At 62.4% G+C, this 230686-nt stretch carries 191 protein-coding genes, 3 tRNA genes, 3 rRNA genes, 5 pseudogenes and 1 riboswitch (2 of these 203 cut by a window edge); of the genes and pseudogenes, 111 read left to right on the top strand and 91 right to left on the bottom strand.

Features of this window, described 5'->3' with window-relative positions:
* The 3 genes from RW095_RS12815 to RW095_RS12805 form a co-directional block, all read right to left on the bottom strand.
* Window positions 1–108: the start of a DUF4148 domain-containing protein gene (locus tag RW095_RS12815; protein ID WP_317019369.1), read on the bottom strand. The gene continues 186 nt to the left of window position 1, outside the view; the window shows 108 of its 294 coding nt (coding positions 1–108); the start codon lies at window positions 106–108; its stop codon lies beyond the left edge, outside the window.
* Window positions 109–282: 174 nt separating this feature from the next.
* The gene (locus RW095_RS12810; RefSeq protein ID WP_317019368.1) at window positions 283–1365 is read right to left on the bottom strand and encodes an aldose epimerase family protein; all 1083 of its coding nucleotides are present in this window, start codon (window positions 1363–1365) and stop codon (window positions 283–285) included.
* Between the two features lie 34 nt (window positions 1366–1399).
* A complete protein-coding gene (locus RW095_RS12805; RefSeq protein WP_317019367.1) occupies window positions 1400–2623 on the bottom strand; it encodes a XylR family transcriptional regulator in 1224 nt (407 codons plus the stop codon).
* Window positions 2624–2911: 288 nt separating this feature from the next.
* Between RW095_RS12805 and xylA the strand changes: the two genes are divergently transcribed.
* The 6 genes from xylA to RW095_RS12775 all read left to right on the top strand — a co-directional run bounded on the left by xylA (window position 2912) and on the right by RW095_RS12775 (window position 11217).
* The gene (gene xylA, locus RW095_RS12800; protein ID WP_317019366.1) at window positions 2912–4234 is read left to right on the top strand and encodes a xylose isomerase; all 1323 of its coding nucleotides are present in this window, start codon (window positions 2912–2914) and stop codon (window positions 4232–4234) included.
* A 141-nt stretch (window positions 4235–4375) separates the two neighbouring features.
* Window positions 4376–5404 carry a D-xylose ABC transporter substrate-binding protein gene (gene xylF / locus RW095_RS12795; protein ID WP_317019365.1) on the top strand — a complete coding sequence of 343 codons (1029 nt, stop codon included), beginning with the start codon at window positions 4376–4378 and terminating at the stop codon, window positions 5402–5404.
* An 80-nt stretch (window positions 5405–5484) separates the two neighbouring features.
* A complete protein-coding gene (gene xylG, locus RW095_RS12790) occupies window positions 5485–7044 on the top strand; it encodes a D-xylose ABC transporter ATP-binding protein (protein ID WP_317019364.1) in 1560 nt (519 codons plus the stop codon).
* Window positions 7041–8240: a sugar ABC transporter permease gene (locus tag RW095_RS12785; protein WP_128589706.1), complete on the top strand. Its 1200-nt coding sequence runs from the start codon at window positions 7041–7043 to the stop codon at window positions 8238–8240. The genes xylG and RW095_RS12785 overlap by 4 nt, the downstream gene beginning before the upstream one ends.
* A 236-nt stretch (window positions 8241–8476) precedes the next feature.
* Complete coding sequence (locus RW095_RS12780; RefSeq protein WP_317019363.1) at window positions 8477–10744, top strand: xanthine dehydrogenase family protein molybdopterin-binding subunit; 2268 nt, start codon at window positions 8477–8479, stop codon at window positions 10742–10744.
* A 14-nt stretch (window positions 10745–10758) separates the two neighbouring features.
* Window positions 10759–11217 carry a (2Fe-2S)-binding protein gene (locus RW095_RS12775; RefSeq protein WP_317019362.1) on the top strand — a complete coding sequence of 153 codons (459 nt, stop codon included), beginning with the start codon at window positions 10759–10761 and terminating at the stop codon, window positions 11215–11217.
* Between the two features lie 231 nt (window positions 11218–11448).
* Here RW095_RS12775 and RW095_RS12770 read toward each other — a convergent pair whose 3' ends face one another.
* From RW095_RS12770 to RW095_RS12740, 7 genes are all read right to left on the bottom strand, one after another.
* Window positions 11449–13014 (bottom strand): efflux transporter outer membrane subunit, encoded by a 1566-nt coding sequence (locus tag RW095_RS12770; protein WP_317019361.1) that lies wholly within the window; start codon window positions 13012–13014, stop codon window positions 11449–11451.
* Window positions 13011–13967: an HlyD family secretion protein gene (locus tag RW095_RS12765; RefSeq protein ID WP_317019360.1), complete on the bottom strand. Its 957-nt coding sequence runs from the start codon at window positions 13965–13967 to the stop codon at window positions 13011–13013. The genes RW095_RS12770 and RW095_RS12765 overlap by 4 nt, the downstream gene beginning before the upstream one ends.
* Window positions 13968–13974: 7 nt before the next feature.
* Window positions 13975–14184, bottom strand: coding sequence for a DUF1656 domain-containing protein (locus RW095_RS12760; protein WP_020068937.1), 210 nt, complete (start codon window positions 14182–14184; stop codon window positions 13975–13977).
* 33 nt (window positions 14185–14217) lie between these two features.
* Window positions 14218–16320 carry an FUSC family protein gene (locus tag RW095_RS12755; RefSeq protein WP_317019359.1) on the bottom strand — a complete coding sequence of 701 codons (2103 nt, stop codon included), beginning with the start codon at window positions 16318–16320 and terminating at the stop codon, window positions 14218–14220.
* A 6-nt stretch (window positions 16321–16326) separates the two neighbouring features.
* On the bottom strand, window positions 16327–16854 hold the full coding sequence (locus RW095_RS12750; protein ID WP_317019358.1) for a MarR family winged helix-turn-helix transcriptional regulator: 528 nt from the start codon (window positions 16852–16854) through the stop codon (window positions 16327–16329).
* Window positions 16855–16934: 80 nt separating this feature from the next.
* Window positions 16935–18593: an ATP-binding protein gene (locus tag RW095_RS12745; RefSeq protein ID WP_128586830.1), complete on the bottom strand. Its 1659-nt coding sequence runs from the start codon at window positions 18591–18593 to the stop codon at window positions 16935–16937.
* Window positions 18594–18597: 4 nt separating this feature from the next.
* On the bottom strand, window positions 18598–20115 hold the full coding sequence (locus tag RW095_RS12740; protein WP_317019357.1) for an ATPase domain-containing protein: 1518 nt from the start codon (window positions 20113–20115) through the stop codon (window positions 18598–18600).
* 162 nt (window positions 20116–20277) lie between these two features.
* Here RW095_RS12740 and RW095_RS12735 point away from each other — a divergent pair, with 162 nt between their 5' ends.
* Window positions 20278–20718, top strand: coding sequence for a hypothetical protein (locus tag RW095_RS12735; protein WP_317019356.1), 441 nt, complete (start codon window positions 20278–20280; stop codon window positions 20716–20718).
* A gap of 20 nt (window positions 20719–20738) precedes the next feature.
* Here RW095_RS12735 and RW095_RS12730 read toward each other — a convergent pair whose 3' ends face one another.
* On the bottom strand, window positions 20739–21329 hold the full coding sequence (locus tag RW095_RS12730) for a histidine phosphatase family protein (protein ID WP_317019355.1): 591 nt from the start codon (window positions 21327–21329) through the stop codon (window positions 20739–20741).
* A 78-nt stretch (window positions 21330–21407) separates the two neighbouring features.
* Window positions 21408–21494: riboswitch (adenosylcobalamin (AdoCbl) riboswitch) on the top strand.
* Window positions 21495–21545: 51 nt separating this feature from the next.
* Here RW095_RS12730 and RW095_RS12725 point away from each other — a divergent pair.
* The 10 genes and pseudogenes from RW095_RS12725 to RW095_RS12680 all read left to right on the top strand — a co-directional run bounded on the left by RW095_RS12725 (window position 21546) and on the right by RW095_RS12680 (window position 34055).
* Window positions 21546–21767: a CbtB domain-containing protein gene (locus tag RW095_RS12725; protein ID WP_128586824.1), complete on the top strand. Its 222-nt coding sequence runs from the start codon at window positions 21546–21548 to the stop codon at window positions 21765–21767.
* An 11-nt stretch (window positions 21768–21778) separates the two neighbouring features.
* Entirely contained in the window at window positions 21779–22567 is a 789-nt protein-coding gene (locus RW095_RS12720) for a CbtA family protein (protein WP_317019354.1), read from the top strand.
* 82 nt (window positions 22568–22649) lie between these two features.
* Window positions 22650–23399 carry a DUF3560 domain-containing protein gene (locus RW095_RS12715; RefSeq protein ID WP_317019353.1) on the top strand — a complete coding sequence of 250 codons (750 nt, stop codon included), beginning with the start codon at window positions 22650–22652 and terminating at the stop codon, window positions 23397–23399.
* A gap of 243 nt (window positions 23400–23642) precedes the next feature.
* Window positions 23643–24695: pseudogene (tssG, locus tag RW095_RS12710) on the top strand (type VI secretion system baseplate subunit TssG); the annotation flags it as partial.
* Between the two features lie 36 nt (window positions 24696–24731).
* The gene (gene tssF / locus RW095_RS12705) at window positions 24732–26597 is read left to right on the top strand and encodes a type VI secretion system baseplate subunit TssF (protein WP_317019836.1); all 1866 of its coding nucleotides are present in this window, start codon (window positions 24732–24734) and stop codon (window positions 26595–26597) included.
* Window positions 26598–26639: 42 nt separating this feature from the next.
* A complete protein-coding gene (locus RW095_RS12700; RefSeq protein ID WP_317019352.1) occupies window positions 26640–29084 on the top strand; it encodes a type VI secretion system Vgr family protein in 2445 nt (814 codons plus the stop codon).
* A gap of 21 nt (window positions 29085–29105) precedes the next feature.
* Complete coding sequence (locus RW095_RS12695) at window positions 29106–31490, top strand: M23 family metallopeptidase (protein WP_317019351.1); 2385 nt, start codon at window positions 29106–29108, stop codon at window positions 31488–31490.
* A 633-nt stretch (window positions 31491–32123) separates the two neighbouring features.
* The gene (locus tag RW095_RS12690; protein ID WP_317019350.1) at window positions 32124–32375 is read left to right on the top strand and encodes a PAAR domain-containing protein; all 252 of its coding nucleotides are present in this window, start codon (window positions 32124–32126) and stop codon (window positions 32373–32375) included.
* Window positions 32376–32880: 505 nt separating this feature from the next.
* Complete coding sequence (locus RW095_RS12685) at window positions 32881–33078, top strand: hypothetical protein (protein WP_317019349.1); 198 nt, start codon at window positions 32881–32883, stop codon at window positions 33076–33078.
* Between the two features lie 617 nt (window positions 33079–33695).
* Entirely contained in the window at window positions 33696–34055 is a 360-nt protein-coding gene (locus RW095_RS12680) for a lyase family protein (RefSeq protein ID WP_317019348.1), read from the top strand.
* Between the two features lie 79 nt (window positions 34056–34134).
* Here RW095_RS12680 and RW095_RS12675 read toward each other — a convergent pair whose 3' ends face one another.
* The gene (locus tag RW095_RS12675; RefSeq protein ID WP_317019347.1) at window positions 34135–34962 is read right to left on the bottom strand and encodes a 2OG-Fe(II) oxygenase; all 828 of its coding nucleotides are present in this window, start codon (window positions 34960–34962) and stop codon (window positions 34135–34137) included.
* Between the two features lie 244 nt (window positions 34963–35206).
* On the opposite strand from RW095_RS12675, the gene RW095_RS12670 reads away from it, so the two are divergent.
* From RW095_RS12670 to RW095_RS12640, 7 genes are all read left to right on the top strand, one after another.
* Window positions 35207–36049: an FAS1-like dehydratase domain-containing protein gene (locus RW095_RS12670; protein WP_317019346.1), complete on the top strand. Its 843-nt coding sequence runs from the start codon at window positions 35207–35209 to the stop codon at window positions 36047–36049.
* Between the two features lie 316 nt (window positions 36050–36365).
* Window positions 36366–36599, top strand: coding sequence for a hypothetical protein (locus RW095_RS12665; RefSeq protein WP_317019345.1), 234 nt, complete (start codon window positions 36366–36368; stop codon window positions 36597–36599).
* Window positions 36583–38376 (top strand): DUF2138 domain-containing protein, encoded by a 1794-nt coding sequence (locus tag RW095_RS12660; protein ID WP_317019344.1) that lies wholly within the window; start codon window positions 36583–36585, stop codon window positions 38374–38376. Before RW095_RS12665 ends, RW095_RS12660 begins: the two co-directional genes overlap by 17 nt.
* Before the next feature lie 182 nt (window positions 38377–38558).
* Window positions 38559–39215 (top strand): DUF1175 domain-containing protein, encoded by a 657-nt coding sequence (locus RW095_RS12655; RefSeq protein ID WP_317019343.1) that lies wholly within the window; start codon window positions 38559–38561, stop codon window positions 39213–39215.
* Entirely contained in the window at window positions 39212–44011 is a 4800-nt protein-coding gene (locus tag RW095_RS12650) for an alpha-2-macroglobulin family protein (protein WP_317019342.1), read from the top strand. The genes RW095_RS12655 and RW095_RS12650 overlap by 4 nt, the downstream gene beginning before the upstream one ends.
* A gap of 12 nt (window positions 44012–44023) precedes the next feature.
* Window positions 44024–45817 (top strand): DUF2300 domain-containing protein, encoded by a 1794-nt coding sequence (locus RW095_RS12645; protein WP_317019341.1) that lies wholly within the window; start codon window positions 44024–44026, stop codon window positions 45815–45817.
* Window positions 45814–46665 carry a YfaP family protein gene (locus RW095_RS12640; RefSeq protein ID WP_317019340.1) on the top strand — a complete coding sequence of 284 codons (852 nt, stop codon included), beginning with the start codon at window positions 45814–45816 and terminating at the stop codon, window positions 46663–46665. The genes RW095_RS12645 and RW095_RS12640 overlap by 4 nt, the downstream gene beginning before the upstream one ends.
* Here the strand turns inward: RW095_RS12640 and RW095_RS12635 are convergent.
* On the bottom strand, window positions 46548–48089 hold the full coding sequence (locus RW095_RS12635) for an IS3 family transposase (RefSeq protein WP_317016251.1): 1542 nt from the start codon (window positions 48087–48089) through the stop codon (window positions 46548–46550). The genes RW095_RS12640 and RW095_RS12635 overlap by 118 nt on opposite strands.
* A gap of 39 nt (window positions 48090–48128) precedes the next feature.
* Between RW095_RS12635 and RW095_RS12630 the strand changes: the two are divergent.
* The 3 genes and pseudogenes from RW095_RS12630 to RW095_RS12620 all read left to right on the top strand — a co-directional run.
* Window positions 48129–48311: pseudogene (locus RW095_RS12630) on the top strand (DUF2135 domain-containing protein); the annotation flags it as partial.
* Window positions 48312–48333: 22 nt separating this feature from the next.
* On the top strand, window positions 48334–49134 hold the full coding sequence (locus RW095_RS12625) for a YfaP family protein (RefSeq protein ID WP_317019339.1): 801 nt from the start codon (window positions 48334–48336) through the stop codon (window positions 49132–49134).
* 290 nt (window positions 49135–49424) lie between these two features.
* A complete protein-coding gene (locus tag RW095_RS12620; RefSeq protein WP_317019338.1) occupies window positions 49425–49817 on the top strand; it encodes a hypothetical protein in 393 nt (130 codons plus the stop codon).
* A 91-nt stretch (window positions 49818–49908) separates the two neighbouring features.
* Here RW095_RS12620 and rpoD read toward each other — a convergent pair whose 3' ends face one another.
* Window positions 49909–51903: an RNA polymerase sigma factor RpoD gene (gene rpoD / locus RW095_RS12615; RefSeq protein WP_317019337.1), complete on the bottom strand. Its 1995-nt coding sequence runs from the start codon at window positions 51901–51903 to the stop codon at window positions 49909–49911.
* A gap of 789 nt (window positions 51904–52692) precedes the next feature.
* Here rpoD and RW095_RS12610 point away from each other — a divergent pair.
* The 5 genes from RW095_RS12610 (at window position 52693) to rrf (ending at window position 58108) form a co-directional block, all read left to right on the top strand.
* Window positions 52693–54227, top strand: a 16S ribosomal RNA gene (locus RW095_RS12610).
* Between the two features lie 76 nt (window positions 54228–54303).
* A tRNA-Ile gene (locus tag RW095_RS12605) sits at window positions 54304–54380 on the top strand.
* A gap of 54 nt (window positions 54381–54434) precedes the next feature.
* A tRNA-Ala gene (locus RW095_RS12600) sits at window positions 54435–54510 on the top strand.
* Between the two features lie 380 nt (window positions 54511–54890).
* Window positions 54891–57771: ribosomal RNA gene (locus tag RW095_RS12595) — 23S ribosomal RNA — on the top strand.
* A 223-nt stretch (window positions 57772–57994) separates the two neighbouring features.
* A 5S ribosomal RNA gene (rrf, locus tag RW095_RS12590) occupies window positions 57995–58108 on the top strand.
* Together the 16S, 23S and 5S rRNA genes with 2 tRNA genes alongside form the textbook arrangement of a ribosomal RNA operon.
* 241 nt (window positions 58109–58349) lie before the next feature.
* Here the strand turns inward: rrf and RW095_RS12585 are convergent.
* Window positions 58350–58814 carry a hypothetical protein gene (locus RW095_RS12585; protein WP_317019835.1) on the bottom strand — a complete coding sequence of 155 codons (465 nt, stop codon included), beginning with the start codon at window positions 58812–58814 and terminating at the stop codon, window positions 58350–58352.
* 665 nt (window positions 58815–59479) lie between these two features.
* Window positions 59480–60340 carry a FadR/GntR family transcriptional regulator gene (locus tag RW095_RS12580; protein ID WP_317019834.1) on the bottom strand — a complete coding sequence of 287 codons (861 nt, stop codon included), beginning with the start codon at window positions 60338–60340 and terminating at the stop codon, window positions 59480–59482.
* 244 nt (window positions 60341–60584) lie between these two features.
* On the opposite strand from RW095_RS12580, the gene RW095_RS12575 reads away from it, so the two are divergent.
* The 8 genes from RW095_RS12575 to RW095_RS12540 all read left to right on the top strand — a co-directional run bounded on the left by RW095_RS12575 (window position 60585) and on the right by RW095_RS12540 (window position 68304).
* The gene (locus tag RW095_RS12575; protein WP_317019336.1) at window positions 60585–61793 is read left to right on the top strand and encodes an ABC transporter substrate-binding protein; all 1209 of its coding nucleotides are present in this window, start codon (window positions 60585–60587) and stop codon (window positions 61791–61793) included.
* A gap of 141 nt (window positions 61794–61934) precedes the next feature.
* A complete protein-coding gene (locus RW095_RS12570) occupies window positions 61935–62795 on the top strand; it encodes a branched-chain amino acid ABC transporter permease (protein ID WP_317019335.1) in 861 nt (286 codons plus the stop codon).
* Window positions 62792–63856, top strand: coding sequence for a branched-chain amino acid ABC transporter permease (locus RW095_RS12565; RefSeq protein ID WP_317019334.1), 1065 nt, complete (start codon window positions 62792–62794; stop codon window positions 63854–63856). The genes RW095_RS12570 and RW095_RS12565 overlap by 4 nt, the downstream gene beginning before the upstream one ends.
* Window positions 63853–64620 carry an ABC transporter ATP-binding protein gene (locus RW095_RS12560; RefSeq protein ID WP_317019333.1) on the top strand — a complete coding sequence of 256 codons (768 nt, stop codon included), beginning with the start codon at window positions 63853–63855 and terminating at the stop codon, window positions 64618–64620. The genes RW095_RS12565 and RW095_RS12560 overlap by 4 nt, the downstream gene beginning before the upstream one ends.
* Window positions 64617–65318: an ABC transporter ATP-binding protein gene (locus RW095_RS12555; protein ID WP_317019332.1), complete on the top strand. Its 702-nt coding sequence runs from the start codon at window positions 64617–64619 to the stop codon at window positions 65316–65318. The genes RW095_RS12560 and RW095_RS12555 overlap by 4 nt, the downstream gene beginning before the upstream one ends.
* A gap of 32 nt (window positions 65319–65350) precedes the next feature.
* Window positions 65351–66649, top strand: coding sequence for a Zn-dependent hydrolase (locus tag RW095_RS12550; protein ID WP_317019331.1), 1299 nt, complete (start codon window positions 65351–65353; stop codon window positions 66647–66649).
* The gene (locus tag RW095_RS12545) at window positions 66646–68148 is read left to right on the top strand and encodes a M81 family metallopeptidase (protein WP_317019330.1); all 1503 of its coding nucleotides are present in this window, start codon (window positions 66646–66648) and stop codon (window positions 68146–68148) included. The genes RW095_RS12550 and RW095_RS12545 overlap by 4 nt, the downstream gene beginning before the upstream one ends.
* Window positions 68149–68227: 79 nt before the next feature.
* Window positions 68228–68304, top strand: a tRNA-Val gene (locus RW095_RS12540).
* A gap of 93 nt (window positions 68305–68397) precedes the next feature.
* Here the strand turns inward: RW095_RS12540 and RW095_RS12535 are convergent.
* Together RW095_RS12535 and RW095_RS12530 are read right to left on the bottom strand one after the other, a co-directional pair.
* Complete coding sequence (locus RW095_RS12535; RefSeq protein WP_317019329.1) at window positions 68398–69288, bottom strand: amidohydrolase family protein; 891 nt, start codon at window positions 69286–69288, stop codon at window positions 68398–68400.
* Between the two features lie 2 nt (window positions 69289–69290).
* Window positions 69291–70604 carry an MFS transporter gene (locus RW095_RS12530; RefSeq protein WP_317019328.1) on the bottom strand — a complete coding sequence of 438 codons (1314 nt, stop codon included), beginning with the start codon at window positions 70602–70604 and terminating at the stop codon, window positions 69291–69293.
* Window positions 70605–70766: 162 nt separating this feature from the next.
* On the opposite strand from RW095_RS12530, the gene RW095_RS12525 reads away from it, so the two are divergent.
* Entirely contained in the window at window positions 70767–71510 is a 744-nt protein-coding gene (locus tag RW095_RS12525) for a GntR family transcriptional regulator (RefSeq protein WP_317019327.1), read from the top strand.
* 160 nt (window positions 71511–71670) lie between these two features.
* Window positions 71671–72975, top strand: a complete 1305-nt coding sequence (locus RW095_RS12520; RefSeq protein WP_317019326.1) for an MFS transporter — start codon at window positions 71671–71673, stop codon at window positions 72973–72975.
* Window positions 72976–73042: 67 nt separating this feature from the next.
* Here RW095_RS12520 and RW095_RS12515 read toward each other — a convergent pair whose 3' ends face one another.
* From RW095_RS12515 to RW095_RS12470, 10 genes are all read right to left on the bottom strand, one after another.
* Window positions 73043–73177 (bottom strand): hypothetical protein, encoded by a 135-nt coding sequence (locus RW095_RS12515; protein ID WP_317019325.1) that lies wholly within the window; start codon window positions 73175–73177, stop codon window positions 73043–73045.
* Window positions 73174–74232 carry a permease gene (locus RW095_RS12510; protein ID WP_317019324.1) on the bottom strand — a complete coding sequence of 353 codons (1059 nt, stop codon included), beginning with the start codon at window positions 74230–74232 and terminating at the stop codon, window positions 73174–73176. The genes RW095_RS12515 and RW095_RS12510 overlap by 4 nt, the downstream gene beginning before the upstream one ends.
* A gap of 24 nt (window positions 74233–74256) precedes the next feature.
* On the bottom strand, window positions 74257–75324 hold the full coding sequence (gene mnmH / locus RW095_RS12505; protein WP_317019323.1) for a tRNA 2-selenouridine(34) synthase MnmH: 1068 nt from the start codon (window positions 75322–75324) through the stop codon (window positions 74257–74259).
* Between the two features lie 125 nt (window positions 75325–75449).
* Window positions 75450–76514 carry a selenide, water dikinase SelD gene (gene selD, locus RW095_RS12500; RefSeq protein WP_317019322.1) on the bottom strand — a complete coding sequence of 355 codons (1065 nt, stop codon included), beginning with the start codon at window positions 76512–76514 and terminating at the stop codon, window positions 75450–75452.
* 143 nt (window positions 76515–76657) lie between these two features.
* Window positions 76658–76978, bottom strand: a complete 321-nt coding sequence (locus tag RW095_RS12495) for a DUF1330 domain-containing protein (RefSeq protein ID WP_317019321.1) — start codon at window positions 76976–76978, stop codon at window positions 76658–76660.
* 110 nt (window positions 76979–77088) lie between these two features.
* Window positions 77089–78090, bottom strand: a complete 1002-nt coding sequence (locus RW095_RS12490) for a transketolase family protein (RefSeq protein WP_317019320.1) — start codon at window positions 78088–78090, stop codon at window positions 77089–77091.
* Entirely contained in the window at window positions 78087–78932 is an 846-nt protein-coding gene (locus RW095_RS12485) for a transketolase (RefSeq protein ID WP_317019319.1), read from the bottom strand. The genes RW095_RS12490 and RW095_RS12485 overlap by 4 nt, the downstream gene beginning before the upstream one ends.
* Before the next feature lie 57 nt (window positions 78933–78989).
* Window positions 78990–80318 (bottom strand): MFS transporter, encoded by a 1329-nt coding sequence (locus tag RW095_RS12480; RefSeq protein ID WP_317019318.1) that lies wholly within the window; start codon window positions 80316–80318, stop codon window positions 78990–78992.
* A gap of 76 nt (window positions 80319–80394) precedes the next feature.
* Window positions 80395–81144: an SDR family NAD(P)-dependent oxidoreductase gene (locus RW095_RS12475; RefSeq protein ID WP_317019317.1), complete on the bottom strand. Its 750-nt coding sequence runs from the start codon at window positions 81142–81144 to the stop codon at window positions 80395–80397.
* Between the two features lie 209 nt (window positions 81145–81353).
* Window positions 81354–82250 (bottom strand): LysR substrate-binding domain-containing protein, encoded by an 897-nt coding sequence (locus RW095_RS12470; protein WP_317019316.1) that lies wholly within the window; start codon window positions 82248–82250, stop codon window positions 81354–81356.
* A 258-nt stretch (window positions 82251–82508) separates the two neighbouring features.
* On the opposite strand from RW095_RS12470, the gene RW095_RS12465 reads away from it, so the two are divergent.
* Window positions 82509–82712 carry a hypothetical protein gene (locus RW095_RS12465; protein WP_317019315.1) on the top strand — a complete coding sequence of 68 codons (204 nt, stop codon included), beginning with the start codon at window positions 82509–82511 and terminating at the stop codon, window positions 82710–82712.
* Between the two features lie 44 nt (window positions 82713–82756).
* Here the strand turns inward: RW095_RS12465 and RW095_RS12460 are convergent, their stop codons facing one another.
* From RW095_RS12460 to RW095_RS12390, 15 genes are all read right to left on the bottom strand, one after another.
* Window positions 82757–84586 (bottom strand): ABC transporter ATP-binding protein, encoded by a 1830-nt coding sequence (locus tag RW095_RS12460; protein ID WP_317019314.1) that lies wholly within the window; start codon window positions 84584–84586, stop codon window positions 82757–82759.
* Window positions 84587–84713: 127 nt separating this feature from the next.
* Window positions 84714–85295, bottom strand: a complete 582-nt coding sequence (locus RW095_RS12455) for a DUF3005 domain-containing protein (RefSeq protein WP_317019313.1) — start codon at window positions 85293–85295, stop codon at window positions 84714–84716.
* A gap of 252 nt (window positions 85296–85547) precedes the next feature.
* Window positions 85548–86600, bottom strand: a complete 1053-nt coding sequence (locus tag RW095_RS12450) for a TadG family pilus assembly protein (protein ID WP_317019312.1) — start codon at window positions 86598–86600, stop codon at window positions 85548–85550.
* Window positions 86601–86659: 59 nt separating this feature from the next.
* Window positions 86660–87241, bottom strand: a complete 582-nt coding sequence (locus RW095_RS12445) for a TadE/TadG family type IV pilus assembly protein (RefSeq protein ID WP_317019311.1) — start codon at window positions 87239–87241, stop codon at window positions 86660–86662.
* A 63-nt stretch (window positions 87242–87304) separates the two neighbouring features.
* Window positions 87305–88261, bottom strand: coding sequence for a type II secretion system F family protein (locus RW095_RS12440; RefSeq protein WP_317019310.1), 957 nt, complete (start codon window positions 88259–88261; stop codon window positions 87305–87307).
* A 40-nt stretch (window positions 88262–88301) separates the two neighbouring features.
* Window positions 88302–89285, bottom strand: a complete 984-nt coding sequence (locus RW095_RS12435) for a type II secretion system F family protein (protein ID WP_317019309.1) — start codon at window positions 89283–89285, stop codon at window positions 88302–88304.
* Window positions 89286–89326: 41 nt separating this feature from the next.
* The gene (locus RW095_RS12430) at window positions 89327–90694 is read right to left on the bottom strand and encodes a CpaF family protein (protein WP_317019308.1); all 1368 of its coding nucleotides are present in this window, start codon (window positions 90692–90694) and stop codon (window positions 89327–89329) included.
* Between the two features lie 19 nt (window positions 90695–90713).
* A complete protein-coding gene (locus tag RW095_RS12425; RefSeq protein WP_317019307.1) occupies window positions 90714–91925 on the bottom strand; it encodes an AAA family ATPase in 1212 nt (403 codons plus the stop codon).
* 72 nt (window positions 91926–91997) lie between these two features.
* Entirely contained in the window at window positions 91998–92336 is a 339-nt protein-coding gene (locus RW095_RS12420) for a hypothetical protein (RefSeq protein ID WP_317019306.1), read from the bottom strand.
* A 21-nt stretch (window positions 92337–92357) separates the two neighbouring features.
* On the bottom strand, window positions 92358–94244 hold the full coding sequence (locus RW095_RS12415) for a type II and III secretion system protein family protein (protein WP_317019305.1): 1887 nt from the start codon (window positions 94242–94244) through the stop codon (window positions 92358–92360).
* Window positions 94245–94322: 78 nt separating this feature from the next.
* On the bottom strand, window positions 94323–95159 hold the full coding sequence (gene cpaB, locus RW095_RS12410; RefSeq protein ID WP_317019304.1) for a Flp pilus assembly protein CpaB: 837 nt from the start codon (window positions 95157–95159) through the stop codon (window positions 94323–94325).
* 39 nt (window positions 95160–95198) lie between these two features.
* Entirely contained in the window at window positions 95199–96584 is a 1386-nt protein-coding gene (locus RW095_RS12405) for an ATP-binding protein (protein ID WP_394365125.1), read from the bottom strand.
* Window positions 96585–96673: 89 nt separating this feature from the next.
* The gene (locus RW095_RS12400; RefSeq protein ID WP_317019303.1) at window positions 96674–97198 is read right to left on the bottom strand and encodes an A24 family peptidase; all 525 of its coding nucleotides are present in this window, start codon (window positions 97196–97198) and stop codon (window positions 96674–96676) included.
* An 88-nt stretch (window positions 97199–97286) separates the two neighbouring features.
* Window positions 97287–97460, bottom strand: coding sequence for a Flp family type IVb pilin (locus tag RW095_RS12395; protein WP_128588233.1), 174 nt, complete (start codon window positions 97458–97460; stop codon window positions 97287–97289).
* A gap of 110 nt (window positions 97461–97570) precedes the next feature.
* Entirely contained in the window at window positions 97571–97744 is a 174-nt protein-coding gene (locus RW095_RS12390; RefSeq protein ID WP_128588231.1) for a Flp family type IVb pilin, read from the bottom strand.
* A gap of 94 nt (window positions 97745–97838) precedes the next feature.
* Here RW095_RS12390 and RW095_RS12385 point away from each other — a divergent pair, with 94 nt between their 5' ends.
* The 3 genes from RW095_RS12385 (at window position 97839) to RW095_RS12375 (ending at window position 102594) form a co-directional block, all read left to right on the top strand.
* Window positions 97839–98993 carry an IS110 family RNA-guided transposase gene (locus RW095_RS12385; protein WP_317016005.1) on the top strand — a complete coding sequence of 385 codons (1155 nt, stop codon included), beginning with the start codon at window positions 97839–97841 and terminating at the stop codon, window positions 98991–98993.
* A gap of 1727 nt (window positions 98994–100720) precedes the next feature.
* Complete coding sequence (locus RW095_RS12380; protein WP_317019302.1) at window positions 100721–101725, top strand: ABC transporter substrate-binding protein; 1005 nt, start codon at window positions 100721–100723, stop codon at window positions 101723–101725.
* A gap of 149 nt (window positions 101726–101874) precedes the next feature.
* Window positions 101875–102594 (top strand): haloacid dehalogenase type II, encoded by a 720-nt coding sequence (locus RW095_RS12375; protein ID WP_317019301.1) that lies wholly within the window; start codon window positions 101875–101877, stop codon window positions 102592–102594.
* 15 nt (window positions 102595–102609) lie between these two features.
* On the opposite strand, the gene RW095_RS12370 is transcribed toward RW095_RS12375, so the two are convergent.
* Window positions 102610–104085 (bottom strand): NAD-dependent succinate-semialdehyde dehydrogenase, encoded by a 1476-nt coding sequence (locus tag RW095_RS12370; RefSeq protein WP_317019300.1) that lies wholly within the window; start codon window positions 104083–104085, stop codon window positions 102610–102612.
* Between the two features lie 358 nt (window positions 104086–104443).
* Between RW095_RS12370 and RW095_RS12365 the strand changes: the two genes are divergently transcribed.
* The 4 genes from RW095_RS12365 (at window position 104444) to RW095_RS12350 (ending at window position 109865) form a co-directional block, all read left to right on the top strand.
* Window positions 104444–104620 carry a phage minor tail protein L gene (locus tag RW095_RS12365; protein ID WP_317019832.1) on the top strand — a complete coding sequence of 59 codons (177 nt, stop codon included), beginning with the start codon at window positions 104444–104446 and terminating at the stop codon, window positions 104618–104620.
* Between the two features lie 179 nt (window positions 104621–104799).
* On the top strand, window positions 104800–105099 hold the full coding sequence (locus RW095_RS12360) for a PAAR domain-containing protein (RefSeq protein WP_317019299.1): 300 nt from the start codon (window positions 104800–104802) through the stop codon (window positions 105097–105099).
* Window positions 105100–105109: 10 nt separating this feature from the next.
* On the top strand, window positions 105110–108994 hold the full coding sequence (locus tag RW095_RS12355; RefSeq protein WP_317019298.1) for a type VI secretion system Vgr family protein: 3885 nt from the start codon (window positions 105110–105112) through the stop codon (window positions 108992–108994).
* A 1-nt stretch (window position 108995) separates the two neighbouring features.
* Window positions 108996–109865, top strand: coding sequence for a hypothetical protein (locus RW095_RS12350; protein ID WP_317019297.1), 870 nt, complete (start codon window positions 108996–108998; stop codon window positions 109863–109865).
* Between the two features lie 263 nt (window positions 109866–110128).
* On the opposite strand, the gene RW095_RS12345 is transcribed toward RW095_RS12350, so the two are convergent.
* The 5 genes from RW095_RS12345 to RW095_RS12325 all read right to left on the bottom strand — a co-directional run bounded on the left by RW095_RS12345 (window position 110129) and on the right by RW095_RS12325 (window position 114869).
* A complete protein-coding gene (locus tag RW095_RS12345; RefSeq protein ID WP_317019296.1) occupies window positions 110129–110458 on the bottom strand; it encodes a hypothetical protein in 330 nt (109 codons plus the stop codon).
* Window positions 110459–110673: 215 nt separating this feature from the next.
* Window positions 110674–112032, bottom strand: a complete 1359-nt coding sequence (locus RW095_RS12340) for an MFS transporter (RefSeq protein WP_317019295.1) — start codon at window positions 112030–112032, stop codon at window positions 110674–110676.
* A gap of 350 nt (window positions 112033–112382) precedes the next feature.
* Window positions 112383–112727, bottom strand: a complete 345-nt coding sequence (locus RW095_RS12335; RefSeq protein ID WP_128597864.1) for a cupin domain-containing protein — start codon at window positions 112725–112727, stop codon at window positions 112383–112385.
* 35 nt (window positions 112728–112762) lie between these two features.
* Window positions 112763–113752 (bottom strand): M14 family metallopeptidase, encoded by a 990-nt coding sequence (locus tag RW095_RS12330; RefSeq protein WP_128597863.1) that lies wholly within the window; start codon window positions 113750–113752, stop codon window positions 112763–112765.
* A gap of 34 nt (window positions 113753–113786) precedes the next feature.
* Complete coding sequence (locus tag RW095_RS12325) at window positions 113787–114869, bottom strand: tartrate dehydrogenase (RefSeq protein ID WP_317019294.1); 1083 nt, start codon at window positions 114867–114869, stop codon at window positions 113787–113789.
* Window positions 114870–115004: 135 nt separating this feature from the next.
* On the opposite strand from RW095_RS12325, the gene RW095_RS12320 reads away from it, so the two are divergent.
* Window positions 115005–115928 (top strand): LysR substrate-binding domain-containing protein, encoded by a 924-nt coding sequence (locus RW095_RS12320; RefSeq protein WP_317019293.1) that lies wholly within the window; start codon window positions 115005–115007, stop codon window positions 115926–115928.
* Window positions 115929–115933: 5 nt separating this feature from the next.
* Here RW095_RS12320 and RW095_RS12315 read toward each other — a convergent pair whose 3' ends face one another.
* From RW095_RS12315 to RW095_RS12300, 4 genes are all read right to left on the bottom strand, one after another.
* Window positions 115934–116431, bottom strand: a complete 498-nt coding sequence (locus tag RW095_RS12315; protein WP_317019292.1) for an Lrp/AsnC family transcriptional regulator — start codon at window positions 116429–116431, stop codon at window positions 115934–115936.
* A 53-nt stretch (window positions 116432–116484) separates the two neighbouring features.
* On the bottom strand, window positions 116485–117906 hold the full coding sequence (locus RW095_RS12310; protein WP_317019291.1) for an aspartate aminotransferase family protein: 1422 nt from the start codon (window positions 117904–117906) through the stop codon (window positions 116485–116487).
* 185 nt (window positions 117907–118091) lie between these two features.
* Window positions 118092–119018, bottom strand: coding sequence for a 2-hydroxyacid dehydrogenase (locus RW095_RS12305; protein ID WP_317019290.1), 927 nt, complete (start codon window positions 119016–119018; stop codon window positions 118092–118094).
* 6 nt (window positions 119019–119024) lie between these two features.
* Window positions 119025–119891, bottom strand: coding sequence for a GNAT family N-acetyltransferase (locus RW095_RS12300; protein ID WP_317019289.1), 867 nt, complete (start codon window positions 119889–119891; stop codon window positions 119025–119027).
* A gap of 279 nt (window positions 119892–120170) precedes the next feature.
* Between RW095_RS12300 and RW095_RS12295 the strand changes: the two genes are divergently transcribed.
* The 11 genes from RW095_RS12295 (at window position 120171) to RW095_RS12245 (ending at window position 132661) form a co-directional block, all read left to right on the top strand.
* The gene (locus RW095_RS12295; RefSeq protein WP_317019288.1) at window positions 120171–121664 is read left to right on the top strand and encodes an aldehyde dehydrogenase family protein; all 1494 of its coding nucleotides are present in this window, start codon (window positions 120171–120173) and stop codon (window positions 121662–121664) included.
* Window positions 121665–121937: 273 nt separating this feature from the next.
* Entirely contained in the window at window positions 121938–122606 is a 669-nt protein-coding gene (locus RW095_RS12290; protein WP_317019287.1) for a haloacid dehalogenase type II, read from the top strand.
* A gap of 27 nt (window positions 122607–122633) precedes the next feature.
* On the top strand, window positions 122634–123908 hold the full coding sequence (locus RW095_RS12285; RefSeq protein WP_317019286.1) for an NAD(P)/FAD-dependent oxidoreductase: 1275 nt from the start codon (window positions 122634–122636) through the stop codon (window positions 123906–123908).
* A 71-nt stretch (window positions 123909–123979) separates the two neighbouring features.
* Window positions 123980–125596, top strand: coding sequence for an ABC transporter substrate-binding protein (locus RW095_RS12280; protein WP_317019285.1), 1617 nt, complete (start codon window positions 123980–123982; stop codon window positions 125594–125596).
* 117 nt (window positions 125597–125713) lie between these two features.
* Window positions 125714–126667, top strand: coding sequence for an ABC transporter permease (locus RW095_RS12275; RefSeq protein ID WP_317019284.1), 954 nt, complete (start codon window positions 125714–125716; stop codon window positions 126665–126667).
* Window positions 126664–127611 carry an ABC transporter permease gene (locus tag RW095_RS12270; protein ID WP_317019283.1) on the top strand — a complete coding sequence of 316 codons (948 nt, stop codon included), beginning with the start codon at window positions 126664–126666 and terminating at the stop codon, window positions 127609–127611. The genes RW095_RS12275 and RW095_RS12270 overlap by 4 nt, the downstream gene beginning before the upstream one ends.
* On the top strand, window positions 127611–129455 hold the full coding sequence (locus RW095_RS12265; protein WP_317019831.1) for an ABC transporter ATP-binding protein: 1845 nt from the start codon (window positions 127611–127613) through the stop codon (window positions 129453–129455). The genes RW095_RS12270 and RW095_RS12265 overlap by 1 nt, the downstream gene beginning before the upstream one ends.
* On the top strand, window positions 129452–129766 hold the full coding sequence (locus RW095_RS12260; RefSeq protein WP_317019282.1) for a (2Fe-2S)-binding protein: 315 nt from the start codon (window positions 129452–129454) through the stop codon (window positions 129764–129766). Before RW095_RS12265 ends, RW095_RS12260 begins: the two co-directional genes overlap by 4 nt.
* Window positions 129751–131142 carry an FAD/NAD(P)-dependent oxidoreductase gene (locus RW095_RS12255; protein ID WP_317019281.1) on the top strand — a complete coding sequence of 464 codons (1392 nt, stop codon included), beginning with the start codon at window positions 129751–129753 and terminating at the stop codon, window positions 131140–131142. Before RW095_RS12260 ends, RW095_RS12255 begins: the two co-directional genes overlap by 16 nt.
* Window positions 131139–132308 carry an NAD(P)/FAD-dependent oxidoreductase gene (locus RW095_RS12250; RefSeq protein ID WP_317019280.1) on the top strand — a complete coding sequence of 390 codons (1170 nt, stop codon included), beginning with the start codon at window positions 131139–131141 and terminating at the stop codon, window positions 132306–132308. The genes RW095_RS12255 and RW095_RS12250 overlap by 4 nt, the downstream gene beginning before the upstream one ends.
* Entirely contained in the window at window positions 132305–132661 is a 357-nt protein-coding gene (locus RW095_RS12245) for a helix-turn-helix domain-containing protein (RefSeq protein WP_394365124.1), read from the top strand. Before RW095_RS12250 ends, RW095_RS12245 begins: the two co-directional genes overlap by 4 nt.
* A gap of 9 nt (window positions 132662–132670) precedes the next feature.
* Here the strand turns inward: RW095_RS12245 and prpR are convergent, their stop codons facing one another.
* Window positions 132671–134674, bottom strand: coding sequence for a propionate catabolism operon regulatory protein PrpR (prpR, locus tag RW095_RS12240; RefSeq protein WP_317019279.1), 2004 nt, complete (start codon window positions 134672–134674; stop codon window positions 132671–132673).
* A gap of 222 nt (window positions 134675–134896) precedes the next feature.
* On the opposite strand from prpR, the gene prpC reads away from it, so the two are divergent.
* From prpC to RW095_RS12220, 4 genes are all read left to right on the top strand, one after another.
* Window positions 134897–136066, top strand: coding sequence for a bifunctional 2-methylcitrate synthase/citrate synthase (gene prpC / locus RW095_RS12235; RefSeq protein ID WP_317019278.1), 1170 nt, complete (start codon window positions 134897–134899; stop codon window positions 136064–136066).
* A gap of 235 nt (window positions 136067–136301) precedes the next feature.
* Window positions 136302–138899 carry a Fe/S-dependent 2-methylisocitrate dehydratase AcnD gene (gene acnD, locus RW095_RS12230; RefSeq protein WP_317019277.1) on the top strand — a complete coding sequence of 866 codons (2598 nt, stop codon included), beginning with the start codon at window positions 136302–136304 and terminating at the stop codon, window positions 138897–138899.
* A 25-nt stretch (window positions 138900–138924) separates the two neighbouring features.
* Window positions 138925–140100 (top strand): 2-methylaconitate cis-trans isomerase PrpF, encoded by a 1176-nt coding sequence (gene prpF, locus RW095_RS12225; protein ID WP_317019276.1) that lies wholly within the window; start codon window positions 138925–138927, stop codon window positions 140098–140100.
* 332 nt (window positions 140101–140432) lie between these two features.
* Window positions 140433–140897, top strand: a complete 465-nt coding sequence (locus RW095_RS12220) for a hypothetical protein (protein ID WP_317019275.1) — start codon at window positions 140433–140435, stop codon at window positions 140895–140897.
* A gap of 81 nt (window positions 140898–140978) precedes the next feature.
* Here the strand turns inward: RW095_RS12220 and copM are convergent, their stop codons facing one another.
* Window positions 140979–141374 carry a CopM family metallochaperone gene (gene copM / locus RW095_RS12215; protein ID WP_317019274.1) on the bottom strand — a complete coding sequence of 132 codons (396 nt, stop codon included), beginning with the start codon at window positions 141372–141374 and terminating at the stop codon, window positions 140979–140981.
* Between the two features lie 43 nt (window positions 141375–141417).
* The gene (locus tag RW095_RS12210) at window positions 141418–141621 is read right to left on the bottom strand and encodes a heavy-metal-associated domain-containing protein (protein ID WP_394365123.1); all 204 of its coding nucleotides are present in this window, start codon (window positions 141619–141621) and stop codon (window positions 141418–141420) included.
* Between the two features lie 245 nt (window positions 141622–141866).
* Between RW095_RS12210 and RW095_RS12205 the strand changes: the two genes are divergently transcribed.
* From RW095_RS12205 to RW095_RS12195, 3 genes are all read left to right on the top strand, one after another.
* Window positions 141867–143444: a tetratricopeptide repeat protein gene (locus tag RW095_RS12205; RefSeq protein ID WP_317019273.1), complete on the top strand. Its 1578-nt coding sequence runs from the start codon at window positions 141867–141869 to the stop codon at window positions 143442–143444.
* A gap of 294 nt (window positions 143445–143738) precedes the next feature.
* A complete protein-coding gene (locus RW095_RS12200) occupies window positions 143739–144536 on the top strand; it encodes an O-fucosyltransferase family protein (protein ID WP_317019272.1) in 798 nt (265 codons plus the stop codon).
* A 120-nt stretch (window positions 144537–144656) separates the two neighbouring features.
* Entirely contained in the window at window positions 144657–145664 is a 1008-nt protein-coding gene (locus RW095_RS12195; protein ID WP_317019271.1) for a zinc-dependent alcohol dehydrogenase family protein, read from the top strand.
* Window positions 145665–145702: 38 nt separating this feature from the next.
* Here RW095_RS12195 and RW095_RS12190 read toward each other — a convergent pair.
* Window positions 145703–146324 (bottom strand): annotated as a pseudogene (locus tag RW095_RS12190) (ABC transporter ATP-binding protein).
* 533 nt (window positions 146325–146857) lie between these two features.
* Here RW095_RS12190 and RW095_RS12185 point away from each other — a divergent pair.
* Window positions 146858–148762, top strand: coding sequence for an AAA family ATPase (locus tag RW095_RS12185; protein WP_317019270.1), 1905 nt, complete (start codon window positions 146858–146860; stop codon window positions 148760–148762).
* 19 nt (window positions 148763–148781) lie between these two features.
* On the opposite strand, the gene RW095_RS12180 is transcribed toward RW095_RS12185, so the two are convergent.
* Together RW095_RS12180 and RW095_RS12175 are read right to left on the bottom strand one after the other, a co-directional pair.
* The gene (locus RW095_RS12180; RefSeq protein WP_317019269.1) at window positions 148782–149036 is read right to left on the bottom strand and encodes a hypothetical protein; all 255 of its coding nucleotides are present in this window, start codon (window positions 149034–149036) and stop codon (window positions 148782–148784) included.
* Window positions 149037–149100: 64 nt separating this feature from the next.
* Complete coding sequence (locus tag RW095_RS12175; RefSeq protein WP_317019268.1) at window positions 149101–150318, bottom strand: acyltransferase family protein; 1218 nt, start codon at window positions 150316–150318, stop codon at window positions 149101–149103.
* A gap of 539 nt (window positions 150319–150857) precedes the next feature.
* Here RW095_RS12175 and RW095_RS12170 point away from each other — a divergent pair.
* Window positions 150858–151964: an OpgC domain-containing protein gene (locus RW095_RS12170; RefSeq protein WP_317019267.1), complete on the top strand. Its 1107-nt coding sequence runs from the start codon at window positions 150858–150860 to the stop codon at window positions 151962–151964.
* A gap of 26 nt (window positions 151965–151990) precedes the next feature.
* Complete coding sequence (locus RW095_RS12165) at window positions 151991–153646, top strand: tannase/feruloyl esterase family alpha/beta hydrolase (protein ID WP_394365122.1); 1656 nt, start codon at window positions 151991–151993, stop codon at window positions 153644–153646.
* Between the two features lie 193 nt (window positions 153647–153839).
* Here the strand turns inward: RW095_RS12165 and RW095_RS12160 are convergent, their stop codons facing one another.
* Complete coding sequence (locus RW095_RS12160) at window positions 153840–154253, bottom strand: hypothetical protein (RefSeq protein WP_317019265.1); 414 nt, start codon at window positions 154251–154253, stop codon at window positions 153840–153842.
* 377 nt (window positions 154254–154630) lie between these two features.
* On the opposite strand from RW095_RS12160, the gene RW095_RS12155 reads away from it, so the two are divergent.
* Window positions 154631–155557: an ABC transporter ATP-binding protein gene (locus tag RW095_RS12155; RefSeq protein ID WP_317019264.1), complete on the top strand. Its 927-nt coding sequence runs from the start codon at window positions 154631–154633 to the stop codon at window positions 155555–155557.
* Window positions 155554–156315, top strand: coding sequence for an ABC transporter permease (locus tag RW095_RS12150; protein WP_027800918.1), 762 nt, complete (start codon window positions 155554–155556; stop codon window positions 156313–156315). The genes RW095_RS12155 and RW095_RS12150 overlap by 4 nt, the downstream gene beginning before the upstream one ends.
* An 80-nt stretch (window positions 156316–156395) precedes the next feature.
* Here the strand turns inward: RW095_RS12150 and RW095_RS12145 are convergent, their stop codons facing one another.
* Entirely contained in the window at window positions 156396–157394 is a 999-nt protein-coding gene (locus RW095_RS12145; RefSeq protein WP_317019263.1) for a helix-turn-helix transcriptional regulator, read from the bottom strand.
* Window positions 157395–157569: 175 nt separating this feature from the next.
* Between RW095_RS12145 and RW095_RS12140 the strand changes: the two genes are divergently transcribed.
* The 3 genes from RW095_RS12140 to RW095_RS12130 all read left to right on the top strand — a co-directional run bounded on the left by RW095_RS12140 (window position 157570) and on the right by RW095_RS12130 (window position 162674).
* Window positions 157570–158493, top strand: coding sequence for an AraC family transcriptional regulator (locus RW095_RS12140; protein WP_317019262.1), 924 nt, complete (start codon window positions 157570–157572; stop codon window positions 158491–158493).
* 496 nt (window positions 158494–158989) lie between these two features.
* Window positions 158990–159415: a DUF3830 family protein gene (locus RW095_RS12135; RefSeq protein WP_128597655.1), complete on the top strand. Its 426-nt coding sequence runs from the start codon at window positions 158990–158992 to the stop codon at window positions 159413–159415.
* Between the two features lie 385 nt (window positions 159416–159800).
* Window positions 159801–162674 carry a YadA-like family protein gene (locus tag RW095_RS12130; RefSeq protein WP_317019261.1) on the top strand — a complete coding sequence of 958 codons (2874 nt, stop codon included), beginning with the start codon at window positions 159801–159803 and terminating at the stop codon, window positions 162672–162674.
* Between the two features lie 70 nt (window positions 162675–162744).
* On the opposite strand, the gene RW095_RS12125 is transcribed toward RW095_RS12130, so the two are convergent.
* From RW095_RS12125 to shiA, 3 genes are all read right to left on the bottom strand, one after another.
* Window positions 162745–162873: an MFS transporter small subunit gene (locus RW095_RS12125; RefSeq protein ID WP_020068039.1), complete on the bottom strand. Its 129-nt coding sequence runs from the start codon at window positions 162871–162873 to the stop codon at window positions 162745–162747.
* 10 nt (window positions 162874–162883) lie between these two features.
* Window positions 162884–164287, bottom strand: a complete 1404-nt coding sequence (locus tag RW095_RS12120) for an L-lactate MFS transporter (RefSeq protein ID WP_317019260.1) — start codon at window positions 164285–164287, stop codon at window positions 162884–162886.
* Window positions 164288–164651: 364 nt separating this feature from the next.
* Window positions 164652–165968: a shikimate transporter gene (shiA, locus tag RW095_RS12115; protein ID WP_317019259.1), complete on the bottom strand. Its 1317-nt coding sequence runs from the start codon at window positions 165966–165968 to the stop codon at window positions 164652–164654.
* Between the two features lie 366 nt (window positions 165969–166334).
* Between shiA and RW095_RS12110 the strand changes: the two genes are divergently transcribed.
* From RW095_RS12110 to RW095_RS12080, 7 genes are all read left to right on the top strand, one after another.
* The gene (locus tag RW095_RS12110) at window positions 166335–166553 is read left to right on the top strand and encodes a hypothetical protein (protein WP_128597653.1); all 219 of its coding nucleotides are present in this window, start codon (window positions 166335–166337) and stop codon (window positions 166551–166553) included.
* Window positions 166531–167250, top strand: coding sequence for a GntR family transcriptional regulator (locus tag RW095_RS12105; protein WP_027800908.1), 720 nt, complete (start codon window positions 166531–166533; stop codon window positions 167248–167250). Before RW095_RS12110 ends, RW095_RS12105 begins: the two co-directional genes overlap by 23 nt.
* 514 nt (window positions 167251–167764) lie before the next feature.
* A complete protein-coding gene (locus RW095_RS12100; protein WP_317019258.1) occupies window positions 167765–169528 on the top strand; it encodes a thiamine pyrophosphate-binding protein in 1764 nt (587 codons plus the stop codon).
* Between the two features lie 24 nt (window positions 169529–169552).
* Window positions 169553–170800, top strand: a complete 1248-nt coding sequence (gene frc, locus RW095_RS12095) for a formyl-CoA transferase (protein WP_317019257.1) — start codon at window positions 169553–169555, stop codon at window positions 170798–170800.
* A gap of 101 nt (window positions 170801–170901) precedes the next feature.
* The gene (locus RW095_RS12090) at window positions 170902–173097 is read left to right on the top strand and encodes an acetate--CoA ligase family protein (protein ID WP_317019256.1); all 2196 of its coding nucleotides are present in this window, start codon (window positions 170902–170904) and stop codon (window positions 173095–173097) included.
* Between the two features lie 82 nt (window positions 173098–173179).
* Window positions 173180–174001, top strand: a complete 822-nt coding sequence (locus RW095_RS12085; RefSeq protein ID WP_317019255.1) for a fumarylacetoacetate hydrolase family protein — start codon at window positions 173180–173182, stop codon at window positions 173999–174001.
* A gap of 63 nt (window positions 174002–174064) precedes the next feature.
* Entirely contained in the window at window positions 174065–175072 is a 1008-nt protein-coding gene (locus RW095_RS12080; RefSeq protein WP_317019254.1) for an NAD(P)(+) transhydrogenase (Re/Si-specific) subunit beta, read from the top strand.
* A 104-nt stretch (window positions 175073–175176) separates the two neighbouring features.
* On the opposite strand, the gene RW095_RS12075 is transcribed toward RW095_RS12080, so the two are convergent.
* Both RW095_RS12075 and RW095_RS12070 read right to left on the bottom strand, forming a co-directional pair.
* Window positions 175177–175482 carry a hypothetical protein gene (locus tag RW095_RS12075; protein WP_128587103.1) on the bottom strand — a complete coding sequence of 102 codons (306 nt, stop codon included), beginning with the start codon at window positions 175480–175482 and terminating at the stop codon, window positions 175177–175179.
* Window positions 175483–175578: 96 nt separating this feature from the next.
* Complete coding sequence (locus tag RW095_RS12070; protein WP_317019253.1) at window positions 175579–176526, bottom strand: LysR family transcriptional regulator; 948 nt, start codon at window positions 176524–176526, stop codon at window positions 175579–175581.
* A 365-nt stretch (window positions 176527–176891) separates the two neighbouring features.
* Between RW095_RS12070 and oxlT the strand changes: the two genes are divergently transcribed.
* The 3 genes from oxlT (at window position 176892) to RW095_RS12055 (ending at window position 180860) form a co-directional block, all read left to right on the top strand.
* Window positions 176892–178244, top strand: coding sequence for an oxalate/formate MFS antiporter (gene oxlT, locus RW095_RS12065; RefSeq protein ID WP_317019252.1), 1353 nt, complete (start codon window positions 176892–176894; stop codon window positions 178242–178244).
* A gap of 33 nt (window positions 178245–178277) precedes the next feature.
* Window positions 178278–179318, top strand: coding sequence for a LysR family transcriptional regulator (locus tag RW095_RS12060; protein WP_317019251.1), 1041 nt, complete (start codon window positions 178278–178280; stop codon window positions 179316–179318).
* Window positions 179319–179408: 90 nt separating this feature from the next.
* The gene (locus tag RW095_RS12055; protein WP_128597648.1) at window positions 179409–180860 is read left to right on the top strand and encodes an aldehyde dehydrogenase family protein; all 1452 of its coding nucleotides are present in this window, start codon (window positions 179409–179411) and stop codon (window positions 180858–180860) included.
* Window positions 180861–180967: 107 nt separating this feature from the next.
* Here RW095_RS12055 and RW095_RS12050 read toward each other — a convergent pair whose 3' ends face one another.
* The 4 genes from RW095_RS12050 to RW095_RS12035 all read right to left on the bottom strand — a co-directional run bounded on the left by RW095_RS12050 (window position 180968) and on the right by RW095_RS12035 (window position 184262).
* Entirely contained in the window at window positions 180968–181945 is a 978-nt protein-coding gene (locus RW095_RS12050) for a 2-dehydropantoate 2-reductase (RefSeq protein WP_317019250.1), read from the bottom strand.
* Between the two features lie 179 nt (window positions 181946–182124).
* Window positions 182125–182745, bottom strand: coding sequence for a LysE family translocator (locus RW095_RS12045; RefSeq protein WP_128587111.1), 621 nt, complete (start codon window positions 182743–182745; stop codon window positions 182125–182127).
* 178 nt (window positions 182746–182923) lie between these two features.
* Window positions 182924–183463, bottom strand: coding sequence for a hypothetical protein (locus tag RW095_RS12040; RefSeq protein ID WP_317019249.1), 540 nt, complete (start codon window positions 183461–183463; stop codon window positions 182924–182926).
* A 217-nt stretch (window positions 183464–183680) separates the two neighbouring features.
* Window positions 183681–184262 (bottom strand): IMPACT family protein, encoded by a 582-nt coding sequence (locus RW095_RS12035; protein WP_317019829.1) that lies wholly within the window; start codon window positions 184260–184262, stop codon window positions 183681–183683.
* A 289-nt stretch (window positions 184263–184551) separates the two neighbouring features.
* On the opposite strand from RW095_RS12035, the gene RW095_RS12030 reads away from it, so the two are divergent.
* A complete protein-coding gene (locus RW095_RS12030; RefSeq protein ID WP_317019248.1) occupies window positions 184552–185178 on the top strand; it encodes a LysE family translocator in 627 nt (208 codons plus the stop codon).
* Window positions 185179–185314: 136 nt separating this feature from the next.
* Window positions 185315–185947, top strand: coding sequence for a 2-hydroxychromene-2-carboxylate isomerase (locus RW095_RS12025; RefSeq protein ID WP_317019247.1), 633 nt, complete (start codon window positions 185315–185317; stop codon window positions 185945–185947).
* On the opposite strand, the gene RW095_RS12020 is transcribed toward RW095_RS12025, so the two are convergent.
* The 4 genes from RW095_RS12020 to RW095_RS12005 form a co-directional block, all read right to left on the bottom strand.
* Window positions 185929–186186: a DUF2866 domain-containing protein gene (locus RW095_RS12020; protein WP_128587118.1), complete on the bottom strand. Its 258-nt coding sequence runs from the start codon at window positions 186184–186186 to the stop codon at window positions 185929–185931. The two genes, RW095_RS12025 and RW095_RS12020, sit on opposite strands and share 19 nt — an antisense overlap.
* A 130-nt stretch (window positions 186187–186316) precedes the next feature.
* Window positions 186317–186439: a hypothetical protein gene (locus RW095_RS12015; RefSeq protein WP_317019246.1), complete on the bottom strand. Its 123-nt coding sequence runs from the start codon at window positions 186437–186439 to the stop codon at window positions 186317–186319.
* A gap of 22 nt (window positions 186440–186461) precedes the next feature.
* Window positions 186462–188198, bottom strand: a complete 1737-nt coding sequence (locus RW095_RS12010; protein WP_317019245.1) for a peptidoglycan D,D-transpeptidase FtsI family protein — start codon at window positions 188196–188198, stop codon at window positions 186462–186464.
* A 243-nt stretch (window positions 188199–188441) separates the two neighbouring features.
* A complete protein-coding gene (locus RW095_RS12005; protein WP_317019244.1) occupies window positions 188442–189983 on the bottom strand; it encodes a methyl-accepting chemotaxis protein in 1542 nt (513 codons plus the stop codon).
* A 561-nt stretch (window positions 189984–190544) separates the two neighbouring features.
* Here RW095_RS12005 and aepX point away from each other — a divergent pair.
* The 3 genes from aepX to RW095_RS11990 are packed head-to-tail and all read left to right on the top strand — an operon-like array spanning window position 190545 to window position 194538.
* A complete protein-coding gene (gene aepX / locus RW095_RS12000) occupies window positions 190545–192269 on the top strand; it encodes a phosphoenolpyruvate mutase (protein ID WP_317019243.1) in 1725 nt (574 codons plus the stop codon).
* A complete protein-coding gene (gene aepY / locus RW095_RS11995) occupies window positions 192266–193447 on the top strand; it encodes a phosphonopyruvate decarboxylase (RefSeq protein ID WP_317019242.1) in 1182 nt (393 codons plus the stop codon). Before aepX ends, aepY begins: the two co-directional genes overlap by 4 nt.
* Window positions 193448–193470: 23 nt before the next feature.
* Window positions 193471–194538: a 2-aminoethylphosphonate aminotransferase gene (locus RW095_RS11990; RefSeq protein WP_317019241.1), complete on the top strand. Its 1068-nt coding sequence runs from the start codon at window positions 193471–193473 to the stop codon at window positions 194536–194538.
* 71 nt (window positions 194539–194609) lie between these two features.
* Here RW095_RS11990 and RW095_RS11985 read toward each other — a convergent pair whose 3' ends face one another.
* From RW095_RS11985 to RW095_RS11960, 6 genes are all read right to left on the bottom strand, one after another.
* Window positions 194610–194762 carry a hypothetical protein gene (locus RW095_RS11985; RefSeq protein ID WP_164701897.1) on the bottom strand — a complete coding sequence of 51 codons (153 nt, stop codon included), beginning with the start codon at window positions 194760–194762 and terminating at the stop codon, window positions 194610–194612.
* A 109-nt stretch (window positions 194763–194871) separates the two neighbouring features.
* On the bottom strand, window positions 194872–195576 hold the full coding sequence (locus RW095_RS11980; RefSeq protein WP_317019240.1) for a PIG-L family deacetylase: 705 nt from the start codon (window positions 195574–195576) through the stop codon (window positions 194872–194874).
* Between the two features lie 212 nt (window positions 195577–195788).
* Complete coding sequence (locus tag RW095_RS11975) at window positions 195789–196379, bottom strand: nucleotidyltransferase family protein (protein ID WP_317019239.1); 591 nt, start codon at window positions 196377–196379, stop codon at window positions 195789–195791.
* A 76-nt stretch (window positions 196380–196455) separates the two neighbouring features.
* The gene (locus RW095_RS11970) at window positions 196456–198678 is read right to left on the bottom strand and encodes a xanthine dehydrogenase family protein molybdopterin-binding subunit (RefSeq protein WP_317019238.1); all 2223 of its coding nucleotides are present in this window, start codon (window positions 198676–198678) and stop codon (window positions 196456–196458) included.
* Window positions 198675–199676, bottom strand: coding sequence for an FAD binding domain-containing protein (locus RW095_RS11965; protein WP_317019237.1), 1002 nt, complete (start codon window positions 199674–199676; stop codon window positions 198675–198677). The genes RW095_RS11970 and RW095_RS11965 overlap by 4 nt, the downstream gene beginning before the upstream one ends.
* A 12-nt stretch (window positions 199677–199688) precedes the next feature.
* A complete protein-coding gene (locus RW095_RS11960; RefSeq protein WP_317019236.1) occupies window positions 199689–200423 on the bottom strand; it encodes a (2Fe-2S)-binding protein in 735 nt (244 codons plus the stop codon).
* A 156-nt stretch (window positions 200424–200579) separates the two neighbouring features.
* Between RW095_RS11960 and RW095_RS11955 the strand changes: the two genes are divergently transcribed.
* The 3 genes from RW095_RS11955 to RW095_RS11945 all read left to right on the top strand — a co-directional run bounded on the left by RW095_RS11955 (window position 200580) and on the right by RW095_RS11945 (window position 203881).
* Window positions 200580–202673, top strand: a complete 2094-nt coding sequence (locus RW095_RS11955) for a D-(-)-3-hydroxybutyrate oligomer hydrolase (RefSeq protein ID WP_317019235.1) — start codon at window positions 200580–200582, stop codon at window positions 202671–202673.
* Between the two features lie 132 nt (window positions 202674–202805).
* On the top strand, window positions 202806–203048 hold the full coding sequence (locus RW095_RS11950) for a hypothetical protein (protein WP_128597636.1): 243 nt from the start codon (window positions 202806–202808) through the stop codon (window positions 203046–203048).
* Window positions 203049–203071: 23 nt separating this feature from the next.
* Window positions 203072–203881 carry an exodeoxyribonuclease III gene (locus RW095_RS11945; protein WP_317019234.1) on the top strand — a complete coding sequence of 270 codons (810 nt, stop codon included), beginning with the start codon at window positions 203072–203074 and terminating at the stop codon, window positions 203879–203881.
* Window positions 203882–203929: 48 nt separating this feature from the next.
* Here RW095_RS11945 and motB read toward each other — a convergent pair whose 3' ends face one another.
* Both motB and motA read right to left on the bottom strand, forming a co-directional pair.
* Window positions 203930–204916 (bottom strand): flagellar motor protein MotB, encoded by a 987-nt coding sequence (gene motB, locus RW095_RS11940; RefSeq protein ID WP_317019233.1) that lies wholly within the window; start codon window positions 204914–204916, stop codon window positions 203930–203932.
* Window positions 204913–205800, bottom strand: coding sequence for a flagellar motor stator protein MotA (motA, locus tag RW095_RS11935; protein ID WP_128586029.1), 888 nt, complete (start codon window positions 205798–205800; stop codon window positions 204913–204915). The genes motB and motA overlap by 4 nt, the downstream gene beginning before the upstream one ends.
* A gap of 283 nt (window positions 205801–206083) precedes the next feature.
* Between motA and RW095_RS11930 the strand changes: the two genes are divergently transcribed.
* Window positions 206084–207496: a DUF2252 domain-containing protein gene (locus tag RW095_RS11930; RefSeq protein WP_317019232.1), complete on the top strand. Its 1413-nt coding sequence runs from the start codon at window positions 206084–206086 to the stop codon at window positions 207494–207496.
* Between the two features lie 131 nt (window positions 207497–207627).
* Here RW095_RS11930 and RW095_RS11925 read toward each other — a convergent pair whose 3' ends face one another.
* Window positions 207628–208491: a polysaccharide deacetylase family protein gene (locus RW095_RS11925; RefSeq protein ID WP_317019231.1), complete on the bottom strand. Its 864-nt coding sequence runs from the start codon at window positions 208489–208491 to the stop codon at window positions 207628–207630.
* 252 nt (window positions 208492–208743) lie between these two features.
* Between RW095_RS11925 and RW095_RS11920 the strand changes: the two genes are divergently transcribed.
* The 6 genes from RW095_RS11920 (at window position 208744) to RW095_RS11895 (ending at window position 213613) form a co-directional block, all read left to right on the top strand.
* Complete coding sequence (locus RW095_RS11920; protein WP_317019230.1) at window positions 208744–209508, top strand: SDR family oxidoreductase; 765 nt, start codon at window positions 208744–208746, stop codon at window positions 209506–209508.
* An 81-nt stretch (window positions 209509–209589) separates the two neighbouring features.
* Complete coding sequence (locus RW095_RS11915) at window positions 209590–209850, top strand: oxidoreductase-like domain-containing protein (protein WP_317019229.1); 261 nt, start codon at window positions 209590–209592, stop codon at window positions 209848–209850.
* A gap of 51 nt (window positions 209851–209901) precedes the next feature.
* Entirely contained in the window at window positions 209902–210771 is an 870-nt protein-coding gene (locus tag RW095_RS11910) for an NAD-dependent protein deacetylase (RefSeq protein ID WP_317019228.1), read from the top strand.
* Between the two features lie 67 nt (window positions 210772–210838).
* Complete coding sequence (locus tag RW095_RS11905; RefSeq protein ID WP_317019227.1) at window positions 210839–211468, top strand: DUF938 domain-containing protein; 630 nt, start codon at window positions 210839–210841, stop codon at window positions 211466–211468.
* 142 nt (window positions 211469–211610) lie between these two features.
* Window positions 211611–213020, top strand: a complete 1410-nt coding sequence (gene gndA / locus RW095_RS11900) for an NADP-dependent phosphogluconate dehydrogenase (RefSeq protein WP_128597627.1) — start codon at window positions 211611–211613, stop codon at window positions 213018–213020.
* Window positions 213021–213283: 263 nt separating this feature from the next.
* Complete coding sequence (locus RW095_RS11895; RefSeq protein WP_317019226.1) at window positions 213284–213613, top strand: DUF4148 domain-containing protein; 330 nt, start codon at window positions 213284–213286, stop codon at window positions 213611–213613.
* 206 nt (window positions 213614–213819) lie between these two features.
* Here RW095_RS11895 and RW095_RS11890 read toward each other — a convergent pair.
* Both RW095_RS11890 and RW095_RS11885 read right to left on the bottom strand, forming a co-directional pair.
* A pseudogene (locus RW095_RS11890) lies at window positions 213820–214083 on the bottom strand (DUF2968 domain-containing protein); the annotation flags it as partial.
* 154 nt (window positions 214084–214237) lie between these two features.
* Window positions 214238–214555, bottom strand: coding sequence for a hypothetical protein (locus RW095_RS11885; protein ID WP_128592540.1), 318 nt, complete (start codon window positions 214553–214555; stop codon window positions 214238–214240).
* A gap of 256 nt (window positions 214556–214811) precedes the next feature.
* On the opposite strand from RW095_RS11885, the gene RW095_RS11880 reads away from it, so the two are divergent.
* The 3 genes from RW095_RS11880 to ltaE all read left to right on the top strand — a co-directional run bounded on the left by RW095_RS11880 (window position 214812) and on the right by ltaE (window position 217260).
* Complete coding sequence (locus tag RW095_RS11880; protein ID WP_317019225.1) at window positions 214812–215123, top strand: cupin domain-containing protein; 312 nt, start codon at window positions 214812–214814, stop codon at window positions 215121–215123.
* Window positions 215124–215252: 129 nt separating this feature from the next.
* The gene (locus tag RW095_RS11875) at window positions 215253–216020 is read left to right on the top strand and encodes a peptidoglycan DD-metalloendopeptidase family protein (protein ID WP_317019224.1); all 768 of its coding nucleotides are present in this window, start codon (window positions 215253–215255) and stop codon (window positions 216018–216020) included.
* A gap of 232 nt (window positions 216021–216252) precedes the next feature.
* Complete coding sequence (gene ltaE, locus RW095_RS11870; protein WP_317019223.1) at window positions 216253–217260, top strand: low-specificity L-threonine aldolase; 1008 nt, start codon at window positions 216253–216255, stop codon at window positions 217258–217260.
* Window positions 217261–217446: 186 nt separating this feature from the next.
* Here ltaE and RW095_RS11865 read toward each other — a convergent pair whose 3' ends face one another.
* Window positions 217447–218814, bottom strand: a complete 1368-nt coding sequence (locus RW095_RS11865) for an MFS transporter (RefSeq protein ID WP_317019828.1) — start codon at window positions 218812–218814, stop codon at window positions 217447–217449.
* Between the two features lie 768 nt (window positions 218815–219582).
* Here RW095_RS11865 and RW095_RS11860 point away from each other — a divergent pair.
* The gene (locus tag RW095_RS11860; RefSeq protein WP_317019222.1) at window positions 219583–222036 is read left to right on the top strand and encodes a glycogen/starch/alpha-glucan phosphorylase; all 2454 of its coding nucleotides are present in this window, start codon (window positions 219583–219585) and stop codon (window positions 222034–222036) included.
* A 104-nt stretch (window positions 222037–222140) separates the two neighbouring features.
* Here the strand turns inward: RW095_RS11860 and RW095_RS11855 are convergent, their stop codons facing one another.
* The 4 genes from RW095_RS11855 to RW095_RS11840 all read right to left on the bottom strand — a co-directional run bounded on the left by RW095_RS11855 (window position 222141) and on the right by RW095_RS11840 (window position 225632).
* The gene (locus RW095_RS11855; RefSeq protein ID WP_317019221.1) at window positions 222141–223232 is read right to left on the bottom strand and encodes a hypothetical protein; all 1092 of its coding nucleotides are present in this window, start codon (window positions 223230–223232) and stop codon (window positions 222141–222143) included.
* 372 nt (window positions 223233–223604) lie between these two features.
* Complete coding sequence (locus RW095_RS11850; RefSeq protein ID WP_317019220.1) at window positions 223605–224000, bottom strand: DUF6232 family protein; 396 nt, start codon at window positions 223998–224000, stop codon at window positions 223605–223607.
* A 95-nt stretch (window positions 224001–224095) separates the two neighbouring features.
* The gene (locus RW095_RS11845; RefSeq protein ID WP_317019219.1) at window positions 224096–225013 is read right to left on the bottom strand and encodes a LysR substrate-binding domain-containing protein; all 918 of its coding nucleotides are present in this window, start codon (window positions 225011–225013) and stop codon (window positions 224096–224098) included.
* Window positions 225014–225155: 142 nt separating this feature from the next.
* Window positions 225156–225632, bottom strand: a complete 477-nt coding sequence (locus tag RW095_RS11840; RefSeq protein WP_317019218.1) for an FMN-dependent NADH-azoreductase — start codon at window positions 225630–225632, stop codon at window positions 225156–225158.
* Window positions 225633–225672: 40 nt separating this feature from the next.
* On the opposite strand from RW095_RS11840, the gene RW095_RS11835 reads away from it, so the two are divergent.
* The 5 genes from RW095_RS11835 (at window position 225673) to RW095_RS11815 (ending at window position 229542) form a co-directional block, all read left to right on the top strand.
* Entirely contained in the window at window positions 225673–226734 is a 1062-nt protein-coding gene (locus RW095_RS11835) for a DMT family transporter (protein ID WP_317019217.1), read from the top strand.
* 404 nt (window positions 226735–227138) lie between these two features.
* The gene (locus tag RW095_RS11830; RefSeq protein WP_128587774.1) at window positions 227139–227447 is read left to right on the top strand and encodes a hypothetical protein; all 309 of its coding nucleotides are present in this window, start codon (window positions 227139–227141) and stop codon (window positions 227445–227447) included.
* A gap of 334 nt (window positions 227448–227781) precedes the next feature.
* The gene (locus tag RW095_RS11825; RefSeq protein ID WP_317019216.1) at window positions 227782–228228 is read left to right on the top strand and encodes an SRPBCC family protein; all 447 of its coding nucleotides are present in this window, start codon (window positions 227782–227784) and stop codon (window positions 228226–228228) included.
* Window positions 228229–228400: 172 nt separating this feature from the next.
* Complete coding sequence (locus tag RW095_RS11820) at window positions 228401–229171, top strand: protein-L-isoaspartate(D-aspartate) O-methyltransferase (protein ID WP_317019215.1); 771 nt, start codon at window positions 228401–228403, stop codon at window positions 229169–229171.
* 32 nt (window positions 229172–229203) lie between these two features.
* Window positions 229204–229542 (top strand): DUF190 domain-containing protein, encoded by a 339-nt coding sequence (locus tag RW095_RS11815; protein ID WP_128597614.1) that lies wholly within the window; start codon window positions 229204–229206, stop codon window positions 229540–229542.
* 71 nt (window positions 229543–229613) lie between these two features.
* Here the strand turns inward: RW095_RS11815 and RW095_RS11810 are convergent.
* Window positions 229614–230686: pseudogene (locus RW095_RS11810) on the bottom strand (MFS transporter); it runs 204 nt beyond the window's last position.

Below are 230686 nucleotides of genomic sequence, written 5' to 3'. Positions count from 1 at the left end.
CTGAGCCTTTACTTCAGCGCGCGTGAGCGGCTGCGCCGACTGTGCAAACGAGGCAACTGGCGCGGCCAGAACGACAACTAGCGCGACTGTTTTGATAAGCGATTTCATGATGCTTCCCTCCGGGCATGATGTTCTTCGATGCCACAGCGGACGGTCGGGCACCATGCGTGGATTCTAGGAAGCGCGTACTCCTGGGAAAACCCCCAATACGGTAATTCACTCTTGCAGCAAATGATAAGTCGGCGTGCTGTAATCGACGGCGTAAAGAATGAAGGCAGTTCGTCAAACGCCGTGGCGCACTTCGACCTTATACGCGGTCACCTGCCGGTAGGTGTCTCCCGCTCGAACGATTACATCGCCCTGTTCCGTCGGCATGTTCACCTGATTCGGAAAACCGCCTGCTTCGAGACAAAGCCCTGCATGTGCCTGATAAGCAACTCCGCCGCGTCCCGCGTCTCCTTTCAACCAGTTACCGCTGTAAAACTGCAAGCCACGCTGATCGGTTGACACCGTCAATTCCCGGCCGCTGCCGGGATCGTAAAGACAGGCGACTTGGCGCATGCTGCCCGCCGCGTTGGCGCCGCCGGCCGAATCGCGCAGCACGTAGCAATGATCGAAGCCGCCCGCTTGCACGAGTTGTCCGTGCGGCCAGTCGAGGCGGGCGCCGATCGGCGCGCTCTGCCGGAAGTCGAATGCATTACCGGCTACATCCGCGAGCTTGCATGGAATCATCGCTGCATCGACTTCGAAGAACTGATCCGCGTCGATGGACAGCATGTGTCCGCGAATATCCGCGCCTGGGCGGCCGGTCAGATTGAAGTACGCATGACTTGTCAGGTTCAGCGGCGTCGCGGCGTCGGTAACGGCTTCGTATTCAATGGTCAACGTGCCGTCGTCATCGAGCGTATAGCGCACTTGCGTGGTCACGTTGCCTGGAAAGCCGGCGTCGCCTTCCGGCGAGTCGAGCCGCATGAGCAGCGATCCGTTGTCCTCGCTGACCTCCCATATCGCACGATGGAAACCCACGCTTCCCCCATGCAGCAGGTTTGCTCCCTCGTTGCGGTCGAGCGTGTACTCGATGCCATCGAGCGTAAAACGTGCGTCGGCAATGCGGTTCGCCCAGCGGCCGATCAGCCCGCCCATATAGGTCGTGGCCGCGACGTAATCGGCCGGCGTGTCATGCCCGAGCAGAATATCGCCGAGACGTCCGGTGCGATCCGGTGCATGCCACGAAACGAGCGTCGCGCCCAGGTCACTGATTGCGATCTTCATGCCGTGCGCGTTGCGCTGCGTGAAGAGCCGTACCGGATCGCCGCCATTAAGCGTGCCCCACGGCTCGGATGAAAGTTGTGCGATGCTGATCATGTCGTCGATAAAAATTTGAAAAGTAAAGGCATGCTCAGCCTGGCGTGGAAGCCTGAGTCGAGTTCACGCGATCCTGGTACTCGCGCGGCGTGCAACCGAGTTCACGCCGGAAAACCGCATACATGTATTGCAGCGACGTGAAGCCGCAACGTATCGCCACTTCCGCACTCGACGCATCGCGCTTCGCAAGCAGCGCCTTTGCGACATCGAGTTTATGGCGCAAGATTTCCTGATGCACGGTGCACTTGCGCTCGCGCCGAAAGTACTCTTCCAGCGACGAGCGAGACACGCCCACGTAATCGGCCACCTGTTCGGTGCGAATGCCCTGGCACGCGTACTGACGGATGAAATGCCGCGCGCGCATCACATAGGGACTCGCGAGCGGTTGGTGTCTTGTCGACTCGAGCACGTTGATGCCGACGGGCGGCACGAGAATGCGCCGCCCAGGAAAGCGCGCACCGCGCAGCATCTGATGCAGAAGGTGAGCCGCGGTGCGTCCCATTTCTTCCGTGCCCTGTATCACGGAGGAAAGCGGAATGCGTGTGAGCGTGCGCGTGAGCGGGTCGTTGTCGATGCCGATGATCGCGACTTCCTCCGGTACCGGAATGCCTGCGATCAAGCACGCTTGCAGCAAATGCCGGGCGCGTGCATCGGTCACGGCGATAATGCCGACCGGCTTCGGCAATTCGCGCAGCCACGCAGTCAGTTGTTCGGTCGCCTGGTTCCATGAAGGCGCGGTGGTAGACAGTCCGCGATAAATCTCGCCCTGGATCTGCCCGGCGCTGTGTCCATCCGCGCTGCGCAGATGAGCGAACGCAAGTTCGCGCTGCTGCGCCCAGCGGTTCTCTTGCGCTTGCGGCAAGCTATACAGCGCAAAGTGTTCGAGGCCCGCGCCGATCAGATGCGTATAAGCCAGTGAAACGAGTTTGCTGTTATCGGTTGCGATATAGGGTAAGTCCGGAGGGTACTGTGCCTGGTCTTCGAACGACGATCCCACCGCGACCACCGGCAATGGGCAGTCGCGCAATGCTTCACTCACGGCAGGGTCATCGAAATCGGCAATGATGCCGTCGCCGTCAAAGCGCTCGATACCCGTCAAACGACAGCGAAAATCTTCTTCCAGAAAGAGATCCCACGCCACGCGCGTGGAGAGCAGGTAGTTACCAATGCCGGTAATGATCTCGCGATCGTAGACCTTGTTCGCGTTGAACAGCAGCGCGATCCGATGGGTCGTCTGTCGTGTTTGCGGACGGGTCATGGCGTGCGTGGCATGCGGACAGTTAAACCCGCAAAGCCTTTGTCTCCTATGTCGACAGAGTGGGCGCTATAGCGTCTTTTTCTGGTTCGATGTTTTTAAGCGTCCGGTTATTCTAGGCCGCGAATTGCGCACCGGTGCAAAACAAAATCGCGGGCGGTAAGAAACATCAAGCACGCTGCGCAATTTCGCAATTGCCGATGCTTCCCGCAAGCGGCAGCATGGCGTCACCTTACCGACCGGCGCGGCCACGTCGCACGGGTTGCAGTGCAACAAATACTGGAGACGCTGATGTCCTACTTCGAACACATTCCCGAGATCCGTTACGAAGGCCCGCAATCGGACAACCCGCTTGCCTACCGTCACTACGACAAGAACAGAAAAGTCCTCGGTAAAACGCTCGAAGAACATCTGCGCATTGCAGTGTGCTACTGGCATACGTTTGTCTGGCCGGGCGTCGACATTTTCGGTCAGGGCACATTCAAGCGCCCCTGGCAGCAGGCTGGCGACGCAATGGAAATGGCGCATCTGAAAGCGGATGCCGCGTTCGAATTCTTTTCGAAGCTGAGCACGCCGTACTACACGTTCCACGATACCGACGTAGCGCCCGAAGGCACAAGCCTGAAAGAATACAGCGAGAACTTTTCCCGCATAGTGGACTACCTCGCGCGCAAACAGCAGGACACCGGTATCAAGCTGCTGTGGGGCACGGCCAACCTGTTCTCGCATCCGCGTTATGCTGCGGGCGCGGCCACGAGCCCCGATCCAGAAGTATTTGCGTTCGCCGCGACACAGGTACGCCATGCGCTCGACGCCACACAACGGCTCGGCGGCGAGAACTACGTGTTGTGGGGCGGACGCGAAGGCTACGACACGCTGCTCAATACCGATCTCGTACGCGAACGCGATCAACTCGCGCGCTTCCTGCATATGGTCGTGGACCATGCGCATAAGATCGGCTTCAAAGGCTCACTGCTGATTGAGCCGAAACCGCAGGAGCCGACCAAGCATCAATACGATTACGATGTCGCGAGCGTGCATGGATTCCTGCTGCAATACGGGCTTGCGAAAGAGATTCGCGTGAACATCGAGGCGAATCATGCGACGCTTGCGGGTCACTCGTTTCATCACGAGATCGCGACGGCCTATGCGCTCGATATCTTCGGTAGCGTAGACGCGAATCGCGGCGACCCGCAAAACGGCTGGGACACGGATCAATTCCCAAATAGTGTGGAAGAACTGACGCTCGCCTTCTATGAAATCCTCAAGCACGGCGGGTTCACCACGGGCGGCATGAACTTCGATTCGAAAGTGCGTCGGCAAAGTGTCGATCCGGAGGATCTGTTTTACGGTCACATCGGAGCTATCGATAACCTCGCGCTTGCCGTCGAACGCGCAGCCGTGCTGATCGAAAACGACCGTCTCGACCAATTCAAGCGTCAGCGTTATGCGGGGTGGGAGGCCGAGCTTGGACGCAAGATTCTTTCGGGCGACTACTCGCTGTCGGCGCTCGCCATCGAAGCGCTGTCGCGCGATCTGAACCCGCGGCACGCGAGCGGCCAGCAGGAGCGCATGGAAAACATCGTCAATCAGGCGATCTATAGCGGACGCTGAAGAGCACTGTTGCACTTGAATAAAAAGCGCGGACATATACCGCGCGAATAAAAAGCTTTGGGTTGTCGCTTGTCCGGACCTGCGGCTCGCAGCGCAGGCCGTCCAATCCGGAATTCCGGCTATCAGAAGAAGGAGACAGAGATGAAATTCGCAACACGTCGTACTGTACTGAGTTCGCTCGTATGTGGAGCGGTGCTGGCCAGCCTGTCGCTTGCGGCGCCGCTTGCGCATGCGAGCAAGGATCACCCGGAGATCGGCTTCTGTATCGACGACCTGCGCGTCGAACGCTGGTCGCGCGACCGTGACTATTTCGTCGCGGCTGCAGAAAAGCTCGGCGCGAAAGTGTCCGTGCAATCCGCCGATGCGAGCGAGGCGCGGCAAAACTCGCAGATTGAGAACCTGATCTCGCGCGGCGTCGATGTCATCGTGATCGTGCCGTTCAATTCCAAGACGCTTGGCAACGTAGTCGCCGAAGCTAGAAAGGCGGGCATCAAGGTGGTTTCATATGACCGCCTGATTCTCGACGCCGACGTTGACGCCTATATTTCGTTCGACAACGAGAAGGTGGGCGAACTGCAGGCGGAAGGTGTTTATAAAGCGCAACCGAAGGGCAACTACTTCCTGCTTGGCGGCGCGCCGACCGACAACAACGCGAAGATGCTGCGCGAAGGGCAGCTCAAGGTGTTGAAGCCCGCCATCGACAAAGGCGATATCAAGCTGGTGGGGCAGCAGTGGGTGCCGGAGTGGAGCGCGTCCACGGCGCTGCGCATCGTCGAAGACGCATTGACCGCCAACAACAACAAGATTGACGCAATCGTTGCGTCGAACGACGGAACCGCCGGCGGCGCGATCCAGGCGCTGGCTGCGCAGCACATGGCGGGCAAGGTGCCCGTATCGGGTCAGGACGCCGACCTCGCGGCGGTCAAGCGGCTCATTGCGGGCACGCAGACCATGACCGTCTACAAACCGCTGAAGCTGATTGCAGGCGAAGCGGCAAAGCTCTCGGTGGCACTGGCCAAGGGTGAGAAGCCTGCCTTCAATGCGCAATACGACAACGGGAAGAAGAAGGTCGACACGGTGCTGCTGCAGCCTACGTTGCTCACGAAGAGCAACGTGGATGTGGTCATCAAGGACGGCTTCTACACCCAGGCCCAGCTCGCGAGCCAATGAGCGTAACGTGCGCGCGCTTCACGCCGATACATGCGGCAGCGTATCCGCATGAACGCGCGCCCTGCAGCGAGGCATAGCGAATGACGCAACCGTTACTGACGATGCGCGGCATCGTCAAGGCGTTTTCAGGCGTAAAGGCACTCGACGGCATCGACCTGACGGTCTCGCCGGGCGAGTGCGTCGGCTTGTGCGGCGAGAACGGCGCAGGCAAATCGACGCTGATGAAAGTACTGTCCGGCGTATATCCGCACGGTACCTGGGATGGCGAAATAACCTGGGAAGGCGAGCCTCTCAAGGCAACGAGCATACGCGACACCGAACGCGCCGGCATCATCATCATTCACCAGGAGTTGATGCTGGTGCCCGAGTTGTCGGTAGCGGAAAACATCTTTCTCGGCAATGAAATGACCCTGCCGGGCGGCCGTATGAATTACGCGGCGATGTACCAGCGCGCTGACGAATTGCTGCGCGAACTCGGCATTAGTGGAATCAACGCGGCGCAACCCGTTATGAACTATGGCGGCGGCCACCAGCAGTTGATCGAAATTGCCAAGGCGCTGAACAAGCAGGCGAAGCTGCTGATTCTCGATGAACCGTCATCATCGCTGACTTCCTCCGAGATTGCGATCTTGCTCGACATCGTGCGCGATTTGAAGCGGCGCGGCGTAGCCTGCGTCTACATCTCGCACAAGCTCGACGAGGTCGCCGCGGTTTGCGACACGATCAGCGTGATCCGCGACGGACGGCATGTCGCCACCGAGCCAATGCGTGCGCTCACTACGGACCGCATTATTTCGTTGATGGTCGGCCGCGAGATCAAGAACCTGTTTCCGCGCGAGCCGCATCCGATCGGCGATGTCATTTTCGAAGCGCGCAACGTAACCTGTTTCGACGTAACGAATCCGCGCCGCAAGCGCGTAAGCGATGTGTCGTTCGCATTGCGGCGCGGCGAGATTCTCGGCGTGGCAGGTCTGGTCGGCGCTGGCCGCACGGAATTGATGCAGGCGATCTTCGGCGCTTATCCTGGCGTGAGCGAGGCGACGGTCGTAATGGAAGGCAAGACGGTGAAGATTCGCGCGCCGATCGACGCGATTCGCGCGGGCATCGGCATGGTGCCTGAAGACCGCAAGCGTCATGGCATCGTGCCTGGTCTAAGTGTCGGCCACAACATTACGCTCGCGGTTCTGCAGCGCTTTTCTTCCGGAGGACGTATCGATTCGGCCGCCGAACTCGACACGATTCACACGGAAATGAAGCGGCTTTCCGTGCGCGCCGCGCATCCGATGTTGTCGATCGCGAGTCTTTCGGGCGGCAATCAGCAGAAGGCCGTACTTACGCGAATGCTGCTGACCGACCCGAAAGTACTGATCCTCGACGAACCCACGCGCGGGGTCGACGTTGGCGCTAAATTCGAAATCTACAAACTCATTTTTCAACTGGCGCAGCGCGGCATGTCGATCGTGATGGTGTCGTCGGAATTGCCGGAAGTACTCGGCATTAGCGATCGCGTGCTGGTGATCGGCGAGGGCGAATTGCGTGGCGATTTCGTCAACGACGGCCTCACGCAGGAAGACATTCTCAGCGCCGCTATCCGTCCCGTGCAGCGAGTCCCGAACCCAACCGCAGCGAGTGCCGCATGACGCCCGACGTTACTTCACAACGTGCCGACGATACCGCGCCGCGAGGCGCATTCGGCGGCCCACAGCGTATCCAGCAACTATTCGCGCGTTACAAGATTCTCGCGTTGCTGATCGCCGTGGCCGCGATCTGGATTTTCTTTTCGGTTCTAACGCATGGCGCGTTCGTGACGCCGCGCAATCTGTCGAACCTGCTGCGGCAAATGTCGATTACCGGCATGCTCGCATGCGGCATGGTCTTCGTGATCATTGCGGGCGAGATCGATCTGTCGGTCGGTTCGCTGCTCGGTTTGCTCGGCGGCGTGGCCGCGATACTCGACGTGAACCGCCACTGGCCGATAGGCGTCACGTTACCGGTGGTGATGCTGCTTGGCGTGCTCGTCGGCGTTTTCAACGGATGGTGGTCCACATACCGGCGCGTGCCTTCGTTCATTGTCGGCCTTGGCGGCATGCTCGCCTATCGCGGCATTCTGCTCGGTGTGACGGGCGGCTCGACCATCGCGCCGGTGTCCGACGGCTTCGTGTTCGTCGGGCAAGGCTATCTGCCGACGCTTGCAGGCGATACGCTCGCCGTGGTGTTATTTGTACTGCTCGCGTTTCTGACGATACGTCAGCGCCGCAATCGCGAGCGCTACCAGTTGAGCGTGGTGCCGGTCTGGCAGGACGTCGCGAAGGTGATCGGCGCAGGTGTGATTCTGGCGGGCTTCGTTGCGACGCTCGATCGTTACGGCGGCATTCCGGTGCCCGTTCTGTTGCTGCTTGCGTTACTCGGTATTTTCACGTGGATTGCCACGCAGACGGTGTTCGGGCGACGCATCTACGCGGTCGGATCGAACCTCGAAGCGACGCGTCTTTCTGGCGTCAACACGAATCGCGTGAAGCTTGCCATTTTCGCGTTGATGGGCCTGATGTGCGCGTTCGCTGGGATTGTGAATACGGCGCGGCTTGCCGCAGGTTCGCCGTCGGCGGGCTCGATGGGCGAACTCGACGCGATTGCCGCGTGCTTTATCGGCGGCACCTCGATGCGCGGCGGTTCGGGCACCGTGTACGGCGCGTTGATCGGCGCACTCGTCATGGCAAGCCTCGACAACGGCATGTCCATGCTCGACGTCGACGCCTATTGGCAGATGATCGTGAAAGGCAGCATTCTCGTGCTGGCCGTGTGGATCGATGTGGTGTCGGGGTCGAACAGGCGGTGAGGTTGTTGATTGTCTGGGCGGTCCCCGCCTCAGACCCCGACATTTAATGAAACGCCCCACGACTCCCAACAAACCCGGCGCCCAAACGAAAGGCACCATCCCGCGCCCGCATCGCTTCATCGGACGAATTTAAGTTCGCGCCCCCTTCCCCGTCTTACTACTATTGCGGGGAACGCAGGGCGCGATCTGGCGCCTTCACAGCTTGTTACCGGCGGCAAGCGGATAGGCCAATCGTCATGAAGCGCAGAACCTTCCTTGTTGGCGGCGCGGGTGCACTCGGCGCGTTGCTGGTCGGCTGGTCGGTGCTGCCCGCGCGACAACGGCTCACCACGGCCGCGCCGCTACCCGTCGAGGGCACGCAAGCGGCGCTCAACGGCTGGGTGAAGATCGCCTCGGACAACACCGTGACGATCATGATGTGTAAAGCGGAAATGGGGCAGGGCATCCATACCGGCCTCGCGATGGTCCTCGCGGAAGAACTGGACGCCGACTGGTCCCGCGTGCGAGTCGAAGACGCGCCGATCGACAACATCTACAACAGCGTGCAGAGCGTCATTGACGATCTGCCGTTTCGTCCCGATCACGACAGCATCACCAAGCGCACGATCGTCTGGTACACACGCAAACTGATGCGCGAGGCCGGCACGATGATGACGGGCGGTTCATCGAGCATCAACGATTTATGGATGCCGATGCGCGAAGCAGGCGCCTCGGCGCGCGCCATGCTGATCGCGGCAGCGGCGGCGCAATGGCATGTGCCGGCCGGCGAGTGTGTCGCGCAGGGCGGCTACGTGAGTCATCGGTCGGGACGTAGGGCGAGCTTTGGCGAGTTGTCGCCGATGGCGGCTCAGCGAGCTTTGCCCGACAAGGTCACGTTGAAAGACCCCGCCAGTTTCAGGCTGATTGGCAAGCCGCTGCCTCGTATCGAAGCCGCTTCGAAGCTGAACGGCACCGCGCGTTTCGGCATCGACGCGTTGCCCGACGGCCTGCTGTACGCGAGCGTCGTGATGTGTCCCACGCTCGGCGGCACGGTCGCGAGCTTCGACGCCGCGTCGGCGGAAAAAATGCCGGGCTGCATCAAGGCGCTCCCCTTCGCGCCGTACAACGGCGGCACGGGCGGCGTTGCCGTGATCGCAAACAACCCGTTTCGCGCGATGAACGCGGTCGACGCCATCAACGTAACGTGGCATCACGGCGCCGCGGCATCGCTCTCGAGCGCCGAAGTGGAGCGCCGCCTCGCGCTCGCACTCGACGACGGCGACGGCCACGCGTACTACCATCGCGGCGACATTAACGACGCATTGAGCCGCGCGGCGCACACCATCGTCGCCGAATATCATGCGCCGTATCTCGCGCACGGCGCTGTCGAACCGCTCAATTGCACGGTGCAGGTCGCGGACGGCGCGGCGACCGTCTGGGTGTCGACGCAAGTGCCAGCGCTCGCGCGGCATCACGTGGCGAAGGTTCTGCATATCGACGACGACAAGGTCAGTGTGCATGCGCAGTTGCTCGGCGGCGCGTTCGGGCGGCGCCTCGAGCTCGATTACATCGCCCAGGCCGCGGTGATTGCAGGCGAGGCGGACGGCCACCCTGTGCAAACTTTGTGGTCGCGCGCGCAGGACTTCACGCATGATTTCTACAGGCCGGCATGCGTGGCCCGGTTGAGGGCCGGCCTCGACAACAACGGCAAACTGATTGCGTGGCACAGCGCATCCGCGAGTCAGGCGATCGTGCCCGAAGCGCTCTCGCGTTATTACGGCGTGCCGCGCCTTCCGATCGACAAAACCACTTCTGAAGGCGCATTCGATCAGCCATACGAGTGGCCCGTGGTGCGAGTGGCGCACAAGATCGTGGAATTGCCGGTGCCTGTCGGCTTCTGGCGATCGGTCGGGCACTCGCATCAAGCCTTCTTCACCGAGAGCTTCACCGATGAACTCGCTGCCGTTGCGGGAGACGATCCGGTGGCGTTTCGCGCTGCGCTGCTTGCGCAGCACCCGCGGCATCTGGCGGTGCTGCAGCGCGTGGCCGCGCTGTCGGACTGGCACCAGCCGCTGACCCATGCCGCCGATGGCGCGCCGCGTGCGCGTGGCGTCGCGCTTCACGAGGCGTTCGGCAGTGTGGTAGCGCAAGTCGCGGAAGTATCGATCGGACCGCACGGCCGGATTCGCGTGCATCGCGTCGTGTGTGTGATCGATTGCGGCTTGCCTGTGAATCCCAACCTGATTCGTCAGCAGATGGAGAGCGGCGTCGTATTCGGCCTCTCCGCCGCGTTGCAGGACGAGATCACGATTGCGAACGGGCAGGTAGAACAGAAGAACTTCGTCGACTTTCCGGTGGTGCGGATCAACGATTGCCCGGTGATCGAAACCGACATCATGCCGAGCCGCTTGCATCCGCAGGGTGTCGGCGAACCGGGTGTGCCGCCGGTTGCACCCGCCGTTGCGAATGCGGTGTTCGCGCTGACCGGCAAGCGTCTGCGCACATTGCCCTTGACGCTCACGTAAAGCGGGAGACACGCATGCGATCGCTGAACATCAACGGCCGAGCGGTGGCAGTGCAAGCGGAGCCCGATATGCCGCTATTGTGGGTGCTGCGTTGCGAACTCGGCATGACCGGCACCAAGTTCGGCTGCGGTGTCGGGATTTGCGGGGCGTGCACGGTGCACCTGAACGACAAGCCGTGCCTGTCATGTCAGACGACAATGGCGAACCTGGGTACGCAGAAGATAACGACCATTGAAGGGATGCAAGGTGCCGAGGCGCAGGCATTGAAGGCCGCCTGGATCGACCTCGATGTGGTGCAGTGCGGTTATTGCCAAAGCGCGCAACTGATGGCCGCCTGCGCGCTGCTCAAACAGAAGCCGCATCCGACTGACGCTGACATCGACGCGGCAATGAGCAACATCGTATGCCGTTGCGGCACGTACCCCCGCGTGCGCGCTGCGATTCATCAAGCGGCGAAGCGCCGGCCTGCGTAATACAGCCGGCGACAGCCGGCGCTTCACGGGCGATGGAGTCAGCCTGCCAGCATCTCGACCACGGCCACGACGGCCGTAAAGATACCAATGCATCCGCCCAGTGCTGCTGCGCTTTTCATGAACGACGACATAGCTTGGCCTCGTAACGTGTGGTTGGTGGCACGTATTTAACCGCAATTGAAAGGCAAAAGAAATGTCGCCAAAAATAAATCGTAAGCTTGCGCGCCGGCGTTATGGAGCTTGGGTCACCGGCGTTGCCTGTTGTGCTTTTGCGGGCGTCGCCGCCGATGTTGCCGGCACTCGGGGCGCGGTTTGCTGCGCCGCTTCCCAACCGCCGCCGAGAGCAAGGAACAGATTGACCTGATCGATGGCCACCTGGCCTTCCGCGACCGCCACCTGAGATTTCGTCGACGTCAGCGTGCGGGTAGCATCCAGATCCGAGATGAACGACTCGCGGCCCGCGCGATAGAGCCGATGCGTTTCATCCGCGGATTGTGCCGCCGACTTCAGCGCGGCGCGCAATGCGTCAGCGCGAGCGTAGTCGGAGGCATACGTGGCGAGGCTCGTTTCGGTTTCGCGCAATGCGGTGAGCACGACGCCGTCGAAGCGGGCGAGCGCGACCTGACTCGACGCCTGCGCTTCGCGTACGCGGCCACGCGCGCCGTTCGCCGGGAACGTCCAGCTGATCAGCGGACCGAAACCCCAACGCGCGGTCGGCGAAGTGCCGAGATCTTCGAGAACGCCTGTCAAACCCGCCGATGCGCCGATGCTCACCGTCGGATACAGCGCGCCGGTGGCAACGCCGATGCGCGCCGTGGATGCCGCTAACTGACGCTCGGCTTCGCGCACGTCGGGCCGGCGCCTGAGCAGCGCGGCGCCGTCGCCCACCGGAATCGGCTGACGGATCTGCGGCAGCTTTTCGCAAGCCAGAACCGCGGGCGGCAGGTCGGACGGCGCTCGCGCGAGCAAAGCCGCGAGCCGGTACTGCGCAATCTTGCGACGCGCGGTGTAGCGCGGAATATCCGCGGACAACGTATCGACCTGGGTCTGGCCGCGCGTGACCTCCGTCTGATTGCCGCGGCCGGCATCGCGCAGACGGCGCGATACATCCACGCGTTGCCTCTGCAATGCAAGCGACTGCTGCGCGATTTCCAGTTCCTCGGCCGCCGAGCATTGTTCGACGTAGGCGCGCACCACGTCGGCTACCACCGTGATTCGCGCAAGATCGGCTGCGGCCTGCACGGCCTCGGTGTCGGCTTGCGCCGCTTCCACGCCGCGCCGCAGCTTGCCGAACAGATCGATCTCGTACGCGACGCTGATGCCGATGTCGCCTTCATTCACGACCGGCAGTTTTTCAGTCAGCAAGTATTGTTCGGCCGATTCCTGCGCGCGTTGGACCACCGCCGAAGCCTTGCCGGAAAACCCGCCCTGCGCCTGCGCGACGCCCAGCGCCTCGCGCGAGCGTGCGAGATTCGCGGCGGCCACGCGTAAGTCGGTATTGGATTGCAGCGCTTCGTCGACGAGACCGTTCAGCACAGGATCGTCGTAGAGCTTCCACCATACAGCCGGTACGTTGCCGCGCGAGGTGAGCGAAGCGTCCGCGCCCTCGATCTGCGCATTCGCGAGCGGCGCGTTGACGAGTGCGTCTTTCGGCAGCGAGTAGTTGGGGCCGACATTCATGCAGCCATTGAGCGCCGCCGTGAGAGGCAGCAGCGGCAGCAGCCGCAGCCGCAGCTGCCGTTGCAGTCGCGGCAGCCCGAGCGAGCGCAGAAACGGCACGGTGAGCGACAGTTTCATTGCGAGGCGCCCGAAGTGGCCGCAGCAGTCGCAGGCTGCGCAGCGGAAGCGCTCGAAGCCCCCGCGGCATGGGAAGCGCGCGCGTTCGCCAGGTCGCGCACCGACACCGTAGCGGTGCGCCCGGCGATCATGCGGAAATCGGCGGGCACTTCATCGAGCGCGACGCGCACCGGAATGCGCTGCGCGAGCCGCACCCAACTGAAGGCGGGATTCACGTTCGGCAGCAGATTGGAGCCTTGCGTGCGGTCGCGGTCTTCAATACCCGCGACGATGCTTTGCACGTGGCCGCGCAGCAAATGCGGCTCGCCCATCACATTGATGTCAACCGGCTGGCCGATGTTGATACCGCCCAGCTTGGTTTCCTCGAAGTAGCCGTCGACACGAAACGAATGCATATCGACAACCGAAAGCACCGCCCGTCCGGCAGCGACGAATTCGCCGGCACGCGGCGCGCGGTCGTTCAGGTAACCGTCGACGGGGCTCATGATCGTCGCGCGTTGCAGGTTCAGCTTTGCGGTGTCGATCGCGACGTTCGCGTCCGCGAGCGCCGCTTCCGCCTGGTCGACGCGCGAGCGGCTTTCTTCCGCGACTTCGGCGGCGACCAGATTACCGAGCTTGCGATTGCGTACGTCCTCACGGCGCGCCTGATCGAGCGTGGCGCGGCGTTGCTGCGCGGTGGCCTGGGCCTGACGCAGAGCGAGCGTATAACGCGCCTGGTCGATGACGAACAGCACCTGGCCTTGTGTGACCTGCTGGTTGTCCACCACCTGAACCGATGAAATCAGCCCCGACACGTCCGGCGCGACCTGGATCACGTCGGCGCGCACGTGCCCGTCGCGGGTCCACGGCGCGAACATGTAGTAGCCGACCAGCTTCCACAGCACGAGTGCCGCGGCCACGACGACGATCAGGGTCAGCACGATCTGACCGACGGAGAACCAGGTTTTTTTCACGTTGATTTCACGAAACGAGTCTGTGCGAAACGACGACGACAAGGCCCAGCACCAGCACATAGATACCGAGGTCGAAAATGGAGCGATGCCACACGAAGCGGTAAAAGCCGACGCGTGCAAGCGCCGTGCGAATGGCGAGGTTGATCAGATAGGCGACCAGCATCAGCACGAGCACGGCCGGCACGAACACGCCGAAGATGTCTATTTCACCGATCATCGCGGGAAGGGAGCAGAGGTGTTGAGCGGGCCATTACGCGTTGGCCTCCGCGGCGGGCGGCGTGGGTGTCTGCAGCGTGGCCGGAAATAGCGAAAGACGCAAGCCGACAAGCGCATGCAGCGCCTCGCGCAAATGGCGTGCCGAAGCCTGCGAGATCGCGCCCGGCGCGCCGGCGTTGGCGAGTCCTTGTGCGATGACGCGCGCAACAGCCGAATCGATCGACGACATCAGACTGTCCGGCACCGGTTGGCGCGAGCGACGATTCACGCAGTTTTCGTAATAGGCGCGCACGCCGTCGAGCGCGTGGTCGATCTCGGCCGCCGCTTCCCCGCCGAGCTTGCGCGTGAGACGGCGCAAGTCGAGTGCATTGAACGCAATGCGCAGGTCGCGAAAGCTTTCGATGGAAGGATGGCGATGGTCGTCGGTCGCGGCAAGCCGCGGGATCAATTGCATCAAACGGTCGAGCATGCGGGCTGCGTGGTTGCGCGGGTCTTCAATCGTCCGCGTGGACGCGGTCAACGCGACGTCGGTCCAACTCGAACGCAACAGGCGCGCAGCCGCAAGTTCGGCGCCGAATGGGCGCGTGACCCGAGTCCACAAATACGCATACAGCAGCCCCGCGAGGCCCGCGAGATTGCTGTTCAGGAAGGTCAGGAAGTTCGCATCGTACGCGTCCTGGATGCTGATGAACGTGGCGGTGTTCACTGCGACGAGCACCGTGGCCAGGTTGAACTGCGGACGCGGAATCAGCGTGCCCACGAGAATGAACGGCGCGGCGAACAGGACCACGAGCATCGCAAAGTCATGCACGTGCGGCAGTACGGCGAACAGATAGACGCCTGCCGCCACCACGGCGACAGCCGTAGCGACGAAAAAGCGGAAGACCATTGGAGCGGGTTCGTCGAGCGCGGCAAAAAAGCAGCAGGCGACCGCGGCAAGTGTCACGGCGCTGGCGCCGTCTGCCCAGCCCGAGCCGATCCACAGACTGCACGCGAGAATGACAGCCGCCGCCGCCGAGCCGGTGGAGAACAGCATCATGCCGCGATCGTAGAAGCGCTCGGTGCCGCCGAGCCGCCAATGACGAAAACGAGGACGCCATGAGCCTTCTTCACGCGTGATGATGATGCGCAGCGACCGGCAGTCCTGCCATACGTCGATGACCTGCCTCATGCGCCATAGCGCATTCGACAGCAGTGCGCCGTCCCATGTCGCGAGCGCGGCGGGCGGCGGCTGCATCGCCGCAATGCGCTCGCGCAGCGCATCTGCGGCGGCGTCCGGATGATTGCCCTCGCTGGCTGCAGGCAGAGGCGCATTGAACCACTTGATGACGTCGGCAAGCAGCGCCTCCAGACCGTCCGGCCACTTGTGGCTACCACTGTTGTACAGCGCGATCAGCGGATCGGCGAGCGACGACATGATAGGTAGCAGCAGTTGCATGCGTCCGCGAAGTTCCTGCGCGCGCGTGAGGATGTCGGGGCGTGTGTGGTCGTAGGCCAGTTGGCTCAACAGCAATTCCAGCCCGTTGATGGTGGTCGCGAGCCGCTGTCGCGCGCCGGATATCGCTGCTCCCGCGATACGGCCCGACAGAGTTTCGGTCGCGTAGAACGCGGCGTCGCGAAACCATGCGTCGGTCCGTTCGATGATGGTCGGCGCGAGCCGGCTCGGAAACAGCACGCTGCCCACAATGCTCGCGCAGACGATGCCGAGCGTGATCTCTTCTGTGCGGCTAACGGCGAGATCGAACACGCCGGCCGGATTCGTGACCGCAGGCAGCGCGATGATCGGCATCGTATAGCTCGCGAGCAGGAACACGTAGCTGCGCGCAGTGCGGTCCGATACGGCGAGATAGAGCAGCGTGCCGACCCATAGCGCGAGAATCACGCTGAACAGATACGGAGATTCGACGAAGGGCGGCACGAGCAGTACAGCCGCCGACGCACCCAGCGCGGTGCCGAGCGCGCGATAGATCGCCTTTGAGCGCGTTGCGCCGACGAACGGATTCGACACGATATAGACGGTCGCCATTGCCCAATAGGGCCGTGGCAACTGAAGCGCCAGACCGATGTACAGCGCGATCATCGCGGCGGCAAATGTCTTGACCGAGAACAGCCAGTCGCGAACGGAGGGGTAGATCATGACGCGTTACGCCGATCTGTTGACGTTGCGCGGCGCGGTTGTGCGGCTGGGGCGGCTTGTGCGGTTTGTGTCTTTGGCCGGGCTGGCGCTTTCGGACTCTTCCGCGGAATCGGCAGTGAACGCGGCAAGCACGCGCAAGGTCGCTTCGAGATCGCTGCGTGAGACGCCCTTGAGCGCCTGCGCACGCAGTGTGACCAGTTCCTCTTCCATTTTCTCGGTCACGGCGCGGCCGGCTCTTGTCAGCACCACCGTTTTGGCGCGGCGGTCTTCGGGATCTTCGTCGCGACGCATCAGGCCCGCGGCACAAAGTTGATCCAGCAGACGCACGAGCGAAGGGCCTTCGATGCCGATGTACTCGGCCAGCGTGACCTGACGAACCGCCTCGCCGAGCCGGCTCGCGGTAAGCAGCGGCGTGGCGCACGCCTCGGAGACGTTGAACGCGGACAGCACGCCATGACTCGTGCGCCGCCACTTTCTGGCAGCGATCACGAGTGTGCTGCTCACTTTGCGGCGTAAGGCGTCGAGATTCGTCATGGCCGGTATTGTATTTCCAAAACAATCGTTAGCAAACTATCGAATTGGAATTTTTAGCGGCGCATGGCGACGCACGCGCCTCACGCGATCAGTCCGAGCCGGATCGTCCGCGCGAGGTCGTCGAGCTGAAAAGGTTTGCGCAGTACCGTGCAGCGTTCCACCGCAAGACCGGAAATGTCGATGTCGGCATAACCGGTTGCGAGAATCACCGGCAGGTCGCTGCGCATCTTGCGGGCCTCGGCGATCACGTCGATGCCGTTCATGCCGGGCATGGCGAAGTCGACCATCAGCAGGTCGGGGTTGTCGTCCTGCAAGCGGTTGAGTCCGGCTCGTCCGTCGGCGGCTTCGGTCACGTTGTAGCCGAGCATTTTCAGCGATTCGACGAGCATGGCGCGTACTTCGCTGTCGTCCTCGATCACCAGCACGCGCTTTTCGCCCACAGCGTTCGCTTCGATATTGGAGGCCTCCGCAGCCTGCGGCGCGACGCGGTCGCGTAGCGGCAACCACACCTCGACCGTCGTGCCGGCGCCTTCCTCGCTGAAGAGTCTCGCCGTGCCCCCGGCTTGCCGCGCAATGCCGTACACCTGGCTGAGGCCCAGTCCCGTCCCTTTGCCGATCGGCTTTGTCGTGAAGAACGGATCGAACACGCGCGACACGACGTCGGGCGGTATGCCCGAGCCCGTATCGGTGACTTCGATCACGACATAGCGGCCCTCGGCGAGCGTCTGATCAGGCGCCGTGCGCTGCTTCACGCGGACACTGAGCTGGCCGCCGCCGGGCATTGCATCGCGCGCGTTGATCGCGAGATTGAGCACGGCCAGTTCCAGCTGATTCGCGTCCGCCTGGGTCCACAGCTCGTCGCTTTCGAAGTCGTTGCTGTAGCTGATACCCGATCCCAGCGACACGGTGATGATGTCGCGCATGCCTTGCAGCAACGCGACGACGTCGACGGCCTTGAGGTCGAGGTTGCTATTGCGCGAGAACGTCAGCAGCTGGCCGGTCAGTTTCGCGCCGCGTTCGGTCGCGCGTTTGACCGTCGCCGCCATACCGCGAATGCGCTCGTCACTGCTCACCCGGGAGATCAGTTCCGAGTTGACCATGATGACGTTCAGCAAATTGTTGAAGTCGTGTGCGATGCCGCCGGTGAGCTGCCCGAGCGCTTCCATCTTCTGCGATTGCACGAGCACGGCCTGCACTTTGGCGCGCTCGTGAATCTCCATCATCAGCCGGTTGTTGGCTGAAGCCAACTCGTGCGTACGTTCCGCGATGCGGCCTTCGAGCGAGTCGTTCAGTTGCACCAGCGCTTCCTGCGCTTCGATCCGCTCGGCCAGATGGCGGCGCGATTCATATTGCCGCGCGCGGGCCCGCAGCGCCGAGGCCACCGCGCGGCGCAGCGTCTCGGAGTTCAGCGGACGTTCCAGCACGACCACATTGCCCAGGCGTTCCAGCACTTCGATCCCGCGCGCCGACCGATGCCCCACGCGCGTGGCCGCGAGCAGAATGAAGGGAAAGTCCGACCACGCCGGCTGCTGTTCGAGCCAACGGAATAGACGCGTCGCATGTTCGCCAGCGAGCGCTTCTTCGGCGATGAGCGCGCTGCCCGCGCCGGCGTCGAGGGCCTCGGTGAGGGCGTCCGCGTCGCGGCACGGCACGCATACGCGGTGATCCTTGTGCAGGACCTCGGCAATAACGTCGGCGTCGCGGCCAAAAGGCGCGAGAATCAGGACCCGTTGCTCCATGACGTTACTGCCGCGACGTGTCGATGACGTGCTCCGCCGTGCCAAGTAGCGCCGTGGTGCCGCGGTAAGACGGCAACCCGGAAAGCACGCCTTCGAAATCGCGCAGCGCTTCACCCACTTCGACGCCCTGGCTCGTGAGCCGGAACTGGCGGATGGAGCGTTCATGGGCGCTGGCGCGGCTCTTAACGGCCGTCACGGCGGTCAGGACTTCGCCGTGGTGTTCGAAATAGCGGAACAGGATGACAACGTCGCTCAGGTAGCTGATGTCGATATCGCTTTGAACCTCGCCGATAATCCCGTGCTGTCCCAGCACGAGCATCGTCATAACGCCTTTCTGGTTGAGATACCCGAGTAATTCGTGCATCTGCAACAGCAGGTAGCGCTCGCCCGGCATTGCTTGCAGGTATGCGTTGAGACTGTCGATCGCGACATATTTCACACCTCTTTTCTCGACGGAGATGCGGACGTCGCTCGCGAATTCCCCGGGCGAAATCTCGGCGGGATCGATCTGACGTAGCGTCAATAGTCCGCTATCGACGTAGGGCTGCAGATTCATGCCGACCGTGGCGCAACGCGCGATAAGCGTAACCAGCGTTTCGTCGAAGACATAGTAGACGCAGCGTTCGCCACGTTCGAGAGCCGCAATCAGGCATGACACCACGGTGGTGGTTTTGCCGACGCCCGACGGTCCGATCAACAGCGCATTGGTGCCCGGTATCAGTCCGCCGCCAAGCAGCGCGTCGAGGCCTGCCGTGCCGGTGGTCACCACATGTGTATCGAATTGCGCGTGATGTTCGGCCGCGACGAGGCGCGGATAGACATGGATGCCGCCGGTGTCGAGCGTGAAGTCGTGGTATCCCTCGCGGAACTTGATGCCGCGCATTTTGGCGATACGCACACGCCGCCGATTGCCGCCGTAGTCGTGCACGATGTTGTCCAGCGCGATCACGCCGTGAGCGATGCTATGCAGTTGCACGTCGCCCGGGTCGGACGTGTTGTCGTCGAGCAGCAAGACCGTGCATGCGCGCGTGGCGAAGTAGCGTTTCAATGCGAGGATTTGCCGACGGTAGCGCAGTGCGTTCTGCGACAGCAGGCGCAACTCGGACAGACTGTCGAGCACGATCCGCGCAGGTTTGATCTCGTCGACCTGCTGGATCACATTGCGCACCGTTTCGCCGAGTTCGACCTCGGCCGGATGCAGCACCGTTTGCTCGAATTGGGGATCCAGACCTTCGTCGGAGAGCAACTCCAGGATATGGAAGTGGCTCAGATCCCAGCCGTGGCTGTCAGCTACCGATATGAGCTCCGAACGCGTCTCGGACAGCGTAATGTACAGACCCGCCTGGCCTTCCTCAACCCCCTGAAGTAAAAATTGCAACGCCAAAGTGGTTTTACCCGTGCCGGGCGCGCCCTCTACGAGGTACATGCGGTGCGGGGTGAGGCCGCCTCCCAGGATGTTATCGATTCCCTCGATTCCTGAGCAAAGGCGGTCGGGCGTGTGTGTGGCAGCGTCTTTTGACATAGCGTGGTTATAGCATTGATAAATTGGCCTGGTCCGTCAGCCGGTATCGGCAGAATGCAAGTTGCATGCCTATTGACGGGGAGCCGTCGTTTTACGTTTTGCGACGGCATGGAGCGTGCTCCGGATCGGAGCCCTTCAATCCATTGAGAACATGCGCCGCCTATGAAAGCCGACATGCTGGTCGTGACCACACTTGTTGTTTCATCGCTCGGCGGCCTCGCGCCGAGCGCCGCGAATGCCGACGATGCACCGAGCCCTTGTGCATCGTTGAAACGTATCGTAGCGGCTGCGCCGGGCGGGTTTGCAGCGCTTACGCCGGACGACGGCAAAGGCGTCGGTCAGCCTTATGGCGACGACGCGCAATGCTCGGCGGCGCGCGGGAGCTATCAGTGCGCGTGGACACCGCATCGCGATTCGGGCTCGACTGCCGATGCATTGGAAGCTGTCGCCGCCGACATTGCTTCGTGCCTGCCGGAGGCGACGCACGATCAGAATTCGCCGGGACGCCAGCACTTCTATCTTGGCGTGCCCGGCAAGCGCACGGAAATTACGCTGACGCCTGCGGGTTCGGGCAAGCTGCGTCTGTCGGTATCGGGTAAATAAGCCTGGACGTTCCAGTCCAGTCACGACGACGCCGGCCACCAAGTCCAGCCACGTTGTTGCGAGCGCTGCAATTCGACGACCGCGAGCGGTGGGATTTGAATGCGCGGAAAGACCTCTGGCGATGTGCCCAACACATGCACGATCGCCGCGCGGATCAGCGGCGCGTGCGTCACGGCGACTACATCGTGGGCAGCGCGCGACGCGCCATCTGGCGCAACGTTTATTGCGTCGAGCCATTTGCCGATCCGCTTCACCACCTGGCTGAACGATTCACCGCCGTGAGGAGCGGCGTCGGGGTCGTGCGTCCAGGCTGCCAGGGCGTCTGGCGCTTGCGCGGCGAGATCGTTGAGGCGTTGGCCGCGCCACGTGCCGTATTCGACATCCGAGAGCGCGGAGTCCACCTTCGCGGCAAGGCCGAGCGCCAAGGCCGTTTCGCGCGCACATGCGGCGGGGCTGACGAATGCGGTCGCATTGTGGGCAGACGACAGGCGCGCTCGCGCTGCTTGCGCTTCGCCGAGGCCGCGAGCGTCGAGCGGATCGTCGGCGGGAAAGCGGCCCGCGCGCATGGCCGCGGTCGGCGCATGGCTGACCAGTAACAGCCGCAGGTTCATTGTTGAGTTCCCGTCAATATGCGCTCGTGTCCGTGTGTGGTAGCTGGCGCGGAAGTTTAGCGCGTAGAATAGCCGCACTGCGAAGCGCGGAAGCCGGTGAAAGCCCGGCGCGGTCGCGCCACTGTAATCGGCATCACAAGCCGAAAGCCAGACCTGAGCTTCGCACCATTCCTCTGCAATCGACTACGGGGCGCGCTACCCCAGGAGATGTCCATCATGACTGAAGCTGTTTTCGATCCCGCCCGCCAACCCGCCATTCAGCCCACGCCGATTCCGTTGCGTGAACTGCTGCCTTGGGCCGTGTTCGGCGGATTGCTGCTGTTGCTCGCGCTGTACTTCGTCGGTGCGGAACAGGGCGCCACTTCTTTAGTGCCTGGCATGTACGTGCATGAGTTCGTGCACGACGGCCGCCATCTGCTCGGCTTTCCCTGCCACTAACGGAGCAGAACATGGTCGGTAAGCTGTTGTTGCGCGGGATGCTTGCAGGCATCGCCGCGGGGCTGCTCACGTTCGCGTTCGCGCGAGTGGCGGGCGAGCCGCAGGTCAATCAGGCGATTGCCTTCGAAGAGAAAGCCGGGGACGGGGCCGGTGGAGTGCATGAGCACGCGCATGAGCATGCGGGTGCGCAGGCGCACGAGCACGCGCATGAGCAGGAGCTAGTCAGTCGCGATACGCAAGCCGGATTGGGATTGCTGACCGGCGTGGTGACCTACGGCGCGGCGTTCGGCGGACTGTTCGCGCTGGTGTTTGCCTATGCGTACGGGCGAGTGGGCGCGATGAGCGCGCGTGCGTTGTCGGCGTGGCTTGCGCTTGGCGCTTTCGTCGCACTGGTGATCGTTCCCAACATCAAGTACCCGGCGAACCCGCCGGCGGTCGGCGACCCGGAGACAATCGGAACGCGCACGGGCCTGTTCTTTCTGATGATCGCGATCTCGCTGACCGCGCTGGTTTTTTCGCTGAAGGTCCGGCGCTGCGCGGCGATGAAACTCGGCGCATGGAACGGCTCGATCGTGGCCGGACTTGTATTCATCGCTATCATTGCCGCGGTGCAGATGTCGATGCCCGTGATCGACGAAACACCGCCCGGTTTTCCTGCGGCGCTGCTGTGGAAATTCCGCGTGGCGGCGCTCGGCATGCAGGCGATCATGTGGGCGACGATTGGGCTGCTGTTCGGCGCGATCGTTGAGCGGAGCTCGTTCATTCGTGTGGGGAATCGGACGGCGGCTCGGTCGGTTTGAGGTCTTTTGGCGGCTCGTGTTGGTCGGCAACGAGCCGCGCCTGTATCCCGTGCATCGCCTCGATGAAGAAACGTACAGGCGCGTGAAAGCTGCGGGCTTTTGCTGGGCACCGAAGCAGGAACTGTTCGTCGCCCCTGCATGGACGCCGCAACGTGACGACCTGCTGCTGGAACTGTGCGGCGAGATCGATGATGAGGACACGCCACTGGTGGACCGGGCGGAACAGCGTGCGGATCGTTTCGACGGGTACAGCGAACGCCGGGGCGATGAGGCCATGGCCGCGCAAGGCCGTCGATGCCACTACCGACACATACCGCTCGGCCGGCCGATTCTCATCGGCCATCACAGCGAGAAGCGCGCATGCAAGGATGCCGAGCGCATCGAGAACGGCATGCGTCGCGCGATCAGGCTGTGGGAAACGTCCGAGTACTGGGAGCAGCGCGCAGCCGGTGCGCTGCGCCATGCGAAGTACCTCGAACGCCCGGACGTTCGCCATCGCCGCATCAAGCGTATCGAGAGCGAGCAGCGCAAGGTGCAGCGCACGACGGACGAGGCGCAGAAGTTCCTGACGCGATGGGATGCAAAGGAGCTTACGCTGGAGCGCGCCATGGCGATTGCCAGTCATGTCCACTTCTACCGCAAGTTCCCGCTTGCTGGTTTCCCGCGCAATCCGCCCGCCAGCCAGTACGAAGGCGACATGGGCATCTGGTCGGCGCTTGAGGGTGGCGTCATCGGTGCGGAACAGCATGGCCGCGATGAAACAGCAGTTGTCCTCCCATCGCCCGCGCCCGTCGCGGGCTTTTTTTTGCCTGCGCTGACGCCAGCCCGGTGACCAGTGTTGATGCGTGATGCATAACATGGTCAGGACAGGGTAGATAGCCGTCAATGCAACTGGACGCCGCTGACATTTCCCAGCGTTATTGCGGAATAGTCCCGCTGACTATCCAGCGACTATCCCCGATGATTGAAAAAACTTGGGGAAGAGGTCAAACGATGAAAGCCGTACGGTGCGACACGTATCCACGCCTCACGGCTCCCGTCTTTCCAGGCTGCGCGGATTAGGCGCGTCCTGATGATGGAGCGCGCCCCCTTGGATCTGACCGTGCCCGGCGTAACGCTTTCACCGGAAAGCGTTGAATGCCTGATGGCCGAACCCTGGCGCTACGGGTTTATCTCCCTGCTGCGCCGTATCGGCGCCGATCCGCGCATTGATCCGGTCGGCACCGCGCGGCGTCCCCAGGCGGAACCGTTCCGTCTCGGCCAGGCGCCAAGCCTCGCATTCGCACCGCGCGAGATTGCAGACGTGCGGGAGGTCAACGGGCGTCTGAAAATCCGGCTTCTGGGTCTGGGCATGCTCGGGCCAAACGGGCCGCTGCCGGTTCACGTCACCGAGATTGCGCGCGAGCGGGAGCAGCACCGGCAGGACGCGACGCTCGTCAATTTTCTCGATATCTTTCACCACCGCTACCTGACGCTGCTGTACCGGGCGTGGACCTCCGCACAGGCCGCAGCAGGGCTCGACCGGAAGGATGACGAAACATTCTCCTTTTATGTCGCGAGTCTCGCCGGGCACGATCCCGACGAGATCGCCGGGCAGCCGTTTGCGGCGCATGCGCGCCTCGCCGCCTCCGCGCATCTCGTGCGCGAAGCACGCAATCCGGACGGCTTGCGCGCGACGCTTGAACAGTATTTCGGCGTGCCCGTCGCTATCGAGGAAACCATCTTTCACTGGCTGGAGACCGCGCCGGCCAGTCACAGTCACCTTGGCGCGCCTGGGGAACCATCAACGCTCGCCATAGGGGCGATGCTCGGCGAGCAGGTGCCGGACCGCCAGCACTGGTTCCGCATTATCCTGGGGCCGCTCGACATGGAGGTGTATCTGCGTTTCACGGCGCAGGGCGTGGACCTGCCGAAGCTGGTCGAATGCGTGAGGGAATTTGTCGGGCGCGGCTATCGGTGGGAACTGGAACTGCGCATCAAGCCACAGGGCGCACCGCCTGCGGTGCTGGGTGGAACGGAACAACTCGGCTGGTCCACCTGGCTTGGACAGGCGCCCACCGATGCGCCGGTTACCGGCATGCGCTTCGAACCGGAACACTACGTGAAGCAATTCACGAAGGGCGATGCTTCATACAGGCCACGCCGGGAAACCGGCGCGGGAGAGCTGCTGACCTGCTACAACGAGGAATTGCTGTACCTGCGCGAACTTGCCGCCGAGTTTGCGCGGGCGCATCCGAAAATCGCGCGCCGCCTGGGCATGCAGGCGGGTGAAATTGGAGATATCTATGTCGAGCGGCTGATCGAGGCATTCGCCTTCATGTCTGCCCGCATGCGCATGAAACTGGACGCCGCGTTCCCTGACTTCACGCAGCCCCTGCTGCAATGTCTGTATCCAAACTACCTCGCGCCAACGCCATCGATGGCGGTGGCGCGGCTATACCCGGATCACGCAAAGGGCAAACTGGCAAACGGGTTCCATGTGCCGCGCGGCAGTCTGTTCGCCTCCCCCGTGCCGGAGAATGGCGGCTGCGTCTGCCAGTTTCGCAGCACCCAGGACGTCGCGCTGTATCCGCTGGAAATCGTCAGCGCCCGGCTGACCGGCATTCCGCCCGATATCCCCGCGCTTGAGCGCTACGTGCGCCCGGACCAGAAAGTGCAGGCCGCATTGCGCGTGCGGCTGCGAACCACCGGCAGCGTCACCATCGAGCAGTTGCGCGGGCTCGATCGGCTGCCGGTCTATCTCGCGGGCGATGTGCAGATCGCCTCGCAACTGTTCGAACTCCTGCATACCGGAGCCGCCGCATCGGTACTCGCCGCGCCGGGGAGTTTTGCCACTGCCCGGGCGCCGCTGCACGTCGTGCGAAGCGAAGCGGTCGTGCATGAGGGACTCGGCACGGATCAGGCGACGCTGCCGCTTGTCTGGCCGAAGTTTCACGACCACAACCTGCTGCACGAATATGCCGCCTGTCCCGAGCGCTTCCTGTTCTTCACGCTCACCGGCCTTGAAGCGGGACTGCGCCGGATCGCGGGGCAGGAAGTCGAGATCGTCGTGCTGCTGGACCGCCCCGCCGGCGATTTGGTGGCGCGGGTCGATGCGTCGCATTTCGCGCTGTTCTGCACCCCTGTCATCAACCTGTTTCCTGTCACGATAGACCGGCTCGAACTGCCTGAGAACAGCACGACAGCCGCCCTGCAGGTCGATCCACTCGCGCCCGCTGACTACGAAGTGTTTTCCATCGGGGCACTGTCGGGATCGGAAACCAGGGAATCCGCAGGTCTTGAGTTCCAGCCGCGGTATCCGACACTGGCCCGCGACGAGAACAGCACCGGCCGTTATTTCGTCACACGTCGCGAGCCCGCACGGGGCACAGACCTGGCGCGCCGTTACCAGGCACGCGCCGCCTACGCGCCGGGCGACACGCTGGTGTCGCTGGTCGATGCAGACGGCGCGCCCGGCCATGACGCCATCCGGTTTATCACCGCGCAGGTGTGGGTTACCAATCGCGATCTGCCGAACCTTCTGGCCGTCAACGGGGTGGACGATCTCAGTCCGGTCGTCAATGCACCGGTGACCAGCGTCGGTCTTATCCGGGCGCCGACCATGCCGAAGCCGCCGCTTGCCCAGGGCGCCACCGCCTGGCGGCTGGTGCGCCAGCTCAGTTTCAATCATCTGCCGCTGGAGGACACAGGTGGCGCGGGACTGCGCGAACTGCTCCTGCTGTACCGGACCGGCGACAACCCCGGCTTCGTGCAGCAGGTGCAGGCAATCACAGGCGTGGAAATGCAGACGGTGACGCGCCGGTTGCCCGGTGCAGGCGACCTCATTTTCGGCTGCGGCACCGGCTGCACGATCACCGTCGATGAAGGCACTCTTGCCGGTGAAAGCCCCTATCTGCTCGGTCTGATCGTTGAGCACTACCTGGCGCGGCATGTCTCGATGCACACCTTTGTGCAGACCTCCATGCGTTCGGTACAGCGCGGCCCGGTCGCGCAGTGGCCGCCACGCATGGGCACCCGCAGCGCGGCCTGATGGCCGGCAACCGCATCAATTCATTCTGAATGAAGGAGACCCATGCTGAAGTTTTCGACCAGACGCACGATCACCGTTAGCGGCGCGGCGCTGCCGGAGTCGCCCTCGGGCGAGCCCGCACTGGTGCTCAGATCAATCCGCGGCGAGGAAGCCCTGTCGGAAATCTACACCTACACGCTGGACATGGTGACGCCGCAAGACCTCGACATGTTCAGCGACGACGCGGCGAACCTCGACCTGCGCGCCATGATCGGCAGGCCGCTGACCGTGGCTATCCAGCTTGAAGGAATGAGCCGGTTTTCCGGTCCTTCGTGGATGTCGAACATCGGCAGCGGCATGCGTGAGATCAGCGGCATCGTGACCAGCGCGCGCTTTGTCGAACAGCAGGACCGGCAAAGCCACTACCGGCTCACGCTGCAACCCGGTCTGTGGCTTGCCGGGCAGCGTTCGGACTACCGGATATTCCAGCGCAGGAATGTCATCGACATCATTCGCGAAGTGGTGCGGATCTATCCGTTTTCCTGCGCCTGGCGCACCAGCCGGATTTACCCGCCACTGGACTACCAGGTCCAGTACGGCGAGACGGATTTCGACTTCGTGCAGCGTTTAATGGCTGAGAACGGCATCTACTGGTTCTTCGAGCACTCGAAGGTCTTCCACCGGATGGTGTTCGTGGACCACGTGGGCGCGCACAGGCCGGTGGAGAGCGAGGCGTATCACACGCTGGCGTACTACCCGCCCGGGCACAAGATCGACGCGGAGTATATCGACGCGTTCGATATCGCGCAGACGTTGCAGTCAGGCGTGTGGACGACCGGCGACTATGACTTCAAGCAGCCCGAAGCCAATCTTGGCGTGCGCAAGGTCCAGCCGCAGGAGACGATTCACAACGATCTGGCGCGCTACGAGTGGCCGGGCGACTACACCAGCACGGTCGAGGGCGAGAAGTTCGCGCAGATCCGCATCGAGGAACTGTTCGCGCGCGGCGAGCGGGCCGAAGGCCGTGGCGCGCTGCGCAATGTGGTATGCGGGACGACCTTCCATCTGGAGAACCATCCGTATCGCAAGGCGAATCGGGAATACATGGTGATCCGCGCGAAGCTCGATGCGGAGGAGACGATGGACGCCTCCGGCCCGGGTGCCTACCGGTTCGACACGGACTTTACCGTGCAACCGGCGACCAATGTGTTCCGCCCGGCGCGCACGGTCCCGAAGCCGCGCACGACCGGCCCGCAGACTGCGGTGGTGACGGGCTTCGATAGAAACGTCGTGTCCACCGAGCCGTATGGGCGGGTGACGCTTAAATTCCGCTGGGACCGCTCGCCGAACCGGGACGAGAATTCGTCGTGCTGGGTGCGGGTCATGTCGCCGTGGGCGGGTAATGGGCACGGGAGCATCAGCGTGCCGCGTGTGGGCACGGAAGTGATCGTGGACTTCATCAACGGTGACCCGGACCGGCCGTTCGTGATCGGGCAGGCCTACAACGCGAACAACATGCCGCCGTGGCCGTTGCAGGACAGCCATGCCCTGTCGGGCATGCTCAGTCGCAATCTGGAAGGGGGAGGGTCCAACCAGTTTGTTGCGGACGACACACCGGACCGGTTACAGGCGCAGGTCACGAGCGATCAGGCGACCTCGCGGCTGGTGGTGGGCTACAACACGCGCATCGTGCCCGGCGAGGGACGCAAGCAGGCGCGCGGCATCGGCTGGGAACTCGCCACCGATTCATGGGGCGTGCTGCGTGCGAACCACGGCATGCTGGTGACCACCGAGACGCGCAGCGGTGCGGGCGCACCAGTGAAGGACATGGGCGAAACGGTGCAGCGCCTGACCCAGGCACGCTCGCAACACGAGGACATGGCGCAGCTCGCGCAGCAGCACAACGCGCAATCACCCGGGGCGGGCCAGCATGACGCCGCGCAAGCCATCAAGGCGCAGAACGACGCGATCCGGGGCGGCGAGGTTCGTCCACGCGAGAATCCGTTCCCCGAAATGACGCGGCCCGATCTTGTCCTGGCGAGCGCGGCGGGCATCGCCATGAGCGCCACACAGGGCACGCACATCGTGAGTGGGCAGGATCATGCGGTGACGGCGGGCCGCGACGTGAGCGTGTCGTCCGGGCGTTCACTGTTCGCGTCGGTGCGCGGCGCGATCTCGATGTTCGCCTACCAGCTCGGGCTGAAACTGATCGCCGCGAAAGGCCGGATTGATATCCAGGCGCAGAGCGATGTGATGGCGCTCGCAGCGCTGAAGGACGTCACGATCAGCAGCACGGATGGCAAGGTCATCATCACCGCTTCAAAGGAGGTCTGGATCGGTGCGGGCGGCTCGTATATCCAGATCAACGGCAGCGGGATCATCAACGGCTCACCGGGGCCGATCCTGGAGAAGGGGAATTGGGATGTGCAGGACGCCGACGCTCGCATACCGAGTTTCCCTCCGTTCGGATCGGGTACGCCCACCGACGGGTATTCCTATTCCCTCTGATTCGCTCACGTTTGGAACCACATGATTATCAGCCCACCATTCCTCTCAGCAGCGCAGCCACAGCAGAACGACACGATGGCCACGGCCGACGCTGGCAACACGGTTGTACCCGGCGGTGATGTGTGTGCCGCCAACATGCTCGAATGTGCGCCGGGCAACGGCGCCTATCCGGTCAGCTTCAATCTTGGCTGGCATGGCGGTGCGCATCTGAAAGCCCCGCTGGACGGCAATCAGGCCACTTCCGTGCGCGCCATCGCGGATGGCACGATCGTGTACGTGCGCCCGACGGACACGACCCACAAGCCGACCCTTCAGTACCGCAACGTGCGCACGGACGACGGCTGTGTCGTCATCCGGCACGATACGGAAATTGGCGAAGGAGACAACGCGAAGGTCACCTACTACTCGGTGTACATGCACCTCCAGGCCGTGCTGTCGTCGTTGTCCGTGGGCAGGAAGGTTTATCGCAAGGATATCCTGGGCACACCGGGCCAGGTTTACGGGCAGTTTCCGCAGATTCATTTTGAAATCGTCTGCAACGAGGCGAACCTGAGGAAGTTCCTCGGGCGCGCGCCCGGACCGCTGGGCCACACCCCGGCACGTACCGATGCGGTCTATGGTGACAACTGGTTCTTCATTCCTCGTGGTGCGAAGCTGTTTGCCAGTGAGCCGCATCCCTTCCGTGATGACGACAGTGCGCCGCCTGTCGCGACGTTGCACCCACAGCCATCTCTCGTGCCAGCGGGAACCAGTTGCGATCTTGTCGTGCGCATGCATTACGAGAGGGACTGCACGCTGACGACCTACCGGCAGAACGCGGATCTGAGCTGGTCCGCGTGCGGTGCAATGCCTGCAGAAAGAGACGCAGAGTACAACCTGTATCAGCGGGCTAACGCCCTTCACGGACGTTTTACAGACAATTCGCTGGCGGCAATTGCTCCAGGCATGGCCGTGGCGTCTCCGAGTGCCATCTTCGAGATGATCCGTTTCGGACGCTGCATCAATGACCAGCTTCCTGGCGGCGCGCGCTTCAATCACTGGCGGAAAGTAAAGACACCGGACGGTGACGGCTGGATCAATCTTTCGAAAACAGGCGTGAGGATCTATAGCGATGCCGATTTCCCGGAATGGGCGGGCTGGAGCTTCATTAACGATGACCCCACGCCCGACAGCCTGTGCGATTCGCCGACAGTGAAGCGGTGGCTGGACGTCAATCATTCCGGCCATGTCAGCCACGCCGATGCTGTGGGGGCTCTGGGTGTCGATGCGGTCCGCCAGCGCCTTGCTCACGCTGTCTGCAAATTTCCTTCGGAATGGAGCCGGAGCGGACTGGAGGCGCGACATAACTGGCTGAAGAGTCCGCACCAGGCGCTGACCAATCCACTGTCGGAAACGGACTTCAACACATTGATGGATCACGCGCGCGATCTGGCGTTCTGGGAGGACATCAGCGATCCTGAATTTCCGCATGCCAATGAGGTGTGTCATTTCCCGCCGACGGCGTTTGTACGGCATTTTAGGACGTGCGCGTGGCTGAGTGTAAGCGAATTCAAGCAGATTCTTCCCAGAGAGGTCTTGCGTGAAGGCCCGCATCACGCGATGTATTACGAAAACGTATTGGCGGTAACAACCACGTTCTTGCAGCATCATCTTAAATCACTCAATTTTTCACTACGGAAATATCTGATCAATACGCCTCAACGATTGTCGGCGTTCTTCGGAAATTCGTTGCAGGAAACGCAATGGCTTACCAAGATCCACGAAAATAACCACACAGAATGGTATTACCCTTGGGACGGACGCGGTTTTCTTCAATTGACTGGCCCGGACAATTATGTCGAGTATTGGGACTTCATAGGATATGGTGTCCAGATTTCCCAGCAAACTCGCATGCAATTGCACAATGCATACCAACATGCAAGCGCTGACCGCCCGCATGCGGCAAATTACATTTCCGATAACACCAGTGGCGTTACGCCGTTAATGGTCGGATGGCGCTCAAGTGTCGGAGGAGAGGCGCAGCCACAAAATCCGGACTCCCTTACTTGTCCATCGGATAGTGCTGGCTTCTATTGGTCAAAGATGGGAATGGCCAAGTTCGCTGACCGAACTATTAACCTTGAACGTCGTGAAGTTTTGGCAACGCGCCCTCCCAACCCGCACAACCCAGCCAGTGGCGGCGCGCCGATTAGTAAGATTTATTACCACAGCGAGAACTTTCGCGACGCTTCTGCAATTGTTAATTATCCCGCTGCGGTTGGTCATTCGAATGTCGCTTTTAATGGATACGTTGCCCGCTGTATTGGTTTTGCACAAACGCTCGCCGTAATAGGTGAACCATGGTTCCAAGACGCACACGGCACGCTGCTTTCGTTCCCTGAAGGCCGCCAACCGAGAAGAGACTGATGATGAACTGTATGCTCAGAAACACATTATTGACGTGTACCTTTATCTGCAGCTGCAACGCGCTCCTAGCTGCTACCCCACTGTCTACCAACGGCAAATCCTCCGTCCTTTCAGTAGACATGGGAGGGGGTTGTGCTATCAGTCTGCTTGATGTGTATGGAGGTCACCTAAAAAGCGGTATGCCTGCTAACGCTTCCTATTGGACCGACAAACCACCTGTACGAAGCAGTGTTGGTAATTTCGGGATCAATTTTGAGTGCCATACAGGACAACCACCCGATGATGTAGCCAAGTCATACGGAGCGAGGTGGAACGTGCGGGGGAAACGGTGGGCTCCTTACTATGAAGACCGGAGCGAGCAACGGCTTGCCGCCCCGGTTTCGCGCATATATCAGTTGCAGACGACGAGCGCAACCGGTTTTCTTCGAACTACTGATCAGATTAATGGCGACGAAAGTCAGCGTGTGCGTTTTTACGCTTTTTGTTTATTTCGCGCAGAGATAGCTGTATGCGGCGATGGTCAGTCACGTTTCCTAAAAGAGCCATCGGGTGATTTTCTGCCATATATATTGCGTGTCCTCCGAAGTGTTCAATTAATGAATTCTCCTAGCGCGACGACTGAAGAAAAAGGCCATGATCAACTTAATCCGGCTCGGTGACACCACCGACCACGGCGGCGAAGTCATCACCGCCTCCGAAGTCATGCGCTATGGCGGCGTGCGCGTGGCCCGCAAGGGCGACCAAGTGACCTGTCCGCTTCACCCCGAGGTGGTGCCCAACGTCATTGTTGAGGGCGACGACAGGATAACGGATCACGGCGTGCCCGTCGCGCGTCAGGGCCATCACGCAACGTGCGGTTGCAGCCTTGTATCCAGCATCGTGTAGCGGGTGTATCCACGCCGTTTCCTGCGGCGTGGATACACGACGAAAGAACGACGGTACGTGATTGTGACGAACCCGGTCACTATCAGGCTGTTGCGCCTGTGGATTGCGAAGGAGCCCTATCATCGCGCGCGTCGTGGGGAATGTTGCTGGCGTTCCCCATCGTGTGCGCGCCGCAGCGTGCACAACCAACCCGTCAGCTTTCTGCTTCAACAAGTGACTTGTAGAAACGGCACCTGAATCGCCGTTAGCTTGAATGTTTTACAAACCACATGTCCAATATGTCAGCCCTTTTCCATTGAGGGGAAAGGCAGTTTCCCCGCACCGCAGCGTGTGGGGAAACGTGGGGGAATGATGTTTGGCGGCGTGTGGGGAATGCTCAGTTTCCCCTCACATGGCTCGGGAAGCCTTATGGCGTGGGGTTCAGCGCTGTGGGGAGAGACTTATCCACGGACTTGCGAACAAAAACTGGGGATAACTCCGTCCTGCGAGTCAATCGGGGACCGTTATGAAAACAAGCGCTATCGCAGCGCTTCTTTTCTTCTGCATGGTCCCGTCGGCTTACGCTCAACGCTCAACTCCGGAAACAGTCAACAATTTCGCTCACGCTCAATCCGACGTGCCTGTGGACGGCTTTGGGTCGATCAGCATCTATAACGCTGAGGGCGACTATGAGAAGAATGAGAAGAACAACTACAACGCGTAGTCGTTGAGCAGCGTGACGGCAAAGAAAGACAGCGACGCGGGGTAACAGTCCGGCCCGGCGGCCGCGACGGACAAGCGCTCAACTCGTCTCACGGCACATCTATAGATACCTGTCGTCGGTTTATCGCAACCGGCAGGCTGCTTTATTCGGCCAACTCCGTTGGTCGGCCTTCGGAGCACGCACCTGTTCGGCAGTGTCTTCATCGATACAGAAAGCCGACACGGCTTGAGTCCGCCTGCTCCGACCGACCTCACATACAGGCAAGCATCACCGCACGGACTCCGTTCGAACGGTGATATGTGTGCTCGCGGTCGTCCGCACAGCCGTTCATGCGCGCCATCCGAAGCAGATAACCGTGACCACGATGGAAACAAACTCGCCTTAAGAACTATTCAGGGTTTCCTAGTTTAATTTATAAGGGGTCCGCATAGAATGGCTTCCAGTTGCGGTTCCGTTGAACGGTGTTCTGCATGATTTCCGGGCGAAGCCTGAATCGCCAGGGCGCATTAGATCATCTGGAGTTCGAAGGGTAAGCATGCGGCGTATCCGCTGCTGTTTTGAGCCGGTTTTCTACGAGAGGCAGCGAGATGACGGCGTTTAGAACGGAAAGCGACAGCATGGGTGAAGTTCAAGTGCCCGCAGATCGGCTGTGGGGTGCGCAGACTCAACGGTCGCTGCAACATTTCAGCATTGGGCATGATCTCATTCCGCGAGAAATGATAGGCGCATACGCCATCCTGAAGCGGTCGTCCGCCATTGCCAACCAGGCGAGTGGACGGCTCGACGACGTGACGTGCGGTCTGATCGTGAAGACATGCGACGAGCTTCTGGATGGCAAACATCAAGACATGTTTCCGCTGCATGCGTGGATGAAGGAGATCGTTCTGTCCTACGGCGTCTCACTCATCGACGATGCAACGCTTCGCGACAGCGTGCGCGATGAGACAGCGACAGTGCTGGGAATTGAGCATCTGTGAGTCTTTCGAACAACGCCTTGCGGTGGCCGGTTCGAAGAGTCGGCTCTGTCATTAAGGCCGAGCGCGAGCATGTTCACACCTACGTGTTGGCGACGCCTTCGGAGGACGGCGCCATCGCATCATGAAAAATAACTCCCAGCGTATGCCGTTGTCCCGACCTCAACCGGCTCACCCCGTGCCGCAAATTCACGCGATATGCACCACGCGTGCCTTGCACCGGCCGTTGATGAACCGCGAACACCACGGCGTCTCCCTTGCGCAGCGGCACGACTTCCGTGCGTGATTGCATCCGCGGACGCTGCTCGGTCATGACGAATTCGCCGCCGGTGAAATCCTCGCCGGGTTCCGACAACAAAATTGCGACCTGTAGCGGAAACACGTGCTCGCCGTAAAGATCCTGATGCAGACAGTTGTAGTCGTCGGTCACGTACTGGAGCATCAGCGGTGTCGGGCGCGTCTGGCCTGCAGCGTGGCAGCGCTCGATAAATTCGCAGTGTCCTGCCGGATAGCGGATGTCGATGCCCATCACCTCGTTCCAGCGATTCGCCACCGGCACGAGATGCGGATACAACTCGCGGCGCAACTGTCCGATCAACGGCGGCAACGGATAAGCGAAATACTTGTACTCACCACGGCCGAAGCCATGCCGCGCCATCACCACGCGGCTGCGGTACAAGTCCTCTCGCGGATATAGCGCAGTAAGGGCATCGCATTCGCGCCCGCTTAACAGCCCGCCTAGCATCGCGCAGCCATAGCCGTTCAGCTCTTCTTCGACGTTGAACCAATCAGTCGCCTCGACGCGCGCCGTCAGCGAACTCGCATAAGTGCGGTCCTGCGACGGCTTCAATTCAGTTTTGCGATCCTGTTCCGGCGATTGCGTGCGGGCATCTTTCGCCACCGTATTCATGAGAGTCTCCCTCAGCGATTTTCGAACGATGATTGAGTGTAAGCGCGTCTTTCAGGCCGCGCACTCCGACTCTTGCGCTGCAATTCCCCGGTTCGAAGACGTGCGAATAAGCGGCGATGCGTCCCGCAGAACGATCAGGTCCAAGCAACGTAAAGCCACCAAGCGCAACGATAAGCTTTGCGAAGCGCGTCGCGGCGTTCATAGTAGGTACTGTCAATTCGTCGCTCCACGGGAGGCTTTGCCCATGTCCGATTCCCACAAGAAACTCGATGATTGGCTCGGCACCGAGCAAGTCGCCGAAGATCACATTACCGCGTTTCCGCTGGCGGCTCTCGCCGCGACGTTGAATCGCGAGCAAAGCGGCGACACCGTTCCGCCGCTTTGGCACTGGCTCTACTTCTTGCCGATCGCGCCGATGTCCAAAGCCGGCCCCGACGGTCATCCGAAGCGCGGCGATTTTCTGCCGCCGGTGCCGCTGCCTCGCCGCATGTGGGCCGGCGGGCGCGTTACTTTTCATGCGCCGCTGAAGGTGGGTGAGCGCGCCACGCGTACGTCGACGATTGCGAATATTGAAGACAAGACAGGCCGCTCGGGGCGCCTCGTTTTCGTCACGGTGCAGCACTCGATTGAAGCCGGCGGAGAACTGAAGCTCGAAGAAGAGCACGACATCGTCTACCGCGACGCACCGCTAGCAGACGCGCGGCCTCAGCAGCCGCAACTCGCGCCGCAGGGCGAGAGTTGGAGCCGCACTATCGACGCCAACCCCGTCATGCTGTTTCGCTATTCGGCGCTGACCTTCAACAGCCATCGCATTCACTACGACTATCCATATGCGACGCAAGTCGAGGCTTATCCTGGCCTCGTCGTCCACGGCCCGTTGATTGCCACGCTGCTGCTCGATCTCGTGCGCCGCGAGCGACCCGACGCAACGCTGCAGAGCTTTGCCTTCAAGGCGCTTCGTCCGACGTTTGCGGACCACGCTTTCAAAGTGTGCGGCGCGCCCTCGGCGGATGGAAAAACCATCGACTTATGGGCAAAAGATCATGAAGGCTATTTGACGATGCGAGCGACAGCGGGCATTGAGTAATTTCGCGAACCCAAGGTGTCAACCATTATATATAGCTGAAACCTCAACCCGCACGCGATGAAAAGCCCGGTCATCTGAAGGTTTCAGCGTGGGAATCAAAGTGATATTTCTCTGAATGTGTAGGAGCAAGTCCCGCATTAACTGGTGACTTCGCAGGATCACGGTCGTTTATGCGCATAATGCATTGTTGCTAACCTGCATGAGGTGATCGGGGCGCCGCTCGCAATTGGCTTGCAAGTGGCATGTAGTTAAACGGCAGCCCGCACACACAGGCGCTCAGCGGTATAGCGCCTGAACGAACGACCTTTTAATCGCAGTGACTGCGGAAAAATCTCTAGCCTTTTCCGACGCATTAATCAAGTGGGAACTCTTCGTCACCGAGCGCGTGAAACATCGCGGATTGTTAAATGCAATGTGGGGTGGTTTGCTGTTAAAAATATCGGTTATCATCGCTGCCTTCAGCGATCGCTCACGGCGGCTTAATCCGGCCGGCATCAACGTTAATATCGTCGCATCGAACCAGAAAAACTCAGATGAAGATGTCGCGTAAAAAGATTGCAATCCTCGTGGCCGCGCTTCTGATCGTGGCCGGCATCGTCATTCAGGCCGTGTGGCGTCCGTTCGCGCATCGCAAGGCGACCAATGCGGGCGAAGTCGTTCTGGATATTCATCATCCCGACGCGGTGATCGACAGCGAAGCGCTGGCGCGTTTGCCGCGCGACATGCTGCGCGTGCCGCTGCTTCACGACGTGCTCACGCAAGACTTCGTCGACTATTACGAATCGCCCAATACGCGGCTTTCCGCCGAAGGTGCTTTGCGGCGTCTCGCGTTCGAACATCAACTTGACTGGCGCGACGAACTGATCCACCGCGTGTTCGACGAACCCGCGCACGTGTTGCTGTGGCGTTCGCCGGATGGCCGCCTCGGCTATTGGATCATGTCGATGCGCCGCAACGGTCTTGCCAAGCTGTTGCAGGGCTTGGGCAACGTTGCCGCAAGCGACGCGCAACTCAGTCAGGTCGCCAAACTCTCGGGCGATGTGCCGGTCTATGCGCTGAAGCTGGCAGTTGGCCGAACGCTGCTGTTCGCGACGAAAGACGATCGCCTCGTGGTGCTGTCCGCGCCTGGCGTTCTGCTCGACGACAAGGGTGGCCTTCTGGGCGACCGCGCCGATGCTGTGTCCGACATGCTGTCGTCCGGTCATGACGACGCCGCACGCGCATATCAACTGGATGCACCGGGAGAGGCGCCCAAGGGGCATCGTCTCGTCGTGTCGGCGAACTACCTGTCGTTCGGTTATCAGGCGTTCTTTTCGGGCATCGAAGCACTGCGTTTCGACTTCTCGCCGAATGGCAGCGCGGCGGCGAGCTGGCGGACTTCGGCCTTGATCGAGCCGGGCAAGCTGCCGCAGCAGTGGAACAGCGCGGCCTTGTGGCGCGCATTGCCGGCAAACGCCGCGGCGTGCACGAGCCTGCCCGCGGACTGTAAGGAGGCGTCGGCATTGCTTGGCAAGGTGGCCGATGGGTCGGACGCCGCCGGGGCAATCGGCTTTCGTCTGACGGGGCCCGCAGCGGTGTGCTGGTATGCGAAATCCACGCTGGTTGCGCCGGTTTTCATCGCTCGAGTCAAAACGCAGGATAAGGCACAGGACGCGGCCTCGATCGCTACGCTAAAGACCGCCCTCGACAAAACGTTCGGCGACGTGATCGGCGCATATGAAGTGAAGGCCGCGAAGACGGACGGCGACGACACTGCCTATCGCCGTTTGCCGGTCACGAGGCGCGAACAGGGCGCCGACGTCACCGTCTGGCAGCGGCCAGTCAGCGCGCGTTCGGGAACGGCGTCGAGCAGCAAGGCGTCGTTCGCGTCGCAGCTATCGGCAGAGCGCTATTTCCCGGTGACGCTCGCGCTCGCGCACGGCTATCTGATCTTCTCGCCCGACGCACGTCTCGTCGACGACACGCTGGCAGTGCTCGACAAGCGTTACCCCGCGCTTGCAGACACGCTTGCTCCCGCGCGTTTGCCGCGCACCATTCTGACGCTGACGCCTTCGTCCGCTGCGGCACTGATCGAGCGCGAGGCAGGCGCCGCCTTGCCCGCCGATCAGGAGGCCGTGTTCCGCAACGCCTCGCGCGCGCATCTCACACCAAAGCTGCGCGCGCTCGCACACTATCCAGCCGTTTCGTTGACGCTGCCGCACACCTTGCCGGGCTCGACCGGCTGGGTGCCGGTGGAGTGGTCGTTCGATCGCGCGAAAGGCGATGCGGGTTCGGATAACGACTCGCCGCAAGCGTCCGCAGACCAGCCCGGCACAGAGGGCGATTAATGCGTCGCCTTCGCTTAGCCGGCGCGGTGCGCGCGCCTCGCCAGGCGCCTCGGCGCGCGCTCTCGGCGGACAGTGGGCGCGCAGCGTCCCAACTCCGCGCGGAGCATGTCGCGCATCCCGTGTGCGCAGCCGCCGCTACTTCAAGCTTTGTCGCGGCCTCACGTCGCGCATGGCTGTTACGCATGGCCACGATATGTGCAGCAGCCAGCGTCGCGCCCTATGCCCACGCGCTGAGCCCAGGCGCAGCAGGTCCCGAGTCCGACGCGCTAACCGCGCAGCAATCTGCCGTGTTTCGCGCGTGGTTCACGCGCATCGTCGACCAGCAGATGCGCCGCGGCCCAACGCCACGCTGGACGCAACGCGATTGCGCGGGGCTCGTGCGTTTTGCCGTCGGCGAGACGCTGCGAGCACACGACAGCAAATGGCTGCACGCCAACGGCATGACCGGCCTTGCCGACACGAGCAGCCTGCCGCCCGAACTGCAGTTGTCCGCGGCGCAGCGCATGATCGCGAATCGCTGGACGCAACTCGACGGCTCCACTGGCGCATACGCGTCGGCCATCGCGCTGATTCAACGCAATAGCCGCTTCGTTTCGAAAGACGTCAACCAGGCGCTGCCCGGCGACCTGCTGTTCTTCGACCAGGGCGACGACCAGCATCTGATGGTCTGGCTCGATCGTTACATCGCTTATCACACAGGCACCGTTACGCCGGCCGATACCGGTCTGCGCGCGGTCGCCGTTTTCGACCTGATGCAATGGAAAGATTCCCGCTGGCAGCCGCTCGACGGCAATCCGAATTTTGTCGGCGTGTTTCGTTTGGACTTTTTGACACCATGACCCGAATGAGCTCTGTCATCGCCACTTGCAAATGGTTGAACCATGCGCGCGGTCGCGCGGCCTTCACCGTGGCCACGCTGTTCGTGGCCATCACGCTGGTCACAGCAAGCGGTACCGCGCACGCAGGCGACGAGGCGTCGGCCTCATCAGCGGATGCCAGCATCGCCGCGAATCCGACGCTCAATCCGGCGCCGTCGAGCAACTTCAGCTCGCAGAAAGTGGACGGTCAACCGTTCTTTCTGCTCTCGGACGCGAGCTTCGGCAGCAATCAGCTCGCGCAGGTCCGGCTGGAGGCACCCGGCCGCGATTTCAAGGACGGGTTGCAGGCATACGGCGGCGCGGACATCGTCGTGTATCGGGTGCCCAAGCCGCTCGAGTTTCTGAAGGCACAGAAGAATCTGCATCGGCTGAATGTCGCGCCGAATTATCAGGGCGAGGGCCTCGCGAACACGCTTGCTTATCTGTGGGACCGCTGGTTCACCGAGGCGCGCCGTGCATGGCAACGCGTGCTCTCGTTCGCCACCCGCAGCAAGGCAACGGAGGCCGCGCCGCAGTTCAAGCTCGGCGAACAGACCGGCAAGCAGACGCAATTCGAGCAGAACTCGCAGTTCGCCCCGCTGAAGGGCTACGACATAGTCGCGCGATTTCGCTATCCGATCTGGGATGCGAAAGTGATCGAGCCGCCGAAGGGCGTGAACCTCGCGGGCAGCAGCAGTAACTTCATCGAGGCAAGCTCCGGCAACGTGATGATCCCGGTCGGCAAGCTGCCGCCGGGGCTCTATATCGTCGAGGCGGTGATCGGCAACTTTCGCGCGCATACCTTGTTGTTCGTGTCGGACACGGTGGCGGTCGTGAAAGCGGCATCGAGTGGAATGCTGGTGTGGACCACGCGGCGCGATAGCGGCAAGCCGGTCGTCAACACCGAAGTGAACTGGACCGACGGCGTAGGCGTGTTGCAAAGCGGCACTACGGGCAACGACGGCGCGCTCGTGCTGCAACACGTGAGTCCTGAGCGCAGCTATGTGCTCGGCGTCGATCCGCAGGGCGGCGTGTTCGTCTCGGAAAATTTCTATTACGACAGCGAGATTTACAACACGAAAATCTACGCCGTGACGGATCGGCCGATGTACCGGCCGGGCGATCCGGTCCATGTGAAGTTTATCGGCCGCACGTTTCAGAACGCGACTCAATCGTCGGCGCCCGCCGAGGCCGACATCAAGCTCGAAGTGCTCGATCCGAACGGCTCGCCGGTCGCAACGGCGAAGACGCATTTCGCTTCGGATACCGGCGCGGACACCTCGTTCACGCTGCCCGCCGACGCAAGCGCCGGCGGCTATACGCTGCGCTTCGACTACAACGGCGATGCGTATGGGAGCGCGTTTCGCGTTGCCGAATATGTGAAGCCGCACTTCGACGTCAATCTTTCAATGGACAAAGCCGACTACGCGACCGGCGAGCCGCTGAAGGGCAGAATCCAGCTGCGCTATCCGGACGGCAAGCCGGTGCGCGACAGCAAGATTTCGGTCACGCTGCGCGCGCAGAAAGTGACGATTGTCGACGGTGAACTGCGCTATGCGGGGCTCTTCCCGGTCAAGCTCGAACAGCAGGAACTCAAGACGGATAGCGACGGCAACGCGAGCCTGACGCTGCCCGCCGCGACCGAGCCGAGCCGTTATGCGCTGACGCTGTTCGCGCAGGACGGCGCCGCATACAAGGTGCGAGTGACGCGCGAAGTGCTGATCGCGCGCGGCGCGACGCCGTACCGGCTGACCACGTCGAAATCGTTTTCGCAGCCGAAGGAATCGGTGAGCTTCGACTTGCAAGCGCTGGCCGCAGTCGATCCGGCCGCGCGTGCGCCGTCGAAATGGGAATGGACGCGCCTCGAATCGCAGACGCACGGCGAAGGCGCGTTGAAAAGCGCGCCGAACGGCGCTGGCGGCAAGCTGTCGTTTGCGGTGCCATTCGAGCAACCGGGTTCGTACATGTTGTCGGTCAAAGACGACGCGGGCAACCTGCTCGCCGCCGTCAGCCATTGGGTCGCGGGCGACGGTCTGAAGGCGGTTCCGGGCAGCGTCGAGATTGTGTTCGATCGCGACCGGTACAAGATCGGCAATACGGCGGAAGCACTGATCACGTTCCCGCTGCCCGTCGACGATGCGTTGCTGACGCTCGAACGCAACAACGTCGAACGACGCGCGCTGCTGAGCGCGGGCGGCGACTGGTTGCAACTGCAACGCGTGACGCCATCGCAATGGAAGGCGCGCATCAAGGTCGGCGAAGACTTCGCGCCCAACATGACCTTCTCGGTGCTGTACGTGCATGCAGGCGAATACGCATTCCAGAACGCGGGCATCGTGGTGGCACAGCCGCAAATCGAACTGAACGTGAGGAGCGACAAGCCTGTGTACGGTCCGGGCGACACAGTCACCTTGAATTTCGACAGCACGTTGAACGGCAAACCGGAAGCGGCGAATCTGACGGTGAGCGTGGTGGATGAAATGGTCTATGTGCTGCAGCCGGAGATTGCGCCGAACATCGTCGACTTTTTCTATCATCCGCGCCGTAACAACGTGCGGACGTCGTCGAGCCTCTCATTCATCACTTACGACCTTGCGCGTTCCCCGCTCAAGGGTGCGCCGGGCGGGCCGCAACGCGCGAATTACAACGAGCGCGGCGTGAAAGTGCTCGAACGCCCACGCCGCGACGATCAGGATACGGCCGCCTGGGAAGGCAGTCTGAGAACCGACGCCAGTGGTCATGCCACCATGACGTTCAGGATGCCCGACTCGCTCGCGCGGTGGCGTATTACCGTGCGCGCGGCAGCGCCCGATGGCATGGTCGGCCAGCGAACCGCATACGTGCGCTCCGACAAGGCGCTGTATCTGAAGTGGAGCGGCCCGTCGCATTTCCGCGTCAACGATCAGCCGGCTATCGACATGATCGCCTTCAACCAGACCGATGCGGACATGGACGCGCAGTGGCTAGTAGAAGGCGGCGGCCTGTCGCTGAATCAGAAGGTCACGCTTAAGCGCGGCGCGAATTATCTGCGTCTGCCGAGCGGCGCGTTGAAGACCGGCGTGGTCAACGCGACCTTGCGCAAGGGCGACAAGGATGTGGACCGCTTGCAGACCACGATTCATCTCGACGCGAGCGGTTGGCTCGATCTTCATCAGAACACTGTCGCGCTGGACGGCTCGGGCAAGCCGCTCAATCTGCCGCAAGACGCACAGGAAGTGAGCGTGCGTTTCGTCGGCAGCGCGGCGAGCCAGTTCATGCGCGTAGCCGACGATCTGATCAACTACCCGTATGGCTGCGCCGAACAGACCTCGAGCCGTTTGATCCCGCTCGCGCTTGCGCACGACGCAATCGGCCGCGGCGACAACGCGAGTTCGACGCAGGGAATCGAAGCGCTGTTGCGCAATCAGCGGCAGCGTCTGGCGATGCTCGCGGGCGTCGGCGGCACGTTCGGCTGGTGGGGCGATACGACCGGTGGCAGCGCGCTGATTACGGCGTACGCGTATTACGCGGACTGGCTCGCGAGCCGCAGCCTCGGCATCAGCCTGCCAGCCGCGAACTGGCAGCACGCGATGGACGTCTATCGCGACGCCGGCGCAAAAGAGCCACTGCTTCATCGCGCGCTGGCGCTGTGGTTCATGCAGCAAATGGGCTTGCCGATCGCGACGCCTGTGGCGGGCGTGGCCGCCGACTTGATGGGCGACGCGGCGGCCACCGCCGCCGCACAGGCTCGCAATGCCGCCAATGCTACGTATGGCGCGCCGGACAGCATCGTCTTCGCTCAGGCCGATTCGCCGCGCGGCAAGCAGATGGCGATGCTGTTGATCGCGAGCATGGCACGAGGGACAGGCGCGCAAACGCCGGACGGTTTCGATGCTGCATCGAGCGCCGCGCGTGTCTCGTTGAGCAATGATGCGGCGCCGCTCGTTCAAAGCCTGCTTGCCATGTCCGGCGAAGGGGCGAGCGTCGATGCATCCGCATTGCTTGCAAAGAGCAGCGCCGATTACCCGACGCTCGACCGGGCACTGACGCTGCTTTGGTTGCGCAAGGCGCTCGGCGGCGATGTGGCGGCTACGTCGTTGCCGTCGCTGCAAGGCGCGGGCTGGACGCGCGCCGCGACGCCGACCGGCACGCCACTGTGGAAATGGACCGCTGCAGGCGTGCCGTCCACGCTCGACGCAGGCGCCGCACGCACGGACGTCAGCGCAATCGTCTCATTCCGCAGTCATACGAGCGAAGACAGCCGTTTGAACATCAGCGTCGCTCGCCGCTTCTACAAGCTCGAACCGGTCGAGACGAAAGCCGATCCGAAAAAGCAGGGCGCGGGCGACAGCAGTGTGGGACGCTCTGCGTTCACAGCGCGTCTCGTGAAATCGGGCGATGCGATCGACAGCAATGCGCTGTACGTGGACGAAGTCGCGCTTACGCCGCGCTCGGGCAACGCCTATCACTACGGCCTGCTCGATGTGCCGCTGCCGCCGGGCGCGAGCGTCGAAGCAACGAGTTGGGGCGTGTCGATCGAGGGCTTGCCTGGCGAGAAGGAGGGCGAGAGCGGCCTGCAACCGTTCGCGCGCGCTGCATCGTATGAAATGGGTGAGCTCTCGTATCACCAGCCGGTGCCCTTGCTCGATCGGCCAGTGGTGTTGCGGCAACTGGTGCGCTTCGCGCTGCCGGGCACATTCGCATTGCCGCCCGCGCGCTATTTCCGCATGTATCAACCGGACGCGAAGGCGTTCGAAGGCGGCAAGAGCGATCGCGTGACTACGTTGCGCATCCAGTAAGCGACACAGACCATGTCCCGCGCGCTTTTCCGGCCTGTACGCGATCGTCTTGCAGCCATGATGCTGCGGATCGCGTTCGCCGTGGGCGCGGTGGCGGGGGTGTGTATGAGCTGCGGCGTCACACTCGATCGCGCGTATGCTGCCGGGCCGGCTTCATCGCAGGCGGCGTCGAGACAGACATTGCGCTTCGCGTGGCTGCGCGACGGGCAAAGCCAGCTTTGGCAAGCCGACGTCGACGGCGCCGTTAGCGGCCTGTCTCCGCAATCCGCGCTGCCGTTGCCTGCCACGCTGGAAACGCCGCTCGGCAGCGTGTGGAAGCTGTTTGTCTACGGCTATCTGGTGGATCGAAATATCGCAACGCCAGACTACACATGCAGCGGCGGCGATCTCGAAGAAGTGTATTGCTGCATGACGGGCGGTCACGTCGATCGCGAACATGCGCTCGTGCAATCGTGCGGGCTCTTTTTCGAACCTGGGCGTCTGCAACTCGATCCCGTTGACTGGCGCAAGTATTGGACAGCGGCACACGCGCCCGCCTGGCTGCGCGACCTTCACGCGATGACGCCGACGCATCGTGTGCCTGTTGTGCAACTGCTTGCCGCATTACAGGCGATGCCCGCACGCCCGCGCGAAGCGGCGGCCAGCACGCTCGTCTCCGTGCTGACGAGCGGGCGAGGCGAAGGAACCGTGTCGCTTTATGGCAGCCTGCTGCGCGCCAAAACCTGGACGATGCCCGATGCGGCGAGGCCGGGCGCATCGGTGGGCGGCGCCGCGGGCTGGCTCGCAGATGGCACGCCGGTTTGGCTCGGCGGCCCCGGCGGCAGCGCACGCGTGCTCGCGTTGGCTGCGCCGCGTATTGCGCCGCTTCTCACGCGAGTCACCGTGCCCGATGACGGCGCATGCGTCGTCGTCGATTTCTTTAGCCGCTATCCGATTCGCGAAGTGCTCGGCCAGAAAGGACCCGCGACGGTGCCTGACGGGCCGCTGAACGGAGAGTTTCGCGTTGGTTTTATGAACGGCAACTGGACGCGACTGACGAGCCGCGGCGAGTTGCGGCTCGACCGTAGCGCTGCGGGAGCGCCGCAAGTGATCGGCCGCTTTGGCATGAACGACTATGTGGCGCGCGTAGTGGAGCGCGAAGGCGATACGGTGCAGCCGGAAGCGGCCAAGGCACTCGCCGTGGCGGCGCGCACTTATGCCGTGCAGCACGGTGTACACGATCACGGGTGTTTGCGTATCGACGACAGCAGCAACACGCAGCGCGTTCTGCCGCGCGCGCCGACCGCGGCGGCGCGCCGTGCCGCCGATATGACCGACGCGCTCGTGCTGACCGGCGTGCCTGTCCAGTATCACCACGACAAGGCCGCAGCAGAGCAAATGAGCTGGCTTGCCGCGAAGGCATCCGCGCAAACTGGCCTGACGTTCGATGCGATCCTTGCCCGCACATGGCCGCGAGCAACGCTGACTTCGTTTCAAAGCCCCTTGTCCGGCGATTGCGTCGCGGTGGCCGGCGCTCGTGAGTGGCTGGAGCGCAATGCGCCTTCCTGGGCGCGGCGCATGGATGGTGCTGCCGGATACGAGACGCCCGATCTGCCGGCCGTATGCGCGGTTCGCGAAGGGCGTCCGTATGCGGATGCGCAGCGCAATCGCGTCTATGTGTATCGCTTGCAAACCGAAGAAGATCGCATTGCGTTGGCGCATGAATATGTTCACCTTGCGTTTCAGCATCATCCGCGTGGGCTCGATGAAAATTTTGTCGAGCGCACCGCCCGTATACTGATTCGTACCGACAATCCGATCCAATGAACCACGTCACGTTTTTATTTTCGTTGAGCCGGCTTTCGTTGCTGCGTCGGGTTCGGCCGCGCGCCGTATTGCTCGTTGCTGTCGCTGCATGCGGCGCGTTCGGCGCAGGCATAGCGACACAGGCCCGGGCTGCCGGTACAGATGGTGGTGTCGCCGATCTGACCTGCTCGTTCGGCGGCTGGCGTCATAGCGGGCTGACGAATGAGGGCGAGCAATTCGTCGCGGCGTATCCGCGATCGCCGGTCGATCGTGGCGCGCAGCGTTACCGCACATTGATCGAGGGACGTCTGAAGCGTATCGACAAGCATGCACGCAAGCCGCCGACACTCGTGGTCAACGGCAATCCGACGCCGCTCTATACCGACGATGAAGGCGCATTCGCGCGGCCGTGGGCGTTCGGTGCGGGCTCGAATAGCATCGAACTCATTTCCGCCGACGGCAGGCAGCATCAGCGCATGCAGTTCTATGAAGCGGACCGCAGCAAGCCGCAGGCGAAGCTGCGAGCAATCGTCACGTGGGACGATCCTCACGCTCAGGTCGATTTGCACGTGATTACGCCAGGCGGCCTGCACGCGTTCTTCGCCAATCCGACACTCGAAGACGGCAGCGGCTTCGACGTCGACTCCGTGGACGGCGCGGGGCCGGGAATATTTTCGTCCGCGGCGCCGGAGCGTGGCACGTGGCTGTTCTTTCTGAATTACTGGGGGTGCGGCTATTTTCTTGGACTGAATTATGCCGCGATTCCAAGACTTTTCCGGTATTCGACGGGGCTGAGGAAACCGAGCGAGAGCTTGATCCGTTTTGCGTTATACCAGCGGATGTACGAGTCAACGGTCTCGATGAATTGATCGATGGTCGTGGTTCGCCAGTCACGAGGATAGAATAACTCCGTCTTGAGGCGCCCGAAGAACCCTTCGCACGCGGCATTGTCCGGCGAACATCCTTTGCGCGACATCGAGCGAGTCAGTCTGGCAGACTGCATACGCGAGAGCCATCCTGGCCAGCGATAGTGCGCACCACGATCCGAGTGAACTACGGGCCGCTCCTTGCTGCCAGCCACCGATTCGATTGCCGAATCCAGCATGGTGTTGACGAGTTCGGCGTCCGGCCGCGTACCGATTGACCAGCTCACAACGAGACCGTCGAAGCAGTCGATAACCGGTGACAGATACACTTTGCCGGCCGGGATCTGGAATTCGGTAAGGTCCGTGAGCCATTTCTGGTTAGGAGCAGCGGCGTAGAAGTCACGATTGATAATGTTCTCCGGCGCGGGACTAATTTCTCCACGATAGGAGCCGTAGCGACGTCGCCTGATCGCGGCGGCGGCCAGACCTTCCTCTCGCATCAAACGACGCACTACCTTCTCCGAGATGAAGACCCGCTGCCTGATCAATGCTGCGCGAATTCGACGATAACCGTAGCAACGGTGGTTGACTTCGAAGATGTCCGCGATGATGCGACGCGCGTCAGCATGCCTGTCAGCGACCAACAGCCGTGCACGGTGATAGAAGTAAGAGCTACGGGCGAGACCCAAAGCGGCTAGCAATTCTGGCAACGCATAGGTCTGTTTCAGGGCATCAACCAACTTCGCCTTCTCCCGGTTGCTCAGGAGTTGCGGGTTGATGCCCATCCCTTTTTTTATCAGTTCGTTCGCCTTCCTCAGGATATCGTGCTCAAGCTGCAACCGTCGGATGTCGCGTTGAAGCGATTCGACCTGTTCTTCCAACTGCGCACGCTCATGGTCGGATGCTGGTTTCTTTTTTCGTTTCATAGACGCTGGAACTTCTCGACCGAGTAGCTGATTCTTCCAGTTATACAGCGTTGGCCGACTCACACCGGCTTTCTCGGCAACCACGCGTGCGCTTTGCTCTCTGGTGCACAGCTCGATCACCGCGGCCTGCTTCACCTTTTGTGACTTTGGAACGCTACCAACGGCTCGGCCAACGACACGTTTTCTGATATCTGGACACAGGTCTTCGATCCAGGCTGCAAGCGTCTCGCGACTCGGATAACCCAACGCCCTCAAAGTTGCGGCAGCACAGCGGCCATGGCTCAGATAATGATCGACGGCCGCCTTCTGCTGCTCATCCGAATACCTCGGCCTCGAACGGACATAGCCCGCCCGTAGATCATGGCACTGCTCGTATTCGCGATGCCAGGCCTTGAGAGAGTTCTTGGTCGGATAGCCCAACTGCCGAATGGTGGCTCCGATGCGCTTGCCCAGCTTCAAATAAAGTCGAACCGCTTGAATGCGATCTTCGTATGAGAACATGAACTACCTCCAGGTAGTCCAAGAATTTGTCCGCACCTCCACTGGGGCAATTTTGATTCGACCGGCTACAACTTTGACGCCGCCGCGCACGACCGCGACGTGATCACGGCGACGTTGACGCTGGTCGTCAACGAAAATACGCCGAACGAGCGGCGTGAAACGATGGTTGTGCCGCTGCGCAAAATCGGCGACCTCATGCTCGTGAAGAGCGAGCGACTATGAAAGCCGGACGGGAGCAGTAACGATGAAGCGCAAAACGACGGGATGGATGACCGCTGCTGGCAACGGCTTGTTGGTTCTCGCCTGCTTGCAGGGCGCGTCGGCCGCGCATGCAAGCGATATCGACTTCGCCGCGCCGCTGAACGGCTGGCGCAATACGAGCGGCGACAGCGAGCGCTATTCACAGGACGTTCATTACCCGGCGGTGTCCGTGGCGACGCCGGAAGGGCAGTCGAAGCTTGCGCTGATCGAAGGTCAGATCCGTAACGCACCGAAAAAGAAGGGCAAGACGGTGAGCACGCTGGTGGTCGACGGCACGCCCTTGCCGCAGCGCGTAGAGGAAGACGGCAAGTTCTCGCGGCCCTATGCGTTTCCTGCGGGCAGCAACGGCGTTGAATTGCGCGCGCCGGACGGCAGCCGCAAGCGCGTTCAGTTCTACGACGCCTATAGCGGCAAGACGCAGCCGAAGCTGCGCGTATTGCTCGCGTGGGACACCGACGGCACGGATCTCGACCTACACGTGGTATCGCCAGACGGCGCGCATGCATGGTACGGCGATCGCGTCGTGGCCAACGGCGGCGCGCTCGACGTCGATGTGACGACTGGCTATGGGCCGGAGATCTATTCGTCGGCCGCGCCGCTGAAGGGCACCTATCTCGTCTTTGTGAACTACTACGGCAGCGGCAGCGACCGAAGCGACATGACCGTCGCTCAGGTGACCATCATCACCAATGAAAACACGCCGAACGAAAAGAGCGAGACGATCCGCGTGCCGATGCGCAAGGCCGGCGAACTGACGCTGGTGAAGACGTTTGTGATGCCTTGAGGGCAGCCTCGTTGCCGTTTGTTTCTGCCGTTCAGACTTGCTGCGTGCAGAGGACAAAAACCGTGTGCGCTCAGGTACTTGGGCTACTCTTGCGCAAGATATCCACAGCCTTCTGAACAGTTTCTGTGGACAACATAGTGCTGGCCGGAAAGCGTCGTTATTGACCCTTGCGCGAGGCTCGCGCGTGCACTTACCGTCCCTTACAGCGCTTCAAGTTTCAGCCGGTCACGGTCGATAGAACTTGTAACCGGCTTTGTGCCGAATGCCTTAAGAAATGAACGGAGGTTGCAATGCAAATCGACAGCGCGTTGCCGTCAACAGTAAAAGCAATTGATCGCGCGACGAAGAATGCGTCGTCAACGTCCCTCACCGGCGACGATGCCGCCACGGCGCGCTTTGCTACCTCGAATGCGTCCGAACAGGACGAGGCTGTGCGTATCTCCACTGAAGGCGCCGCTGCGGCGGCTCACGACACAAATGCAGTTGACGGCACGAGTGCGGCCGATGCTGGAAGTGACGGCGAGTCGCCGGCGGATTCGTCCGCGGTAAAGTCGTTTGCGTATGGCACGCTCGGGCTCGAACGGCCGGATCAGCCGCACGAAGAGCGCAATGCTTTCTACACAGCCGGACGTTGGCTGGCGGCGGGCATCACCCTTGGCGGGATCATCTCGCTGCTTATCTGAGAACGGTGGGATTCTGAAGTTCGAGGCGGGAGCTGCGCTTGCCGTGCATGGTGCGCGGCAAGCGCGGTAAAGCAGAGTCAGGCTTGCTGGATTAGCGGTCGAGGAACGACTTCAGTCGGTCGGCACGGCTCGGATGCATCAGCTTGCGCATGGCCTTGCTCTCGATCTGACGGATGCGCTCACGTGTGACGTCGAACTGCTTGCCCACTTCTTCCAGCGTGTGGTCCGACTTCGTGTTGATGCCGTAGCGCATACGCAGCACCTTGGCTTCGCGCGGCGACAGCGAGTCGAGCGCATCGTCGATGGCGGCGCGCAGATCGGCCTGCATCGCCGCGTCTGCCGGCGACGAAGCCGCCGAGTCTTCGATCATGTCGCCGAGTGTGGCGTCACCGTCGTCGCCAACCGGCGTTTCCATCGAGACCGGCTGCTTGGCGATCTTGAGGATGCCGCGCACTTTCTCTTCAGACAGGTCCATGCGTTCGGCCAGCACCGACGGGTGCGCTTCCTGACCGGTCTGCTGCAGGATTTCACGCGAGATGCGGTTCAGCTTGTTGATGGTCTCGATCATGTGCACCGGCACGCGAATCGTGCGCGCCTGGTCGGCGAGCGAACGCGTCACGGCCTGACGGACCCACCACGTTGCGTACGTGGAAAACTTCCAGCCGCGGCGGTATTCGAACTTGTCCACCGCTTTCATCAGGCCGATGTTGCCTTCCTGAATCAGGTCGAGGAACAGCATGCCGCGATTCACGTACTTCTTCGCGATGGAAATGACGAGCCGCAGGTTCGCCTCGATCATTTCGCTCTTGGCTTTGCGCATCTTCGATTCAGCCGCGACCATCTGGCGGTTGATCTCTTTCAGATGCTTGAGCGGCAGCGAGACGGTGGCTTCAATATCGATCAGCTTTTGCTGTTCAGACTGAATTGCCGGCAGATGACGCTCGAGCGCGGCGCCGTACGACGTCGTGCCGCGTGCTGCGCGCTCGGTCCAGCCGAGGTCGGCTTCATGACCCGCGAACGATTCGATGAACTTCTCGCGCGGCATGCCGCTCTTCGTCACGACGATCTGCAGAATGTTGCGTTCGATCGCGCGGACTTGCGCGACCTGATGCTGCACGTCGCCGCACAGACGGTCGATGGTGCGCGCGGTGAAGCGGATTTTTGCGAGGTGCTGCTGAATTTCCTCGCGCGCCCGCTGATACGCCTTGGAGCTGACGTCGCCGCGAGTGTGCGACGCGTTCATCTGGTCGTACAGAATGCCGACTTGCGCGAAGATCTCGAGGCAGTCGCTCGTGAGCTGCTTCAGGCGCGCTTCGTCTGCTGCCGACGAATCGGCCGGACCGACGTCGTCGTCGCTATCGCTGTCGTCGTCTTCTTCCGCGTCCGAGTCCACGTCGGCTGTCGCTTCGGCGCTCACGGTCTCTTCTTCCGCCGCGATGTTGTCTTCGTTGAGGCCGTCGACCAGTTCGTCGATTCGCAGTTCGCCGTCCGCAACCTGCTGGGCGCTTGCCAGGATCGCAGAAATTGCGAGCGGGCATGCGGCGATGGCCTGCACCATTTCATGCAGGCCGTCTTCGATGCGCTTCGCAATCGCGATTTCGCCCGCGCGCGTCAGCAGCTCGGTCGCGCCCATTTCGCGCATGTACATGCGCACGGGGTCGGTCGTGCGGCCGAACTCGGAGTCCACTGTCGACAGCGCGACTTCGGTTTCTTCGTCCGCCTGATCGTCCGAAACGACTGCCGGGGCGTTCGAATTCAGCAGCAGCGTTTCCGCGTCTGGGGCCTGCTCGTAGACCTGCACGCCCATGTCGTTGAACGCGCTGACGATGCTGTCGATCGCCGCCGTTTGCGCGAAATTATCGGGCAGGTGGTCATTGATCTGCGCGTGGGTCAGGTAGCCTTGCTCCTTACCCAGCTGGATCAGCGCCCGCATCTGGCGCTGACGTTCTTCGGCTTGCTGCGGCGGCAGTTCGGCCGCCACGGGGATCGCTTTGCCCGCGCCTTTGCCCTTGGGCGTACGGCCCGACGGAGCTTTCGTGTAGGCTGCGGTTTCGTGTTGCGAATCTTCGCGATCAAAAGGGTTCACGTATTCTCCTCGAGAGGCTTCGCTATGAGACGCAAGACGCGACCGTCAGGCGTTTCGAGCATGGCTCAACATCACCTGAGTGACTCAACGCGGTTATATGGCTGTGTGCTCTGGGGAGCAAAAAGATGAGCCCGCTCTGAGCGGGCCGATAGAAATGCGAAATTCGCGCGGCTCGCATTATATACGAGCTTGCGCCTTCGCGCGCATTGTGCGCAGCAATTCGTCGCACGCTGTTGCCGTAGGTCCGCTCACTGTCCGCCAGGGGGCGCGGAGCGGCGTGAAAAAAGTTTGATGCAACAACGAGCGGTTCTCTCGCGACGGCAGACTCCCGACTATAGACCAACTCGTTCGTGTTCGCACGACTGCGTTCCTCTGCAGAATGAAGGCCCACTATATGTACGGCGAACGCTTTTCGCGCCGATTGGCGCTTCTGCGAAAGAAAATTCGCCGAAGGGGGTTGACGACCCGTTACTCGCTCTCCATAATCTCGTTTCTCTGCTGCTGATGCAGCGACGCAGAACGAAGCGGTGCCGGGTGGTGGTGGTAAGGGCAGCGCAGCGTGAAGCGTACCGATCTTTAAAAACTAACAGCCGATAAGTGTGGGCGCTTGATGCGCGACGCGAGTCCTGCCTTTGCGGAGTATTGCGTGGGGTGGGGCGTTAAAGCGAAAGTATCAAGTCTCACACAGTAATGAAAGGAAGGTTTGGCCGTTGAAAGATGGTTGAACACTTCGTCAGTACGTTGAGTGAGCGACCGGGTTCGAAAGAGCCCGAAAACAGTAACAGGTTTGAACTGAAGAGTTTGATCCTGGCTCAGATTGAACGCTGGCGGCATGCCTTACACATGCAAGTCGAACGGCAGCACGGGAGCAATCCTGGTGGCGAGTGGCGAACGGGTGAGTAATACATCGGAACGTGTCCTGTAGTGGGGGATAGCCCGGCGAAAGCCGGATTAATACCGCATACGCTCTGCGGAGGAAAGCGGGGGATCCTTCGGGACCTCGCGCTACAGGGGCGGCCGATGGCAGATTAGCTAGTTGGTGGGGTAAAGGCCTACCAAGGCGACGATCTGTAGCTGGTCTGAGAGGACGACCAGCCACACTGGGACTGAGACACGGCCCAGACTCCTACGGGAGGCAGCAGTGGGGAATTTTGGACAATGGGCGCAAGCCTGATCCAGCAATGCCGCGTGTGTGAAGAAGGCCTTCGGGTTGTAAAGCACTTTTGTCCGGAAAGAAAACTTCTGGGTTAATACCCTGGGAGGATGACGGTACCGGAAGAATAAGCACCGGCTAACTACGTGCCAGCAGCCGCGGTAATACGTAGGGTGCAAGCGTTAATCGGAATTACTGGGCGTAAAGCGTGCGCAGGCGGTTCGCTAAGACAGATGTGAAATCCCCGGGCTTAACCTGGGAACTGCATTTGTGACTGGCGGGCTAGAGTATGGCAGAGGGGGGTAGAATTCCACGTGTAGCAGTGAAATGCGTAGAGATGTGGAGGAATACCGATGGCGAAGGCAGCCCCCTGGGCCAATACTGACGCTCATGCACGAAAGCGTGGGGAGCAAACAGGATTAGATACCCTGGTAGTCCACGCCCTAAACGATGTCAACTAGTTGTCGGGTCTTCATTGACTTGGTAACGTAGCTAACGCGTGAAGTTGACCGCCTGGGGAGTACGGTCGCAAGATTAAAACTCAAAGGAATTGACGGGGACCCGCACAAGCGGTGGATGATGTGGATTAATTCGATGCAACGCGAAAAACCTTACCTACCCTTGACATGTATGGAATCCTGCTGAGAGGTGGGAGTGCCCGAAAGGGAGCCATAACACAGGTGCTGCATGGCTGTCGTCAGCTCGTGTCGTGAGATGTTGGGTTAAGTCCCGCAACGAGCGCAACCCTTGTCCCTAGTTGCTACGCAAGAGCACTCCAGGGAGACTGCCGGTGACAAACCGGAGGAAGGTGGGGATGACGTCAAGTCCTCATGGCCCTTATGGGTAGGGCTTCACACGTCATACAATGGTCGGAACAGAGGGTCGCCAACCCGCGAGGGGGAGCCAATCCCAGAAAACCGATCGTAGTCCGGATCGCACTCTGCAACTCGAGTGCGTGAAGCTGGAATCGCTAGTAATCGCGGATCAGCATGCCGCGGTGAATACGTTCCCGGGTCTTGTACACACCGCCCGTCACACCATGGGAGTGGGTTTCACCAGAAGTAGGTAGCCTAACCTGCGAAGGAGGGCGCTTACCACGGTGGGATTCATGACTGGGGTGAAGTCGTAACAAGGTAGCCGTATCGGAAGGTGCGGCTGGATCACCTCCTTTCTCGAGCTAGACGCGTCAAGGTGTTGAGCGCTCACGCTTATCGGCTGTAGTAGTGAAGAAACGCAGACAGACTCAGGGGTCTGTAGCTCAGTCGGTTAGAGCACCGTCTTGATAAGGCGGGGGTCGATGGTTCGAATCCATCCAGACCCACCACTGTCTTGTCTGGTGAGCTGACCGTCTAAAAACCTCTGGGATATCTGTATGACTGGGGGATTAGCTCAGCTGGGAGAGCACCTGCTTTGCAAGCAGGGGGTCGTCGGTTCGATCCCGTCATCCTCCACCAATCCTCAATGCGTAGCGTTCTGTGTGAAAGACCCAGAGCGTTGTGCATTGGCGATTGAGCCAGTCAGAAAGATGCATGGTTATAGCAACCGTGCGATCGGCTGAACGTTCTTTAACAATCAGGAAGAAGTAGTAAAGAGATTCACGAAAGTGTACCTGGAGATGGGTACATGAGTAGGTGAATCAGGGTTGTGATTGTATCAATGTATTTTTTAAGTGATCGAAAGATTGCTTTGGAATACGGCGCAACACGAATACTCAACCTGTAACGGTTGTGCAAGCTGCCCGGCCTTCCCAGTGAAGGTTCCATCCCCTGCGGGGATCGGATGGGAGTAGGCGCTAAAGCGCCAACTCGCATCGGGAGAGACACACCCGTTATAGGGTCAAGCGAACAAGTGCATGTGGTGGATGCCTTGGCGATCACAGGCGATGAAGGACGCGGTAGCCTGCGAAAAGCTTCGGGGAGCTGGCAAACGAGCTTTGATCCGAAGATGTCCGAATGGGGAAACCCACCTCTTTTGAGGTATCCGTAGCTGAATACATAGGCTACGTGAAGCGAACGCGGTGAACTGAAACATCTAAGTAACCGCAGGAAAAGAAATCAACCGAGATTCCCAGAGTAGTGGCGAGCGAAATGGGACCAGCCTGTACTCTTTATTCTTGCTGTTAGTCGAAGGCTCTGGAAAGTGCCGCCATAGCAGGTGATAGCCCTGTAGACGAAAACAGCTGGAAAGAACTAGGTGTACGACAAGTAGGGCGGGACACGTGAAATCCTGTCTGAAGATGGGGGGACCATCCTCCAAGGCTAAATACTCGTGATCGACCGATAGTGAACCAGTACCGTGAGGGAAAGGCGAAAAGAACCCCGGGAGGGGAGTGAAACAGATCCTGAAACCGCATGCATACAAACAGTCGGAGCCTTCGCAAGGGGGTGACGGCGTACCTTTTGTATAATGGGTCAGCGACTTACATTCAGTGGCAAGCTTAACCGATTAGGGCAGGCGTAGCGAAAGCGAGTCCGAACAGGGCGTTCAGTCGCTGGGTGTAGACCCGAAACCAGGTGATCTATCCATGGCCAGGATGAAGGTGCGGTAACACGTACTGGAGGTCCGAACCCACTAACGTTGAAAAGTTAGGGGATGAGCTGTGGATAGGGGTGAAAGGCTAAACAAACCTGGAAATAGCTGGTTCTCTCCGAAAACTATTTAGGTAGTGCCTCGTGTATCACCTTCGGGGGTAGAGCACTGTCATGGTTGTGGGGTCCATTGCGGATTACTACGCCATAGCAAACTCCGAATACCGAAGAGTGCAATCACGGGAGACAGACATCGGGTGCTAACGTCCGGTGTCAAGAGGGAAACAACCCAGACCGCCAGCTAAGGTCCCCAAATATGGCTAAGTGGGAAACGAAGTGGGAAGGCTAAAACAGTCAGGAGGTTGGCTTAGAAGCAGCCATCCTTTAAAGAAAGCGTAATAGCTCACTGATCGAGTCGTCCTGCGCGGAAGATGTAACGGGGCTAAGCCATATACCGAAGCTGCGGATGCACATTTATGTGCATGGTAGGAGAGCGTTCCGTAAGCCTGCGAAGGTGCACTGGAAAGTGTGCTGGAGGTATCGGAAGTGCGAATGCTGACATGAGTAGCGATAAAGGGGGTGAAAGGCCCCCTCGCCGTAAGCCCAAGGTTTCCTACGCAACGTTCATCGGCGTAGGGTGAGTCGGCCCCTAAGGCGAGGCAGAAATGCGTAGCTGATGGGAAGCAGGTTAATATTCCTGCACCATTGTTAAATGCGATGGGGGGACGGATCGCGGAAGGTTGTCCGGGTGTTGGAAGTCCCGGTCCTTGCATTGGAGAAGGCGCTCAGGCAAATCCGGGCGCGGAATTCAAGGGTGCGAGGCCATTCACTTCGGTGAAGAAGCAATCGGAAGTGGTTCCAAGAAAAGCCTCTAAGCTTCAGTTTAACAGGACCGTACCGCAAACCGACACAGGTGGGCGAGATGAGTATTCTAAGGCGCTTGAGAGAACTCGGGAGAAGGAACTCGGCAAATTGGTACCGTAACTTCGGGATAAGGTACGCCCCTGTAGCTTGACGCCCCTGCGGGCGAAGGGTGAAGGGGTTGCAATAAACTGGTGGCTGCGACTGTTTAATAAAAACACAGCACTCTGCAAACACGAAAGTGGACGTATAGGGTGTGACGCCTGCCCGGTGCCGGAAGATTAAATGATGGGGTGCAAGCTCCTGATTGAAGTCCCGGTAAACGGCGGCCGTAACTATAACGGTCCTAAGGTAGCGAAATTCCTTGTCGGGTAAGTTCCGACCTGCACGAATGGCGTAACGATGGCCACACTGTCTCCTCCCGAGACTCAGCGAAGTTGAAGTGTTTGTGATGATGCAATCTCCCCGCGGCTAGACGGAAAGACCCCATGAACCTTTACTGTAGCTTTGCATTGGACTTTGAACCGGTCTGTGTAGGATAGGTGGGAGGCTGTGAAGCGTGAACGCCAGTTTGCGTGGAGCCATCCTTGAAATACCACCCTGATCTGTTTGAGGTTCTAACCTTGGTCCGTAATCCGGATCGGGGACAGTGCATGGTAGGCAGTTTGACTGGGGCGGTCTCCTCCCAAAGTGTAACGGAGGAGTACGAAGGTACGCTAGGTACGGTCGGAAATCGTGCTGATAGTGCAATGGCATAAGCGTGCTTAACTGCGAGACCGACAAGTCGAGCAGGTGCGAAAGCAGGTCATAGTGATCCGGTGGTTCTGTATGGAAGGGCCATCGCTCAACGGATAAAAGGTACTCTGGGGATAACAGGCTGATACCGCCCAAGAGTTCATATCGACGGCGGTGTTTGGCACCTCGATGTCGGCTCATCTCATCCTGGGGCTGTAGCCGGTCCCAAGGGTATGGCTGTTCGCCATTTAAAGAGGTACGTGAGCTGGGTTTAAAACGTCGTGAGACAGTTTGGTCCCTATCTGCCGTGGGCGCTGGATATTTGAAGGGGGCTGCTCCTAGTACGAGAGGACCGGAGTGGACGAACCTCTGGTGTACCGGTTGTCACGCCAGTGGCATCGCCGGGTAGCTATGTTCGGAAGAGATAACCGCTGAAAGCATCTAAGCGGGAAACTCGCCTTAAGATGAGATATCCCCGGGGCTTCGAGCCCCTTGAAGGGTCGTTCAAGACCAGGACGTTGATAGGTCAGGTGTGTAAGCGCAGTAATGTGCTCAGCTAACTGATACTAATTGCCCGTAAGGCTTGATCCTATAACAGGTGTGTCTCGACCCACGTTAGCGCCTTGAGCGCTTACGCGGGTCCGATCCCCGAAGGGGATGCGCTGAACCTCCCCAGGAGGTCGCAGCACACACGGTTGGGATTCAGTGTTGTGCCTGAAACAACACAACCCGCCTCACCTGATGTTGACTCATCAGAACTACTTCTTCCCCGATTGGCTGTACTGCCCCACCGGCAGTACGGCAACCCGTCATGCCTGATGACCATAGCGAGTCGGTACCACCCCTTCCCATCCCGAACAGGACCGTGAAACGACTCCACGCCGATGATAGTGCGGATTGCCCGTGTGAAAGTAGGTAATCGTCAGGCTCCCCAGCAGCATCAGAAACCCCACCCCTAAAAGGGTGGGGTTTCTGCGTTTACGCGCGTTCACGCGGCCCGGACACTAGCGCCCGGACGGCCCAATCTCCTTGCCGCCGCAGTGCAGAACTGCAACGGCGTTTCCGGCGCTAGATCACTACGTCGTGAATTTCCGCAGCCGGGTCTGGAATGCCGCGTGGCAGCGTACCCACAGCGGTATCCGTTTGAATCGAGCAACCAAAGGTGACAATTAAGCCCTCTTGCGCGTCGCAAATTGATACGGCAGCCCCGCGGTAAAACGGTCCAGCCGTTCGCTGACCTCGGTGACTGCCCAAAGCGGAGCGCGGTGCAATTGCTGATCGTAGTTGGTGGCGATCTGCGCAAACAGCGTGAATCCGCTTTCATCCAGTGACCATCGTCCGGTATCTCGTCCGGTGTCGAATACCTTGGCTATCTCGCGCTCGGCCGCGCCGAGTTGCTCGCCAGTCGCTGAACCAAAACCCGATTCGGCCAGAAAACCCGTCAGCAGCATCACTTGCGTCAGCGTCTGAGCATCACCTATCCCGCCGTCGCCTCGGCGCAACACGTCTAGCGCCAGATGCGCGCGCAACGCGAGATCGTCGGCGGTTTGCCGTGCCATGGGCAGTAGCATCGCCTTGGCATGCCGGGCGCGTGCCGCGCCGGCGTTTCGGGAAAACGGAATAGGTTGTGCCATGAAGATCCAATGATTGTGCTGTGCAGATGCAATAACGGCGCGCGCGTTAAAAGGTTGAGCCCTCTCGCCGTTAGCCGTCGACTCCTCCAGACGACACCGCCGCCAGCCCAAAGACAAATGCGTGTCGAGAAGCCGAAGGTGGAATCAACGTTCCTGACGCGACCAATCGCTGTTGCGGCCGCTAGCCGGCAACGCACCCTCTGCGGGCCGACGTCCTCGACTAACCGCGTCGTTCACATTGGCGTCACCGCCGCTGGCGCCTACCAATCCCATTAGCGGCGTCCACGACAGGACGCGACCAAGCGCGTCGTCAAGCTCGTTGCCAGCGCTCGCCACTGAGCGAAGCCGCGTTAACCGCCACTCGTCGCGAACCTGTATCACGGGTGTCGACTCCGCCTTGCATGCGAACCGCTCATCCCTTCGTCGACATAACGCCACGCACCCCCAGGCACCCACGCACCCCCAGGCACCCACGCAACCACGCAACCACGCAACCACGCAACCCACGCAACCCACGCAACCCACGCACCCCACGCACCCCACGCAATCCAGGCAATCCAGGCAATCCAGGTAACCACGCAACCCAGGTAACCACGCAACCCAAGCAACTAACCAGTCAGCCGACGCAACCGAGGCAGCCAGGCCACCCCCCACGCCACCCCCCATCAACCCCCGCCACCAACCCCATCAGGCTCGACATCCACCGGACCAACACTTCGCGCCCGCACCCGCCGACGGATCTCCGAATCGAGAATAAGCCGCCCGCGCAGCTTCCCCTTCATCCGTTTCACATAACGCGGCGCCTCGGTCATATGGACCGTCATCAGCTCGCGCACCTTGTCGACATCACGCTCACGCGCCGCTTTTGTGATCGCCTTATGGATCTTGACGTTGGCCTGTCCGAACCGCTCGTGCTCGGCCTGCGGCGTATCGTTACGAAACTCGATGAGCTGCCGGATCATCTCGTTGATCAACTCGCAACTGAAACGAAGGAACGGATTCGGGTTAGCCGCCGCCAGAATGTCGTGGAAGTTCACGTCCTCCTGGCGCTGCCGGACGATGTCCTGGCCGCCGTGCGCCGAAGCCGGCCGATCGCAGCAAGCAATGCTCGCCTCCAGCGCTTCGAAATCCTGCTCTGTCAGGTGCGGGACCGCGCCTGCCGCCAATTCCGGCTCGAGCAATTTGCGCACGGTGTAAATGTCGTCGATCGAAACGTCCTTGAAGAACAGATAGTTCTGCAAAAGCTGCAATGTCCGATCGAGCGGCACCTCCACCACCATGCCGCCGCCGCCAGGCCCGGTCGTCACCTTGATGAGCCCTTGCACCTCGAGCGACTTCAGCGCCTCGCGGATCGTGCTCTTGCTCACCGAGAAAAGCTGCTGCAACTCGACCTCGCGTGGCAAGCGACCGCCCGGCTTCAGGTCCTTTTCCGTGATCAGCCGCTTGATTTCTTCCGCGACCAGGTCGCCGCGCTTTTGTTGCTTGATCTCGATCGCGGCGCCAGCCTTGGTTCGATCCATGGCCATCTTCAATGCTCCCATTTGTGTACTGCACCATCGGCGTTCCGCCGGCGCCCAGCGCGGCGCGAGGAAAGCCGCCTCGCTGCCACCCAGGAATTTTGCCTTATTGACACTGGAATTTATTGTACCTACGATCAGATCCAACCTATTTATCATGATAAATAGAACAAAGTCGACGTGGTGAAAACTTCACCGTGGCCAGCAAGCTTTCGCAGTCGTTCAGTGCGTGTCTCTTCCAAGGAGCGTCATTTTGAATCGCCGAAATATGTTGAAGCTGGCCGCGTTGTCGGCCGTTCCGGGCACGTTGGGGTCGCTCGCCGCGCGCAGCGCCTTCGCACAGGCAGGCAGCGTGCAATTCGCTTGTCCGGTGCCGATGTCGGGCGCGTTCGCCGCCAACGGGAAGTATGCAGACCTCGGTATGAAGCTCGCCATCGAACAATATGGCAAGGTGCTCGGCGAACCACTCGCCTATTCGGTGCTCGATACGGAAGGCAAGCCGGCAACAGCAGTGCGCCGCGTTCAGGAAATCGCGCAACAGAAGAACGCACGGTTCTTTGCAGGCGGTATTTTGTCCTCCGAATCATTGGCGATGGGCAAGGAAGTCCAGAAAGCCGGGGGCATCTTCATCACCACGGCCGGTGCGGACGAAATCACAGGGAAAGACTGCAACGATGCGACCTTCCGCTGGTCCGTACCCACGTATGGCGCAATCGAACAGACGGTGCGTCCGCTGATCCAGATGATGCCGAAGGCCAAACGCTGGTACACGATCACGCCGCAATACGTGTTCGGCGACGGCCTGTTGTCCGCCGCGAAAGCCGTCTTCAAGGAGAAGGGCATCGAGCACGTGGGCAACAGTTACCACTCGCTGAACGAAAAAGAGTTCAGCGGTTATCTGACGAACGCAGTCGCCGCCAAGCCAGACGTGTTGCTGATCCTCAACTTCGGTTCGCAATCTTCCGACACGCTGCGCCAGGCGGTGAGCTTCGGCATGAAGAACAACTGCACGATTCTGCTCGCATGGGCTTCCGGTCTCGAGCAGTTCGAATCGCTCGGTGCGGACTTGTGCGACGGCGTGTATTTCGGTGCGCAGTATTGGCACGCAATCGACTCGCCGCTCAACCGCGATCTCGTCAAACGCACGCAGGCGGCCTTCAAGACGAATCCGAACTACAGCCTGGCGGGCTCGTACATCTGCACGAAGATTCTGCTGGACGGCATCGTGAAGGCCGGCAACGTCGACCCGAAGAAAGTGGTCGCCGCGCTCGAGGGCATGAAATACGATGGTTTGACAGGGCCTGAAGATGTTCGCAAGGGCGATCATCAGGTACTGAAGAACTATTATCTGTTGAAGGGCAAGGCGAAGAACAAGATGAAAAACGCCGACGACTACGCGGATATCGTTAGTTCGGGACAATCGTTCCTGCCGCTCGAGAAGACCGGTTGCAAGCTGGCTTGATTCGCTGGCGCGTCGCGGTGCCGCGCGCACCGCAGCACGTACACATGCGAACGCAAGAACGCATGGGAACGCAAGAACGCATGCGTACGCACGAACGCACGCACACGCAGTGAAGTTTCGCCAATTCCTCACACGGACGCCATGAACGTTTATCTCCTGCAGATCGTCAACGGCATCGGGGTCGGGATGCTGTATTTCCTGCTCGCGGTCGGCTTGTCGATCGTGTTCGGCCTCTTGCGCTTCGTGAACTTCGCGCACGGCGCCTTCTATCTGCTCGGCGCCTACTTCTGCTATCAGGCGATGCAGTGGTCGATGAGCTTCTGGACGGCGCTGATCGTAGTGCCGATTGCGGTCGGCGCGTTGGCATGGGTCGTCGAAAAGCTGATCTTGCGGCACGTCTACGCGCAGCAGCACGAGTTCCATATTCTCGTGACGGTAGGCCTCGCGCTCGTCGTGCAGGAATGCGCGATCCTCGTGTGGGGGCCGCTCGGTGACAACGTGGCCGTTCCTGACATGCTGAACGGCGTGGTGATGTGGGGCAGCTTTGTTTATCCCAAGTACCGCCTGTTCGTGATCGGCTTCACTGCGGTGCTCGCGGCGTTGCTCTGGTGGGTGCTCGAGGGCACGCGTCTTGGCAGCGCGGTGCGCGCCGGCAGCGAATCGACGGAGATGGTCTCACTGCTTGGCATCAACGTGTTGCGCGTGTTCAGCCTCGTGTTCGCGCTCGGGGCCGCAACCGCCGCGCTCGCCGGCGTGCTCGCCGCGCCGATTCGCGGCGTCGACCCTTTCATGGGCATAGAGGCGCTCGGTGTCGCGTTCGTCGTCGTGGTGGTGGGCGGCATGGGCAATTTTCTCGGCGCGCTGGTCGGCGGCCTGTTGGTGGGTATCGTGCAAAGCGTCATGAGCACGCTGTGGCCCGAGGGCGCGCGCTTGATGATCTACGTCGCGATGGCGGCCGTTCTTCTGCTGCGGCCCAATGGCCTACTCGGGAGAGCCGCGTGATCGATACTTCTAAATCCGCTGCCACGAAAGCGGCTCCGCGCGCATCGCAGCCCGCTTTGCGACGCGCGCTGCATCGCTATCGGTTCCTGTTGCTCGCGCTGCTCGTCGTGTGCATCTTGCCGCTGACGTTGCGCTCCGGCTCGCTCGCAACAGAAGTGCTCGTGTTCGCGCTCGCTGCATTGGGCTGCAATCTTCTGCTCGGTCACACGGGACTGCTGTCGTTCGGGCAGGGCATCTTCTTCGGACTCGGCAGCTATAGCGCTGGACTCGTGCTGACCAAGGCCGCTTTGCCGGTGCCTGTCGCGCTGCTTGCGGCAATCGCGATCGGTGCGATAGCGGCCGCAATTGTCGGATGGTTTTCGATCAGGCAGCGCGGCACGTACTTCGTAATGCTGACGCTCGCATTCGGACAACTGTTCTACTTCCTCGCCTACACCACGCCAGACGTGACCGGCGGCGACAACGGACTGCTCGACATTCCGCGGCCGGCGCTCGGGTTGCTCGGCAAAGAGCTGATTCCGCTCGCTTCCCCGTGGCAGTACTACGGATTCGTCGCGGTACTTTTCCTCGTCGTGTTCTGGCTGCTGATGCGCGTCTCGCACTCCGTATTCGGCCGCACGCTGCTCGCAATCCGCGACAACGAAGCACGTGCCGCCGCCGTCGGCTACGACGTCAAGCGTTTCAAGCTGATGGCGTTCGTGGTCTCCGGTGCGGTGACCGGACTCGCGGGCGCATTGCATGCGTTGATGACCGGTATCGCGCCACTTTCCAACATCGACTACCACACGAGCGAGATGATCCTCGTGATGACCGTGATCGGCGGCACCGGCAACCTCTTCGCGTCCGTGTTGGGCGCCGCTTTTTATGTGCTGTTCGCCGACTGGCTTTCAACATTGTGGCCGCGCTGGCTGCTGTTGCTCGGCATCGTGCTGATGGCGGTGAGCCTCTATATGCAGCGCGGTCTATGGGGAGTCGGCGAGCGCATCTGGCAAGCACTGCGCCGCAATCAGGAAGCCGATGCAGACACAGCAGCCGACGACACCGCAAAGGAGCGCGTATGACCGAGGCGATTCTGAACGCAAGCGGCGTAGTGAAACGCTACGGCAAATTCACGGCGCTCTCCGACGTCAACCTGCGCATCATGCCGCGCACCGTGCACTCGGTAATCGGTCCGAATGGCGCGGGCAAGACCACGCTCTTCCATGTGCTCACCGGCACTCTGCCGATCACCGCGGGAACGATTGTGTTCGACGGACACGACGTAACGCGCGAGCCCGATCACAAGCGTGTGCGTCGCGGCGTCGCGAGATCGTTCCAGGTGACGAGTCTGTTCGCCAATCTGAGCGTGCAGGAAAACTTGCGGCTGGCGGCGCAAGGTGTCGATTCTGTGCGTGCGCTCAATGCATGGTCGCCGCCGCGCGGCGCACTGGCCCACACCGATACCGTCGACGGCGTGCTCGAACGCCTCGCGTTGCAGCGCTTCAGCAAAGTTCCAGCCGGCGCTCTGTCGCATGGTCAGCAACGGCGGCTCGAACTCGGCATGGCACTCGCGGCACGTCCCAAGGCGATCTTTCTCGACGAGCCGACGTCGGGCATGGGTATCGACGATCTCGACGATATGAAGCAACTGATTCGCGGCTTACGCGAGGACTACACCGTCGTCCTGATCGAGCACAACATGGGCATCGTGATGGACATCTCGGACACCATCACCGTCATGCAACAAGGGCGCGTGCTGGTGGAAGGGCGGCCCGACGAAATTCGCGGCGACGAGCGCGTGCGCAGCGCCTATCTCGGCAACATGATCACTGGAGGCCGCGCATGATTCTCGACGTGCAGCAGATTCACGGCTTCTACGGCAAGAGTCACATCCTGCAAGGCGTTTCGTTGCAGATCGCGGAAGGTGAGACGGTCACGCTGCTCGGTCGCAACGGCGCAGGCAAATCCACTACGCTCAAGGCGATCGCGGGCGTGGTCGCGCCGAAGAACGGCAGCGTGACGTTCAACGGTGCGACCATAAGCGGCCTGCAGCCGCATAAGATCGCCTCGCGCGGCGTGTGCTTCGTGCCCGAACACCGCGGCATTTTTCGGTTGCTCACCGTGGAAGAAAACTTGCGGCTCGGCGCGCGCAAAGACTCGCCCTGGCAACTCGACGACATCTACCGTATTTTTCCGCGGCTGAAAGAGCGGCGCACGAACGGCGGAGGACAGCTGTCCGGCGGCGAACAGCAGATGCTCGCGATTGGCCGTGCGCTGATGAATCATCCGCGTCTTCTGATGCTCGATGAACCGGTGGAAGGTCTCGCCCCGGTGATCGTCGAAGAAATCGTCGCGCAGCTCAAACTCATTCGCGAGGCGGGTGTGGCGATCCTGCTCGTCGAGCAGAATCTCGAAGTCTGCACGCAACTCGCGGACCGTCACTACATCATCGAACAGGGCGTGATCGTTTATTCGGGCGACAACGCGTCGTTCGCCGCCGACGACTCGATCAAGGACCGCTATCTGGGCGTCGGCGTTGTCTGAGTCCGCGCCGACTTCACTATGAGGAAGCACTGATGCAAGTTCATGAATCTCAGCCCACCGAAACAGTTAGTAGTCTGCGTGTCGACGGCGAACGGCTTTGGAACAGTCTCATGCAGCTCGCGAAGATTGGCGCGACCGAGAAGGGCGGCGTCTGTCGGCTAGCGCTAACCGAACTGGATCGCATCGCGCGCGATCTAGTCGTTAGTTGGGCGAAAGAAATTGGCTGCACAGTTCGCGTCGACGCAATCGGCAACATCTTTGCGCGCCGCGCCGGTTTGCGCGACGACCTGCCGCCCGTGATGACCGGCAGCCACATCGACACGCAGCCGACCGGCGGCAAGTTCGACGGCAACTACGGCGTGCTCGCCGGCATAGAGGTGCTGCGCACGCTGGCCGATGCGAACGTTACAACGCTGGCGCCGCTCGAAGTCGCGGTCTGGACCAACGAGGAAGGCTCGCGCTTCGTTCCCGTGATGATGGGCTCAGGTGTGTTTGCAGGCGCTTTCACACTCGAACATGCGCTTGCGCAGCGGGACCGGGAAGGCGTCTCCGTGCGAGACGCGCTGAGCGCAATCGGCTACGTTGGCGAAAACACGAAACCGCATACCGTTGGCGCGTATTTCGAAGCCCATATCGAGCAGGGTCCGGTGCTGGAAGCAAACGATAAAACCATCGGCATCGTGCAAGGCGCACTCGGTCAACGCTGGTACGACGTGACCGTGCACGGCATGGAAGGGCACGCCGGACCGACGCCGATGGAATTGCGCCGCGATGCGCTGCTCGTTGCCGCCGATCTCATTCACGCCGTGAACCGTATCGCGCTCGACCATGCGCCGCATGGGCGCGGCACAGTGGGCTGGGTCGACGTGCATCCGAACTCGCGCAACGTGATTCCGGGCCGCGTCAAATTGACGGTCGACCTGCGCGCCGCCGACGACACCACGCTGACCGCAATGGATAGCGCGCTGCGCGAAGCCTGCGCGGTTGCGGGCGAGAAAACGGGCATCGCGGTTGATATAGAGCCGGTCGTGTACTTCGCGCCGCAACCGTTCGCGGCGGAACTGGTGGCCGCCGTCAAACAAGGCGCGGACATGCTGGGCCTTTCGTCGATGGACGTGATCAGCGGTGCCGGCCACGACGCCGTGTACCTCGCGCGCGTGGCGCATGCCGCAATGATCTTCGTACCCTGCAAGGACGGCATCAGCCACAACGAAATCGAGGACGCGCGCGCGGATCATCTGGAAGCCGGCTGCAACGTGCTGTTGCATGCGATGTTGAGAGCGGCGCAAACTGTGCAGACAGCGCCCATGTCGGAGGGTTCGAGCGTATGAAAATCCTCATTGCGCGGATGAATCACGAGACCAACACGTTCTCGCCGGTGCCTACCCCGTTGTCCGCTTTCGGCCAGAACGGTGCGAACGCCGGCCCGAGTTTCAACGACGACGCGTTCAACGACAACAATGGCATGCAGACCGCGATGGCCGCGTTCATCGACGCCGCTGCGCGCGAAGGCGCGCAGATCGTTACGCCGGTGTCGGCGGCGGCCAATCCGAGCGGGCCGGTCGAAGCGGCCGCATATAACGCAATCTGCGACGCAATTCTTGCAGCCGCGAGCGGATGCGATGCCGTGATGCTGGATCTGCACGGCGCAATGGTCGCGGAGAATTCGAACGACGGCGAAGGCGATCTCCTCGAACGCGTGCGCGCCGCGTTGCCCAATGCCCCGATTGCCGTCGCGCTCGATTTACACGGCAACGTCACGCAGAAAATGATCGACAACGCGGACGTGATCGTCAGCTTCAAGACTTATCCGCACGTCGATATGTATGAAACCGGTGCGCACGCCGCGCGTCTGCTGTTTGCTCTCATACATGGCGAGGCGAGGCCGGTCATCGCCTGGCGTCAGCCGCCACTGCTCACGCACACGCTGCGCAGCGCGACCGCTGAAGGCGCGATGAAGCGTGCCGTCGACGCCGCGCGCGCGGCCGAGGCCGACGGCATGCTCGCGGTCTCGGTGTTGTCCGGTTTTTCGCTCGCGGATATCGCTGCGCCGTGTATCAGCGTCGTGGTAGTCGGCAATGGCGAGCGCGCGCAAGCGGAAGCGGTGGCCGAGCGTATTGCGCAGCAAATCTGGAATGAGCGCGAAGAGTTCGTCTATCGCAGCGCGCCGCTCGCGGAATCGGTTGCGCAAGCCGCCGCTCTCGCAAAAGACGCCGACAAGCCGGTGCTGCTGCTGGATCATGGCGACAACTGCATGTCGGGCGGCACGTGCGACACAATGGATCTGCTCGAAGAGGCGCTCCGGCAGAATCTGGAAGGCATCGTCACTGGGCCTTTGTGCGATCCGCAAGCGGTGGCCGCATTGATGGCCGCGGGTGTCGGCAGCTCGGTGACCGTCACGATCGGCAACAAGGTTGCAAGCAGTGCGGTGACGCCGCGCGCGCCCGTTGCGATGACCGGTGTGGTGCGAGCCTTGACCGACGGCGAGTATGTGATCAGCGGGCCGACTTACACCGGGCAGCGGGCTCACATGGGACGCGCCGCGGTTCTCGATACCGGCACGGTGAAACTGGTCGTGACCGAGCACACGCATGAGCCGTGGGACCTCGGCGTGTTCGAAAGCGTGGGTATCGACCCGCGTCGCGCGCGCTTCCTTCTGCTCAAATCGCGCATGTATTGCCGTCCGGTTTTCGTGCCGATCTCCGCCGGGCTCGTGGAGTGCGATAGCCGCGGCGTGACGAGTTCCGACTATGGCCTGTTCGCTTTCCGGAATGTCAGGCGCCCAGTCTTCCCACTCGATGCATACGCCGAATGGAAGGCGTCGCAATGAGTGGCGCGAGCGTCGACAACACGAATGCCGTCTGGCTCTTGTGCAGTTTCGAGAGACTCTCTATAATTCGCGCCTCTACAGGCTCGTAGCTCAGTTGGTTAGAGCACCACCTTGACATGGTGGGGGTCGTTGGTTCGAATCCAATCGAGCCTACCAACGCATCAGTGAGGTGGACGAAAGCGGTTCCGCTTTCGTCCACTGTCCTGTCAAAACAGTCGCTTCAATTCCTCGCTTTTCTTCTCCACGCATTCAGTACGTCGCGCGTTGCATGGCAGCCGTCGTTGCGGACGCATTCACGACAGGCTCAACGTCGAATCCATAGAACGAACGAGCAGTGGTGCGCAAAATCGCGCCGAGAGCGGTCGAATCGAGACCGGCGTCGAGCAGCGCCGACAAGGCGTCACCATAACTCGTCACCGATTCGTATTGCGTGTGCGGCCAGTCGCTGCCCCACATCAAACGGTCCGGACCGAACTGCTCGATCAATTGCTGCGTAGCATCCGCCACGAACGGCGAGCCCGTCGCGGCACAGCGATATGCGCCCGACACCTTCACCCACACGCGCCCCGTCTTGCCAAAGCCGAGCAGCGCTTTGAAACCCGGGTCCTGTGTGCCCAAGGCCGGATCCGGCCGGCCGAAATGATCGACGACGACTCGCACGCCGCGCTTCAGAAGCTGGTCGATCAGCGGCTCCAGATCGACTGCGTTTCTGTGCAACTCGACATGCCAATCCAGTCGCGCAATGTTGTCCAGCAGCGACGTCCACGGTTGTGCGCGCAAATCCGGCAGCGTCTGCTCCATAAGGTTGAGGCGAATTCCCGTCACGCCGCGCCTGTGCAGGTCGGCCAGGTCATTCGCGCTTATGTCCGGTGCAACGACAGCAACGCCGCGCAAACGCTCGGTGTCCGCGGACAACGCTTGCAACAGATAGCGATTGTCGGTGCCGAGAAAGCTCGGCTGCACGAGCACCGCATGCGTTATTCCATGCGCGTTCAGTAGCGGCAGATAGTCGTCGAGCGTTGCGTCGTAGGCGGGCGCGTAGCGGCGCTCGCCGGTCAGCGGCAAGCCTTGCTCGAAAACGTGCGCGTGGGTGTCGACGCCACCCTTTGCAAACGTGGGTGAGGATGCATATGCGTTCATATTCAACTACGCGGAGAGTTCAGGTTGAGGCGCGCTGCGTCGGCAGCGTCGGTGGCATTCGCGGCCTGCTCCGGCGCGACATCACGCAGACGCTTGCCGCGCGTTTCCGGAAGCAGCAATACAGCGATCATCGCAAGCCCATAGGCAACGGCTGCGTCGATGCCGATGGCCGCGCCGAGCGACATTGAATGGCTCATGTAGCCGACCAGAACCGGAAAGCCTGCGGATGCAATGCGCCCGAAGTTGTAGCAGAAGCCGACGCCGGTGCCACGCATGTCGGCGGGGTACAGTTCGTTGAAGAGCGGGCCAAGGCTCGCCGGAATGCCGGCGGCGAAGAGTCCGAGCGGGAAGCCGAGCACGAGCATCTGCATATTCGTCAACGGCAGCATGACGTATGCGAGCACGGTGACGATGCAGCAGAAAGCGAACAACGCGATGTTACGACGCCGGCCGATCCGATCGAGCAGATACGCGCTCAGCATGCAACCGCACCAGAACGCGACGATCACGACGGCAAGGTAACCACCGGTATTCAACACCGACAGATGCCGTTCCTTCGCGAGAAACGTGGGCAGCCACGTCATGATCGCGTAGTAACCGCCGTGAGCGCCGGTGCCGAGCACCGCACCGACGATCGTGGTTCGCAGCACGCGAGGCTGAAACACTTGCAGGATCTGACCGAACGCTGAGACCTTGGGACCGACGCTCGCGCCGACGGGCTCGATGCGCACCGGCTCTTTCAGATTGCGCCGCACGAACAGCACGAGGCCGGCGGGCAGCAGGCCGACTGCGAACATCACGCGCCAGGCGGTGTCGGCGGGCAGCCATGAGAATACCGCTGCGTAGACCAGCACCGCGGCACCCCAACCCACGGCCCACGCGCTTTGCACCGCGCCCATTGCCTTGCCGCGATGTTCGGTGCGGATCGTCTCCGCCATCAGGACAGCACCGGCAGCCCACTCGCCGCCGAATCCAAAGCCTTGCAGCGCTTTAAGCACCAACAGTTGCGGGAAATTCTGCGCGAATGCGCACAGGAAGGTGAAGCCGGCGAACCAGAGAATCGTCATCTGCAAGGTGCGCACGCGGCCGAAGCGGTCCGACAGCGCGCCAGCAATCCAGCCGCCTAGCGCCGACGAGACCAGGGTGACACCGCTGATCGCGCCCGCCTGCGTGTGGTCGATGCCATACGCCGCGATGATCGCCGGAATGGCGAGCGTGAACATCTGCACGTCGAGCGCGTCCAGACCCCATCCCGCGAAACAACCCCAGAAGGTATTGCGCTCGACAGGCGTACCCTCCCTGTACCACTTGAACATAGCCATCTCCGTCCGTTCGTCCTGATGTTTCTCGATTCATATATATGACTGTATGAATCTTGCGCGCAATCGGACGCCCGGTCATTGGGTAATAACCCTTGCTCGCTTTCGATCGATCCAATGCGGTACAGTAGTTACTCCTCTGCATAACTGTATGAATCCATGAATACGGCGTCTTTCGTGTCCAGGCCGGACGACCGGCTGCCCCGTTATCAGCAATTGCGCGATGATCTGGTGAGCCGCATTGCCGCCGGCGAATGGGCGCCCGAAGAGGCCATCGCCACCGAGGCCGAACTGGGCCAGTTTTACAACGTTTCGACCGGCACCGTGCGCAAGGCGATCGACCTGCTGGTCAGCGACGGCGTGCTCACTCGCACTCAAGGCAAAGGCACGTTCGTGCGGCGGCCGCGCTTCGACTCGTCGCTGTTCCGCTTTTTCCGCTTTGTCTCGCGCGACGGCCAGCCGGTGCGCCCCACCGCGCGCGTCCTGAAGCGCGAGGTGGTGAAGCCCGATGAAGAGATTCGCAACGCGCTGGGGATGAAGGCGTCGGAGAAGGCCATTCATCTGTCGCGTGTGCGAATGATCGAAGGGCGGGCGGTGCTGTCGGAGGAAATATGGCTGCCGCGCGCGCGTTTCGAAGCGCTTGCCACGTTGCCGCTCGACAAGTTCGAAGACCTGCTGTACCCGCTCTACGAACGGCTCTGCAAGCAGATGGTGGCCTCGGCCACTGAAATTCTCCGCGTAGAACAGGCTACCGCCGAAACGGCTTCACTGCTCGGCATCAAAACCGGCAGCCCGGTGATTCTCGTTCACCGCGTCGCCTCCGACTTCGCCGGCACGCCATTTGAATGGCGTAGCACGCGCGGTGCGGCCGATACATTCCAGTACCAGGTCGAAATCCGCTAGACCTGCGTTAGCTCGCCTTCTTCAGACGAACTCGGCTCCGACTCAGCGCGGCTCTGCCTGCCATGCGGGTATCACCCCATGGCGCTCATCTGCGATTCATACAATCATATATATGACTGTATCAATTTTATTGCCGAGCAGTCGGGCAAGCGGAGAAACCATGTCAACACAACTAGCATTCGAGCAGCAGGTCATGAAAAAGATGGCGTGGCGGTTAATGCCGCTGCTCATCGTCATGTTCCTGATTTCGTTCATCGACCGCCAGAACGTCGGCTTCGCCAAGTTGGAGATGGTGCACGACCTCGGCATGACCGAAGCGTCGTATGGATTGGGCGCGTCGCTGTTTTTCATCGGCTATCTGCTGTTCGAGGTGCCGAGCACGCTCGCGCTGCATCGTTTCGGCGCGCGTGCGTGGCTCGCCCGCATCATGATGACGTGGGGCATCGTGACGGTTCTGATGGCGTTTGCCCGTTCGCTGCCGGTGTTCTATTCGTTCCGCTTTGCATTGGGCGTCGCTGAAGCCGGGTTCTATCCGGGCGTGATCTATTACCTCACGCAGTGGTTTCCGCAGAGCTATCGCACAAAGGTGCTGGGCTTCTTCACGCTCGGCAGTTCGCTGGCCAATATGCTCGGCTCACTGATCGGCGGCCTGTTGCTCACGCTGGGCGGCACATGGGGATTTGCCGGCTGGCAGTGGGTGTTTATCGCGACCGGTCTGCCGGCCGTGGTGATCGCATTCGTGGCGCTGAAGTACCTGCCGAATTCGGTAAGCGAAGCACCGTTCCTCTCGCAACAGGAAAAGGACGTGGTACTCGCCGCGCTCAAGCGCGAGGCATCGGACAATGCCAAGGCGACGCATCCGTGGGCCGCGCTGCTCGACCCGAAGGTGCTGATGTTCGCGCTGACCTATATGCTGATGTCCACGTCGCTCTACGGCGTGACCTACTGGATGCCGACGCTGTTGAAGAGCGACGGCGTGTCGTCGTCGCTCAATGGCGTGCTCAACATGATTCCGTGGGCACTCGCCACGCTGCTTCTGTTGTGGCTTCCCGGCAAGCTCAAGCGTGAGCGCGTGGTCTTGAGGGCGATGAGCATCGTTGCAGGCGTTGGCGTGGTGGGCTTCGCGTCCAGCCTCGTGCTGCCCACAGCAACGCTGCGCTTTGCGGCGCTATGCCTGGGCGGGGCATGCATTCCGTTACTGTATCCGTGCTTCTGGTCGCTGCCGCCGCGGTTTTTCTCGGGCGCACGCGCCGCGGCGAGCGTCGCGGCGATCAATGCAATCGGCAATCTCGGCGGCTTCGCGGGGCAGAATCTGATGCCTTATGTCGGCAAAGCGGCGCATAGCCAGATTGCGCCGATGCTGGTGCCTACTGCATGTCTTCTGACGTTGGGAGTTGGCACGGGCATCGCGGCTTTGGTCGGCGCCCGCCGTCGCACGACACTCGAAGCAGCAACGGCACGTTAGCGCTACTAGACGCGGTGTGAGGCGGCCGTGTATATGCAGGCCGCTAGCACGCGTTGTTAAGCCGGCCTCAAGGACGAAGCAGGTCGAAGCTCGCCAGCACGAGCACTCCGGTCACCGCGATCAGCGCCACCGAGTGCTGGCCGAAGTAGAGAAGCGCCGCAGCCGTCCACGACGCGAGCGTAAACACTGCAAGCTTTTTCATCGGAACCCCAGGGACGCGGCGACCAGGCCGCTCACCACGCCGCAGACCACCACGGCCAACGCGACGACGCTCAGAACGCGCTTCGGGAACGAGCGCCCGAGCATCGCCATAGACGGGACGCTGACAAGCGGCAGCGTCATTAGCAGCGCGCCGGCAGGGCCGGCTGCCATGCCGAAAGACAGCATCGCTTGAATGATCGGCACTTCGCCCGCCGTCGGAATCACGAACAGCGTGCCGGCGATGGACAGCGCGACGATCCACAGCACGCTGTTGTCGATATCCGGACCGATGTGCGGAAAGAGCCACGCGCGCGCCGCGCCGAGAATCAGCACCAGCACGATGTATTCGGGCACGAGACGCAGCGTCATCGTGCCGAGTATCTTGACCCAGCGCGTGAATGCAGTACCCGGTTCATCCGTCGCGACCAGTTGCGCGATGGCTTCGCGCGACGCCTCGGCTTCCTTCGGCGTCACCATGCGGTTCACTAGGTAGCCGAGGCCGAACACCATCACGAGGCCGAGAGCGAGCCGCAAGCCCATCCACTGCCAGCCGAGTACGAAACCCATGAAGATCAGCGTGGCGGGATTGAGTGCCGTATTGCCGAGCCAGAATGCGATTGCCGCGCCGGGCGCCGCCTGCCGCGCGCGCAGGCCCGCCACCACCGGCGCTGCGCAGCAGGTGCACATCATGCCGGGCAACGACATCAGGCCGCCTTTCACGACGCTGCTGAAGTCGCTGCGACCGAGGGCGCGTGCGACCCATTGCGGCGGAATCAGCGCCTGCACCGCGGAGCCGAGCAACAGACCCAGCACCATTGCCTGCCAGATGGCCTTGCCGTAGGCCAGCGCGTAGTCGATTGCGGACTGCCACGACGCCGCTGGCGCACTCGCCGACGTGCCCATCAGGATTGACTTGCCGATCGAATGCTGGCTCGCGGCGACGAACGCGCGGTTGTAATACGGAAACCACTTCACATAGAAGAGTCCGACGACGGCGATCGCGAGGAATACGATCCAGCCAAGCGCGACGCGGGGTTGCCGAAGGGTTGATTGCATGTTGTTCTTAACGTTGAGGTTGGGTCAGACTAGCGCGACTGAGCGCTTATCGAGTTGCGCGAGAAGCGCTTTAGCCTGATCGACGACGTCTGCGTCGTTCGGCCGGAACTGGATTTGCAGCGCCTGCGGCAGTTGCGTGAAATGCTGATGGCTGCTGCGCGCGTACGCGGGATCGTAGTGCAGTTCGATCAACTCGTTTGCGAGTTCGGCGCGCCGGTTTTCGTCGACGAGTTTTTGCCAACCGGCGACGCGCTCGCGGCTATGCAAGCCGATCAAACGTTCCAGTTGCGCCTTCAGCGACTCGGGATCGTCGAACAGTTGCGCGTAGTCGTGAAGCAGAAACGCCGAGCGGTCTTCGCGGCTCGCCGCCACTTCCACACACTCGCCGCGATGAAACGTGTCGAGCAGAGCGAGCGGCAGCGTGATTGCGCCGATGCGACGGCTCTCCGCTTCCACGAACACCGGGCGCGCGGGATCGAAGCTGCGCAGCGCGCTCACGAGCAACGTGTCAAAGCCCTTTTGCGACGGCTGCGCGACGCCCGCCCACGCGCCGAGCAGCGAGCCGCGATGCGCGGCGAGCGCTTCGAGGTCCAGCGTCTGCGCACCTGCTTCGTGGAGCGCGGCGAGGAGCCGCGTCTTGCCGCTGCCGGTCGGACCGACCAGTGCGACGTAACGGAAGTGGGTCGGCAGAGTGGTGAGCGCCTCGACGGTTGCGCGCCGATAGGTCTTGTAGCCGCCGTCGAGCTGACGCGCGGGCCAGCCGATCATGTTGAAGAGCGACGTGACGGAGCCCGAGCGTTTGCCGCCGCGCCAGCAATAAATCAGCGGCCGCCAGTTGCGCGGCCGGTCGGCGAACGTCGTTTCCAGATGAAGCGCGATGTTGCGAGCCACCAGCGCCGCGCCGACCTTCGTGGCTTCGAACGGCGACACCTGCTTGTACATCGTGCCGACCAGCACCCGTTCCTCGTTGCTCAGCACCGGCGCGTTCATCGCGCCCGGAATATGGTCCTCGGCAAACTCGAGAGGCGTGCGTACGTCGATGATTTCATCGAAATCACCGGCTTGATCGAGGCTGACGAGTAGGTTTTTCAAGGGCGTACGGAGGAAAAGCGGACAAAGCGGTGCTGATAGACCGAAATTATCGCATGCGGCGCGAGTGGCGGCTGGGCGCAGCTTTCTGCAACCTTTCACGGCGCCTTGCCAGCCGCCGGCTTCTTTCAGATCACTTCGACGCGCCCTTCGCCTGCAACCATTTCGCCGATCACGCGAGCGTCGCCGAAACCGTCGGCGTGAAAGAGCGCTAGCACGTCGTCCACAGACTCGGGCGAACACGAAACCAGCAGGCCGCCCGAGGTTTGCGGGTCCGTGAGCAAGGTGCGCGCGCTCGGCTGCAATGTCGCGGGCAACGAAATATCTTTGCCGTAAGCATCCCAATTGCGCCCGGAGGCGCCGGTGAAAACGCCGGCTTCAGCAAATTCGACGACGCCCGGCAGCCACGGCAGGTCGGCGTAACGCACGCGCGCGGTGAGCTTCGAGCCGCGCGCCAGTTCCAGCGTATGGCCGAGCAGGCCGAAGCCCGTGATGTCGGTGAGCGCATGCACGCCGTCGAGCCCGGCGAGTTCCGCGCCCGGCCGGTTTAGCTTGGTCGTCGCGCCGATCATGGCGGCGTAGCCGTTCGCGTCGAGCCGGTCTTTCTTCAGCGCGGCCGAAAGCACGCCAACGCCGAGCGGTTTGCCGAGAATCAGCACGTCGCCGGCCTGCGCGCCCGCGTTGCGCTTCACGCGCCGCGGATCGACCACGCCGATTGCGACGAGACCGTAGATCGGCTCGACCGAGTCGATCGAATGACCGCCCGCGAGCGGAATGCCGGCGTCGGCGCACACCGACTCGCCGCCTTTGAGCACTGCCGCAATCACGTCGTGCGGCAACACGTTGATCGGCATTCCGACGATGGCGAGCGCCATCAGCGGTTTGCCGCCCATTGCATAGACGTCGGAGAGGGCGTTGGTCGCGGCAATGCGGCCGAAGTCGAACGGATCGTCGACGATCGGCATGAAGAAGTCTGTGGTCGCGACGATCGCCTGCTCGTCGTTCAGCTTGTACACGGCGGCGTCGTCGGCGGTATCGTTGCCGACGAGCAGGTCCGGGAAGAACGGCAGCGGCGCGCTGCGTTTGAGCAGGCCGGCGAGCAGGCCGGGGGCGATCTTGCAGCCGCACCCGCCGCCGTGCGACAGGCTGGTGAGGCGGGGCGAGGAGCTTGCTTGGGCTTGAGGGTCGATCATTGTGGCGCGAATAGGTGGCTTCGAATGATCGCATTATGACGGTTGTGGACTCCGTGCGCTTCGGAGTGCCCAGGAGCCGGACCGCGAGGTGGGCCGCGCCGCATCGCGGCGTATCGCAGTATCGGCAGGATTGAACGCGGGATTCAACGCAGGATGTCGGTTGCTTTGTGATTCTCGTCCACGCCTTCCACGAGAATTACCGCTCCGCGAGCATGCCGCATACGCAACGGCAGAATGCGCCGATAGGCGTCCGACGCATACCAGGCGCGCGCCGTCGGAAGGTCGGGAAATGCAATCGCGATCAGGTCGCCGTGCCATTCGCCTTCCACGACGTGCGGCTGTGCGCCGTGTACGATGAATCGGCCGCCGAACGGCGCAAGGGTTGCGTCGATACCCTCGAGGTACTCGACAATCTCGGCGCACATTTGAACCTCGTGCAAATGGGCAATCGCATACGCAGTCATGGTCACTCCTTCATGCATGAAGAAATCGGAACTTGCATGCTGCGTATGATTGCCCTCGCCCGGAGGTGCGTCGATTACCTCCCAGGTAATGGAATCCGCAATGCGCGGACCTAACCGAGCCAGCCCTTGATCGACTCGATCATCGCGGACGTCGAAATACCATAGCGGTCGTGCAGCGTCGGCAGTGCGCCCGCAGCGAGGAATGCATCGGGAAGCGCCACCTGCCTGAACGGGCACGACACGCCGGCGCGCATCAGTTCGGCCGCAATGGCTTCGCCTAGACCGCCGATCGTCGTATGGTTCTCCGCCACCACGACGAGCCTGCCGGAACGCTTCGCTTCGCGCACGATCGTCTGCGTGTCGAGCGGCTTGATGGTCGGCACGTGCAGCACGCCCACGCCAATGTTGTCGCGCTCCAGTGCTTTCGCGACTTCGAGCGCACGCATGGTCATGATGCCCGACGAGATGACGAGTACCTCCGCGCCGTCGCGCAGCATCTTTGCCTTGCCGAGCTCGAACGTGTAGTCGTATTCATCCAGCACCGCAGGCACGTTGCCGCGCAAAAGACGCGCATACACAGGGCCGTTGTGTGCGGCAATGGCGGGCACCATCTGTTCGATATCGAGCGCATCGCACGGATCGATAACGGTCATGTTCGGCATGGCGCGCATCAACGCGAGGTCTTCCGCGGCCTGGTGGCTTGGACCGTAACCCGTGGTGAGCCCGGGCAACGCGCAGACTATCTTCACATCGAGGTTGTCTTCGGCAATGGCCTGATGCATGAAGTCATACGCACGACGCGTCGCGAACACCGCGTAGGTGGTGACGAACGGTTGTGCGCCTTCGTGCGCGAGGCCCGCCGCTGCGCCCATCAGCAATTGCTCGGCCATGCCCATCTGGTAATAGCGTTCGGGGAATTCCTTCGCGAAGATATGCAGGTCCGTGTATTTGCCGAGATCGGCCGTCATGCCGACAACATTGGTCTTCTGTCGAGCCAATTCGACGAGCGCGTGACCGAAAGGCGCCGAGCGCGTGAGCTGGCCTTCGCCCGCAATGGACGCGATCATCGCCGAGGTCTTCAGGCGCGGTTTGCTCATGGTTGCGTTACTCATGCTTGTCTCCCTGCTTCCAGTGCTTCGAGCGCCAATTGCCATTCGTGCGCATCGACGCGGATAAAGTGGTTCTTCTCGCGCGCTTCGAGGAACGGTACGCCGCAACCCATGCGTGTATCGGCGACGATCATGCGCGGCTCTTTGCCGGGATGCTTGCGGGCCGCATCGAACGCGGCGGCCACGGCGCCGATATCGTTGCCGTCCACACGTTGCGTGAACCACCCGAATGCTTCGAGCTTGTCGACTAGTGGTTCGAACGCCATGATCTGCGTCGACGGTCCGTCGGCCTGCTGGTTATTCACGTCTACAATGGCGATCAGGTTGTCGAGCTTCCAGTGGCTCGCGGACATGATGCCTTCCCAGATCGCGCCTTCGTCGAGTTCGCCGTCTGAAAACAGCGTGTACACGAACGACTTCGAGCCCTTGCGCTTGAGTCCGAGACACCGGCCGACCGCAATCGTCAGCCCGTGTCCGAGCGAGCCGCCGGACATCTCCATGCCGGGCGTGTAGCTCGCCATGCCGGACATGGGCAGACGGCTGTCGTCGCTGCCGTAGGTCTCCAGTTCTTCGGCGGGCAGAATGCCTGCTTCGAGCAGCGCCGCGTACAGCGCGATTGCGTAGTGTCCGTTGGAGAGCAGGAAGCGGTCGCGCTCTTCCCACTCGGGATCTTCCGGGCGGTAGTGCATTGCGCCGAAGTACGCGACTGCCAGCACATCGGCGATGTCGAGCGCTTGCCCGATATAACCCTGGCCCTGCACTTCGCCCATTAACAGCGCGTTTCTGCGGATGCGGTAAGCGTGCTCGGCAAGCGATGCCGTCGACGCATTGGATGGACTGTTCATGTCGTCTCCTGAGATCAGTCGGAATAGTTGGAAAAGGTTGTAAAAGGTTGGAAAAGGTCAGCGGTTCACGGATTTCGCGGGCACCAGAAAGACCAGGCATGCGCCGAGCGTCACTGCAACCGAGATGAAGATCAGTCCCGCTGTTGAACGGCCTGTCATGTCGTTGAGCCAGCCCACTATTGCGGGCGAGAAGAAGCCTGCAAGATTGGCGAAGCAGTTCACAGCCGCGATGCCGGCTGCGGCCGACATGCCGCCGAGCAGCGCCGTCGGCAGCGACCAGAACTGCGACGACGACGCGAGAATGCCCGCAGCCGCAACGCTCAAACACACGATCGACGCCGGCACGCTGCCGAGCGTAGGCAGGACCGCAAAGCCCGCTGCCGCGATCAGCATCGGAATGGCCAGGTGAAGTCTGCGTTCGCGTCGGCGGTCCGCGCTCATGCCGACCAGCGGCAACGCGACGATCGCGCAGAGATAAGGAATCGCGGTGAACACGCCCACCCACAGCGGATCGGCGACACCTGATTTACGGATGATCGTCGGCAGCCAGAAAGTCAACCCGTATTGGCCCAGCACGACGCAGAAATAGATCGCGGCCATCAGCCACAAGCGGCGGTCGCCGATGAACGAGCGAATCGAAATATGGGCAGTGGTGTGTGCGTTATCGCCGGCGACATTGCGTGCCAGCAGATTCTTCTCCGACTCGGTGAGCCATTTCGCTTTGGCGATGCCGTCGTCGAGATACAGAAGAATCGCGATGCCAAGCACGAGCGACGGCAGCGCTTCGAGCATGAAGAGCCACTTCCAGCCGGCCATGTTCATCGCGCCGTGCAGCGAATGCATGATCCAGCCCGACAGCGGACCGCCGACCATGCCCGCGAGCGGAATCGCCATGAAAAAGAGCGACAACGCCTTGGCGCGGCGAGCAGCGGGAAACCAGTACGTCAGATAAAGAATCACGCCCGGCGCAAAGCCCGCTTCTGCAACGCCGAGCAGGAAGCGCAATACATAGAAGGCGGTGGGCGACTTCACGAAGACGAACGACGCCGAAATCACCGCCCATGTCAGCATGATTCGCGCGAGCCACTTGCGCGCGCCGACACGATGAAGCACGAGATTGCTCGGCACCTCGAACAGAAAGTAACCGAGAAAGAAGATGCCCGCGCCCATGCCGTAGACGGTCTCGCTAAAGCGCAGATCGTTGAGCATTTGCAGCTTGGCAAAGCCGACGTTGACTCGATCCAGATACGCGCCGAGATAGCACAGCATCAGAAATGGAATCAGCCTGCGGCTTACTTTGGCGTAGGTGCGCGACTCGAAACTCGTCGCGTCTGAGTGTGCCAACACATCGCCGTCGATAGGCGAAGCCGTGTATTTCGATTTCATGTTTGTCTCCTTCCATGGGCCCCGGGTTCGCCCGGGTGCCAGGAACACAGCGCCGCCTCGCAGGCGGGCGCGGTCGTCAATGAATGAGCATGCCGCCGTTCACGTCGAGCGTGACGCCCGTCAGATACGTCGAGAGATCGCTCACGAGAAAGAGGCACGCGTTCGCGACATCTGCGGCATCGCCGAGCCGGCCGAGCGGAATGCCTTTGATGACGTCCACGCGCATCTCCGCAGTCAGCTTGTCGCCGGTGATGTCGGTCTGGATCAGGCCCGGCGTGATCGAGTTGATGCGGATGCTGTCGGGACCGAATTCGCGGGCCATCGCTCGCGCGAGACCGAGCACACCGGCTTTCGCCGCGCTGTAATGCGGGCCGCCGAAAATGCCGCCGCCGCGTTGCGCCGACACGGACGACATGCACACGATGCTGCCGTGCTTCTGCTCCCTCATCGCCGGCAATACGGCTTGCGACATGTAGAGCGTGCCGCGCAGATTCACGTCGACGATGGCGTCGAAGCCCTCGGCGCTAATGTCCAGCGTGCGCACTGGCTGCGTGATGCCGGCGTTGTTGATGAGGCCGTCTATGCGGCCATAACGTTCGAGCGTGGCGGTTGCGGCTTGCACGCATGCGGATTTGTCGGTGACGTCGCAAGCGAGGCCGAGGTGTGCCGCGCCGAGATCGGCGGCGGCGGCTTTCGCGTCTTCTTCGCGCAGATCCAGAATCACGACGCGCGCGCCCTGGGCAGCCAGTGCCTTCGCAGTCGCCTTGCCGATTCCACGCGGGGAGGCCGCGCCCGTGACGATAACCACCTTGTTCTCGAGCAGCATCACTTGTCTCCTGAATGTTGATGTGATGGAGCAAGTGTCCGGCACGCTGCGCGTCGCATCAACGCAGTACGGCTCAACTATGCTTGAGAAATTTTCAGGTGTTCGTGATCGCGGACGCGACGCTTGCTGCGCCGCGGTTTGCGGCCTGCGGAGCAATCCGCTGAATGAGGAGGGTGCTGGAATACCCTGGTGTCGATCTGCCGGTGTTTCTAAGCCGCACGTTCCCTATGGCCGATTTCCCGGTCGATCCACGCGATGAATCGCGCAACCCGTGGCAATTCCGCATTCTGCGGCGGACACACCAGATGATGCGCGCCGACCTCGACCGCATGCGAGTGATCGAACACCGGCACGAGCGCGCCTTCCTTGATCCGCACCGACGCGAGCATCAGACTTTCGAGCGCGATGCCGAGCCCGAGCGCCGCCGTTTCGAGCGACATGTACGAGCGGTCGAAAGAGAAGTCGAACGTCTTGTGCGCGGCGGAGACACCGGTGCGCCCGAACCATTGCTTCCACTGAACAAGCGGCGTCTCCGAGTAGATCAGACGATGGGCCAGCAGATCTTCCGGCGTCTTGACCGGGTGGCTCTGCAAATATGCCGGCGACGCAAGCGGCGCGATGAACTCGTTGCGCAGCGTCCGCACTTCGAGATCGCGCCAGTTCGCATAACCGTGACGTATGTCGATGTCGTAAAAGCCGCTCGTGAACGACACATCTTCGTACGAGCATGCGAGGTTCAGTTGAATGTCCCCGTTCGCTTCCTGAAACGATGCGAGCCGCGGCAGCAGCCACATCAACCCGAAGCTGGGGCTCGAATGCACGCGCAGAATGTCGACCTCGGTGCGGCTCGACGCGCGTTCGGTCGCGCGGCTCAGGTCCGCAAGAGAACCGGTGACGTCCGACAGATAGCGCTCGCCTGTCGGCGTAAGCACGAGGCCCCGGCCCGAGCGGTAGAAGAGCGCCTGGCCGACGATCGATTCCAGATTGCTGATCTGATGACTCACCGCAGATGCAGTCAGCCCAAGCTCTTCCGACGCACGATTGACGCTCCCAGTTCGGGCCACGCTCTCGAAAGCGATGATGGCTTTGACGGGTGGTATGCGCATGGTGAAGTCTTTTGAGTGTCGGTTGTGAAGTGTTTCCGATGCTGGCCATACGAGGGCAAGCACAGTAGTGCGGTAAACCATGAACCCGTCTGGCGCAACGCAGCAAGCGCGCAGACGCAGCCCCGATTATCCGTCAATCGTCCGTGACTGCTTTGCCGGTACGTGCTTTGCTGGACCGATGCAGGCGACGAAGCGGACCCGCGATCGCTGGCGGCAACGGCATGGAGGCGTGGCATGGGATGTGGCGCGAAAGGTGTCATGACGCTCGGGAAGGAAACAGATATTGCCGGTGAGGAAATGCTCAATATGCAGCATCTGGAGGCGAGCCCGGACGGCGAGTTCGTTTTGCTGGTCGAAACGGAGCGCTCCGAATGGGGCGTTCAGCAGCAGACCTGTTACCGGATGCCCGCAAAGCGTCTGATCGAGTTGATCAGAACAGCAGGCGAGCGCGTGGACGGCTAGCGTTTGCCGCGTACTCCTTTCATGCGGCAGCATGGGAAGGCGGCTCAGTTGAGCGTAGGCGCGGGGGTGCGCCGGCCGCGGCGCGCGAGCGTGTCGCGATAGATGCCCGGCACTTTGGCAAGTTGCGCAGGCGTGCCTTCCTGAACGACGCGGCCGCGATGCATCACGATGATCCGGTCGAACGACTGCAACGTCGACAGCCGATGCGCAATCGCAATCACCGTCCGATTCTGCATGAGGCGTTCGAGCGCCGCTTGAATGACGATTTCCGAAGCGGTGTCGAGCGCGGAAGTTGCCTCGTCGAGCAGAAGTATCGGCGAGTCCTTCAGGATCGCGCGGGCAATCGCTATGCGCTGGCGCTGTCCGCCGGAAAGCTTTGCGCCGCGGTCGCCTGCTATCGTGTTCAAGCCGTCCGGCAATGCCCCGATGAAATCCATGCAGCTGGCGTCTTCACATGCGCGCTTCACGTCGGCTTCGCTTGCATCGGGACAGCCATAGCGAATGTTGTCGAGCAACGAGCGATGAAGTAGCGTGACGTCTTGCGGCACGACCGAGATCGCCGCTTGCAGGCTTTCCAGCGTCACTTGCGAGATGTCCTGGCCGGAAATGCGTACGCATCCGGCGGCCGGCTCGTAGAAGTGCTGAAGCAGCGCGAGCACGGTCGACTTTCCCGCGCCGGACGGCCCGACCAGTCCCACGCGTTCCCCTGCCTGAATGTGCAGCGTCAACTCGTTCAATACCGGCCTGCGGCCCAGATAAGCGAACGAGACATTGTCGAAATCGACCGTCGCCTCACGCACCGCCAACGGCATTGCTTTGGGCGCTTCGGGCATCGAATAGGGCGTCAGCAAGGTTTGCGATGCTTCCGCGAGGCGCGCCACGTGCTGCGTCAAATCGACGAACGCGACCGCGACGTCGCGCGAACCATGCAGAATCGAAAAGCCCAAGGAGCCGACGAGGACCACGTCGCCGGTGCTCGCTCTGCCTTGCGTCCAGAGCCAGATGGTCCAGCCGAGCACGCCCGCCGACAGCACCACGGTGGCCAGCGCATGCAGGATGCGCAGCTTCTCCAGGTACAGCAGACTGCGCTTGCGCGTAACCGCCTCGGCTTCGAGGTGGCCGTCGAAGCGCCGTAGCTCCGCGTGCACCGCGCCGAACGCGCGCACGAGCCCCATGTTGCCGATCACGTCGACCAGTTCGCCGTCTACCGAGGCGGCCTGGCTCGCGAACGCCTCGTGCCGCGACGTGCCCTTGCGCGCGAGCCAGAACAGACACCCGGTGAGGGCCGCAGAAACGGCGACGAGCGCGGCGCTCATCGGAAGGCTCACGGTCGCCACCATCACGATCGCGCCGATCACGGTCAGCGTCGGCGGCAACGCGGTCCATGCAACCGTATTTTCGATCACGTACACCGCGTTCGCCGTGGCCGACACGCGGCTCGACAAAACGCCCGGTTGTTTGTCCGCGAAAAACGATGGTGCATGTCCCGTCAGATACTCGAACATGTCCTGGCGGATGTCGCCCGTGACGCGCACGAATGCGCGAGCCGCGACCCAGCCGGCGACGCGCCACATCAGGTTGTCCGCGAGAATGAGGACGACGAGCACGGCAAACGCGTACACGACCGTCTGGGGATGCGCGCGTCCGCGCGGCAGCGCGTCGATCAGATTGCGGATGCCGTATTGCGACGCGAGTGCGAACCCAACCGCGGCCACGACGCTGACGAGCATGATGACGTGGGCCACTTTGTGGCGCGCCACGTAGCGCCAGATTAGACGAACCGGCCGACCCGCGTAGCGGGATAACACGCGCGAGCGCCGCCGCCCGCGCACGCGGCTAGCGCGACTCCGATCGCTCCGATCGACGAGTTCCATGGTGCACTTCCGAACTGGTGCGCCGGCAGGCGACAGGCAGTTCCTTCCGGGGAGGAAGGCGTGCCACGGTCCGGCGAAGACGCTGCGCAAGCCCCATGCCTTGCGCAGCCGCGCCGGTTAGCGCAGTTTACGTGGGCTTGTTGCCGCTTGCGCTGGGGGCGTCGAACTGTATGACGTGTTCTGCCAATGAGCCGTTCCTTTGCTCGATGTAGACGGTGCCGCGATACGACACCTGCCAGCCGTCGCGCGCCGCAACGAGCGGCATATTTCCGCCGGCGCGGCTTTCTATGCCGCCCAAGCCCGTTGCGGGCGCGGGAACGTTGTTTTCGAGCGTCGCGTTCGACGAGATCACATTGTCGTGCCACGGCGACAACCCCCGCTTTGCTTCAAGACCTTTGCCGTCGGTGTCCACGGTGTTATCGGTCGACGCCGTGTTGGCCGCATCCACCGAGACAGTGCGGCTGCTCGCTCGCTGCACCGGGTCAGGCGAGTCGACGGTCACCGCGTCGAGATCGATGGGCGGCAGGTTTTGCGCGTTGTCCTTGCGTCCGGTCGGCTCGGCCGCGCCGGCGTTGCTCGAACTGCCGAACTCTTTCGCTTGCGTCTGAGCGTCTGGAGAAGCCGTTCCGGTTGCGGGGGTATGCACCGGACTCTTTGCGGCCATTTCGTTCTGCTGTTTCTGAGTGGGATTGTTTTCCGCGTTTTGCATGTCGCTACTCCTGCCGTTGGGGACTCCCGGTCGCGGTCGCGCAATGCCTGCCGCTCTTTCCGTTCCGCGAAGTCCACTGCAACCCCCGCGTCAAGGCGTCGCGTGAAAGGGTTACGTGAAGCGTTGAAAAAAATAACCGGCGCCCGTCTAGCGGACGACGTGTGTCCCCGCGATGGCGGGCGCCTGGCTATACAGTCGCAGCGAACGTTCCCGGCAGGTGGATTCGCGGCGAGCGAGGCTTGGCGCAGTTCGTTAGTTGGCGAGACTCGGCGCTGTGACGGCGCCGTAATACGTCGCGGCGCCGGACCCCCCGCTAGCCGACGGCGCCTTGTAGCCTGCGATGAAATGGCCGTAAATGTACGGGTTGCTGCCGTTCATCGAACCGTCGATATGAAAAGGCGCGAACGCGACGACCGGCACCGGGCTGCCCGTATCGAGCGAGTTGACGACGGGCAGCAGGACATCGGCGGGCGCGGGCACCGAGTTGTAAATCGTGTTCTTCACGCCGGATTGAATCCATGTGGTATCGCCGATATTGAGCGGCAGCGGATTGCCGTTGGCGATCAGATTGCGGATCGAGGTGACGTCCTGAACGTTGTACTGAAACGATGTCCATTGCCCGGAGCCCACGCCCGCCGCGCAGCCCGGATACTGGTAAGTCGATCCTATCTTGAACTCCTGGGGCCGCCCGGTTGCGGGATCGTTCACCGGCTGTCCCGTCGCTGCATTCCAGTAGGCCGCGTACAGGCACTTGGAAATGGCTGCCGGAAAGAGGGCGCCGGGCGCGGCATAGCCTGGCGCCGAGATGACCGCCACCGCCGTCGCGCTGATCGGCATTGTGTTGATGCCGATGATCGGCGCCAGCACGAGCGGGAGCGGTCCGCCGTTCTGCCCGGCCGCGCGGCTTACCGTCACTCGCACGGCGGGTTTGTCGTAGGCGCCGGGCGACGGGACAGGCAGCAACTGCAAGCCGGCGGGCGTGCCCGTTACGTTCCAGTAGCCGCTTTGAACCTGGGCCGTCAGCAGTGGCGTGCCTTCCGTCCGGTTCAGCGTGATCGCGGACTGGGCCTTCACTTCCGCCTGGGTCCAGTTCGGGCTCGTGTAGTTCGGCCCGAGCGCTCCAGCGCCGGCAAGCGCCGCCGCGTCGGCCGCGTTCTGCAGTTCGTTACGCACGACCCACGCACGGCCCAGGTCGACCGCGAGCGCAGTCGTGCCGATCAGCACGGTCAGGCACAGCGCGGTCATCACGGCTACCGCGCCGCGTTGCCGGTTCAGCGCCGGCCTACGATTTGTTCCGGGTTTCATGTGAACCTCCATCGCGTGTGGATTGCGCCGGGCAGTGGCCACCTGCCGGTTGTGCGTCTCTATTCGTAGTTCATCGTGGTGATGGCGGTGATGGGCACTGCGCCCACCAGTTGACTGACGATCGTGCCGAGTCCCACGCCGCTATACGAATAGGTCAGCGTGACCTTGAGCGGCTGACCGGTCGTCGTGCCCGACGATTGATCCACGGCCACGCTCACCGGCGACGACGACGCGCCGAAGCTGATCAGATACGTCGACGCATAGTTCTGCGCGACTGTGGTGATCTGCGCGGCCGTGAGTGGCGGCACCTTGTACATCACGCCGGCGCGTGCCGCTTCCCGGCTCGCATTGGTGATGACCGCCTTGTCGTACAGCGCGATGCTGAACTCGACCATGCCGAACATGAGCAGCAACAGCAGAGGGAGGATGAGTCCGAACTCGACCACAGCGACGCCTGCTTGGCGACGCGGCCCGCGCCTGCGCGACGCGGGCCGCGTGCGGCCGCGAGGCGCTGCGGCGAGGCGCTGTTGCCGGCGGCCCGTGCGGTTGTCCGCGCGGTGCGGTTCAAGATGCGGCGCCTGCCTGCGCGTGGCCGGGCGCGCTCCTGCAAATGATGAAAAGTGCCTTGTTTTATGGTTCATTTCTCGTCCCCTGTGCGCGTTGCCGTTTTCAACTAATGCGTGCGCCGCGTGCCGATGAATGCCTCATGTGCCGAGCGTCGGCAGCAAAACGCGGTAGATGTGGATGAACGCCGGTCCCATCAGCACGGTCATCAATGCAGGGAAGATGCAGAAGATCAGCGGGAACAACAGCTTCAACGCGATTTTCGCGGCGCGTTCCTCTGCGCGCATTTTGCGGCGCGTGCGCAGGGTGTCCGACATCACGCGCAGCGAAGCGCCGATGCTCGTGCCGAAGCGGTCTGCCTGCACCAGCATCGAAGCAAAGGTGTCGACATCCTCGACACCCGTGCGCAACGCGAGGTTGCGCAGCGCCTTTTCTTTCGTGAAGCCGGAACGCAGTTCGAGCAGCATCAATTGAAGCTCGCTTGCGACTTCGGGACTCGCGAGCTGCATCTCGTTGGCCACTCGCATTAGTGCGGCGTCCATGCCGAGGCCCGCTTCCACGCAAACCGTCAGCAGATCGAGCGCATCCGGAAAGCCTTCGACGATCGCGCGCTGACGCCGTGCACGGCAGCGCGCCAGTATGATGTTCGGCGTGTAGTAGCCGATCGCCGCGAGTATCGCGAGAATCGTTGTGCTCACTGCGTACTGTCCATTGATGAGCGGCGTGCGCATCAACGCGACGAGGCCGAGTAACGGCAGCAGCAGTGCGAGCACGGTCTTGGCCGCGAAGTAGAGCCCCGCCGCCGTCGAAGAACGCCAGCCCGCATTCATCAAACGCAGCCGCAGCGGCGAGTCTTCCCAGCCGTCCTTTGGAATGGACAGCTGCGAGATCGGCCGCGAGATCTCCGCGATTTTCTCGGCCCATCCCGAGCCGGCCGAAGACTGCGCTTGAGGCGACAGCGACACGCCCCCGGCCTGCTGGATGCGGCGTTGCATGTCCTTTGGCGTCAGCCACCACATGAGCGCGACCACGCCGGCGAATGTGGCAACGAACACGCCGCCGAGCAGCAGCACGTTCCCTGAATCGAGCGTTTCCATCGTGATTCTCCAGTTGGGTTCTCTTCACGCGCGGCCGGCGTCATACGCGAATCTGCACGATCCGCCGCATCCACAGGACGCCGAACAGCATCGACACGAGCACCGATTCGATGACCTTGAGCCCGGCGGGATCTTCCCAGAGCACGGAGAGAAAGCTCGGGTTCAACAGATTCATCGCGCCCGCCGCAGCGAACGGCAAGAGGCCGATGATCCATGCGGACAAGCGCCCTTCGGCGGACAGCACGCGCACCTGATCGAACAGACGCAGCCGTTCGCGAACCAGCGACGCAATGCTGTCGAGAATCTCGGCGAGATTGCCGCCCGTCTCGCGCTGGATCAGCACGGCGATCACGAAGTAGCGCAGATCGCGCACCGGCACGCGCGTCGCAAGATTGAGCAGCGCTTCGTTCAGCGTGACGCCGTAATTGATTTCGTCGAAGACGGTACGGAACTCACCGCCCGTCGGCTCCGCGAACTCGTTGCCGAGCATGCCGATAGCGCTTGAAAACGAATGCCCCGCTCGCAATGCGCGGCTGATCATGTCGGCGGCCTCGGGCAACTGCCGTTCGAGAACGCGCAGGCGCTTGCCGCGAGCGCGCAGCATGCGCAGCGTCGGAAACGCGACGGCTGCCGCGACGGCGAACACCGTTGCGAGCGTCGGCACCGGCACTGGAGAGAAGCTGGCCGCGAGCAGCACGACAATAACGGCCACCACGCTGTGCATCACGAGGCGCCCGACAGTGTGGCTCAACCCCGACTGAACGACGATCCGGTCGATCGCATGGATGCGCGGCACGCGCATCATCAGCGCATGGACTGGCGCAGAGTTGCTGAGCATGCGCTCCTTCAGGATGGACAGGCGCTCGCCGTTCACATGCGCGCCTGCCGAAAGCGCCCTGATGCGCTGATCGAGGCGTCGCGCGGCGGGCGCATGATGGCTGTTCCACCATTGATACAGCCCTTCTATACCGAGGACCACCGCAACGAACAGGAGGAAAGCGAAGGCGTAAAAGATCGGATTCATGGATGCCTCACAAAGATGAGCCGCGTGCTCCGCGCTGACCGTTATGCCGTATCGAAGCGCCGGGCCGGATCGTAGAGCTGGTCGGGCAGCGCGATGCCGAACGCCTGCAACCGCTCGGTGAACTTCGGTCTTACGCCGGTCGCGCAAAAGTGGCCGCGCACCGTGCCGTTCTGATCGATGCCCGTTCGCTTGAACGTGAAGATCTCCTGCATGTTCACCATCTCGCCTTCCATGCCCGTCAATTCCTGAATGCTGACGACCTTGCGCCGGCCGTCGGTCAAGCGGGCCACCTGAATCACGACCGAGATCGCGGACGAAATCTGCTGGCGCAGATTCTTCGGCGGCAGCGCGAGGCCGGCAAGGCTGATCATGTTTTCGAGGCGTGTCAGCGCGTCGCGCGGCGTATTCGCGTGAATCGTTGCGAGCGATCCCTCGTGGCCGGTGTTCATCGCATTGAGCATGTCGAGCGCTTCGGCGCCGCGTACTTCGCCGAGGATGATGCGATCCGGCCGCATACGCAGCGCGTTCCGCACGAGCGTGCGTTGCGTGACTTCGCCGCGTCCCTCGACGTTCGGCGGCCGCGTTTCCAGACGCAGCACGTGCTGCTGGCGCAGTTGCAGCTCGGCCGCGTCTTCGATCGTTACCACGCGCTCGCCTTCGGGAATGAAGCCCGACAGAATGTTCAGCAGCGTGGTCTTGCCGCTGCCCGTGCCGCCCGACACCAGCACGTTGACCTTTGCACGCGTGAGCGCATCGAGCAGTTCGGCCATTGGCGGTGTGAGGCTTTGCGACGCGATCAGGTCGCTCATCTGCAGCGGGTTCGCCGCGAAGCGCCGGATCGACATCAGCGGTCCATCCACGGCGGAAGGCGGAATGATTGCGTTGACGCGCGAGCCGTCAGGCAGGCGCGCGTCGACCATCGGGCTGGATTCGTCGATGCGCCGCCCGACCCGCGAGACGATCTTCTCGATCACCTTCATCAGGTGCGCGTCGTCGTAGAAGGTCACGTCGGTCAGTTCGAGCCGTCCCCGGCGCTCCACGTAGGTCGTGTGGTACGTGTTGACGAGAATGTCCGACACGCTCGGATCGCGCAGCAGCGCTTCGAGCGGACCGAGACCGAACATCTCGTCGTGGATGTCGGTCATCAACTGCCTGCGTTCGAGATCGTTGACGGGCGCCTTGTCTTCTTCGAGGATGCGCGCGATCAGCCCGCCGATTTCCTGGCGCACCTGCTCGGCCGGCAGCCGCGCGAGACGTTCCAGTTCGACGCGATCGAGCACGGCTTCGTGAACCTTGCGCTTGAGCGTCTGGTAGGCGGCGCGCGCGAGACCGAGCGGCGCGCGCATGCCCGCCTGGCGTTCCGGCAGCGCATGGACCGTTTGTGACGACATCTGTTCGCGTAGTGACATGAGTTTCTCCTGGCTGACGTTATGACGCCGTCGACTGCCGCTGTGTGGCGGAGCGGCCGAACAGCCGGGCGAGCAGCGGGTCATCGCGCTTCTTCTGCGGGACGACGCCCGTCGACTGATTGACGATGCTTTGTGCGAGCGCCTGTACGCTGCGCGTGAGCGCGCTGTTGCGCGCATTTTTCAGCAACGGCTCACCGAGGTTGACGGCCTCGTTCGCCGCTTGCGGGTCGTCGGCGATCAGATGCGAAGGGCGCCTGCCGAGCACCTGTTCGAGCGCGCTCGCGGCTCGCTCGTCGTGGCGGCGGTGCCGGTTCAGGAGCAGGCGCATCCTGTCGGGCGAATACGCGAGCGACACCAGGATCTCCTGTAGGCGGCGGGCCGCGCGCACATACGGCATGCTTGCCTGAAGCACCAGGTGAATCTCGGCGCTGCGATCGAGCGCGACTATGGACAGCGCATTGATGCTCTGGCCGAGATCGAACAGCACGACGTCGTAACGCGGCGCCGCAACGCCGAGAATCCATTCAAGCTGCTCTTCATGAATCTCGAGCGACTTCAACGGATCGCCCGCGCCAGCCAGCACATGAAAGCCCGGCGTGACATGCGTGAGCGACGCATCGAGAAACGCGGCGTCGATGCGCTCGATGTGCGCGCAGATTTGCGGCAACGTGGACGGCGGCTCCTGGTCGCTCACGAGAAACGCGGCGTCGGCGAACATCTGGTTCAGGTCGACGAGCAGCACCCGCTTGCCGTGCAGCGTTGCGATCGCGTGACCCACATTCGCTGCGATCAGGCTCGTGCCTGCACCGCCCTTGCAGGAAATGAACGACACCATATGCGTTTCGTGGCGCGCATCGCCGGCGTGCGGGGCCATGGCACGTTGCACGGCGGCGCCGAGCGCGCGTGCGTCGAGCGGCCAGTTCAGCACGTCGCGAACGCCCGCGCGCATTGCGGCGATCAACGTATCGGGCGACGTCTGCGGCAGCAGCAACAGGCACGTGAGGCGCGGATAGCGGTGCACCAGCAGGTTGACCGAATCGAGTTCGGCGCGCTCGGGCGACGGCGCGTCGATGATCAGCACGTCGAACGCATCCAGACTGTCGCCGCGTTCCAGCAACGTGGAGGGCGCGCCTTGCATACGGGTCGTTGTGCAATTGCCGCAGTCCGTGACGAGGCGAACGACCTCGGACATTCGGCCCGTGTGCTCGGAGTTGATAAGGATATTGATCATGATGTTGTCATCCGCGGAATCGTTGCCTGGTTGGCCTTGCGGCGGCTCGCGTCGCTGCCCGGCCCACGTTGCCTACTCGCCGTTCGTAGATGAAGGCATGGCCGCGCCCGCACCGCCGGCGGTGCTGCGGCCCACGCCGATCACGAATGCATTGGCGGACGTCGTCGGTGCCTTCAGCGACGCGTTGTAATTCGACATCGCCGCGACGGCGGCCTTGCCGTCCACGCCCGCCGTCGACGGATTTTTCGAGGCCGCGTCGGGGTCGATGATCTGGGCCTCCGTGTAGCTCCGTACTGATTCGCCGAAGTGCCGGTCAAAGTCGGGCGTCGTCGACATGCAGCCGTTGAGCGCGAGGCACGCCGGCAGGAGCAACCCAGCCCAGCGCGAGAAGGAAATGGTGTGGTTCGTCATGACGTTCTCCGAGGGATTGCGTTAGTTGTGAGCGGGAAGGGACAACGTGCTCGGTTTGTCGTACGAAGGCCCCTCGCGCGCGGCAATCTGCGCGGCTTTCGCTTCGATGCTGGCGGCGGGCGTGGTCGTGTGTGTGGCCGCGCGTGTGGCCGCGTGTGGGGCTGACTCGGCGGCTGGAGTGCTGTGATGAGCCGGCGTGCCGGCTTGCGGCTCAGGCAGCGGCGGTGCGCTCACCGCTGCGGGCGTCGGCACCATCGCGGAGACGGGCGGCTCGGTGGTGGGAGCGACTGCGGGAACCTGCGGTTGCGACGGTGCCGGAGCCATCGCCGGGGACGGCGCAGGGGCGGGCATCGGCGGAGCGGGCTTGTTGTTGCCGGCCGGGTCGCGGCCTTCCATGTTGCCCATCAGATAAACGTCGGCCTCGTTCGGCGTCTTCAAATGGTCAGTGGGCAGCGGCAGACTCGCCGCCGTTTGCAACGGCTTCACGAGGTGCGGAGTGATGATGAACACGAGTTCGGTACGGTCCTGCTGATACGACGTGCTTCTAAAGAGCGCGCCCAGCACCGGCACTTCGCCGACACCCGGTATCGCCTTCAACGTGCCCGACGCGTTGTTCTTGATCAGGCCGCCAATCGCGAAAGTCTCTCCATCGTTCATCTGCACCGTCGTAGAAGCGCGGCGCGTGGTGATCAACGGCAAAATCGTGAGATTGTTGGTATTCGTCGCGCCGACCGTGACGCCGGTGGACGACAGCTCCGACACTTCCGGAGCCACCTTCAGATTGATGCGGCCGCCGGCGAGTACGGTCGGCGTGAACTTCAGGCCGACGCCGAATTCCTCTTCCTGCAGGATGATGGTCGCCACGCCGTTCAGGTTGCTTTGCGGAATCGGAATGAAAACCTTGCCGCCTGCGAGAAATGTCGCCTCCTGTCCGCTCAGCGTGACGAGATTCGGCTCGGCCAGAATTTTCACGAGGTTATCGCCGTGCTGTCCGTCGATCGCGACATTGAACGGCCGGTTATTCGCCTTGTTCACGTCGACGATGCTCGACACGCCCGCGAGCAGGCTGCTGATCAGCGCGCCGCTCCACGAGCCGAAGCCGCCCTGAATGTTCATTGCCGCGCCCAACTGGTTGAGGACTGTCTTCGACACTTCGGCGACCTTCACTTCGAGCATCACCTGTTGCGGCGAGTCGACGCTCATCATGTTGAGCACCGTCGCGACCTTGCCGTTGCCATTCGCCGCGCCGTTGGCCGCTGGCAGCGGACTGCGCGCATATGCTTTGGCGATTTCCTGCGCCTGGCTCGCGGCCTGCGCATTGGATACGCGGCCGGCGAGCACGAGGTCTCCCGCGACCGTCGAGACGCGGATGTTCGGCTCATCGGGCATGAGTTGCGACAGCGAAGTTTGCAGGCCGCCGGAGTCCGCGTTCACTACCACGTTGATGACCTCGCACGCACCGCTCTTGCCTTGCACGATCATGTTGGTGGTGCCCACCGACATCCCGACCACGTACAGCGTTTCCGGCGACACCATGGTCGCCTGCGCGATCGACGGATTGCCCAGCGTGCGGTTGCGCACCGGTTCCGCGGTGTGCATCAGCGTGGACTTGCCGACCGGCACCACCACCGTACTTTGTTCGTTTTGCGTGCGGCTGCATGCTGGACCGCGCGCGGCGGCGCTTTGCATCGCGCTCGCGGGCTGTGCCGGCGCGGTATTCATGCTGATGGTCATTTGCACTGGCCCGCGCGGCAGGGGCACGGCGGTGGCCTTGCCGGACATGCCGGTATCGAGCGCTTCCTGGGCGTGCACGGCCTGTGTGCCGAGCAGCGATGCGCATACCGTTGTGGTCAGCAACGCGGCGCGCATCGCGCAGCCCTTCATGATTTTCTGTTGAGTCGATTTCATTTCTTTATCTCCCCGTGGCCCGCTGCGAGCGAACTGTCGTGCGTGACACGCCGCGGCATCGCCTGATTGTGTATGTGATCAAAAGCATTCCTGACTGCCTTGCGTTCCGGACAGCACGCCGACACAGTCCCGCTTCGGCGCGAAGCGCGCTGGGTATTTGACACGCGCGGGCGCCGCCGCGACAGCGGGTGCGGATGCAGGCGCGGCGGGTTTGCCTAGCAGCGTGACCTTGGTTGCGCCGCCGGTGGGCAACGCGCGGTCGTCGATCTGGTTGCGCAGCACGAGCGACAGGCTGCCGACGCTGCGCGCGAGATCGAGCTTCTCGGCCTGGTCGGGCGTGACTTCGAGCGTGACCGCGTTGACGACCTTTGGCTGCGTGTCGTCGCGGCTGACCTGCTGGGCGACCGCAAGCACCAGAATCTTTTCGAGGACGATCTTCGAGATGCTCTGCTGTGGGTCGGCATTTTTTGCTTCGGGTTCCTGAGTGTTGACGATGACATCCACATAGTTACCAGGCAGCGCAAAACCCGCCACGCCCACGACGTCGTTCACGCGCACCGTGATCGCACGCTTGCCTTCGCCGATCACCGCCGACAGACCGCCTTTGGTGCCTTGCGGAGCGAGCTTCGATTCGATCACCGGCTCGCCGGGTTCGAGGCTGGTGCGTACCACGCGCCCGTCCAGTGCCTTGGGATCCTTGAACGCGCCGGGCGGAACGCTTGCGGAGGGCCAGTTCACGGTGCGGATCAGGTTCGGATTCAGCGGTTGCCCGAGACTCACTTCGGCGGTGGCCACCGCAACCGGCGTGACGGCCGAGGACGAGGCCTGCAGCAACCATCGCGACGCGAAACCGACGGCGGCAAGACCTGCGAGCAGAGCCATTCCTAACATCACAATTGCGCGACTGGTCTTCATGGTGATACTCCTTTCATGAGTTGCGATGGCACCTGCTGATCAAGCACCGGCGTACCGTTTGCCGGATTGCCCGGCATGGGATGGAAGCGTCTCTTCGTGCTCCGGCGCGCTGCCGAAATAGCTGTGCCATGCATGCGCCAGGCGGTATTCGGTGACGACCGGTACGTCGCCGTGATAGAGCGCGAACGAACGCAGCACGGCGAGCAGATCGGCGGGATAGCAGGCGAGAAGCGGTGTGCGGCTTCGCAGATGCAATTGGTGCAGCAGGTACTCAAACACGCCGGGTGCTTTTTCGATGTCGTGCGCCGCGCATTGAGCGTCGAAGAGGCGCCGGTAGTCGTCGAGGCAAAGCGCGCCGACATGGAGCTTCGAGCCGAGCCTGCGCAGAAAGGCGTTGTCGTTGAGCTCAGCGGGAGTGAGGTTGGTCGAGAACACGGGCCACACATCGAAGGGGCTCACGAAGCGCGCGCCCGATTGCAGCGAGAACTGATCGACGCCGCGATCGAGCGGCGTGATCCAGCGATTGAACAGATCGGCGGGCGCGACGCGCTGACGGCCGAGATCGTCGACGACATACATGCCCATGTTCGCCTTCATATGCGGCGGCGCCTGATAAAACCCAGTGCTCGCGTTGTACTGGAGATCGAGCATCGCCAATGTCAGCTCGCCGCCGGACATCACCACCGGCCGTTCGCATACTCGCCAGCGGCGGTCGGTCACGTGGGGCAGAGCGTCAGCGCAAGCGTCGCGATGAATCAGCGGATCGTGCAACTGAATGACATCGCCCGCTACATGAATCGCATAGGGAACCGGCACAGCGCCGTGCAGCAACTTGCCAAGCCGTTCGGCGAGGTACGTCTTGCCGCCGCCCGCCGGGCCATAGAGCATGACGGGGCGGCCGGCGTTCAATGCGGCGACCGCGGAATCGAGCAACGGCATATCGGCGATCAGATCCGCGAAGGCCGCGCGCACGTCGTGCTGCGCAATGCGGATGTGTTTTACCGAATACGCGCTGACGGTACTCACATAGGCTTCGAGCGTGACCGGCGCGGGGCCGCAATAGGTGGAGCGGCTCGCTTCGTGAGCCGCGAGCGCGCGGCCGGCATCGGTGAGGCGCAGATGGACATCGGTATCGGCCGCGCCGCGATGCGCGATTTCGACGAGATGTTCGCGCACGAGGAAGCCGATCGTTTCATCGAGCGCCGCTGCCGTCAGGCAATGCCGCGCGATCAGATCGCCGAGCGACGATTTGCCGTTCTGCAGAATGGACTTCAGAATCAGATGCGCGACGAAGAGCGCGGGCAAGCCAGTGTCCGCAATAGTGCGCGGCGCGCGCAATACGATCTCGTTCGTGCGAGTCTGGCCGGCGTCCATTGCGAGGGCCGCGTTCGCTGCCTGGTCTGTGGCGGTACTGTTCTTGTTCATGTCCTACTCCCCGGTGCCGCACGCTACTGTGTGCACGGCTTTATCGCCTCTGATGCCGGATCGTCGTTCGGCTCGCGGTTGTGATTCAGTTATGCCGTTGCCGTCAGCAGCACCGAAATGGTTCCTGCTGCGATGGCCGCGCCGTAGGGCACCGATCCTACCGATTCGATGGAAGCCGCGCCTGCGCCGCGTAACGCGGGGTGGGCAATGACCCGAAGGTTCGCCCAGACCTTTCCCAACTGATGACGCCGCGCGGTACGCGCAAGCATCCATATGCCGCCGATCACGCAGGTCGCGAGAGCCGCATGAAACACGAGCGAGGGGCCAATCCATGCGCCGACCATCGCGAGCAGCTTCACGTCGCCGGCGGCCATGCCGCGCACGAGATAAAACGGCAGAAACAGCACGAGTCCGACGACGGCGCCCGCGAGCCACGCTACGGCGCCGGCGCCGTGTCCCTTGAGCCAGCACTGCACGAAAAGCGCGCCGAGCAGACCCGCGCCGACCAGCATGTTCGGGATGCGCCTGCACTGAATGTCCGTGCTGGCGGCGGCGACCACGAGCGCGATCACGCACGGGACGATCGGTGGCAGGACGTTGGCGGTAATCAGCATGGCAAGCTCCCGTCGGTAAAACCGCAGCTGAAAAGGGCGGTGCGATGGGCGACGACGCGAACGCGGCGCCCATCGGCACTTCGCGAAACTAGGCCAGGTAGCCGGAGATCGCGATGAACTTCGCCTCCAGGTTCGTCCCAATGGCCGTCACACCAACGACGATGGCGAGCGCGATGAGCGTGGCGATGAGGCCATACTCGATCGCGGTGACGCCCTCTTCGTCGTGGACGAATGCGTCAATGGATTTAATGAGCGATTGCATGATCGACTCCTGTTCAACTTGATTGCGGCCTTGCGGGCCGGGCAGCGCGCTAACGGCGGTGGCGACGGACGGTGCGCTTGCGCGATTCGTCCGCCGGCACCGGTCCGTATTTACGCGAGCTTCCCTGCGATGAAGTTGAACTTCGCATTGAGATTGGTACCAACGGCCGTCACGCCAACGATGATGGCGAGCGCGATGAGCGTGGCGATCAAGCCATATTCGATGGCGGTCACGCCGTCTTCGTCGCGAATGAATGCCTTGGCGTTGTTGATGAACGATTTCATGATTGATCTCCCTTTAGATCCTATGTAACGGGAGATTCGCCGGCGAACTGATCGATAAAATCAGTCTGTCGAACCCTGCTACAAGGAGAGCATCATGCGCACGGATCAGACCTTTACGACGGGTAGCGAGGAACAGTTGCTCGCGGTGTCACTTGAACTGGCGGCAGCAAACTGGAAGGTCGCGCTGCACGACGGCCGGCGCGACAAGCCAGCGGTGCACACGGTGGCACAGCCGCAAGCCGCAGCCCGCCTCCAGGCCGTGCTGGCACTGATCGAAGGGCACAGGGAGAAGTGGTCGCTACCAGCCGGCGTGCGCATCGTCGTGAGCTACGAAGCCGGGCAGGACGCGTTCTGGATCTGTCGCGCGCTCCAGGCGCACGGTATCGAGTGCTATGTCGTCGATCCGGCCAGCATTCCGGTCGAACGTCACAGGCGGCGCGCGAAGACCGACCGGCTCGATGCAATCAAGCTGGTCATCAACCTGCGCGCATGGCTGCGCGGCGAGCGCGACCGTATGCACGTGGTTCACGTACCGTCGCCGCAGGATGAAGCGTCCCGTCATCTGATGCGCGATCGCGGGCAACTGCAGAAGGAGGTACTGCAGCACCACGACCGTATGCGCAAACTGCTGGTCACAGTCGGTTGCTGGCACAACGTCGACCACAAGGCTTTCGCCGGTCAGCTCGCCTGTGGCCAGGTGATGTGTCATGACGGCGCGCCGTTGCCGCCCGAATTACGGGAACGGCTGCTGCGCGAATGTGAGCGACTGGCGCTCGTCGAGCAGCAACTCGCGGTACTTGAGAAGACGCGGCAAGCGAGTCTGCCTTCGCCTGCGCGCGAGCGAATTGATCAGCTAGCGCGGCTGAAGGCTATCGGGCCAGTAGGCGCGTCGCGCCTCGCGCTCGAACTGTTCTGGCGGGAGTTCACCAACCGGCGTCAGGTAGGTGCGTGCGTCGGACTGGTGCCGCAGCCCTACAACAGCGGCGAGAGCCAGGTGGACCAGGGCATCAGCAGGCAGGGCAATCGACGGGTGCGCGCCCTGCTCGTCGAGATCGCGTGGTGCTGGCTGCGTTACCAGCCGGACAGCGCGCTGACGCAGTGGTTCAACCAACGCACGCAGGGCACTGGACCGAATCGTCGCGCGCGGCGCATTGCCATCGTCGCGGTGGCACGACGCCTCGCAATCGCGTTGTGGCGTTATCTCAAGGACGGGGTAATACCCGATGGTGCGCAGTTGAAGTCGACTTGAGCAGGCAACGTAGCGCAATAATGCAAGGTCCGAAACTCCCGTGTATTGGCGGTTTGAAGTGAACATGCCCGTAGCCATCCTGGGTTACCGACGTAACCGATGTTTTAGATGGGGCATGCTCCTGGTGGAATCCCAGCGCAACGCGCATGCAGGATGAGGCTGGCCACGCGCCAGCGGATAGAAGGTTGTGAGACGTTGGTGTCTTACGCGCGCGAAGATCGGCTTCAGACTTGGAATATTGAACGGATCGTGGCAATTGCTGACGGCGGTGGAAGTTCCCGGGAACATGCCGCGCAAACGCGTTTGCATGATTGTGAGCGCAATGACTCGCGCTCACAATCATGCGCCAGCATATCGCCATCTCACAGCGTCAAGGGTCCGCTGCGCCAGGCTTCGCCTGCCCTTGACCCCGCAACGATGTTTCGATCCGGATGGTGACACGCTTGATCGATGATTTGTGAGTCAGTTCGCGAAGGGCCTTGACAACTTCCTGCTCATAGAAGGATGGCTAACTTAAATGTCATCGAATGACTACGGTTTGGGTACAACGTGCTGCTCACTACGAGGTGCTACAGGAAAGGGCGTCCGGGCGCTGCGTATTAGAGCGGCCGGGCAGGAGCCGCAAGCGGCCCACTACGATTCGTGTGCTGAGGATCGCGCTGCGCGATTGGCAGCAGGATTGGCTTCCGGAAAACAAGGCACGGAAGCGGCGCATTGAAAATGACCGCAAGATGAGATGCGGGAAGACGACGCACGATGCGCGCGGTGCACCGCAACCCCGTTCGAATGAGAATGAAAGACCGCATCTCCTGGCACTCCTAGTATTCTTTTATTTCGCAGCCGGTTCGTTCTTCCCGCGGCTCGTTGACGAGCGTATGAGAGAAGCCCCCGTTGGCATGACCTGGTCGGTGGTCGTGTCGCCGGCTGTATGAAAAGATAAAGGCAAGGAGTGGGCCAGTTACTGTGGAGTCACGAGCGCGCCGCGGTTGCAGCCATTTGAGCGCGCGTCGCTATATGCCCGCGTGCGTAGATCTGACCGAAGTGCTTCACATCTGCGTCATCGGCAGGTCATTCTTGCCGCCGCGGAAAATCGCGCTTTTCGGCCATGGCCGTGCCTGACGCCCACACTTAGGGATTTGACCCAGGTGTGTCGATGAGGAGCTCTGCTCCTCGAATTGGGGCGGTTTTTTGGCACGCATCGGACCAATCCGTTTCAACTTTGAATCGCGGGTAGTTAAAGCGTGCACTTCAAACGGGACAGTGGCGGTTTCTCGCGTGTACTGGAGCACTCACATACAAGCCTTCCCAAGTCTGTTTGCCTCTCACGGCGATCGTATCGTCGCTGACGTTCGCGACGACGGCGCGCGCCGCGGTCGATCTCATCGCGGTTGGTCAAATTGGCGGCCTTAGCGGCGATCTGTCGAAGGAAACGGCGGCACCGCTGGAGAACGGCGCACCGGGAAATATGCTCGGTGGCCTCGGTTCGGGCATCGCGTACGCGGGTTGCCATACGTTCGTCGCGGTGCCCGACCGCGGCCCGAATGCTGTGTCGTACAACGCGGCCCTCGACGATACCGCGTCGTACATCAACCGTTTCCAGCGCGCGCCATCAAGGCGCGCCACGCGTCGACGCCAAAGCGCGCTGATAGATAACGTTATCGAAATCGATTCATTCCCATGCCTTCCGCGGCTCGATACGCTGACGCATCAACCGAACGCGAGGGTTTATGGCTGTTTCTGCTTCCACATCTTTTTCAACGCGACGGCGCATGCTGAAACTGTTGGGCGCCGTGCCCGCGCTTGCCGCGACCGGCGTTCTACATTCGCAACATACGCTAGCCGCGGATCTTGCATCGACCACGCTTGTACTCGGCGACCAGGCCGGTGGCACGCGCGCGCTCGTCGAAGCGGCCAAAGTGCTCGACGGTGCGCCATACGCTTTTCGCTGGGCCAATTTTCAGGGGGCAGCGCCGCTGTTCGAAGCGCAACGTGCAGGCGCCGTCGATCTCGCACCGGCAGGCGATTTGCCGGTACTCGCAGCGGCGGTGGGCGATCCGACCTTGAAGATCGTGGCAACCCGCGTGGGCTCGGGCGCGCAACTCGGCATCCTTGTCCCGCCGAACTCCGCGATACGCACGGTTGCCGACCTGAAAGGGCGTACCGTATTTGTGTCGTCGGCACGCGGCAGCATTTCGCAATTCCAGTTGTATGGCGCACTCGCCGAAGCAGGTTTGTCGAAAGACGACGTGACGGTGCGCTTTATTTTGCCCGTCGATGCATTTGCGGCGTTCGCTTCTGGATCCATCGAAGTGTGGGCGACATTCGATCCCTACTACGGCATTGCCGTGCAACGCGGCGCCCGCATTCTGCGCGACGGCACCGGCATCAATAGCGGGCTAGGCTTCATCACTGCGTCTGGGTCGTCGCTTGCGGACGCAGGCAAACGCGCGGCTATCGCGGACGTGCTGTTGAGACTGCAACGTGCGGGCGACTGGGCGTTGGCAAACGCCGATGCCTATGCGCAAATCTATGCAACGTTGACGCGCTCTCCGCTCGATGCCGCGAAAACGATCACGCGGCGCGCGTCGCTCAAACAGCATTTCGTCAACGATACGGATATTGCCGCGCTTCAGAAAGTGGCCGACAGTGCGAACCACGACGCGATTTTGCCGCGCCGCGTCGATGTTCGCGCGATCTCGGAGACGCAGATTGCTCGACTGGCGAGCGGTTAGGGCGGTAGGGCGAGCGGTCGAAGTGGCCTTCGGCAATCGACTTCAAGGCCGCCGTCTGTTTCGCATGTTGGCGGCGCGCGTTTGACGTCGGTACGCGCACGATAACCTACACTGCGGCTTCTAATCCGCGAAAAAGAGGAGCCCAATCAATGCGACTGACCGACTTTGACACGCTGACGTTCGATTGCTACGGCACGCTAATCGACTGGGAAACAGGCATCTTCGAAGGCTTGCGGCCGCTTCTCGAACGCGTCGAGCAAACGCTCACGCGCGACCAGGTGCTCGAAGCACACGCGCGACACGAGTCGTCGCAGCAAAAATACACGCCTTACCGGCGTTATCAGGAGTTGTTGCCGATCGTCTATAAGCGCCTCGCGGAAGAGTGGCGCGTGCCTTACACGCTCGACGACTGCATGGCTTATGGCAGATCAATTCAGAACTGGCCGGCATTCGACGATTCAGCCGCTGCGTTGCAGTACCTGAAGCAGCACTACAAGCTGGTCATTCTTTCGAACGTGGACAATGAGAGCTTTAGCTATAGCAACGCAAAGCTGCACGTCGAATTCGACGCCATATTCACCGCTGAAGATATCGGTTCATACAAGCCGTCGCCGCGCAATTTCGAGTACATGCTGGCGAAGCTGGGCGAACGCGGCATCGCCAGGGAAAAGATCCTTCACACGGCAGAAAGTCTCTTTCACGATCACAAGCCGGCGAATGCATTTGGACTTGCGTCGTGCTGGATCTATCGTCGGTACGCCAAAGAGGGCTTTGGCGCGACAATGGACCCGGGCTCCCAGCCGAAGATTGACTTTCGCTTTAACAGCATGGCCGAACTGGTGGAAGCCCATCGCAACGCTTTGGCTTAACGCGAGCGCGATTGCTTATTGGTCGAAGCCGCCCTGGCACAGGTATTTGATCGACAGATAATCGTCGAGTCCGTACTTCGAGCCTTCGCGGCCGTAGCCCGATTCTTTCACGCCTCCAAACGGCGCCGCTTCACTCGACACCGCGCCTTCGTTGATACCGATTACGCCTGCTTCCAGTTGAGCGGCGACACGGTCTATACGCCGCACGTCCTGCGTATAGAAGTAAGCGGCGAGGCCGAACGGCGTATCGTTCGCGAGACGCAGCGCTTCAGCTTCGTCGCTGAAGCGGAACAGCGGCGCGACCGGTCCGAAGGTTTCCTCGCAGCACACCAGCATGCCGTCCTGCGCGTCGGTCAGCACAGTCGGCGCATAGTAGTTCGGGCCGAGTTCCGTTAGGCGTTTGCCTCCCGTCAGCACTTTTGCCCCTTGTTTTACGGCGTCTTCCACGTGACGCGCGATCTTGTCGATGGCGCGTTCGTTGATCATCGGGCCGATCTGCGCGCTCGGGTCCGTTGCGGGTGCAACCTTCAGGGCCGCCACGCGTTTCGCGAGAAGATCGGCGAAACGCGCATAGACGCCGGCTTGCACATACACGCGATTCGGGCATACGCAGGTTTGCCCGCCATTGCGAAACTTCGCTGCGATCAGACCGGCGACGGCGGCGTCGAGATCGGCGTCGTCGAATACGATGAAGGGCGCATTGCCGCCCAATTCAAGCGACAGCTTTTTCAACGTGGCGGCGGACTCGCGCGCAAGATGCTTGCCGACCGGCGTCGAACCGGTGAAGGTGATTTTGCGAACGCGAGCATCGGCGAGCCAATCGGCCACCGCTTCAATGCCCTGGTCGCGCGAAGCCGACAGCATGTTCAGCACACCGTCGGGCACGCCGGCTTCCTGTGCGAGAGCAGCGAGTGCCAGTGCGGTGAGCGGCGTGTCTTCGGCAGGCTTGGCGACCACCGTGCAGCCGGCCGCGAGGGCCGGCGCGATCTTGCGGGCGATCATCGCGAGCGGGAAGTTCCACGGCGTGACCGCGGCCACGATGCCGATGGCTTCCTTCACCGCGCTCATGCGCTTGCCGCGTTGCTGCTGCGGAATGATGTCGCCGTAAATGCGCGTCGCCTCGTCTGCGAACCACGCGACATATGACGCGCCATACGCGACTTCGCCGCGGCTTTCCGCGAGAGGCTTGCCTTGTTCCGTCGACATCAGCCTGGCGAGGTCTTCGGTGTTCGCGACGATCAGCGCATGCCAGCGGCGCAGAATCTCAGCGCGTTCGCGCGGCAGCTTGCCGCGCCATGCGGGCAACGCGCGGGCCGCGGCGTCGGTGGCGGCGCGTGCGTCCGCGGTACTGCTGTTCGCCACTTCGACGATCGTCTCACCGGTCGCGGGATTGGTGACGGGAAAGCGCGCGCCGTTCGCGGCGGCGATCCACTGGCCACCGATGAAATTGAGCGGGCGGATCAGCTCATTGCGCGTCAATGCGAGGGACATTGCGTTGCTCCTTGGGTTGCCCTTTTGACAGGATCAGGCGTACGGTTTCTGTGAGCGCGCAGCGGTGTGCAGAGAGCCGCGCGAATCTCGTTCCATAGGCCGATGCTACGCGCGTCCGACAGTCAATGAATCGCCTCAAAAAGCGGCCCACGGTGTGCAGACGGGTTTTTTCGGGCGCCTACAGCATATTCTGCTGATTGCATTGCAAAGCTAGCGCCTGCGACATGGACCTGTCGACGCGCGCAACGACAAGTTGCGGCGGCGGTGCGCCGGCTCCGACTCGCGGCGGGAGCACGGGCGGCAGCAGCGCATCGATCAGCGCGTGGGGCATCTCCTATGGCGATCTGCTCGATGACGGATCGCGCCTGTATGCGCGGGTGAGCCGGTCGCGGACGTCTACGACAACCCGACAGCGAACCCGGCAAAGGACGCATGCGGCAAGCGGATCAAGTCCTGCCGGATGCGCTTTCCCCAGGGGATGCCCTTCGGGCGCTTCCCCGGAGCAGGCCAGTATCGTTCACAACAGCGCCCGTAACGCATTCCGGACAGGAATATGCGGCGTGCATATGTTCCGCACCTATTTAATCCTTGTCCGATATTCGTGGGCCACTACTCCGTTAAAGATGACTGCGACAGCGGCCATTGATCCCGGTGCGCGGGTCTTAAGGCGGGCTCTGTCCAGTCAGACAATCCATCGTCACGCAGCGGAAGAACATGCCGCTTTCGACTGTGGATCGCTTAATAAAACAGGAGTCACGGATGAAGGATGCAGCAACCGGTAGGGACATGGCCCGCCTTGGGGACTCGACGGATCACGGCGGCAGGATTGTAGAAGCGTCGCACGATCTGACACACAGGAATGTCCGCGTCGCGCTGGACGGCCATCTGGTCGAGTGCCCGGCATGCGGCGGCAGGTTCCCGATCGAGGCGACCGGCAGGAGGACTCATCGCGGCGCGCGTGTCGCTTTCATAGGTGACCGGACGGCGTGCGGGGCTACGCTCATCAGGGCGTAGGAAACGGCGCATGAAGAATCATTTTCGCAATTACAGCGACATATATCGCGCGCCGGAACGGCCCATGATGATAGACGGCGCGGCCTTGCCCCGGTGGACGCCGCCGCTGACGCCCGAACACTACTATCGCAAGGCCAGATCGCTACCGGTCGAGGACATGTCGAAGCCGGTCCTGATTCCGGTCCATCTACACGGCACGGAAGCCATCGGCGAACTGTTCCACTACACGGTCCGCGTCATGACCGACATCGACACCTACGTGGAAGCGCTCGATCTGGACAGCATCGTTGGGACGGAAGTCACGGTATCAATCGACGTTCCCGGCAAAGGTACATTTGTGTCTGGCATGCCAGGCGACACGGGGGACGGGAATATCGGCTTCCATGTGCGGAAGATTTCGGGGTACGTGAGTGTTGCGCGGTTTGTACGGCGCGATGATCGCTCCATGGTTTACGAGTTTGAAATCGAGCCCGCGCTGAAAAAGGCCACGCTCGGCCAGAACTGGCGCATCTTCCAGAACTGCACCGTGATAGAGGCCATCAGCGAACTTCTACGCGGGTATGCGGAAAAGATCGACTGGCGCATTGCCGGGCCGCTTCACGGGTCGCATTATCCAAGGCGCGACCTGCAACGGCAGTACTACGAATCCGACTACATCTGTTTCAAACGCTGGTGCGAGCGGGCGGGGCTGTTCTTCTGGTTCGACCATGACGATGCGCACACGCTCGTTATTGCCGACACCATGGGCGCGTTTCACCGGCACGGCGAGGCTTACCGAACGATCCGGTACGCCCCGGATGAAAACCGGACCGATGAGGAAACCATCGCCCGACTTGAGTTTGCGAGCCGACAGACAGCAGGTAACGCGACAGGCGTCGATCACGACTACACCGAGCCGCGCATGCGACGGGCAAACATTCCACTGCGCGTATCCAGTGAAGATCCGCGCGACACGGCGCGCGCTGAGCAGGAGTTCTACGAGTACGTGAACACAAGCCAGCCGCTACAGGGGGCGATGGGTCTGAATGCTGAACCGCTCGATGCGCGCGAACAGGCGCGACAGGCCGCGATGGTCCGTATGCAGTCGCTGCGCTGCCAGGGACTGCGCGCGACGGGACACGGCCACCTCCGCGCACTGATACCCGGCAAAACGTTTCACCTGGCTGAACACCCGCTCGACAAGGCAAACCAGGAATACATCGTCGTGTCCACCACATTGACGATGGAGGCAAATGCCCAGGCAAGCGGGACGGATCAGGCATTTCGCTGCGATACCGCATTCGAGCTTTGTCCGATACTTGCAGGGTATTTCCGTCTGCCTATGGTCACGCCGTGGCCCGTCGCGGGCACCGAGATTGCCATTGTCAGTGGTCCCGACGACCAGCAGCTGTGGACCGATGCGCTCGGCCGCGTGAAGTGCCAGCTTGTTCCGGACCGCGCCGGGCGCTACGACGAGAATTCGTTTATCTGGCTGCGTGTCACGCAGCCCTGGCAGAACGGGCAGATGGGGGCGGCGCTCGTCCCGCGCATCCGGAGCGAAATTCTGGTTGGCTATATCAACGGCAATCCCGACATGCCGTATATCGCGGGAAGCGCTGTCAACGCAGATAATCCGCCCGCGTGGGCACTGCCGCACAATCGGTGGGTTTCGGGCCTGCGCTCCAGAATGGAGAAAGGCTCTTCGTCAAACCATCTTGCGCTGGACGATACGCACGACAGGCAGCAGGCGCAGCTTGCCAGCGATCATGCAAAGTCGAGCCTGAGTCTGGGCTATATCACGCGTATCGACGGCAACCGTGGGCGGCAGGACGAACGGGGTGAAGGCTTCGAGCTTCGGACCGACAAGCATGGCGCGCTAAGGGCTGCCCTCGGCATGATCGTGACGACTTTTGCACGTACCGGCGCGGCGGGCAAGGTCAAGGAAATGGGCGAGACGCACGCGCAGCTAACGGAAGCGCGCAGCATCCACGAAGAACTTGCGCTGTCCGCACAGCAGCACGGCGCGCAGGACGCCACCGGGGCGCAACGGGATGTTGCGAAGGCGCTGAGCGATGCAAACGCCGCGCTACGTGGCAAGGCATCGGGCGGAGCTCATGACTTTCCCGAGTTCGGGCAGCCGGATATTGCCGTGTCCAGCGCGGCGAATCTGCATGCGGCGGCGCAGGACAATACGCATATCGTGAGTGGGAAACATACGGCGTTGACGGCGGGCGGCAACGTCGCGATTGCCGCGCTCAAATCGCTGTTTGCTTCCGTGCGCGAAGCGATTGCATTTTATGCCAGCAAGTCGATATCGATGATTGCCGCAACCGGGCGCATACACCTCGAAGCGCGTGCCGATGGACTCCAGGCCATCGCGCGGGAGGACGTGACGGTGACCAGCCAGAACGGGTGGCTGCGGCTGGCCGCGCTGAAGGGTATCGAAATCAACGCGGGCGGAACCCTGCTGCGGCTGACGCCGGAAGGCGTCACAGTTCACACGAACGGGCACTACCTCGTTCACGCAGCGAGCCATGCGACAGACGATCCACAGGCTGTGCTGGTCGCGATGCCGGTCTCGGAGGAGAATCCGGGGCAACTGTCCGCGCATCATGTGCTGGTTGAGGACGGCGGCGGGTTCATTCTGGCGGGGCAGCCCTATCGCATCACGCTGGACGATGGTCAGGTGATCGAAGGCGTCACGAACGGGCGCGGCGAGATGCAACTGGCGACGAGCAACGTTGTGTCGTTCGGTCTGGTTGAACTGCTGTCGCAGAGCGAGCCGGATAAGGTGATATCGGCGAGTACGACGACCGTATGGCGCGATGACAGTCTGCCCGCACCTGAAACGGTGGAGATGCCGGAAAAGCGCACGACAAAAGTGGGCGGCAATTCAGCCGAAACGCCGGGCGACGGATTGACGGGCGATGGCAAGCCGCCTGTGTTCGTTGGGTGTGATCCGATGAACTGGGGATTGCGTGCGTATCACCTGCTCAGGAATGCGAGAGCTGCCGATACGCCGCCGACGTTCCAGTACCGGAGTGATGTCGAGTACCCGGTTGCAAAGAGCTACACGGCCGCTGTGAAGGAAAGTCTTTGCAAAATCGACTGGGCGAGCCTCGCGGGAAAGACGGATGAAGAGATAGGGGCGGTCATCGTGCCAGCGGTCCAGGCGCCAATCTGGAATGCGTTGCAGGCGGGTCCGTTCGGATTGCCGGGGCCTACCCCAGCAAGTGCCGTGGCAATGCCCGACATCGTGATTGTGTCGGCGGCGAACGCGGCGCAATACGACTTTCCCACTGGTGCGCATGGCATTTTTACGGCCCGCTATTGGACGTTGTGTCTGTCGAGATGGGACGTCGATGGAATTATCACGACCATGAAAGGCGATCCGGCAACGAATGCCGCGCTGATTGATTTCGCCGACACCGTTTATCACGAAGCGCGGCACTGCCAGCAACTCTTCTGGCAGATTTCATTGCTCAACGCATTTCCCGACGATTACAGGGAGTTCCCCAAAATGAAAACGTGTTTCAAAGAGATCGCCGGAAAAGGAATATTCGACCTGGCCTCTAGAACACCTTTCCCGGAAGACGGCCTCGCCCGCACCGGCATCCATGCGATGCTGGTGTTCTATTACTACTGGTTGATTCGCAAGCTGAAGGGAGTCGAGTACTGGAAATTCATTCAGGCCGATCTGGAAAAAGTCGAGGCCGAAGCCTGCAAGGTGAGAAACGTCACACCGGAGCAGGTCCGAACAATGGCAGTCACGTATACGAGTTATCTACATGAACAGGATGCATTCTTGTGTGGTGAAGTGGTCCAGTATTGCTGGACTGGTCGTTCTCAGTTGCGTAACCCAGGCACATGCACAAGTGTCTACGCCCACGTCATCCAGTCAATCGGAGCGCACTGAAATGAGTTACGACATTACGCCGTCGCAGGAGCGGGCGTTATACGCGCTACTTGATAAGGTCATGGAGGTGATGCGCGACGACAGGCCGTTCAACCCGGGCGACCCTGCTTTCGGGACGCTCGAATCGTCCGAATACTTTGTCCCTGAAGGAGGGGGCAAAAAATACGCGTTCGCGAAGGACGCCTTTCCTGATGCGAGGGTGCGGCTGTCTACATCGCCTGATCCGCTCGATTACTCAGACGACAGGTTGAAAGTGCGAGTCGTGCCGGTTTCCTTTGAGCTGTGGTTCCATAACGCTCTCGCCGGGATCAATCGCCGCGTGCTTGAAGAGCGTCTTGATCTCGCAGGATACTGGGTAGACAGCGATGGCATCATGAACGAAAAAAACGACATGGGGGCCGGTCTACCGCCGGCTATGCTGTTGCACCCTTACCGTTACCGGGCGAATGCGGGCGACAACGGACGTTTTCCCGTGGACGTTGAACTGTTCTTCCTGGACCCCGCGCCCAATGATCCCTCCGGGAAGGTGCGGCTTGATCGAATCACAATAGATCGCGACTACCCCTATCTCACGCCCGCGATGCGCAAGAAAAAGCGCGAGGAACAGAACCAGAAAAAGCGGCAGACCTACGGGTACATGAACCTGTGTACTGACGCGCCATGCCCGGAATCCGGCGTGTGGGAAGGCTGGACAAAGGAAGGCCCGACTGACGTGATGCGGTTCGAACGCGGGCAGAAGTTTGACGCTGTGCGCAGTGTGTCGCTGGAACAGGGGGGCTCATGTCCGATGGTTCCCGGCCAGTGGTTCTGGCTATGCAGTGTCAATGAGGAAACCGGCACCGTCTGGAAGGGCATTGCGCTGAAGGGCTAAGAGAAGGCGACTGGTCTTCCACGTATGCGAGTTATCTACATGAACAGGATGCATTCTTGTGTGGTGAAGTGGTCCATTATTGCTGGACTGGCCGTTCTCAGTTGCGTAACCCAGGCACATGCACAGCGACTGGTGAGCCGATCCGAGCAACACGTTATTCGATTTTCACGGCAACGCGTCGAGTTCCCTGGGTGCGTTTCGCAACCTGTAACGTCTGCAATTACACTTCGCGTGGCATGAAATAGACCTTCGCGAAGCAGGCGTTAGCGCGCTAACGCCTGCTCCTTCCGCGCTTTCGCGCAGTCGGACGTGAACGCCATGCTGGCCTGGTCCGGTGTCATGCGCGGCGCGTCGGGCGCGTAAATTTTCTCGATGATGTCGGCAAACGTCTGGCGGTCCGCATCGTCGCGATAGTACTTTGCAGCCTGATCGAGCGCCTGCGCTTTGGTCTTCTTGTGCGCGCGCCAGGAAGCGACCTGGCCGGCAATATCGCCGATCGCAAAACATTGATCGCTGACCGTTTGTGCCACGGCCTGAACGGACGTTTGAGCGAGGCATCCCGCAAGCAATGCCGATATCACCACGCGTTTCATCACGACGAATCCTGTTGGGCGCAAAGGCCGCAGTTTAACGCGGCACCGGACCCTCGCTGCCCGCGTCGATTCGTCGCTGCGGGCGATTATTTCTTGTCGGACTCGGCTTCGGAGTCGGTGCCGCTTTTGCAGTTGCTTCTGTACACCTTCAAAAGAAAAAGCCGCCTCGAAAGGCGGCTTACTTAGATCGGCAAGGCGATCTCCGTGCGATGCGCTCAGTGCCCAAACGACTCCGCTTTAGGCACCGACGCATTCGCCACGTGCGGCCGCGCCGCCTGCTTGATCAGCAGCGCAATGCACGCGATCACACCGGCCACCGCGATCGTTGCGAAAATGCCGGCGAACGTGAAGTGACGGCGCGTGAGTTCCGCCACGAGGAACGAGCCGGCAATGCCGCCAAAGCGTCCAATGCCAAGCATCCACGCGACGCCCGTACCGCGCCCTTGCGTCGGGTAGAACGCGGCGGCGAGCGCGGGCATCGACGATTGCGCGGTATTCATCAGCACCCCCGCAACGAACACGATGAACACGAGCGCGCCGACATTGCCCACCGCCTGGCCGATGAAATACACGCTCACCGCGGTCAACGCATAGCAGGCCGCGATGATGCGGTTCGCGTTGAAGCGGTCCATCAGCACGCCACACACAACCGCGCCTACGCCGCCGAGCGGGAACAGCGCGGAAATCAGCGTCGCGCGTTGCGGCGTGAGGCCGGCGTCCTTCAACAGAATCGGCATCCAGTTGATCGACGCGTAGAAGATTACCAGGCCCATGAAGTAGGTGATCCACAGCATCAGCGAACCGACGATGTACGCGCGCGACAGCACTACGCCCGCGCCCTTGCCGCCCGTTTGCGGCGCGGTTTCGGTCATCATGAACGAGTCGGCCTGCGCCGCTTCGTTCGAAATGCGCGATAGGGCGGCGCGAATCCGCGCGACCGGCTGATTGTTGGCGACCATGTAGCGAACCGACTCCGGCATCTTGATCACCAACAGGACCAGCAACAGAAGCGGGGCGATACCGCCGAGCAGCAGCACGCTGCGCCAGCCGAAATGCGGAATCATCCACGCGGCGAGGAAGCCGCCGAACGCCGCGCCGAGCGGGAAGCCGCAAAACATCAGATTGATCACGGTCGCGCGGCGGCTGTCCGGACAGTACTCGCCCATCATCGTGACGGCGTTCGGCATGGCCGCACCGAGGCCGACGCCGGTGATGAAGCGCAGCACCGTCAGATATTCGATGCTCGTCGAAAACGCCGAGCCGAGGCAGGCGGCACCGAACAGCAGCACCGAACCCAGCAGCATCCCCCGCCGTCCGAGCCGGTCGGACAACGGCCCCGAGACCAGCGCGCCGCACGCAAGGCCGAACAGCGCCGCGCTCAGTACGGGTGCGAGCGCCGGTTTGGCGATGCCCCACTCCGCGAGCAGCGACGGTGCAATGAAGCCGATGGCGGCCGTATCGAAACCGTCCAGCAGGACGATCACGAAACACATGAAAAAGACCAGCCACTGGAACGGTGAAAATGGATGCTCGTTGAGGAAGGTCTGAACGTTCACAGCGTTGCTGCGATTCATGATGCGTCTCCTGACTGCAAAAAGGCTCGTCGCAGCGAGCCTCGTCTTCCTTTACGATCGCGCGCCGTTGGGCGGCGCGCAATGCCTGCGCCTGCGACTCTGTCCGCTTCATCCATGCATGGTATGCGGACAGGGTGGCCGTCGCTATCAATTTTATTTGTTCGTATATAGAACTACGATTCTTTTAGCGAACAAGCGCCACTGTAAGTAATTTGATAACGGCAGGTCAACGCGGGATTACCCGACACTGCTGCCGGTTCACGTCGAAAGGAAAGGGCGGTGAGGAAGCAGCGAATAGTGCGGAGGCCGCGGCGCGCGTGCGCGAGCCGGGTAGTAACTATAAGGGTCGATCAGAGAATCACGTAGATCTTGCGCATGGTCTCGTCCACTTCCCAAAGACCTTCGGTATTGGCTTCGAAGAACAGCGTGTCGCCGCTTGCAAAGTGGACCGTCTCCTCATTGTCGGGCGTGAAGCGCCCATGCCCGGCGATGATGTGCATGACCTCGGCCTGCTTGACCGAGCGGCGGTAAGTGCCGGCCGAGCATTCGAAGATGCCGGTGTCGATGGCTTCCGTACCCTTGATCACCCGCTGCACGCCCGAGACGCGGATCGGCGTGGTGCCGGGCAGGCCAGCCGTGCCCCAGTCCTCCAGATTCTGCAGATTCACGCTTTGTTTGATTTGTTGAACCTTCATGGCTTTAGCTGCCTTATATAAATGCACGCGCCCGCTCACAGGCCGCTGGTTGAAGTGTTGGCAATGGTTTGTTCGATCTTGCCGAGGCGCACGACCGTCACACCGGGGCGCAGTTGGCGCAGGGAAGGCATGACGAGCATGCAGTTGTCGTAAGGCGTGGTGACGGCTTCGCCGTTGGACCAGCCGATCACGGCCCCGGCTTCAGGGAAGATTTCGAGGCCGGTGTACGGCCCGGCAAAACGAAAGTCCATGCTCGTTGCGACGACCGGCTCCGTTACTCGCACAATGTGCTGCACAGGTGGCAACGGCGCGAGCCAGTCAGGCGGCAGATCGCTTTCGTCGACCACACCGGCGAGCAGCAGGAAGCGCGCGGTCGTGTCGCGCGCCACCGCCACGGCGCTCTTTTCCCAGTGCTGCCCGCATTCGATCAGCAACGCGTTCTTCGTGCTGGCTGCGTCGCCGAAGCCTTCATAGTCGCGCATGCGACGGCCTTCCGGATGGCCTTCGTCGCAGATCACGGTGGCGGGTGTGCCGAGTCGCACAGCGAGCTCGATGCCTTTTTGCAGCGGCCCGGCCACGATCAGCGGCTTGCTTTTCTCGTGCATAGAATGCAGATCGAGCAACGCGTCGACGCTGTCGATTACCGGCCGCATCGCCCGCGCGCGCGCCAGTTCGCTGGAAGTTAGCGACGCATCGTCGAGCACGGCGGCGGTCCAAACGCGGTTGAAATCCTGATCGACGAATCGAGCGGCGTCCGGCTTCGCGGGATCGAAGCTCAGGTAAGCCGCGACGTTCGCGAACGCGAGCGTGAGGCGCCCGCGCCGGGGGCGCAACGCGCGGCGCAGCAGGTCATCCACGACAATTGCGCCGCACACTTCGTTGCCGTGCGTGAGCGCGTTGATCATTACGTGTGGGCCCGGCACGCCGGAGTCGAACGTATGAACGTATGCAATGCCCGACGGCGATTGTTCGTGTGCCGAGATGTCGGGGAACTCGACTTCGATAGGATACGTTTCCATGCTCATGCGAGAGTGTCCTGGCAAAGAGATTGAGTCAGCTTCAGCCGAGTTTCGCGGCAATGGCCTGACCGACTTCGGTCGTGTTCGCCTTGCCGCCAAGGTCGCCGGTATGCGGGCCTTCAACCAGTGTCGCTTCGATCGCAGCCAGAATCGCGTCGTGCGCCTCGCGCTCCTTGCCCTCGTGATTGCCGAGGAAGTCGAGCATCATCGCCGCGGACCAGATCATCGCAATCGGATTGGCGATGTTCTTGCCGGCGATGTCGGGCGCCGAGCCATGCACCGGCTCGAACAGCGAAGGAAACTTGCGGTCCGGGTTCAGATTGCCCGACGGCGCGAGCCCAATCGTGCCGGTGCATGCGGGACCGAGATCGGACAGGATGTCGCCGAACAGATTGGTGGCCACCACCACGTCGAAGCGGTCCGGATTCAACACGAAGCGCGCACAGAGAATGTCGATGTGCTGCTTGTCCCACGTGACGTCCGGGTACTGCGCCGCGATGCCCGCCGCGCATTTGTCCCACCACGGCATGCTGATCGCGATACCATTGCTCTTGGTTGCGACGGTGATCTTCTTGCGCTCGCGGCGTTGCGCGAGATCGAACGCGAACTTCAACACGCGTTCGCTGCCGTGCCGCGTGAATACCGATTCCTGCAGTACGAACTCACGCTCCGTGCCCTCGAACATCACGCCGCCTACCGACGAATACTCGCCTTCGGTGTTTTCACGCACGATCCAGAAGTCGATGTCGCCGGCCTTGCGCCCCGCGAGCGGCGACGGCACGCCGGCGAAAAGACGCGCCGGGCGCAGGTTGATGTACTGGTCGAATTCGCGGCGGAACTTGAGCAGCGAGCCCCACAGCGAAATGTGGTCGGGCACTGTGTCGGGCCAGCCCACCGCGCCGAACAGAATCGCGTCGGCCGATTGCAGTTGCGCCTTCCAGTCGTCGGGCATCATCTGGCCGTGCTTCGCGTAGTAGTCGCAGCTCGCCCATTCGACGTGCTGATACTCGAGCTCGATGCCAAAGCGAGTCTTCACCGTGTCCAGCACGCGAAGCGCTTCGGGCATGACTTCGACGCCGATGCCGTCGCCGGGAATGACAGCGATCCGATATTTCTTCGACATGTTGTGCTCCTCCATTAGGGCTAGTACTGATTCGATAACGGTTATTTTATTCCTGCAGTTTGGCTCTAAAATGGTCGCTTTAGTTAAGCCACTGTGCACGATTCGTGTACAAACCACAACGCCAGTGAGCGACCTATGAACGCCGTCCCGTCACCCGATCTCGGCGATCTGCGCGTGTTTTGCGAAGTCGCGCGCAAAGCCAGTTTCAGCGCGGCGGCAGAGGCGTTGTCCGTGTCCGCGGCTTATGTGAGCAAGCGGATCAATGTTCTGGAGACTACGCTCGGCACGCGTTTGTTGCACCGGTCCACGCGGCGCGTGGCGATCACGGAAGCCGGCGAGCGTGTCTATACGTGGGCCGAAAAAATTCTCGACGACGTCGATCAGCTGGTGGAAGACGTTTCGACCACGCGCCGTATTCCCGGCGGCAAGCTGCGTATTTCGAGCAGCTTTGGTTTCGGCCGGCGCTTCGTCGCACCCGCGCTCGCGGGGTTTTCCGAGCGTTATCCGCAGTTGAGCGTGCGCCTCGACCTGTTCGACCGGCTCGTCGATGTGGCCGGCGAAGGCTTCGATCTCGACATCCGTATCGGCGACGACATCGCGCCGCATCTGATCGCGCGGCGGCTTGCGTCCAATCATCGCGTGCTATGCGCGTCGCCCGACTACATCGCGCGGCATGGCGCGCCGCGTCAGCTAGCCGACCTGTCGTCGCATGCGTGCCTCGCGATCAAGGAGCGCGATCATCCGTTTGGATTGTGGCGCTTGACCGTGCGCGGCGAAGCTGTGTCGATCAAGGTCACGGGACCGTTGTCGACCAATCATGGCGAGGTGGCGGTGCAATGGGCGCTGGCCGGACGCGGCATCGTACTGCGTTCGATATGGGACGTGCGGCCGCTGCTGGAAAGCGGCCAGTTGCAGCAGGTGTTGCCGGAGGTGACGCAGCCGGCGAACTTGTGGGCGGTGTATCCGGCGCGGCTCGCGCAGTCGGCGAAAGTGCGGGTCTGCGTGGACTTTCTCAGCGCGGAGTTTGCCCAATGGAGCCCGCCGGAACACAGCGCCTGATATACCTATTGATGATTCTGCGAGAACAACGTTTCGAGCGGATAGTGGCTCTTCACGAACGGCGACTTGATGATCACGTAGCTGAAGTATTTTTCAATGCCGATGTCGCGTTCCAGTAAGCCTTCAATAATGCTCTGGTAATGGCTCACGCTGCGCGTGACGAACTTCAGCAGGTAATCGTAACCGCCGCTAGCAAGATGGCATTCGACGATCTCATCGACGTCGCGAATCGCATTCACGAACTTCGTGAAGTCTTCACGCCGGTGATCGGCGAGCGTGACTTCGGTGAAAACGATCTGCACGTCGCCCAGCTTTTCGAGCTGGATTTGCGCACCATAGCCGATGATGTAGCCGGCTTTCTCCAGGCGCTTGACGCGAATCAGGCAAGGGCTGGGCGAAAGGCCAACCGCGTCGGCAAGCTCGACGTTGGTTATGCGGCCTTTCTTCTGCAACTGCGAAAGTATGCGCAGGTCAATACGGTCCAGCTTGCAGTCGCTGCTCATCGTAACGTTGTGGCTCCGGCGGTTGGGGTAAGGGGCTCAGGGTGCCCTCTACTCTAGCATGCAGCGGCAGTACTTTTGACCTGGCTGTTGGCCGCGTTCTTGCCGCTCAGCGCCGCCCGAACATCGGCTTGCGCGAGCACGTCGTCCAGGGTTTTTTCGAGCCGCTCGAACATCATGTCAAAGTCCGATTGGGTGTACGAGAGCGCCGGCGCAAAGCCGAGAATGTTGTCGCCGAACGCGCGGAAGATCAGGCGGTTTTCATACGCGGCAGTGGCAATGCGCTCCGACAGCTTCAGTGCCGGGTCGAATTGCGCCTTGCTGTCCTTATTGGTGACGAGTTCCAGCGCGCCGAGCAAGCCGCGATGACGCGAGTCGCCCACTAGAGGATGCTCGAGCAACGCGTCGAGACCGCGGGCGAAACGCGGTGCGCGCGCTACGCCGTTCGCGAGCAGCCCGCCTTCGTGATAAAGCCGCAGCACTTCAAGACCGATTGCCGCGCTTACCGGATGCGCCGAATACGTGTGACCGTGGCCGACAATCGCTTCGGCGTCGCCATCGGCAATGCCTTGATAGATTTGGTCAGACATCAGCACGGCGCCCATCGGTGCGTAACCGGCGGTCAAGCCCTTCGCGACAGTCATCAGGTCCGGCTCGACATTCTCGCCCTGGCATGCGAAGAGCGGACCCGTGCGGCCGAAGCCCGTGATCACTTCGTCCGCGACGAAGAGAATGCCCAGCTTGCGGCAGCTTTCGCGCATCGCCTTGAGCCAGCCGACCGGTGGCACGATCACGCCGCCCGAGCCTTGAATCGGCTCGCAGAAGAACGCGGCGACGTTGTCCGCGCCGAGTTCCGCGACCTTCGCTTCGAGCGCGCCGACCGAGGCGGCGATCAGCGCGGCGTCGTCGGCGAAATTGCTGCGGTATGCATACGGCGAGGGCAGGTGATGCTGGTTTGGCAACGGCAGATCGAAATTGCGGTGGAACGCGGGCAATGCAGTGAGCCCCGCGCCCATGCTCGACGAGCCGTGATAGCCGCGTTGCAGCGCGATGATGTGCTTCTTCGACGGGCGGCCCGTCGCGTTGAAGTAATGCGTGATGAAGCGGATTGCCGAGTCGACCGCGTCCGAGCCGCCGAGTGTGAAGTACACATGTTGCAGCGACGCGGGTGCGACGCTCGCCAGTTTCTGCGCGAGTTCGATCGCGGGCTCAGAGCCAAAATGGAAATAGCTGGTCGCGTAGGGCAGCTTTTTCATTTGCGCGGTGGCGGCTTCGACAATGCTCTGCTGGCCGTAGCCCACGTTCACGCACCACAAGCCGGAGAAGGCATCGAGCAGTTCATTGCCGGCCGCGTCGCGCAGAAACGCGCCGCTGGCGGATTCGAGAACCGTGACGCCGCGAGCCTCGTGCGCGCGATAGTTGATGACAGGGTGAATCAGATGCTGGCGGTCGGCTTCAATGAGCGATTGAATCGGCATGGTGGGTTCTCGTCGCGGGAAAGGGCTGTTGACCGTTCCATACTACTGATCCGAGGCGGTCGCCCGCTTGCCTAAACAATTGCCTGAAAAGCGCGCACGACGCGTTTTGATGCATGCCCTTAGCATTTTGTGCTGCGGACGTTGAAAAGTGCCGCCGGGCATCTGTTCGATGACATGTGTGCCGCTTAATAGCCGCGCGTGCGGTCGATCTGACCGAGCATCGGCAGACCTTCGCGATGACGGCGCAAGTTGTCGAGCACTACGTCGACGGCGGTATCGGGCCGCGTGGCGCTGGCGATATGCGGCGTGATGCGCACGCGCGGATGCGTCCACAACGGATGGCCGGCCGGCAAAGGCTCGGGATCCGTCACATCGAGAATCGCGTTGAGGAGTTGACCGCTGTCGAGCGCTGCCAGCAAATCCGGCTGATTCAGTTGCGGGCCGCGCCCGGTTTGAATCAGCGATGCGCCGCGCGGCAGCCTGGCAAACAGGCTCGCGTCGAGCAGGCCGCGGGTGGCGGACGTGAGCGGCAACAGGCAAACGAGTATGTCGGTGCGCGCGAGAAACGCGTCGAGCGAGCCTTCGCCCGCATAACATTCGACGCCTTCTATTTCACGCGGCGAGCGGCTCCAGCCCGCGCACGCAAAACTGAAGAGGCGCAGCCGTTCCAGAACCGCGGTGCCGAGCACGCCGAGTCCGAGCACGCCGATGCGCCGTTGCGCAGCCGGCTTCAGTGGCAGTTCGCGCCACACCTGCTGTTGTTGCTGAAGACCGTAGTCGAACAGGTCGCGGTGAATCGTCAGCGCGGCCTGCGTGACGTATTCCACCATGCCTTCGACAATCCCCGGTTCGATCATCCGCACGACCGGCACATGCGCCGGCACGCCCGACAGATCGAATTGATCGATACCCGCGCCCACTGAAAATACGACTTCCAGATTGGGAAACGTGAGCGTGGGATTTGCCGGCGGTTGCCAGGCTGCGAGATAGCGAATCGCGGCGGGATCGCCGTGATCGGGCCAGATATGAAACGGTAGATCGGGCGCTTTCTCGGCGAAGAGTTTCGCCCATTGCGCGCCGCGCGCCGGGTCTGCTTTATAGAGAAAGGCCATGACGGGTCAGAAAATCGCCTGATTGATGATGCCATACTGCACACAACGTGTCGCCTTGGCCGCCACGCTCTCCGGCGCTGCGTTGCGCACCATTCGGACGACGGTGTCCACGCGCGGCAGGCCGAGTTGTTCCAGCCATTCGGTCAGACCGCTATCGCCCGGCGTATCGACGCGCACGAACACGCCTGCATTGAGCGCAAGCCAGTGGCTGATGAGCGCCTTTGCGCGGCTCGAGTCCTCAGACGCCGGTGCGATTACCGGGCCTATCGCAAAGCCGCGGCCGAAGCGCCGAAAGAGCGCAAAGCCGACGAGTTCACCGTCACGGTCGAGCGCAATGCCGTCGGCGTTCTCGAGCAGCGCGGGCAGCACCTCGCCGCGATCGAGGCCGCTTGCCTGCGAAGCCAGTTCCACGAGCCGCGCGGTATCGCTCGAACCTAACGGACGCAGACGCTCGCCGGGCGGCAACGACACGAGCGGCGGCTGAAATGCCGCGCCCTGATGTTGGTCGAGCGTGCCGGCCGCGCGAAAGCCGAGCTTTTCGTAGAGCGGCTGACCGGCGGTGGTTGCGTGCAGGAACGTGATTCGGCCGCCGAGTTCTTCCAGTAGAAGCTCCATCAGCTTTCTGCCGATGCCGCGTCCCTGCCGCGCCGGCGACACGATCACCATGCCGAGCGACGCACGGTCCGCGCCGTACTTCCAGCAGAGCGCCGTGCCGATCACGCCGCTCGCGTCTTCCGCGACGAAACCCACGCCGAGTTGCGCGACGAATCTCCAGTCGTCCGCGCGATGCGGCCATTTGAGTTCGACCGTCAACGCATGGGCGGCGTCTATGTCGTCGAGGGTAAAGCGTCTATAGGTAATCGAATCGGGCACGCCGCACTCCCTGAATGGCTAAAGGCTTACGCGTCACTTTGTCATTCGGGGCGCGGTGTGACTAGGACGATCTTTTTATGTGGCGCGCTTCAGAGGGCCGCATTGCAATTCGATGCAAAACACCAAGTCTGCACATGCATTACAGGCGGGTTCTGCTGCGCGGGGAATTTTGTCGGCGACATATGCCGGGCGCGCGGCTCTACGATTTTGTCATTGCGATGACTTGCTATGAACGCATCGCATGCGTCTTTATCCAGTCACCACTCAGGACACTTTCTCATGGACAGCTTCAATCCGGACGATGTCGCGATTCGCAGCGGCCATTTCATCGGCGGTGAGTACGTGGAAGGCGGGCAGCACGGCGCGCGTCGCATGGACGTAGCGCGGCCGTCGGACGGTGTGGTCTACGCGAGCGTGCCGGTGGCCGATGCCGACATGGTGGACCGCGCGGTCGAGAACGCATGGCAGGCGTTTCGCACGAGCGGCTGGGCGCGCATGGCGCCGCGCGAGCGCGCGAAAATCATGCGCCGTTTTGCCGATCTGGTCGAAGCCGACGCGCCCGCGCTCGGCCGCCTGGAAGCGCTCGGCTCGACCCGTCCTGTCGCGCAAGCTGTTTCGTGGGATGTGCCCTTCACCGCGGAAGGCATCCGCTTCTACGCGGAGTTCGCCGACAAGCTTGGCGGCGATGTCGCGGCTACCGACCACGACCATCTCGGCATGACGATCGCCGAGCCATACGGCGTGATCGGCGCAATCGCGCCGTGGAATTTCCCGCTCGTGATGGCTTCGTGGAAGATCGCGCCCGCGCTTGCCGCGGGTAATGCCGTCGTGCTGAAACCATCGGAAATGACGCCGTTCTCGGTGCTGCGCCTCGCCGAACTCGCCGTGCAGGCGGGTGTGCCCGCGGGCATTTTCAATGTGATTCAGGGCGACGGACGCACGACCGGCGACGAGCTGGTGCGTCATCCGAAGATCAGCAAGGTCACGTTCACCGGCTCGACGCGCACCGGCGCGTCGATCATGGCGGCATGCGCGATGAGCGGCACCAAGCCCGTCACCCTCGAACTGGGCGGTAAAAGTCCGCAAATCGTATTCGCCGATGCGCCGCGTCTTGATGACGTGGCGCGCCGTATCGCCGGCGCGATCACCGGCAACGCGGGGCAGGTGTGCGTGGCCGGTTCGCGGCTGCTCGTCGAGCGCAGCCTCGCTGAACCGCTTGCCGAGCGCATCGGCAGGATCTTCGCCGAATTGAAACCGGGCGCGACCTGGGCGGCGGGCACGACGCTCTCGCCGATCATCTCCGAGCCGCAGGCGGCTCGCATCGAAAGCATCGTGGGCCGCACGGTCAACGCGGGCGCAACGCTGCGCTACGGCGGCGTGCGTGCCCAGGCTGGCGGCGCGTCCTCCGGCGCGTTCTACACGCCGACCTTGCTGACCGATGTCACCGCCAACTCCGATGCCGTGCGCGAAGAAGTATTCGGCCCGGTGCTCACGCTGCAGACCTTCGACACCGAAGAAGAAGCGCTCGCGCTCGCACAACATCCGGAGTACGGGCTCGCGGCCGGCGTGCATACGGCAGACCTCGGCCGGGCGCTGCGCTTCGTGCGCGGACTCGAAGCGGGCACCGTGTGGGTCAACCGGTATGGCCGCACGTCCGACTTCATGATTCCGACGGGCGGCTACAAGCGCTCGGGCATCGGCAAGGATCTGGGACGCCAGGCTTACGAGGCCAATCTGCGTTTCAAGAGCGTGCTGATCGATCTGCGGCAATGACGGGGGCGGCCGCGTGCACGGCGTCATCGCATGACTTCGGCGTCATGCACCGTCGATGCTCGGCCCCACGCGAGCCAAGCCTGGCAAGGCTTCCAGCCGGTAACCGCAGACTCTGCTGCGCAACGGCCTCAAAACGCATGGTTTGTGTCACAAGCAGCGCGCGAATCAGGAACATCTATGTTTTTGCGCTGATTAAATCTTTTACAGGAATGAGCTTTCCCTGTTTTCGCCAATGAGCTCGACGCGAGTTCACCATCACGATAGGACTGCACCATGATCGAATTCGAACCTAAATACATTACCTTCGACTGCTACGGCACGCTGACCAGATTCCGCATGGCCGACATGACGCGCGAACTGTACGGCCACATTCTGAAGGCCGACGACCTCGAAAAGCTGGTCGCGTTCTACGCCGGTTATCGCCGCGACGAAGTGCTGGGCGCATGGAAGCCGTATCGCGATGTCGTGGTGAATGCACTGCGCCGTGCGTGCGCGCGCATGAACGTCGAATTCAATGAAGCCGGTGCGCAGAAGATCTATGAGGCGGTGCCGACGTGGGGCCCGCATCCGGACGTGCCCGAAGGTCTGTCGCGCCTTGCAAAGAAGTACAAGCTGGTGATTCTGTCGAACGCGTCGAACGACCAGATCCAAAGCAACGTCGACAAGCTCGGTGCGCCGTTCCATGCAGTGTTCACGGCCGAGCAGGCGCAATCGTACAAGCCGCGCATGCAAGGCTTCGAGTACATGTTCGACAAGCTCAACTGCAATCCGGAAGACGTGTTGCACGTGTCGTCGAGCCTGCGCTACGACCTCATGACCGTGCACGACATGGGCGTCAAGCATAAGGCGTTCATCAACCGTGGTCATGAACCGTCGACGCCGTATTACCAGTACTACGAAGTCGACGGCATTCCGCAACTGGCTGCCGAACTCGGCCTGTAAGCATCTGCCGAACAAAGGACACTCCGGATGAAGCTCGATTCCTATTGGCTCTACACCGCGCCGCCGTTCGTCACGGCGTGTGAAGGCCCGGTCGACGGCCTCGCCGATGTGGTGGTGATCGGCGCGGGCTTCACCGGCTTGTCGGCGGCGCAGGCGCTGGGTAAGCGCGGCGCGTCGGTAACGGTGGTGGACGCTGGGCGCGTGGGCGGCGGTGCATCCGGCCGCAATGGCGGGCAGGTGAATACGGGCGTCGCGCAAGACTTCGTCGCGCTCGCCGCGCAACTCGGTATCGAGCGCGCGAGCGCGTGTTACCGCGCGTTTGCGGATGCCGTCGATACGGTCGAGCGTCTGATCCGCGAAGAGCAGATCGACTGCAACTACATTGCGACCGGCAAGCTGAAGCTGGCGTCGAAGCCGCATCATCTCGCGCACCTGGAGAAGACCGCCGATCTGATTCGCCGCACGGTGGATACCGACATTGAACTGATCGACGGCGAACGTATCCGCAGCGAGGTTCAGTCCGACAGTTTCCATGGCGGATTGCTGCAACGTCACGGCGGTCAGATGCATATGGGCAAGTTCACGGTCGGGCTCGCCGAAGCCGCGGTTCGTCACGGTGCGAAGCTGTATGAAAACGCGGCGGTCACGTCGATCGCGAAAGACGGCGGCGGACATCGCGTCGTCACCGCGCGCGGCGAAGTGCGTGCGAAGCAGGTGTTGATCGCAACCGGCCCGTCGCGGCATGGGCCGTTTGGCTGGTATCGGCGGCGTCTTGCTCCGGTCGGGTCGTTCATCGTGGTGACCGAGCCTTTGCCGCCGGAACTATTGGCGAAGGTGTTGCCCAACCGGCGCGCGTATACGACCACGCGCCTGATGCACAACTACTTCCGCGTGACGCCCGATTCGCGTCTGCTGTTCGGTGGCCGCGCGCGATTCACGGCATCGGAGCGTCCGTCCGATGCGAAGAGCGGGCGCATCCTGCAACAGGGTCTCGCCGCGATGTTTCCGATGCTGGCGAACGCGCGCATCGACTATTGCTGGGGCGGTCTGGTGGACATGAGCGTCGACCGCCTGCCGCACGCCGGGCAACACGACGGCATTTATTTTTCGATGGGTTACAGCGGCCACGGCACGCAGATGTCCACACACATGGGTCAGGTGATGGCGGACGTCATGGACGGCCGCGAAGACCGCAACCCTTGGGACGAGTCCGAATGGGCCGCGATTCCGGGCCACACCGGCAAGCCCTGGTTCCTGCCGCTCGTGGGGACGTACTACCGTATCAAAGACATCTTTTATTGAAGTCCTGTTGTTGTGTTTGTTAGTGAACCCCACGCAGCCATCACAACTGCCCACACTTGCGGAGAAGTTCGATGAATAAGGAAAACTCGAAACATGGCGCTCATGACCTCGGTAACGGGTTGGAGCAATTGACAGCCCGGGGCGCCTCGCGGCGCGATGTGCTGCGCGCGATGGCCGCGGCCGGGATGATGTCGATGACGGGCGCCGGGCTGCTGAGCGCGAGCGGCGCGGCTCTCGCGCAGGCGACGCCCAGGCAGGGCGGCAAGATTCGCGTGGCGACACAGTCGGCGTCGGCGGCTGACACGCTCGACCCCGCGAAGGGGGCGCTCGCCACCGACTACGTTCGTTGCAACATGTTCTACAACGGCCTGACCGAACTCGACTCGCATCTCGGCGCGAAGATGGCACTCGCCACGTCGCTCGATACGAAAGACGCAACCGTGTGGATCGTCAAGCTGCGCAGCGGCGTGCAGTTTCACGACGGCAAGTCGCTCGCGCCTGCCGACGTGGTCTATTCGATCATGCGTCACAAGGACCCGGCGACGGCGTCGAAGGCCAAGACGCTCGCCGATCAGATCAAGGAAGTGAAGGCCACGGGTCCGGACGAAGTGACGATCACGCTCGAAGGCGCGAACGCCGACTTGCCGGTGATCCTCGCCACGTCGCACTTCCTCATCATCAAGGACGGCACCAAGGACTTCAAAACGGCTGTGGGCACGGGTCCGTTCAAGGTCAAGGAGTTCTCGCCGGGCGTTCGCACGGTCGGCGTGAAGAACGAGAAATACTGGAAGCCGGGTCTGCCGCATCTGGACGAGGTCGAACTGATCGGCATCGGCGACGAATCGGCACGCGTGAACGCGCTGCTTTCCGGCGACGTGCAGCTGATCAACGCGGTCAGCCCGCGCTCGGCGCCGCGCATCAAGGGCACGGGCGGCTTCTCGGTGCTCGAAACGAAAACCGGCCAGTACACGGACCTGGTTGTTCGCGACGAAGGCGGCATTACCGGCACCGACGATTTTCGGCGAGGCATGATGTACCTGCAGGATCGCGAGCAGATTCGCCGCGCGATCTTTCAGGGCTACGGCGCGATCGGCAACGATCAGCCGATCGACCCGACCAACAAGTACTACCTGGCCGGTTTGCCGCAGCGCAAGTTCGATCTGGACAAGGCGAAGTATCACTTCCAGAAGGCCAAGGTCGGCAGCACGCCGGTCCAGATTTTCGCTTCGCCGGCGGCTGAAGGTTCGGTCGAGATGGCGATGCTGCTTCAGCAGGTCGCGCCGCAAGCGGGCTTGAACCTGCAGGTAACACGCGTGCCGGCGGACGGCTACTGGTCGAACCACTGGATGAAGCATCCGGTCGGGTACGGTTCAGTCAACGCGCGCCCGAGCGCCGACGTGCTGCTCACGCAGTTCTTCAAGTCGGACGCGCCGTGGAACGAGGCGAACTGGAAGAGTGCGAAGTTCGACCAGTTGCTGGTCGCGGCGCGCGGCGAACCGGACGACGCCAAGCGTAAGCAGATATACGGCGACATCCAGGTACTCGTGCATGAAAACGGCGGCATCGGCATTCCGTTGTTCCAGAGTTCGCTCGACGCCTATACGAGCAAGCTCAAGGGCCTCGGCTCGATTCCGCTCGCAGGTCTGATGGGTTTTGCATTTGCCGAAAACGTCTGGCTAGAGGCGTAATGTAAAGGCGTTCCGGTTCTGTGAACCGGGCGCCGTTTCCCCACAATACGCGCAATACGTGCACCGGCGCGCCGCTGCGACGCGGCGCGCATGCTGCAAAAAAGGAGGCGACTTTCAATGAAAGCACACGCGCAACGACTCATCGCCGCGCGCCTCGGCCTCGCGCTGCTCACGCTCCTGCTGGTTTCGGCAATCGTGTTCGGCGTCACGGGGCTGCTTCCCGGCGACGCCGCGCAACAGGCGCTCGGCCAGGCGGCCACGCCGGAGGCCGTCGCCGCATTGCGGCATCAGTTCGGGCTCGATCAGCCCGCGCTGCAACGCTACCTCGAGTGGCTGCTTCATATTGTGACTGGCAACTTCGGCACGTCGTTGTCGAACAATCTGCCCGTTAGCCAGTTGATCGCGACGCGCCTGCCGAACTCGCTCGTGCTCGCCGGCTTGACTGCGGTGGTGTCGGTGCCGGTCGCGCTGGTAATTGGCATCGCGTCGGCGATGTTTCGCGGCTCGCTGCTCGACCGTGTGCTCAATGTGCTGACGCTGTCGACCGTTGCCGTTCCCGAGTTTCTCGTCGCGACGGTCGCGGTGCTGATTTTCGCCGTGAAACTGCGCTGGCTGCCCGCGCTGTCGTATCTGTCCGAGGTGAATTCGTTCGGCGCGCTGCTGCGCATCTATGCGATGCCGGTCATGACGCTGTGCTGCGTGATCGTCGCGCAGATGGCGCGCATGACGCGCGCCGCCGTGCTCGATCAGCTCAACTCGTCGTATGTGGAGATGGCATTGCTCAAGGGCGCTTCGCCCGGGCGCGTGGTGTTGCGGCATGTGCTCCCGAACACCATTGGGCCGATTGCCAATGCCGTCGCGCTGAGCCTGTCGTATCTGTTCGGCGGCGTGGTGATCGTCGAGTCCATCTTCAACTATCCGGGCCTTGCGAGCCTGATGGTCGACGCTGTGACGAATCGCGACATGCCGCTCGTGCAAGGCTGCGTGATGGTGTTTTGCGCCGCGTATCTCGCGCTCGTGCTGATCGCGGATCTGTGTCAGATCGTATCCAACCCGAGGCTGCGTCGATGATGAGCCGACCTACCAATCCCCACGTTCCTCACGCCGGCACCGAGCTATACGACGTCAGCCGCGATGAACTCGTCGCAGAGACGCCGCCCGTCGAAGTGGCGAGCCCGAAGTACAACGTGCTGCAACGCCTCGTGCAGCGCTTTTCGGTGCTCGGCCTGCTTGGCCTGCTGATGGTGCTGTTCTGGCTGCTGGTCGCTTTCATTGGACCGCTGGTCGCGCCGTACAAAGGCGGCGCGCTGACGTCGACGGAAATTTTCGGCCGCTATAGCGCGGCCTATCCGCTCGGCACCGATTATCTCGGCCGCGACATGCTGAGCCGCATTCTGTACGGCGCGCGCTATACGGTGGGCCTCGCGCTCGCGGCCGCGTTGCTCGCGAGCGTAATCGGCACGTTCTTCGGCCTGCTCGCCGCGGTGTCGGGCAAATGGGTCGATGAAGTGTTGAGCCGCCTGTTCGATGCGCTGATTTCGATTCCGAGCAAGGTGCTCGCGCTCGTCGTGATCGCGGCTTTCGGATCGTCGATCACGATGCTCACCACGGTTGCCGCGCTCGCGTACATTCCAGGCGCGTTTCGTATCTCTCGCTCGCTCGCGTTGAACCTGATGGGCCTGGAATACGTGCAGGTGGCCCGCGCGCGCGGCGAAGGTCTGCTGTATATCGCGCGCGTCGAGGTGCTGCCGAACATGATCCATCCAATGCTCGCGGATTTCGGGCTGCGCTTCGTATTCATCGTGCTGCTGTTGAGCGGCCTGAGCTTCCTCGGCCTCGGGGTGCAGCCGCCTAATGCCGACTGGGGTTCGCTCGTGCGCGAGAACATCGGCGGCTTGTCGGAAGGCGCGCCCGCGGTCCTCATGCCGGCGGTGGCGATTGCCACGCTGACCATCGGCATGAATCTGCTGATCGACAACTTGCGGCGTCGCAGCCGTAGCCACGGAGACGCATGATGGCCGACCGGGACATGATTGAAGTGAAGGGGCTGCGTGTCGTCGCCGGCGCGGCGCACGGGCCGGCGACGGAGATCGTCAAAGGCGTCGACTTTTCGGTGAAGAAGGGCGAGGTGCTCGCGCTGATCGGCGAGTCGGGTTCGGGCAAGACGACCATTGCGTTGGCGCTGCTCGGCTATGCTCGCGCGGGCTGCTCGATCAGCGGCGGCTCGGTGCGCATCGGCGAGCTCGACGTGCTGTCGCTCGACGCCAGGGGACGCCGCGCGTTGCGGGCGCGCACCGTCGCGTATGTCGCGCAGAGCGCGGCGGCTGGCTTCAATCCGGCGCGCACGATCATGGATCAGGTCACCGAGCCGGCGCTGCTGCATCAGTTGATGACTAAAGACGCCGCGCGGACCAAGGCAATTGGGCTCTTTCGTGCGCTCGCGTTGCCCGCGCCGGAGACAATCGGCGATCGCTATCCGCATCAGGTGTCCGGCGGGCAGTTGCAGCGCTTGATGGCCGCGATGGCGCTGATTACCGATCCGGCTGTCGTCGTGTTCGACGAACCGACTACCGCGCTCGACGTCACCACGCAAATCGAAGTGCTCGCGGCCTTCAAGAAGGTGGTGCGCGAACTCGGCACGACTGCTGTGTATGTGTCGCACGATCTTGCCGTGGTCGCGCAGATGGCCGATCGCATCGTTGTGCTGAACGGCGGTGCGGTCAAGGAGAACGGCGCGGTCGCGCAAGTGCTCGACGCGCCCGTCGATGCCTACACGCGCCAGTTGCTCGCCGCGACGCGCCGCCCGGAAGCGTCATTCGACACGCCGCCGGAAAGCGCGAAGCGCGTGCCGCCGCTGCTGGAAATCCGCGGACTGTCGGCGGGTTATGGCCGTATCGACCGTTTCGGCGTGCCCGCCGTGCGGGTGCTCGATGACGTGAGTCTCAGCATTGCCCGCGGCAGCGCGCTCGGTGTGATCGGCGAATCGGGTTCGGGCAAGACGACGCTCGCGCGCGTGGTCGCGGGTCTCGTCGACCGCGCACGCGGGGACGTGCTGTTCAACGGCGAGCCGCTGCCGGCGCAACTGTCGCGCCGCACGCCCGAGCAGTACCGGCAGATCCAGATCGTGTTCCAGAACGCGGACACCGCGCTGAACCCGAGCCATTCGATTGCGGACATTCTGGGCCGGCCGCTCGCGTTCTATCACCATCTGCGTGGCGCTGCTGCGAAGAAACGCATGCTCGCGCTGCTCGATCTGGTGAAGCTGCCGGCTTCCATCGCGACTCGCACGCCTGCGGGTTTATCCGGCGGTCAGAAGCAGCGCGTCAATCTGGCGCGCGCGCTCGCCGCCGATCCCGCGCTGATTCTCTGCGACGAAGTGACATCCGCGCTCGACACGGTGGTCGGCGCCGCGATCCTCGATCTGCTCGCCGAGTTGCGGCGCGAGCTTGGCGTGTCGTACATGTTCATCAGCCACGACATTTCCACCGTGCGCGCGATCTGCGACGAAGTGATCGTGCTGTACGCGGGGCAGCGCGTCGAAGCGGGACAGCGCGACGTGCTCGCCGCGCCCCCGTATCACCCGTACACGGAGTTGCTCGTCGATTCGGTGCCCGAACTGAGGCCCGGCTGGCTCGACGCGCGCCGTCACGTGGCTGCTTGCGCATTGCCCGCGATGGGCGAGAGCGCCGAGGTGCCCGAACTGTGTTCGTTCCGTTCACGCTGTCCCGTGCGTATCGACGGTAGATGCAATATGACGCCGCCGTCGCTCAAGAAGCTTCCTTCCGGCGCGGAGATTCTTTGCCACCATTCGGCGGCCGAGCTCAGCCGTTTGCAAACCCTGGAGACCATCCCGGCATGAACCAGCGATTTGTGCGGCTCGCGGAAACCGGTCGCAAGACCTTCCCGATTACCGTCGACGGTGTGCTACGCGAAGCCGCCGAAGGCGACACGCTGATGGTCGCATTGCTCACGAGCGGAAGCACGTTGCGCGATTCCGAATTCGGCGACGGCCGCCGCGCCGGCTTCTGTTTGATGGGCGCGTGTCAGGACTGCTGGGTGTGGACCGCGCAAGGCGAGCGTGTGCGCGCGTGCAGCACGCCCGCGGCGCCCGGCATGTCGATCGTCACGAAACTGGCCGAAGCCGGGGAGGGCGTATGGCCCCGCGTGTAGTCGTTATCGGCGCGGGCCCGGCGGGGGTGCGTGCGGCTCAGGCGCTTGTTGAAGCCGGGCTTCGTCCAACCGTTATCGACGAAGGCCGGCGCGACGGCGGACAGATATACCGGCGCCAGCCGGAAGGCTTTTCCCGCAGCTATGACACGCTTTATGGCACGGAGGCGGAGCGCGCCGCTTCGTTGCATCAGAGCTTCGATTCTTTGAGAGGCAGGCTCGACTATCTGCCTGAAACGCTGGTGTGGAATATCTCGGCGAATGCGGTGCACACAGTGAGCGGCACGCGTTACGGCACGCTGCCGTTCGACGCGCTGATCATTTGCAGCGGCGCAACCGACCGGCTCATGCCCGTCAAAGGCTGGCATCAGGCGGGCACATACAGTCTTGGCGGCGCGCAGGTCGCACTGAAATCGCAAGGCTGCGCAATCGGCTCGCGCATCGTGATAATGGGCAGCGGGCCGCTGCTGTATCTCGTGTCCGCGCAATATGCGAAGGCGGGCGCGCAGATCGCGGCAGTGCTCGACACGTCGACCTTCATGCAGCGCATGGCCGCTTTGCCGCGCTTGCTCGCGATTCCCGCCGCGCTCAAAAAGGGCATTGCGTTGACGCGCGTGTTGTCGAAAGCGCGGGTGCCGGTTTATCGCGGCGTGCAGCCTCTGGAGATCAAAGGTTCCCCGCAAGCGGGCGTGAGCGGTGTGGAAGCGGTGTTGCCGGGCGGCAAGCGCATTGAGTTCGCATGCGACGCGGTCGCGCTCGGCTATCACCTGCGCCCGGAAACGCAAGTCGCGGATCTTGCCGGTTGCCGCTTCGTCTTCGACGACGACGCGCAGCAGTGGCTCCCGCAAGTGGACAACGACGGTCGCAGCAGCATCAAAGGCGTCTATCTCGCGGGCGATGGCGCGCGCGTGCGCGGCGCCGATGCAGCGGAGCGTTCGGGCCGCCTCGCGGCGCTCGCCGCCATGCACGACCAGGGCATGCAGACCGGGGGCATGAAGGACATGGAAGGCTTGCGCGCTGAACTCGCGCGCTTTACACGCTTTGCTGCGGGCTTGCGCGAAGCGTTTCCGTGGCCGGCGAAGTTCGCCGCGTCGCTGCCGGACGAGACCATTGTTTGCCGCTGCGAAGCGATTACGGCCGGCGAGTTGCGCCGCGTCGTATGCGAGGCGGGCGCGCGGGAAGCCAATCGCGCGAAGGCGTTTTCGCGCGTCGGCATGGGTCGCTGCCAGGGACGCTATTGCGCTCACGCGGGCGCGGAGATTATTGCGGCGGCCGCTTGCGTGCCGTTGTCGTCGGTGGGACGGTTACGCGGCCAGGCGCCCGTCAAGCCGCTGTCTGTTGCACTCACCGAGGCACTCACCGAGGACGTGACTCAATGAGCGCGGCAACTCGCAACGAAGCGGATGTCATCGTGATCGGCGGCGGCATCATGGGTACCACGACGGCGTTCTTTCTGCGCCGGCGCAATCGCTCGGTGATTCTGCTCGAACGCGGTCTGACCGGGCAGCAGGCGAGCGGCGTGAACTTTGGCGGCATCCGGCGGCAAGGCCGCGCGTTGCCGCAACTGGCAATGGCCAATCGCGCGTTGCGCACCTGGCAGCGCTCGGCTGAATTGCTCGGCGACGATGTCGAGTTTCTGCCGGTCGGCCATACGCGCGTGTGCTATCACCAGAAAGACGTCGAGAATTTCGATCAGTACGCGATCGACGCCCGCGCTCACAGGCTAGAACTCGAAGTGTTGCACGGCGAAGCAATGTTCCGGCGCTTTCCGTTTCTTGGACGTGAAGTGCTGGCTGCGTCCATCTCGCCGCTCGACGGCCACGCGAATCCGCGGCTGGCCGCGCCCGCATTCGGACGCGCGGCGGCGCGGCTCGGCGCGCAGGTGATCGAGAACACGGAGATCGTGCGCGTCGAAAAAGACGGCGAGCGCTTTCGCGTGGAAAGTGCGCGGGGCGACGTATACCGCGCCGCGCAACTGATCATTTGTGCGGGCGCCTGGGCGACGCGTCTTACCGAACAATTCGGCGAGGGCGCTCCGCTTACGGTGAGCGGCCCGCAAATGTGCGTGACGGAGCCGGTGCCCTACGTGTTCAAATCGTCGATGGGCGTGTTCACGTCCATCAAGCAGGAAGGCATTTACTTCCGGCAGATTCCGCGCGGCAACATCATCGTCGGCGGCGGTCCCGCAGGGCCGGCCGATCCGGTGACGAGCCGCGCGTCGGTCCTGCCTCAGAACACGGTGCGTCAGCTCGCGCAGATGCGGCGGCTCGTGCCCGCGCTCGCGCCGCTGCATGTGATTCGCGTGTGGAGCGGCGTCGAAAGTTATCTGCCCGACGGCGAGCCGGTGATCGGTCCGAGCAGCAAGGTCGACGGTCTTTTCTATGCATTCGGCTTCAACGGCGCCGGGTTTCAGATTGGCCCGGGCGTCGGCGAGACGATGGCGGAACTCGTGGATACGGGCAGCACGGCGATTCCACTGGACAAGTTCTCCATTCGGCGTTTCGCAAAAGAGCCGGCGCCTCGCTCGAGCGTCGTGACGTCATGAAACAGTCCCTCAGCCTCAATGCCGCGCGCGCTTTTATCGAAGCTCATTTCAACGAGCCGGTGACGCTCGCGCAACTCGCGGCGCTGTCCGCACTGAGCGTGTCGCGTTTCGCGACGGTGTTCCGGCAGCAATACGGTTCGTCGCCGTATCGCTATCTGTGCGGCGTGCGGATTCAGCGGGCGCAGACGATGCTGCTCGAAGGTGTGCCCGGATCGGTGGTCGCCACCGAAGTCGGCTTTTTCGATCAAAGCCATTTTGGCCGGCATTTCAAACGATGCTGCGGCATGACACCCAGCATGTTCATTCAACGCGCGGCGGCCAATACTGGCAATGCGGGCAAGCAGGCAATGTGAGCGCGAAAGCTAGCGCGGTGCGTTCAGCTTCCGCCATAAGGTCGTCTTGCTGATGCCGAGCGCGGCGCAAACCGCGTCGCGATCGCCGCCGTGCGCGGCAAGGGCGGCGCGGATTTCGTCGGCTTCCACATGACGGCTGCGTTCGCGCAACGTGAGCGCGGCTTTCTTCGAACGCGTGTGGTGCGGCTCCACGAGCTCGGGCGCGATGATGCGCAGCATGTCGCGTGTGATGAGCGGTTGCGCGATTGCGCCGTGCCTGCTCGGGTTGGTTTGCGCGCCGGCTTGTGCTTGCAGATCCACGTCCATCTCGGCAAGCTCGACCGCGATTCGCTCCACCACGTTCTGCAATTCCCGCACGTTGCCGGGCCACGCATAGCGCTGCAACGGCTCCGCGAGCCCGGCCAGAACGCGACCAGCGGCAGCGGCGTCGGGCAGGCGCGCGGCGAGCCTCGGCTCACGCGATGCTGCTTGCAATAGCAACTCGACGGCGAGCGGAATCAGGTCCGTGGGATGCTCGCGCAGCGGCGGCAGCGCGATGCTGAGAATGTTGAGCCGGTAGTACAGATCGGCGCGGAAAGTGCCGGCTTCGATGCCTGCGGTCAACGCCCGATGCGTCGCCGCGACAACACGAATGTCGACGCGCGTGGGCACCGTCGAACCAAGCCGCACGACTTCCCGCTCCTGCAGCACGCGCAACAACCGGCTTTGCAACGAGAGCGGCATTTCACCGATTTCATCGAGAAACAGCGTGCCGCGATGCGCGACTTCGATGAGCCCCGCCTTGCCGCCTTTGCGCGCGCCGGTGAACGCGCCTTCCTCGTAACCGAACAGTTCACTTTCCAGCAAGGCTTCGGGAAAAGCGCCGCAATTGATTGCGACGAATGCGAAGTCGCGTCGCGCGCTCAGGTGATGCATGCTTTGCGCGACCATTTCCTTGCCGGTGCCGCTCTCGCCGAGAATCAGCACGGTGGCGTCCGACCTCGCATAACGCTGCACGAGCGCGCGCACCCGCTGCATGGATTCCGACGCGCCGACCATGTCTTCAAGCCGGTACCGAGCGCTGAACTGCTGCACACGCTGACGCGAGCGCAATGTGCGGTCGAGCCGCTCGACCGCGCGCGATTCCTGGAACGTCAGCACCGTGCCCGCCGCCGCGCCGCTCGTCGCAAGCGGCCCTCGGTGCACGACATAGCTCGCGCCGCGCACAGTGCAGAACGCGTCGCCGTCCGAATCGGGCAGGCTGCCCGCGAGATCCGGTGCGAGGTCGAGCAACGCGCGGCCCACTGCTTTTGCCGGGTCGATGCCGAGCACGGCGGCAAGACGCTGGTTCATCGCTTCTACGCGGCCTTGCGAGTCGAGCGCGACGACGCCGTCGCGCAAGTGTTGCAGCAGGTTGTCGAGCCGTTGACGGCGTATCGTTTCACGCCGCGTGGCCTGCGCGACTTCGAGCGCCGTGTCGAAACCGGCGCGCACCGACGCGCGCGAGTAGAGAAACACGGCGCCCATGCCGGCGCTCGCGGCCAGGTCGGTCACGAGGCCTGGGCCGACCACCACGTCCACGCCCCGATCGCGCAGATCCAGCACGACGCTTTCCGCGTCTTGCGCGGACTGATGCGAGGCGAACGTCACGTCGAGCCCGAATGCGGTGACGAAGCGGCGCACCTCGTCGGGCGTGTTGCCATGCGTGACGAGCGCGACTTTCGCGCCGTCGCGGCGAGCGCGCGCGAGCGCGTGCATGACGTCGAAGCCCGTTGGCGTGATCATCACGACCGGCACGGCGACGCGAGTTTTCAGATATGCGCCGTTCGAGCCGCCGGCAATGACGACATCGGGACGCGACGCGCCGGCCGCCTCGATCTCGCGAACGGCGTCTTCGAAACCTTGCGCGACGATGCGCAGGTCGGCGCGCTCGACGTATTCGCCGGCGATGTCGAAAAACAGATCGCGCAGGCGGCTGATGCTGAGCGCCCAGATGCGCGGGCGCTGGACGGTGTCGAAAGGAGGTGTGCTCACGGCAGTGGCGCGGGGTGCGCTCCCGATTGGCAAGATCTAGTCATTATGCTCGCATCCATTTCAAAAATGAAACGCAGCTCTTTCATGAGTGAAATGACGGATGTTCCGCAGAATGCGGGATCTTCGCCGAAACAGACACTTAGCGCGTGCTGCAACACATGGCCCGATCTTTGCGTTTAACGACCCGTTTAAAAACGCACCATGGCAACTGGAGACAAACTGATGAGCGAAGCAGACAACAGCACGCCGAACGCGGGCGCATTCAAACCAAAGAAATCCGTCGCGCTGTCCGGCGTGACCGCGGGCAACACGGCGCTTTGCACGGTCGGCAAGACCGGCAACGACCTGCACTATCGCGGCTACGACATTCTCGACATCGCGGGCAATTGCGAGTTCGAGGAGATCGCGTATCTGCTCGTGCACGAGAAGCTGCCGACCCAGGCCGAACTCACCGCCTACAAGACGAAGCTCAGGGCGCTGCGCGGCCTGCCCGCAAACGTGAAGGCCGCGCTCGAATGGATTCCCGCGGCCGCACATCCAATGGACGTGATGCGCACCGGCGTCTCGGTGCTCGGCACCGTGCTGCCGGAGAAGGACGATCACAACCTGCCCGGCGCGCGCGATATCGCCGACAAACTGATGGCGTCGCTCGGCTCGATGCTGCTCTACTGGTACCACTATTCGCACAACGGCAAACGCATTGAGGTGGAAACCGACGACGATTCGATCGGCGGCCACTTCCTGCATCTGCTGCACGGGGTCGAGCCTTCGAAGTCGTGGGTCGATGCAATGCATGTGTCGCTGAACCTGTATGCCGAGCATGAGTTCAACGCGTCGACGTTCACGGGACGCGTGATCGCGGGCACCGGTTCTGACATCTATTCGGCGATCACCGGCGCAATCGGCGCGTTGCGCGGACCGAAGCACGGCGGCGCAAATGAAGTCGCGTTCGAAATCCAGTCGCGCTACCAGACGCCGGACGAAGCGGAAAGCGATATCCGCCGGCGCGTCGAGAACAAGGAAGTGGTGATCGGTTTCGGTCACCCGGTCTACACGATCTCGGACCCGCGCAACAAGGTTATCAAGGAAGTGGCGAAGAAGCTTTCGAAGGAAGCGGGTAACAACAAGCTTTTCAACATCGCGGAGAGGCTCGAATCGGTGATGTGGGAAGCGAAGAAGATGTTCCCCAACCTGGACTGGTTCAGCGCCGTTTCGTATCACATGATGGGCGTGCCCACGGCGATGTTCACACCGCTCTTCGTCATTGCACGCACGGCCGGCTGGAGCGCGCACATCATCGAGCAGCGGATCGACAACAAGATCATCCGCCCGAGCGCGAATTACACCGGTCCCGACGATCTGCCGTTCGTGCCGCTCGCGAAGCGCGGCTGAGGTTGTCAGAGCAGTCGCGCAAGCTGAAAGGGTTGTTTCGCATCGCGTCCGGAGAGAGCGGACGCGACGAACCTGCGCCTTGGCTCGCTGATGCCCCGAGCCAAGGCCGCTTTTTGCCGACGCGAGCTACACTAGACCGATTGCTTCACCAAAGCAGGAACGCGCCGTTAAAAACGCCCGCTCAATGCGATGGCCGCCGCCCTTGTTCCCGCATCATTACTGTTAGTCCCACGCCATGAATACTGCTTACCGCAAACGCCTTCCCGGCACCCAGCTCGATTTCTTCGATGCGCGCGCCGCCGTCGACGCAATCCAGGCCAGCGCATACGACAAGCTGCCGTACACGTCGCGCGTGCTCGCCGAAAATCTCGTGCGGCGCTGCGATCCGGTGACGCTCGTCGCGTCGCTGAAACAGATTGTGGAACGCAAGCGCGAGCTGGATTTCCCGTGGTTTCCGGCGCGCGTGGTATGTCACGACATTCTCGGCCAGACCGCGCTGGTCGATCTCGCCGGATTGCGCGACGCGATCGCCGCGCAAGGCGGCGACCCGGCGATGGTCAATCCGGTGGTGCCGACGCAACTCGTCGTGGATCACTCGCTCGCCGTGGAGTGCGGCGGCTTCGATCCGGATGCGTTCGCGAAGAACCGCGCGATCGAAGATCGCCGTAATGAAGACCGCTTCGATTTCATCAACTGGACGAAGCGCGCATTCAGGAACGTCGACGTGATTCCGCCGGGCAACGGCATCCTGCATCAGATCAACCTCGAACGCATGAGTCCGGTCGTGCAGGTGAGCGACGGCGTCGCATTTCCCGATACGCTGGTGGGCACGGACTCGCATACGCCGATGGTCGACGCGCTCGGCGTGATCGCGATCGGCGTCGGCGGACTCGAAGCGGAAAGTGTGATGCTGGGCCGCGCGTCGTATATGCGTCTGCCGGATATCGTCGGTGTGGAGTTGACGGGTAAGCCCGCTGAAGGCATTACGGCAACCGACGTCGTGCTCTCGCTGACCGAATTTCTGCGCAAGGAAAAAGTGGTCGGCGCGTACCTTGAATTCTTCGGCAAGGGTACGGCGAAGCTCACGCTCGGCGACCGCGCGACGATTGCCAATATGGCGCCCGAATTCGGCGCGACCGCTGCGATGTTCTATATCGACGAGCAGACCATCAAGTACCTGAAGCTCACCGGCCGCGACGACGAACTGGTAAAGCTCGTCGAAATGTACGCGAAAGAAACCGGCCTGTGGGCCGACAGCCTCACGCATGCCGAGTACGAGCGCGTGCTGAAGTTCGATCTGTCCACGGTCGTGCGCACGCTCGCCGGGCCGTCGAATCCGCACCGGCGCCTGCCGGTTTCCGAACTGGCGGCGCGCGGCATTAGCGGCAAGGTCGAGAACGAGCCGGGCTTGATGCCGGACGGCGCGGTGATCATCGCGGCGATCACGAGCTGCACGAACACCAACAATCCGCGCAACATGATCGCCGCCGGCCTGCTCGCGCGTAACGCGAACCGGCGAGGACTCACGCGCAAGCCTTGGGCGAAGACATCGCTCGCGCCGGGCTCGAAAGCCGTCACGTTGTATCTGGAAGAAGCCGGCTTGCTGCCCGGGCTCGAACAGCTTGGCTTTGGCGTAGTCGCGTATGCGTGCACGTCGTGCAACGGCATGTCCGGCGCGCTCGACCCGGCGATCCAGAAGGAGATCGTGGGGCGCGACCTGTATGCGACTGCCGTGCTGTCGGGCAACCGCAATTTCGATGGCCGCATTCATCCGTTCGCGAAGCAGGCGTTTCTTGCATCGCCGCCGCTGGTGGTGGCTTATGCGATTGCGGGCACGATTCGCTTCGACATCGAAAAGGATGTGCTCGGTGTCGATGCCGAAGGCAATAATGTGACGCTGAAGGACATCTGGCCGTCCGATGAAGAAATCGACGCGATCGTGGCTTCGAGCGTCAAGCCCGAGCAGTTCCGCAAAGTGTACGAGCCGATGTTCGCGGTTTCGGTGGACACACAGGAGAAAGCGAACCCGCTCTACGACTGGCGGCCGATGAGCACATACATTCGCCGTCCGCCGTATTGGGAAGGCGCGCTTGCGGGCGAGCGCACGTTGCGGGGCATGCGTGCCCTCGCCGTGCTCGGCGACAACATCACGACCGACCACCTGTCGCCGTCGAATGCAATCTTGCCGGACAGCGCAGCAGGCGAATACCTGACGAAAATGGGCTTGCCCGAAGAAGATTTCAATTCGTATGCGACGCATCGCGGCGATCACCTGACGGCGCAGCGCGCCACGTTCGCCAACCCGACGCTGAAGAACGAGATGGTGATCGAAGACGGCAAGGTGAAGGCCGGTTCGTTTGCGCGCATCGAGCCGGAGGGCAAGATCACGCGTATGTGGGAAGCGATCGAAACGTATATGGAGCGCAAGCAGCCGCTGATCGTGATTGCCGGAGCCGACTATGGCCAGGGGTCGTCGCGTGACTGGGCGGCCAAGGGCGTGCGTCTTGCCGGCGCGGAAGCGATTGTCGCCGAAGGATTCGAACGGATTCACCGCACGAATCTTGTTGGCATGGGCGTGTTGCCGCTCGAATTCAAGCCTGGTGTGAACCGCATCACGCTGGCGATCGACGGCACCGAAACCTTCGACGTGGTCGGCGAGCGCAAGCCGCGCGCGGATCTGACGCTGGTGATTCATCGCAGAAGCGGTGAGCGGGTCGAGGTGCCGGTGACCTGCCGGCTCGACACGGCGGAAGAGCTTTCCATCTACGAGGCCGGCGGCGTGCTGCAGCGTTTTGCGCAGGACTTTCTGGAGTCGTCGAAGGCGGCGGCTTAATCAATATCGTTCAGGACACTGTTTCATGGCGCACAAACCGCAGATCAGGATTCCGGCCACTTACATGCGTGGCGGCACGAGCAAAGGCGTGTTCTTCCGCTTGCAGGATTTGCCCGATGCGGCGCAAATGCCCGGCGCGGCGCGCGACGCGCTGCTGCTGCGCGTGATCGGCAGCCCCGACCCGTACGGCAAGCAGATAGACGGCATGGGCGGCGCGACATCGAGCACGAGCAAGACCGTGATCATCGATAAAAGCAGCAAGCCCGATCACGATGTGGATTACCTGTTCGGACAGGTGTCGATAGACAAGCCGTTTGTCGACTGGAGCGGCAATTGCGGCAATCTCTCTGCCGCGGTGGGTCCTTTCGCGATCAGCGCGGGGTTGGTCGAGGCAAACCGGATTCCGCGCGATGGCGTGGCGACCGTGCGCATCTGGCAGGCGAACATCGGCAAGACGATCATCGCGCATGTGCCGATGACCGGTGGCGCAGTGCAGGAAACGGGCGACTTCGAACTCGACGGCGTGACCTTTCCGGCGGCGGAAGTGCAGCTCGAATTCATGGACCCAGCAGCGGACGAAGACGGCGCGGGCGGCTCGATGTTCCCGACCGGCAATCTCGTTGATGATCTCGAGGTGCCGGGCGTCGGCACGCTGAAGGCGACCATGATCAACGCCGGAATCCCGACGATTTTCGTGAATGCCGAGTCGATCGGCTACAAGGGCACGGAGTTGCAAGACGCCATCAATAGCGATGAGAAGGCGCTCGCAATGTTCGAGACGATTCGCGCACACGGCGCACTGCGCATGGGGCTGATCAAGCACCTGGACGAGATCGCGAAACGACAGCACACGCCGAAGATCGCGTTCGTTGCGAAGCCGGCCGACTATGTGTCGTCGAGCGGCAAGCGGATCGGTTCGGGCGACGTGGATTTGCTGGTTCGCGCGATGTCGATGGGCAAGCTGCATCACGCGATGATGGGCACGGCCGCGGTGGCGATCGGTACCGCGGCGGCGATTCCGGGGACGCTGGTGAATCTGGCGGCTGGCGGCGGCGAGCGTGAAGCAGTGAGGTTCGGGCATCCGTCAGGGACGCTGCGGGTTGGGGCGGAGGCCGCAGTTGTCGGTGGCGAGTGGGTGGTCAGGAAGGCGGTGATGAGTCGCAGTGCGAGGGTTTTGATGGAGGGGTGGGTTAGGGCGTAAGGGTAGATAGAAACGCTCCGGTGTTGGCCCGATGCGTGCCGTCCGACACGGACATTTAGCCCACCCGGTTGAACTTGCGCGGCTTCGCACTGGTTATAATCCCCGGGCCATCGAGAAACACTCAACGGTCAGATCTGGAAGCCTGTGATCGTAACCGCTCACATGGGCATGCGTCCGCCTCTGCGTGTCCGTGTTTCCAGGGGCGGTCCCTGGGGGGCGAGCCGCGAGGCGCTCCGGTCGGTTAGTATCCCGGTCTTCCAGGCCCGTCGTGCCCGCTCACCCACCTCAACCGAATGCCGGGCGACCCACTGCAGTCTTAGGGAGATCGCACAATGAGTAAGAATAAACGCCAATCGCAAGCCGATTCTCGCCCACCTGTCGACGCTCTCCAGTACGAAAAGCTTGCGCTCTCGGCTTTCCATCTCTGTGACCGGCAGATGAGCAAATTCGATACGTTGATTACGCTTGCGTCCACGATATGTAGGAATCCTGCTGTCACGATCGACGAGCGCCGCCGGCAGCAGAGCATGCTCGAATTGCTCGTCAGCACCGGCGAGCAATATCAGCAGGAGCTTGCGTGTGACCGCGAACTCTTCCAGGTAATCGCACTCGATGCGAAGGGAGTCGCGAAGAAGCGCATCGCGGCGAGCCGGGCGGCGCGTTTGCTGCAGGAGGCAAAAGAGATGGCGGCGCAGGCGCCGGACATGAGCACCGGCCCGCACGAATCGGCTTGCGTCGATGAAACGTCAAGCGACGACGTGGAAGCCGGGCCCGGACCCGGCGTCACGCAACACTGAACACACCCGCAGCGTAGCCGGCGACCGAAGGCCGCCGTTCTCCGTGCCGGTATCCGTCTGGCACCCGTCGCCCTTGCAGCCTTACTTCGCCCCGTGCCTGGCCTGCCAGCGTTGCATGAAGCCGATTTCGTCGTGCTGCGCCTTGATGATGTTTCTCGCCAGGCGCTTCAACTCCGGATCCTTGCCGTACTTGAGTTCGACCTGCGCCATGTCGATCGCGCCCTGGTGGTGCGGGATCATGTGCGCGACGAAGTCTTTATCGGCGTCCCCCGTGTAGGTCGGCGCGCTCATGTCTTTCATCATCTTTTCGTCGGCGGCTTTGAATGCCGGCGTCGAGTCGCCGGAACCCGCATCGGCTGAGGACATGTCCATGCCGGGCATGGACGCCGTGTGCTGCGCGTGGACAGGCGCGGTGGCGACGGCGCATGCCACGCCGCCGAACAGGCACAATGCACGAAAGGCGCGAAGTTTCTTCATAGTCGATTCCCGTTAAAAAGTTGTTCAAGCGACGCGTGGCTCATCAGTCTCTCACCGACGGAGGAAACCCCGCTGCCGCGATTGTCTCGATGAATTGCGTTGGTGCCAGCGGCCACGCTATCTTGACGATCTTCGTGGACACGCCGATGTCAACCGCCGCAGCCGGATCAAGACCGGCGATCGCGCGAGCAATCGCGTTGGCGCATCCACCGCAAGACTTATCCTGAACGGTTAATTCCAGTTTCATTCCCAATCTCCTGAGAGAAGTCTCAAGACGATCTTGGACCTTCCCACGGCGGTAAGGTCAAGTCTGCATGCATGCGTCTTTACTTTCACCGCTGACGCCAATGTGTGCCCGCCATTGGGAACGGTCCTACACAGGCGCCCGCCTATGACTTCGATAATCGACGTGACTCCCAAGCGCAGAGCAGAGTTCGCAGTCTGCGCCAGTCGAGGCTCACGGTTTATCCACGCAGACTCATTCGCGCGATCATGCACAACCAGTCCCCGGTATCACCCCAAGCTATTTCGCTGTGGTTCAACGAAGCGGAAGAAGCACGCCTCGCAGGTCGCTTCGACACGGCGCAGGCGCTTCTCGATCGAATCATTGTGCATGATTCGACGCACGCGGCTGCGCTCTACTCGCGCGGACTGGTGGCGCTCGCGCTGGACCAACTGCCATTGGCGCAACGCTGGATCGAGCGTGCAGTACAAGTCGAGCCGCAGCCGCCGTTCTTCGACATGCTGTGCCTCGTCCAGATCAAGCTGCGCGCGTTCGCGAGCATTGTGCACACTGCCAGAGCGGGGCTCGCGTATCAGCCGGATTCGCTTGCGCTTCACTATTACCTGGGCGTCGCGCTGCAGTTGCAAGGGCGTGCGGAAGAGGCGGCAGCAGTCTATCGCACGTTGATCGAACTCAAGCCGGACTATGCGCAAGCGCACGCGAACCTGGGCGTCGTCGTGAAAGACCTGGGCTCGTTGAGCAAGGCCGAGCAGCACCTCAGGCGCGCCATGACGTTAGACCCGTCAAATCGCGGAGCGCGTGCAAGTCTCAGTCAGGTCCTGCTGGCGGCGGGGCGATACGAAGAAGCGTGGCCGTACTTTGAAGACCGTTGGGCGAATTTCGTCGATGCCGGCGGGCGGCCCGTGTCCCAGCGTCCGGAACTCCCATGGCCGCAGTGGAAGGGCGAGCATCCCGACGTCGAGGGCGGCGCGCATGGCCTGCGCGAGGGCGGCGCGCGTCTGCTCGTTCTGCCGGAGCAAGGTCACGGCGACAGCTTGCAATTCGTGCGTTACCTGCCGCTCGCGCTCGAACGTTTTGCCCAGGTGGGCTGTATCTGCCCGCCGTCGCTGCGGCGTCTTTATGAAGAGTCGTTGTGTGCGCGCTGGCCCGGCCTCGTCATGCTCGACGACGTCCTGCCTGATGTGAAAGAGTGGGACTGGCAATGTTCGTTGATGTCGTTGCCTCTGGCATTCGGCACCCGCCTCGACAACATCCCGACCCCGGCGGATCTGCGCGCAGAGCCGCGGCGTTCCGCCGGGTGGCGGACAAAACTCGGCGCGTTGGCACGGCCGGACTTGCCGCGCGTCGGCGTGGTGTGGGCCGGCGGCCACTCCGGGCTCACCGAAGATCGCGCGCGCAGCCTGACATGTGCGCAATTCGCGCCATTGTTTTCTTTGTCGCGAATCCGCTGGATCAGCTTGCAGAAAGCCGACGACCTGGCCAAGCGCGCGAGCGCCTCGACGAAAGCGTATCTCACCGACTGGATGGACGACGTGTCGGACTTTGCGGACACTGCCGCGATCATCGACAACCTGGACCTCGTCATTTCGGTCGATACGTCGGTCGCTCATCTGGCAGCGGCCATGGGCAAGCCGGTCTGGCTGCTGAATCGTTTTGCCGGTTGCTGGCGGTGGCTGCGCAATCGCGACGACAGCCCGTGGTATCCGACGGTGCGCATCTTCACGCAACCGCAACGGGGCAATTGGGACGAAGTAATCGAGCGCGTCGCGGCGCAATTGAAGCAGCGTTATGAACCGGGCATAACTTACCGTTCTTTTGTGCGCTAGCTAACTCAACGTCACGCCAGATTTACTGACTGGTGAGTTCGGGGTGCTAAGCTCGGGCGCTGTCGCGTTGTGGTTTCCATCGCCGGTGAGGCGTGTGCTGTTTGACAAAATAATCGATCAACAGGGGCCGGGCATGCTGAGAAAAGTCGTCGACAGGGCAAAACAGATCCGCCGGAGCGAGCGATTCAAGCATTCCATCGCCACGCCTCGTCGCATATCGCTTCATGCGACACAGCGCCTCACCGGGGCGTCTTTGCGATCGAGATCAAGGAGAACTCCGGCTTTTTCTCCGTCATGCAAATGGTATTGTTCATCCTCATGTTTTGTGAGGAAAAATGCCTGACGCCGCGCATTAGCGCTCGCGGCGGCCTGTATGGCGATGCCGATGGAAGGGTCGACTGGTTCTCCGCGTTCTTCGAACCGGTACGCGCTTCAGCTGCTTTGCCGCTCGCGCGCAAGCTCAGGACTTCGACGGTTCGTGACCTGGTTCAGCTAGGCTTCCGGCAACGTTACGAGCACCTGCTGGAACTCGGCAGCGCGAGCGAACTGTTCTTTGCATACTATCGCCCGGCGCAGCATATCCTTCGCGAGGTCGACGGAATCTGCGAGCAGCTTGGGATCGGCGCTTTCACACTGGGCGTGCACTTCAGAGGCACGGACAAGACGCTCGAAGCGATTCCCGTTTCGTGGAAGGACTTCTGCCGCCACGTCGAAACGACGCTTGCGGAGAATCCGTGTTTGACTCACGTGTTCATTTCAAGCGACGAACAGGCCTTCGTCGACTACTTCGTCGCGTGGCCGTTCAGCAAGCCGGTGAGCGTCGCGCCGGCGAGGTTGCTCGCGAACGGCGCAACGCCGGTCCATTTCAGCGGCTTTCCAGGGCTGGAAGTCGGTCGTGAAGCGCTGGTCTCCAGTCTGCTGTTGTCCCGCTGCGGCTATCTGGTAAAAACGCCGTCTTATCTGTCCGCGTGGTCGCGAATCTTCAACCCGGCGTTGCCCGTCAAGCTCGTCGCTCCACCGCGGCCGGATGCGTTCTGGTTTCCAGACAGCCGGCTGTGGCTCGAGCAGGAGGCGCATGACAAAGCGGTTTGAATGCCGCGTCGTTGAAGCCGCGCGACTGCCTGACCCGGCGACACGCTTCAGCGGCTTGCGATATGCTTTTGTGACAGGGCGCGCGCCGAGCGCCCAGGCACATCACAAAGGACTCGCAACATGAAAGCCGTCAAGATCGGAACACCTGCCAGCGTCGATAGTCTCCAGTTGGTCGATATCGACGATCCGGGACAGCCGGGCCCGGGACAAGTCCGCGTGCGTATCCACGCCAGCTCGTTGAACTTTCACGACTACGGCGTTGTAAGCGGCGTATTGCCCGCCGACACCGGACGCATTCCGATGGCGGACGGCGCGGGTGTCGTCGAGGCGGTCGGCGAAGGCGTCGGCGAATTCAAGGCCGGCGACCATGTGGTGTCGTGCTTCTTCCCGTGGTGGGAGAACGGTGCACCCACGATTGGCGACTTCAAAACCACACCCGGCGACGGCATCGACGGCTACGCGCGCGAAGTTGTCGTGCTGCCGAGCCACTACTTTACGCATGCGCCGAGGGGCTACAGCCACCCCGAGGCCGCGACGCTCACCACGGCCGGACTCACGGCATGGCGCGCGCTGGTCGTCGACGGTCAGTTGAAACCGGGTGCCACGGTGCTCGTGCTCGGAACCGGCGGCGTGTCGATCTTCGGCTTGCAGCTTGCCAAGGCCATGGGCGCCTCGGTGATTGCGACATCCTCGTCGGATGCGAAGCTCGAAAAGCTCCGCGCGCTCGGCGCCGATCATACGATCAACTACCGCGAGAATCCCGAGTGGGGCAAAGAGGTGCGCTCGTTGACCGGGGGGCGAGGCGTCGATCATGTGATCGAAGTGGGCGGTCCGGGCACGTTGCCGCAGTCGATCACCGCCTGCCGGATAGGCGGCCACATCGCGCTGATCGGCGTGCTGACCGGACGCGCGGGCCCGGTGCCCACCGCGGCGCTGATGGCACGGCAGCAGCGGCTGCAAGGCTTGATCGTCGGCAGCCGGCAGGATCAGCGCGATATGACCCGCGCGCTCGAAGTGACCGGCATCAAGCCGGTAATCGACAGCACGTTCGAACTCGCGAAGCTCGGCGACGCGTTCAGGCATGAAGCGGCGGGCGCACACTTCGGCAAGATTTGCGTATCGATCTGAGCGTTACGCGGTTTAGCGTCCGCGCAGCGCGGTGAAGCTCAACCGTGCTGCGTGAGATCTGCGAACGTGATGCTTTTGGCCGCGCATGCTTCAGTGAACGCTTCGTCGTAACTGGAGAAGAACACGGTGCGGGTTTGCGCGAGCGTCGTGAACAGATCCACCAGCACCGTGCGCGGCGGCGTCGAGTCCGCCGACGGGCTCGTCCGCGATCAGCACCTTCGTTTCGCCAATCACCGCGGCCGTCAGAAAAAACTTCTTGCGCGTGCCGAACGACATCTGTTCAAAGCGCTTTTCCAGATGCGGCGTGAGGCCGAAGCGGTCGGCGAGCGCCAGCGTCGCCTCATTGACCACCGCGTGTCTCGCCGACGCCACGCGCTGCAGATATTCGCGGCCGGTTGGATCAGGTGACGGCATGCAATCCTCGGGCACGTACGTCAGCAGCGATTGCGCGGCCTTACGCGCCGCGCGCAGTGAATGGCCGCCCAGCCAGATTTCCCCTTCATCAGCCTCGATCACGCCGGCAAGCATGCCGAGCAAGGTGGATTTGCCGCTGCCGGACTCGTCGTTGAGCGCGACGCAGCCCGCGGCAGAGTCGTGCGAAAGTCGCTGAAAGATGACGCGGTCGCCATAGCGCTTGCTGAGGTTCTGAAATCGAAGCATGAGTGTGAGTGTGACGTGTGGTGGGGCTCGCCGCGCACCACCCATTTGAGCCGAGCGCGGGCGGAATTGGGACGGATGGCGAAGCCTAACAAAAACCGGACGATCGCTCCGATATACCGCGCGTTGGCAACGGTAACGCCGAACCGCGCGCTCAGACCGACAAACTGCATGGGCTCCACGAAAAATGGGGCGGGGTGAAAATGATAGGTCTACAGAATACGCGGCCTTTTTTACGCTGCTAAACTGTGCGACGGAGCAGTGTTCCCCCGCATTCATGCGCCGCTCGCGCCCCTAATTTCCGCCAGCATCAACCTGCGGGATAAGCGGTAGAAACAGGCCTTTTCTGCGATTTGAAAGAAGCAGCCGCACTGCATACTGGCTCATACGCGGCTGGTGAAAAAGGGACGCATGGTTGGGTGTCCTTTCTTCCGGGCAGGCATGGCGTCGCAATTGCCGATTCCTCTCCCAACCGCTCATCCTCTCTGATTCGATATGTATCGGGGCTCGCTTGAGCCCGTTTTTGGAAGTGACTCATGAAGCCGGGAAAGAATTCGCTTGGAAAAACACGCGCGCGCAAATTCGCCATTGCGGCGGCAGCGGCGCTCATCGCACTGACGCTCGCATTCAGTTTCTGGCATTACCAGCAGCGCTCGTCCCAGGTCGCGCCCGCGCTAACCGGCGTTGCCAACCAGATGCGCCACGACACGTCGGCGTGGACGCGCGAGGAGAAAGACGCGTCGCAAATGCTGCGCGACATTCATGATGCGAAGGTCGCCGCAATCGGTGTGAGTCCCAGTGCGATTCTCGTGTCGAAGCGCGACGGCTCGAAATACTTCGTGACCGACCACAACGCGACCTTCTCACACGCGCTGTTACTCGGCGAGCCGAAGAACGGCGACGCGGCTTCATACCAACTGGTGTGGCTGCCCGATGCGGACATCCGCACGGGCGGCTCGAACTGGGTCCAGGCGTTCGATCAGACGCGCGACGTAATCAGCCTGCTGCTGCCGTTGCTGCTGATCGGCGGCATGGTGTGGTTCATGCGCCGCGAGATGCGCGGCGGCGCGACGCTGCTCGGCAAGGCGCCCACGCTGCGCTTCGACGACGTGATCGGCGCCGGCGAAGCGAAGGCGGCGCTCGCGGACATTCGCGGCTATCTGTCGAACCCGAAGCAATTCACGTCGATGGGCGTACGAGCGCCGTGCGGCATCCTGATGGTGGGCGGCCCCGGCGTGGGCAAAACGCGGCTCGCACAGGCGCTGGCAGGAGAATGCGGCGCGAGCTTCATCTCGATCACTGGCAGCTATTTCAGCGCCAAGTATTACGGCGTCGGCATCCAGAAGGTCAAGCATCTGTTTGAAATGGCGCGCAAGAATGCGCCCACGGTGATCTTCATCGACGAAGCCGACGGCCTCGCGAAGCGCACCGACACGGGCGGCGGTCCGGTCGAAGCGGAGAGCAACCGCATCATCAATCAGTTGCTGGCGGAAATGGACGGCTTTGCTTCGAACGAAGGCGTGATTATCGTCGCGGCCACCAATCATCCGGATAATCTCGACGAGGCCTTGCGCCGGCCTGGCCGTTTCGATCGCACCGTGCAGGTTCGCCTGCCCGATCGCGAGGACCGCGCGAAGATTTTCCGTTTCTATGCCCAGAAGCTGAAGTCGAAGGCCGCGGACATCGACTACGATCAGCTCGCGCGCCTGACCACGGGCTTGTCGCCGGCGACCGTCGCTATGGTCGTGAATCAGGCGGGGCTCGTCGCACGCAAAGCCGGCGACACCGAGATCGCGGCAAAGCATTTCATCGAGGCGATCAAGATCGCGCGTATCGGCGACGTGAGCGGCGCGGAACGAGCATTGACCGAGGACGAACGCACGCGTATTGCCGTGCATGAAGCCGGGCATGGCCTGGTTGCGGCGCTGCTGAACACGGGCGTGCTCGAGGAGGTCACGATCCTGCCGCGTGGGGGCGCGCTGGGCGTCGCGCTTATCACCAAGGCGCAGGACAAGCATCTTTATCGCGAGACCGAGATTCGCAACGAAGTGAAGGTCTTGCTCGGCGGCCGTAATGCGGAAATTCTGGCGTTCTCCGAAGCGTCGAGCGGAGCCGCCTCTGACTTGCAGGAAGCGTCGCGCATCAGCCTCGACATGGTGTCGAAGTTCGGCTTCAACAGCGACGGCAATCTGTTTAGCCTCGCCGCATTGCCTTCGCAATACGCGGGTCTGCAGATGAAGGGGGCGATCGAGCAGGCAAACGTGCTGCTCAAGGAGCTGAACGAGCAGTGTTACAGCCTGCTGCATGCATATGAACCTGTGCTGCGCGCTATCGCCGATGAACTTCTCGAGCAGGAAACCGTGCCGGGCGAAACGGTGTATCGCCTGATCAAGGAGCACAAGAGCACGCTGAAGATCGTGCATGAGCCCGAGGCGGCTTGAGCGGCCAGGCACCACCACGCTACGCGAAGTCCGACGGTCCGGGCGGTGGAACGCCTGGGGGCGTCTCTGTCTCGCCCAACGGATCGCGCTTGGCCTCGGCGTCGTCAGCTGGTAGCGGGTTTGCGTCTTTTTCCGGCAGCGGCTGGTCGAGCCCCGGTTCGACCGGTGTCGGGATTGCATCGCCAATGGGTTTGGAGACCTCAGTGGGCGGACCGCCCGGATCTTCCGATTTGTGCTGGTCGTGCTCGTTCGAGCTATTGGGCTGAGTGGCCACGGCGCATCTCCAGTGGGTAACTGTCATATCACCTGCCAGCAACGCCTGTGCCACGAGTGCGACGTCAAGCGGCGTCTGAAGCGGTACCCTCGTCCGCCGACGCGCGCGGGCTCCGCTGCTTCGCCGTTGAACTTGCCGTAAGCGTTGCCGCGCGTGTCGATGCAGAACTTACGTTGTTCGAGGCAGCACGCCGCGTCTTCAAACGAAGAATGGGTTCTTCGATGATTCGCCACGACAGCACCGCCATTCCGAGCGAAATCCCAAACGACGCCGCAATCCCGGCCGCATGCGCCCACAGCGGCACCACACCGCCGAACAGCGCTTGTGCATGACGATTGCGCGTCAGGTCCGGAATGAGGTTGTGATACAGATAAAAGCCATAGCTGATGCGTCCGAGACCGGCAAGCCAGCGCGCTTCCAGTAGACCTATCACGACCGTATTACGGCAGCACGCAATCGAACATACCAGCGCCGCTATGCACAGCCCATACGCGCCGCTGACGCCGGTAAAAAGCAGGGGATTTTCGATGTCGCTCCACGCCGGCTCGGTTGCACAAAAGCCCACGAGACAAAGGCTCAAAACAAACAGCGTCGCGCCGTGCCCCAGCCAGGCGCGCACGCCCGGTGCACCGCCTGCACCGCCGGCGTTCCCAGCGATCACCAAGCCGCCCATTCCGCCGAGCGCCAACAACCAGAAGTTGCTCAACGGATGCGTGTAGATCGTGATCTCCTGACAATGCGCGGCACGCATCGCCAGAAGCGCAATCAGTCCCGTCACGACGATCAGCACGCATACCGCCAGATGCCGCCGCGCCGCGAGCAGCAACAGGAGCGGTGCGAACACGAGATAGAACTGCTCCTCGATGGCAAGACTCCACAAATGAGAGTAGCGCCCTGGCCAGTAGTGCAGCACCGAGCCGATCCAGAAGTTCGACAGGTAGGCGAAGTGATACGGCATGCCGCTCGCGAGTTCGGGACTCGCCATGCCAAAGAGCATCAGCGCGCCCATCACCGTCAGCATCAGGTAGTAGATCGGAAAGATCCGCAGCGTCCGGCGAAACAGGAAGCGCTTGAGATCTGCTCCGAAACGGCTGCCGCTTTGCTCGATACGCTGCCGCTGGGCCGACAGAATGCCGATGATCAGAAAGCCGCTCAGCGCGAAGAAGATCCACACGCCCAGATGGCCTATCTCGCCGATGTCGCCGAATAGCCGGTGTTGCAGAAAGACCATCAGGACTGCAATGGCGCGCAGTCCGTCGAAGCCGGCAATCCTGTTGTTCATGTGAGTGTCTTCCAATGCGAAGGCGGTGCGCGGTGCGCGACCGTTCAGGTCGGTAATGGAAGGACCGGTGCCGCGCGAATGACAGCTCGATCACGCAAACGAGCAGCGGCAAAAAGAAGGCGTCGCAGTGACGCTCAACGCTCCCGCCGAACGCAGGTCGGCGGGCAAGCGTGTCCGGTCCACATGAGTGGCCGCCGTGCGGAGAAACTTTCGCGCGGGATGCGCGAACTCCGACGGTCATGCATGAATTCATCCTACGATGAAAAAAAGCGAAAAAAATCGCATGCTGCGTTGCGCCGATTTTTTTCTACGATATTGGTCGGACGTCTTTGCTCGTTCCACATGAAAGCCGCAAAACTTGCTGCAAATCCAATGCGCGGCGAATCACTCTTACCGCATGCCGACACGCGGATTTCAGATTCCCAGCGCGACGCCTCGAATGACAGGCTGCTTGTCAGCACCCACGACGTGACCGCACGGCATCTGCAGGAACGCTATATCTTGACGTGTTGCTGGATAACTTTCCTGCGAGAACACGAATGGAAATTCGCCGCGGACGCTCCCTCGAAGTGGACTTCTTTCGCGGCGTCGTGCTGATCGTCATCGTGCTGGATCACATGCCCAGCAGCACGCTTTCTCATCTGATGCTGCACGCGTATGCACTGTGCGATTCGGCTGAGGTGTTCGTGTTCCTCGGCGGCTATGCGTCGGCGGCGGCGTACACGGCGGTGTTTGCCGCCCGCGGAGAGAGGGCCGCCAAGCTGCGCTTCGTGCGACGCTGCTGGGAAATCTACCGCGCGTATCTATTGACGGCGGTGCTCACGCTGCTCTCGGGCGCGGTTCTCGCGTTTCTGCGGCTGAATCACGCGATGGTCGAGCTTACCGGCTGGCCGCCTTTCGCTATGCAACCGCTGCATCAGGCGGTCGAGATCGCGGTGTTGCGACGGCAGCCTTACCTGTCGAGCGTGTTGCCGATGTACCTGTTCTTCGCGTTCTGCGTGCCCCTTGTGGTGCCGCTGGCGCTGCGCTCGCGCGTCATGACGCTCCTGCTCAGCGCGGCTGTGTGGTGGCTCGCGCGGCCGCTGGCCGTGCTATTTAGCATTGACGATATGGCCGACTGGGCTTTTAATCCGTTTGCATGGCAACTGATGTTCGTGCTCGGCATTGTCTGCCGGCTCGCGCCCATCAGCGAGCAGTTTCATGCCGGCGAGGCGGCGCGCTGGTTCACGCGAGCCGCTGTTGTCGCGGTGCTCGCGTTTGCCGCCGTCAAACTGTTCGTGCTGACGCAGCCGTTGGCCGGCACCCTTAAACAGAATCTTTCCGTGGATCGCGTGATCAACTTCATCGTCATTGCCTGGCTTGCCGCGCGGCTCGTGCGCATGGGCAGCATCGCGCGGCTCGCGCAGCGCTTGCCCGCCGTGGTCACCGTGGGCCGGACCGGGCTCGTATGTTTTGTCGGCGGCACGCTGGTGTCGTTGGTTGTGGACACAGCGACCCCGCATACGTTTCACGGCGTGCGCGGCGTGTTGATCGGACTGGCCGGAGACTTCGTCGCCATCGGTGCGCTGCTGATTCTTGCGCGCGGCTGGCACGGCTGGAAGGGACAGCAGTTGCGTGCGGCTGCGAGCGGCGCGCGTTGCGGATGAAGGCGCGGTCGCGCCGCATGCGTTCAATGCGAACCGCGAGTGCCCGCGCATGGGCGGTCGCGGCCACCGTTGCCGGTACATTGCTGGGGCCCGGCGCTCATACGGTGTTCGCCGCGCAGAAAGATGCGCCGCTGTCGATGCGTTGCGCAGAGTTCACGGGCGCCGTGTTGCCGCCGGAACTCATCGCGTTGCCGACGGCCGGCGCGCAGATCGAGAGCGCATCGATGGTCGGCGCAACCGCGCCGGGCAATCAGCAAGGCGGCGAGTATTGCCGCATCACGGGCCGCATCAAGGCGCTCAAAGCGACCACACCCGACATCCGCTTCGACCTGAATCTGCCGCGCCGCTGGAACGGCCGCGCGCTGCAAATCGGCGGAGGCGGCTATAACGGCGTCGTGGTGAGCGGCACCGGCGTGATGCCGTTCTCGCCGGATCGCGCGCCGCTCGCGCAAGGCTATGCGACCTTCGGCGACGATTCCGGACATGTCGGCGATTCCTCGCTCGCGGTGTTCGGTCTCGTCGACGAAGCCGTGACGAACTTCGGCTATGCGCATCTCAAGAAGACACACGACGCCGCGCTTGCACTGATTGCGCGCGCATACGGCCGGCCGCCGCAGCGAATGTACTTTGGCGGCGGCTCGACGGGTGGCCGCGAAGGCTACACGGTGATACAGCGCTTCCCCGACGACTACGACGGCGTGATCGCCAATTCGCCCGCGCTCAACTTTTCGGGCGTGCGCCTGATCGGCGTCAAGCTCGGCCAGGCCGAATATGCAACGCCGGGCGGCTATGTTCCGCCGTTGCTGCTGGAGCAGGTCTATCAACGGACGCTCGGCGTTTGCGACCGGCTGGACGGCGCCGCGGACGGCATCGTGAGCGACGTTTCCGCATGCCGCGAGCATGAAGCGGAAATCATCGAGTCGTTGCGTTGTGCGGGACGCATGCCGTCGCACGAGCAATGTCTGAGCGAGCCGCAACTCGCCACGTTGATGGTGCTGCGCGACGGCTTGTCCCTGCCGTACAAACTGGCTTGGAACGTCGCCGGCTATCGCGGCTACAACGTCTTTCAGGGTACGCACCTGACAGGCTCGCTCGGGTTGGGACATCAAGCGGAGCGTTTGGCCGTGCCGAGGTTTTACGCCAACGGTTATCTGTTCGCGCAAGGCGACGGCTACGTACGCTACTTCGTTGCGCGGGACGCGGAGTTCGACTCGCTCAGATTCGATCCGCAGCGCCCCGGTAAATATCGCGCACAGTTGATCGCGCTTTCCGAAACCATCGGCGCGATGAATCCGGATCTTGCGCGCTACATTGCGCGCGGCGGCAAGCTCATTACGCTGCAAGGTCTCGTCGACGAAGTCATCAGCCCGAATCAGACGATTGCCTACCGTCAGGCTTTGGTCGATCGCTACGGTGTGGACGAGGTCAATCGTTTCATGCGCTTGTACATGGTGCCGGGTTTTCAGCACGGCAGCGGCGCATTCATTCCGTCGGTGGATCTGCTCGGTGCGCTCGATAACTGGGTGACGCGCGGCGCGTCCCCGGAAACGTTGGTCGCCACCGACATCGCCGCGGCGACCAATGGACGCTCGCGCCCACTGTGCCGCTATCCGCTGTTTCCACGTTATACGGGTAAGGGCAATGTGAATCTCGCAAGCAGCTTCGTGTGCACGGAACCCTGACCTTGTGCTGCGATTCTGCTTCGATGCAACGCGCGACTTCTTTACATTGGAGTCGTTGCAAAATCCACCATCCGGTTTCCGGCGTCGTAACGCGGCTCGAGAACAGAAGGACGGCGATGCCGCGCAGCGGCACCGCCGTCCCTTTTCAACGCCGCTTTTGCAGCGTCAAAACCTGCTTGAATACTGACCTTCGTTACTGGCCGTTCTTCATCGTGCCGCCCGTACCGCCCGTACTACCCGTACCGTTTGTACCGCCCGTACCGTTGCTCATGCCGTTACTGGACCGGTTGGTGGTAGCGCTATTCGGCGACGCGCCGGTACCCGTGCCCATGCCGCCGCCCGTGCCGGTCACGCCCGGCGAGCCATAGCCCGAGTCGCCCGGGTGCTTCATCGTGCCCGTACCCACGCCCGGGGTTGCGGTTCCGCCTGCGCCGCCCGTCGTGCCGCCGCCGGCGCCCACGCCGTTACCGCCCGAACCGCCCGCGCCCGCACCAGCGCCGCCGCCCGCACCGCCGCCACCGGCACCGCCGCCAGCTTGCGCAACGGCTGCGCCCGAGAGTGCCATCACAAGCGCCGAAGCAAAAATCGTCTTGGTAAAGCGTTTCATGGTTCATCTCCATAGAGTCGATTGATGTCACGCGAGCGCGTCGCACCCACATGCCAAGACTGCCGCAAGCACTGTGCCTTGGTTGCCGGCGCTGAACGCACAGGCGCAGCGGCACGGCCATCAGTCGAGCATGGCGCGTTCCTGGGACGGCGCGGGTTGGCAGCGCGTCGGCCGATATCGCTACGGAAACCGAACTTTCTTGCAGTGCAGCGAAGGCGCCAGCGACGAGCATTGCAGCACGCACCGTCGCTCCGGGTTCGCTGCGGCTCCCATCCTTTCCACTGCACGCTTTTGCAGATTCCATTACATTGCGGGTGCGGTCGCGCTTGCGCGTCATTTCATCCACTTTCACAGCGGTGTCTGCCATCGTCGAATCCATGCAGCCAATCGTCTCAGTCACGAATCTGTCGAAAACCTATGCCAGCGGTTTTCAGGCGCTAAAAAACATCAATCTGGCGATCAACCGGGGAGAAATCTTCGCCCTTCTGGGGCCGAACGGGGCGGGCAAGACCACGCTCATCAGCATCGTCTGCGGCATTGTCAACGCGAGCGAAGGCAGCGTGACGGTCGACGGCCGCGATATCGCCGCCGACTATCGGGGCGCGCGCTCCCTAATCGGCCTCGTGCCACAGGAGCTCACCACCGATTCGTTCGAAACCGTATGGGCGACTGTGTCGTTCAGCCGTGGCCTGTTCGGCAAGCCGAAAAACCCCGCGTATGTCGAGAAGGTGTTGCGCGACCTGTCGCTGTGGGAAAAACGCGATAGCAAGATCATCACGCTGTCGGGCGGCATGAAGCGCCGCGTGCTGATCGCGAAGGCGCTGTCGCACGAACCGCGCGTGCTGTTCCTCGACGAACCCACGGCGGGCGTCGACGTCGAATTGCGCCGCGACATGTGGAAGCTCGTGCGCTCGCTCGCGGCAAGCGGAGTGACGATCATCCTCACTACGCATTACATCGACGAAGCGGAGGAAATGGCCGACCGCATCGGCGTGATCAACGGCGGCGAAATCATGCTCGTCGAAGAGAAAACGGAGTTGATGCGCAAGCTCGGCAAAAAGCAGTTGACGCTGCAGCTGGAAAGTCCGCTCGCCGCGTTGCCGGCGGCGCTCGCAGGCTATGGGCTCGATGTCGCGAAGGGCGGCAACGAGTTGATCTACACGTACGAAGGCGACGGCGGCCGCACCGACATCATTGCGCTGCTCAAGGCGCTCGACGACGCCAGCATCCGTTTCAAGGACCTGCACACCACGCAGAGTTCGCTTGAAGACATCTTCGTGAGTCTGCTTCGAGGTAACCAATGAATCTCTACGCCATTCGCGCGATCTACAAGTTCGAGATGGCGCGCACCTGGCGGACGCTGATGCAAAGCATCATCGCGCCGGTGATTTCCACATCGCTGTACTTTGTCGTGTTCGGCGCGGCCATCGGCTCGCGTATCAAGGAAGTGGACGGCATCAGCTACGGCGCGTTCATCGTGCCGGGACTGATCATGTTGTCGTTGCTGTCGCAGAGCATTTCGAACGCGTCGTTCGGCATTTACTTTCCGCGTTTCACCGGCACGATCTACGAGTTGTTGTCGGCGCCGGTTTCGTATCTGGAAATCGTCGTGAGTTACGTGGGCGCGGCGGCCACCAAGTCTATTCTGCTCGGGCTCATCATTCTCGCGACGGCGGGCCTGTTCGTGCCGCTGCAAGTGCAGCATCCATTCTGGATGATCCTGTTCCTCGTGCTGACGGCGGTTACCTTCAGCCTGCTCGGGTTCATTATCGGCATATGGGCGGATAGCTTCGAGAAGCTGCAACTGGTGCCGCTGCTGATCATTACGCCGCTCACGTTTCTCGGCGGGAGCTTCTATGCGGTAAACATGCTGCCGCCGTTCTGGAAAGTCGTGACGCTGTTCAATCCGATCGTCTATCTGGTGAGCGGATTCCGCTGGAGCTTCTACGGACTCGCGGATGTCAACGTCGAGGTGAGTCTAGGTATGACGGCTCTCTTTCTGGCCGTGTTTCTCGCGATCGTCGCGTGGATCTTCAAGACGGGTTACCGGCTCAAGAGCTGACTGCTTCTGCTGATAAGAAAACGGCATGACGGCGCTCGCCGTCATGCCGTTCGCATGGGTTACTGCGACACCGACCCGGTCTACGACACGTAGGCTTTCGCAACGTTGATCAGCTGCACGCGGTTGCGCACGTTGAACAATTGCCGCAGACGCCGCAAGTGATAGTCGACGTTATGCGGCGACAGCCCGAGGAAATACGCAATTTCCTTGTCGCGCTGCCCTTGCACCACCGCCTTCAGCACCGCGTGCTGCAACTCGCTCAACGTGACGCGCTGCTGCTGCGCGGGCGTCATGCCGATCACGCTTTTCGCGTGCGTCCAGATGAATTCATGAATCGTGTGCGCGAACATCAGCGTTTCCGCGACGATCGATTCGGTCATCCAGCGTGGATTGCCGATCTCCGAGTTAAAGCACAGGCTCGCGCTCAACTCCGGCTCGGGCAGCGGCATTTGCGTGAGAATGCCGCTCTTTCGGCCGGTCGCCTCGAGCATGTCGATCAGACCGCCGAGCCGCTCGCTGCGCATTTGCGCGCGCGGCAGGTCGGCGCGCATGTCGACCGTGTTCCAGAGGAACGGCATGCCCGTTGGCGAGGCCAGCGCCACGCGCGGATCGAGCTCGAAATAACGCTCGCGGAAATAGCGCGTGAGCCAGCTTTGCGACTCGTAGCTCGTCAGCACGAACATTGTCTTGCGATGCGCCGACGTGCGCGTGGCCGTATAGCTGAACGAGTTGAAGCCCAACTGCCTGATGCGTTGCCGCACGAATTCGATGCGGTCCTGCGCACTGCCAAAACGCACCAGCGGACTGATGACGGGCGCGCGCCGTGCGGCGGGCGCGGGCGTGCCGATCTCCTCCTCGGTGAAGAGGGTGAGGAAACCAGCGGGCGCCGCGCCTGTTGCCGCGCGGCTCGATACCATCGATGCTTCAGCCGCGTGGGCTGACTTGGCGGGCTGCCGCGTGCCGGCCGGGTAGGCCGGTTGTGCGGTGACCGCCGGGTTGTATGCTGCGGATGCATGGCCGGATTCGCCCTGCGGCGAACCGGTCAGCCAATGCGGCAGCGTATCGCATTCGTGTTCCATGAAACGGTAGCTCCGGCGTTCGAAACGCGTGAAAGACGACACCCTAATGATTAGCTATTTCCAAAAATTGCGGTAGCCGGTTCCTTGCTATCATTTTTGCGATCTTGCGCTGACAGCCGACCGGCAACGCGGGTGTGACTGAGTTCTCTCATATGCATACGGCACCTCCTTGGGAATGGACGTGATGACACGAATTCCAAAGCTGACAACGACGCTTGCCTACGACCGCTATATGGCGGGCCAAAAACTGGTGTCGAGCGTGGATCGCCCGTGGCGGCACCTGGTGTTGCGCTCCTATCTCGAACCGGACGAGCAGGAACTGCTGGAAGCACCCGGTCTGCAAGACCTCACGCTGATGACGCTCGCGAGCGGCGCCGAGCATCTCGAACGCAATCTGAACGGGCGCTGGGAAAGCGCCGACCTTCGGGTGGGCGACGTCTGGTACGTGCCGCCCGCGCCGGTCTCCTGGCGGTGGCGTTCGATCAGCGACGAGCCGCTGTCGACCGTCCATTTACATATTGAGCGCAGCCTGATCGACAGCGTAGCCGATCAGATGGAACTCGACGGATCACGCCGCGAACTGTCGCTCAGCGACGCAATGCGGTTCCACGACCCGCTGGTCGCCGCCATGCTGACTGCATTGCATCGCGCCGCCAGCGATCCGGCCGACTCGCGCCTTTATGTCGATGCGCTGGTCCACGCGCTTGCCGCGCATCTTCTTCAACATTATTCGGGCGGACGGCAAGCAGGGACGGCGCGGCTCGCGCAACCCGAACGGCTGGTACCGCGCCGCATCCGGCGCGTGACCGACTACATACGCGCGAACCTTGGCGCGGATCTGGCAATTGACGATCTCGCCGCGCAGGCCGGTTTAAGCAGCTTCCATTTTGCCCGCGTCTTTCGCCGTGAAACTGGCGAGACGCCGCATCAGTATGTGACGCGCTTGCGGCTCGAGCAAGCGGCGAGGCTGTTGCGTTCGACCGATCAGACGGTGCTGCAGATTGCAATTGCGGTTGGTTACGAGAATGCCAGTCATTTCTCCGTGCAGTTCAAGCGCGATTACGGCGTGACACCGCTTGGCTACCGGCTGCGCGGCTGACAGGCGCACGCGCGTCGGCAACGGCGGGCAAGTAGGCAATCTAGCCGCAGGCGGAGTTCCGGCAACAGCCGGTGAGAAACGGTGACCACTGCACTCGCAGGTGCGAGCGGCGCCCTTCGAAGCCTGGCGGCGCTGCGCCTTTCGTTCGCGCTTTGGATTCGCGGCCGGTTGACTGCGCCATGCAAGGAAAGACGAAGCCGGAATGCCGTCTGTAGGAATCACGCACCTTTCGAAGTGTGCTGTGCATTGCGCGGCTTGCAAACTACGAACATTCGTGGCGCAACGTGGGGCGCATCTGGCACGGGGGTGCCGCCTTCACTTGCGCAAGCTGCGACTGGCGGCCGCGTGGCGGGTCGAACTGGCCTGACAGGCTGATTGCGAACTGTATCTGTCCAAGGCTTGCACGGGACGACAGAATGACCGGCCCACGGCTTGGCCCGAACCGCATCCGACCGACCATCCTCATCCTCATTCACGACATACCGGATACCTAGCGATGACCCGACTTCGAATCACCTCCTGCGGCCACGTCTTTATCGCCGAAACGAATCCCGACGCGCCGCAAACCGTGGCCGCCTTCCTGAAGCTGCTGCCGTACCGCCAGAAGATCATCCATGTGCGCTGGAGTGGCGAAGGCTGCTGGGTGCCGCTCGGCGAGTTCAAGCTGGAGAACGACGGCGCGGCGGTCGGTTTCGAGAATCACACGAGCCATCCGTCGGTCGGCGACATTCTGTTTTATCCGGGCGGCTACAGCGAAACGGAACTCCTCATCGCCTATGGCTCGTGCTGCTTCGCGAGCAAGATGGGGCAGCTTGCGGGCAACCATTTCTTGACGATCGTCGAAGGCAAGGAGAAGTTGCGCGAAGTCGGCGTCAAGGTGCTGTGGGAAGGCGCGCAAGACATACTCTTCGAAAAGATCTGAGCGCTCTCACCATTCGGCACCGCGCCGCGACGTTCGCAGCGCCACGGTTTTCTACTTACGAGCCAGCACTGACTGGCTCGTATTTCTTCTATGCCGGTTCTCGGCCACTCTCAGCATTCGACTTAAAGCCGCTTAATCATCCACATTCCGGATTAAGACATTTGGCAGTTTTAATCTGAATCGCATTATGCCTTTTAGCTAATTCAAGGTAAAAATTAGCTTTTAGGATTAATCGTATTCGCGAACTGCGGAAGCGGCTGCACACTCGGCGTTTGAGCCTTGTTTGCCGGATTGGCCGGTGCGTCCTAAGTCCGTCGATTGGAAACAATACTTAGGATGACATAAGAAAATCTCGGCAAAAGTTAATCGATTCCGAGTGGGAGGAATGTTGAACAAAACCTATAAAACCGTATGGAACGAAGCAAGACGCGTCTACGTGGCGGCGTCCGAAGCAGCGAGAAGCGGGAGCACGAAATGCGGGGGCGCGAAATGCGCTTCAGTATGCCGGGCCGTGGCTGCTGCGAGCGCTGGCCTGCTCGGCGCGCTTGTGTTTGCGCAGCCGGCCGGCGCACAGGAGTGTCCGCCGGCCGGCTGCGCGAATGTCGCCGACGCGTTGTTCTACGATAGCGGAGCACACGACATAGCAACGCTCGGCAACCCCGGCACTCCCGTCAAGCTGACCAACCTGGCGCAAGCTGCATTGACCGCGAGCAGTTCCGACGCGGTAACAGGCGCGCAACTCCACGCGACGAACGACGCGGTCTCGCAGAATTCGGCAAGCCTGTCCAGCCTCGTCAACAACCTCGACAACGGTCAGGTCGGGTTGGTTCGGCAGGACCTCGGTACGACCAATCTCACCGTTGGCGCAGGCACTGATGGCCGTTCCGTGGACTTCACCGGACTCGGCGGGCCGCGCGAGCTTCTCGGCGTCGCGGCGGGCACGGGAGCGCAGTCGGCAGTCAATCTAACGCAACTCAAGCAGGTCGTGTCGACATTGGGCGGCGGCGCCTCGGTCAGTGCGAGCGGCTCGACAGTCGGCCCGAGGTACTACGTGCAGTCGGGCACGCAAACCACCGTGGGCAACGCGCTCACTTCGTTGGACACGGGCATTACGTCGCTGCAGTCGCAAATCGTGTCGGGCAGCATCGGCCTAGTCAAACAGGATCTGGGTACGCGCGACATTCTGGTTGCGCCGTTGTCTACCGGTATTCGGGTCAACGTGGCCGGCTTGAACGGCAACCGCACGGTTACCGGCTTGTCGCGCGGCACGATCGGCGCATCGAGCACCGACGCCGTGAACGGCGCGCAACTGTACGGCAACGCGGCGAGCGTGGCCGCGGCGCTGGGCGGCGGGTCGGCTGTGAATGTGGATGGCACGGCAAAGGCACCTGTCTACAACATCGGCGGAGTTACATATGGCGACGTCGGATCGGCGCTTGCGGCAGCCGTCACGACGAGCGTTGCAACCAGTACCGCGACGAGTGCGGCTACGGGCGCGAGTGCGATCGCGGCGGCCACGACCAATTCGGTGCAATACGACTCTTCCGTGCACGACAGCATGACGCTTGGCAACGCTGGCGCGCCGGTTCGCGTGACCAACGTAAGCGCTGCGAATCTCACAAGTGACAGCGTGGACGCAGTGAACGGCGGGCAACTGTTCGCGACCAATCGGGCGATAGCGTTGAACAGCGATAACATCGCGACCCTCGACGAGCACGTCGGCGCCAACACGACGAACATCGCCAACCTCGATCAGCGCGTGAGCGTGAACACAACGAAGATCGCCGGGCTCGACACACGCACCACCACTCTCGAGGGCAATCTCACGAACGTTGCGAACCAGATCACGAACGGCGAGATCGGGGTTGTCCAGCAAGACCTGGCTTCGCGCATCATCAGCGTTGGTCAGAATACGAACGGCGCACGCGTCGATTTTGCGGGCACCGGCGGCGCGCGCCAATTGACCGGCGTCGCGGCGGGCCGCACGGACACGTCGGCGATCAATTTTGCGCAGTTCAGCCCGGTTGTGGCCGGACTCGGCGGCGGCGCCCAGATCGGTATCGACGGTTCGGTGACCGCTCCGTCGTATCACGTGCAAGGCAGCACGCAGAGCAATGTCGGCGATGCGCTCGGCTCGCTCGACAACGGGTTGACCACCTTGCAGCAGAAAGTCGAGAAGGGCGGCATTGGCCTCGTGACGCAAGATCCGGCCTCGCGCGTCATCCAGATCGGCGCGTCCACGGACGGCCGGGCGATCAGCGTGGCGGGCACGCTGGGCAACCGTGTGGTCACGGGCGTCGGGCGCGGCTCGCTGAACGCGGCGAGCACCGACGCGGTCAACGGTTCACAACTCTTCGCGCAGGCAGCGAGCACGGCTACGGCGCTAGGCGGCGGCTCGACGGTGAATGCCGACGGCTCGGTTAGCGCACCGTCATACAGGGTGGGCGGCCAGGTGGTGAGCACCGTTGGCGGAGCGCTCAGCAATCTCGATGGCCGCGTCACGCAGAACAGCGGGGATATCGCCGGCTTGCAAAGCGCGGTCGGCCGCATCGGCGGAACGGTTGCGAACGCGCTTGAGTACGACAGTTCGGCGCATGACAAGGTGACGCTCGGCGGCACATCGGCTAATGCGCCGACAGTGCAGATGACCAACCTGAAGAACGGCGAAGTCTCGGCAACCAGCAGCGACGCCGTCACCGGCGCGCAGCTGTGGCAAACCAACCAGCAGATCAGCAGCATCGACAAGACCGTCAAGAACTATACGGCCAATGGCAATGCCTACATGGCCGTCAACAGTTCGGCAGAAGCTCCGCAGGCGACCGGTAACGGTTCGCTGGCCTTGGGCGGCGGCGCGAAAGCATCGGCCGCGAACACGGTTGCGCTTGGCGAAGGGTCGGTCGCGGATCAGCCGGATACGGTTTCCGTGGGCTCGTCGGGCAACGAGCGCCGTATCACCAACCTCGCGCCGGGGCAGGCGGCGGGCGACGCCGTCAACATGCAGCAGTTCAACAGCGGCATGGGCGATCTCGCGCGGCGCGCCTATGCGGGAACGGCATCGGCGATGGCGATGAACATGGTCCCCGACGTGGATGCTACGAAGAACCTCGCAATCGGCGTGGGCACGGCGGGCTACATGGGTTATCAGGCGGTGGCGGTGGGCCTGTCGGCGCGCGTCGCGCAAAACTTCAAGGTGAAGTTGAGCGCGGGCATCAGTTCGGTGACGACCTCGGTGGGCGCCGGCGCCGCGTATCAGTGGTAGGGGGACGCCAGCCGGCGAGACGTGCCGGTGGCGGGCACCCCACCGCGGGAACGGCGGGGTGCGGGTGCGCTTACTGGAAGAGCTTCATCGCTTGCGCGAGCGTGTTGTACACGCCCCACGCAAGAGGAACCATCACATATAGCCAGAAAACGGCTAGCTTGACCTTGTTGGTCGGGTGTACGGGTTGAACGGTCGACATGCGAGTCTCCTTATGCGCCCTTGGCGACTTGTGCGTCGGTCATGTGATGCTTGTCGTCCACACGCTTGACCAACAGATTGCAGATGAAGCCGATCACCAGCAGCACGGTCATGATGTGAACCGTCATCGTGTAGGCGTCGGCTTTTGCCACGCCGTGCGCGACTTCATAGGCGCGGATGTAGTTGACCAGCACCGGGCCCGCAACGCCAGCCGCGGCCCAGGCGGTCAGCAAACGTCCATGAATGCCGCCGACGAATGCCGTGCCGAACATGTCGGCGAGATAGGCGGGCACCGTCGCAAAGCCGCCGCCGTACATCGTGAGGATGATGCAGTAGGACAGCACGAAGAGGGCCATGTGACCGGACGCGGCGAAACTCGGCACCAGGAAGTACAACACCGCGCCGAGCGCGAAAAAGATGAAGTAGGTGTTCTTGCGGCCGATCCAGTCCGAAGCCGATGCCCACACGAAGCGGCCACCCATGTTGAACAGCGACAGCAGACCGACGAAGCCGGCTGCGGCGGCCGCCGTCACGGTGCCCTTGAAGCTTTCCTGGATCATCACCGAAGCCTGGCCGAGAATGCCGATGCCTGCGGTCACGTTCAGGAACAGCACGAGCCAGATCAGATAGAACTGCTGCGTCTTCAGGGCTTCGTCGATGTGCACGTGGTTACGCGTGATCATCTTCTGCTGCGAGGTTTGCGGCGGGGTCCAGCCTGCCGGTTTCCAGTCCGCCGGCGGCACGCGAATGGCCAAGGCGCCGATCGACATCGAGATGAAGTACACGATGCCGAGCACGATGAACGTTTCAGCCACGCCGATGCTCGTGGCGCTGCGGAAATGATTCATCAGCGCGACCGACAACGGCGCCGCGATCATCGCGCCGCCGCCGAAGCCCATGATCGCCATGCCGGTCGCCATGCCGCGGCGGTCTGGAAACCAGCGGATCAGCGTCGACACCGGCGACACGTAGCCCAAGCCGAGCCCGATCCCGCCGATCACGCCGTAGCCGAGATACAGCAGCGCGATCTGGTGCATGTACACGCCCAACGCGGAAATCAGGAAGCCGCCGCCGAAGCAGCAGGCAGCGGTGAACATCGTGCGGCGCGGGCCGACGTGTTCGAGCCACTTGCCGGCGAACGCCGCCGACAGACCGAGGAATACGATCGCCAGCGAGAAGATCCAGCCGAGAGAGGTCAGCGACCAGTCGTCCGGAGCAGATTGCGTGATGCCGATAACCTTGGTCAGCGGGCCGTTGAACACGGAAAACGCATACGCCTGGCCGATACAGAGATGAACGGCGAGTGCCGCGGGTGGAACCATCCAGCGCGAAAAACCAGGTTTTGCGATGGTGGCTTCTTTTGAAAAGAATGGCGCGGAGCCTGAATTGGGCTGCGGCTCGGTGATGCTACTCATGGTCGGTCTCCCCGAAAGCGAAGTCTTTGTTATCGGCGCATCAGACCGAATGCTTTAGTGTTTGCGGCGTAATAATTGCTACTCGATGCCGGTTCATATATGCGGCTGTGCTTCATATGAACGCAAATTCCGCTGGAAACTTGCTTGGTCGAACGATAGGGCGGTAGGGTCGGGTTGGCAATATGAGATAGAAACGCATAAGGCATTGCCCGAGGAAATCCGACGACAATCCGCCAGATCGCGGCAGCAATAACACCATTCGAGGTACGACCTGCCGGCGCAAGCCGTGAAACAGGGGGCAAAAAGTAAAAAAGCCGGCGGTGGCAATAACGCCACGCCGGCTTTTTCAACCGCGATCAGTCATTCAGACGGTGCGTCCGGTCTTCATTTTCGCGGCGACCAGCACTGAGATCAGGCAGCCGATCGCGAGATAGCCGGCCACCGGGTGCCATGAACCGCCGGCAAAACTGACCAGCGCGACCGCGATGAACGGCGTGAAGCCGCCGCCAACCACACTCGCCACCTGGTAGCCGACTCCCGCGCCGCTATAGCGGTATTCGGTGCCGAAGAGTTCGGTGAACATCGGCTGCTGAACGCTTACCACCATGTCGTGGGCGATGTTCGCGAGCATTACGGCGAACACGACGATCCACACGGTCGAGCGTGCTTCGAGAGCGAGAAAAAACGGCACCGCGCTGAACATGCCGACGAGCGCGCCGACGATATACACGCGGCGGCGGCCGAAACGGTCGGCGAGCATTGCAAAGAGTGGAATGGTCACGCAGCTCACCGCGCCGACCAGCAGGCCGATCGTGAGGAAGAATTCGCGCGGCATGTGAAGATTCGCCGTCGAGTAGTTGAGCGCGAACGCGGTCACGATATACATCGTGAACAGCTCGGCAAGACGCAGCGCAATGATCAGGAGGAACGCCTTCGGATGACGCAGCAGCGCTTCAACGATCGGCAGCCGCACACTGCGCTCGCCGCGCGCGCCGACTTTTTCGACGAACTCCTGCGACTCTTCCATGCTCGAGCGAATCCACATTGCAATCAGCACCAGCACCACACTGAAGAGAAACGGCAGGCGCCAACCCCAGTTCATGAACGACGCGTTGTCCATCGAACGGCTGATCAGCGCGACGAGGCCCGTCGCCAGCACGAGGCCCACGCCGTAGCCGACCTGAACGCCGCTGCTGTAAAAAGCCTTTTTCTTTTCCGGCGCGCTTTCGACGGCCATCAACGCTGCGCCGCCCCATTCGCCGCCGACCGCGAAGCCCTGGATCGCGCGTAGCGTGACGAGCAGCACCGGCGCGATCCAGCCGATCGTCGAAAACGATGGCAGCAGACCAATTGCGGCGGTGGAAAGGCCCATCATCATCACGGTGAGCACGAGCATGCGCTTGCGACCGAGCCTATCGCCGAAATGGCCGAACACGAAGCCGCCGAGCGGGCGGAACAGAAAGCCGACGCCGAAAGTGGCGAAGGCGGCCAGCGTGCCCATCGCTGGGCTAACTTTCGGAAAGAACTCCGCGTTGAAGACCAGTGCCGCAACAATCCCGTACAGCAGAAAGTCGTACCAGTCGACGACGGCGCCGACAAAGCTGCCCAGCGCCGCTTTGCGTGCCCGGCTGCGCGCCGTGCGATTGTCGGCCGCTGCGGCCGGCGAGATGGTAGTGCTCATGACGGGTCTCCCTGGATTCTCGAAACGACTGCGTGACCGGCGCGGCGCCCTCGCGGCTTACGCTGGCGCCGCTGATCGGTTGCAGGATGTTCGGAAGATTAATGACGAGGCGGGCGCCGCACAATCCGCAGTCCGGAGAATTGCGCGATTACCGGACGCTGCCGCGCGAATAGCGCGCGTTTTCCGCGTATACACGGAGCGTCGCGAGGTTTAATCGAACGGGCAGGCGAGACGGAGCGGTGCGTGCTACCGTAAGAGATGATGTGAAAACAACAGGCGCTGATATACTACATACCGAATATTGATTTTTGCGGCGATGCAGCATATGATTGAGTCATTCGTTCACTCAATCGTTTGGAGCTATAAATGGAATTTGTTCCTCTCTCGCTGCTGGCTGCCGCTGTTGTTGGCTTAGGCTGTTCCGCCACCGTTCTGCTGGCCCGCTGGATTCCGCAGCCGGTCGCGCAACTCGCAGCGCAACATGGCCGCTTCATCGGCCTTGATGAGCAACGCGTGGAAGCGGCGGTGCCTTATCGTATGCATGTTCAACAAGAGGCGATGAATGTCGTCGGAACTTCAAACTGAAGCAGTGGCAACACCTTTGACATTGTCGTTGCAGCCTATCGGCGCAAGCGCGAGCTTGCGCGATCAGGCTTACGCAATGTTGCGTCAGGCTATCGCCGACGCGGACATCTACCAGACGCGTGATGAAATCCGTCTGGACGAGCGCGTGCTGAGCGAAACGCTCGGAGTAAGCCGCACGCCGGTGCGCGAGGCGATGACGCTGCTCGAGCAGGAGGGCTTTCTGCGTATGGTCCCTCGCCGCGGCATTTACATCGTGCGCAAGAGCAAACGCGAGATCGTCGAAATGATCCACATGTGGGCCGCGCTTGAAAGCATGGCGGCGCGTCTCGCGACGCAGCGCGCCACGGACGAGGAAATCGCCCGCCTGCGGCACATGTTCGACAATTTCCGCGACGGCACGCCGGCCGAGCACATCGCCGAGTATTCCGACGCGAACATCGCGTTTCACCAGGCCATCGTCGAGTTGTCGAAGTCGCAGATCATTCTCGACACCATCAAGAATATTTTTATCCACGTGCGCGCCATCCGGCGCATGACCATTTCGCAGAGCGATCGCGCTTCGCGGTCGATCGTCGACCACTTACGCATTATCGAGGCGCTGGAAAAGCGGGACACGGAACTGGCCGAGCGTCTCACGCGCCAGCATTCGCTCGATTTGGCGGCGTTCGTGGAGAAGAACTGCGACTTTCTCGACTGATGGCTGAGTAAGCCGAGGCCGCTGCCAGCGGCCACAAGATCAGGTCGGCAAGAAGCCCGCGGTGTTCGCACACCGCGGGCTTTTTTTTGCCGCTCCGCTCGTAGGGAAACACCGCGCTTGACGTCTCTTGAAAGGTGGTATGTGATATATCAACAGTGAGCGCATATGGAGTCTGCTCAGTGTTTTCCCTTGAACCGGTGGCGGGATAAGGCGTGTAAAGCGGCGATGCCCCGTCCGGTAAGGCTGTTCGAGGGAATACGAGAGTTGGGAAAGCCGTTGGATAGCTCTTGCCTCCTAATGATATATCACATACTGTATGTGGAGAGGTCAGTGTGTGAGACGCGGACGCGAGTCCCGAAGCGGGGCGTCCGTCAATAACCGTTATGGAACCACCAAGCAGCAGTCTTTCAGGGGACCGGAGTAAGCGCCCAAGCGCGAACCTCCATCGATGCAAAAGCATGGGACCGGATCGAGCGCAAGAGCGCAGGCTCCGGTCGACACACAGGAGACGACCATGTCTGCAGTTGTTTCATCCCTGAACCCAAGCACAGCCAGCACCACCGCCGAAGACACGCTCAAGCAGAAGGCGCGCAACGCGGGCGTCGTCTCGGGCGGCCATCTGGTCGCGAAGGCGCTAAAAAACGAAGGGGTCGATACGATCTTCACGCTGTGCGGCGGCCACATCATCGACATTTACGACGGTTGTGTGGACGAAGGGATTCGCATCATCGACGTGCGCCATGAGCAGGTCGCGGCGCACGCGGCAGACGGCTATGCGCGGCAGACCGGCAAGCTCGGCTGCGTGGTTACAACCGCGGGTCCCGGCTGCACGAACGCGGTGACGGGCATCGCGACTGCGTTCCGCTCCGAGAGCCCCGTCCTGCATATCGGTGGACAGGGGGCGCTGACGCAACACAAGATGGGCTCGCTGCAAGACCTGCCGCACGTCGACATCATGGCGCCTATCACGAAGTTCGCCGCCAGCGTGTCAAGCACTGAGCGGGTCGCCGACATGATCTCGATGGCCGCGCGCGAGTGTTTCAACGGCGCGCCCGGTCCGGCTTACCTGGAAATTCCACGAGACGTGCTCGATCGCGAAGTCGACCTCACGCGCGCGGTCGTGCCGCAGCCGGGTCACTATCGTGCGTCGACGAAATCGATTGGCGACCCGCGCGATATCGAGAAGCTCGCGGACATTCTCGTCAACTCCGAGCGCCCCGCGATTCTGTACGGACAGCAGGTGTGGACCGCGCGCGGTCACGAGGAAGCGATCGCGCTGCTACGCGGCCTCGACATTCCCGGCTATTTCAATGGCGCGAGCCGCGGGCTGCTGCCGCCGGGCGATCCGCATCACTTCGACCGCACGCGTTCACAGGCGTTTGCCAATGCGGACGTTCTCATCGTCGTCGGCACACCGTTCGATTTCCGCATGGGGTATGGCAAGCGCATCAGCAAGGAACTGACGCTTGTGCAGATCGACATGGACTACCGGACTGTCGGCAAGAACCGCGATATCGACGTCGGTCTGGTTGGCGATCCGGGCGCGATCCTCGCCGCCGTATTGCAAGCCGCAAGCGGCCGCCTGAAGGACGACAAGCGCCAGGCACGCCGCAAGTGGATGGCGCAGTTGCAGGACGCCGAAGCCACGGCGACTGAAAAGCTCATGCCGCTCTTCAAGTCGAACAGCACGCCGATCCATCCGTATCGCGTGGCCTACGAACTCAATGAGTTTCTCTCCGACGACACCGTTTATATCGGCGACGGCGGCGACGTCGTGACGATCTCCGCGCAAGCCGTTCGTCCGCGCCGTCCTGGCCAATGGATGGACCCGGGCGCGCTCGGCTCGCTCGGCGTCGGTACCGGCTTCGCGCTTGCGGCCAAGATCGCGCATCCGCAGAAAGAAGTGCTGTGCTACTACGGCGACGGCTCGTTCGGCATGACCGCGTTCGACATGGAAACGGCCAACCGCTTCGGCGCACCGTACCTCGCGGTGATCGGCAATAACTCGGCGATGAACCAGATCCGCTACGGCCAGCTTGCCAAATATGGCGACGAGCGCGGCAATGTAGGCAATCTGCTGAGCGACGTGCCTTTCAGCAAGTTCGCCGAAATGCTCGGCGGCCACGGCGAGGAGGTCCGCGCCCCCGCTCAGATTGCAGGCGCATTGCAGCGTGCACGCGAAGCGATTCATCGCACGGGGCGCTCGGCTGTTGTCAATATCTGGGTCGACCCGCGCGAGTATGCACCGGGCACGAAGAACCAGACCATGTACAAGTAATACGGATACCTTAGGAGACACGACATGGGAAAAGCACTCGACGGCGTGCGCATTCTCGATTTCACGCATGTGCAATCGGGCCCGACATGCACGCAATTGCTGGCGTGGTTCGGCGCGGACGTGATCAAGGTGGAGCGAGCCGGAGCGGGCGACATCACCCGCGAACAACTGCGTGACATTCCGGACGTGGATAGCCTGTACTTCACGATGCTCAACCATAACAAGCGTTCGGTCACGATCGACACGAAGAACCCCGAGGGCAAGCAGGTTCTCGAAGCGCTAATACAGAAATGCGACGTGCTGGTGGAGAACTTTGCGCCGGGCGCGCTGGATCGCATGGGTTTTACGTGGGAGCGCATTCAGGAATTGAACCCGCGCATGATCGTTGCGTCGGTGAAGGGCTTTGGCCCTGGCCCGTACGAGGACTGCAAGGTCTACGAGAACGTCGCGCAGTGCGCGGGCGGCGCGGCATCCACAACGGGCTTCGACGACGGCCCCCCTGTCGTGAGCGGCGCGCAGATCGGCGACAGCGGCACGGGTTTGCATCTCGCGCTCGGCATCGTCACCGCGCTTTATCAGCGCACGCAAACCGGCCGTGGCCAGCGCGTACTTGCCGCGATGCAGGACGGCGTGCTCAATCTGTGTCGCGTGAAGTTGCGCGATCAGCAACGGCTTGAACGCACCGGTGTGATGAAAGAGTATCCGCAGTATCCGAACGGCAAGTTCGGCGAAGCGGTGCCGCGCGCAGGCAATGCGTCTGGCGGCGGTCAGCCCGGCTGGATTCTGAAGTGCAAAGGCTGGGAGACCGATCCGAACGCGTACATCTACTTCATTACGCAGGCTCCGGTGTGGGCGAAGATCTGCAACGTGATCGGTAAGGAAGAGTGGGCCACCGATCCCGACTACGCGACGCCCGCCGCGCGGCTGCCGCGCCTGAAAGATATTTTCGCGGAGATCGAACGCTGGACCATGACCAAGACCAAGTTCGAGGCCATGCAGATCCTCAACAAGTACGACATTCCGTGCGGGCCGATTCTGTCGATGAAGGAGATCGCGGAAGAGCCCTCGCTGCGTCAAACCGGCACGATCGTCGAAGTCGATCATCCGACGCGCGGCAAATATCTGACAGTTGGCAATCCTATCAAACTGTCCGACAGCCCCACCGAAGTCAAGCGCTCGCCGCTGCTTGGCGAACATACCGACGAAGTCATGGCTGAACTGGGTTATTCACCCGAACAGATCAGCGCATTGCGTACCGCCGGCGCCATCTAGGCGCATTAGAAAAACCGTAGTGCAAGCCGCCCGCCGCTCGCCATTCAGGCGAGCGCGGTGCCGGGCGGCGCCTTTCGCACCCGCATTGGAGACGGCAGGACATGGCATACGAAGACACGCTCTCACTGAAAGAACGCGGCACCGCCCACACGCCCGACGACCACGCGCAGGTCGCCAACAAGGACGTCGTGCGGCATATTCTCGATCACGCCAAGGCGGAAGGCCGCACCTCGCTCACCGCGCCGGAAGGCAAGCTGGTGTGCGACGTGTACGGCATTTCGGTGCCGAAAGAAGCGCTCGCCACGACCGCGGCCGAAGCCGCGCAATTTGCTACCGAAATCGGCTTCCCGGTCGTGCTGAAGATCGTTTCACCGGAAATTCTGCACAAGACGGAGGCTGGCGGCGTGCTCGTCGGCGTAAAGAATGCTGCCGACGTGGTGCAGGGTTTCGCGACGATCATGGAGAACGCGAAGCGCTATAACGCGCAGGCCAACCTGCTCGGCGTGCAGGTGCAGCAGATGATCGGCGGCGGCCAGGAAGTGATTGTCGGCGCAGTCACCGATCCGTCGTTCGGCAAGCTGGTGGCGTTCGGCCTTGGCGGCGTACTCGTCGAAGTGCTGAAGGACATTACGTTCCGCCTCGCCCCGGCTACACGCGACGACGCGCGTTCGATGCTCGACGGCATTGCGGCAGCCGAGATGCTCAAAGGCGTGCGCGGCGGTGAGCCGGTCGATCGCGAGGCGCTCGCCGGATTGATCGCAAACGTGTCGCGGCTCGTATCCGACTTCCCGGAAATATCGGAGCTCGATCTGAACCCGGTGTTTGCGAGCAAGCGTGGCGCGATCGCCGCCGACGTACGAATCGTGCTCGACTTCGAGCCGCCGGTCGAACGCTACCGGCCGAGTCAGGAAGACATCGTGCGGCAGATGAACCGCATCATGAAACCGGACCGCGTCGCCGTGATCGGCGCGTCGGCGGAAGACGGCAAGATTGGCAACTCGGTCATGAAGAACCTGATCAATGGCGGCTATCAGGGAGAGATCTATCCGATCCACCCCAAGGCCGACGAGATCATGGGACGCAAGGCTTATAGAAGCGTGCTGGACGTGCCGGGCGATATCGATGTCGCCGTGTTCGCGATTCCGGCAAAGTTCGTCGCCGGCGCGCTGACGGAAGTCGGCAAGAAGGGCATTCCCGGTGCGGTGCTGATTCCTTCGGGTTTTGCGGAAACCGGCAACGTGGAAGGCCAGCAGGAAATCGTCGCGATTGCGCGCGAATACGACATACGCCTGATGGGCCCGAACATTTACGGCTTCTACTACACGCCGAAGAACCTCTGCGCGACGTTTTGCACACCGTACGATGTGCAGGGCAAGGCGGCGCTGTCGTCGCAGTCCGGCGGTATCGGCATGGCGATCATCGGCTTCTCGCGTTCGGCGAAGATGGGCGTGTCGGCAATCGTGGGTCTCGGCAACAAGTCCGATATCGACGAAGACGATCTGCTGACATTCTTTGAACAGGACGAGAACACCGACATCATCGCGCAGCATTGCGAAGATCTGAAAGACGGCCGCGCATTCGCGGAGACGGCGGCGCGCGTCTCGAAGAAAAAGCCGGTGGTGGTGTTGAAAGCGGGCCGCACGAGTCTCGGTGCGCGCGCTGCCAGTTCGCACACGGGCGCACTTGCGGGCAACGACCGCATCTACGAAGACGTGTTCAAACAATGCGGCGTGATCCGCGCGCGCTCTTTGCGCGACCTGCTGGAATTTGCGCGCGGCATTCCGAAACTTCCCACGCCGAAGGGCGAGAACGTGGTGATCATCACCGGGGCGGGCGGCTCGGGCGTGCTGTTGTCCGATGCTTGCGTGGACAACCGCCTATCGCTCATGACCATGCCCGCCGATCTCGACGCCGCATTCCGCAAGTTCATTCCTCCGTTCGGAGCCGCGGGCAATCCTGTCGACATTACAGGCGGCGAGCCGCCGTCCACGTATCAAAACACGATACGCCTCGGCCTCGAAGATCCGCGCATTCACGCAATCATTCTCGGCTACTGGCACACGATCATCACGCCGCCGATGGTGTTCGCGCGACTCGTTGTCGAGGTGAAGGAAGAGATGAAAGCGCGCGGCATCGAGAAGCCGATCGTCGCATCGCTCGCGGGCGACGTACAGGTGGAAGAGGCCGCCGAGTATCTGTACGCGCATGGGGTTCCGGCGTACGCCTATTCGACGGAGATTCCCGTCGCGGTGCTGGGTGCGAAGTATCAGTGGGCGCGCGGTGCCGGGTTGATCTGACCTGACGCGTAAAACGTAGGGCGGCACGGTTTTCATCGCAACGAGCGATGAAGATCGTGCCGAAGCGCTCAAGGAGCGGCATATGGATACGTGGATGCGTTTCATGTTGAACGACGGCGGTGTGGTGTTCGGCCGCGTCGAAGGTGCCTACCTGCACGAGTACGAAAGTCTTGATCAACCGGTGCCGACCGGCGTGGTGTTGTCGACGCGCGCACTGACGCCGCTCGCGCCTTGTGCGCCCGGCAAGGTCGTCGCGCTCTGGAACAACTATCACGCGCTTGCCGCAAAGCTCGACAAGCCGGTGCCGACGCACCCGCTCTTTCTGCTGAAACCGGCGGGCTCGGTGATCGGCTCCGATGCGCCGATCCACCGCCCGGCCAGCTACGCGGGCAAGATCGTCTATGAAGGTGAACTGGGCATTGTGATCGGCCGGCGTTGCCGCGATGCGGATGTCGAGGAGGCCGCTCAGGCGATTTTCGGCTATACGCTCGTCAACGACGTGACCGCTGCCGATCTGCTCAACGAGAATCCGCATTTTCCGCAATGGTGCCGCGCCAAGGGCTTCGATACTTTCTGCTGCATTGGCCCGGCGATCGTCTCGGGTTTCGATTGGCAAAGCGCGAATCTGGTGACGATGCTCGACGGCGTCGAGCGGCAGAACTATCCGCTCTCCGACATGGTGTTTTCGCCGGCCGAGCAGGTGAGCCTCATTTCGCAAGACCTCACGCTCGAACCCGGCGACGTGATCGCATGCGGTACGTCCGTGGGAGTTGGGTCGATCAAGGACGGAGCGACGGTGTCGATTTCCATCGACGGCATCGGCACGCTGCGCAACACGCTGAACGCGGCACAAGCGACTGCGTCGCTGGCGTCTAAACCAGGCGTCGTCGAGGGACTCGTTTGAACGATGGGTCGGTCCGCGGGCCACGAGCGCGCGGAGTTGCATCAAGAACACGAAGGAGCACGCGTGTCGCAAGCGTCAGACAGTACCGTGTGGCTGGGAATGTTCGTACCGTTGACGGCAACGCTCGCCGGGCTGTTGGCTTGTGCGCTCGGCTCGGTGCTTGCGGCGCTCGGGCAATTGCCGATGCACGGGCTGCCTTTGATGCTGCGGCCCTTACCGCGGATGCCGATTCATAACTCGCGCTCGCGGTCGTGCTCGAATGCGGCGTCCGGAAGTCAGACCTGCTGGCGCGTCGCCGCGTTGGCCGCCACCGTTTCCGGCGTGTTCGCCGCGGGCCTCGGTGCTGGCGTCGCCGATATTTGCGCGGCAGTTGCAGGCGCCGTTGCCGGTGCGCAGCTCGTGCGCCGGCGCAATCTCGCACGGCAGCCCGCGCTCGTCGCGCTGGTGGCGAGTGGCATGGGCCTGTCGATCGTGGTCGTCGGCGTTGTGCGCTATTTATCGCCGCCATCGTTATTACCGTCGTCGATCGAGGCGACTTTGGAGCGAATCGAACTTTGCACGGCCGTGTTCGCCGGCGCGTTGATCTTCGCAACATCGGCAATTGCATTCTGCAAATTGCGCGGTGTGCTGCCGCTTCGTGCGGCGGCGCGTCCGGGCCACGACATCGTCAACGTCGCTGCGTTTCTGTTATGTGCATGGCTGGGCTATGGGTTCGTGACCGAAGCGGCGCAGCCGTTCGGACTCGGCGCGCTGCTCGCAATCAGTGCGCTTGCATCTTCTATAGGCGTGCATGTGATGCTCAGCCGCGAGTATTCCGAGTGTTGCGGGCGTCCGAAGGTGTATGCGCATGCTCGCGCCGCAGGCGACGTCCGCAGCATTGCTGGCGCGATGGACTGGCCACATGACGCAGAACCGGGAGACATACGTGAGGCGTGGGACGCCGGCATGGTGCGCGCGGCAGCATACCGTCACCGTCGAGGCTGGCATAACAGCGGCAACGGGCAATCGCAAACCCGGGCATATGCAGCGCGCCGCCTGCCCAGCCGATCCTCGGTAAGCCGACAGCCATGAAGGCCGCCACGATGAAAGCACAGACCTCGCCGGCCTATCGGTCAGTAGAAGCAACAGGAGCCAGCGAGACTGCGCACGGCGGGAACATGTTCCCGCCGTGCCGCTCATTCGCCAGACGCGGCGAATTCGCTGTAGTACTGCGCTTTCTTCTGGAGGATCAGTTGAGCGAGGAAATCGGCGTCATAAGCGCGGTGAAGATGCGCGTGAAAGCGCTCGATAAAAGCGGTGATGCGAGCGGCTTCGCTGTTGAATTCGCTCAGAATGTCGAGCGTGGCGTGGTCCCAGCGAAAACGCAGGCCCAGATCGCTGAACGCGGCGTTGTAGGCGCTCAGATGCGGGTCGTTGGGATGGTCGGCGGTAACGCGGGCTGTCCGTGCGTTGGCATGAGTCGCAACCGAAGCGTGGTTCATGATCGGCCTCCTGGGCTGACAAGTGATGGAACTCGCTTGCAGCATAGAAGTACTGATCGATTTGCAATAGTTAAAGTTTTATTGGATTTCCATAGACTATTGCTTATACACGCTCAATTCCTTCACACGAGTGATCTTCTCGATGAGGCTCGCGCCTTCTTCCATCAGGAAGCGCTTGAACGCCACGGCAACGGGCGGCAGACGCTTGTTCTTCCGATGAACGACATACCAGTTGAGCATGACCGGGAAGCTTTCGACATCGAGCACGACCAGGTGGCCCAGCTGCAGTTCGAGGCTGATCGTATGCGCGGACAGAAACGCGATACCCATGCCGGCAATGACCGCCTGCTTGATCGTCTCGGTGCTCTTGATCTCCATCGCGATCTTCAGGTTGGAGAGGCGACCGGCGAAGCCTTCTTCCATGGAGTTCCACGTGTCCGAGCCGCGCTCCCGTACGATGAATGCCTCGTTCGCCAACTGACTCATCCTGATGTTGCGCTTCTGCGCGAGCGGATGCGTAGGCGCGGCCACGATCACGTACGGGTGAGGCGCGAACGGCTCATTCGTGGCGTCCATTTCATGTGGCGGGCGCACCATCACCGCGAGATCGGTCTGGTTGGTCGCGAGCTGATGCAACAGTTCCGCGCGATTGTGCACCGCAAGGTTCAGCACGACGCCCGCATAGCGCCGCGTGAACTCGGCGAGCAGCCGCGGAAAGAAGTAGTCGCCGGCGCTGATGACCGCCACGTTCAGTTTGCCGCCGGAGACGCCCTTCAACTGGCTCATGGCTTCGTCGACTTCGTGAAACTGCTGAATGATGGCGCGGCTGTAATGCAGCATTTCGGTGCCGGCTGGCGTGAGGTAGATCTTTTTGCCGAGCTGTTCGAAGAGCGGCAGGCCGGCGTGCTCTTCAAGCTGACGAACCTGTGTGGAGACGGCGGGTTGCGTGAGGTGCAACTCCTCGGCGGCGCGCGAAAAGCTCAGGTGGCGCGCTACGGTCTCGAATACCTTCAACTGCCGGAGCGTGGCATTGCGCATCGTCATTGGCCGATGTATAAGCAAACGTGAATCAACATAATAACAAACTTTAATTATTAGTAATTCAGCAATGACCCTAGCATGAGTTTGTAAAGAAAGACGAAGCTGCCGGCCTCACACTCGGGTTAACGCTTGGATTCAGGCGTGGCGGGACCGACGGGGATCGGCGGAAAGCAGCAAAAATGAATTAGTCGGAATTAAGAACTTGCCAAAAGGCGATGATTAAATCGGCTTTTTAAAGGAAGCGATTTAAAGACGCAGATATTAAAAATTCCCGAATTGCAAGGCTTTTTGGGTCATAACGATAAGGCGGGATACATACAGCACGGCGCGTTCGCCGGCTGCACTAAATAATTGCGGAGACAAGGCACATGGACGATATCACTCAACAGACCACGGCCCGCGGATTCTGGGCGAACCGTTGGTGGCAGCTCGTCATCGGCATGGTGTGCATGGCGTTGGTGGCGAACCTGCAGTACGCGTGGACGCTGTTCGTCGCGCCGATGGACGCGCGGCATCACTGGGGCCAGGCCTCGATTCAAATGGCGTTCGCGATTTTCATCCTCACTGAAACCTGGCTCGTTCCACTGGAAGGCTGGCTCGTCGACAAGTTCGGTCCACGGCCAGTGGTGGCGGGCGGCGCCGTGTGCGCGGGCATTGCATGGGTCATGAATTCGTACGCGACGACCTTGCCAATGCTTTACGTCTCGGCGGTTATCGCCGGGATCGGCGCGGGCGGCGTGTATGGCACCTGCGTGGGTAATGCGTTGAAATGGTTTCCCGACCGCCGCGGTCTCGCTGCGGGCCTCACCGCGGCCGGCTTCGGCGCGGGCGCAGCGGTGACGGTCATTCCGATTGCGAACATGATCACGCGCTCGGGCTACGAGCACACGTTTTTCTTCTTCGGTATTTTGCAGGGCGTCGCGATTCTGCTGCTCGCCATGCTGCTGGTGAAGCCCGTTCTGCGCAAGCACACGCCGGCAAAGAAGAAGTTCGCGGTGTCGAAGGTCGACCTCACGCCTGGCCAGATGATCAAGACGCCGGTGTTCTGGGTGATCTATGTTTCGTTCGTGGCGGTGGCGGCCGGCGGCCTGATGGCAACCGCGCAGATCGGCCCGATCGCGAAAGACTGGGGCCTTGCACGCATTCCCATGACGATCTTCGGCGTAACGCTGCCCCTGCTCACAGCCACGCTTTCTATCGACAACGTCTGCAACGGCTTCACGCGTCCGCTGTGTGGTTTCATCTCCGACAAGATCGGCCGTGAAAACACCATGTTCGCGATCTTTATCGGCGAAGGGCTCGCGTTACTCGGCATGATGGAGTACGGCACGAACCCGTATGCGTTCATGACGTTTGCCGCGTTGATCTTCCTCTTCTGGGGCGAGATTTTCTCGATCTTCCCGGCAATCTGCGCGGACACGTTCGGCAGCAAGTACGCGGCGGCCAATGCCGGCACGCTGTACACCGCGAAGGGCACGGCTTCGCTGCTGGTGCCGGTCGCGTCGGTGTTGTCGGCAACGGGTGGATGGAGCCTGGTGTTCACTGTTTCGGCTGTGATTACGATTGCTGCCGGCGTGTCTGCGAAATTCATTCTCGCGCCGATGCGCTCGCGCTGGATCCACTCGCAGGACGAGCCGCAGCCGGGCGTGCTCGCCGTCGCGGGTAACGGCAACGGCAAAGCCTCGCGGCTGAGCCACTGGCCTGAGCAAACCGGCGAATAGGCTGCCGGGCCGTTCGCGGCCGGCCATGACCTCATGAATGTTTCGTTGCAGCAACTCAAGGTGTTTGTCGCCGTCGCGCGTGAACGGAGTTTCACGCGCGCGGCGCGCGAGTTCGATCTGACGCAGTCGGCGGTGAGCCGGTGTGTGCGGGAGCTCGAAGATGCGGTCGATCTCAAACTGTTCGACCGCACCACGCGCCAGGTTCAACTGACGCACGCGGGCGCAAGTCTCGAACGAAGGATTGGCCGCCTGCTCGATGAAATCGATCTGACGTTGCGCGAGGAGCGGGCCGCTTATGAAGGGCACCGTGGCGTCGTTGCAGTAGCAAGCAATCCGGTGTTGTCGTCGGGATGGGTCGCGCAGGGACTCGCGCGTTGCGCGGCGGCATTTCCGGAGCTGCTAGTCACTATCGAGGATCAGCCACAAAGCGGCGTACTCGCAAGCGTCGAGCACGGCGAGGTCGATTTCGGCGTGGTCTCGCTGGCCGGCCCTCTTGCCAACGACCAGTTGCACGCGCAGGTGATTTTCACGACGCCGCTGCACGCGGTGATGCCGTCGACGCATCCGCTCGCCCGCCACGCGAGCGTCGCGTGGGAAGCTCTGCATGACTGGGCGCTCGTCACGTTGAACGCAGACGCGGGCGTGCGCGCGGCGCTCGATCTCGCCTTCAATGCGAACGGCCTGAAGCGGCGCCCGGTGCAGGAGTTCGGACATGTGGCGGCGGTGCTGCGCATGGTGGAGCTCGGGCTGGGTGTCGGCGTTCTGCCCGTCGACGCGCATTGGCCCGCCGTCGGCGAGTCGCTGGTGAGCCGGCCGCTCGTTCCGGAAATAGCACTGACGACGCTGCTCGTGCATCGCCGCAATCGCTCGCTAAGGCCCAATGCCGCGGCTGCCTGGGCGCAGTTCGCGGCGCATGCCGGTGCGCCGTCTACGAACGCGAGTCCGGACGACGGTTCGGACGAAACCTCGAACACAACCGCGCACACGACCGCGCACACATCGCCGAACGCAGCACTTCCCGACCCTTCCTGGCCTGCGGCCGCGCGCAGCGGCGCGGCGCTTCACCAGCCGTAGCGCTGCATCGACCCGCCGATACCGGTCTTCGCCCCAAGGCCGGTTAGCAGCAATCAGCCCAAGCAACATTTCAATGCAAGGAGCTTCATGATGGACACTGACACCGGCCTCAGGCGCCATGACCTGTTGATCGACGGCAAGCGGTTGCCGCCGGGCACGGGCGAATATTCCGTCAATATCAATCCGGCTACCGAGGAGCCGATTGCGCACGTTGCGCAAGGTAGCGCCGCCGATGTCGACACGGCCGTGCACGCGGCGCGTGCTGCATTGAAGGTGTGGAACGGAATCAAGGCGGCGGAGCGCGGCCGCATTCTGTCTCGACTTGCCGGGCTGATGCGCGCCAATCTCGACGAACTGGCCGCGCTCGAAAGTCTCGACGCGGGCAAGCCGATTGCCGCCGTCATGCGCCAGGACGTTCCGGCCGCAATCGATACACTCGAGTACTACGCAGGCTGGTGTGACAAGATCAACGGCCAGGTGGTGCCGGTTCGCCCGGACGCATTGACGTACACGTTACGTGAACCGGTCGGCGTGGTCGCTGCGATCGTGCCGTGGAATTTCCCGCTGATGATCGGCATGTGGAAAATCGCGCCGGCGCTCGCCTGCGGTTGCACGCTGATCGTTAAGCCCGCGGAGATCACGCCGCTCAGCGCGTTGCGCATTGGCGAACTCGCGCTCGAAGCGGGCGTGCCGCCGGGAGTACTGAATATCGTCACGGGCAAGGGCCGCGTGGTCGGCGACGCGCTCGTCGCGCATCCAGGCGTGGACAAGGTTACGTTCACCGGATCGCCGTCGGTGGGGCGCGGCATTCTGCAGGGCGCGGCCGGCAACTTCAAACGCGTCACGCTGGAGCTCGGCGGCAAGTCGGCCAATCTGATTTTCGCCGATGCGAATCTCGACAACGCAGTGCGGGCCGCGGCGTCTGGCATCTTCTTCAACACGGGACAGGTGTGCTCGGCGGGCTCGCGCATTCTCGCGCATCGCGATGTCTACGACGAAGTCGTGGAGCGCCTCGCCGCTCGCGCAAAGTCGATCAAGGTCGGCGATCCGTCATTGCGCGAAACGTCGATGGGTCCGCTTATCTCCGCCGCGCAAATGAAGACCGTGCTCGGCTATGTCGATGCCGGGCGCTCCGAAGGCGCGTCGCTCGTGACGGGCGGCGCGCGTATCGGCGAGCGCGGCTTCTTCGTGGAGCCGACGGTGTTTGCCAACGTCGAGCACGAAATGCGCATTTCGCAGGAGGAGATTTTCGGGCCGGTGGCGAGTGTGATTCGTTTCAACGACGAAGCCGACGCAATACGTATCGCCAACGGCACGTTGTACAGCCTCGCGGCGGGCGTGTGGAGCGCGGACATTGGTCGCGTGCATCGCGTGGCGCGAGACTTGAGAGCGGGGACCGTCTGGATCAACACCTACGGTTATACCGACGTGCGCCTGCCTTGGGGCGGCTCCGGCGATTCGGGCTTCGGCCGGGAACACGGCGATGTGGCGATCGAAAACTTCACCGAGCCGAAAGCGGTCTGGCTTGCAATCGATCAATAGCAACTGAAGTCGCCGCGCAATAAAAAGGATCGGACGCCCAGCGGCGTCCGATCCTTTTTCAACTTACCGGCGATAAACGCAAAGAGGCGCAGACAAGTCCTATCGGGTCAAGCGCCTTGCAACGCCATGCGCTCCCGCAGCTTGACGAGCGCAAGCACGACATCGATGGTAGGCGTCGGATCGTTGACGAGGCGTCCCATTTCCTGCACCACGGTCAAAAGCGGATCGATTTCCATGGGCCGCCGGTTCTCCAGATCCACGAGCGTCGACGTTTTATGTGCGCCGACCGCGCCTGCGCCGTCAATGCGCTTCTCCACGTCGACCCGAAAGTGCACGCCGAACTGGTCGGCAATGCGCTTTGCCTCGAGCATCATCGTGCGGGATACCGCGCGCGTGCCGGGGTCGCTCGTGAGCACGTCGAGTGTTGCGTGCGTCAACGCGCTGATCGGGTTGAAGCACAGATTGCCCCACAGCTTGAGCCAGATTTCGTCGCGGATGTTGTCGCGGATCGGCGCTTCGAAACCCGCCGCCTGCATGATCTCGTGCAATTGCTGGATGCGCGGCGTGCGCTCGCCGCTCGGCTCGCCGATCGGAAACTTCTTGCCGTACACATGCTTGATGAGGCCCGGTTCCACGATCTCGGCGGCCGGATAGAGCACGCATCCGATCGCGCGTTCAGGGCCGAGCTTCGTCCATTGGCTGCCGTCCGGATCGACGCTCGCGAGCCGCGTGCCGGCGAACTTGCCGCCGTGCTGATAGAAGTACCAATACGGGATGCCGTTCACACCGGTCACGATGGCCGTGTGCTTGCCGAGCAGCGGCTGCATCGCGTCGACCACGCCGGGTAACGAGTGCGCTTTCAACGTGATGATCACAAAGTCCTGCACGCCGAGCTCGCTCGGGTCGGACGTGCAGCGAACCGGCGCGCTGACCGTCTCGCCGTCGATAATCAGACGCGCGCCGTGCTCGCGCATTGCCGCGAGATGCACGCCGCGCGCGATGAAACTGACGTCGGCGCCGGCGCGTGCCAACTGCACGCCCATCAAGCCGCCTATCGCTCCCGCTCCGAAGATGCAGATCTTCATGATGCCGCTCCTGTGACTATGAGAAGTCGCTTGCCCATGCCGCCTCTCGCCGAGCACGGCGGCGGGTCACTTATTGAGCATAGGGGCGCGCAGTCAATACAGATAGTTAAACTTTCTCGGCGCAAGCATTAGGGATTGGTTATGGTCGGTGCACGCCTCGTTGCTGGATACCACGAAGGTCAGGCACGTCTGACCAGCAGGAAACTGAGTCCGATGGCTGCGAGGAACGCGCCGCAGCAGCGATTGAACCAGCGCCTGACGCGTGCGCGCACGAGCCACTTGCCGAGATGCATACCCGCCCACGAATACAGCGCGATGGCCACGCATTCCAGCACGAGGAAGCTCATGCCGAGCGCAGCGAATTGCGGCAGCATCGGTCTCCCAATGTCGACGAATTGCGGTAGAAACGCGGTAAAGACGAGTATCGCCTTGGGATTGCCGGCTGCCACGAGGAATTCCTGGCGTGCGATCCTCGCGAGCGATGCGGGCTGCTCTTGCGTGGTGTCGACCGCAGGCGCGTCGCTGCGCCACAGTTGAATGGCGAGCCAGATGAGGTAAGCGGCACCCGCAAGTTTGATCGCGAGGAAAAACCACTCCGATGCATGCAGCACGACCGCGAGACCGGTGGCGGCGAGCGCAATCATGGCTGCAAACGCGACCAGCCGCCCTGTACCGCCGAGAAACGCGGTCATGAAGCCGTGCCGGGCGGCCACGTTGATGGAGAGAAGATTGTTCGGTCCTGGCGCGAGATTGATGGCGAAACAGGCGGGAAGGAAGAACAGCCAGGCGGTGGTGGACATGGAGCCTCGCAGGGAGTGAACGCGCGGGCGCGAGCTGTGCGCAAACGGGCGGCCGAAAAGCAGGCCGCGCTGGTTCTGATTGTAGCGAAACCGGTGGCGCTTCTGCTCGCGTCTGCGCTGACGCGCGTCTGCAGGTGTCGCTGGCTGACGCCTCTTGCGGAACCGTCTTGCAGAGCCCTCAGTTCACTGCATTGATGAACCCGCTATCTCCCACCAATGCGTCGACGCTAAGCCTGACCGTGTCCTCGATTGCAATGGAGCTGCTGGTGAATTTCGGCGATTTCCGTTTGACGGTCTTGGTGGTCGAGAACACGACCTTTTGCGTGGCGGCGTCGGTTACCACGTAGCGCATCTTCAGTGTCCACAGCGCGGGCGACCGGACGTCGTCGACAGTGAATTTTTCGATGTTGCCGCTCAGCACTTTCCTGCCATCGTCGAGATGGAAGCCGGCGACCTTGAGGCGATTGGCGATGCTCTCGCGCACGGCCTGGTTGATATCGTTCTTCAGCACCATGGCGGTCATCGCCGTGTTTTCGATACGGTTCGGCGACATGCGTCCTTCGACAGCCGGCATGTAGGCGAAATCGCGGGCGGGCGCGACGCTGAGCGAGCCGGTAGCGTGCGCCGCGGCGCGAGGCGGGCTATTCAGCCCGAACCACGACCATGAGCAGGCGGACAGCATCAGGGGCAGCGCGATGACGCCGCAGCCCTTGAGCACGATATTTCCCAAAGTCGCCGGCGTGCCCGGTGCCGGGCGCGCCAGATGACGCGAAAGCGAACCATGCCGCGCCGATTCGGGCGCTGTGCTGGAACAAGCGGCGGTCGAGATCAGAGGAGTGGCCCTTTTAGTGGTGAGACATGCCGTTGGAGAACAGCATGGTAACAGTGGTCACCTGCAAGCCATCTTCTAAATAAAATGCGCCGGGGCGCCGCCGTCAGAAGAAACCGGCTTTGCCCTGCGTCATATCGACCAGCGTGCGCTTTGCGTCGTCGATCGTGTTGACCGGCAAGCGGATGGTCATCTTCACGAGCATTGCGTGCGCGGTATCGGCGAGTGCGTAGCCTTGGGCTTCGATCCATCGCCGCACTTTGGCTTCGTCGGCGTAACCGACTTCGACGGTCAGCGACCCCAGAGCGATCCGTTCGACCCGCGGCGCGTCCAGCAGCGCCGAAGCGATCGCGTCGGTGTATGCGCGCACGAGGCCGCCCGCGCCGAGTTTCACGCCGCCGAAATATCGGACGACGGCACCCAGCACGCCGTCCAGATCGTGATGCCGCAGCACTTCGAGAATTGGCCGGCCAGCGGTGCCGGACGGCTCGCCGTCGTCGGACATGCCGGACTGGCCGCCTGCCAGCAGCGCCCAGCACACGTGCGTTGCGGTGGGGTGCTCGTAGCGCAGACGGCGCAATTCGTCCATCGCGGCGTCGCGATCCTCGACCGGCACGGCGTGCGCAATGAACCGGCTCTTGCGAATCTCGAGTTCGTGGATGTGCCGCGTGGACAGCGTGTAAGTCACCTGGTGATTCCGATCAATAGCGATAATCAAGAGAACTCGTGAGCCAGTTGAAGCCCGAGACTCGAATCATAGCTAGTTTGCAATGTTAGCCGCGAATGCGCGAGAACCTGCGCAAGGTGAAGTCGCCGCGCAGTATCGCGGCACGAGGCGATCGGATCTGTTCAGCGATCCGCGCCGAAAGACGCGGACGTAGCAGGATATCGCGCCGGTAAGCGCGGTACGTGCGGCGCAAGTACACTATCCGAACAGTCCGCTTAGATTGGACGGGCGCACACAACCTGGAGACGACATGCTCGAGTTATCCGCGTTAGGGACTTTCATTGCCGTTGTACTCGGCCTCTTTCTGATTCCCGGGCCCGCCGTGCTGCTGGTTTTGACACGCACGGTTCACGGAGGACGCAAGGCGGGCATATTCACCGGCCTCGGCATTGCAGTGGGCGACTTCATCCATACGCTGGGCGCGGCCGTTGGCCTTTCTGCCTTGCTGATGACGTCGGCGCTCGCGTTCAACGCGGTCAAGTGGATCGGCGCCGCTTATCTGGTTTATCTGGGCATTCGGGCATTGCGTGAAAAGCAGACCAGTGCGAATGTGCCCGCAAGCGCGCCGGTGTCCGCATCGAAAGCGTTCTTTCAGGCGATTCCCGCCGAAGTGCTGAACCCGAAGACCGCGCTTTTCTTTCTCGCGTTTCTTCCGCAATTCGTTCACCCCGAACATGGCTCCGCGTTTTTGCAGTTCGCGACGCTGGGGCTGATTTTCGTCGGCATGAGCGCGCTTTACACCACGCTGATCGTGTTGACGATTCGCCCGCTCGGTAAGCTCATCAAGCGCTTGACGTGGCTGCGCCGGTGGCAGAACAAGATCATCGGTGTGCTATTTATCTCGCTTGGACTGCGCGTGGCGACGCAAACGCGCTGAGCGCCCGCGTCTCGCCACCGTTAGATGTGCGACGCTGTCTTGGCAAGCGCCCTATTGCCATCTATGCGAACGGTGAAGACTCTCGTCATGGGCAACGCTTTCCCGTTCAACTGTCCTGCATTGCACGAGAGAAGAGATGAACCACATCGCAGCTTCCGCAGCCACGCCAGCACGCCAGATCGAGTTCTGGTTCGATTTCGGCAGCAACTATAGCTACCTGAGCGTCATGCGCATCGAGGCAGAGGCCGCGGCGCGAGGCGTGAGCATTGATTGGCGACCGTTTCTGCTAGGGCCGATCTTTCGCGCGCTCGGTTTCGACAATTCTCCGTTCGTGCTGCAAAAGGAGAAGGGCGCCTACGTGTGGAAGGATATGGAACGACAGTGCCGCAAATACGGCATTGCGTTGACACGTCCGAGCGTTTTTCCGCGTGCCGCACTACTCGCGCTGCGCGTAGCGCTGCTCGGCGCGCAGCGGGAATGGATCGCCGCTTACTGTCGCGAGATCATGCAGCAGAATTTCGCGCATGACCGCGATATCGGTTCGATTGAAGTCGTGAGCGAAGCGCTCGCGAAACTCGGTTTGCCCGCGCAACAGATCATCGCCGAAGCGCAGAGCGACGCGAACAAGCTGCGTCTGCGTGAACAGACCGAAGTTGCCGCGTCGAAAGGCATTTTCGGCGCGCCTACTTTCTTCGTCGGCGACGAAATGTTCTGGGGCAACGACCGGCTAGAAGACGCGTTGGACTTCTGCTATTCGTCGCCGCGCTGACAGAAGCGCCGGCCAGGCACATGCGATACGACGGCCTGCGCGATCTCAAGCGGTGTACTTTCGGCGGGCACCACGCGGCGGCTTGCTTCGGGCGTGTGCTTCATGGTCCATTCGACGAGCCGGTACGAACGTCCCCAAGGCGGTTGCAGCGGGTCAGAGACCTTGCATGAGTGAATCTGCCGGACCCATTCGTTGTCAGGCATGGCGCGCAGATGCTCGAATACCGTGTTCTCAACCATGGTTTGACCTCTTTTTTTTCGCAGGCATGCAGCCTGTTTCCTGGCGCGTCGGCAAACATCGCTCAAAAAAACGCCGCCGGTGATCTGGCGGCCCAACAGGGGATGTTGAGCACATGGTTGCAGCAAAGTATTAAGCGAGACTTAAGATTGCGCAAACCTGCGCGAGTGCGAGCGCGAGTGCGAGCGCGAGTGCGAGTGCGAGTGCGAGTGCGAGTGCGAGTGCGAGTGCGAGTGCGCGTCGTGGTCGAGTCACGCGTTACGCGCCAGGTCACGCGTCACGCATCCGGCGGCACGCCGAGCAGTTGCAGTGCGCCGCCCGTCACCGCGCTGAACACCGGCCCGGCGACAGTACCGCCATAGAACGCCTTGCCGGCCGGGTCGTCGATCATCACGGCGACGATCAGCCTCGGGTCGCTCATGGGCGCCATTCCGACGAAGAGCGCGCGGTAGCGATTCTTCGCGTAAGTCGCGCCGACCTGTTTGCGCGCAGTCCCGGTCTTGCCGCCCACGCGGTAGCCTTCCACCGTCGCGGCCCGCCCCGTGCCGCCATCGCCTGTGGCCATCTCCAGCATCGAGCGGATCGCGCGTGCGGTGCCCGGCGTGGTGACCGCGTGGCGTGTATGAGAAGAAGCGCCCGCGGCATTGCCGCCCCCCTCGGAGCTGTCGCGTAGCAACCGCACGCGGTGCATTGTTCCGTCGCCGGCATAGGCGGTGTAAATCTGCGCGATCTGCAATAGCGAAGCGGAGAGTCCGTAGCCATATGCCATGGTCGCCTGCTCGACAGGGCGCCACCGTTTGTACGGACGCACCTTGCCGGATGCCACGCCCGGAAAGGTCAGATCGGGCCGCAAGCCGAGCCCGTATTCCTGGTACTTCGCCCAGATTTTCTCGGCCGGCAAATTGAGCGCGAGCTTGGCGAGCGCAATGTTGCTCGACTTCTGCACCGCTTCCGCGACGGTCATCGCGCCATGATTCGACGTGTCGTGGATCACTGCGGGACCGATCTTGTACCAGCCCGGCGCCGTGTCGATGACGCTTTGCGGCCGCACCTTGCCTTCGTCGATGGAAAGCGCGACGACCACCGGCTTGATCGTCGAACCCGGCTCGAAGGTGTCGACCACCGCGCGATTGCGCAGTTGCCGGCCGGTCAGACGCGCGCGGTCGTTCGGGTCGAAGCTCGGATAATTGGCGAGCGCGAGAATCTCGCCGTTGCGCGCGTCGAGTACTACCACGCTGCCGGCTTCCGCGCGATGTCTGGCAATCGCTTCCTTCAACTGCCCATATGCGAGTTGCTGAATGCGCCGGTCGATGGTCAGATGGATGGTCTCGCCGTTTTGCGCTGGTACGAGCGGGCGCGTCTCGGACACGACGCGGCCGAGCCGGTCACGGATTACTTCGCGATGGCCGGGCACGCCGAGCAATTGCTCGTTGGCCGCCAGTTCGACGCCTTCCTGACCGTTGTCCTCGATGTCCGTAAAGCCGACCACGTGCGCCGCCGACTCGCCTTCCGGATAAAAACGCTTGGAATCCGAAATTTGCGTGATGCCCGCGAGTCTGAGCTTCGAAAGATGACCGGCGGTATCCGCGTCTACCTGGCGCTTTAGCAGCACAAACGTCTTGTCGCCGCTCAAACGACGACGCAGTTCCGCCAGCGGCAGGTCGAGCAGCTTCGAAAGCGGCGGCAACGCGGCTTCGTCGAGCAGTTTCGGGGACGCCCAGATCTCGTAGGTCGCGAGACTGACGGCGAGCATCGAGCCATTGCGGTCGACAATGCGGCCGCGCGTTGCGTCCAGTTCGATCGTGCGTTGATAGCGCTTTTGCCCTTGATCGACGTAGAAGTCGCGATTCACCACCTGAACCCAGAACGCGCGGCCGGCGAGTGCGGCAAACGCGCCGAACACCAGCACGACGATGAACTTCGAGCGCCACGTTGGGAGGCGCGCAACGAGCAACTGGTTCTTCGCGACCGGCGCGTACGGATCGCGCGGTTGAGACTTTTTCTTCTGGATCATGGATGCGGATAAACAGCGGATTGACTTGCATCGCTCAAAGGCGGCGCGGCTCATTGTAATGAGAACGTAATCTTTATGGGCGATTACTGCAAGTCAACTCGCGCGACAGGCGAAAAAAACCGCGCGGATGTGAAAATCCGTGCGGCTCGTATTCAAGTCCTTCTTTCCGTCGCGTTGTCTAGTTTTCCGTTGTTTCTCGTAGCTTCCCGTCGCGTTCTCTCGCGCTTGTCACGCTTGTGATCGTCAGGCCGGCAGTGCAAAGCTGGAAATCGCTTCGCGCAGAACGCCCACCTGGTCCTTCAGCGAGTGCGCGGCGGCAGCGGCCTCTTCCACGAGCGCCGCGTTCTGCTGCGTGACCTGATCCATTTCGCCGACTGCGCGATTCACCTGCTCGATGCCCGCGCTCTGCTCGCGCGACGCGTTGCTGATTTCCTCAAGGATCTCATTCACGCGACGCACCGATTGCACGATTTCGCCCATCGTCGAACCCGCGTTGGACACGAGCGATGCGCCCGCTTCCACGGTATTCGTCGACGTCTCGATCAGCGCCTTGATCTCCTTGGCGGCCGTGGCCGAGCGTTGCGCGAGGCTGCGCACTTCGGCGGCGACCACTGCGAAGCCGCGGCCCTGTTCGCCCGCGCGGGCCGCCTCGACGGCCGCGTTCAACGCCAGAATGTTGGTCTGAAACGCGATGCCGTCGATCACGCCGATGATGTCGCCGATCTGCCGCGAGCTTGTCGTGATCTCGCCCATCGTACGGACCACGTCGTCCACGACGCGGCTGCCGCGCGTGGCGACGTCCGCGGCCTGACCCGCAAGTTGCGCGGCTTGCAGCGCGCTGTCGGCGTTCTGCTTCACGTTGACCGTCATCTGATCCATGCTCGACGCCGTCTGCACGAGCGCGGCCGCCTGTTCCTCGGTGCGCTGCGACAGATCGGTGTTACCCGCGGCGATTTCGGTCGCGCCGATGTTGATGTTTTCGGTGCCGGTACGCACGCGCGAAACGGTGTCGACGAGACCGGCCTGCATGGTCTGCAACGCATGCAGCAGGCTGCCGGCGTCGTTGTCCTTGACCGGCACTCGCGTCGCGAGGTTGCCGCGCGCCATCAGTTGCGCGTGTTCGACGGCTACTTCCAGATCGCCGCCGAGCGAGCGGCGGATGCTGCGCAACACGACCAGCATGATGACCGTAGCAACAGCGCCGAGCGCGACGGTGATGGCGAGCCAGCGCAAGAGGCTTGAGTAGAACGCGCGCTGCACGTCGTCCATGTACATGCCAGTGACGAGATACCAGTCCCACGGCTGGAAGTGCATCGCATAGCTCGTCTTGGCCACGGGCTTTTCGCTGCCGGGCTTCGCCCACAGATAGTCGACAAAGCCGCCGCCTTCGCGATTGCCAGCGTTGACGATGTCCACGAACAGATGGTTGCCCGCCGGATCCGTGAATTGCGCCAGGTTCTTGCCGACCATCTCTTTCTTGAACGGATGCATCAGCATGACCGGCTGGGAATCGTTCACCGAGATGTAGCCGTCCTTGCCGTAGCGCATGGACTCGATCGTTGCGAGCGCCTGCTTCTTCGCTTCGTCCTCGGTCATGACGTGCTGTTGCGCCAGCGTGTAGTAACGGCTCACGACGTGATCCGCCTGATCGATCAGCGACCTGAGTTGATCGCGCCGGTCGGCGGTCATCGACGCACGGTTTTGCCATGCACCGAATGCGCCGATCAGGATCAGGCCGAACCACAGAATAGCGATCATTGAGGCCAGTTTTTTGTTCAAAGTCATAGCAATGGGTCGTGCTTTCACAAAGGGTTCGATCGGATTGGCTGTTTGCTTTTCGCTGACTGTGTTTACGGCAGCTATAAGTTTTCTCCTGAGGCAGGGGAAACCCGCTGTGTCGGCGGGTGTTTCGTCTGACCAAATGGCCTCCGTTGCTTTCGGGTAGACACCCCAGTTATTTATTTAAATGCAATGGAATTTGAATGTGGTAAGCAACGAATGTTGGAGTGATATTTATCGATGGTTTTCCGGTTAATCCGAGTCCACATTGGAAAATACACTTAATAGATTGCGCGAACGGTTTTTAAAGCCCGCAATCCGCAGGTTTCACGGCCGTTCGCACGCAGACACGGATTCCTGTCACGTTTCCACAAAACGCCATTTAACTCCAAACGCCGTCTGGCTGCGGTTCACCAGAAATCGACACATTTTTCCACTTAACAGCAAGGCCGGAAAAGCATAGGCGTCTAAATGACCAATAAATGAAAATTCCGTTATAGTCGCCATTTTCCAGTCGCCAGCCGGGCAAAAAGAGCGCCAATAAGCCCGCCACAAGGAGTACAGAAAATGAATGCCCGCGAACCCGCCTTCGTCTCCGCTTCCCGTAGCGCACGTCTGCGCCAGATGCTTGTCAGCAACGAACTCGAATTCATGATGGAGGCCCATAACGGCCTGTCCGCCCGCATCGTGCGCGAAGCCGGCTTCAAGGCGATCTGGGGCTCGGGCCTCGCGATTTCCGCGCAATTCGGCGTCCGCGACAACAACGAAGCAAGCTGGACGCAAGTGGTCGACAACCTCGAATTCATGGCCGACGCAAGCGATCTGCCGATTCTGCTCGACGGCGATACCGGCTACGGCAACTTCAACAACGTGCGCCGCCTCGTGCGCAAGCTGGAACAGCGCGGCATTGCCGGCGTATGTATCGAAGACAAGCAGTTCCCGAAAACGAATAGCTTCATCAACGGCGAAGCGCAGCCGCTCGCCGATATGGACGAATTCTGCGGCAAGATCAAGGCCGGCAAGGACTCGCAGTCGGACGAGAATTTTTCGATTGTGGCGCGCGTGGAAGCGCTGATCGCAGGTTGGGGCATGGACGAGGCGCTGCGCCGCGCGGAAGCCTACCGCCGCGCCGGCGCGGACGCGATCCTGATTCACAGCAAGCTCTCGCGTCCCGACGAAATTCTCGAGTTCGCGCGTGAGTGGGCGGGCCGTGGGCCGCTCGTCATCGTGCCCACCAAGTACTACAGCACGCCGACCGAAGTGTTTCGCGAAGCCGGCATCAGCACGGTGATCTGGGCGAACCATCTGATTCGCGCGGCGACCTCGGCAATGCAGGCGGTCGCGCAAGAAATTCACACGAGCCAAACGCTTGTCAATGTCGAAGACCGCATTGCCGGCGTCAACGAAATTTTCCGCTTGCAGGACGCCGATGAATACTCGGAAGCAGAAGACCGCTATCTGTCGAGCGGCCGCGCGGCGAGCGCCGCTGTCGTGCTAGCGGCGAGCCGCGGCAAGGGTCTCGAAGCTGTCACCCAGGACCGTCCGAAGGTCATGCTGCCGATCGCCGGCAAGCCGCTCTTGCGCTGGCTCGTCGACGCGTTCAAGAAGCAGGGCGTCAACGACATCACAGTGGTCGGCGGTTATCGCGCCGATGCAATCGATACGGCCGGTATCAAACTCGTGGTCAACGAAAAGCATGCGGAAACCGGCGAACTCGCATCGCTCGCCTGCGCACTCGACAAACTGGCAGGCGACACGCTGATCTCATACGGCGATCTGCTGTTCCGCAGCTATATCCTGCGCGATCTGGTGGAGAGCGAGGCGGCGTTCAGCGTGGTGGTGGATTCGTCGCTGACCGATGCGGAAAATGCGAGCGTGCGCGACTTCGCATGGTGCTCGGCGGCCGACGACCGCGGTCTCTTCGGCAACAAGGTGCATTTGCGCCACGTCTCGAGCGGGCAGCGGGCGTCGTCGGAGATTGCGGCGCAAACGCCGCATGGCCGCTGGGTCGGTCTCCTGAACGTGCGCGGCGAAGGCTGCGAGCGTCTTCGGGCGGTCATGCAGCAGTTGCAGGCGCGTGCCGATTTCGCGTCGCTCGACATGCCCGCGTTGCTGAACGCGCTGATCGAAGCCGGTGAATCGATCGAGGTGCAATACGTGCACGGCCACTGGCGCGGAGTCAACGATCTCGAAGACTTCCGCCGCGCCGGCGACTTCGCGCATGGCCAGACGCCGCTCGCGGCGTCGGTCGACACTCCGGCAACTGGTGCCGCGAACGGAGCCGCGCAATGATCGAGGCGGCACAGTTCGTCGAGGCGGCGCGCGAACGCGGCTTCGACTGGTACGCGGGCGTGCCGTGCTCGTACCTGACGCCGTTCATCAACTACGTGTTGCAGGACGAGTCGCTGCACTACGTGTCGGCGGCGAATGAGGGCGATGCGGTGGCGCTGATCGCCGGTGTCGCGCTTGGCGGGCATGATGCGCGTGGTGCAGGCACGCGCCGCCGCGGCATCACGATGATGCAGAACTCCGGGCTCGGCAACGCTGTGAGCCCGCTGACGTCTCTCACGTGGACCTTCCGTTTGCCGCAATTGCTGATCGTCACGTGGCGCGGCCAGCCGGGCGTCGCCGACGAACCGCAGCACGCGTTGATGGGCCCCGTCACGCCCGCGATGCTCGACACGATGGAAATTCCCTGGGAGACCTTCCCCACGGAAGCCGACGCGATCGGCCCTGCGTTGGATCGCGCCATCGCCCATATGGACGAAACGGGCCGCCCGTACGCGCTCGTCATGCAAAAGGGCAGCGTCGCGCCGTACGAACTGAAAGCCAGCGCCGCAAGCGCGCGCCGTGTGCCGGCGGCCGCGCGTTCGCAGTTCGCCAACGTAGCCGCGAGCGAACTCGCGTCGCGCCATGACGCGCTGAAGAAGGTGATCGCGCATACGCCGATCGAATCGACCGTGGTGCTGGCGTCGACCGGTTTTTGCGGACGCGAGCTTTACGCAATCGACGATCGTCCGAATCAGTTGTACATGGTCGGCTCGATGGGCTGCGTGACGCCGTTCGCGCTCGGTCTCGCGCTGGCGCGTCCGGACCTGCATGTCGTCGCGCTCGACGGCGACGGCGCCGCGCTGATGCGAATGGGCGCGTTTGCGACGCTCGGCGCATACGGTCCGTCCAATCTCACGCACGTGCTGCTCGACAACGGCGCGCACGACTCGACGGGGGGACAGGCGACGGTGTCGTCGCAAGTCTCGTTTGCGGGCGTGGCGGCGGCGTGCGGCTATGCGTCGGCGGTCGAAAGCGACGATCCGGCCGTGCTCGACCAGATGTTCGAATCGGCTCCGCTCGACGGCCCGCGCTTTGCGCGCCTCATGATTCGCCGCGGCACGCCTGACGGCTTGCCGCGTCCCACCATCACTCCGCCCGATGTGAAAACGCGCCTGATGCGCCACATCGGCGCCGCGTGAAGTCAAAGTAAAAAGGAGCGCCCATGCTGCTGCTCAATCCCGGTCCGGTGACGCTCACCGAACGCGTTCGCAACAGCCTGTTGCAGACGGACCTGTGCCATCGCGAAAGCGAGTTTTTCGATTTGCAGGAAGAGGCGCGCACGCGTCTCGTCGACCTGTACGGTCTCGACGCAAGCGAGTGGCAAGCGGTGCTGATGACGGGCTCCGGCACGGCCGCTGTCGAAAGCATGACCGCCGCGCTGGTGCCGCGAAACGGCAAACTGCTGGTTGTGGAAAACGGCGTGTATGGCGAGCGCATTTCGCAGATCGCCGCGCAGTACGGCATCGCGCACGAGTCGCTCAAGCATGATTGGATGCAGGCGCCGGACCTCGCGAAAATCGCCGAACATCTCGACGCGGACAAAGCGTTCACGCATGTTGCCGTGATCCATCACGAGACGACGACGGGGCGCCTGAACGACCTCGCGGCGTTGGGCGCGTTGTGCCGCTCGCGGGGCTTGAGTTTGCTTGTGGACGGCGTCAGCAGCTTCGGCGCCGAAGCGATCGATTTCGCCGACACGAGCCTCGACGCGGTCGCCGGGACGGCCAACAAATGTTTGCACGGCGTGCCGGGCGCGTCGTTCGTGCTGGTGCGCCGCGCCGCGCTCGCGCAGGCGGCGAGCCGCACGTACTACCTCGACCTGGGGCGGCTCGCGCGCTTGCAGGATCAGCGCAACACGCCGTTCACGCCGTCGGTTCATGCGTACTACGCGCTCGTCGAAGCACTGCGCGAGATCGCCGACGAAGGCGGCTGGCGCGCACGTCATGCGCGTTACGCTGCGCTCGCGGAACAGGCGCGCGCGGGGCTGGCCGAGCGCGGCATCGGCAGCGTGTTGGCGCCGGCGGAATCGTCGGTGGTGTTGCGCGCGTACCGGCTGCCGAACGGCGTCACGTATCCGCAATTGCACGACGCGCTGAAGGCGCGCGGCTTTGTCATCTATGCGGGACAGGGCGGGCTGTCAGCCGAGCTGTTCCGTATTTCGACAATGGGCAATATTCACGCCGCTGACATCGACCGGCTGTTGCAGGGCTTTACCGAACTGATAAGCTGATCGCCGCGCGCGCCGGCCGCGCCACGAGTGGCGACGAGCAAACCAGCGGTCGCGGGCGGTCCGCTGCGAGCTCACACCGGGTCTTTGTCAGGCGGTCCTTCCGGGCGCTGCGGCTCCTCGGTGTGATGACCGGGCGATGGCGGCGTCAACGGATCGCCTTCCGGATCGCGCGTCGGATCGGCGTTAGGGTCGGGGATCGGGCTTGTATGCATGTCGTAGCTCATTGCATCACCTGTGGTTGAAAACTCTGCGATAGCGGGTCGGCGCGCTTTCTCTTCAAGAGTAGACGCTTCTTGTCAGGCTTGACCGCCATAGTTCCTGCGCTGATCGTCTTCACTTTTTCACGCGACGGCCCACGGTGAGGTGCCAGTAGCGCTCGGCGGCGAAGACGTCCTCGTAGTTGCCGGCGCCAAACGCGCGCAACTGGCTCTGATACGCATTGACTGCTTCGCGCTTGATCTGCCCGCGGCGCTGTGCGTCGATCGTGTGTCCGGCGCTCGGATTGGCCGGCGTCGCCACGATGCCGCGCTGCGCGAGATCGGCAAGCCGTGCCTGCACGACACCCGGCGTGCGCCGGTGAATTGCTTCTTCGTAGCCGAACCATTCGAGATGCGACAGGCGCGGCAGGATCTCGCAGCAGGCTTCGAACACGCGCACGTGGTCGTCGTGAAACAGGCCGAGCGGCATCAACAACGTGTTCGCCGTGGTTCGATAAATGGTTTCCTCCAGCGCCGCTGCCATTTTGCTGATCGACGGCGAGTCGGAATACTGACTGTCGCGAAACGGCATGCGCAGCGGAATCGCATCCAGCAATTCAAGCGCGCGGTTATCTTCCAGCGTGCGCTCGTGCATTGCCTCACGGGCATTGCTGAAGCCCGACTTTTCATCCCATTCGGTATGCATCGCATGCTCGGGCGGCGCGGCAAAGACCGTACAGACCGCAGCGTCGGGATGCGCGGCGAGCAATGCGCCGCAACTGAAGACGGCGTCGTCGAAATGTGGTGACACGATGAAAAGGCGCGGACTGGTTTCGCTCATGGAAAGTCGGGTGGTTTCGAAACGTGCGCCGCGCGAGCGGCGCAACGTTGCGTGACAATCGCGGCGTCACATCAGCTTAGGCGGAATTGGAACGAGTTGCGCGGCTGATTCGCAGTCAATTCAGAGTTCCCATTGCATCGAGCATTGCTAGCGTTTATTGATGGCGTTCGCGCAAGCGCCATGCCTGACGCTCTTGCGCTTTCAGTTGCTGGTCAGCTTAAAGCCCGCAAATCGTCCGGCGTGTCGATATCGCGCAAGATTCCCGCGTCGTCGACATCGAGCCTCATCACGCGTTGTGAGTCGAGCAACGTGCGCGCGCCGCTGTCGCCGTCGAGTGACAGCAGGGCGTCGCGGTGTTCGGCGCCAAATCCCACGGGATGCCCGCGCTGCCCGTTGTAATACGGCGCCACGATCGGCGCGCCGCCGTCGAGCGCGCGCGCCACCGCTTCGATCGTCGCAATCTGGATGCGCGGCATGTCCGCGAGCGCGACGATCCAGCCCTCGGCATCCTCGCTCGCCTGAATACCGGCAGCGAGGCTAGCGCCCATTCCGCGTTCGGCGCCGGGCGCGAACACCACGTCGCAGCCCGCATCGTTCAAAAGACGCGCAAGCGCTTCGGCGCCCGGCCGCACAACGGCCAGCACGTGCGGCACGACCCTCAGCAGCCGGTGCGCGGCTTCCTGCGCGACCGGCGTGCCGTCGGGCAGGCGCGCGAGCAGCTTGTTTTGCACGCCGTGCGGATCGAAGCGCGAGCCGACCCCGGCCGCGAGCAAAATGCCAGTGGCGAGCGACGCGTAAGCCATGAACGGGCACCGTTGAGTAAGATGCCACCGATTGTGCGGCGCAACGCGCGGCGAGGCAAGCGGCCCGCGCAGCGGCTCAGGCTTGCGTCGTTGACATCACCTTATCCAGCGTTATCGGAAGATCGCGCACGCGCACACCGGTTGCGTGATACACCGCGTTGGCAAGCGCGGCGCACACGCCCGTAATGCCGATCTCGCCGATGCCGCGCACACCCAGCGAATTGATATACGGGTCCGGCCGGTCGAGAAACGTAATATCGAGCGCGCCGATGTCCGCATTCACCGGCACGTGGTATTCGGCGAGATTCGCATTCGTGAAACGCCCATAGCGCGTATCCAGCGAGGTTTCCTCCTGCAACGCTGCGCCCACGCCCCATACAATGCCGCCGAGCATCTGGCTGCGTGCGGTCTTCTCGTTGAGCACGCGCCCCACGTCGTACACGCCGACCACGCGCGGCACGCGGATCGTGCCGAGGTCCGCATCCACATGCACTTCGACGAACACCGCGCCAAACGAGTGAAACGAGTACTTCTGTTTCTCGTCGCCCGGCTTGACGGTGGACGTCGCCTCGATCGGTTTGCCGCCCGAGCGCGCGATGATCGCCGCCGCGGGATCGCGCTTCGCCGGTTGCGAGCGGCTCGTTACCCAGCCGTTCTCCACGGTGATGTCGTCGAGCGCGATGCCATGCACGGGCGACGCAGGGTCCGCCAATGCCAGCGCGATCAGCCGCGCGCGCGCCTCGTTCGCGGCTTCGCGCACCGCCGGCGAAACGCTCGCCGCCGATTGCGAGCCGCCCGACACCGGCGCCTTCGGCAGCGACGAATCGCCGAGCGCAAAATGGATGTTTTCCGGCGCGAAGCCGAGCGCATCGGCGGCGACCTGGGTCATCACCGTGTACGTTCCAGTGCCGATGTCCTGCGTGCCCGAGGCCACCATCGCGGTGCCGTCGGGCAGAATCCGCGCGATGGCGCTGGCTTCGCTGCGATTGGCCGGGTAGGTCGCGGTCGCCATGCCCATGCCGATTAGCGTATTGCCGTCACGCATGGAACGCGGTGCGGGGTTGCGCCGCGACCAGCCGGATTTTTCTGCGCCGATCTGATAGCACTCGCGCAACGACTTGCTCGACCAGGGCTTGTTTTCCTGCGGGTCGGCTTCCGCGTAGTTCTTCAGGCGCAACGCGAGTGGGTCCATCTTGAGGGCGACCGCGAGCTCGTCCATTGCGGATTCCAGCGCGAACGAGCCGGTCGTCTCGCCCGGCGCGCGCATGAAGGTCGGCGTGCCGACGTTGAGCGGCACGAGCCGGTGCGTGGTCACCTGGTTCGGCACCGCGTACAACATACGCGTGACCATGCAGCAGGTCTCGGTCCAGTCTTCGATCGTCGACGTGTTCGAGATGCTGTCGTGACGCATTGCGCTCAGCGTGCCGTCGCGCCGCGCGGCCAGCACGAGGCGCTGTTCGGTGCGCGGACGTGCGCCGACCGGACCGAACATTTGCGGCCGCTCGAGCACGAGCCGCACCGGACGCCCCGTCTGTTTCGCGGCCATCGCGCACAACGACACATGCGACCACGACGAGCCCTTGCAACCAAACCCGCCGCCGACGAACGGCGAGATCACGCGTACGTCGCCGGGCGAAATGCCGAGCGTTCGGGCCACCGCCTGCGCTTCGCCGCTCACGCCCTGGGTCGAATCGTAGAGCGTGAGGTGCGGGCCGTCCCAGCGCGCCATTGTCGCGTGTGGCTCCATCGGATTGTGATGCTCGATGGGCGTCGTATACGTTGCGTCGATATGCACCGCGCTGTTCTGCATGCCGTCTTCGAAGCTGCCACGCTGCGTATCCGTTTGACGCCCTTGCGGTTTGTCCGGCGCATGTGCGTTTGCCTTCGCCTGTGCGAAGTCGAGCGTGGCCGGCATGCTTCGATACGTGATGCGCAACCGGCGCGCGGCGTCGGTCGCATGTTCGAGCGTATCGGCGACGACTACCGCCACCGGCTCGTTGTTGTAGTGCACTTCGTTGTCCTGTAGCAGCGACAGTCGACGCCCCGCAGGCGGCGCCAGTTGCGCCTTGCCGCCGTTCGGCAGACGCGGCGCGTTCTGATGCGTCATGACGAGCAGCACGCCGGGGACGGCCTGCGCGCGGCTTGCATCGATCGACACTATCGTGCCGCGTGCAATCGTGCTCGTCACCAGCACCGCATGGGCAAGACGCGCTTCGGGAAATTCCGCGGCATAGCGTGCTTCGCCGGTTACTTTGAGCAGACCGTCGGTGCGGTCGAACGGTTGACCGATCAGAGTCATGCGACACCTCCCGTGCGGCCGGCGGCCTGATTCACTGCGCGCACGATCGCGCGTTGCGCGAGCTGCACCTTGAAGCGGTTGTCGGCGAGCGGCCGGGCATCGCGCAATGCGGCGGCAGCGGCGTTGTTCAGCGCGGCTTGCGTCAGCGGCTGTCCGTTGAGCATCTGTTCCGCTGCGCTGGCGCGCCACGGTTTGTGCGCGACGCCGCCCAACGCAATGCGCGCGGTCTGCACGCGCTCGCCGTCCATTTGCAATGCAGCCGCCACCGAGACCAGGGCGAATGCGTAACTGGCACGGTCACGCACTTTCAGGTAGTGCGAATGCGCGCTGAAAAGCGGTGGCGGCAGATCGATCGCGGTAATCAGTTCGCCGGGACGCAGCGTGGTGTCGACATCGGGCCTGTCGCCCGGAAGCCGGTGAAATTCGGCGAACGGAATGCTTCGCTCACCGGCTGGGCCACTCACGCGAACCACCGCTTCGAGCGCGGCGAGCGCCACGCTCATGTCCGAGGGGTTCACCGCGACGCACTGCGGGCTCGCGCCGAGAATCGCGTGCATGCGGTTATGCCCTTCGAGCGCCGCGCAGCCGCTGCCCAATACGCGCTTGTTGCACTGGGAAAAAGCGGTGTCGTAGAAGTATGCGCAGCGGGTACGTTGCAGCAGATTCCCGCCGACCGTCGCCATATTGCGCAATTGCGCCGACGCGCCCGACAAAAACGCTTGCGATAACAACGGATACTGTTCGCGCACCAACGCATGGTTCGCGGCGTCGCTATTGCGCACTAGTGCGCCGATGCGAATGCCGCCGTCGGGCAGCGTTGTCACGCCGTCGAGTCCGCCGATGTGCGTGATGTCGATAAGCCGCACCGGCCGCTCGACACCGCCCTTCATCAGATCGAGCAGATTCGTGCCGCCGCCGATAAACACCGCGCCCGGTTGTTGCACGGCACGCACTGCGCCGGCGACATCGGCGGCGCGTTCGTAGGTAATCGCATCCATGCCGTCGCTCCGTTACGCGTTGTCGTGGCTGTGTGCGCCGGCCGCGTTGGCGTCCTGGCCACTGCCTTCATGCGCCGCCCGTATCGCGGCAACGATATTTGCATAGGCGCCGCAGCGGCAAAGGTTGCCGCTCATGCGTTCGCGAATCTCGTCGTCGGAAAGTTTGGCGGGACGTTTGCGCACATCGGCAGTCACGACGCTCGCCGTGCCATTCCGATACTCCTGGAGCAAAGCGGTCGCCGAGCATAACTGCCCCGGCGTGCAGTAGCCGCACTGAAACGCATCGTGTTCGATGAACGCGCGTTGTAGCGGGCTCAATGCGCCATTGCTCGCAAGCCCTTCGACCGTGGTGATGGTCTCGCCTTCGTGCATCACGGCGAGAGTCAGGCATGAATTGATGCGGCGTCCGTTGGCGATCACCGTGCATGCGCCGCATTGTCCGCGGTCACAGCCTTTCTTCGTGCCCATCAGGCCGGCGTACTCGCGCAATGCATCGAGCAAAGTCACGCGCGGTTCGAGCTGCAACGTATAGGCGCGGCCGTTGACATTCAATTCGACGGGGCGTGGCGGCACGGGGGCGGGAGTCTGCACGGGTGGCGCAACAGGGGTTTGCGCTTGTGCGCGAAGGTTCGGTGCCGCACCGACAGTCGCCGCTGCCGCAGCCGATTGTAGAAACCGGCGACGCGAAGGTTGATGCAAGGCGGCGGCTTCGTCACCCGGATCATGACATTCGTTATCTGTTGCCATAACGTTCTATTGACTCCGCTGAAAGGTCAATGCAGGCTGACGACGCGTCGGTATCCGAAGCTTCGCGGTCCAACAACCGAGGGTAACAAATCCGGCGCAGTTACGTGAACAACGCTGACACAAAACGGTATTGTGGAAATAACGGAGACAGCACAGATGAGATCACCCATTGGAGTCGGGCCCGCGCTTTCCATTGCAATCGTCGTCGCTCTCGGCGTGAGCGCCTGCCACGGCGGCGACGACGGGCCGCCGCCGCAAGCCAACGTTCTGCCCAGCTTCATCGCGGGCACCGTCAAGACGCAGTCATATGACGGCAATAGTGACGACCTGCTCACGGCGGGACTCGGTAAAACCGGCCTCGCGGCAGCCACTGCCCCTGCGATTGCCAACGCCGCGCAACCGACAGCCGCGGAGCTGCGTCGACTCGCGATCTGGTCGAACTATCGCGCGCTCGTCGACATGACGAGCAATGGCGGCTATGGGCGCTTCTGGGGCCCCAATGTCGATGTGAACGGCAATGACACGTTGGGCGAAGGCAAGATAGCGGGCAAGGAATATCTGGCTTTCGCGGACGACGGCAGCGGTAAGCAGAACGTCAGCGTACTCGTGCAAATTCCGGCGAGCTTCAATGCGGATCAACCGTGCATCGTCACGGCAACGTCATCGGGTTCTCGCGGCGTGTATGGCGCGATCTCCGCGGCCGGCGAGTGGGGTCTCAAGCGCGGCTGCGCAGTTGCATACACGGACAAAGGCTCGGGCAACGGCGCCCACGAACTGTCGACGAATCGCGTGACGCTGATCGACGGCACCTTGCAGGACGCGAGCGCCGCGGGCAACGCGAGCCTCTTCACGGCCAACCTGGGCAACACGAATCTCGGTACCTACAACAGCCAGTTCCCCAACCGCTACGCGTTCAAGCATGCACATTCGCAGCAGAACCCGGAGCAGGACTGGGGCAAGAACACGTTGCAAGCGATCCAATTCGCGTATTGGGCGCTCAACGATTCGTATGGAACGTTGAACGGCTCGACGCGCACTGTACGCTATAAGCCTGGCAGCATCACGACGATCGCGGCATCGGTGAGCAATGGCGGCGGCGCGTCGCTCGCCGCCGCCGAGCAGGATACCTCCGGCCTCATTACCGCGGTGGTGGTCGGCGAGCCGCAGATCAACGTGCGCGTGCCCTCGCAAGTGTCGGTGTCTCAGGGCGGTGTGCCCGTCGGCGCATTCGGCAAGCCGCTCGCGGATTACATGACGCTCGCAAATCTGCTGGAGCCTTGCGCTGCGCTCGCGCCTGCCGCAACCGGCGCGCCGTATCTGACGGCGCTGCCGCTTGCCACGACCACCGCGATTCGCACTGCGCGATGCGCGACTCTCGCGGCTAACGGTGTGATCGCGGGAACGGACACCGTCACCCAGGCGACCAATGCGCTTGCGCTGTTGCATCAGAACGGCTACGAGACCGACTCCGACCTGCTCCATGCGCCGATGTGGGATTCGCAAGCGGTGCCCGCTGTCGCCGTGACTTACGCAAACGCTTATGCCAGGGCGAGCGTGAGCGCCAACCTGTGCAACTTCAGCTTCGGCACGACGAATTCGACCGGCGCGGCGGGCGTGACGCCTGCCGTCTCGCCGATGCCCACCGTGTTCGGCAATGGCAACGGTGTGCCGCCCACCAACGGTATCAACCTCGTCTATAACGCGGGCACGGCGGGCGCATTCGACCACCGGCTCGCAACGGTCGACGCAAGCTATACGGGCGCAGCCTGCCTGCGCACGCTGTGGACCAACGGTGGGCTCACAACGAGCGTTGAAGCGATCAAGGTGAATGCGAATCTGCATGGCAAGCCGACCATCATCGTGCAAGGCAGGGCCGATGCATTAGTGCCGATCAATCACGCTTCGCGGCCCTATGTTGCAACGAACCAGCTTCTGGAGGGCGGTGCGAGCAAGCTCTCGTTCTACGAGATCACGAACGGCCAACACTTCGACGCGTTCCTCAGCGTGGCGGGCTTCGACACGCGCTTCGTGCCGCTGCATTACTACAACATTCAGGCGCTCAATCTGATGTGGAGTCATCTGAAGAGCGGTACGCCGTTGCCGCCGTCGCAAGTGGTTCATACGGTGCCGCGCGGCGGCGCACCGGGCGCTGCGCTGCCATTGAGCGTCGCTAACTTGCCGGCGATTGCGACGAATCCCGGCGGCAATGCCATCACCGTGTCGAACGGGGCGCTGAACGTGCCGAACTGATGCGGGTGAGTGCCCGATAGCGGACCACGCGCGCGGTGCCTGATCGCGCGCGTGGCCGCTGCGTCGAATGCGAGGGGCGGGTATGAACAATGCTACCCATGTTCTGGATCAAGCGCGTTCAGAGGACAACCGATGCAGTTCGACTACAAGCATTTTCACATCGACTGCCGCGCACGTCACGCCGACGAAGGCGTCTACTACGCGCGGGCCAGAATCACTCGCATACCGCGGAAAAATGAGCATTTCCGGTCGCACGATTCCGGCGACATCGACGCCTTCTCGAACGAAGCCGATGCGATCGCCTGTGCGAGGTCGTGGGCGATCGAATGGTGCGATGAGGCTGCCGAAGCAGTGTCGGGAACGGGGTCGAAATAACTTGCTTTGCAGGAGGAACCGCCGTGGCGAGGCTGCGCATTGCGACATTCAACATCAACGGAATCCGTTCGCGCCAGGCCGCGCTGCTGCAATGGCTCGAGCGCGAAGCGCCGGACATTGTGTGCCTGCAGGAGCTGAAGGCCGCCGATAGCGCGTTTCCCGCCGACGCATTGCGCGAAGCGGGCTACCACGCCATCTGGCATGGCCAGAGCGCGTGGAACGGCGTGGCGATTTTATCCAAAGGCGAGCCGCCGCTCGAAAGCCGCCGGGGCTTGCCGGGTTTCGAGGACGACACGCATAGCCGCTATCTGGAAGCGGCCGTCGACGGGGTGCTGGTGTGCTGCCTGTATCTGCCCAACGGCAATCCGCAGCCTGGTCCGAAGTTCGAGTACAAGCTCAAGTGGTTCGACCATCTGATTGACCATACGGCGAAGCTGCTCAGGAGCGGACATCCGGTCGTGCTGGCCGGCGACTTCAACGTCGTGCCTACCGACGAAGATATCTACAACCCGCGCTCATGGCTGAAAGACGCGCTGCTGCAGCCCGAGACCCGCGAACGCTACCGGCGTCTACTCGCGCAGGGATGGACGGACTCGCTGCGCTCGCATTTCGGCGAGGAGCGGGTCTACACCTTCTGGGATTATTTCCGCCGTCATTGGGACACCAACTCCGGCTTGCGCATCGACCATATTCTGCTGAGCCCGGACCTCGCGCCTCGCTTGCGCGACGCGGGCGTGGACCGCTGGGTGCGCGGCGAGCCGCACGCAAGCGATCATGCGCCCACATGGGTCGAGTTGGACATGGGCGCGGCGCGTCGCAAGACGCGTGGCTGAAGCACGCGTGTTGCGACTGGCAGTGGTGCAGCAATGCGCGGGCAAGCGCTAGCGAACTATCGTCGAGCCCGGCGCCGGATGCATGCGTGCCGCGACAGCCGGGATAGCCGAGCTGGCAGGCACGCTTTCATCGATCGAAGTACGTCCGCCGTCGTGGAAGAACGCCTGCTCCGCGGCCTTGTTCATCACGAGAATGCTGATACGGCGATTGGTCGGTTCGTCGACGACATTGCTGTTGAGCGGCAGTACATCCGCAAGACCGCGCACCTGCAACAGCTTTTCGGCGTGCATGCCGCCGGCAACCAGCGCGCGCCGCGCGGCATTGGCGCGCTCGGACGACAGCTCCCAGTTCGAATAGCCGACAGGTCCGCCTGTGTACGCCACGGCATCGGTGTGCCCCGCGATTGAAATGCGGTTCTCGACGTCGTTGAGAGCCGCGCCGATTTGCGTGAGTATCGCGACCGCGTAGGTCTGCAGCCTTGGACTGCCCGATGCGAACATCGGGCGATTCTGTGAATCGACGATCTCGATGCGCAGTCCTTCGTTCGTAATCGAAATGCGGATCTGGTCCTTGAAGGCTTTCAACGCAGGACTCTGTTCGATCAACGAGACCAGCTTCTCTTTCAGTTGCTGCAAGCGGGCCGTGTCCGCGGGCGCGACGGTCGGCACCACGTTCACAGGTGTGGCCGGTTCGATCTGGGTCTTCTTGCCGTCGCCGGGGCGTGTGTCCGAGATGTCGCGGCCGCCGCCTTGCACGACGCTCGGCCGTGCGGAGGCCGTGCCTTGACTGCCGCCGAACAGACTGGATAACGGCGTGTTGAAGTAATCCTCGATGCCTTGCTTGTCGAACTTCGACGTCGAGCCGAGCAGCCACATCAGCAGGAAGAACGCCATCATCGCAGTGACGAAGTCGGCATACGCGATCTTCCACGCGCCGCCATGATGCGCAGCGTGGTCGCCGCCTTTTTTCGAGCGGCGCACGATGATCGGCGGCGGCCCTTCGTCCTGCGAGCCGCGTGACCTTCTTTGCGTCATGATGCGGCTCCCTCGGTGGCCGGCTTCGGCGATTTGGTCGCGCGCACGGCGTCGTCGAGTTCCTGGAAGCTCGGGCGATCGGCGGTGAACAGCACCTTGCGGCCGAACTCCACCGCGATGGGCGGCGCATAGCCCGACAGCGAGGCGAGCAGCACCGCCTTCACGCATTGGAACGGCTTCGCTTCGGCACGGCCCTTTGCGGTCAGCAGATCGGCGAGCGGGCCGATAAAGCCATACGCGAGCAGAATGCCGAGGAACGTGCCGACCAGTGCACCCGCGATCATCTCGCCGAGCACGGCGGGCGGCGCGCCGACCGAGCCCATGGTGTGAACCACGCCCATCACGGCGGCGACGATGCCGAATGCGGGCAGGCCGTCGGCCATCTTCTGAATTGCATTGGCTGCCACCGACGCTTCCGCGTGATGCGTGGCCAGCTCTTCATCCATCAGGTCCTGCACTTCGAGCACGTTGACGTTGCCGCCCGACATCATGCGCAAATAGTCGACGATAAAATCCAGCAGATGATGATCGGCGAGAACGTGCGGATACTTCTGGAAAATCACGCTTTCTTCCGGCGCGAAGACGTCGGCTTCGAGCGACATCATGCCTTCCTTGCGTGCCTTCTGAAGCAGCTCGTAAAGCAGCGCGATCAGTTCCAGATATTTTTCTTTCGTGTAGCCGCCGCCCTTGAAGCATGAAGGAATCGCCTTGAGGGTTTTCTTCAGCGTCGAAGTCGGATTGCTTACTACGAACGCGCCGATTGCCGCGCCGAAAATGCACAGCAATTCGAACGGTTGAAGGAGCGCCGGTAAATGGCCGCCCACGCCAATAAAGCTCCCGATGACGGAGCCGATCACCAACAGCCAGCCAATCGCAACAAACATACTTTCTCCATTATCTTGCGCGCCGCACGTCGTGGGAATGACCCTTGGTCAAAGCCTTTTGCGTGCGCCACTGAATTTCCGCATGTACTGGTAAACGGCTCGTAAGGGTGATTGCTGAAGAGCGTGATCCATCGGCTACTCAAAAATTGCTGGGCTCGACGGCGCATTCATTCAGCATCGGTAAAAGCGCCCGCACCTTTTTTACCGGTCGCTCTGCTAGCATGCAGTGCGACCCGCGTCAGGTCTCCCCGTTGGTGAACTATCGAGACGAACGGAGATGAGCATGAAAGCCAGCACCATTGCGGAGCGTGAGGCCCGCGGCCGTGCCGCCCGCGAAAAATCGAAGCGCTCGAGTCATAAAACGGTGGGCACGTTGGAGCGCGATCCAATCGAACTTCTTAAGCAAAGCAGCGAAGGTCGCGTGCAGAAGCTCGTGCCGCTGCGCTACGGGCGCATGGCCGTGTCGCCGTTCACGTTCTTTCGCGGCACCGCGAACCTGCAGGCTCACGATCTGAGCAAGGTTCACGACAGCGGCCTGACCATGCCGATCTGCGGAGACGGGCATCTGATGAACTTCGGCGGCTTCGCGACGCCCGAGCGCCAACTCGTTTTCGACCTGAACGATTTCGACGAAGTGTCGGTCGGTCCATTCGAATGGGACCTGAAGCGCCTTGCCGCAAGCCTCGTGATCGCCGCGCGTCACATGCGCCTGAGTCGAGGCGCAGCGGAGAATCTGGTGATGACCGCCATGAGCGAATATCGCAATCGCATGGCGCAATACGCGCAATGCGGCGCATTGGAACTCTGGTATGAGCGCATCACCTTCGACCGCATGGCTGAGACGGCGCTTACACCGGAACGCCGCCGCGCCGTGCGCCGCGGCATGGAAAGGGCCGCGAGCCGCACGCAAGAAAGTCTGTTCGAGAAGATGGCCGAGCATGACGGCGAACGCTGGGTGATTCGCGATGCACCGCCTGCGCTCGTCCACGTGCTCGGCTCGAACACGCTCTTCACCGCCGACGAGACCGATGAACTGAAGGGCTCGCACGGACACCAGATGCTGGACGGCATGTGGAGAGAGTACTTGAAGACGATGTCGCATGACCGACGCGGACTGCTTGGTCACTTCAGCGTGCAGGACACCGTGTTCAAGGTGGTGGGCGTGGGCAGCGTGGGTACCCGCTGCATGGCGGTGCTGCTCGTCGACCCCATAGGTAAGCCGCTCTTCATGCAGATCAAGGAAGCGAGGCCGTCGGTGATTGCCCGCTATTACAAGTCGCCACCGGTCAAGCATCAGGGCGAGCGCGTGGTACAGGGGCAGCGCATGTTGCAGGCCGCCAGCGACATTTTTTTAGGCTGGGCGACGAGTTCGCTCGGCCGGCATTACTACTTCCGTCAATTGCGTGACATGAAGCTGTCGGCCAGCATCGAGTTGTTCGACGGCGATCTGCTGGACGGTTACGCGAGGCTATGCGGCTGGGCGATGGCGCGTGCCCATGCAAAAGCGGGCGGCCAGGCGGTCGAAGTGAGCGCGTATATCGGGCGCGGCGATCAGTTCGCCGAGGCGCTTACAGCTTACGCGGCGAGTTACGCCGACCAGGTGGAGCGCGACTACGATGTCTTCGTCAAGACATGCCGCAGCGGTGTTATCGAGGCGCGCTCGGACGAAGACATGGCGGCGGATTTTCGCATGTGACAGGTCGAGGTCACGGTGCGAAGAAGCGGTGACAGAAGTGGTGAGACAAGCGGTGAGAGAAGCGGTGAGAGAAACGGTGAGAGAAGCGGTGAGACAAGCGGTGAGACAAGCGGTGACAGAAGCGGCGTGAATCAGCGGTGCAAACCGTCGACCCTCGCCTCGCGCAGCGTCACAAAGCGCAAGTTTCTTTTACGAGCCGCTTCGATGACACGTGGCAGCACGGCGAGAATCAGCGGTTTTCCGTCGATGGTCAGCGCGGCGTTGCCGTCGTGCAGCAGCAGTATGTCGCGCGGCGCGAGACCGTCGAGCAGCCTTCGCGTGACGACTTGCGGATCGCGCTCGCGCGTGTCGTAGCCGCGCCGCGTCCACGCCGCTAGCCGCAGATCGAGCTTGCGCAGCACGGGCTCAAGGAAAATATTGCGCAGGCCGGCCGGCGCGCGAAAGAACATTGGCCGCTCGCCGCTGAGTTCTTCGAGCGTGCGTTGCGCGGCATCTATCTCGCGCAAAAGGGCGCCCGGCAACGTCACGGAAAACGTATGCACGTGAACCTGCGAATGGTTTTCGAGCGCATGGCCGCGCGCGACGATCTCGCGTGCGAGTTGCGGATAACGCCGGGCCTTTTCTCCTATGCAGAAGAACGTGGCGCGCACGTGCAGGGCATCGAGCAGGTCGAGCACTTGCGGCGTGACGACAGGATCTGGACCGTCGTCGATAGTCAATGCGATTGCATCCGCGTTGCGCGCGCCGGCGGGCAGGCGTGTCCAGTTCGGACCCAGCAGCGATGTGCGCGGCAGCAGACCGGCCACGGTAAACACAGCATGATTCGCGAAGATCGCGGCGAGCCACCACGGCCATGCGCGGGGCGCCAGCAGCCAGGCGACCAGCACGAACAGGTGCCATGCGGCAGTGGCGGTGAGCATCGCGGGATAGCCGGTTTGAGGCCAGCGGCGCAGCGGTGGCGCTCCTGCGTCGTGGGGCGTGGAGAGTTGGTTCATAAAGCGTGCTTCCGGTAATTGCGCGGGCAAGCAGGGCGCCGCGCGCAACGTCGAACGATACCATTGATGCGCTGGCCGGCACGCTCGTGGACAGGAACCGCAATGAAAGCGCGCCGCCGGCATGATGAAAGCTCACGCAGGCGGCATTTGTGATCGACGGTCCGCTGCGGTATGGTTCGAAACAGGTGCCAAACGACGCTGCGGAACGACGCTGCAGGGCGGCCCTTTACACATGGAACAGGGAGACACGCGGTGACGGTGACGGGAATCAGAAAGGTGGCTTTGGTAACGGGCGCGGGCAGCGGCATCGGCCGTGCGAGTGCGGTGCGTCTCGCGGAGCATGGGTTTAGCGTGGTGCTCGCGGGCCGTCGCCAGGCGGCGCTCGACGCCGTTGCCGAGCAGGCGCGCGCCGGTGGCGGAGAAGCGGCTGCCGTGCCTTGCGACGTGACGGACGCGGCCAGCGTCGACGCGCTGTTCAAAACGATCCGCGAGCGCTATGGCCGGCTCGACTTGCTGTTCAACAACGCGGGGCGCAGCGGCTCGCCGGTCGACATCGACGAACTCGATATAAACGAATGGCGTTCGGTGGTCGACACCAATCTAACCGGAGTGTTCCTCTGCACGCGCGCGGCATTCGGTCTGATGAAAACGCAGAATCCGCGCGGTGGACGCATCATTAATAACGGCTCGATTTCGGCGCACGCGCCGCGGCCGAACAGCATTGCCTACACAGCGACCAAGCACGCGATCACCGGCCTCACGAAAGCCGTTTCGCTCGACGGCCGGAAATACGACATCGTGTGCGGACAGATCGATATCGGCAACGCGGCCACCGAGATGGCCGAGCGCATGGCGCGCGGCGTGACGCAGGCGAACGGCGAGATCGCGGTCGAACCGTTGATGGACGTGCAGCATGTCGCGGACGCCGTGCTGCACATGGCGCAATTGCCGCTGTCGGCGAACGTCCAGTTCATGACCATCATGGCAAGCAAGATGCCGTTCGTAGGACGCGGTTGACGGCCACCCGCGCCAAGCGCGGCGCGGGAGATCAACATATACTGAGCGCTTTCCTTCTTCGCTTTCGCGGCCTCGCATTGCGTGTGTTCCCAGCGTGTTCACGTGAAGTCATCAGCCGTGCCCCAAGCCAGCTCCGCGGACGATCCAAGGCCCGCGCCGCCGGTGCAGCCCGATCTCGAGGATTGTTGCCATAGCGGCTGTAGTCCATGCGTGTTCGATCTTTATGACGAGGCGCTGGAGCGCTACCGCATCGCGCTGACCGAATGGGAAGCGCGGCAAGCGCAACGTGTGGCGGCCGCGGCGGCTGCGGCGACCAGGGGCGACGCGCGCAAACGCCGCTGAAGCACCGTCGCGCGCTTCTTGCCCGGCGCCGCAGCCATTATTCATCCCGTCATGACCGACCTTCATTCCGCGCCAGTCGAACCCTTCAACGAATCGCACACGCTCGACGATCTGCACGACTTCGTACAGCGGTATCCGCGTCTCTTCGTGCTGACCGGCGCGGGCATCAGCACGGATTCCGGTATTCCCGGCTATCGCGACCACAACGGCGAATGGAAGCGCTCGCCGCCCATCACGCTGCAGGAATTTCTCGGTACGGACGCAATGCGCAGGCGTTACTGGGCGCGCAGCATGGTCGGCTGGCCGGTCGTCGCACAGGCGCAGCCGAACGCCGCGCATGTGGCGCTTGCGCGCCTCCAGGCCGCCGGTCATGTGCCGACGCTCGTCACGCAGAACGTCGACGGTTTGCATCAGCGTGCGGGTAGCCGCGACGTGATCGAATTGCACGGCGGAATTGACGGGGTCGTTTGTCTCGATTGCGGCACGCAGCATTCGCGTGCGTCGATCCAGCAGACGCTCGAGGCAGAAAATCCCGCGTTGCTCAGCGTAACCGCCGAAACCGCCGCCGACGGCGATGCGCATCTCGAATGGCACGCGCTCGAAGCGTTTCGCGTTCCGGCGTGCACGAATTGCGGCGGCCTGCTGAAGCCGGCGGTGGTGTTTTTCGGCGAAAGCGTGTCGCGCGAGCGTGTCGAGGCGGCGTCGCATGCGCTCGATGCCGCGGACGCCGTGCTGGTGGTCGGCTCGTCGCTTATGGTCTATTCCGGCTATCGCTTCTGCCTGTGGGCGCAAAAGCAGCGCAAACCAATCGCCGCGATCAATGTCGGGCGCACGCGCGCCGATCCGCTGTTGTCGCTGAAAATCGCGGCGCCATGCGCCGATATGCTGACCGCTTTGGCCGGCCGTCTGGCGGTAGATTGAACGGCGGCTCCGTGCCAATCCAACCCAGTTCAACCCAGTTCAACGCAAACAATCCACACTACATCCAATGACCGAACCTGTTCCGTCGATGCGGCAACATTCGCCCTCCGCCGAACGCAATCGCGAACCGATCCTCGCCGTCTTGCGCGCCGTGTTGCCGGCCACTGGCCGGGTACTCGAAATTGCGAGCGGCACGGGTCAGCACGCTATGTGCTTCGCCGGCGCGATGCCCGGACTGGACTGGCAACCGAGCGACGCCGACCCGCAAGCGCGCGAGTCGATTGCCGCATGGATCGCGCACGACGCGCCGCCGAACGTGCGTGCGCCGCTGGCGCTCGACGTGCATCAGGCCGACTGGGGCGTGGGCGCGCTCGATGCGGTGGTCTGTATCAACATGATTCACATTGCGCCGTGGAGCGCGGCCCAAGCGCTGTTCGCGGGCGCGAGCCGCCATCTCGCGCATGGCGGTGTACTGTATCTGTACGGCCCTTACAAATGCGGCGGCGCGCATACGGCGCCGAGCAACGAGGCTTTCGACCGGCAGTTGCAAAGCCGCGATCCCTCGTGGGGCGTGCGCGACATGGAAGCGGTCATGGCGCTCGCGGCATCGGAGGGATTTGCGTGCGACGAGCCGGTCGCGATGCCGGCCAACAATTTCAGCCTCGTGTTCCGAAAGCGCGAAGCACAGGCGCAGTGATCGCGCGGAACGGGCGCAAGCCGTGTTGCTTGCCGGATAACGAGCGGCAAACCGGCATTTCTTTTATGCTTTCACCCTCGACGTCCGGCCGACGTTCTTTCCGGCGCGGCGTCACGACACTTTTGGACACTGGAGAATTCACATGGGCAAACAGGCAATCGGCGTGGTGGGGCTGGCGGTCATGGGCCGCAATCTGGCGCTCAACATCGAGAGCCGCGGCCACGCGGTGTCGGTCTACAACCGTAGCCGCGCAAAGACGGACGAACTCATCGCCGAATATCCGGACAAGAAGCTGGTGCCGGCGTTCACGCTCGAAGAGTTCGTGGAGTCGTTGGAAAAGCCGCGCCGCATTCTGCTCATGGTCAAGGCCGGCGAGCCGACCGACGCGACCATCGCATCGCTCAAGCCGCTACTGGAGAAGGGCGACATTCTGATCGACGGCGGCAACACGCATTTCACCGACACGATCCGCCGCAATCAGGAACTGGCGAAGGCCGGTCTGCACTTTATCGGCACCGGCGTGTCGGGCGGCGAGGAAGGCGCGCTGAAAGGTCCGTCGATCATGCCGGGCGGGCAGCGCGACGCGTACGACCTGGTTGCGCCGATTCTCACCGAGATCGCCGCAAAGGCGCCGGACGGCGAGCCGTGCGTCGCCTACATGGGTCCGGACGGCGCCGGCCATTTCGTGAAGATGGTGCATAACGGCATCGAATACGGCGACATGCAGCTCATCGCCGAGAGCTATGCGGTGCTGAAGCAAGTTGTCGGCCTGTCGAACGAGGAACTCGGCAAGGTCTACACCGAGTGGAATCAGGGCGAGCTCGACAGCTATCTGATCGAAATCACCTCGAAGATCTTCAGCAAGAAAGACGACGAAACCGGCAAGGATCTGGTCGACGTGATCCTGGATCGCGCGGCGCAGAAGGGCACCGGCAAGTGGACGAGCCAGAATGCGCTCGACCTCGGCGCGCCGCTGCCGCTGATTACCGAGGCCGTGTTCGCGCGCGTGCTGTCGTCGCTGAAGGACCAGCGCGTGGCCGCGAGCAAGGTGCTGGATGGGCCGAGCGCGAAGCCGCTATCGGCCGAGCGCGAAGCGTTCATTGAGTCGGTGCGCCGCGCGCTGTACTTCAGCAAGGTGATCTCGTACGCGCAAGGTTTCGCGCAATTGCGCGCGGCCTCGGAAGAGTACAAGTGGGATCTGGATTTCGGCACCATCGCAAAGATCTTCCGTGCCGGCTGTATCATCCGCGCGCGTTTCCTGCAGAAGATCACCGACGCCTACACGAAAGACAAGACGATCGCGAACTTGCTGCTGGACCCGTACTTCCGCGATATTGCGAGCAACTATCAGTCGGCGTTGCGCGAAGTGGTGGTCGCCGCGATCAATGCCGGGGTGCCGGTGCCGGCGTTCGCATCGGCGGTCGCGTATTTCGACGCTTACCGCTCCGAGCGGCTTCCGGCGAACCTCGTGCAGGCACAGCGCGACTTCTTCGGCGCGCATACGTTCGAGCGTATCGACAAGCCCGGCAGCTTCCACGCGAACTGGGGCTGAAGCGTTTGAACCGCGCTGCGGCGCGCGTGCAGCAAGGCGCGCGCGGCGGTGCGGTGATTGAAACGCTTGTTGAAGTATTGTTGCTGCGCGTAGCGGCGTTTCCGAGTCTGACCTAATACAGACACCGACTATTGCAATTTCCGGAATAGAGTTTCGTCGTTTTAGGGGTTTCCCCTAGGTGCTCTCGCTCCTAAACTTCTGTTCAAGCGCTAGGGACAACAAAGCCCGAAGCGAATCACAACAAGTTCTGGAGGTTACACATCATGAAGACCCTTATCTCTGCCGTAGTCGTCGCCGCCGCTGCTTTTGCTGCCCCTGTTGCTTCGTTTGCTCAATCGAACCAGCCGGTCACGCGCGCTCAAGTCCGCGCTGAACTGGTCCAGCTCGAGAAGGCAGGCTACAACCCGGTCGGCGACCATGTCGATTACCCCGCAAACCTGCAAGCCGCTCAAGCGCGTGTCGATGCACAGAACGGCACCACGCAAGCCGCGGCTCAAGTGGCGAACAGCGGTTACGGCGCACCTGCCGCCGGCAGCTCGCAAGCAGGCCGCGCGGTCACGACCGATCGTAGCTCGGTTTATTTCGGCAACTAATCGGGCAGTCGAGCGGCGCGGCATCGGACAGCCGTTCGCGTAGAAGCCGAGCAGAAGCGCCGCCTGACTGACAGGTGGCCGCCGACAGAAAAAACGCCGTCGAGGTTTTTGCCTTGACGGCGTTTTGCCGTTTACCGCTTCGACGACGCCTCGCGTGGGGCAGGCGTGCTGCACAGCGCACCGTCTTTGTACCGGAATCCGGCGGATCAACGAGTCGGCAAATGCGGAATCGCTTTGTTGCTCGTCAGATTGAGCTGCTGCATCTGCCGATGTGCCTTGTTCAGATGCGCCTGCGCGGCCACGCGTTGAGCCTCGAGCTGCGACACTTCCTTGCGCACCTGATGCTGCCGGGTCGACGCCGCCTGTTCCTGCGCGCTACGCCGCTGCAAATCGCTGCGCAGCCGTTTGGCCTGCGCTTCGGAGCGCGCGACCATGCGGGCCAACTGCTCGTTTTGCGCCTCCAGTTGACTCGCCCAAAGGCCAGACGCCGCCGGAAATAAAGCGTTCCGGCTAACTGGCGGATTGGGCGGTGAGCGAAAAGCGATGGCTCAGCGGCGCGAGTGGGCTGTTGCCGTGCTCGCGCCAGGGTTGCACTGTCTGCGGATGTCCTCCGCGAGCGCAGCCTCAATGCAGGGTGCGTTGCCGGCCTATGTCCGCGAATAGCGCGTGGCTCGGTTCAAGCGCAAGCAGCCACGATTCGTCGTAGCCGCTCAGAATGTCGAGCGCCTCGCGCAGACGCTCGATGGCCAGCGCGGGAATCTCGACGCGCGCCTCGACGCCGCCCGACAGTCCCGCGATGCTCGCGAGCTGCACGAGTGCGTCGGCGGCCTCCGCCACATCGGCGGCAAAAATCAGATGCGTGTTCAACAATTCGGCCAGTCCCGGCGACGCGGCCACGTCGTCGACGTTGAGTTGCACGGCGAGAAATGTCGCTTTATTCATCGTCGACTCCATGCGGGATGCGGTCGTTTCAGTCCACGCCGCGTCGGCGCAGCAAGGTTGAGTATAGGCGAGGGTCCAAAGGTTTCAATGCTCACACCATTGCGGCCGGCACTCGCTGACAGAGCGTGGAGCGCGCGCCACGCGACTTATAATGGACGCTCCAAACGCTGGCCGGCAGCTCCCGGCGTGCGCCGTGTCCACGGCGGATTGCGACCGGCGCAAAGCGGCGCCTTTTCTACCGAGTGCCTTAGCGACCATGAAGATCATTCGCAGCAAGAGCTTCACCGCGACGCGCCCTTGGGGCGCGCTCGACATTGCCAACATGGGCGGCATCACCACACGTCTGCATTGGACTGATCAGCCTTACAAGTGGCACGTGAACGACGGCGAAGAAGTGTTCGCCGTGCTCGACGGCCGCGTCGAGATGCGCTATCGCCAGGACGGCGTGGAGCAGGCGGCTATTCTCGAAACGGGCGATGTGTTCTATGCGTCGGTGGGCACCGAGCACGTGGCGCATCCGATCGGCGCGGCGCGCATTCTCGTGGTGGAAGCCGCGGGCAGTGTTTAAGTTTGCGCAAGCGCGGTAATGTGCGCGGCTGCCGCGCTAACCCGCGAGCGGCACGGCAAATGCTACGGGCAACGGTCAAGACGATCGATGAAAAGCGCTTGAATCCAAAAAATGTCGAGGACAAATCACATGATGAGACCATGGCAATTGACGGGGACCCGTTTGCTGGCGACTGCCGCGCTAGGCGTAATACTCAACGGCTGCGTGAGCGCGCCGTGGGACAACACGCCGTTCTACGGCAACACACAATCCCGAGCCACCACGCTCAGCACGGTGCCCGTGCCGGCAGGCTTCTACCGCGTCAATCCCGGCGATACGCTTGCCGGAGTTGCATCGGCTTATGGGCATAGGCCGCAGGACATCGCGACGTGGAACGGTCTGCCGGTGAATGCGGCCGTCGCGCCCGGACAGGTGCTGCGCGTTGCTCCGCCGATGGCGTCCGGCAACGTTGTGCCGCCGCCCGCCGCCGCGGCGCCGAGCGCTCCCACGGCACCCGCCGCGCCCACGGCGGCGGCCGCGCCGCAGCAGGGCGTGCTGCAATGGCCGTTGCGGGGGCCCATCCTGAAGACGTTTGCGGCAGGCAAGTCGAACGGTATCGTGATCGGCGGACGACCCGGCGATCCCGTCAAGGCGGCCGCCACCGGCCGTGTGGTCTACGCGGGTTCGGGCATCGAGGCGTACGGCCCGCTCATCATCATCAAGCACGACGATTCGCTGATCACCGCTTACGGCCAGAACAGCACGCTGCTCGTCAAGGAAGGCGATGCGGTTGCGCAAGGGCAGACCATCAGCGAAGTCGGCGTGGATACTCGCGGCGTCGCGTCGATCCAGTTCGAGGTTCGTCAGAACGGCCAGCCGGTCGATCCGCTCGCGTGGCTGCCCAGGCCGGGCGGGTAAGCGCAGTTGGGCCGCGCATGAGTCCGACCTGTGCGCGGGCTGAGCCCCGTCCGCTTGGATCGACCTACCGACTTTCACGCGGCCATGCGAGGGCCGCGTAAATTGAATACACTGTGTGGCTCACAAGCCGACGCCGGTCCTGCCGTTGCAACGGTTGCAATCGTTGCAGGCGGACGCGGCAGTCCGGCCGACCGTCATGGCCTCTCACACGAAAGACGCATAGGGACACACAATGATCGATTTGCGCAGCGATACCGTAACCCGTCCAACTCCGGCGATGCTCGCGGCCATGTCGGCCGCCGAAGTCGGCGACGACGTCTGGGGCGACGACCCGACCGTGCTGCGTCTGCAGTCGACGCTTGCCGAACGCACGGGCAAGGAGGCCGGCCTGTTCTTCCCGAGCGGCACACAAAGTAACCTCGCGGCGCTGATGGCGCATTGCGCGCGCGGCGACGAATACATCGTCGGGCAGTTGGCCCACACGTACAAATACGAAGGCGGCGGTGCGGCGGTGCTCGGCAGCATCCAGCCGCAACCGCTCGAAAATGCCGCTGACGGTTCGATCCCGCTCGACAAGATCGCGGCCGCGATCAAACCGATCGACAACCACTTTGCGCGCACGCGTCTGCTGGCGCTGGAAAACACCATCGGCGGGAAGGTGCTGCCGGAGGGGTATGTCGCCGAAGCGGTTCGGCTTGCGCGCGAACGCGGTTTGTCGGTGCATCTGGACGGCGCGCGCGTGTACAGCGCGTCGGTCGCGTCGGGTAAGCCGGTTGCGGCGCTGTGCGAGCCGTTCGACTCGGTTTCGATCTGCTTTTCGAAAGGCCTCGGCGCGCCGGTCGGCTCGGTTCTGGTCGGCAGCCGGGCGCTGATCGACGTGGCGCACCGCTGGCGCAAGGTGCTCGGCGGCGGCATGCGCCAGGCGGGCGTGCTTGCGGCGGCCTGCCTGTATGCGCTGGAGCACAACGTCGAGCGTCTCGCCGACGACCACGCGAACGCCGCGCATCTGGCGGCGGGTCTGGAAGGCATCGAACAGGTGAAGGTCCATTCTGTTGCAACCAACATGGTGTTCGCTCAGTTCCCGCAACAGCATTGCGCGCCGCTCGAAGCCTGGCTCAAGGAGCGCGGCATTCTCACGCAGATGTTGTACGCGTCGCGGTTCGTCACGCATAAGGATGTGTCGCGTGAGGACATCGACACGTTTGTCGCGGCTGTGAAGGGGTACTTCGCCGCGCGTTGATTGCGTGCCGCTCAGGCGGCTATCGAGCGGGACGTCTCACGCGAAGAGGGCCGCGGCATGCAGAACGTGGCAGCGAAGCGGTATCGCGCGGTGCCCGTCAGGCCGTGCTCACGCTGGCCATCAAATGGTTATCAAGCTGTAATCAATTGACGGGAACGGGCGCGCTGCCCGATAGCGCGCCCGTTTTTATTTCCCCGACGCTTTCACATGCACGCCCGCCCGATGCGACGGCGCGAGGAGCCGCAATCCGCTCGCCAGACTCGCCGCGCCTGCGAAGAAGGCGCCGGCGCCGAGCGCGAGCGTCGGCCCATGCCGGCCCGCGATCCCGAAACTCAACGCGACCAGCGCCGCGCCGGTAGTCTGGCCGAGCAGCCGCGCCGTCGCGACGATGCCGCTCGCTCCGCCGCTGCGCTCGGGCGGCGCGCTCGCCATCAACGCCTTCAGATTCGGCGATTGAAAAAAGCCGAAACCCGCGCCGCAGATCGCCATGCGGATGCCGATATCGAGTACATGCGGATGCACCGGCAGCAGCGCGAGCGAGGCCATGCCCGCCGACATCACCGCGAGCCCGACGGCGCCGAGCAGGCCGGGCGGATAGCGGTCCGACAATCTGCCAGCGAGCGGCGCTGCCAACGCGACGACGACCGGCCACGGCGTCATCAGAAAGCCGGTTTCAACCTGGCTGCGGTGCAGTACATCCTCGAAATAGAAGGGCAGCGAGACGAACGCCAGGCCTTGTGCGGCGAACGAACACACGGCGGTCACCGCCGACAGCGCGAACACGGGCCGCTTGAAGAGATCGACCGGCAGCATAGGCGCCGGGTGCCCGGCTTCACGGCGAATCAGCAGCAGGCCGAAGACCACGGCAACGGCAGCGGCGCTCAGCACGAGTTGCGTCGATGCGCGCTGGGCCGCTTCGCCGAGCGCAAAAATCAGCGCGGCGAACGTCACCACGTTGAGCAGCGCGGCGAGCGGATCGAAGTTGTGCGTGCCGCGCTCGGTGTGCGGCAGCGCGGGCCATGCGAAAGCCAGCGCCAGCACGCCGAGCGGCACGTTGACGGCGAACAGCCACGGCCAGGAAGCGACCGAGAGAATCAGCGACGCGACCGTCGGGCCCACCGCAAAGGACACGCCGACGATCAGCGCGTTCGTGCCGAGTCCGCGTCCGAGCCGGTGCGGCGGATACAGGAAGCGGATCAGCGCGGTATTGACGCTCATGATTGCGCTCGCGCCGAGGCCTTGCAGCACGCGTGCGCCGGCGAGCATCGGCAGGGTGGGCGCCATCGAGCAGGCGAGCGACGCGAGCGTAAACAGCGCAATGCCGCCAATGTAAATCCGCCGATGCCCAATGATGTCGCCGAGCGCGGCAAGCGGCAGCAGCGTGGCGACCATCGCGAGCTGATAAGCGTTGATGATCCACACCGACGCAGCGGGCGCCGCGTGCAGATCGGCGGCGATGGCGGGCAGTGCAGTGTTGGCGATCGCCGTGTCGAGCGTCGCGAGCGCGACGGCGAGCATGATCGCCGCCATCGCACGGCGGTTGGCGGCGGACATCGGAGCATCCGCGGGAAAGGGCGGCGCGGATGCCGCGCTCAGCTTGTCGGACAAGGTGTGGCTCGTCGGGTGTGCGTGTCGACGCGGCACGTATCTGAACATGCGGCGCGCGAGTGGCAAGGTTGTGCAAACTGCAAGGGCGCGCGCTTGTTGGACGAACGCCCAAGGCCGCCGCGCGGCGAATGTAGCGATTGTTACAGAGTCGCGGAAATCCTGCAGCGCACGCGTACGCTGTAAGCTGTATGAAATCGCATGTGTATGCAACTAACTGTCAGTCCCGCGACGCGTGCTCAAGTAGACGTGCGCGGTCGCCCGTTGCGCAGCGGCATCGCGTACCCACACTCGCTTGATGCGCACGTCGTCAGCACCGGGCAGATGAGGCTTCAGATTCAATCACCTCTCCGGCCGTCTGAACGTTACGAGCTAAAAAGAATAATTGCATATGTCACGTGATTTGCGTCGCATCCTGTCACGCTTGCAGCGTGCACCTTCACACTTTGGCATCACCGCTCCGATCTGCCCGATGCACGCGTGCAGTGCCCGGCTACGCGCGCCTTACACCGTAGGCGTGCGTAAAAGCGGTCGACTGTGTACGTGGCCGCGCAGACAAGCGGGCATGGCATGTGCGTGACCAGCACCCGCGCTCGCCGGCATCCGGGAGTCGTAAAATGTCCTACTCTGATTCTTAACCCGCCTGACCGGCACGCGCCTCCCGTCCGTCATCTGTGCGGTTCGCGCATGCGGCAGCGTTTTTTCCCGGAGGCTTCGATGACAGCCGTCGATCTGGAATTCGACCAGCTCAACAGTACCGTCGACGCGCTACGGCGCTCAATTTCCAATCGCATGATGTACGGCGTCGGCAAGGACGCCGTCACTGCGCATCCGCATGACTGGCTGCACGCCGCGGCGCTCGCCGTGCGCGACCGGCTCGTCGCACGCTGGATGAAAACCACCCGCCTGCAATACGAGCAGGACGTGAAGCGCGTCTACTACCTGTCGATGGAGTTCCTGATCGGCCGGACCTTTACCAACGCGTTGCTCGCGTTGGGCATTCACGCTCAGATGAAGGAAGCGCTGGCGAGCCTCGGCGTCGACATGGACGCGCTCATCGACATAGAGCCCGACGCCGCGCTGGGCAATGGCGGTCTCGGCCGGCTGGCTGCATGTTTTCTCGATTCGATGGCGACGCTCGGCATTCCCGGCTTCGGCTACGGCATCCGTTATGAATACGGCATGTTCCGTCAGGAGATCGTCAACGGCGAGCAGGTCGAGGCGCCCGACTACTGGTTGCGCGCGGGTAATCCGTGGGAGTTTCCGCGACCCGAGATCAAGTACACCGTGCATTTCGGCGGCCGCACCGTGCAGCGCGGCGATCAGGTCGAATGGATCGACACCGAGCATGTGAACGCAACCGCTTACGACACGGTGATTCCGGGCTACGCAACCGACGCGACCAACACGCTGCGCCTATGGTCCGCGCGCGCCACCGACGAACTGGACCTCGGCGCCTTCAACCGCGGCGACTACCGCAATGCTGTGGACACGAAGAACATGTCCGAGAACGTGTCGCGCCTTCTCTATCCGGACGACTCGACGCCGGCGGGCCGCGAGCTGCGGCTGCGTCAGGAGTACTTCTTCGTCTCGGCGACCATGCAGGATCTGATTCGCCGCTATCAGCGCACGCACAGCACGTTCGGGCGCTTCTCCGAAAAGGTCGCGGTGCATCTGAACGATACGCACCCCGTGCTGGCGATTCCGGAACTCATGCGTCTGCTCGTGGACGTGCATCACTTGCCGTGGGACAAGGCGTGGAAACACGTCACGCAGATTTTCTCGTACACGAATCACACGCTGATGCCCGAAGCGCTCGAAACGTGGGACGTCGAGATGCTGTCGAGGCTGCTGCCGCGGCATCTCGAGATCATCTTCGAGATCAATGCCGGCTTTCTGAAGCATGTGAGCGAGCATTCGGGGCATGACGCAGAGATGATCCGCCGTATTTCTCTCGTCGACGAATACGGTCAGCGGCGTGTGCGCATGGCGTATCTGGCGATTGTCGCGAGCCACAAGGTGAACGGCGTGTCGAAGCTGCATTCGCAACTCATGACGCGGGACATCTTCGCCGACTTCGCGCGTATTTACCCGGACCGCTTTACGAATGTGACCAACGGCATTACGCCGCGGCGCTGGCTGTCGCAGGCGAGCCCGTCGCTGTCGTCGCTGATCGATCAGCGGATCGGCACGCATTGGCGCGGCAATCTGTTCGAGCTCGAGCAGCTGCGCGAGCTACGTAGCGATAGCAGCTTCGTCGAAGCATTCCGTGAAGCGAAGCGGCAGAATAAAGTGCGTCTCGTGCAGAGGCTCGCGCATCACACAAAGCTGCATTTCGATCCCGATGCGCTGTTCGATCTGCAGGTGAAGCGCATTCACGAATACAAGCGGCAGTTGCTCAACGTGCTGCACGTAATCGTGCGCTATAACCAGATTCGCGCGAATCCGGAGCGCGACTGGGTACCGCGTGTCGTGATGTTCGCCGGCAAGGCAGCATCCGCTTACCGGATGGCGAAGACGATCATCAAGCTCATCAGCGATGTGAGTCAGAAGGTCAATCACGATCCGCTGATCGGCGATCGCCTCAAAGTGGTGTTCGTGCCTAACTACGGCGTGAGCGTCGCGGAACTGATCATTCCCGCCGCCGATCTGTCCGAGCAGATTTCAATGGCAGGTACCGAAGCGTCCGGCACGGGGAACATGAAGCTCGCGCTCAACGGTGCGTTGACGATTGGCACGATGGACGGCGCGAACATCGAAATCTGCGACGCCGTGGGCCGCGAGAATATCTTCATCTTCGGTCACACGGCGGACGAAGTGGACGACCTGCGCGCGAGCGGCTACCGGCCGCGGCAAGTGTACGAGGAGAACGCAGAACTGCGCATGGCCCTCGATCAGATCCGCAGCGGCTATTTTTCGCCCGACGATCCTTTGCGCTTCTCGGATATTTTCCACACGCTGGTGGACTGGGGCGATCACTACATGGTGCTTGCCGATTTCGCCGCGTTTGCGAAGGCGCAGAATGAAGTGGACGCGCGTTTCGTCGATAAGCGCGCGTGGACCGAGAGCGCGATCGAGAACGTGGCGGGCATGGGGCAGTTTTCGTCGGATCGAACGATCAGCGAATATGCGCGCGAAATCTGGCGTGTGGATCCGCTCAGTCTAGGTTGAGCTTTTGCGTTGTTTCGCTGCGGATGGCGTGACTCCCGCAGCGGCGAGAAAAAAGGCCGGGCGTCTGTTGAACGACGAGCGGCCTTTTCGTGTTGAGGCTTTATTTAAGGCGTGAGCTTCTCGACCGCCCGGCTCGCGTAAAGACCCAACTGGGCGCGCGGAAAATCGAACAGCACGTCGATATTCTGCATGCCCATCAGACCGATCACGATGCGGTTCGCGCCGGGCTGCGCCTTGACGATGGTGACTTGCGCATCATCGTAGCGGTGCACCCAGTTACCCGAACCGACGGCCGCGTTGTAGTTACCCTGTATCAGCACTTTGCCCACGCTGTCGTCGCCGGTCCAGTTAGGCGCGGTATCCGTTTCAATGCGGATCATGCCGGTGGTGGCCGTGGCGAACACCAGCGGTGCGCAGAACGTCATCTTGTCGCCGACATTGATGCAGCCTCGCGGCCATTGCATCGTGCCGTCTTTCGATACGGTCATCGGCACTATCGTGTAGTCCTTCGTGATTGCGCTCGACGGGCTCAATAGCAGATACGGCTTCGCGAAGTTCGAGTGCACCAGATACCGCTCGCCGATGCGGCCGGCCAATGCGCGCAGCGGCTGTGTGCAACAGGTGTCGTCCGGTTGCGCGGCGCCCACGCCGAAAAGCCCCGAGAAGGCCCAGCCGAATTCGCCGCTGTAGCCGTCCATCGCAACGCAGTGTTTTGAGGCAGCCTGGCAACTGACGGTGTCGACTGCCTGCGCGCCGATCTGTACCGCCTTCGATCCGGCGACGCTCAGCGGCAATTTCACGGCCGCGCCGGAAACCTGCGCGCCGTTCGCGAGCAGCAGCGTGCTGGCCGGCGCGGCGCTCGCATAGTCGGAACCCGGCAGCACCGATTTCAATACACGCACACCTTGCGTGCCAGTATCGAGCGCGACGTAGACGGGTTTGCCGTCCAGTTCGACCGGCAGGCCGAGACGCGCGTGATCCTCGTCGGCGCGTTCCACATGGAGAGGAATCAGCACGCCGTCCTTGCCGCCGTTGATCAGCGAAACAGCCGGAGCCGGCGGCGTGGGAGTCGGGAATGTGACCGAGCAGCCGCTCAACGTCGACAGCGCGCCGGCGGCCACCAGCGCGGCAGCGGTGAAACGGGAAAAGTGACGGTGCAGGTTCCGGCACGCGGCATCGACAGTAAGCAGGGACATGGGGCACGCTCGCAAAAGCGCGGTCCCTGGCGAAGGCAATGCATACGGCCGCTGCACGCAAAGAGCGGTGGCGATGGCGCGATAAAAATGCGCCAGCACAATGCACCAGCTCTTACCGGTTGCCAACAGTGCGAGCGGAAATGTCGCAATGCGGCGGCATGCGCCGCATCACGAGGCCTGCGGAAGGGAACGCGCGATAACAGAAGCGGCGACTCTACCTGCGCACCGGCGCGCACTTGCAAAGATGTGTGAAGGCCTGGAGCGCGGCTCGACGCGCAGCGGCGGCGTCCCGATTGCATCGACGGGGATATCGACGCGAGCATTGCCGGCGCGGTTGCGTGAGCCCGCGGGCGCGGGCCCAGTTTGACTTACTTAAACTTTCTGAGCTGCAGAAGCGGCTGTGCCTTTAGCTTCGTTCACGGCGGCGCCGACGCGCTCGACGAACTCGCGATCGACGCTCGAAAGCGCCTCGCGTTCCCCGTTGGCCGTTTGCACCATCAGACGATGCGTGATGTCCTGCGTCGCCCAGGTCAGCCAGCCGACAACCGCCAACATCACGCCGCACACGATGCCCACGGGCGCGCGCAATACGCCGCCGACAATCCCGCCGACGAGCCCCAGCACCGAGATGGTGATGGGTATTACCTTGTTCTTCTGCACGGTGACGACCTGCACGCTGACAATGTCACGCAGCGGAAAGACCTGGCCAGCGGATGAGAGCGCGTTGCGCGTGACCGACACGCCGCGATCGTTGAAAGGGTTTTCCATCGAGATTTGAATGCAAGCTGTTGCAAAGGGCGCAGGGTACCAGACTTCAAAGTTCGATCGGAAATCGGTTCTTCCACTGCCCGGGAGCGGACCGCTTAGCTGGTCACGGCGGACCTGTCCCGAAACGACTGAGCCTCTTCGCAAAGCCATTTCGTGAAAAGCCGAAGTCCTTTCTTAGGACGCGTCGACGCCGTTTGCACGAGGCGATACGAGAACCCTGGCAGCGACGGGCCTTCGATCCGGCGCAGGCGCCCGGTGCGTAGTTCTTCGTCGATCAACACGTTGCTGCACAGCAACGGACCCAGACCACATTCGGCGGCGTAGAGCGCGAGCATTTCGTCGCTGTACCAGGAAATGCGGGACCCCACCGTCTGATCGTGTTCGACGAGCGCAAGCCACGCGGACCAGTCCGGCGCATTCAGCGCGCCGTTTTCCCACCTGTACGCGAGGAACGGAAATTTGCGGAAGTCCCCAATGACCGGCGGACGATCTTTGGGACACATGCCGCGATCGGCGACCACGATATAGCAGTCCTCCAGAATCACGGAACTCTGCTCGTCCGCGCCGACGGGACCATAGCGAATCGCGAGGTCGATATCTTCCGCGCGTAGATCGACGGATTTCTCGGAGCCATGGACATGCACCACGACGTCCGGGTGAATCGCATTGAAGCGCGCCAGCCTGGGCATCAGCCAACGCTGCGCGAATGCACGAGTGGCCGAGATCCGGATCGAATCTTCGTCGATGCGGGAATTGACAGTCTCGAACGCCTGAGCGATCTGGTCGAAGCCGTCTCTCAGCAGCGGATAGATTGTTCTTCCCGCCGGCGTGAGCGCCACCGCACCGCCTGTTCTTTCGAACAGTTTGTGACCGATGCGCGCCTCGAGTTGCCGGATCTGATGGCTCACCGCCGTAATGGTCACGGACAGCTCAGCGGCGGCCGCAGTAAAGCTCTGATGCCGGGCTGCGGCCTCGAATGCGCGGATCGAATTGAGCGGTGGCAACTTGCGCATCGCGAAATACCTTCATGCGAAGGCGGCCCGGTTACGGTGAATGCATTCTACCGAAAGGAGCCGTGCGCGCCTCCCGGGGCTCGTCGCGGCTCTTTTGTCAAAAACAGCGCCTTTAGCGCCACGGATAGTGAGCGTGTGTGCATCACCCGTTGACGCTGTGACATCCCGCGAGTCGGCTGACCAGTACCGGTACCGCACCAAAAGCATCCGCGACCGATGCCTCGTGTCGCGCGTCGCCGAGCTCCTGGTAGCCGATGCTGATCGCGTGGCTTTCCTCGACGCCAAGATAATGCGCGCAGGTGAGGATGTGGGTTTCGAGGTGATTCATCTTTTCGCGCACGCCGCCCGGGCCGAATCCAAATTCGCCGTGCGAACTCAGAATGACGAGCTTCTTGCCGCTCATAACTGGCTCAAGCGGAAAGTCTCCGCGTGCGAGATCGAACGTGAACGTCTTGCCGATCCGGATGACCATGTCGAACCACGACTTCAACGCGGCCGGCATCCCATAGTTATACATCGGCGTGCCGATCACGATCAGATCCGCGCGGTCGAGTTCGTCGATCAATTCGTCGGACAGTCGCAATGCCTCATAATCGGGCGCACGGGTCACCGAATGCATGCCAGCCCAACAGCCCTTTGCAACGATTCAAGGTTAGATTGTGAAATCCGGACAAGGCGCGATATGCGTCGCTCTCACCGCCGCCGCGCTATTCGGCGCCGCCACGCCGTTGGCCAAAGAGTTGCTCGGATCCGTCGATCCGTTCATGCTTGCGGGACTGTTTTATCTCGGCAGCGGAGCCGGGCTCGGTTTAGGTATCGCATGGCGTTTACTGATCTCGCCCGGCTCGCGATCCAGCACCGGCCATCGCATCAACAAAGGCGAGTTGCCATGGCTTCTCGGGGCAATTGCAACGGGCGGCGTCGCGGGTCCGGCGTTGCTGATGCTAGGGCTGTCGAGCACGCCGGCGGCCACGAGTTCGTTGCTACTGAACCTCGAAGGGGTATTAACCGCTGTCATTGCCTGGGCGATTTTCCGCGAGAATGTCGACATTCAGGTCTTCCTCGGCATGGTGGCGATCGTCGCGGGGGGCGTGATTCTGTCGTGGCATCCGGGATCGACGGGCATGCCCGTCGGGGCACTGCTGATTGTCGGCGCGTGTCTGTGCTGGGCCATCGACAATAATCTCACGCGCAAGGTCGCCGCGAACGACGCAATGGTGATCGCGTGCGTTAAAGGCCTCGTGGCCGGTCCGGTGAATCTCGCGATTGCGATCGCCGCCGGCGCTTCGCTTCCGTCTGCTGGAACCGTGGCGGCGGCAATGCTGACCGGGCTGGCCGGTTACGGCGTTAGCCTCGTATTGTTTGTCGTCGCTCTTCGCCATCTTGGTACGGCGCGTACCGGCGCTTACTTTTCGGTCGCGCCGCTGTTCGGCGTGATGCTTTCGCTCGTCATCTGGCCCGCGCTGCCCGATCTGTCTTTCTCAGCCGCCGCTCTTCTGATGGCACTCGGAATCTGGCTGCACGTGCGGGAAAGACACGAGCATCGACATAGTCATGAGCAACTCGAACACACGCACCGGCATCGTCATGATGAACATCATCAACACGAGCACGACTTTCCGTATTCCGGCGACGAACCGCATACGCACTCGCACGTCCATCTGCCGGTCACGCATTCGCATGCCCATTTCCCCGATATTCATCACCGCCATCGCCATTAGTGCGCCCGGCCTGGAGAGGCCTCCCCGGGCGTAAAGAGCTCGTCGCGGCCCTTCCAGATACTCCGCGTCAAGCTGACACTGAATGCATGCTTGCTGGGCACGTGAGCCTTTCGCGACCGGTGGAATCATCTAATCTAATGCTTCGATGCGAGGGCGCATGCAACGATCGTTCCCGTCGCGCCGGATAGGGATAGCAGAATAGCCGGATAGCCGGGTACGGCCTCAACGTACAATGAGTCATGCTCACCAGCCGGCAGACGAGTGCGAATCCCGCCGACTTGCACATGTCATGGGTCGATATTCAACACACGGCGAAAGCGTCGGCGCGCTGCCGCTTGCGTCGGTCAACGCGTTGGAAGATCATGGTGCGATGGCCTTCGCCAAGGTGCTTGGGGGTAAATATCATGGCTACATTCGGTATCGACGCTGTGCGTATCGACCCTTCGACCGACCGGATCACGCACGTGCGCTGGGCGGCTGTCGATCCGGCAACACGTAGCTGGTTGTCGCCCACTTCGATCGTCGAGGTGCCGCAGGTCGTGGCCGCGATCCGTCGCGGCGACGCCGTCTGGTCCCTCTTCACGCTTGGCGGCACGCGCTTTCTCGGGCCGAAAATCGTCGCCGTCGCTCACACCAACGGGCACGACGGGATCGACACGGACGTTCCCGATGGCCACATCGAAAAATGCATTGACGACCTGCCGCGCATCTAGCGCGCGCTGTTCGCTTTCGTTGCACTTTGCCGGCTAGCGCAGTTCAAGCCACATCGGCCGATGGTCCGATCATTGGCTGTGCAAGCCAACTTGCAGCGTGCCACGCGTGGCTGGACATCTTTCGCGACGAACATGCGGCACATGAACACCGCGCGTCACTTGTTGCCTGGACATAATTTGGAAAACACCAGCGCGCCTCTCGCACGATGAGGACGGCCCGACGCCGCCAGCCACACCGCGTGCCCACTCATGTTTTCTCGATCGAGCCATGTCGATTCCACTGTAGTCGGATCGTCGTAACAGTGTGTCCAACTTCTCAACTAAAAGGCTGACCATGACTACCGGAACCATCAAACTCCACCGTGTATTGCGCGCGCCTGCGGAACGGGTCTACCGGGCGTTCCTCGAACCCGACGCGCTGGCGAAATGGCTGCCTCCGTATGGCTTTACTTGCCAGGTCCACCATTTCGAAGCGCGTGTGGGCGGCACCTACAAGATGTCGTTCCGCAACTTCGGTAGCGGCAATAGCCACTCGTTCGGCGGCGAGTATCTCGAACTCGTGCCATCCGAGAAGATCTGCTATACGGATCACTTCGACGACCCCAACCTGCCCGGCAAGATGTCCGCGACGATCACGTTCCGCCGGGTGTCGTGCGGGACCGAGATCTCGATTCTTCAGGAAGGCGTGCCCGAGGTCATACCGGTCGAAATGTGCTACCTCGGCTGGCAGGAATCGCTGATGCAGCTAGCGAAACTGGTCGAACCCGAGATCGCCGACTGAGCGCAGGACGCCACCCGATTTTGTCCGGCGCGTTCTGCGCGTAGACTGAATACAGGTCCCGCATTCGCCTGCAACGTATCGTTGCTTGCAGCCGGACAGCGTGCTGCGACGCGGCGATCTGCTGCAACGCGGCACGCGACCAGGCGGGCGCCGGCTCAAGACGGAGGTGGCGATGACCGATTTCAACGAGGCCCGCGAGCGGATGGTCGAGCGGCAGATCGTCCGGCGCGGCATTCGCGATCCGCAGGTGTTGGCCGCGATGCGGCGCGTGCCGCGCGAGGCTTTCGTGCCCGACTATCTTCGCGCTCTGGCATACGAGGACAGACCCCTGCCCATCGGCAACGAGCAGACCATTTCCCAGCCAGCCATTGTCGCGACGATGATCGAGGCCGCGGAACTACAGCCCGACGACATCGTGCTCGACGTGGGCACCGGTTCCGGCTACGCGGCTGCCGTCGCGGCGGCCATTGCCGCGCATGTTTATTCAATCGAGCGTCACCCGGAGCTTGTCGCCACGGCCCGCGACATCCTCGCGCGGCTCAATATATCCAACGTCACCGTGCATCTTGGCGACGCCACGACAGGCCTCGCGGAACACGCGCCGTACAACGCGATCATCGCGGCGGCGGGCGGCCCGCATATTCCAGCGGCATGGCGAAAACAACTGGCTATCGGCGGCAGGATCGTCATGCCGGTTGGCCGTGAGCGGCATTATCAGCGGCTCGTCAAACTGGTCCGCCGCGGCGAAGACGACTATCGCAGTTGCTCGCTCGGCGAAGTAAGTTTCGTGCCGCTGGTAGGCGCCGACGCGTGGCCGGCACCGGATGCAGCGCCGTGCGACCCTGGAGGCTCAGTCGGCACAGGCGGCGCGGACGACCGGCGTCCGTGCCCGATGAGCGCCGGCGAGCCCGCCAGCCGGCATCGCTTCCTCGCAGTGGCTTGAACGGCATCGCACAGCGCCGGGGAGACATCGACATGAACGGCTACCAGATCACTTTTTTCACCCAGCACGATCGGCGTCATCGCGGCAAGCCGCTTGCCGACTGGCTCATCCATCTGGCCGGCGAACTCGGCCTGCGCGGCGCGACCGTGATACCGGCGAGCGAGGGTATCGGCCACCATCGCCGTGTGCACTCTTCGCACTTTTTCGAACTGGGCGATCAGCCCTTGTCCATCGTGATGGCGGTGACGAGCGAAGAATCGGGCAGATTGTTCGAGCGCTTGCGCGCCGAGGGCGTGCATCTGTTCTATGTGAAGACAGCCGTGGAATTCGGAGTAATTGGAGACGACAACACTGGCGGAGTTGCACATTAGGGAGCCGCACCGATCGCGACAAAGCGATGCCGGGGGCTCGCGATTTGCCGAAATGAATGTTCGCCGTCTGGCTAACGCGCTTGCATTCCGCGGTCTTGCTGCTTGCGCGCCCATTGCGCGAGACCGGCGCAGGCAATCAGCAAGCTGCCCGTCACGAAGAACACCGAATGCAATCCCAGGTACACACCGATCTGCCCGCCGATCACCGGCCCGATGACCTGACCGCTGAATTGCGCGGATTGCAGATAGCCGAGCATCTGACCGGTTTTGCTTTCGTCGACGGAGTGCCTTGCAAGCTTCGAGATAGCCGGCAGAAGACCGGCGAGACTCATGCCCATCAACATTCGCAAGCCGCCGAGTTGCCACCATTCGGTGACGAAGGCTTGTGGAATCATCGCGATGCCGGTCACGACCAGACACGCGACAATCACGTTCCAACTGCCGATGCGGTCGGCGAGTGCGCCAAGCCGGGCCGCCGTCAACATGCTGCCCAGCCCGGAACACGCCATCACCACACCGGCGATACGCGTAATGTGCTCGGGCGCCACGCCAAGCCCGCCAATGTAGACGGTGATGATCGGTTCGATCGACATGTTGGCGAGGAGCACCATCATCGCGGTGGCGAGGAGCGCCGTGACGATCGCGTAGTTCGTGCGGCGGGCTGACGGCATCGCGCTGGTGGCCTTGCGGGCGGCGGCGTCGGCGGGATGAAAATCTTCTTTGACGACGAAGATGGTCAGCAGGGCCGCAACCGCGATCATGGCTCCTCCGGCGAAAAACGTGCCGCGAATGCCGAGCCACGCTGGCAACACGCCGCCGACCAGGGGCCGATCAGACTGCCCGCCAGCGCGCCGGTCGACAAAATCCCCAGCGCCCAGCCCGCGCGGTCGCGCGGCACCTGAGTGCCGACCATAACGGTGGACGCGGACGCATAACCGCCAACGAGTCCCGCAATCAGCCTCAGCGCGACGAGTTGATGCACTGTATGCGCGACGCCGATCAGCGACATGACCACGGCCATGCCCACAGCGGCGCGGACCAGCATGGGCTTGCGGCCGTAGCGGTCCGCAAGCCGCCCCCACAGCGGTGCGGTAACGGCGGTTCCGAGGAACGTCGCGCCGAACGCGATGCCCGACCATTCAAT

This window comes from Paraburkholderia kirstenboschensis (assembly GCF_032806925.1).
GTDB lineage: Bacteria > Pseudomonadota > Gammaproteobacteria > Burkholderiales > Burkholderiaceae > Paraburkholderia > Paraburkholderia kirstenboschensis.
The sequence above is the reverse complement of the archived record's forward strand: the minus strand, read 5'-3'. Positions and strand labels throughout refer to the sequence as shown.

Excerpts from the sequence above, each read along its gene's own strand:
- RW095_RS12810 (WP_317019368.1), bottom strand. The coding sequence starts at position 1,365 with ATGATCAGCATCGCACAACTTTCATCCGAGCCGTGGGGCACGCTTAAT.
- RW095_RS12805 (WP_317019367.1), bottom strand. The coding sequence starts at position 2,623 with ATGACCCGTCCGCAAACACGACAGACGACCCATCGGATCGCGCTGCTG.
- xylA (WP_317019366.1), top strand. The coding sequence starts at position 2,912 with ATGTCCTACTTCGAACACATTCCCGAGATCCGTTACGAAGGCCCGCAA.
- xylF (WP_317019365.1), top strand. The coding sequence starts at position 4,376 with ATGAAATTCGCAACACGTCGTACTGTACTGAGTTCGCTCGTATGTGGA.
- xylG (WP_317019364.1), top strand. The coding sequence starts at position 5,485 with ATGACGCAACCGTTACTGACGATGCGCGGCATCGTCAAGGCGTTTTCA.
- RW095_RS12785 (WP_128589706.1), top strand. The coding sequence starts at position 7,041 with ATGACGCCCGACGTTACTTCACAACGTGCCGACGATACCGCGCCGCGA.
- RW095_RS12780 (WP_317019363.1), top strand. The coding sequence starts at position 8,477 with ATGAAGCGCAGAACCTTCCTTGTTGGCGGCGCGGGTGCACTCGGCGCG.
- RW095_RS12775 (WP_317019362.1), top strand. The coding sequence starts at position 10,759 with ATGCGATCGCTGAACATCAACGGCCGAGCGGTGGCAGTGCAAGCGGAG.
- RW095_RS12770 (WP_317019361.1), bottom strand. The coding sequence starts at position 13,014 with ATGAAACTGTCGCTCACCGTGCCGTTTCTGCGCTCGCTCGGGCTGCCG.
- RW095_RS12760 (WP_020068937.1), bottom strand. The coding sequence starts at position 14,184 with ATGATCGGTGAAATAGACATCTTCGGCGTGTTCGTGCCGGCCGTGCTC.
- RW095_RS12755 (WP_317019359.1), bottom strand. The coding sequence starts at position 16,320 with ATGATCTACCCCTCCGTTCGCGACTGGCTGTTCTCGGTCAAGACATTT.
- RW095_RS12750 (WP_317019358.1), bottom strand. The coding sequence starts at position 16,854 with ATGACGAATCTCGACGCCTTACGCCGCAAAGTGAGCAGCACACTCGTG.
- RW095_RS12745 (WP_128586830.1), bottom strand. The coding sequence starts at position 18,593 with ATGGAGCAACGGGTCCTGATTCTCGCGCCTTTTGGCCGCGACGCCGAC.
- RW095_RS12740 (WP_317019357.1), bottom strand. The coding sequence starts at position 20,115 with ATGTCAAAAGACGCTGCCACACACACGCCCGACCGCCTTTGCTCAGGA.
- RW095_RS12735 (WP_317019356.1), top strand. The coding sequence starts at position 20,278 with ATGAAAGCCGACATGCTGGTCGTGACCACACTTGTTGTTTCATCGCTC.
- RW095_RS12730 (WP_317019355.1), bottom strand. The coding sequence starts at position 21,329 with ATGAACCTGCGGCTGTTACTGGTCAGCCATGCGCCGACCGCGGCCATG.
- RW095_RS12725 (WP_128586824.1), top strand. The coding sequence starts at position 21,546 with ATGACTGAAGCTGTTTTCGATCCCGCCCGCCAACCCGCCATTCAGCCC.
- RW095_RS12720 (WP_317019354.1), top strand. The coding sequence starts at position 21,779 with ATGGTCGGTAAGCTGTTGTTGCGCGGGATGCTTGCAGGCATCGCCGCG.
- RW095_RS12700 (WP_317019352.1), top strand. The coding sequence starts at position 26,640 with ATGCTGAAGTTTTCGACCAGACGCACGATCACCGTTAGCGGCGCGGCG.
- RW095_RS12695 (WP_317019351.1), top strand. The coding sequence starts at position 29,106 with ATGATTATCAGCCCACCATTCCTCTCAGCAGCGCAGCCACAGCAGAAC.
- RW095_RS12690 (WP_317019350.1), top strand. The coding sequence starts at position 32,124 with ATGATCAACTTAATCCGGCTCGGTGACACCACCGACCACGGCGGCGAA.
- RW095_RS12685 (WP_317019349.1), top strand. The coding sequence starts at position 32,881 with ATGAAAACAAGCGCTATCGCAGCGCTTCTTTTCTTCTGCATGGTCCCG.
- RW095_RS12680 (WP_317019348.1), top strand. The coding sequence starts at position 33,696 with ATGGGTGAAGTTCAAGTGCCCGCAGATCGGCTGTGGGGTGCGCAGACT.
- RW095_RS12675 (WP_317019347.1), bottom strand. The coding sequence starts at position 34,962 with ATGAATACGGTGGCGAAAGATGCCCGCACGCAATCGCCGGAACAGGAT.
- RW095_RS12670 (WP_317019346.1), top strand. The coding sequence starts at position 35,207 with ATGTCCGATTCCCACAAGAAACTCGATGATTGGCTCGGCACCGAGCAA.
- RW095_RS12660 (WP_317019344.1), top strand. The coding sequence starts at position 36,583 with ATGAAGATGTCGCGTAAAAAGATTGCAATCCTCGTGGCCGCGCTTCTG.
- RW095_RS12655 (WP_317019343.1), top strand. The coding sequence starts at position 38,559 with ATGGCCACGATATGTGCAGCAGCCAGCGTCGCGCCCTATGCCCACGCG.
- RW095_RS12650 (WP_317019342.1), top strand. The coding sequence starts at position 39,212 with ATGACCCGAATGAGCTCTGTCATCGCCACTTGCAAATGGTTGAACCAT.
- RW095_RS12645 (WP_317019341.1), top strand. The coding sequence starts at position 44,024 with ATGTCCCGCGCGCTTTTCCGGCCTGTACGCGATCGTCTTGCAGCCATG.
- RW095_RS12640 (WP_317019340.1), top strand. The coding sequence starts at position 45,814 with ATGAACCACGTCACGTTTTTATTTTCGTTGAGCCGGCTTTCGTTGCTG.
- RW095_RS12635 (WP_317016251.1), bottom strand. The coding sequence starts at position 48,089 with ATGTTCTCATACGAAGATCGCATTCAAGCGGTTCGACTTTATTTGAAG.
- RW095_RS12625 (WP_317019339.1), top strand. The coding sequence starts at position 48,334 with ATGAAGCGCAAAACGACGGGATGGATGACCGCTGCTGGCAACGGCTTG.
- RW095_RS12620 (WP_317019338.1), top strand. The coding sequence starts at position 49,425 with ATGCAAATCGACAGCGCGTTGCCGTCAACAGTAAAAGCAATTGATCGC.
- RW095_RS12585 (WP_317019835.1), bottom strand. The coding sequence starts at position 58,814 with ATGGCACAACCTATTCCGTTTTCCCGAAACGCCGGCGCGGCACGCGCC.
- RW095_RS12580 (WP_317019834.1), bottom strand. The coding sequence starts at position 60,340 with ATGGCCATGGATCGAACCAAGGCTGGCGCCGCGATCGAGATCAAGCAA.
- RW095_RS12570 (WP_317019335.1), top strand. The coding sequence starts at position 61,935 with ATGAACGTTTATCTCCTGCAGATCGTCAACGGCATCGGGGTCGGGATG.
- RW095_RS12560 (WP_317019333.1), top strand. The coding sequence starts at position 63,853 with ATGACCGAGGCGATTCTGAACGCAAGCGGCGTAGTGAAACGCTACGGC.
- RW095_RS12555 (WP_317019332.1), top strand. The coding sequence starts at position 64,617 with ATGATTCTCGACGTGCAGCAGATTCACGGCTTCTACGGCAAGAGTCAC.
- RW095_RS12550 (WP_317019331.1), top strand. The coding sequence starts at position 65,351 with ATGCAAGTTCATGAATCTCAGCCCACCGAAACAGTTAGTAGTCTGCGT.
- RW095_RS12545 (WP_317019330.1), top strand. The coding sequence starts at position 66,646 with ATGAAAATCCTCATTGCGCGGATGAATCACGAGACCAACACGTTCTCG.
- RW095_RS12535 (WP_317019329.1), bottom strand. The coding sequence starts at position 69,288 with ATGAACGCATATGCATCCTCACCCACGTTTGCAAAGGGTGGCGTCGAC.
- RW095_RS12530 (WP_317019328.1), bottom strand. The coding sequence starts at position 70,604 with ATGTTCAAGTGGTACAGGGAGGGTACGCCTGTCGAGCGCAATACCTTC.
- RW095_RS12525 (WP_317019327.1), top strand. The coding sequence starts at position 70,767 with ATGAATACGGCGTCTTTCGTGTCCAGGCCGGACGACCGGCTGCCCCGT.
- RW095_RS12520 (WP_317019326.1), top strand. The coding sequence starts at position 71,671 with ATGTCAACACAACTAGCATTCGAGCAGCAGGTCATGAAAAAGATGGCG.
- RW095_RS12515 (WP_317019325.1), bottom strand. The coding sequence starts at position 73,177 with ATGAAAAAGCTTGCAGTGTTTACGCTCGCGTCGTGGACGGCTGCGGCG.
- RW095_RS12510 (WP_317019324.1), bottom strand. The coding sequence starts at position 74,232 with ATGCAATCAACCCTTCGGCAACCCCGCGTCGCGCTTGGCTGGATCGTA.
- selD (WP_317019322.1), bottom strand. The coding sequence starts at position 76,514 with ATGATCGACCCTCAAGCCCAAGCAAGCTCCTCGCCCCGCCTCACCAGC.
- RW095_RS12495 (WP_317019321.1), bottom strand. The coding sequence starts at position 76,978 with ATGACTGCGTATGCGATTGCCCATTTGCACGAGGTTCAAATGTGCGCC.
- RW095_RS12490 (WP_317019320.1), bottom strand. The coding sequence starts at position 78,090 with ATGAGTAACGCAACCATGAGCAAACCGCGCCTGAAGACCTCGGCGATG.
- RW095_RS12485 (WP_317019319.1), bottom strand. The coding sequence starts at position 78,932 with ATGAACAGTCCATCCAATGCGTCGACGGCATCGCTTGCCGAGCACGCT.
- RW095_RS12480 (WP_317019318.1), bottom strand. The coding sequence starts at position 80,318 with ATGAAATCGAAATACACGGCTTCGCCTATCGACGGCGATGTGTTGGCA.
- RW095_RS12475 (WP_317019317.1), bottom strand. The coding sequence starts at position 81,144 with ATGCTGCTCGAGAACAAGGTGGTTATCGTCACGGGCGCGGCCTCCCCG.
- RW095_RS12470 (WP_317019316.1), bottom strand. The coding sequence starts at position 82,250 with ATGCGCATACCACCCGTCAAAGCCATCATCGCTTTCGAGAGCGTGGCC.
- RW095_RS12465 (WP_317019315.1), top strand. The coding sequence starts at position 82,509 with ATGACGCTCGGGAAGGAAACAGATATTGCCGGTGAGGAAATGCTCAAT.
- RW095_RS12460 (WP_317019314.1), bottom strand. The coding sequence starts at position 84,586 with ATGGAACTCGTCGATCGGAGCGATCGGAGTCGCGCTAGCCGCGTGCGC.
- RW095_RS12455 (WP_317019313.1), bottom strand. The coding sequence starts at position 85,295 with ATGCAAAACGCGGAAAACAATCCCACTCAGAAACAGCAGAACGAAATG.
- RW095_RS12450 (WP_317019312.1), bottom strand. The coding sequence starts at position 86,600 with ATGAAACCCGGAACAAATCGTAGGCCGGCGCTGAACCGGCAACGCGGC.
- RW095_RS12445 (WP_317019311.1), bottom strand. The coding sequence starts at position 87,241 with ATGAACCATAAAACAAGGCACTTTTCATCATTTGCAGGAGCGCGCCCG.
- RW095_RS12440 (WP_317019310.1), bottom strand. The coding sequence starts at position 88,261 with ATGGAAACGCTCGATTCAGGGAACGTGCTGCTGCTCGGCGGCGTGTTC.
- RW095_RS12435 (WP_317019309.1), bottom strand. The coding sequence starts at position 89,285 with ATGAATCCGATCTTTTACGCCTTCGCTTTCCTCCTGTTCGTTGCGGTG.
- RW095_RS12430 (WP_317019308.1), bottom strand. The coding sequence starts at position 90,694 with ATGTCACTACGCGAACAGATGTCGTCACAAACGGTCCATGCGCTGCCG.
- RW095_RS12425 (WP_317019307.1), bottom strand. The coding sequence starts at position 91,925 with ATGATCAATATCCTTATCAACTCCGAGCACACGGGCCGAATGTCCGAG.
- RW095_RS12420 (WP_317019306.1), bottom strand. The coding sequence starts at position 92,336 with ATGACGAACCACACCATTTCCTTCTCGCGCTGGGCTGGGTTGCTCCTG.
- RW095_RS12415 (WP_317019305.1), bottom strand. The coding sequence starts at position 94,244 with ATGAAATCGACTCAACAGAAAATCATGAAGGGCTGCGCGATGCGCGCC.
- cpaB (WP_317019304.1), bottom strand. The coding sequence starts at position 95,159 with ATGAAGACCAGTCGCGCAATTGTGATGTTAGGAATGGCTCTGCTCGCA.
- RW095_RS12405 (WP_394365125.1), bottom strand. The coding sequence starts at position 96,584 with ATGAACAAGAACAGTACCGCCACAGACCAGGCAGCGAACGCGGCCCTC.
- RW095_RS12400 (WP_317019303.1), bottom strand. The coding sequence starts at position 97,198 with ATGCTGATTACCGCCAACGTCCTGCCACCGATCGTCCCGTGCGTGATC.
- RW095_RS12395 (WP_128588233.1), bottom strand. The coding sequence starts at position 97,460 with ATGCAATCGCTCATTAAATCCATTGACGCATTCGTCCACGACGAAGAG.
- RW095_RS12390 (WP_128588231.1), bottom strand. The coding sequence starts at position 97,744 with ATGAAATCGTTCATCAACAACGCCAAGGCATTCATTCGCGACGAAGAC.
- RW095_RS12385 (WP_317016005.1), top strand. The coding sequence starts at position 97,839 with ATGCGCACGGATCAGACCTTTACGACGGGTAGCGAGGAACAGTTGCTC.
- RW095_RS12380 (WP_317019302.1), top strand. The coding sequence starts at position 100,721 with ATGGCTGTTTCTGCTTCCACATCTTTTTCAACGCGACGGCGCATGCTG.
- RW095_RS12375 (WP_317019301.1), top strand. The coding sequence starts at position 101,875 with ATGCGACTGACCGACTTTGACACGCTGACGTTCGATTGCTACGGCACG.
- RW095_RS12370 (WP_317019300.1), bottom strand. The coding sequence starts at position 104,085 with ATGTCCCTCGCATTGACGCGCAATGAGCTGATCCGCCCGCTCAATTTC.
- RW095_RS12360 (WP_317019299.1), top strand. The coding sequence starts at position 104,800 with ATGCCGCTTTCGACTGTGGATCGCTTAATAAAACAGGAGTCACGGATG.
- RW095_RS12355 (WP_317019298.1), top strand. The coding sequence starts at position 105,110 with ATGAAGAATCATTTTCGCAATTACAGCGACATATATCGCGCGCCGGAA.
- RW095_RS12350 (WP_317019297.1), top strand. The coding sequence starts at position 108,996 with ATGAGTTACGACATTACGCCGTCGCAGGAGCGGGCGTTATACGCGCTA.
- RW095_RS12345 (WP_317019296.1), bottom strand. The coding sequence starts at position 110,458 with ATGAAACGCGTGGTGATATCGGCATTGCTTGCGGGATGCCTCGCTCAA.
- RW095_RS12340 (WP_317019295.1), bottom strand. The coding sequence starts at position 112,032 with ATGAATCGCAGCAACGCTGTGAACGTTCAGACCTTCCTCAACGAGCAT.
- RW095_RS12335 (WP_128597864.1), bottom strand. The coding sequence starts at position 112,727 with ATGAAGGTTCAACAAATCAAACAAAGCGTGAATCTGCAGAATCTGGAG.
- RW095_RS12330 (WP_128597863.1), bottom strand. The coding sequence starts at position 113,752 with ATGAGCATGGAAACGTATCCTATCGAAGTCGAGTTCCCCGACATCTCG.
- RW095_RS12325 (WP_317019294.1), bottom strand. The coding sequence starts at position 114,869 with ATGTCGAAGAAATATCGGATCGCTGTCATTCCCGGCGACGGCATCGGC.
- RW095_RS12320 (WP_317019293.1), top strand. The coding sequence starts at position 115,005 with ATGAACGCCGTCCCGTCACCCGATCTCGGCGATCTGCGCGTGTTTTGC.
- RW095_RS12315 (WP_317019292.1), bottom strand. The coding sequence starts at position 116,431 with ATGAGCAGCGACTGCAAGCTGGACCGTATTGACCTGCGCATACTTTCG.
- RW095_RS12310 (WP_317019291.1), bottom strand. The coding sequence starts at position 117,906 with ATGCCGATTCAATCGCTCATTGAAGCCGACCGCCAGCATCTGATTCAC.
- RW095_RS12305 (WP_317019290.1), bottom strand. The coding sequence starts at position 119,018 with ATGGCCTTTCTCTATAAAGCAGACCCGGCGCGCGGCGCGCAATGGGCG.
- RW095_RS12295 (WP_317019288.1), top strand. The coding sequence starts at position 120,171 with ATGGACAGCTTCAATCCGGACGATGTCGCGATTCGCAGCGGCCATTTC.
- RW095_RS12290 (WP_317019287.1), top strand. The coding sequence starts at position 121,938 with ATGATCGAATTCGAACCTAAATACATTACCTTCGACTGCTACGGCACG.
- RW095_RS12285 (WP_317019286.1), top strand. The coding sequence starts at position 122,634 with ATGAAGCTCGATTCCTATTGGCTCTACACCGCGCCGCCGTTCGTCACG.
- RW095_RS12280 (WP_317019285.1), top strand. The coding sequence starts at position 123,980 with ATGAATAAGGAAAACTCGAAACATGGCGCTCATGACCTCGGTAACGGG.
- RW095_RS12275 (WP_317019284.1), top strand. The coding sequence starts at position 125,714 with ATGAAAGCACACGCGCAACGACTCATCGCCGCGCGCCTCGGCCTCGCG.
- RW095_RS12270 (WP_317019283.1), top strand. The coding sequence starts at position 126,664 with ATGATGAGCCGACCTACCAATCCCCACGTTCCTCACGCCGGCACCGAG.
- RW095_RS12265 (WP_317019831.1), top strand. The coding sequence starts at position 127,611 with ATGGCCGACCGGGACATGATTGAAGTGAAGGGGCTGCGTGTCGTCGCC.
- RW095_RS12260 (WP_317019282.1), top strand. The coding sequence starts at position 129,452 with ATGAACCAGCGATTTGTGCGGCTCGCGGAAACCGGTCGCAAGACCTTC.
- RW095_RS12255 (WP_317019281.1), top strand. The coding sequence starts at position 129,751 with ATGGCCCCGCGTGTAGTCGTTATCGGCGCGGGCCCGGCGGGGGTGCGT.
- RW095_RS12250 (WP_317019280.1), top strand. The coding sequence starts at position 131,139 with ATGAGCGCGGCAACTCGCAACGAAGCGGATGTCATCGTGATCGGCGGC.
- RW095_RS12245 (WP_394365124.1), top strand. The coding sequence starts at position 132,305 with ATGAAACAGTCCCTCAGCCTCAATGCCGCGCGCGCTTTTATCGAAGCT.
- prpC (WP_317019278.1), top strand. The coding sequence starts at position 134,897 with ATGAGCGAAGCAGACAACAGCACGCCGAACGCGGGCGCATTCAAACCA.
- acnD (WP_317019277.1), top strand. The coding sequence starts at position 136,302 with ATGAATACTGCTTACCGCAAACGCCTTCCCGGCACCCAGCTCGATTTC.
- prpF (WP_317019276.1), top strand. The coding sequence starts at position 138,925 with ATGGCGCACAAACCGCAGATCAGGATTCCGGCCACTTACATGCGTGGC.
- RW095_RS12220 (WP_317019275.1), top strand. The coding sequence starts at position 140,433 with ATGAGTAAGAATAAACGCCAATCGCAAGCCGATTCTCGCCCACCTGTC.
- copM (WP_317019274.1), bottom strand. The coding sequence starts at position 141,374 with ATGAAGAAACTTCGCGCCTTTCGTGCATTGTGCCTGTTCGGCGGCGTG.
- RW095_RS12210 (WP_394365123.1), bottom strand. The coding sequence starts at position 141,621 with ATGAAACTGGAATTAACCGTTCAGGATAAGTCTTGCGGTGGATGCGCC.
- RW095_RS12205 (WP_317019273.1), top strand. The coding sequence starts at position 141,867 with ATGCACAACCAGTCCCCGGTATCACCCCAAGCTATTTCGCTGTGGTTC.
- RW095_RS12200 (WP_317019272.1), top strand. The coding sequence starts at position 143,739 with ATGCAAATGGTATTGTTCATCCTCATGTTTTGTGAGGAAAAATGCCTG.
- RW095_RS12195 (WP_317019271.1), top strand. The coding sequence starts at position 144,657 with ATGAAAGCCGTCAAGATCGGAACACCTGCCAGCGTCGATAGTCTCCAG.
- RW095_RS12185 (WP_317019270.1), top strand. The coding sequence starts at position 146,858 with ATGAAGCCGGGAAAGAATTCGCTTGGAAAAACACGCGCGCGCAAATTC.
- RW095_RS12175 (WP_317019268.1), bottom strand. The coding sequence starts at position 150,318 with ATGAACAACAGGATTGCCGGCTTCGACGGACTGCGCGCCATTGCAGTC.
- RW095_RS12170 (WP_317019267.1), top strand. The coding sequence starts at position 150,858 with ATGGAAATTCGCCGCGGACGCTCCCTCGAAGTGGACTTCTTTCGCGGC.
- RW095_RS12165 (WP_394365122.1), top strand. The coding sequence starts at position 151,991 with ATGCGAACCGCGAGTGCCCGCGCATGGGCGGTCGCGGCCACCGTTGCC.
- RW095_RS12160 (WP_317019265.1), bottom strand. The coding sequence starts at position 154,253 with ATGAAACGCTTTACCAAGACGATTTTTGCTTCGGCGCTTGTGATGGCA.
- RW095_RS12155 (WP_317019264.1), top strand. The coding sequence starts at position 154,631 with ATGCAGCCAATCGTCTCAGTCACGAATCTGTCGAAAACCTATGCCAGC.
- RW095_RS12150 (WP_027800918.1), top strand. The coding sequence starts at position 155,554 with ATGAATCTCTACGCCATTCGCGCGATCTACAAGTTCGAGATGGCGCGC.
- RW095_RS12145 (WP_317019263.1), bottom strand. The coding sequence starts at position 157,394 with ATGGAACACGAATGCGATACGCTGCCGCATTGGCTGACCGGTTCGCCG.
- RW095_RS12140 (WP_317019262.1), top strand. The coding sequence starts at position 157,570 with ATGGACGTGATGACACGAATTCCAAAGCTGACAACGACGCTTGCCTAC.
- RW095_RS12135 (WP_128597655.1), top strand. The coding sequence starts at position 158,990 with ATGACCCGACTTCGAATCACCTCCTGCGGCCACGTCTTTATCGCCGAA.
- RW095_RS12130 (WP_317019261.1), top strand. The coding sequence starts at position 159,801 with ATGTTGAACAAAACCTATAAAACCGTATGGAACGAAGCAAGACGCGTC.
- RW095_RS12125 (WP_020068039.1), bottom strand. The coding sequence starts at position 162,873 with ATGTCGACCGTTCAACCCGTACACCCGACCAACAAGGTCAAGCTAGCC.
- RW095_RS12120 (WP_317019260.1), bottom strand. The coding sequence starts at position 164,287 with ATGAGTAGCATCACCGAGCCGCAGCCCAATTCAGGCTCCGCGCCATTC.
- shiA (WP_317019259.1), bottom strand. The coding sequence starts at position 165,968 with ATGAGCACTACCATCTCGCCGGCCGCAGCGGCCGACAATCGCACGGCG.
- RW095_RS12110 (WP_128597653.1), top strand. The coding sequence starts at position 166,335 with ATGGAATTTGTTCCTCTCTCGCTGCTGGCTGCCGCTGTTGTTGGCTTA.
- RW095_RS12105 (WP_027800908.1), top strand. The coding sequence starts at position 166,531 with ATGTCGTCGGAACTTCAAACTGAAGCAGTGGCAACACCTTTGACATTG.
- RW095_RS12100 (WP_317019258.1), top strand. The coding sequence starts at position 167,765 with ATGTCTGCAGTTGTTTCATCCCTGAACCCAAGCACAGCCAGCACCACC.
- frc (WP_317019257.1), top strand. The coding sequence starts at position 169,553 with ATGGGAAAAGCACTCGACGGCGTGCGCATTCTCGATTTCACGCATGTG.
- RW095_RS12090 (WP_317019256.1), top strand. The coding sequence starts at position 170,902 with ATGGCATACGAAGACACGCTCTCACTGAAAGAACGCGGCACCGCCCAC.
- RW095_RS12085 (WP_317019255.1), top strand. The coding sequence starts at position 173,180 with ATGGATACGTGGATGCGTTTCATGTTGAACGACGGCGGTGTGGTGTTC.
- RW095_RS12075 (WP_128587103.1), bottom strand. The coding sequence starts at position 175,482 with ATGAACCACGCTTCGGTTGCGACTCATGCCAACGCACGGACAGCCCGC.
- RW095_RS12070 (WP_317019253.1), bottom strand. The coding sequence starts at position 176,526 with ATGACGATGCGCAATGCCACGCTCCGGCAGTTGAAGGTATTCGAGACC.
- oxlT (WP_317019252.1), top strand. The coding sequence starts at position 176,892 with ATGGACGATATCACTCAACAGACCACGGCCCGCGGATTCTGGGCGAAC.
- RW095_RS12060 (WP_317019251.1), top strand. The coding sequence starts at position 178,278 with ATGAATGTTTCGTTGCAGCAACTCAAGGTGTTTGTCGCCGTCGCGCGT.
- RW095_RS12055 (WP_128597648.1), top strand. The coding sequence starts at position 179,409 with ATGGACACTGACACCGGCCTCAGGCGCCATGACCTGTTGATCGACGGC.
- RW095_RS12050 (WP_317019250.1), bottom strand. The coding sequence starts at position 181,945 with ATGAAGATCTGCATCTTCGGAGCGGGAGCGATAGGCGGCTTGATGGGC.
- RW095_RS12045 (WP_128587111.1), bottom strand. The coding sequence starts at position 182,745 with ATGTCCACCACCGCCTGGCTGTTCTTCCTTCCCGCCTGTTTCGCCATC.
- RW095_RS12030 (WP_317019248.1), top strand. The coding sequence starts at position 184,552 with ATGCTCGAGTTATCCGCGTTAGGGACTTTCATTGCCGTTGTACTCGGC.
- RW095_RS12025 (WP_317019247.1), top strand. The coding sequence starts at position 185,315 with ATGAACCACATCGCAGCTTCCGCAGCCACGCCAGCACGCCAGATCGAG.
- RW095_RS12020 (WP_128587118.1), bottom strand. The coding sequence starts at position 186,186 with ATGGTTGAGAACACGGTATTCGAGCATCTGCGCGCCATGCCTGACAAC.
- RW095_RS12010 (WP_317019245.1), bottom strand. The coding sequence starts at position 188,198 with ATGATCCAGAAGAAAAAGTCTCAACCGCGCGATCCGTACGCGCCGGTC.
- RW095_RS12005 (WP_317019244.1), bottom strand. The coding sequence starts at position 189,983 with ATGACTTTGAACAAAAAACTGGCCTCAATGATCGCTATTCTGTGGTTC.
- aepX (WP_317019243.1), top strand. The coding sequence starts at position 190,545 with ATGAATGCCCGCGAACCCGCCTTCGTCTCCGCTTCCCGTAGCGCACGT.
- aepY (WP_317019242.1), top strand. The coding sequence starts at position 192,266 with ATGATCGAGGCGGCACAGTTCGTCGAGGCGGCGCGCGAACGCGGCTTC.
- RW095_RS11990 (WP_317019241.1), top strand. The coding sequence starts at position 193,471 with ATGCTGCTGCTCAATCCCGGTCCGGTGACGCTCACCGAACGCGTTCGC.
- RW095_RS11985 (WP_164701897.1), bottom strand. The coding sequence starts at position 194,762 with ATGAGCTACGACATGCATACAAGCCCGATCCCCGACCCTAACGCCGAT.
- RW095_RS11980 (WP_317019240.1), bottom strand. The coding sequence starts at position 195,576 with ATGAGCGAAACCAGTCCGCGCCTTTTCATCGTGTCACCACATTTCGAC.
- RW095_RS11975 (WP_317019239.1), bottom strand. The coding sequence starts at position 196,379 with ATGGCTTACGCGTCGCTCGCCACTGGCATTTTGCTCGCGGCCGGGGTC.
- RW095_RS11970 (WP_317019238.1), bottom strand. The coding sequence starts at position 198,678 with ATGACTCTGATCGGTCAACCGTTCGACCGCACCGACGGTCTGCTCAAA.
- RW095_RS11965 (WP_317019237.1), bottom strand. The coding sequence starts at position 199,676 with ATGGATGCGATTACCTACGAACGCGCCGCCGATGTCGCCGGCGCAGTG.
- RW095_RS11960 (WP_317019236.1), bottom strand. The coding sequence starts at position 200,423 with ATGGCAACAGATAACGAATGTCATGATCCGGGTGACGAAGCCGCCGCC.
- RW095_RS11955 (WP_317019235.1), top strand. The coding sequence starts at position 200,580 with ATGAGATCACCCATTGGAGTCGGGCCCGCGCTTTCCATTGCAATCGTC.
- RW095_RS11950 (WP_128597636.1), top strand. The coding sequence starts at position 202,806 with ATGCAGTTCGACTACAAGCATTTTCACATCGACTGCCGCGCACGTCAC.
- motB (WP_317019233.1), bottom strand. The coding sequence starts at position 204,916 with ATGACGCAAAGAAGGTCACGCGGCTCGCAGGACGAAGGGCCGCCGCCG.
- motA (WP_128586029.1), bottom strand. The coding sequence starts at position 205,800 with ATGTTTGTTGCGATTGGCTGGCTGTTGGTGATCGGCTCCGTCATCGGG.
- RW095_RS11930 (WP_317019232.1), top strand. The coding sequence starts at position 206,084 with ATGAAAGCCAGCACCATTGCGGAGCGTGAGGCCCGCGGCCGTGCCGCC.
- RW095_RS11925 (WP_317019231.1), bottom strand. The coding sequence starts at position 208,491 with ATGAACCAACTCTCCACGCCCCACGACGCAGGAGCGCCACCGCTGCGC.
- RW095_RS11910 (WP_317019228.1), top strand. The coding sequence starts at position 209,902 with ATGACCGACCTTCATTCCGCGCCAGTCGAACCCTTCAACGAATCGCAC.
- RW095_RS11905 (WP_317019227.1), top strand. The coding sequence starts at position 210,839 with ATGACCGAACCTGTTCCGTCGATGCGGCAACATTCGCCCTCCGCCGAA.
- gndA (WP_128597627.1), top strand. The coding sequence starts at position 211,611 with ATGGGCAAACAGGCAATCGGCGTGGTGGGGCTGGCGGTCATGGGCCGC.
- RW095_RS11895 (WP_317019226.1), top strand. The coding sequence starts at position 213,284 with ATGAAGACCCTTATCTCTGCCGTAGTCGTCGCCGCCGCTGCTTTTGCT.
- RW095_RS11885 (WP_128592540.1), bottom strand. The coding sequence starts at position 214,555 with ATGAATAAAGCGACATTTCTCGCCGTGCAACTCAACGTCGACGACGTG.
- RW095_RS11880 (WP_317019225.1), top strand. The coding sequence starts at position 214,812 with ATGAAGATCATTCGCAGCAAGAGCTTCACCGCGACGCGCCCTTGGGGC.
- RW095_RS11875 (WP_317019224.1), top strand. The coding sequence starts at position 215,253 with ATGATGAGACCATGGCAATTGACGGGGACCCGTTTGCTGGCGACTGCC.
- ltaE (WP_317019223.1), top strand. The coding sequence starts at position 216,253 with ATGATCGATTTGCGCAGCGATACCGTAACCCGTCCAACTCCGGCGATG.
- RW095_RS11865 (WP_317019828.1), bottom strand. The coding sequence starts at position 218,814 with ATGTCCGCCGCCAACCGCCGTGCGATGGCGGCGATCATGCTCGCCGTC.
- RW095_RS11860 (WP_317019222.1), top strand. The coding sequence starts at position 219,583 with ATGACAGCCGTCGATCTGGAATTCGACCAGCTCAACAGTACCGTCGAC.
- RW095_RS11855 (WP_317019221.1), bottom strand. The coding sequence starts at position 223,232 with ATGTCCCTGCTTACTGTCGATGCCGCGTGCCGGAACCTGCACCGTCAC.
- RW095_RS11850 (WP_317019220.1), bottom strand. The coding sequence starts at position 224,000 with ATGGAAAACCCTTTCAACGATCGCGGCGTGTCGGTCACGCGCAACGCG.
- RW095_RS11845 (WP_317019219.1), bottom strand. The coding sequence starts at position 225,013 with ATGCGCAAGTTGCCACCGCTCAATTCGATCCGCGCATTCGAGGCCGCA.
- RW095_RS11840 (WP_317019218.1), bottom strand. The coding sequence starts at position 225,632 with ATGCATTCGGTGACCCGTGCGCCCGATTATGAGGCATTGCGACTGTCC.
- RW095_RS11830 (WP_128587774.1), top strand. The coding sequence starts at position 227,139 with ATGGCTACATTCGGTATCGACGCTGTGCGTATCGACCCTTCGACCGAC.
- RW095_RS11825 (WP_317019216.1), top strand. The coding sequence starts at position 227,782 with ATGACTACCGGAACCATCAAACTCCACCGTGTATTGCGCGCGCCTGCG.
- RW095_RS11820 (WP_317019215.1), top strand. The coding sequence starts at position 228,401 with ATGACCGATTTCAACGAGGCCCGCGAGCGGATGGTCGAGCGGCAGATC.
- RW095_RS11815 (WP_128597614.1), top strand. The coding sequence starts at position 229,204 with ATGAACGGCTACCAGATCACTTTTTTCACCCAGCACGATCGGCGTCAT.